This is a genomic window from Rhodococcus sp. DMF-1 (assembly GCF_021441945.1).
Classification (GTDB): Bacteria; Actinomycetota; Actinomycetes; order Mycobacteriales; family Mycobacteriaceae; genus Rhodococcus; species Rhodococcus ruber.
Genome location: NZ_CP090442.1, coordinates 508,124 through 738,809, shown reverse-complemented (window position 1 = coordinate 738,809; position 230,686 = coordinate 508,124). Strand labels below are relative to the sequence as shown.

208 protein-coding genes and 2 pseudogenes (2 of these 210 cut by a window edge) are annotated in these 230,686 nt (G+C 71.3%); 84 read left to right on the top strand and 126 right to left on the bottom strand.

Annotated elements, in window-relative coordinates:
* Positions 1-472 carry the 5' portion of an IclR family transcriptional regulator gene (locus LZP97_RS03540; RefSeq protein WP_048773041.1) on the bottom strand. Its footprint begins 311 nt before the window's first position, so the window shows 472 of its 783 coding nt (coding positions 1-472); the start codon lies at positions 470-472; the stop codon falls past the left edge of the window.
* 170 nt (positions 473-642) lie between these two features.
* Here LZP97_RS03540 and LZP97_RS03535 point away from each other — a divergent pair, with 170 nt between their 5' ends.
* From LZP97_RS03535 to dmpG, 3 genes are read left to right on the top strand one after another with little or no spacing between them, the layout of a single operon-like run.
* Positions 643-1,464 carry a 2-keto-4-pentenoate hydratase gene (locus tag LZP97_RS03535; protein ID WP_040275753.1) on the top strand — a complete coding sequence of 274 codons (822 nt, stop codon included), beginning with the start codon at positions 643-645 and terminating at the stop codon, positions 1,462-1,464.
* Positions 1,461-2,438, top strand: coding sequence for an acetaldehyde dehydrogenase (acetylating) (locus tag LZP97_RS03530; protein ID WP_040275751.1), 978 nt, complete (start codon positions 1,461-1,463; stop codon positions 2,436-2,438). Before LZP97_RS03535 ends, LZP97_RS03530 begins: the two co-directional genes overlap by 4 nt.
* Positions 2,435-3,460, top strand: coding sequence for a 4-hydroxy-2-oxovalerate aldolase (gene dmpG, locus LZP97_RS03525; protein ID WP_010592299.1), 1,026 nt, complete (start codon positions 2,435-2,437; stop codon positions 3,458-3,460). The genes LZP97_RS03530 and dmpG overlap by 4 nt, the downstream gene beginning before the upstream one ends.
* A gap of 76 nt (positions 3,461-3,536) precedes the next feature.
* Here dmpG and hcaB read toward each other — a convergent pair whose 3' ends face one another.
* The 7 genes from hcaB to LZP97_RS03490 all read right to left on the bottom strand — a co-directional run bounded on the left by hcaB (position 3,537) and on the right by LZP97_RS03490 (position 9,742).
* Entirely contained in the window at positions 3,537-4,334 is a 798-nt protein-coding gene (gene hcaB, locus LZP97_RS03520; RefSeq protein WP_234574964.1) for a 3-(cis-5,6-dihydroxycyclohexa-1,3-dien-1-yl)propanoate dehydrogenase, read from the bottom strand.
* Positions 4,321-4,695, bottom strand: coding sequence for a bifunctional 3-phenylpropionate/cinnamic acid dioxygenase ferredoxin subunit (locus LZP97_RS03515; RefSeq protein ID WP_010592301.1), 375 nt, complete (start codon positions 4,693-4,695; stop codon positions 4,321-4,323). The genes hcaB and LZP97_RS03515 overlap by 14 nt, the downstream gene beginning before the upstream one ends.
* A gap of 11 nt (positions 4,696-4,706) precedes the next feature.
* Positions 4,707-5,267, bottom strand: coding sequence for an aromatic-ring-hydroxylating dioxygenase subunit beta (locus LZP97_RS03510; protein ID WP_010592302.1), 561 nt, complete (start codon positions 5,265-5,267; stop codon positions 4,707-4,709).
* A complete protein-coding gene (locus LZP97_RS03505) occupies positions 5,264-6,595 on the bottom strand; it encodes an aromatic ring-hydroxylating oxygenase subunit alpha (RefSeq protein ID WP_010592303.1) in 1,332 nt (443 codons plus the stop codon). Before LZP97_RS03505 ends, LZP97_RS03510 begins: the two co-directional genes overlap by 4 nt.
* Positions 6,588-7,490 carry a VOC family protein gene (locus LZP97_RS03500; RefSeq protein ID WP_234420174.1) on the bottom strand — a complete coding sequence of 301 codons (903 nt, stop codon included), beginning with the start codon at positions 7,488-7,490 and terminating at the stop codon, positions 6,588-6,590. Before LZP97_RS03500 ends, LZP97_RS03505 begins: the two co-directional genes overlap by 8 nt.
* Positions 7,491-7,512: 22 nt before the next feature.
* On the bottom strand, positions 7,513-8,370 hold the full coding sequence (locus LZP97_RS03495) for an alpha/beta fold hydrolase (protein ID WP_040275733.1): 858 nt from the start codon (positions 8,368-8,370) through the stop codon (positions 7,513-7,515).
* A 115-nt stretch (positions 8,371-8,485) separates the two neighbouring features.
* On the bottom strand, positions 8,486-9,742 hold the full coding sequence (locus LZP97_RS03490) for an NAD(P)/FAD-dependent oxidoreductase (RefSeq protein WP_040275731.1): 1,257 nt from the start codon (positions 9,740-9,742) through the stop codon (positions 8,486-8,488).
* Between the two features lie 220 nt (positions 9,743-9,962).
* Between LZP97_RS03490 and LZP97_RS03485 the strand changes: the two genes are divergently transcribed.
* Entirely contained in the window at positions 9,963-11,606 is a 1,644-nt protein-coding gene (locus tag LZP97_RS03485) for a helix-turn-helix domain-containing protein (RefSeq protein ID WP_040275724.1), read from the top strand.
* 29 nt (positions 11,607-11,635) lie between these two features.
* On the opposite strand, the gene LZP97_RS03480 is transcribed toward LZP97_RS03485, so the two are convergent.
* Positions 11,636-12,259 carry a TetR/AcrR family transcriptional regulator gene (locus tag LZP97_RS03480; RefSeq protein ID WP_010592308.1) on the bottom strand — a complete coding sequence of 208 codons (624 nt, stop codon included), beginning with the start codon at positions 12,257-12,259 and terminating at the stop codon, positions 11,636-11,638.
* A 28-nt stretch (positions 12,260-12,287) separates the two neighbouring features.
* A complete protein-coding gene (locus LZP97_RS03475; protein ID WP_225223460.1) occupies positions 12,288-13,085 on the bottom strand; it encodes an IclR family transcriptional regulator in 798 nt (265 codons plus the stop codon).
* 201 nt (positions 13,086-13,286) lie between these two features.
* Here LZP97_RS03475 and LZP97_RS03470 point away from each other — a divergent pair, with 201 nt between their 5' ends.
* The 6 genes from LZP97_RS03470 to LZP97_RS03445 are packed head-to-tail and all read left to right on the top strand — an operon-like array spanning position 13,287 to position 20,498.
* Positions 13,287-14,534 (top strand): FAD-dependent monooxygenase, encoded by a 1,248-nt coding sequence (locus LZP97_RS03470; RefSeq protein WP_230831756.1) that lies wholly within the window; start codon positions 13,287-13,289, stop codon positions 14,532-14,534.
* 25 nt (positions 14,535-14,559) lie between these two features.
* The gene (locus tag LZP97_RS03465) at positions 14,560-16,143 is read left to right on the top strand and encodes a class I adenylate-forming enzyme family protein (protein ID WP_040275718.1); all 1,584 of its coding nucleotides are present in this window, start codon (positions 14,560-14,562) and stop codon (positions 16,141-16,143) included.
* Positions 16,140-16,592: a MaoC family dehydratase gene (locus LZP97_RS03460; RefSeq protein WP_010592312.1), complete on the top strand. Its 453-nt coding sequence runs from the start codon at positions 16,140-16,142 to the stop codon at positions 16,590-16,592. The genes LZP97_RS03465 and LZP97_RS03460 overlap by 4 nt, the downstream gene beginning before the upstream one ends.
* A 34-nt stretch (positions 16,593-16,626) precedes the next feature.
* Entirely contained in the window at positions 16,627-18,426 is a 1,800-nt protein-coding gene (locus LZP97_RS03455) for an FAD-dependent oxidoreductase (RefSeq protein ID WP_040275717.1), read from the top strand.
* 3 nt (positions 18,427-18,429) lie between these two features.
* The gene (locus LZP97_RS03450; RefSeq protein WP_040275714.1) at positions 18,430-19,518 is read left to right on the top strand and encodes a maleylacetate reductase; all 1,089 of its coding nucleotides are present in this window, start codon (positions 18,430-18,432) and stop codon (positions 19,516-19,518) included.
* Positions 19,515-20,498: a dioxygenase family protein gene (locus LZP97_RS03445; protein ID WP_372462628.1), complete on the top strand. Its 984-nt coding sequence runs from the start codon at positions 19,515-19,517 to the stop codon at positions 20,496-20,498. Before LZP97_RS03450 ends, LZP97_RS03445 begins: the two co-directional genes overlap by 4 nt.
* Here LZP97_RS03445 and LZP97_RS03440 read toward each other — a convergent pair.
* Both LZP97_RS03440 and LZP97_RS03435 read right to left on the bottom strand, forming a co-directional pair.
* Entirely contained in the window at positions 20,482-21,402 is a 921-nt protein-coding gene (locus LZP97_RS03440) for a phosphodiesterase (RefSeq protein ID WP_010592316.1), read from the bottom strand. The genes LZP97_RS03445 and LZP97_RS03440 overlap by 17 nt on opposite strands.
* Positions 21,403-21,534: 132 nt before the next feature.
* Positions 21,535-22,326, bottom strand: a complete 792-nt coding sequence (locus LZP97_RS03435) for a hypothetical protein (RefSeq protein WP_010592317.1) — start codon at positions 22,324-22,326, stop codon at positions 21,535-21,537.
* A gap of 201 nt (positions 22,327-22,527) precedes the next feature.
* Here LZP97_RS03435 and LZP97_RS03430 point away from each other — a divergent pair, with 201 nt between their 5' ends.
* Positions 22,528-22,944, top strand: coding sequence for a CoA-binding protein (locus LZP97_RS03430; RefSeq protein ID WP_040275710.1), 417 nt, complete (start codon positions 22,528-22,530; stop codon positions 22,942-22,944).
* A gap of 68 nt (positions 22,945-23,012) precedes the next feature.
* On the opposite strand, the gene LZP97_RS03425 is transcribed toward LZP97_RS03430, so the two are convergent.
* A complete protein-coding gene (locus LZP97_RS03425; protein ID WP_048773049.1) occupies positions 23,013-23,930 on the bottom strand; it encodes a pseudouridine-5'-phosphate glycosidase in 918 nt (305 codons plus the stop codon).
* Between the two features lie 55 nt (positions 23,931-23,985).
* Entirely contained in the window at positions 23,986-24,786 is an 801-nt protein-coding gene (locus LZP97_RS03420) for a DUF429 domain-containing protein (protein WP_082170386.1), read from the bottom strand.
* A 160-nt stretch (positions 24,787-24,946) separates the two neighbouring features.
* Here LZP97_RS03420 and LZP97_RS03415 point away from each other — a divergent pair, with 160 nt between their 5' ends.
* Entirely contained in the window at positions 24,947-25,105 is a 159-nt protein-coding gene (locus tag LZP97_RS03415) for a hypothetical protein (protein ID WP_003936233.1), read from the top strand.
* Between the two features lie 27 nt (positions 25,106-25,132).
* Here LZP97_RS03415 and LZP97_RS03410 read toward each other — a convergent pair whose 3' ends face one another.
* On the bottom strand, positions 25,133-25,393 hold the full coding sequence (locus LZP97_RS03410) for a hypothetical protein (RefSeq protein ID WP_412177615.1): 261 nt from the start codon (positions 25,391-25,393) through the stop codon (positions 25,133-25,135).
* A gap of 81 nt (positions 25,394-25,474) precedes the next feature.
* Between LZP97_RS03410 and LZP97_RS03405 the strand changes: the two genes are divergently transcribed.
* Both LZP97_RS03405 and LZP97_RS03400 read left to right on the top strand, forming a co-directional pair.
* Entirely contained in the window at positions 25,475-27,010 is a 1,536-nt protein-coding gene (locus tag LZP97_RS03405; protein WP_048773052.1) for a hypothetical protein, read from the top strand.
* A gap of 138 nt (positions 27,011-27,148) precedes the next feature.
* A complete protein-coding gene (locus LZP97_RS03400) occupies positions 27,149-28,129 on the top strand; it encodes a hypothetical protein (protein WP_048773054.1) in 981 nt (326 codons plus the stop codon).
* 44 nt (positions 28,130-28,173) lie between these two features.
* Here the strand turns inward: LZP97_RS03400 and LZP97_RS03395 are convergent, their stop codons facing one another.
* On the bottom strand, positions 28,174-28,842 hold the full coding sequence (locus tag LZP97_RS03395) for an HAD family hydrolase (RefSeq protein WP_010592325.1): 669 nt from the start codon (positions 28,840-28,842) through the stop codon (positions 28,174-28,176).
* Between the two features lie 175 nt (positions 28,843-29,017).
* Between LZP97_RS03395 and LZP97_RS03390 the strand changes: the two genes are divergently transcribed.
* Together LZP97_RS03390 and LZP97_RS03385 are read left to right on the top strand one after the other, a co-directional pair.
* Positions 29,018-30,085, top strand: coding sequence for a TIGR03842 family LLM class F420-dependent oxidoreductase (locus LZP97_RS03390; RefSeq protein ID WP_010592326.1), 1,068 nt, complete (start codon positions 29,018-29,020; stop codon positions 30,083-30,085).
* Between the two features lie 86 nt (positions 30,086-30,171).
* Complete coding sequence (locus LZP97_RS03385) at positions 30,172-31,392, top strand: patatin-like phospholipase family protein (protein ID WP_048773057.1); 1,221 nt, start codon at positions 30,172-30,174, stop codon at positions 31,390-31,392.
* Between the two features lie 16 nt (positions 31,393-31,408).
* Here the strand turns inward: LZP97_RS03385 and LZP97_RS03380 are convergent, their stop codons facing one another.
* The 9 genes from LZP97_RS03380 to LZP97_RS03340 all read right to left on the bottom strand — a co-directional run bounded on the left by LZP97_RS03380 (position 31,409) and on the right by LZP97_RS03340 (position 45,925).
* Complete coding sequence (locus LZP97_RS03380; RefSeq protein ID WP_017680482.1) at positions 31,409-34,615, bottom strand: UvrD-helicase domain-containing protein; 3,207 nt, start codon at positions 34,613-34,615, stop codon at positions 31,409-31,411.
* A complete protein-coding gene (locus LZP97_RS03375; RefSeq protein WP_048773060.1) occupies positions 34,612-37,434 on the bottom strand; it encodes a PD-(D/E)XK nuclease family protein in 2,823 nt (940 codons plus the stop codon). The genes LZP97_RS03380 and LZP97_RS03375 overlap by 4 nt, the downstream gene beginning before the upstream one ends.
* 170 nt (positions 37,435-37,604) lie before the next feature.
* Positions 37,605-39,764 carry a hypothetical protein gene (locus LZP97_RS03370; protein ID WP_152693023.1) on the bottom strand — a complete coding sequence of 720 codons (2,160 nt, stop codon included), beginning with the start codon at positions 39,762-39,764 and terminating at the stop codon, positions 37,605-37,607.
* A 160-nt stretch (positions 39,765-39,924) separates the two neighbouring features.
* Positions 39,925-40,557, bottom strand: a complete 633-nt coding sequence (locus LZP97_RS03365; protein WP_048773067.1) for a hypothetical protein — start codon at positions 40,555-40,557, stop codon at positions 39,925-39,927.
* Positions 40,557-41,609, bottom strand: coding sequence for a zinc-dependent alcohol dehydrogenase family protein (locus LZP97_RS03360; protein WP_017680486.1), 1,053 nt, complete (start codon positions 41,607-41,609; stop codon positions 40,557-40,559). Before LZP97_RS03360 ends, LZP97_RS03365 begins: the two co-directional genes overlap by 1 nt.
* 115 nt (positions 41,610-41,724) lie before the next feature.
* Complete coding sequence (locus LZP97_RS03355; RefSeq protein ID WP_040275676.1) at positions 41,725-42,192, bottom strand: hypothetical protein; 468 nt, start codon at positions 42,190-42,192, stop codon at positions 41,725-41,727.
* Between the two features lie 130 nt (positions 42,193-42,322).
* On the bottom strand, positions 42,323-43,501 hold the full coding sequence (locus LZP97_RS03350; RefSeq protein WP_040275671.1) for a hypothetical protein: 1,179 nt from the start codon (positions 43,499-43,501) through the stop codon (positions 42,323-42,325).
* A gap of 70 nt (positions 43,502-43,571) precedes the next feature.
* Positions 43,572-45,419 (bottom strand): acyl-CoA thioester hydrolase/BAAT C-terminal domain-containing protein, encoded by a 1,848-nt coding sequence (locus LZP97_RS03345; protein WP_040275669.1) that lies wholly within the window; start codon positions 45,417-45,419, stop codon positions 43,572-43,574.
* 53 nt (positions 45,420-45,472) lie between these two features.
* Positions 45,473-45,925 (bottom strand): GyrI-like domain-containing protein, encoded by a 453-nt coding sequence (locus LZP97_RS03340; protein WP_010592333.1) that lies wholly within the window; start codon positions 45,923-45,925, stop codon positions 45,473-45,475.
* An 808-nt stretch (positions 45,926-46,733) separates the two neighbouring features.
* Here LZP97_RS03340 and LZP97_RS03335 point away from each other — a divergent pair.
* The 3 genes from LZP97_RS03335 (at position 46,734) to LZP97_RS03325 (ending at position 55,856) form a co-directional block, all read left to right on the top strand.
* The gene (locus LZP97_RS03335) at positions 46,734-52,217 is read left to right on the top strand and encodes an ATP-binding protein (protein WP_040275667.1); all 5,484 of its coding nucleotides are present in this window, start codon (positions 46,734-46,736) and stop codon (positions 52,215-52,217) included.
* Between the two features lie 889 nt (positions 52,218-53,106).
* On the top strand, positions 53,107-53,940 hold the full coding sequence (locus tag LZP97_RS03330; protein WP_010592336.1) for a 3-oxoacyl-ACP reductase family protein: 834 nt from the start codon (positions 53,107-53,109) through the stop codon (positions 53,938-53,940).
* A 50-nt stretch (positions 53,941-53,990) separates the two neighbouring features.
* Positions 53,991-55,856: a 3-oxoacyl-ACP synthase III family protein gene (locus tag LZP97_RS03325; RefSeq protein WP_010592337.1), complete on the top strand. Its 1,866-nt coding sequence runs from the start codon at positions 53,991-53,993 to the stop codon at positions 55,854-55,856.
* Between the two features lie 97 nt (positions 55,857-55,953).
* Here the strand turns inward: LZP97_RS03325 and LZP97_RS03320 are convergent, their stop codons facing one another.
* Positions 55,954-56,730 carry an alpha/beta fold hydrolase gene (locus tag LZP97_RS03320; protein ID WP_010592338.1) on the bottom strand — a complete coding sequence of 259 codons (777 nt, stop codon included), beginning with the start codon at positions 56,728-56,730 and terminating at the stop codon, positions 55,954-55,956.
* Positions 56,731-56,808: 78 nt separating this feature from the next.
* Here LZP97_RS03320 and LZP97_RS03315 point away from each other — a divergent pair, with 78 nt between their 5' ends.
* Genes LZP97_RS03315 through LZP97_RS03305 form a run of 3 tightly spaced genes read left to right on the top strand, consistent with a single transcriptional unit; the run spans position 56,809 to position 59,282 of the window.
* Positions 56,809-57,135 (top strand): hypothetical protein, encoded by a 327-nt coding sequence (locus tag LZP97_RS03315; RefSeq protein ID WP_225223171.1) that lies wholly within the window; start codon positions 56,809-56,811, stop codon positions 57,133-57,135.
* A 9-nt stretch (positions 57,136-57,144) separates the two neighbouring features.
* Complete coding sequence (locus LZP97_RS03310) at positions 57,145-58,620, top strand: sensor histidine kinase (protein WP_010592340.1); 1,476 nt, start codon at positions 57,145-57,147, stop codon at positions 58,618-58,620.
* Positions 58,617-59,282, top strand: coding sequence for a response regulator transcription factor (locus tag LZP97_RS03305; protein WP_017680492.1), 666 nt, complete (start codon positions 58,617-58,619; stop codon positions 59,280-59,282). The genes LZP97_RS03310 and LZP97_RS03305 overlap by 4 nt, the downstream gene beginning before the upstream one ends.
* 57 nt (positions 59,283-59,339) lie before the next feature.
* Here LZP97_RS03305 and LZP97_RS03300 read toward each other — a convergent pair whose 3' ends face one another.
* Positions 59,340-59,702: a hypothetical protein gene (locus tag LZP97_RS03300; RefSeq protein WP_040275664.1), complete on the bottom strand. Its 363-nt coding sequence runs from the start codon at positions 59,700-59,702 to the stop codon at positions 59,340-59,342.
* A gap of 203 nt (positions 59,703-59,905) precedes the next feature.
* Here LZP97_RS03300 and LZP97_RS03295 point away from each other — a divergent pair, with 203 nt between their 5' ends.
* Positions 59,906-60,262, top strand: coding sequence for an excalibur calcium-binding domain-containing protein (locus tag LZP97_RS03295; RefSeq protein ID WP_010592342.1), 357 nt, complete (start codon positions 59,906-59,908; stop codon positions 60,260-60,262).
* Between the two features lie 88 nt (positions 60,263-60,350).
* Here the strand turns inward: LZP97_RS03295 and LZP97_RS03290 are convergent, their stop codons facing one another.
* From LZP97_RS03290 to LZP97_RS03275, 4 genes are all read right to left on the bottom strand, one after another.
* Positions 60,351-61,067 carry a maleylpyruvate isomerase family mycothiol-dependent enzyme gene (locus tag LZP97_RS03290; RefSeq protein WP_010592343.1) on the bottom strand — a complete coding sequence of 239 codons (717 nt, stop codon included), beginning with the start codon at positions 61,065-61,067 and terminating at the stop codon, positions 60,351-60,353.
* 10 nt (positions 61,068-61,077) lie between these two features.
* Positions 61,078-61,899, bottom strand: coding sequence for a fumarylacetoacetate hydrolase family protein (locus LZP97_RS03285; RefSeq protein WP_010592344.1), 822 nt, complete (start codon positions 61,897-61,899; stop codon positions 61,078-61,080).
* Between the two features lie 6 nt (positions 61,900-61,905).
* Positions 61,906-62,976, bottom strand: a complete 1,071-nt coding sequence (locus LZP97_RS03280; RefSeq protein WP_010592345.1) for a cupin domain-containing protein — start codon at positions 62,974-62,976, stop codon at positions 61,906-61,908.
* A gap of 124 nt (positions 62,977-63,100) precedes the next feature.
* Positions 63,101-63,943 (bottom strand): IclR family transcriptional regulator, encoded by an 843-nt coding sequence (locus LZP97_RS03275; protein WP_010592346.1) that lies wholly within the window; start codon positions 63,941-63,943, stop codon positions 63,101-63,103.
* 48 nt (positions 63,944-63,991) lie between these two features.
* On the opposite strand from LZP97_RS03275, the gene LZP97_RS03270 reads away from it, so the two are divergent.
* The 3 genes from LZP97_RS03270 to lhgO all read left to right on the top strand — a co-directional run bounded on the left by LZP97_RS03270 (position 63,992) and on the right by lhgO (position 67,791).
* A complete protein-coding gene (locus LZP97_RS03270; protein WP_010592347.1) occupies positions 63,992-65,242 on the top strand; it encodes an MFS transporter in 1,251 nt (416 codons plus the stop codon).
* Positions 65,243-65,279: 37 nt separating this feature from the next.
* Positions 65,280-66,476, top strand: coding sequence for an FAD-dependent monooxygenase (locus LZP97_RS03265; protein ID WP_010592348.1), 1,197 nt, complete (start codon positions 65,280-65,282; stop codon positions 66,474-66,476).
* A 109-nt stretch (positions 66,477-66,585) separates the two neighbouring features.
* Complete coding sequence (lhgO, locus tag LZP97_RS03260; RefSeq protein ID WP_017681871.1) at positions 66,586-67,791, top strand: L-2-hydroxyglutarate oxidase; 1,206 nt, start codon at positions 66,586-66,588, stop codon at positions 67,789-67,791.
* A gap of 10 nt (positions 67,792-67,801) precedes the next feature.
* Here the strand turns inward: lhgO and LZP97_RS03255 are convergent, their stop codons facing one another.
* Both LZP97_RS03255 and LZP97_RS03250 read right to left on the bottom strand, forming a co-directional pair.
* A complete protein-coding gene (locus LZP97_RS03255) occupies positions 67,802-68,449 on the bottom strand; it encodes a dihydrofolate reductase family protein (RefSeq protein WP_010592350.1) in 648 nt (215 codons plus the stop codon).
* Positions 68,450-68,537: 88 nt separating this feature from the next.
* Entirely contained in the window at positions 68,538-69,245 is a 708-nt protein-coding gene (locus tag LZP97_RS03250) for a type 1 glutamine amidotransferase (protein ID WP_010592351.1), read from the bottom strand.
* Positions 69,246-69,403: 158 nt separating this feature from the next.
* Between LZP97_RS03250 and LZP97_RS03245 the strand changes: the two genes are divergently transcribed.
* From LZP97_RS03245 to LZP97_RS03225, 5 genes are all read left to right on the top strand, one after another.
* A complete protein-coding gene (locus LZP97_RS03245) occupies positions 69,404-70,057 on the top strand; it encodes an SDR family oxidoreductase (RefSeq protein ID WP_017681872.1) in 654 nt (217 codons plus the stop codon).
* Between the two features lie 81 nt (positions 70,058-70,138).
* Positions 70,139-70,660, top strand: a complete 522-nt coding sequence (locus LZP97_RS03240) for a flavodoxin domain-containing protein (protein WP_017681873.1) — start codon at positions 70,139-70,141, stop codon at positions 70,658-70,660.
* Entirely contained in the window at positions 70,657-71,532 is an 876-nt protein-coding gene (locus tag LZP97_RS03235; RefSeq protein ID WP_234574962.1) for an alpha/beta fold hydrolase, read from the top strand. Before LZP97_RS03240 ends, LZP97_RS03235 begins: the two co-directional genes overlap by 4 nt.
* Positions 71,533-71,563: 31 nt before the next feature.
* Entirely contained in the window at positions 71,564-72,094 is a 531-nt protein-coding gene (locus tag LZP97_RS03230) for a flavodoxin domain-containing protein (protein WP_017681874.1), read from the top strand.
* A gap of 421 nt (positions 72,095-72,515) precedes the next feature.
* The gene (locus tag LZP97_RS03225; protein WP_017681875.1) at positions 72,516-73,535 is read left to right on the top strand and encodes an alpha/beta hydrolase; all 1,020 of its coding nucleotides are present in this window, start codon (positions 72,516-72,518) and stop codon (positions 73,533-73,535) included.
* A gap of 59 nt (positions 73,536-73,594) precedes the next feature.
* Here the strand turns inward: LZP97_RS03225 and LZP97_RS03220 are convergent, their stop codons facing one another.
* The 17 genes from LZP97_RS03220 to LZP97_RS03140 form a co-directional block, all read right to left on the bottom strand.
* The gene (locus LZP97_RS03220; RefSeq protein ID WP_048773073.1) at positions 73,595-75,565 is read right to left on the bottom strand and encodes an FAD-dependent monooxygenase; all 1,971 of its coding nucleotides are present in this window, start codon (positions 75,563-75,565) and stop codon (positions 73,595-73,597) included.
* Positions 75,566-75,568: 3 nt separating this feature from the next.
* Positions 75,569-76,909 carry an MFS transporter gene (locus tag LZP97_RS03215; RefSeq protein ID WP_017681877.1) on the bottom strand — a complete coding sequence of 447 codons (1,341 nt, stop codon included), beginning with the start codon at positions 76,907-76,909 and terminating at the stop codon, positions 75,569-75,571.
* A 134-nt stretch (positions 76,910-77,043) separates the two neighbouring features.
* Positions 77,044-77,979 carry a LysR family transcriptional regulator gene (locus tag LZP97_RS03210; RefSeq protein ID WP_040275651.1) on the bottom strand — a complete coding sequence of 312 codons (936 nt, stop codon included), beginning with the start codon at positions 77,977-77,979 and terminating at the stop codon, positions 77,044-77,046.
* Positions 77,980-78,203: 224 nt separating this feature from the next.
* A complete protein-coding gene (locus LZP97_RS03205) occupies positions 78,204-79,529 on the bottom strand; it encodes an MFS transporter (RefSeq protein ID WP_010592360.1) in 1,326 nt (441 codons plus the stop codon).
* A 51-nt stretch (positions 79,530-79,580) separates the two neighbouring features.
* On the bottom strand, positions 79,581-81,041 hold the full coding sequence (locus LZP97_RS03200) for a benzaldehyde dehydrogenase (RefSeq protein WP_048773122.1): 1,461 nt from the start codon (positions 81,039-81,041) through the stop codon (positions 79,581-79,583).
* Between the two features lie 301 nt (positions 81,042-81,342).
* Positions 81,343-82,482: a CaiB/BaiF CoA transferase family protein gene (locus tag LZP97_RS03195; RefSeq protein ID WP_048773078.1), complete on the bottom strand. Its 1,140-nt coding sequence runs from the start codon at positions 82,480-82,482 to the stop codon at positions 81,343-81,345.
* Between the two features lie 74 nt (positions 82,483-82,556).
* Positions 82,557-83,738 carry a mandelate racemase/muconate lactonizing enzyme family protein gene (locus tag LZP97_RS03190; protein ID WP_048773081.1) on the bottom strand — a complete coding sequence of 394 codons (1,182 nt, stop codon included), beginning with the start codon at positions 83,736-83,738 and terminating at the stop codon, positions 82,557-82,559.
* A complete protein-coding gene (locus tag LZP97_RS03185) occupies positions 83,735-84,988 on the bottom strand; it encodes a CaiB/BaiF CoA transferase family protein (RefSeq protein ID WP_010592364.1) in 1,254 nt (417 codons plus the stop codon). Before LZP97_RS03185 ends, LZP97_RS03190 begins: the two co-directional genes overlap by 4 nt.
* The gene (locus LZP97_RS03180) at positions 84,985-86,172 is read right to left on the bottom strand and encodes an acyl-CoA dehydrogenase family protein (RefSeq protein WP_017681883.1); all 1,188 of its coding nucleotides are present in this window, start codon (positions 86,170-86,172) and stop codon (positions 84,985-84,987) included. The genes LZP97_RS03185 and LZP97_RS03180 overlap by 4 nt, the downstream gene beginning before the upstream one ends.
* A 204-nt stretch (positions 86,173-86,376) precedes the next feature.
* A complete protein-coding gene (locus LZP97_RS03175; RefSeq protein WP_010592366.1) occupies positions 86,377-87,300 on the bottom strand; it encodes a LysR substrate-binding domain-containing protein in 924 nt (307 codons plus the stop codon).
* A 34-nt stretch (positions 87,301-87,334) separates the two neighbouring features.
* Positions 87,335-88,309, bottom strand: coding sequence for a hypothetical protein (locus LZP97_RS03170; protein WP_010592367.1), 975 nt, complete (start codon positions 88,307-88,309; stop codon positions 87,335-87,337).
* 12 nt (positions 88,310-88,321) lie between these two features.
* Positions 88,322-88,945, bottom strand: a complete 624-nt coding sequence (locus LZP97_RS03165; RefSeq protein ID WP_010592368.1) for a hypothetical protein — start codon at positions 88,943-88,945, stop codon at positions 88,322-88,324.
* The gene (locus LZP97_RS03160) at positions 88,942-90,597 is read right to left on the bottom strand and encodes an NERD domain-containing protein (protein ID WP_040275642.1); all 1,656 of its coding nucleotides are present in this window, start codon (positions 90,595-90,597) and stop codon (positions 88,942-88,944) included. The genes LZP97_RS03165 and LZP97_RS03160 overlap by 4 nt, the downstream gene beginning before the upstream one ends.
* A 4-nt stretch (positions 90,598-90,601) precedes the next feature.
* Entirely contained in the window at positions 90,602-92,686 is a 2,085-nt protein-coding gene (locus LZP97_RS03155) for a hypothetical protein (RefSeq protein ID WP_017681885.1), read from the bottom strand.
* Between the two features lie 105 nt (positions 92,687-92,791).
* Entirely contained in the window at positions 92,792-94,027 is a 1,236-nt protein-coding gene (locus tag LZP97_RS03150; protein ID WP_048773123.1) for a type II toxin-antitoxin system HipA family toxin, read from the bottom strand.
* Positions 94,028-94,032: 5 nt separating this feature from the next.
* The gene (locus LZP97_RS03145; RefSeq protein ID WP_006941585.1) at positions 94,033-94,275 is read right to left on the bottom strand and encodes a helix-turn-helix transcriptional regulator; all 243 of its coding nucleotides are present in this window, start codon (positions 94,273-94,275) and stop codon (positions 94,033-94,035) included.
* A gap of 169 nt (positions 94,276-94,444) precedes the next feature.
* The gene (locus tag LZP97_RS03140) at positions 94,445-94,636 is read right to left on the bottom strand and encodes a hypothetical protein (protein WP_010592373.1); all 192 of its coding nucleotides are present in this window, start codon (positions 94,634-94,636) and stop codon (positions 94,445-94,447) included.
* 991 nt (positions 94,637-95,627) lie between these two features.
* On the opposite strand from LZP97_RS03140, the gene LZP97_RS03135 reads away from it, so the two are divergent.
* Genes LZP97_RS03135 through LZP97_RS03125 form a run of 3 tightly spaced genes read left to right on the top strand, consistent with a single transcriptional unit; the run spans position 95,628 to position 98,778 of the window.
* On the top strand, positions 95,628-96,854 hold the full coding sequence (locus LZP97_RS03135) for a CaiB/BaiF CoA transferase family protein (protein WP_017682394.1): 1,227 nt from the start codon (positions 95,628-95,630) through the stop codon (positions 96,852-96,854).
* 26 nt (positions 96,855-96,880) lie between these two features.
* Positions 96,881-97,819 carry a hydroxymethylglutaryl-CoA lyase gene (locus tag LZP97_RS03130; RefSeq protein ID WP_048772007.1) on the top strand — a complete coding sequence of 313 codons (939 nt, stop codon included), beginning with the start codon at positions 96,881-96,883 and terminating at the stop codon, positions 97,817-97,819.
* Complete coding sequence (locus LZP97_RS03125; protein WP_048771708.1) at positions 97,801-98,778, top strand: glycerate kinase; 978 nt, start codon at positions 97,801-97,803, stop codon at positions 98,776-98,778. The genes LZP97_RS03130 and LZP97_RS03125 overlap by 19 nt, the downstream gene beginning before the upstream one ends.
* Positions 98,779-98,802: 24 nt before the next feature.
* On the opposite strand, the gene LZP97_RS03120 is transcribed toward LZP97_RS03125, so the two are convergent.
* The 5 genes from LZP97_RS03120 to LZP97_RS03100 all read right to left on the bottom strand — a co-directional run bounded on the left by LZP97_RS03120 (position 98,803) and on the right by LZP97_RS03100 (position 105,443).
* On the bottom strand, positions 98,803-99,777 hold the full coding sequence (locus tag LZP97_RS03120; RefSeq protein WP_048771711.1) for a hypothetical protein: 975 nt from the start codon (positions 99,775-99,777) through the stop codon (positions 98,803-98,805).
* Positions 99,778-99,899: 122 nt separating this feature from the next.
* Positions 99,900-100,385, bottom strand: a complete 486-nt coding sequence (locus LZP97_RS03115; protein ID WP_172603667.1) for a hypothetical protein — start codon at positions 100,383-100,385, stop codon at positions 99,900-99,902.
* The gene (locus LZP97_RS03110; protein ID WP_048771715.1) at positions 100,382-101,965 is read right to left on the bottom strand and encodes an alpha/beta hydrolase; all 1,584 of its coding nucleotides are present in this window, start codon (positions 101,963-101,965) and stop codon (positions 100,382-100,384) included. The genes LZP97_RS03115 and LZP97_RS03110 overlap by 4 nt, the downstream gene beginning before the upstream one ends.
* A 183-nt stretch (positions 101,966-102,148) precedes the next feature.
* Entirely contained in the window at positions 102,149-104,671 is a 2,523-nt protein-coding gene (locus LZP97_RS03105; protein ID WP_017681746.1) for an ABC transporter permease, read from the bottom strand.
* A 13-nt stretch (positions 104,672-104,684) separates the two neighbouring features.
* Positions 104,685-105,443: an ABC transporter ATP-binding protein gene (locus LZP97_RS03100; RefSeq protein ID WP_026138003.1), complete on the bottom strand. Its 759-nt coding sequence runs from the start codon at positions 105,441-105,443 to the stop codon at positions 104,685-104,687.
* 127 nt (positions 105,444-105,570) lie between these two features.
* Between LZP97_RS03100 and LZP97_RS03095 the strand changes: the two genes are divergently transcribed.
* Together LZP97_RS03095 and LZP97_RS03090 are read left to right on the top strand one after the other, a co-directional pair.
* Positions 105,571-106,341 carry a deoxyribonuclease IV gene (locus LZP97_RS03095; protein ID WP_026138002.1) on the top strand — a complete coding sequence of 257 codons (771 nt, stop codon included), beginning with the start codon at positions 105,571-105,573 and terminating at the stop codon, positions 106,339-106,341.
* Between the two features lie 47 nt (positions 106,342-106,388).
* Positions 106,389-106,988: an AMIN-like domain-containing (lipo)protein gene (locus tag LZP97_RS03090; RefSeq protein WP_010592384.1), complete on the top strand. Its 600-nt coding sequence runs from the start codon at positions 106,389-106,391 to the stop codon at positions 106,986-106,988.
* A gap of 9 nt (positions 106,989-106,997) precedes the next feature.
* Here the strand turns inward: LZP97_RS03090 and LZP97_RS03085 are convergent, their stop codons facing one another.
* Positions 106,998-107,459 carry a PPOX class F420-dependent oxidoreductase gene (locus LZP97_RS03085; protein WP_010592385.1) on the bottom strand — a complete coding sequence of 154 codons (462 nt, stop codon included), beginning with the start codon at positions 107,457-107,459 and terminating at the stop codon, positions 106,998-107,000.
* Between the two features lie 201 nt (positions 107,460-107,660).
* Between LZP97_RS03085 and LZP97_RS03080 the strand changes: the two genes are divergently transcribed.
* The 3 genes from LZP97_RS03080 to LZP97_RS03070 all read left to right on the top strand — a co-directional run bounded on the left by LZP97_RS03080 (position 107,661) and on the right by LZP97_RS03070 (position 110,987).
* On the top strand, positions 107,661-109,562 hold the full coding sequence (locus tag LZP97_RS03080) for an ABC transporter ATP-binding protein (RefSeq protein ID WP_017681744.1): 1,902 nt from the start codon (positions 107,661-107,663) through the stop codon (positions 109,560-109,562).
* Positions 109,559-110,074 carry a mycothiol transferase gene (locus LZP97_RS03075; RefSeq protein WP_010592388.1) on the top strand — a complete coding sequence of 172 codons (516 nt, stop codon included), beginning with the start codon at positions 109,559-109,561 and terminating at the stop codon, positions 110,072-110,074. Before LZP97_RS03080 ends, LZP97_RS03075 begins: the two co-directional genes overlap by 4 nt.
* Positions 110,075-110,183: 109 nt before the next feature.
* Complete coding sequence (locus tag LZP97_RS03070) at positions 110,184-110,987, top strand: DUF1206 domain-containing protein (RefSeq protein WP_010592389.1); 804 nt, start codon at positions 110,184-110,186, stop codon at positions 110,985-110,987.
* Between the two features lie 46 nt (positions 110,988-111,033).
* On the opposite strand, the gene LZP97_RS03065 is transcribed toward LZP97_RS03070, so the two are convergent.
* From LZP97_RS03065 to LZP97_RS03055, 3 genes are all read right to left on the bottom strand, one after another.
* Positions 111,034-112,944, bottom strand: a complete 1,911-nt coding sequence (locus LZP97_RS03065; RefSeq protein ID WP_082752451.1) for a DEAD/DEAH box helicase — start codon at positions 112,942-112,944, stop codon at positions 111,034-111,036.
* 70 nt (positions 112,945-113,014) lie between these two features.
* Entirely contained in the window at positions 113,015-114,055 is a 1,041-nt protein-coding gene (locus tag LZP97_RS03060; protein ID WP_040275623.1) for an SDR family oxidoreductase, read from the bottom strand.
* Positions 114,052-114,624: a TetR/AcrR family transcriptional regulator gene (locus LZP97_RS03055; protein WP_029539871.1), complete on the bottom strand. Its 573-nt coding sequence runs from the start codon at positions 114,622-114,624 to the stop codon at positions 114,052-114,054. The genes LZP97_RS03060 and LZP97_RS03055 overlap by 4 nt, the downstream gene beginning before the upstream one ends.
* A gap of 121 nt (positions 114,625-114,745) precedes the next feature.
* Here LZP97_RS03055 and LZP97_RS03050 point away from each other — a divergent pair, with 121 nt between their 5' ends.
* The 4 genes from LZP97_RS03050 to LZP97_RS03035 all read left to right on the top strand — a co-directional run bounded on the left by LZP97_RS03050 (position 114,746) and on the right by LZP97_RS03035 (position 119,253).
* Positions 114,746-116,020 (top strand): TrpB-like pyridoxal phosphate-dependent enzyme, encoded by a 1,275-nt coding sequence (locus tag LZP97_RS03050; protein ID WP_040275616.1) that lies wholly within the window; start codon positions 114,746-114,748, stop codon positions 116,018-116,020.
* Between the two features lie 147 nt (positions 116,021-116,167).
* Complete coding sequence (locus LZP97_RS03045) at positions 116,168-116,599, top strand: hypothetical protein (protein WP_040275613.1); 432 nt, start codon at positions 116,168-116,170, stop codon at positions 116,597-116,599.
* A gap of 63 nt (positions 116,600-116,662) precedes the next feature.
* Positions 116,663-117,292, top strand: coding sequence for a phosphoribosyltransferase (locus LZP97_RS03040; protein ID WP_040275610.1), 630 nt, complete (start codon positions 116,663-116,665; stop codon positions 117,290-117,292).
* A 158-nt stretch (positions 117,293-117,450) separates the two neighbouring features.
* Entirely contained in the window at positions 117,451-119,253 is a 1,803-nt protein-coding gene (locus LZP97_RS03035) for an AMP-dependent synthetase/ligase (RefSeq protein WP_010592396.1), read from the top strand.
* A gap of 90 nt (positions 119,254-119,343) precedes the next feature.
* On the opposite strand, the gene LZP97_RS03030 is transcribed toward LZP97_RS03035, so the two are convergent.
* Complete coding sequence (locus tag LZP97_RS03030; protein ID WP_010592397.1) at positions 119,344-119,988, bottom strand: alpha/beta hydrolase; 645 nt, start codon at positions 119,986-119,988, stop codon at positions 119,344-119,346.
* A gap of 32 nt (positions 119,989-120,020) precedes the next feature.
* Between LZP97_RS03030 and LZP97_RS03025 the strand changes: the two are divergent.
* Positions 120,021-121,370: pseudogene (locus tag LZP97_RS03025) on the top strand (DUF2252 domain-containing protein).
* 1 nt (position 121,371) lies between these two features.
* Here LZP97_RS03025 and LZP97_RS03020 read toward each other — a convergent pair.
* Both LZP97_RS03020 and LZP97_RS03015 read right to left on the bottom strand, forming a co-directional pair.
* Complete coding sequence (locus tag LZP97_RS03020) at positions 121,372-122,547, bottom strand: amino acid deaminase/aldolase (protein ID WP_040275607.1); 1,176 nt, start codon at positions 122,545-122,547, stop codon at positions 121,372-121,374.
* Between the two features lie 70 nt (positions 122,548-122,617).
* Positions 122,618-123,262, bottom strand: coding sequence for a TetR/AcrR family transcriptional regulator (locus tag LZP97_RS03015; protein ID WP_003936137.1), 645 nt, complete (start codon positions 123,260-123,262; stop codon positions 122,618-122,620).
* A 77-nt stretch (positions 123,263-123,339) separates the two neighbouring features.
* Between LZP97_RS03015 and LZP97_RS03010 the strand changes: the two genes are divergently transcribed.
* Positions 123,340-124,665 carry a D-arabinono-1,4-lactone oxidase gene (locus tag LZP97_RS03010; RefSeq protein WP_010592401.1) on the top strand — a complete coding sequence of 442 codons (1,326 nt, stop codon included), beginning with the start codon at positions 123,340-123,342 and terminating at the stop codon, positions 124,663-124,665.
* Positions 124,666-124,686: 21 nt separating this feature from the next.
* Here the strand turns inward: LZP97_RS03010 and LZP97_RS03005 are convergent, their stop codons facing one another.
* From LZP97_RS03005 to LZP97_RS02985, 5 genes are all read right to left on the bottom strand, one after another.
* On the bottom strand, positions 124,687-125,610 hold the full coding sequence (locus LZP97_RS03005) for an adenosine deaminase (RefSeq protein ID WP_010592402.1): 924 nt from the start codon (positions 125,608-125,610) through the stop codon (positions 124,687-124,689).
* A 28-nt stretch (positions 125,611-125,638) separates the two neighbouring features.
* Positions 125,639-126,400: a crotonase/enoyl-CoA hydratase family protein gene (locus LZP97_RS03000; protein ID WP_010592403.1), complete on the bottom strand. Its 762-nt coding sequence runs from the start codon at positions 126,398-126,400 to the stop codon at positions 125,639-125,641.
* A gap of 94 nt (positions 126,401-126,494) precedes the next feature.
* A complete protein-coding gene (locus LZP97_RS02995; RefSeq protein ID WP_029539872.1) occupies positions 126,495-127,550 on the bottom strand; it encodes a class I adenylate-forming enzyme family protein in 1,056 nt (351 codons plus the stop codon).
* A gap of 66 nt (positions 127,551-127,616) precedes the next feature.
* Positions 127,617-128,414, bottom strand: a complete 798-nt coding sequence (locus LZP97_RS02990; protein ID WP_048772009.1) for an enoyl-CoA hydratase/isomerase family protein — start codon at positions 128,412-128,414, stop codon at positions 127,617-127,619.
* 10 nt (positions 128,415-128,424) lie between these two features.
* Positions 128,425-129,903: a DHA2 family efflux MFS transporter permease subunit gene (locus LZP97_RS02985; RefSeq protein ID WP_026138001.1), complete on the bottom strand. Its 1,479-nt coding sequence runs from the start codon at positions 129,901-129,903 to the stop codon at positions 128,425-128,427.
* A gap of 38 nt (positions 129,904-129,941) precedes the next feature.
* Here LZP97_RS02985 and LZP97_RS02980 point away from each other — a divergent pair, with 38 nt between their 5' ends.
* Positions 129,942-130,715: a GNAT family N-acetyltransferase gene (locus tag LZP97_RS02980; RefSeq protein ID WP_048771727.1), complete on the top strand. Its 774-nt coding sequence runs from the start codon at positions 129,942-129,944 to the stop codon at positions 130,713-130,715.
* A gap of 35 nt (positions 130,716-130,750) precedes the next feature.
* The gene (locus LZP97_RS02975; protein ID WP_017681733.1) at positions 130,751-131,767 is read left to right on the top strand and encodes a glutathione S-transferase family protein; all 1,017 of its coding nucleotides are present in this window, start codon (positions 130,751-130,753) and stop codon (positions 131,765-131,767) included.
* Positions 131,768-131,774: 7 nt separating this feature from the next.
* Here the strand turns inward: LZP97_RS02975 and LZP97_RS02970 are convergent, their stop codons facing one another.
* Both LZP97_RS02970 and LZP97_RS02965 read right to left on the bottom strand, forming a co-directional pair.
* A complete protein-coding gene (locus LZP97_RS02970) occupies positions 131,775-132,176 on the bottom strand; it encodes a VOC family protein (RefSeq protein WP_029539873.1) in 402 nt (133 codons plus the stop codon).
* Complete coding sequence (locus tag LZP97_RS02965) at positions 132,173-133,030, bottom strand: AraC family transcriptional regulator (protein ID WP_010592411.1); 858 nt, start codon at positions 133,028-133,030, stop codon at positions 132,173-132,175. The genes LZP97_RS02970 and LZP97_RS02965 overlap by 4 nt, the downstream gene beginning before the upstream one ends.
* Before the next feature lie 117 nt (positions 133,031-133,147).
* Between LZP97_RS02965 and LZP97_RS02960 the strand changes: the two genes are divergently transcribed.
* The 6 genes from LZP97_RS02960 (at position 133,148) to LZP97_RS02935 (ending at position 144,549) form a co-directional block, all read left to right on the top strand.
* Positions 133,148-133,897, top strand: coding sequence for a hypothetical protein (locus LZP97_RS02960; protein WP_026137999.1), 750 nt, complete (start codon positions 133,148-133,150; stop codon positions 133,895-133,897).
* 1 nt (position 133,898) lies between these two features.
* On the top strand, positions 133,899-134,738 hold the full coding sequence (locus tag LZP97_RS02955) for an alpha/beta fold hydrolase (RefSeq protein WP_010592413.1): 840 nt from the start codon (positions 133,899-133,901) through the stop codon (positions 134,736-134,738).
* A 40-nt stretch (positions 134,739-134,778) separates the two neighbouring features.
* Positions 134,779-135,879 (top strand): ABC transporter ATP-binding protein, encoded by a 1,101-nt coding sequence (locus LZP97_RS02950; RefSeq protein ID WP_048771730.1) that lies wholly within the window; start codon positions 134,779-134,781, stop codon positions 135,877-135,879.
* Positions 135,876-136,661, top strand: a complete 786-nt coding sequence (locus tag LZP97_RS02945; protein WP_029539874.1) for an ABC transporter permease — start codon at positions 135,876-135,878, stop codon at positions 136,659-136,661. Before LZP97_RS02950 ends, LZP97_RS02945 begins: the two co-directional genes overlap by 4 nt.
* Before the next feature lie 161 nt (positions 136,662-136,822).
* Entirely contained in the window at positions 136,823-140,623 is a 3,801-nt protein-coding gene (locus tag LZP97_RS02940) for an ABC transporter ATP-binding protein (protein WP_010592416.1), read from the top strand.
* Between the two features lie 107 nt (positions 140,624-140,730).
* On the top strand, positions 140,731-144,549 hold the full coding sequence (locus LZP97_RS02935) for a multifunctional oxoglutarate decarboxylase/oxoglutarate dehydrogenase thiamine pyrophosphate-binding subunit/dihydrolipoyllysine-residue succinyltransferase subunit (protein ID WP_082170353.1): 3,819 nt from the start codon (positions 140,731-140,733) through the stop codon (positions 144,547-144,549).
* A gap of 82 nt (positions 144,550-144,631) precedes the next feature.
* On the opposite strand, the gene LZP97_RS02930 is transcribed toward LZP97_RS02935, so the two are convergent.
* Positions 144,632-145,300, bottom strand: a complete 669-nt coding sequence (locus LZP97_RS02930) for a TetR/AcrR family transcriptional regulator (RefSeq protein ID WP_010592418.1) — start codon at positions 145,298-145,300, stop codon at positions 144,632-144,634.
* A gap of 70 nt (positions 145,301-145,370) precedes the next feature.
* On the opposite strand from LZP97_RS02930, the gene LZP97_RS02925 reads away from it, so the two are divergent.
* Genes LZP97_RS02925 through LZP97_RS02915 form a run of 3 tightly spaced genes read left to right on the top strand, consistent with a single transcriptional unit; the run spans position 145,371 to position 148,706 of the window.
* Positions 145,371-146,954, top strand: a complete 1,584-nt coding sequence (locus tag LZP97_RS02925; protein ID WP_017681985.1) for a flavin-containing monooxygenase — start codon at positions 145,371-145,373, stop codon at positions 146,952-146,954.
* On the top strand, positions 146,951-147,778 hold the full coding sequence (locus LZP97_RS02920) for an SDR family NAD(P)-dependent oxidoreductase (protein ID WP_010592420.1): 828 nt from the start codon (positions 146,951-146,953) through the stop codon (positions 147,776-147,778). The genes LZP97_RS02925 and LZP97_RS02920 overlap by 4 nt, the downstream gene beginning before the upstream one ends.
* A gap of 10 nt (positions 147,779-147,788) precedes the next feature.
* Complete coding sequence (locus LZP97_RS02915; protein WP_048771736.1) at positions 147,789-148,706, top strand: alpha/beta hydrolase; 918 nt, start codon at positions 147,789-147,791, stop codon at positions 148,704-148,706.
* Here LZP97_RS02915 and LZP97_RS02910 read toward each other — a convergent pair.
* The 4 genes from LZP97_RS02910 to LZP97_RS02895 all read right to left on the bottom strand — a co-directional run bounded on the left by LZP97_RS02910 (position 148,665) and on the right by LZP97_RS02895 (position 152,610).
* The gene (locus LZP97_RS02910) at positions 148,665-149,600 is read right to left on the bottom strand and encodes a glycine betaine ABC transporter substrate-binding protein (RefSeq protein WP_234574960.1); all 936 of its coding nucleotides are present in this window, start codon (positions 149,598-149,600) and stop codon (positions 148,665-148,667) included. The two genes, LZP97_RS02915 and LZP97_RS02910, sit on opposite strands and share 42 nt — an antisense overlap.
* 97 nt (positions 149,601-149,697) lie before the next feature.
* Positions 149,698-150,891: an NAD(P)-dependent malic enzyme gene (locus LZP97_RS02905; RefSeq protein ID WP_026138053.1), complete on the bottom strand. Its 1,194-nt coding sequence runs from the start codon at positions 150,889-150,891 to the stop codon at positions 149,698-149,700.
* Positions 150,892-151,336: 445 nt separating this feature from the next.
* Positions 151,337-151,759, bottom strand: coding sequence for a hypothetical protein (locus LZP97_RS02900; protein ID WP_010592424.1), 423 nt, complete (start codon positions 151,757-151,759; stop codon positions 151,337-151,339).
* A complete protein-coding gene (locus LZP97_RS02895) occupies positions 151,756-152,610 on the bottom strand; it encodes a PHP domain-containing protein (RefSeq protein WP_017681983.1) in 855 nt (284 codons plus the stop codon). Before LZP97_RS02895 ends, LZP97_RS02900 begins: the two co-directional genes overlap by 4 nt.
* Positions 152,611-152,722: 112 nt before the next feature.
* Between LZP97_RS02895 and corA the strand changes: the two genes are divergently transcribed.
* Positions 152,723-153,790, top strand: a complete 1,068-nt coding sequence (corA, locus tag LZP97_RS02890) for a magnesium/cobalt transporter CorA (RefSeq protein WP_010592426.1) — start codon at positions 152,723-152,725, stop codon at positions 153,788-153,790.
* A complete protein-coding gene (locus tag LZP97_RS02885) occupies positions 153,781-155,592 on the top strand; it encodes a hypothetical protein (RefSeq protein WP_017681982.1) in 1,812 nt (603 codons plus the stop codon). The genes corA and LZP97_RS02885 overlap by 10 nt, the downstream gene beginning before the upstream one ends.
* A gap of 26 nt (positions 155,593-155,618) precedes the next feature.
* On the opposite strand, the gene LZP97_RS02880 is transcribed toward LZP97_RS02885, so the two are convergent.
* Positions 155,619-156,206 (bottom strand): suppressor of fused domain protein, encoded by a 588-nt coding sequence (locus LZP97_RS02880; protein ID WP_010592428.1) that lies wholly within the window; start codon positions 156,204-156,206, stop codon positions 155,619-155,621.
* Between the two features lie 94 nt (positions 156,207-156,300).
* Here LZP97_RS02880 and LZP97_RS02875 point away from each other — a divergent pair, with 94 nt between their 5' ends.
* On the top strand, positions 156,301-157,146 hold the full coding sequence (locus tag LZP97_RS02875) for a ParB N-terminal domain-containing protein (RefSeq protein ID WP_010592429.1): 846 nt from the start codon (positions 156,301-156,303) through the stop codon (positions 157,144-157,146).
* A 182-nt stretch (positions 157,147-157,328) separates the two neighbouring features.
* Positions 157,329-159,026, top strand: a complete 1,698-nt coding sequence (locus LZP97_RS02870) for a RecQ family ATP-dependent DNA helicase (protein ID WP_048771744.1) — start codon at positions 157,329-157,331, stop codon at positions 159,024-159,026.
* Positions 159,027-159,142: 116 nt separating this feature from the next.
* On the opposite strand, the gene LZP97_RS02865 is transcribed toward LZP97_RS02870, so the two are convergent.
* Together LZP97_RS02865 and LZP97_RS02860 are read right to left on the bottom strand one after the other, a co-directional pair.
* On the bottom strand, positions 159,143-159,679 hold the full coding sequence (locus tag LZP97_RS02865) for a DUF1360 domain-containing protein (protein ID WP_026138052.1): 537 nt from the start codon (positions 159,677-159,679) through the stop codon (positions 159,143-159,145).
* Between the two features lie 116 nt (positions 159,680-159,795).
* Positions 159,796-160,902, bottom strand: coding sequence for a winged helix DNA-binding domain-containing protein (locus LZP97_RS02860; RefSeq protein ID WP_048771746.1), 1,107 nt, complete (start codon positions 160,900-160,902; stop codon positions 159,796-159,798).
* Positions 160,903-161,025: 123 nt separating this feature from the next.
* On the opposite strand from LZP97_RS02860, the gene LZP97_RS02855 reads away from it, so the two are divergent.
* Positions 161,026-162,534 carry an MFS transporter gene (locus tag LZP97_RS02855; protein WP_010592434.1) on the top strand — a complete coding sequence of 503 codons (1,509 nt, stop codon included), beginning with the start codon at positions 161,026-161,028 and terminating at the stop codon, positions 162,532-162,534.
* Positions 162,535-162,595: 61 nt separating this feature from the next.
* Here LZP97_RS02855 and LZP97_RS02850 read toward each other — a convergent pair whose 3' ends face one another.
* From LZP97_RS02850 to LZP97_RS02820, 7 genes are all read right to left on the bottom strand, one after another.
* On the bottom strand, positions 162,596-163,405 hold the full coding sequence (locus tag LZP97_RS02850; RefSeq protein WP_017681977.1) for a hypothetical protein: 810 nt from the start codon (positions 163,403-163,405) through the stop codon (positions 162,596-162,598).
* A 22-nt stretch (positions 163,406-163,427) separates the two neighbouring features.
* The gene (locus LZP97_RS02845; protein WP_010592436.1) at positions 163,428-164,597 is read right to left on the bottom strand and encodes an ABC transporter ATP-binding protein; all 1,170 of its coding nucleotides are present in this window, start codon (positions 164,595-164,597) and stop codon (positions 163,428-163,430) included.
* Between the two features lie 5 nt (positions 164,598-164,602).
* The gene (locus LZP97_RS02840; protein WP_010592437.1) at positions 164,603-165,439 is read right to left on the bottom strand and encodes a carbohydrate ABC transporter permease; all 837 of its coding nucleotides are present in this window, start codon (positions 165,437-165,439) and stop codon (positions 164,603-164,605) included.
* Positions 165,439-166,323, bottom strand: coding sequence for a carbohydrate ABC transporter permease (locus tag LZP97_RS02835; protein WP_174557540.1), 885 nt, complete (start codon positions 166,321-166,323; stop codon positions 165,439-165,441). The genes LZP97_RS02840 and LZP97_RS02835 overlap by 1 nt, the downstream gene beginning before the upstream one ends.
* Positions 166,324-166,400: 77 nt before the next feature.
* On the bottom strand, positions 166,401-167,735 hold the full coding sequence (locus LZP97_RS02830) for an ABC transporter substrate-binding protein (RefSeq protein WP_010592439.1): 1,335 nt from the start codon (positions 167,733-167,735) through the stop codon (positions 166,401-166,403).
* A 136-nt stretch (positions 167,736-167,871) separates the two neighbouring features.
* Positions 167,872-168,360, bottom strand: coding sequence for a general stress protein (locus LZP97_RS02825; RefSeq protein WP_003936099.1), 489 nt, complete (start codon positions 168,358-168,360; stop codon positions 167,872-167,874).
* 132 nt (positions 168,361-168,492) lie between these two features.
* Positions 168,493-169,449, bottom strand: a complete 957-nt coding sequence (locus LZP97_RS02820; protein WP_010592440.1) for an HpcH/HpaI aldolase/citrate lyase family protein — start codon at positions 169,447-169,449, stop codon at positions 168,493-168,495.
* Positions 169,450-169,507: 58 nt separating this feature from the next.
* Here LZP97_RS02820 and LZP97_RS02815 point away from each other — a divergent pair, with 58 nt between their 5' ends.
* The 5 genes from LZP97_RS02815 to LZP97_RS02795 all read left to right on the top strand — a co-directional run bounded on the left by LZP97_RS02815 (position 169,508) and on the right by LZP97_RS02795 (position 174,621).
* Positions 169,508-170,782, top strand: a complete 1,275-nt coding sequence (locus tag LZP97_RS02815) for a magnesium transporter MgtE N-terminal domain-containing protein (RefSeq protein ID WP_026138051.1) — start codon at positions 169,508-169,510, stop codon at positions 170,780-170,782.
* Positions 170,775-171,302, top strand: a complete 528-nt coding sequence (locus LZP97_RS02810; RefSeq protein WP_010592442.1) for a DUF1003 domain-containing protein — start codon at positions 170,775-170,777, stop codon at positions 171,300-171,302. The genes LZP97_RS02815 and LZP97_RS02810 overlap by 8 nt, the downstream gene beginning before the upstream one ends.
* An 88-nt stretch (positions 171,303-171,390) precedes the next feature.
* A complete protein-coding gene (locus tag LZP97_RS02805) occupies positions 171,391-172,425 on the top strand; it encodes a hypothetical protein (RefSeq protein ID WP_040275501.1) in 1,035 nt (344 codons plus the stop codon).
* Positions 172,426-172,583: 158 nt separating this feature from the next.
* Complete coding sequence (locus LZP97_RS02800) at positions 172,584-173,462, top strand: lytic transglycosylase domain-containing protein (protein ID WP_010592444.1); 879 nt, start codon at positions 172,584-172,586, stop codon at positions 173,460-173,462.
* Positions 173,463-173,487: 25 nt separating this feature from the next.
* Entirely contained in the window at positions 173,488-174,621 is a 1,134-nt protein-coding gene (locus tag LZP97_RS02795) for an Mrp/NBP35 family ATP-binding protein (RefSeq protein WP_003936093.1), read from the top strand.
* 76 nt (positions 174,622-174,697) lie between these two features.
* Here the strand turns inward: LZP97_RS02795 and tatB are convergent, their stop codons facing one another.
* The 4 genes from tatB to sigE all read right to left on the bottom strand — a co-directional run bounded on the left by tatB (position 174,698) and on the right by sigE (position 177,878).
* Positions 174,698-175,078, bottom strand: coding sequence for a Sec-independent protein translocase protein TatB (tatB, locus tag LZP97_RS02790; protein ID WP_010592445.1), 381 nt, complete (start codon positions 175,076-175,078; stop codon positions 174,698-174,700).
* Positions 175,079-175,162: 84 nt separating this feature from the next.
* Entirely contained in the window at positions 175,163-176,614 is a 1,452-nt protein-coding gene (locus tag LZP97_RS02785; RefSeq protein ID WP_048771750.1) for a S1C family serine protease, read from the bottom strand.
* A 267-nt stretch (positions 176,615-176,881) separates the two neighbouring features.
* Complete coding sequence (locus LZP97_RS02780; RefSeq protein ID WP_010592447.1) at positions 176,882-177,235, bottom strand: zf-HC2 domain-containing protein; 354 nt, start codon at positions 177,233-177,235, stop codon at positions 176,882-176,884.
* Positions 177,236-177,251: 16 nt separating this feature from the next.
* The gene (sigE, locus tag LZP97_RS02775) at positions 177,252-177,878 is read right to left on the bottom strand and encodes an RNA polymerase sigma factor SigE (RefSeq protein WP_010592448.1); all 627 of its coding nucleotides are present in this window, start codon (positions 177,876-177,878) and stop codon (positions 177,252-177,254) included.
* A gap of 252 nt (positions 177,879-178,130) precedes the next feature.
* Here sigE and LZP97_RS02770 point away from each other — a divergent pair, with 252 nt between their 5' ends.
* On the top strand, positions 178,131-178,760 hold the full coding sequence (locus LZP97_RS02770; protein ID WP_010592449.1) for an O-methyltransferase: 630 nt from the start codon (positions 178,131-178,133) through the stop codon (positions 178,758-178,760).
* A gap of 75 nt (positions 178,761-178,835) precedes the next feature.
* On the opposite strand, the gene glgC is transcribed toward LZP97_RS02770, so the two are convergent.
* Positions 178,836-180,050, bottom strand: a complete 1,215-nt coding sequence (gene glgC / locus LZP97_RS02765) for a glucose-1-phosphate adenylyltransferase (protein WP_003936087.1) — start codon at positions 180,048-180,050, stop codon at positions 178,836-178,838.
* Between the two features lie 86 nt (positions 180,051-180,136).
* Between glgC and glgA the strand changes: the two genes are divergently transcribed.
* Entirely contained in the window at positions 180,137-181,312 is a 1,176-nt protein-coding gene (glgA, locus tag LZP97_RS02760; RefSeq protein ID WP_010592451.1) for a glycogen synthase, read from the top strand.
* 48 nt (positions 181,313-181,360) lie between these two features.
* Here glgA and LZP97_RS02755 read toward each other — a convergent pair whose 3' ends face one another.
* The 10 genes from LZP97_RS02755 to dapE form a co-directional block, all read right to left on the bottom strand.
* Entirely contained in the window at positions 181,361-182,209 is an 849-nt protein-coding gene (locus LZP97_RS02755; protein WP_010592452.1) for a putative RNA methyltransferase, read from the bottom strand.
* Between the two features lie 112 nt (positions 182,210-182,321).
* Entirely contained in the window at positions 182,322-182,489 is a 168-nt protein-coding gene (locus tag LZP97_RS02750) for a DUF3117 domain-containing protein (protein ID WP_003936084.1), read from the bottom strand.
* Between the two features lie 96 nt (positions 182,490-182,585).
* Positions 182,586-183,209, bottom strand: coding sequence for a DNA-3-methyladenine glycosylase I (locus LZP97_RS02745; protein WP_010592453.1), 624 nt, complete (start codon positions 183,207-183,209; stop codon positions 182,586-182,588).
* Complete coding sequence (locus LZP97_RS02740; RefSeq protein WP_010592454.1) at positions 183,202-183,654, bottom strand: DivIVA domain-containing protein; 453 nt, start codon at positions 183,652-183,654, stop codon at positions 183,202-183,204. The genes LZP97_RS02745 and LZP97_RS02740 overlap by 8 nt, the downstream gene beginning before the upstream one ends.
* A gap of 38 nt (positions 183,655-183,692) precedes the next feature.
* The gene (locus LZP97_RS02735; RefSeq protein WP_010592455.1) at positions 183,693-184,634 is read right to left on the bottom strand and encodes a glucosyl-3-phosphoglycerate synthase; all 942 of its coding nucleotides are present in this window, start codon (positions 184,632-184,634) and stop codon (positions 183,693-183,695) included.
* Positions 184,631-185,512 carry a dihydropteroate synthase gene (folP, locus tag LZP97_RS02730; RefSeq protein ID WP_048771757.1) on the bottom strand — a complete coding sequence of 294 codons (882 nt, stop codon included), beginning with the start codon at positions 185,510-185,512 and terminating at the stop codon, positions 184,631-184,633. The genes LZP97_RS02735 and folP overlap by 4 nt, the downstream gene beginning before the upstream one ends.
* Before the next feature lie 119 nt (positions 185,513-185,631).
* Positions 185,632-187,404, bottom strand: a complete 1,773-nt coding sequence (locus LZP97_RS02725) for a long-chain-acyl-CoA synthetase (RefSeq protein WP_048771760.1) — start codon at positions 187,402-187,404, stop codon at positions 185,632-185,634.
* A gap of 69 nt (positions 187,405-187,473) precedes the next feature.
* Positions 187,474-188,061 (bottom strand): TIGR00730 family Rossman fold protein, encoded by a 588-nt coding sequence (locus LZP97_RS02720; RefSeq protein WP_010592458.1) that lies wholly within the window; start codon positions 188,059-188,061, stop codon positions 187,474-187,476.
* A complete protein-coding gene (locus LZP97_RS02715; protein WP_010592459.1) occupies positions 188,055-188,861 on the bottom strand; it encodes a TIGR00730 family Rossman fold protein in 807 nt (268 codons plus the stop codon). The genes LZP97_RS02720 and LZP97_RS02715 overlap by 7 nt, the downstream gene beginning before the upstream one ends.
* Positions 188,862-188,917: 56 nt before the next feature.
* Positions 188,918-189,994 (bottom strand): succinyl-diaminopimelate desuccinylase, encoded by a 1,077-nt coding sequence (gene dapE / locus LZP97_RS02710; protein ID WP_017680204.1) that lies wholly within the window; start codon positions 189,992-189,994, stop codon positions 188,918-188,920.
* Between the two features lie 73 nt (positions 189,995-190,067).
* Between dapE and dapD the strand changes: the two genes are divergently transcribed.
* On the top strand, positions 190,068-191,021 hold the full coding sequence (dapD, locus tag LZP97_RS02705) for a 2,3,4,5-tetrahydropyridine-2,6-dicarboxylate N-succinyltransferase (RefSeq protein WP_010592461.1): 954 nt from the start codon (positions 190,068-190,070) through the stop codon (positions 191,019-191,021).
* 16 nt (positions 191,022-191,037) lie between these two features.
* Positions 191,038-192,420: an amino acid permease gene (locus LZP97_RS02700; RefSeq protein ID WP_010592462.1), complete on the top strand. Its 1,383-nt coding sequence runs from the start codon at positions 191,038-191,040 to the stop codon at positions 192,418-192,420.
* 22 nt (positions 192,421-192,442) lie between these two features.
* Here LZP97_RS02700 and LZP97_RS02695 read toward each other — a convergent pair whose 3' ends face one another.
* From LZP97_RS02695 to LZP97_RS02645, 11 genes are all read right to left on the bottom strand, one after another.
* Positions 192,443-193,996, bottom strand: a complete 1,554-nt coding sequence (locus LZP97_RS02695; protein ID WP_010592463.1) for a substrate-binding domain-containing protein — start codon at positions 193,994-193,996, stop codon at positions 192,443-192,445.
* Positions 193,997-194,146: 150 nt separating this feature from the next.
* Positions 194,147-195,412 (bottom strand): PucR family transcriptional regulator, encoded by a 1,266-nt coding sequence (locus LZP97_RS02690; protein WP_010592464.1) that lies wholly within the window; start codon positions 195,410-195,412, stop codon positions 194,147-194,149.
* A 130-nt stretch (positions 195,413-195,542) separates the two neighbouring features.
* Positions 195,543-196,961: an acyl-CoA synthetase gene (locus tag LZP97_RS02685; RefSeq protein ID WP_048771764.1), complete on the bottom strand. Its 1,419-nt coding sequence runs from the start codon at positions 196,959-196,961 to the stop codon at positions 195,543-195,545.
* 5 nt (positions 196,962-196,966) lie between these two features.
* Positions 196,967-197,638, bottom strand: a complete 672-nt coding sequence (locus tag LZP97_RS02680) for a rhomboid family intramembrane serine protease (protein WP_017680207.1) — start codon at positions 197,636-197,638, stop codon at positions 196,967-196,969.
* A 76-nt stretch (positions 197,639-197,714) separates the two neighbouring features.
* Positions 197,715-198,734: a proline dehydrogenase family protein gene (locus LZP97_RS02675; protein ID WP_048771766.1), complete on the bottom strand. Its 1,020-nt coding sequence runs from the start codon at positions 198,732-198,734 to the stop codon at positions 197,715-197,717.
* Complete coding sequence (gene pruA / locus LZP97_RS02670) at positions 198,731-200,371, bottom strand: L-glutamate gamma-semialdehyde dehydrogenase (protein WP_010592468.1); 1,641 nt, start codon at positions 200,369-200,371, stop codon at positions 198,731-198,733. The genes LZP97_RS02675 and pruA overlap by 4 nt, the downstream gene beginning before the upstream one ends.
* 112 nt (positions 200,372-200,483) lie before the next feature.
* Positions 200,484-201,605, bottom strand: coding sequence for a succinyldiaminopimelate transaminase (gene dapC / locus LZP97_RS02665; RefSeq protein WP_017680209.1), 1,122 nt, complete (start codon positions 201,603-201,605; stop codon positions 200,484-200,486).
* Complete coding sequence (gene fdxA / locus LZP97_RS02660) at positions 201,605-201,928, bottom strand: ferredoxin (protein WP_003936066.1); 324 nt, start codon at positions 201,926-201,928, stop codon at positions 201,605-201,607. The genes dapC and fdxA overlap by 1 nt, the downstream gene beginning before the upstream one ends.
* A 129-nt stretch (positions 201,929-202,057) precedes the next feature.
* Positions 202,058-202,759, bottom strand: coding sequence for a hypothetical protein (locus LZP97_RS02655; protein ID WP_010592470.1), 702 nt, complete (start codon positions 202,757-202,759; stop codon positions 202,058-202,060).
* Positions 202,756-205,383, bottom strand: coding sequence for a bifunctional FO biosynthesis protein CofGH (locus tag LZP97_RS02650; RefSeq protein WP_010592471.1), 2,628 nt, complete (start codon positions 205,381-205,383; stop codon positions 202,756-202,758). The genes LZP97_RS02655 and LZP97_RS02650 overlap by 4 nt, the downstream gene beginning before the upstream one ends.
* A gap of 60 nt (positions 205,384-205,443) precedes the next feature.
* Entirely contained in the window at positions 205,444-205,632 is a 189-nt protein-coding gene (locus LZP97_RS02645; RefSeq protein ID WP_010592472.1) for a hypothetical protein, read from the bottom strand.
* A gap of 110 nt (positions 205,633-205,742) precedes the next feature.
* Between LZP97_RS02645 and LZP97_RS02640 the strand changes: the two genes are divergently transcribed.
* The 3 genes from LZP97_RS02640 to LZP97_RS02630 are packed head-to-tail and all read left to right on the top strand — an operon-like array spanning position 205,743 to position 208,569.
* Positions 205,743-206,285 (top strand): PH domain-containing protein, encoded by a 543-nt coding sequence (locus LZP97_RS02640; RefSeq protein WP_010592473.1) that lies wholly within the window; start codon positions 205,743-205,745, stop codon positions 206,283-206,285.
* Positions 206,282-207,835: a PH domain-containing protein gene (locus tag LZP97_RS02635; RefSeq protein WP_017680212.1), complete on the top strand. Its 1,554-nt coding sequence runs from the start codon at positions 206,282-206,284 to the stop codon at positions 207,833-207,835. The genes LZP97_RS02640 and LZP97_RS02635 overlap by 4 nt, the downstream gene beginning before the upstream one ends.
* Positions 207,832-208,569, top strand: a complete 738-nt coding sequence (locus LZP97_RS02630; protein ID WP_010592476.1) for a uracil-DNA glycosylase — start codon at positions 207,832-207,834, stop codon at positions 208,567-208,569. Before LZP97_RS02635 ends, LZP97_RS02630 begins: the two co-directional genes overlap by 4 nt.
* Here LZP97_RS02630 and LZP97_RS02625 read toward each other — a convergent pair.
* The 5 genes from LZP97_RS02625 to typA form a co-directional block, all read right to left on the bottom strand.
* Entirely contained in the window at positions 208,532-208,969 is a 438-nt protein-coding gene (locus LZP97_RS02625) for a hypothetical protein (RefSeq protein ID WP_048771770.1), read from the bottom strand. The two genes, LZP97_RS02630 and LZP97_RS02625, sit on opposite strands and share 38 nt — an antisense overlap.
* A 52-nt stretch (positions 208,970-209,021) precedes the next feature.
* On the bottom strand, positions 209,022-209,180 hold the full coding sequence (locus LZP97_RS02620) for a hypothetical protein (protein ID WP_006933951.1): 159 nt from the start codon (positions 209,178-209,180) through the stop codon (positions 209,022-209,024).
* A 50-nt stretch (positions 209,181-209,230) separates the two neighbouring features.
* Complete coding sequence (gene mshB, locus LZP97_RS02615; RefSeq protein WP_010592478.1) at positions 209,231-210,118, bottom strand: N-acetyl-1-D-myo-inositol-2-amino-2-deoxy-alpha-D-glucopyranoside deacetylase; 888 nt, start codon at positions 210,116-210,118, stop codon at positions 209,231-209,233.
* Entirely contained in the window at positions 210,115-211,962 is a 1,848-nt protein-coding gene (locus LZP97_RS02610) for an ABC transporter family substrate-binding protein (protein ID WP_048771772.1), read from the bottom strand. Before LZP97_RS02610 ends, mshB begins: the two co-directional genes overlap by 4 nt.
* A gap of 84 nt (positions 211,963-212,046) precedes the next feature.
* A complete protein-coding gene (typA, locus tag LZP97_RS02605; RefSeq protein ID WP_010592480.1) occupies positions 212,047-213,933 on the bottom strand; it encodes a translational GTPase TypA in 1,887 nt (628 codons plus the stop codon).
* 357 nt (positions 213,934-214,290) lie between these two features.
* Here typA and LZP97_RS02600 point away from each other — a divergent pair, with 357 nt between their 5' ends.
* Entirely contained in the window at positions 214,291-214,467 is a 177-nt protein-coding gene (locus tag LZP97_RS02600) for a hypothetical protein (RefSeq protein ID WP_003936054.1), read from the top strand.
* A 15-nt stretch (positions 214,468-214,482) separates the two neighbouring features.
* Here LZP97_RS02600 and LZP97_RS02595 read toward each other — a convergent pair whose 3' ends face one another.
* A complete protein-coding gene (locus tag LZP97_RS02595; RefSeq protein ID WP_048771775.1) occupies positions 214,483-214,887 on the bottom strand; it encodes a (deoxy)nucleoside triphosphate pyrophosphohydrolase in 405 nt (134 codons plus the stop codon).
* A gap of 25 nt (positions 214,888-214,912) precedes the next feature.
* On the opposite strand from LZP97_RS02595, the gene LZP97_RS02590 reads away from it, so the two are divergent.
* Positions 214,913-215,200 carry a 4a-hydroxytetrahydrobiopterin dehydratase gene (locus LZP97_RS02590; RefSeq protein WP_010592482.1) on the top strand — a complete coding sequence of 96 codons (288 nt, stop codon included), beginning with the start codon at positions 214,913-214,915 and terminating at the stop codon, positions 215,198-215,200.
* Here LZP97_RS02590 and LZP97_RS02585 read toward each other — a convergent pair.
* Positions 215,145-216,407, bottom strand: a complete 1,263-nt coding sequence (locus LZP97_RS02585) for a mannosyltransferase (RefSeq protein WP_048771779.1) — start codon at positions 216,405-216,407, stop codon at positions 215,145-215,147. The genes LZP97_RS02590 and LZP97_RS02585 overlap by 56 nt on opposite strands.
* A 330-nt stretch (positions 216,408-216,737) precedes the next feature.
* Here LZP97_RS02585 and LZP97_RS02580 point away from each other — a divergent pair, with 330 nt between their 5' ends.
* The 3 genes from LZP97_RS02580 (at position 216,738) to LZP97_RS02570 (ending at position 219,588) form a co-directional block, all read left to right on the top strand.
* Positions 216,738-217,592, top strand: a complete 855-nt coding sequence (locus LZP97_RS02580; RefSeq protein WP_432793863.1) for an Rv1157c family protein — start codon at positions 216,738-216,740, stop codon at positions 217,590-217,592.
* 113 nt (positions 217,593-217,705) lie between these two features.
* The gene (locus LZP97_RS02575) at positions 217,706-218,053 is read left to right on the top strand and encodes a hypothetical protein (protein WP_010592485.1); all 348 of its coding nucleotides are present in this window, start codon (positions 217,706-217,708) and stop codon (positions 218,051-218,053) included.
* A 107-nt stretch (positions 218,054-218,160) separates the two neighbouring features.
* Positions 218,161-219,588 carry an MFS transporter gene (locus LZP97_RS02570; protein ID WP_017680219.1) on the top strand — a complete coding sequence of 476 codons (1,428 nt, stop codon included), beginning with the start codon at positions 218,161-218,163 and terminating at the stop codon, positions 219,586-219,588.
* On the opposite strand, the gene LZP97_RS02565 is transcribed toward LZP97_RS02570, so the two are convergent.
* Both LZP97_RS02565 and LZP97_RS02560 read right to left on the bottom strand, forming a co-directional pair.
* Positions 219,575-220,297 carry a DUF1906 domain-containing protein gene (locus LZP97_RS02565; protein WP_048771785.1) on the bottom strand — a complete coding sequence of 241 codons (723 nt, stop codon included), beginning with the start codon at positions 220,295-220,297 and terminating at the stop codon, positions 219,575-219,577. The genes LZP97_RS02570 and LZP97_RS02565 overlap by 14 nt on opposite strands.
* 116 nt (positions 220,298-220,413) lie before the next feature.
* Positions 220,414-221,358, bottom strand: coding sequence for a winged helix-turn-helix domain-containing protein (locus tag LZP97_RS02560; protein ID WP_048771788.1), 945 nt, complete (start codon positions 221,356-221,358; stop codon positions 220,414-220,416).
* Positions 221,359-221,515: 157 nt separating this feature from the next.
* On the opposite strand from LZP97_RS02560, the gene LZP97_RS02555 reads away from it, so the two are divergent.
* Positions 221,516-222,082 (top strand): mismatch-specific DNA-glycosylase, encoded by a 567-nt coding sequence (locus tag LZP97_RS02555; RefSeq protein WP_010592491.1) that lies wholly within the window; start codon positions 221,516-221,518, stop codon positions 222,080-222,082.
* 19 nt (positions 222,083-222,101) lie between these two features.
* On the opposite strand, the gene LZP97_RS02550 is transcribed toward LZP97_RS02555, so the two are convergent.
* Positions 222,102-222,437: a DUF1330 domain-containing protein gene (locus LZP97_RS02550; protein WP_026137631.1), complete on the bottom strand. Its 336-nt coding sequence runs from the start codon at positions 222,435-222,437 to the stop codon at positions 222,102-222,104.
* 127 nt (positions 222,438-222,564) lie between these two features.
* Between LZP97_RS02550 and LZP97_RS02545 the strand changes: the two genes are divergently transcribed.
* Both LZP97_RS02545 and LZP97_RS02540 read left to right on the top strand, forming a co-directional pair.
* The gene (locus LZP97_RS02545) at positions 222,565-223,356 is read left to right on the top strand and encodes a helix-turn-helix domain-containing protein (RefSeq protein WP_010592493.1); all 792 of its coding nucleotides are present in this window, start codon (positions 222,565-222,567) and stop codon (positions 223,354-223,356) included.
* An 89-nt stretch (positions 223,357-223,445) separates the two neighbouring features.
* On the top strand, positions 223,446-223,661 hold the full coding sequence (locus LZP97_RS02540; RefSeq protein WP_010592494.1) for a hypothetical protein: 216 nt from the start codon (positions 223,446-223,448) through the stop codon (positions 223,659-223,661).
* 10 nt (positions 223,662-223,671) lie between these two features.
* On the opposite strand, the gene LZP97_RS02535 is transcribed toward LZP97_RS02540, so the two are convergent.
* Positions 223,672-224,196 (bottom strand): 2'-5' RNA ligase family protein, encoded by a 525-nt coding sequence (locus LZP97_RS02535; RefSeq protein WP_010592495.1) that lies wholly within the window; start codon positions 224,194-224,196, stop codon positions 223,672-223,674.
* A gap of 49 nt (positions 224,197-224,245) precedes the next feature.
* On the bottom strand, positions 224,246-225,001 hold the full coding sequence (locus LZP97_RS02530; protein WP_010592496.1) for a CPBP family intramembrane glutamic endopeptidase: 756 nt from the start codon (positions 224,999-225,001) through the stop codon (positions 224,246-224,248).
* A 267-nt stretch (positions 225,002-225,268) separates the two neighbouring features.
* Here LZP97_RS02530 and LZP97_RS02525 point away from each other — a divergent pair, with 267 nt between their 5' ends.
* Entirely contained in the window at positions 225,269-226,966 is a 1,698-nt protein-coding gene (locus LZP97_RS02525; RefSeq protein ID WP_010592497.1) for a fumarate hydratase, read from the top strand.
* 98 nt (positions 226,967-227,064) lie between these two features.
* Entirely contained in the window at positions 227,065-227,517 is a 453-nt protein-coding gene (locus LZP97_RS02520) for a phosphatase domain-containing protein (protein ID WP_010592498.1), read from the top strand.
* A gap of 9 nt (positions 227,518-227,526) precedes the next feature.
* Here LZP97_RS02520 and LZP97_RS02515 read toward each other — a convergent pair whose 3' ends face one another.
* The 3 genes from LZP97_RS02515 to LZP97_RS02505 form a co-directional block, all read right to left on the bottom strand.
* Positions 227,527-227,946 carry a hypothetical protein gene (locus LZP97_RS02515; RefSeq protein ID WP_010592499.1) on the bottom strand — a complete coding sequence of 140 codons (420 nt, stop codon included), beginning with the start codon at positions 227,944-227,946 and terminating at the stop codon, positions 227,527-227,529.
* Between the two features lie 92 nt (positions 227,947-228,038).
* The gene (locus LZP97_RS02510) at positions 228,039-228,428 is read right to left on the bottom strand and encodes a hypothetical protein (protein ID WP_017680226.1); all 390 of its coding nucleotides are present in this window, start codon (positions 228,426-228,428) and stop codon (positions 228,039-228,041) included.
* Positions 228,429-228,524: 96 nt separating this feature from the next.
* Complete coding sequence (locus LZP97_RS02505) at positions 228,525-228,980, bottom strand: carboxymuconolactone decarboxylase family protein (RefSeq protein ID WP_026137632.1); 456 nt, start codon at positions 228,978-228,980, stop codon at positions 228,525-228,527.
* Between the two features lie 75 nt (positions 228,981-229,055).
* Here LZP97_RS02505 and LZP97_RS02500 point away from each other — a divergent pair.
* Positions 229,056-229,983 (top strand): annotated as a pseudogene (locus tag LZP97_RS02500) (sigma-70 family RNA polymerase sigma factor).
* Positions 229,984-230,051: 68 nt separating this feature from the next.
* Here LZP97_RS02500 and LZP97_RS02495 read toward each other — a convergent pair.
* Positions 230,052-230,686: the 3' portion of a VOC family protein gene (locus LZP97_RS02495; protein ID WP_010592503.1), read on the bottom strand. The gene runs 460 nt beyond the window's last position; the window shows 635 of its 1,095 coding nt (coding positions 461-1,095); its start codon lies beyond the right edge, outside the window; it ends in the stop codon at positions 230,052-230,054.

The window sequence follows — 230,686 nt, the reverse complement described above, 5'->3', positions numbered from 1 at the left end:
TGATCTCCGGATCGGAGTGCGCGAGGAGCGCCTTTCCGATGGCCGTGCAGTGCAGCGGCATTCGGCCGCCGAGACGGGACGGGGAGCGGGCCTGCCGGTGTCCGCCGATCTTGGCGATGTAGACGACCTCGGTGCCCTCGAGGATGCCCAGGTGCACCGTCTCGTGCGTCCGCTCGTACAGGTCCTCCAGGAACGGGGTGGCGACCTCGATCAGGCTGCGCTCGGTGGACGCCCGCATGCCGAGTTCGAACAGTTGCCCGCTCAGCCGGTAGCCGGCCCGGGTGCGGTCGAGGAGGCGCACCTTGACGAGGTCCGAGAGCAGCCGGTGCAGGGTGCCCTTGGGGATGCCGGTGCGTCGGCCGAGTTCCGCGAGGCTGAGCCCGTGGTCGTCGACGGTGAACGCATACAGCACGGTGACGACCTTGCCGAGCACGGTGTTCGGGTCGATCTGCGCGTCGCCGGGAGCGCCCACCGCATTCCCCTTTCGTCCGGTGACCTGGCAGTTCGGGTCATCCGCCACTGTACGTTCCACTGAGTCGAACGCCACGCTGGCCGGGCGCCGGGCCGCCCGGTGACAGTGGACAGGTCCATTCCCTTCGACCTTCCGGGACCGCCATGACCCCCTCCCCAGGAACCGACCGCATGCCGGCTCCGCCCTCCGCCGCGACGGACGATCCGGCTGTCGATGCGGCGTTCGTCCGACTCGACCACGCGGTACAGACCCGCACGCCCTGCCCGCCGGTGCGTGACCTCATCGGCAGCACCGACATCGAGCGTGCCTACGCGGTGCAGACGAAGCTGAACGCCGCACGCGCGGATGCCGGGGCTCGGGTGGTCGGTCGCAAGATCGGGCTCACGTCACCGGCGGTCCAGCGGCAACTCGGCGTGGACCGGCCCGACTTCGGCGTCCTGTTCGACGACATGCAGTACACCGAGGACGAACCGGTGCCCTTCCAGCGCCTGCTGCAACCGAAGGTCGAGGCGGAGATCGCCTTCGTGCTCGGGCAGGACCTCACCGACGGCCCACTCGACGACCGGCGTATCCGCGACAGCGTCGACTACGCCGTCGCCGCCCTCGAGATCGTCGACAGCCGGATCGCAGGGTGGGACATCACCTTCGGGGACACGGTCGCCGACAACGCCTCGTCCGGGCTGTTCGTCCTCGGCACCCGGCGCCGCCGGCTCGACGAGTTCGAACCGGTCGACACCGAGATGCAGATGCGTGTCGACGGCGCGGCGGTGTCCACCGGGAACGGCGCGGCCTGCCTGGGCGACCCGCTGCGGGCCCTGGCGTGGCTCGCCGACACCGCCCGCCGGTTCGGCGAACCGCTCCGCGCCGGGCAGATCGTCCTGTCCGGGGCCCTCGGGCCGATGGCGCCCGTCCACCCCGGCTCCACCGTCACCGCGGACATCACCGGACTCGGTTCGGTGACCGCGACCTTCACCCAGGAGGACAACGCATGAGCACCCCTAGAACACAGGTGGCCGTCATCGGCTCCGGCAACATCGGCACCGACCTGATGATCAAGGTGATCCGGAACTCGACCAACCTCGAGATGGGCGCCATGGTCGGCATCGACCCCGACTCGGACGGCCTGGCCCGCGCCCGCCGGCTGGGTGTCCCCACCACCGCCGACGGCGTGGCGGGCCTGATCGGCCTGCCGAACTTCGACGAGATCGGCGTCGTGTTCGACGCGACGTCGGCGCAGGCGCACCGGGCCAACGCCCGGGCGCTCGAACCCTACGGCAAGCGGCTGATCGACCTCACCCCCGCAGCGATCGGCCCCTTCGTCGTTCCGGCCGTCAACCTCGACGCCCACCGGAACGCCCCGAACGTCAACATGGTCACCTGCGGTGGGCAGGCAACCATTCCCGTCGTGGCGGCGGTCTCGCGCGTCACGCCCGTCGCCTACGCCGAGATCGTCGCGTCCATCGCGTCGAAGTCCGCCGGACCCGGCACCCGCGCGAACATCGACGAGTTCACCGAGACGACGGCGCACGCGATCGAGTCGGTCGGCGGGGCGGCCCGGGGCAAGGCGGTGATCGTTCTGAACCCGGCCGAGCCGCCGCTGATCATGCGGGACACCGTGTTCTGCCTGATCTCCGAGCCGAGCGCGGTCGTGCACGACGCCGTCCGGGAGTCGATCGAGCGGATGGTCGCCGACGTCGCCGCCTACGTGCCGGGTTACCGGCTCAAGCAGCAGGTGCAGATCACCCCGGTCCCGCAGGGGCAACCGGTGCATACCCTGCTCGCCGACGGCGCCCCGGCCACCCCCACCCACCAGGTGTCGGTGTTCCTCGAGGTCGAGGGTGCCGCCCATTACCTGCCCGCGTACGCGGGCAATCTCGACATCATGACCTCGGCGGCCCTGCGGTTCGCGGAGGCCGCCGCCGAGACGGACACCGCCCGCGCGGCAGAACTGGAGGCCACCCGATGACGACCGAACTGTTCATCCAGGACGTCACGCTGCGGGACGGGATGCACGCCGTTCGGCACCGCATCACCCCGGAGGACGTGGGCCGTATCGTGGCCGCGCTGGACGCGGCCGGTGTCGACGCCATCGAGGTCGCCCACGGCGACGGCCTGGCCGGCGGCAGCCTCAACTACGGACCGGGCAGCCACACCGACTGGGAGTGGATCGAGGCCGCGGCCGCGAACGTGTCCCGGGCGCGCCTGACCACCCTGCTGCTGCCCGGGATCGGCACGATCCGCGAGCTCGAGCACGCCTACCGGCTCGGGGTCCGCTCGGTGCGCGTGGCCACGCACTGCACCGAGGCGGACGTCTCGGCCCAGCACATCGCCACGGCCCGCGAGCTGGGCATGGACGTCTCCGGGTTCCTCATGATGAGCCACATGGCACCGCCCGCCGAGCTGGCGCGGCAGGCGAAACTGATGGAGTCGTACGGCGCGCACTGCGTCTACGTCACCGACTCCGGCGGTCGGCTGACCATGGACGGGGTACGCGAGCGGGTGCGGGCCTACCGGGACGTGCTCGACCCGGGCACCGAGCTCGGGATCCACGCCCACGAGAATCTGTCGTTGTCGGTGGCGAACTCCGTGGTCGCCGTCGAGGAAGGGGTCACCCGCGTCGACGCCTCCCTGGCCGGGCACGGCGCCGGCGCCGGCAACTGCCCGCTCGAGGCGTTCGTCGCCGTCGCCGACCTGCAGGGCTGGACCCACGGCAGCGACCTGTTCGCGCTGCAGGACGCGGCCGACGACCTGGTCCGGCCGCTTCAGGACCGGCCCGTGCGGGTGGACCGGGAGACCCTCACCCTCGGCTACGCCGGCGTGTACTCCTCGTTCCTCCGGCACGCGGAGGCCGCGTCCGAGCGCTACGGCATCGACGTGCGCACCCTCCTGCTCGAGGTCGGGCGGCGCGCGCTCGTCGGCGGGCAGGAGGACATGATCGTCGACATCGCCCTCGACCTGCTGGGGGAACGTGCCGGCAGCCCGGCGTGACCCGGGGTCCGCACACGCGCCGGGGCGAGTCTGTCGCGAACGACAGACCCGCCCCGGTTCCCTGTGCCGGCGCCCGTCAGACGGCGCCGGTCCGCTTGGGTGTTCCCCAGCTGCTGACATCCACGACCGTTCCCGTCACGGTCGCGGAGTCGTCACGGCACGCGAGGTAGAGGTAGGCGCCGACGTAGTCGTCGGGTTCCACCTCGATCTGCAGCGCGCCGTTGTCGCGCACCACCTGCCGGATCGGAATGGCATCGGCCACGGAGCGGTCGGCGAGCCCCATCGCGCCGGGCCCGCGCAGGTCGGTGGCCATGCCGCCGGGGGCGACCGCGTTGACCCGGACCTCCGGGGCGAGTTCGTACGCGAGCTGTCGCACGAGTCCCACACCGGCGTGCTTGGACGAGACATACAGCGGGCCACCGCCGCCCGGGAAGAACGCCGCGTTGGACAGGGTGAAGATCATGCTGCCGCGGGAGGACTTCAGGTGCGGCGCTGCGGCCTTCGCGCCGAGCAGATAGCCCTTCACGTTGACGGAGAACAGCTCGTCGAACCCGGTCCCGAGTTCGTCCGGCGACGCGTCGAGCAGCGACCGGCCGAAGTCCCAGACCCCGGCGTTGCCGACGAAGGTGTCGAGGGCACCGAACTCGCGCACGGCGAGATCGGCCGCCTCCTGGTTGTCGGCGAACGAGGTGACGTCGCCCGCCAGGGTGCGCACGCCGGTGCCGAACGCCTCGCGCAGTGCGCTGAGCTTCGGCTCCGACCGGTCGAGCACGGTCACGCGAGCGCCGTCCTCGACGAACCGTCTGACCAGGGCGTGGCCGAGCCCGGATCCGCCGCCGGTCACGAGAACCGACCTTCCGTCAAGCCGTCCCACTGCGGGCTCCTTCCTTCAGTTCGTACGCGCCGGGAAGACCGACGTGGATCTCGCCGCCCTCGATCCGGACCGGGTGTGTGCGGACCGCGGTCGTCGCGGGCGGACTCAGGGGCCGGCCGGTTCGGAGACAGAACTTCGCCAGGTGGAGCGGGCACTCCACGACGCAGTCCTCGATCCATCCGTCGGCGAGGGAGTAGGTCTCGTGCGTACAGGTGTCGTCGACGCAGAAGTACTCCCCGTTCGACCTGAACACCGACACCGGCGGACGCGAGTCGAGCCGCACCGCGTCGTCGTCGTCGAGGTCGCCGACCGCGCAGACCCGAACCCACCGCGTGTTCTCACTGGATGTTTCAGCCGTCATCGTCGGATACCTCACAGGAAGATGCTGATGCTGGGGGCGAGGATCGTGGTCTGCTCGAGGACGATCCGGCGCTCGCGGATCTTGAAGGGCAGGGCGCCGCCGTGGTGGCGCAGCACATCGAAGCGCTCGCCGACGAACCAGTCCTCGTGCCGCTCGAGGCGGCTGCGGTAGACGCTGAAGTTGCACACCACGTCGAGATCACCGTCCTCGCGGTGCGCGACGCGGACGTTGGTCAGCAACCGCCGGGTGCGCGAGGGGGGCTCCTCCGACCAGGACAGGCCCGAGGTGAGCCGCCGGACCCGGCCCCGCAGGAAGTGGAAGTCGTCGTCGATGAACGCCCCCTCGTCCGGGCCGGAGATCTCGGCGTCGCGTTCGCGGAACGTGCGGGTCATGCGGGTGGGCGCCCAGTAGTGCACGTCCTCCCCGAAGAAGTCGAGCCAGTCGTGGTAGCGGTGGTTGTCGAGGTGTTCCGCCTCGGCGTACAGGAACTGCTCGACCGCGTGCTGCAGATGCACGTCGGCGCGCCGGACGGACGCGGGCGACCCCTCGGTGCTGCGGGTGTCGGTGGTCATCGGTTCTCTCCTGCGTGTTCGGAGCGCGTCGCCTCGTCGGCCCGGCGGAGGATCTCGTCCCACGGCAGGCCGTCGACGAGATCCAGCCACCGCTGGTAGAACCCCCGGGCGGCGGTTTCGCTGTAGACGTCGTTGGACAGACCCGGAAGGCCGTGACTGTCTCGTTCCTCGAATCCCATCCCCATCTGGACGTTCAACTCCGTGCTGCGCGACTTCCACCCGCGCAGCACCTGCTGAACCTCGGTCCAGTTCTCGCCGTCGTCGGTCTCGAAGACCCCGGCCGGGCTGAAGGAGCGCTGGGTGCCGCGCCGCATGCCCGCCTTCGCCTCCGGCGAGGCGTCCTTCGGCACGAAGGTCCATGCCCACACCTCGATCTGGCCGGGCCCGCGCGGATGCCACACCCGCATCGTGTTCACGGGCCCGAGCCAGGAGAAGTTCGGGAAGATCAGATTGTGTCCCCAGACCTTGACGGCGCGGTCGGCGCCGATCCGGCGGAAGACTTCGTCGCGGTTGGCTGTCTGCCACGCGCTGTACTCGGGACCTGCGTGCAGGTCGGGGCCGAATTCGGGGAGCCAGAAGCTGCCCGATCCGTGGCCGTTGCCGGCGAACTGCCGGCCCGGCGCGTCGGGCGGCGGATTGAGCAGGCCGTGGAAGGCCGGATCCTCGTGCAGGGCCAGCATCGCCGACGAATGCGAGATCGCCGCGTGATACATGTCGCTGGCGAACTGCTCCGCCGGCAGCTTCCAGTTGCAGTCGATGACCCACTTCGCGGCGCCCTTGACGAACTCGACACCGTTGTCCCATCGATCGATGGTCGCGTCGAAGTAGTAGGCCATCTCGCCCAGATACTCGGCGAAGTCGGGCACGTCCTCCGACCAGGTGCCGAAGTGGAAGCCCCGGTAGCTCGCGATGCGGGGGACCTTCGTGGCGCCCCAGGAGGACTTGTCGATCCGGTCACGGTATCCGCGTTGCTGCTGCGGCACGTTGATCAGGTTGCCCTCGAGGTCGTACGACCAGCCGTGGTAGGTGCAGGTGAACGCGCGGCTGGTGCCTTCGTCCGAGCGGCAGATCCGCATTCCTCGATGCCGGCACTGATTGAGGAACGCCTTCACCGAGCCGTCTCGCTGGCGCACGACCAGAACCGGATCCTCCCCCATGTAGGTCTGGACGAACGACCCGGGTTTCGGCAACTGACTGTCGTGCGCGAGGAAGAGCCAGGTGCGGCCGAACACCCGCTCGAGCTCCAGTTCGTAGATGTCCGGGTCGGTGTAGACGGTGGGGTTGAGCCGGCCGCCGGCGGGGTCGACCAGTGCATGGATGTCATTCATCGTCGGCTCCCACCGCGACGGCGCTGGGGACGTCGGCGAGAACCTGGTGGCCCCACGTGCTGGCCGACCGGTAGTGGCCGACGGTCCACGAGTCGTCGTCCACGAGTCTGCCGTTCCACCCGTACTCGATGGCGAATCCGGACGGTGTGGCCAGGTAGAACGAGGTCATCGCGTCGTTGGTGTGTTCCCCCAGGGCACGCACGACCTGTCCGGGCGTCTCCATCGCCAGGTCGAGCGCACGCCCGACGGAGTCGAGGCGGCTGAGCTCGAGCATCAGATGGCCGATCCCCGGCCCGGGGCCCGGAATGGTGGCGAGGGCCACGGTGTGATGACGCGGATTGCAGTGCAGGAAGACCGCGTTCGTGGGTCCGAAGGCGATGGTGTCGCTGGGGCGGAAGCCCAGCATCGACTGGTAGAACTCGGCGGATCCCTGCGCGTCGGACGCGAAGAGGAACACGTGCCCGAGGCCGAGATCGCCGGTCACGAAGTCGATTCCTCGCGGTGAGACGAACGGCGTGTGGTCGTGCGGATGGCCGAACACGACTTCGATCGAGTTGCCGTCGGGATCCGCGAAGGCGATGAGCCGCTGCACGTTCCGCGCGCGTGCCAGATCGGCGTCCTCGGAGACGGGGACCGAGTTCTCGTCCAGTCGGCGCACGAGCGCGTCGAGGTCCGCACTGGTCCGTGTCTCGAACCCGAGGGCGAGCAGGGCGTCCTCGCCGGCGGGACCGTCCTCGACCGTCAGCCGGTACTCGCGCTCGTCGAACCGGAAGCGGGCCTCGGTGGGGTCGTCGGACGGGGCGAGTTGGGCTCCGACGATGCGCGTGCCGAACTCCCTCCACTCGTCGACGGGGCCGCGCACCCGCAGGTATGCAAGAGCATTCACAGTGCTCACGGGACTTCCTTTCCTTGACATCTCAGATTCGGCCGCGCAGGAACAGCGTGCTGAGCTGGACGAATCGGTCGGCCTGTTCGATCTGCGCCCAGTGACCGCAGTGCGGCACAACGTGCAGGCGTGCGTTGGGGATTCGCCGGGCGAGCCATTCGCTGCTCTCGGCGGGAACCACGGAGTCCTCGCGGCCGTGGACGAGCAGGACGTCGTTGTCGATCCGCCGCAGCGACGTCTCCGGGACCCGCAGGCCGGGCAGACCGGGTCCGGGCCCGGGAAGCCCGAAGGTGAGGAGGTGGGATCGGCGCACGTCGGGCCGCAGCGCCGTCTCGAGCCGATCCCGGGCGATCGCGTCGATCTCGGCGCCGAACAGGTCCGGGTCGTAGAGCATGTACGAGATCAGCTGCTTCATGCTCTCGAGCGTGGGGTCGTTGTAGAACTCGATGAGCTTGAGCAGTTCCCCGGTCGGAGCGGTGTTCCCGCCGCCGCCGGCGCCCATGCCGACGACCTTCCCGATCCGCTCCGGCGCGGCGGTCAGCATGTTCAGGGCGACGACCCCGCCCAGGGAGTTCCCCACGAGGTGCACCCGGTCCAGACCGAGGGCGTCGAGCAGTGCCAGGTTGCTCAGCACGAGCTGCCGGACACGTCCGCTCGGGGGGAGCTCGGCGGGGTGGCTCGAGTCGCCCCAGCCCACCTGGTCGATCACGAGGCAGTCGTAGTCGTCCGCGAATGCCGGAACGGTCGCGGCGTAGTTCGACAGGCCGGTCGCGCCGGGTCCCGATCCGTGCAGGAACAGGATCGCCTCCCCGGTGCGCGGGCCTGCCCGGTTGAGGCGGATGCGGAAGCCGCCGGCCTCCACGTCGGAGGTCTCCATCGTCGTCGTCATCGTCGTCCTCTCTGCGTGCGGTGGGGCACAGGCTTCGACGCGGTCCGGGGTGCGCGGCAGCCGCGCCCCGGCCCGGCCGGATGTGGATGGGAAGAATGGTCCGGTCTGTCGCGGATCACCCGGCGACATCGGCGGCGCGCGGGGCGCCCGAACGACCGAGTTGCCGGGCCACCCGGCGCAGGTCGGTACCCGCGGACCGCAGAACCTCGTCCGGGACCGCACTTCTGTTCTCCGCCAGGATTTTTGCCGACCGCACGTCGCGCGGCTCGTCCAGGGCGGCTGCGGCGGCGACACGTCCGTCGCGCACCCAGAAGGCCACGAATCCCGGTTCGGTGGTGGACTCCCGGACGACCACCCGGTCGCCGGGCCGGCCGCGCCCGTACATCTGCAGGGTGTGCGCGTACTGGTGCGACCAGAAGTAGGGGATCTCACGATTGACGGTGGCCGTGCCGGCCATCGAGGCCCCGACGGCCGCACCGTGCCGGCGGGCCACGTCCCAGTGCTCGATGCGCCCCCGGCGGCCCAGGTGGGGATTGACGTGCGCCGCGACGTCTCCGGCCGCCCAGATCCAGTCGCTGCTGCGGCCCAGGTCGTCGACCGTGATGCCGTCGGCGCAGGCTGTGCCCGCCTGCCTCGCCAGCGCGTCGTTGGGGACGACACCGCATCCGACGACGACGGTTGCCGCGTCCAGCCGCTCCCCGGTCGACAGCCGCACCGCCTCCACGGCGGACGAGCCCACGAACGCGTCGACCGTCCGGCGCGTCAGGATGCGCACCCCCCGTTCCGTGTGGAGCCGGCAGATGCGCCGGGCGATGTCCGGGCCGACGGCCGCCAGAAGCGGAAGATCGCCGAGTTCGACGACGGTGACGTCGATTCCGCGGTCCGCCGCGGATGCGGCGACCTCGAGGCCGACGAAGCCGCCGCCCACCACGACGAGCGGTCCCCCCGCGCTCAGCCGGGCGGCCAGGGCCGCGGCGTCGTCCGCATCCCGCAGCGTGAGGATGTTCCCGAGATCGGCCCCGGGGACGTCCAGCCGTCGTGCCGACACACCGGTGGCAAGCAGCACCCGGTCCGCGGCCAGCGCGTCCCCGTCGGCTGTGTCGATCCGCCGGTCCGCCGGTCGCAACCGGCGCACCCCGACACCGAGGCGTAACTCGATGTCCAGACGCCGGTACTCCGTCTCGGCCACGATTTCCCGCAGCCTGCGGTCGGCGAGGTACTCCTTCGACAGCGGCGGGCGTTCGTAGGGGGTGTGGGGGTCGGCGTCGACGACGGTGATTCGGCCGGCGAAGCCGTTGTCTCTCATCGCCGATGCCGCGGCCAGGCCGGCAGCGCCGGCTCCGACGACGACGTGGTGCTCGATACGGGTCAAAGTGCCATCTCCTTCACGGAGCGGTTGGGATGTGCCCCACTCCGCAGGCATGTTGTACGGGTCACAGTAGGTCCGGGCGGACACCGCCGTCCATCGATTGTTCCGTGCGCCGGAACTCCGCCCGCGAGGACGGCGTGAAGCGTTATGTAGCTTCGTTTTTCCAAGCCCTGGACGCACGGATCCGCCGGAGCGCGGCCGTGGCCGGGCGTATGCTCACCGCATGCCTGTCGAACGATCCGGGCGCGCTCAGTACACCGACATCCTGACGGCTCTTCGCGACATCGTCGCGGCCGACAGCGCCGACGCCGTGCTGCGCGCCGCACTCACCTCGGCCCGCGCCACCGCGCGAGCCGACGCGGCGTTCTGGATGGACGCCCACGCGGACGGTCTCCGCATGGTGGCCGGGTCCGGTCTGAGTCAGCCCGAAGCCCATGCGCTGAGCCACATACCGCCCGACCGGGGGCTCGGGGGCCAGGTGCTGCGCAGCGGCGGGCCGGTGTCGACACCCGACTACGGCGCGGATCCCCGGGCGATCCCCCGGATGCGGCAGCTGCTGGAACGGGAGGGACTGGTCTCGGCGGCGGCGGTGCCCGTCAGCGGCGCCGGACACATCGACTCCGTGCTGTATGTGGTCTCGCGCGCACGCCGGCCGTTCGAGTCGGCGGAGCTGCGCGCGCTGGCCGGACTCGCCTCGATGGCCGGGGAACTGCGCGGGCGGGCCGCGGAACGAGCGCGGGTCGCGCAGTCCCTGCGGACGCTCGAGGACGACCGCGAGCGGACCCGCGCCGAGCGCGAGCTGTTCCTGGCCGCGGCCGAATCGATGCTCACCGGCGCCGGCGTCGACCACTGTCTCGAACTCGCCGGCGACACGCTGGGCGGGTCGCTGCACCTCGACGGGCCGAACGCCGGTCCCGCACAGCCGACCGTCGACGGGCGCCGCACGACGGTGTGCGTGCGGCAGTTCCGCGTCCCCGGGACGGGCGACGCGACGCTGACCCTGCGGGGCGCCGCGGCCACCGGGGACGACTCGGTGCGCGTGCTGGCGGCTCTGGTCGGGATGGACCTGGCGCGGCACCGTGCCGCCCTCGAAGCGGAGATCCGCCTGACCGATCACCTGGTGCGCAGTCTGCTGGACGGGTCGAAGGACGAGCTGCGCCGGCTGTGGCATCGGGCGCTGCTGGTCGGGCTCGACCTCGGCGTCCCGCGCGCGGTCGTCGCCGTGGGAGGTGACCGGCCCGTGGATCGGGCACTGCTCGACACGCTGAGCCGACGGGTGCGCTCTCGGGTCCCCGACGCGCAGCTGACCACGTTCGAGGGCGACGCGTTCGTGCTGTGGCCGCTACGCGGCGACGCGGAATCATCTGCCCTCGCAACGCACCTCGCGACGATCATCGAGGAGTGCCGCCCCCACGCGCTCGGCGCCGGCATCGGGCCGGTCTGCCGCCGGGCCGAGGACTATCCGGCGGCCGTGCGGGAGGCGCGTTTCGCGCTGCGCGTGGGCGTCCACGGACTGCGCGAACGCACCGTCGTCACCGTCGAGTCGCTCGGAATGTACCGCCTCTTCGCGCACGTCGGCGGGGTCGACGCCGTGGCGGCCGCGGCGGAGGAAACGTTGGCCCCCGTGCTCCGCGCGGACAGTCGCGACGGCTCCGACCTGCTGCACACACTGCAGACGTATCTGGAGAAGGACCGGCGCGCGGCGGAAACGGCCCGGGCACTGCACGTGCACGTGAACACGTTGCGCTACCGCATCGAACGTGTCGGCAAGTTGCTCCGCGTCGATCTCGACGACCCGGATGCGCGCTTCTTCCTGCTGCTCGCGCTGCGGCTGAGCACCGTCGTGGGACGCCGGGACGGCCACTGACGCGGGCCGCGCGACCGTACCCCCCAACCTTACTGGCGGGCGCCGCGGTCGGCGCCCTGGACGACGATGTCGGCGCGCAGCATCCGGTAGAGGGCGCCGATCTTGCGTTCGAGGTACGCGGCGTCCCCCCCGGATTCGATGACGGCACCGCGCACGAAGGTCACGCTGGTCAGCGCGAGTTCGACCGCGAGCGCGCGCGGGTCTCCCACTCCGCTCTCCCGCGCGAACGGTTCGACGACCGCCACCAGCTGGTCGCGGGCGTAGTCGGTGGCCGTGGCCACCACGGCGGCGAGCTCCGGGTCGGCCGCCCCGTGCCATACGATGTCCGCCTCGAGCTGGAAGTACGAGATGTGCTCGGCGATGGTCGCCGCCGCGGCCGACCAGTACGCGCGCATCGTCTCCTCGGAGGAACCGGAAATATCCACCGCCCTGGGCAGATTGGCGAAGAACCTGCGACTGCCCCGCTCGATCACCGCGGCGAGCAGGCCGGACTTGCTCTTGAAGTGATGGTAGATCGACCCGACGGGCAGCCCCGATGCACGCCGGATGTCCGCGATGGACGTCCGGTGGTAACCCCGAGCGGCCATCAACTGCTCCGCGACGTTCATCAGGTACTCGCGACTGCTCTGCGACGTCGCCTCCGCGCTGGACATGGATGCGGTCCCCCCTCCCTCGACTCGTCTATGCGGATGCGTAGCGCGCCCCGAGCGACCGGCCGATCGCGGCCGACGCCTCCCGCAGCGGCGAGACGAGTTGCTCGCCGCTGCCGTACCCGCTCGGGAACGCCACCGAGATCGCCGCGATCGCCTCGCCGCCCACCAGAACGGGAACCGCTATGCACGCCAAGCCTTTCGCCGCCTCCTCACGGTCGATCGCGTGCCCGCGGAGGCGGACGCCCTCGAGGCAGGCGTGCAGGTCGTCCGGACGCACGATCGTCGCGGGCGTTCGCGGGACGAGGGGGTGCGATCGCGACCCGTCGGGGTCCACCGGGGTGTGAGCGAGCAGCGCCTTGCCGACCGCCGTGGCATGAGCCGGCAACCTGCCGCCCACCGAGGCGGGGGTCGGGGTTGCACCGCCGGTCGTCTTCGCCAGATAGACCACGTCGTGTCCGCGCAGCACGGCAAGATTCACGGTCTGCCTGGTGGCCCGGTGGATTCGTTCGAGGAACGGCAGCGCGGCATCGCGCAGTTCGACCTCGGCGGAGCAGATCCCCACCGAGAACAGCCGCAGCCCCACCTGATAGCGGTCGTCGATGCGCTCGACGGCGCCCACCTCCTGCAGCATGGCCAGGAGGCGGTGCGTCGTGGACTTGGGCAACCCACTTCCGCGCGCAAGTTCGCTCAACGTCATCGACCGCCGGGACTGGGTGAACACGCCCAGGATCTCGAAGGCCCGGCCGAGCAACGATGCGGACGTCGCACGATCGTCCGGCGCCGAGACTGTGCGGCACCTCAGTCCGGGGCGGGGATCTTCTGCCATAGAAACGCCTCCAAGCTGGCTAGAACGATCGTTCCAACGAGGCTAGCGACCGGCCGGCACCCTGTCAACGGAGCACGCCCGCCCGCCTCCTGCGCCGCCTCGCCGGGCCCACCGCCTCGGGTCGATCCGCACAACACCCGGCCCGATCACTGGGCGAATCGTCCATTGAGCACCGACCCGGGTCCGGCAACAGTCGAAGCCATGACCTCCGAATCCCCCGCTCCCCCGGACCCGACCTCGGCGTCACGAAGTCATGTCGTGGTCGTCGGCGCCGGCCCCGTCGGACTCGTCGCCGCCCTCGCCGCGCACTCGCACGGTCTCCGGGCGACCGTCCTCGAGGCCGAGGGCAGCGACCGCCTCCGCGCCGGAAGCCGCGCGACCTACCTCTACCGCGAGACGCTGGACCAGCTCGACACCTTCTCCCCCGGCCTGGGCGCGCGACTCGCCCGCGAGGGCGTGACCTGGCCGCGCATCCGTTCGACGTACCACGGCCGCACCGTGTACGAACGGACCTTCCCGCGCGCACCCCACGGCGCGTTCGGCTCGAGCATCTCGCAGCGACTGCAGGAGCGGGCGATGCTCGAGCACGTCGAGGCGGCCGGGATTCCGATCCGGTGGAACACCCGGGTCGGCAGCGTGTCGTCCACCGCGGACGGGGTCGCGGTCCACCTCGTCGACGGCAGCACAATCGACACGGACTACGTCGTCGCCGCCGACGGTGCGCACTCCGCGGTACGCACGTCACTGGGAATCGAGATGGAAGGCCCCCGTTCCGACGCGTCCTTCGTCATCGTGGACGTCGACGAGGTGGCCGACGGCCCGCTGCCCCTCGTACGGGAGTTCCACTACCGGCACCCGGCCGTCGAGGGACGCAACGTCCTCGTCCTGCCCTTCCGGGGTGGGTGGCGTCTCGACCTGCAGGCGCGCCGAGACGACGACGTCGAGGCCCTCCAGTCGGCCGACGGCACCGCCGCCTGGGTCGCGGCCGTCCTCGGCGAACGCTACCGCGACCGCATCGCGTGGGTCTCGCGCTACCGATTCCATCGGGCGGTCGCCGCGCGATTCACCGACCCGCACAACCGTGTGTTCCTCGCGGGTGAAGCGGCGCACCTGTTCGCACCGTTCGGCGGCGGACGCGGGTTGAACTCCGGAGTGCGCGACGCGCAAGCCGCGATCGAGGCGTTCGCCGCCGCAGCGCGCGACGGCGGGGACGCCGCCGCTCGGGAACAGGTCGGTGCGGCCGGCGAGACACGCCGCCGCGCGGGGCATTTCAACGCCGACGCGGCCGGTGGCGCGCTCGCCCAGATGGAGGCGAACACCGTGCTCGACCGGGCCGCACAATGGGGCGCGGCGTTCGCCGCGCGCTGGTGGAGCCGGCCGGGAATGTGGCTGGACAGCCGGGTGACATCCGGTTCCGCCGAACGCTTCTCACCGTCCACCCGCTTCTGACCACCACCGCACGCCGAGGACCATCATGATCGATCAACCGCACCCCGACCCCGGCACACCGAGCACCAGCCTCTGGGACGTGTTCGCCGGTCGCGCCGCCGCCCACCCCGATCGCGAGGCCGTCGTGCACGGTCCGTTCCGCTGCACCTACGGCGAACTGCGCGAGCAGGCCGAACGCACCGCCGCCGGTCTCGAGGCGCTGGGGGTGCGCGCCGGCGACCGGGTCGGCATGCTCTCGTACCCGCGCCCCGAAGTCGTCGCCGTCTATCTCGCGTGCGCCCGGCTGGGCGCGATCTTCCTCGGGATCGGGACGCGGGTGAACGACAAGGAACTGGACTACATCCTCACGGACGCCACACCCTCCGTCCTCGTCACCGTGGACCGATTCGAAGGCACGCAGTTCGGTGCCCTCGTCGATCGGGCCGCGGAACGCCACGACATTCGTGCCGTCGTCCATCTCGGTGACGAGCCGGGCGGGCCCTTGCCCTTCGAGGTGGCTCCCGCACGATCCGTCGTGCGGCCCGTCGATCCCGACGCCCCGCTGTCGATCGTCTACACGTCCGGGACGACGGGGGACCCGAAGGGCGCTGTCGTGACCCATCGCGGCATCCTCACCTTCTCCGCGCTCCTGCGCCACACCCCCGTCGAGGCGCCACGAATCCTGTCGCTCATGCCGATCGACCACATCGGCGGTCAGGGCAACGAGATCGTGTCCGCGATTCTGTCCGGCGGCACCCTCGTCCAGCTGCCGCGCTTCGACGCCGGCGCCGCGCTCACCGCGATCGAGCAGGAGAAGGTCACCCTCTGGCAGGGAGTCATCCAGACCATGCTCAACAGGCTCATGGCACACGATCGGTTCGAGACCGCGGACCTCGGCTCGCTCGAGCGGTTGTGGTGGGTCGGACCGTTGCCGGTGAGCCTGGCCGAACGCCTCGCCGCCCGCATCCCCGTCGTCGGCGCCTCCTACGGCATGACGGAGGTCGGGTGCATCACCATGACCGATCGGGACATCACTCCTGCGGATGCGACCCGCACCGTCGGCAAGCCGCTCGACGACGTCGACATCCGGATCGAACCGATCCCGGGGCACCACACCGGCGAACCCGGCGAGATCCTCGTACGCCGAAACCCGTTGATGCAAGGGTATTGGCGCAAGCCCGAGAAGACCGCCGAGGCGATCACGCCGACGGGCTGGCTGCGCACCGGCGATCTCGGGTACTTCGACGACTCGGGAAACCTTGTCCTGGCTGGACGTTCGAAACTGCTCATCCGCTCCGGCGGCTACAACATCTCGCCGATGGAGATCGAGCAGATCGTCGAGAATCACCCCGGCATCCAGCTCGCCGCCGTGGCCGCCGTGCCGGATCCCGACCTCGGCGAGGCCGCCCACATGCTTGCGATCCCGGCGCCCGGGCACGCCCCGACCGAGGACGACGTGAAGAAGTTCCTTCGCGAGCGTCTCAGCTCCTACAAGATCCCCAAGAGCGTGCGGTTCTGCGACCGGATCCCGCTGCTCGCCAACTCCAAGCTCGACCGCCGGGGCGTGCAACAGATGCTCGACCCGAGAGCCGATACGCCCGCCCCCGTCCCGTCCCAGGAGGAACGATGATCGTCTTCGACAGCACCGCCGACCTCACCGACCACGTCGGCACGCACCTGGGCTCCAGTCCGTGGGTGACGATGGACCACCAGCACATCCGCGGATTCGGTGAAGCCACCCACGACTTCAACTGGATCCACTTCGACGCCGAGCGCGCCGCGGCCTCCCCGTTCGGCTCGATCATCGCGCACGGGTACCACACGTTGGCGCTGATCGGCGGGCTCATCCAGCAGACCATCGATACCTCCTTCTGCTCCGTCGGACTCAACTACGGCCTCGACCGAGTTCGCTTCCCCGCCGCGGTTCCGGTCGACTCGCGGGTGCGGCTGGACCTGCACCTGACCGACACCGTGCCCTTCGACGGTGGTGTCGATGCCGTCTACCGGTGCGTCATCGAGATCGAGGACGGCGACAAACCCGCCTGCGTCGCCGAGGTGATCTTCCGCTACTACGACTGACACCCACCTTCCGCCCCCTGCCTTCGGAGTACCCATGCCTGTCTTCCACGACGGTCTCGACGAGACCGTTCCTCCCCCCGGCCCGGTCGTCGAAACCGACGTCGTCGTCGTCGGATCCGGCCCCGCCGGGGCGTCGGCCGCGCTGTTCCTGTCCACCCTCGGCATCGACAACATCATGATCACCAAGTACCGGTGGACCGCCAACACGCCGCGCGCCCACATCACCAATCAGCGGACAATGGAGATCTTCCGTGACGTGGGCATCGAACAGCAGGTCCTTGCGGAAGCGTCCCCCCACGACATCATGGGCGACACCGTGTTCTGCACCGCCCTGGCCGGTGAGGAACTCGGGCGGATCCTGTCGTGGGGAACCCACCCCGCCCGCGAGGCCGACTACGTGCTCGCTTCGCCGTCCCTCAACTGCGACATCCCGCAGACGCACCTCGAGCCGATCCTCGTGAAGAACGCCACGGTCCGCGGTACGCAGACGCGGTTCTCGACCGAGTACCTCTCCCATTCCGAGGACGCCGACGGGGTCACCGTCCGGGTTCTCGATCGGCTCGACGGCCGCGAGTTCGACATCCGCGCCAGGTATCTGATCGGGGCGGACGGCGCCCGCTCCACGATCGCAAACGCCCTCCGGCTGCCGTTCGAGGGCCGGATGGACATTGCCGGTTCGATGAACATCACGTTCCGCGCCGACCTCACCGACCTCGTCGCGCACCGCCCCTCGGTGCTGTACTGGGTGGTGCAGCCCGGCTCGGATGTCGGCGGCATCGGCGCCGGACTCGTCCGCATGGTGCGCCCCTGGAACGAGTGGCTCGCCGTGTGGGGTTACGACATCGAACTGCCGGCACCGGAGATGAACGACGATCGCGCCCGGGAGATCGTCCGCACCATGATCGGTCGCGACGACATCGACGTCGAGATCACGGGCTACTCGCTGTGGGGCAACAACGAGATGTACGCCACGCACATGCAGACCCGACGGGTCTTCATCGCCGGCGACGCCGCCCACCGGCACCCGCCGAGCAACGGCCTCGGCTCCAACACCTCCATCCAGGACTCCTACAACCTCGCCTGGAAGATCGCCGCCGTGCTGGAAGGACGCGCCGGTCCGGGACTGCTCGAGACCTACTCGGTCGAACGTGTCCCCGTCGCCGAGCAGATCGTCAAGCGGGCCAACAAGTCCAGTCGCGAGTTCGTGGGAATCTTCGAAGCCCTCGGCACGACCCGGGCGACGACGGTCGAACACATGCAGGCCGAACTCGCCGAACTCCGGGCCGACACACCCGAGGGCGCCGCCAAGAGGCAGGCGCTCGCGGCGGCGATGGAACTGAAGAACTACGAGTTCAACGCCCTCGGCGTGGAACTCGGGCAGAACTACGCCGGCTCCCCCGCGGTGGTCGAGGACGGGAGCGCCCCGCCCGTCCCCACCCGGGATCCGGAACTGCACTACGAGCCGCACACGTATCCCGGCGTGCGCCTGCCGCATTGCTGGGTGGGTGATTCGACGAGCAGGATGTCGACGCACGATCTGGCGCAGTACACGCAGTTCACGCTCTTCACCGGCAAGACCGGCCGGGCGTGGGCCGGCGCGGCGGCGAAGGTCTCGGAGGAGCTCGGCGTGGACGTGGTCCCGATCGTGATCGGAGCCGGCGAGCTGGTGCAGGACCTGTACTTCGACTGGGGCAGGCTGCGGGAGGTGGCGGAGGACGGGGCGGTCCTGGTCCGGCCGGACACCCACATCGGATGGCGCGCACACCGCATGACGGACGACCCGGTGAGCGCACTGCGCGACGCCATGCTCCGCATCCTGCACCGGCAGGCGTGACCGATGGGACTGTCGTTCACCCACGAAACCCGTCCGCAGCGCGTGGTGTTCGAAGCCGGAGGTGCACGCCGTCACCTCGCGGCCGAGATCGACCGGCTCGGCGCCGCGCGGGTCATGCTCGTGGCATCGGCGGCGGAAGGCGCCCTCGCCGACCGCGTCGTCGGGGACCTGCCGGTCGTTCGGCACTGGTCGGAGGTCCACCCGCACGTCCCCGTCGAGGTGGCGCGACGGGCACGGCGGGCCGCACTCGACGCCGAGGCCGACGCCCTCGTCAGTATCGGCGGCGGGTCGGCCGTCGGCCTGGCCAAGGCCGTCGCGATGACCACCGCCCTGCCGATCGTGGCCGTGCCGACGACCTACGCCGGCTCGGAAGCGACCGACGTGTGGGGGCTGACCGACAACGGCGTGAAGACCACCGGCGCCGACGGCGCGGTCCTGCCCACCTCGGTCGTCTACGACTCCGAACTGACCGTCGGCCTGCCGGTCGACCTGAGCGTCGCCAGCGGCCTGAACGCGCTCGCCCACTGCGTCGACTCGCTGTGGGCCCCGCGCGCCGATCCGATCAACGCCGCGCTCTGCCTCGAGGGCGCCCGCGCTCTCGCCACCGGCCTGCCGGAGGTGGTCGCGGACCCGGACGGAATCGACGGCCGCGACCGCTGCCTGTACGGCGCGTACCTCGCCGCCGTGGGGTTCGCGTCGGCCGGCGCGGGCATGCACCACAAGATCTGCCACGTCCTCGGTGGCGCATACGGTCTGCCGCATGCGCAGACCCACGCCGTCGTGCTGCCTCACGTGCTGGCCCTCAACGCCGCGTCGCTCGGCACGCTCGGCCGGCGCCTCGCCGTCGCGCTGGGGTCCCCGACCCCGACGGATCCCGGTGCGGCCCCCGCTGCGCTCGACGAACTACGGCGGCGCCTGGACGCCCCGACGTCCCTCGCCGAGCTGGGGATGCGCGAGGCGGACCTGCCCGACGCGGTGCAGCGCTGCCTTGCCGCCGTTCCCGACACCGATCCCATGCCCGTCACGCCGCAGAACCTGGCCGAGCTGCTCTACGCGGCGTGGTCGGGTCGGCAGACCCGGAGGACTCCGTGACCATCCCATCCGATCACCAACCGCTCCAGCCGCCCGCCCGTTCGGTCGACCCGGCGCCCTCCGTATCGCCCGAACAGGCACGACGCGAGCAGGATCTCGTCGACCGGGTCGTCGCGTCGTTCGACGACACCGAGTCGCCGCGCCTGCGTCAGCTCATGCAGGCACTCGTCCGGCATCTGCACACGTACGTGCGCGAGGTTCGGCTCACCGAACAGGAATGGAGTACCGCGGTCGCCTTCCTCACCGAGTGCGGACACGTCACCGACGACAAGCGCCAGGAGTTCGTCCTCCTGTCGGACGTCCTCGGGGTCTCGATGCAGACCATCGCCGTCGGCAACGAGACCGTCGGCGACGCCACCGCGGCGACCGTGTTCGGGCCGTTCTTCGTCGACGGGTCACCGCGCATCGAATCCGGCGGCGACCTGACGTTCGGCGCGAAGGGCCAACCGTGCCGAGTGCAGGGCACCGTCCGCGACCTCACCGGCCGGCCTGTGCCGGGGGCGCGCATCGAGGTGTGGGAGGCCGATGAGGACGGACTGTACGACGTGCAGTACCGCGACGATCGCGTCGCGGCGCGCGCCCACCTGTTCACCGGCGACGACGGCCGGTACAGCTTCTGGGGGCTGACCCCCACCCCCTACCCGATTCCGCACGACGGACCGGTCGGGCGGCTGCTCGAAGCCGCCGGACGCTCACCGATACGCGCGTCCCACCTGCACTTCATGGTGTCCGCGCCGGGGCTTCGAACGCTCGTCACTCACATCTTCGTCGACGGCTGCGACTACCTCGACCGCGACAGCGTGTTCGGTGTCGAGGACTCGCTCGTCAAGGACTTCGTCCGGCACTCGGCTCAGGAGCCACCGCCGGACGGACGCGATGTCGCGGGGCGCAGCTGGGCGAGCGTCGACTTCGACATCGTGCTCGCGCCCGCCGAGTGGCGGGCCTCCCGGGTGCATCCGTCTGCTAGACGCGGACGGTGACGTCCGGGTTCTCGGGGATACGGATCCCGGCCTCGGCGAGACGCTGCGCGGCGTCCTCCGCGGTGGACGGCCGCCCGGCGGTCGCGTAGCTGCCGGTCGGCACCACCGAGTGCACGATGGTGTCCGGGTAGACGTGCACGAGGTTGAAGCCCTGGGCACCGTCGTGGCCGCGCTGGCACCCGGCCGGAACGTTGAGGTCCTGGGTGTAGCACGTCGAGGAGGCCACGGAAACGGGGATGTCGGCGAACGTCGCGGTCGTGGTGTAGTGCAGGTGCCCGGCGAGGATGGTGCGCACGTCGGTGTCGCGCAGCACCTCGGCGAGGCCGGCCTGGTCGCGCAGTTCGACGAGCACGGCCTGGTCGAACACGCTGGGCACCGGCGGGTGATGCATGGCGAGGATGGTGCCGAAGGGCGCCGACGTCTCGAGTTCCTGCGCCAGCCAGTTCAGCTGTTCCTGCGAGACCTCGCCGTGGTGGAAGCCGGGCACCGAGGTGTCGAGGGTGATGATGCGCAGGCCGTTGACGTGGTAGACGCGGTCGATCGGGCCGGTGGACGGCGCCTGATCGAGCAGCAGTTCCCGGAAGGTGGCGCGGTCGTCGTGGTTGCCCATGGCCCACACGATCTGCGCGCCGAGCGCCTGCGCGACGGGTTCGACGAGACCGCGCAGCTTCGCATAGGCGTCCGGCTGGCCGCGATCGGCGAGGTCGCCGGTGAACACGAGCGCATCGGGCTGCACCCCGGAGGCGCGGATGTCGGCGAGGATCTGCTGCACCCGGGCGTCGGCGTCGACCGTTCCGTAGAGCAACTCGTCGCCGCCGACGAGGTGGGTGTCGGTGATGTGCAGCAGGGTGTGCGACGGCCTCGGGTATTCGGCTATTCGCTCGGCCCCACGAGGGCTGCCCATGATCTCTCGCTTCCGTTCGCCGACGTGCTCAGGGGCACACGTCGAGTATGACGATAGTCGAACGGATTCGGGTTGCCCTCGGACACCCCGGAGTCGACGCGACGGCGAACGGGACGCGAACCTCGGGTGGCGTCACGCCAGGTGCGTCCCCAACGGCGTCGATTCCGGCTGGTCGAGCCGCCAGAACGTGCCACCGTCGCAGGTCTCGGTGTCGCCGCTGAGGTAGCTCGCAACAGCGACGGCGGCGGTGGTCGGGTCGGGGAACCGCCGACCTTCCATGGGGCCGGCCGTGATCTCGAGGGTCCCGGTGGTGGGATCGAACCGTCCCTTGACGCGGTAGCCGTCCCGGTCGGCCACCACCGACAGCCGCGGATCCTCGACGACCTCGGGTTCGGCCGACCCGCGCGCCTCGCCGGCGCTCGCCTTCCGTGCGCGGTTGCGGGCGAGCCGCTCCTGTTCGGCCTCGGCCGCGTCGTCGTCGGTGTAGCGGGTGGTGTCCTTGGCGGGTGTCAGGCCGAGCAGATCCCAGCAGTCCTTGCCGTGGGCGACGCTGCTGAGGGGGATGGCGTGGCTTCCCGTGTGCGTCCGGCCGGGGCCGTCGGACATCCAGATGTCGACCTCGGCGGCGATGCCCGCCGCGACCTCGTCGGACGGCAGGACGAAGTACTCCGCCGGGTCGCTTCCCAGATCGACGAACACCCAGAACTGCGACCCGGTGTCGTCGGTGTCGGGCAGGGCGTCCTGCCGGCGGGCCTGCCAGTCCCCGTCGATCCTGGTGCGGACACGGACGATGCAGCTGCTCCCGTCGACGCCCCACACCTGGACCGGGTTGCGCGGCAGGTGCTCGAGCTTCTCGGCGCGGCCTCCGCGCTGGATGACCTCGGAGATGAAGGCCTGGATCCCTCGACCGGCAGTGTCGTGCACTCGACTGCGTCCATTCCTGTGCTGCGCCCCGTACGCATCGGTGAGCTGTGTTGCGACGGGGTCCCGCGCCACGACTCGAGTTTCTGTACTCCAGAGTACGGGCAGGGGTTCGGCGGTAGCGGGCCGCCTCGGCCTCCGGCGGGTCGGGCCGGGTGCCGAGGCGACCTACAGCCTCCGCCGGCGAGGGGTAATTTCGCTGTCATGAGCACCACGTGGCAGGACCCGAAGGCTGTGAGCCTGATGCTCGACGACTGCGCCACCTGGGCGGTGGTCGGGCTCTCGGGCAACCCGGACCGCACCGCGTACCGGATCGCGCGGCTGCTCCAGGAGCGCGGCAAGCGGATCGTCCCCGTTCATCCGAGTGCGCCGATGGTGCTCGGCGAGCAGGGTTACGCATCCCTCGCGGACGTGCCGTTCCCGGTCGACGTCGTCGACGTGTTCCGCCGCTCGGAGTCGGCGGGCGAGTTCGCCGACCAGGCCGTCGCGATCGGCGCGAAGGGCGTGTGGTTCCAGCTCGGGGTGATCGACGAGGACGCGTTCGCGCGCACCACCGAGGCCGGGGTGGCGATGGTCATGGACACGTGCCCGGCGATCGAGTGGAACAAGCGGCGCGGCTGATGCTTGAAGGTGCGGTGCGTCCTTTGGGCTGCCCTGGCCGCCCAAAGGACGCACCGCTGCGGCGGTCGTCAGGTCGGACCGCCGGCGAGTGCCGTCGCGACGGCGCCGCCGAGCGCGACGTTGCCCCGGTAGACCTCGACGTTGACGTCGAGGCTGCGGCCGCCGGTGGCGCGGTGGAAGTGGTCGAGCAGGAACGGCGTCGTGTCCTTGCCGGCGACCCCGGCGCCCGCGGCCCGCTCCTCCGCCTCGTGCAGCACCCGCGCATGCAGTCCGGGGTCGAGCTGTGCGTCCTCCGGGACCGGATTCGCAAGCAGGACAGCGGTTTTCAGGCCGAGTGCGTCCCGGGCGCGGACCAGCTCGGCGACCTCGGCCGGGGAGTCGACGGAGTATTCGAGCGGGCAACCGCTGTCGCGGATGTAGAAGCCGGGGAAGCTCCGGGTGCGGTAGCCGACGACCGGAATGCTCAGCGTCTCGAGCCGCTCCAGCGTGGCCGGGATGTCGAGGATCGACTTGACGCCGGCGCTGACGACGAGGATCGGCACGGTGGACAGGGCGACCAGGTCGGCGGATTCGTCGAAGGTGCTCTGTGCGCCGCGGTGCACGCCCCCGAGCCCACCCGTCGCGAAGACCCCGACACCGGCGCGGTGCGCGAGCAGGGCCGTCGCCGCGACGGTGGTGCCGCCGGACAGCCGTCGCGCGACGGCGATCGGCAGGTCGCGCACGCTCAGCTTCGTCACGGTCTGCGACGTCGCGAGCTCGGTGATCTCGTCCGCGGACAGCCCGACGGTGGGGACGCCGCGGAGCACGCCGACGGTGGCGGGGACGACGTCCGCCGCCCGCAATCGCGCCTCCGCCTCGAGCGCCACCTCGAGGTTGCGCGGACGCGGCAGGCCGTGGGTGAAGATCGTCGATTCCAGGGCCACCACCGGGCGGCGGGCCGCGACGGCGGCGCGCACCTCGTCGGATATCCGGCTCACCGGGTCCATGCGGCTCCTCTCGTCGCCTGCAGCGTACCGGCGGGGCGCCGAGGGTCCGGTCACCTCAGAGCAGTTCGCCGATTCCGCACACCGGCAAGTGGATCCACCCCTCCCGGACCGCGACGGGGTGCTGCGCCGCATCGGGCCGGGCGGTTCTGCCGAGGGCGGCCGCGCGGGCGACGAGGCCGGCGACGACCGCATCGAACGCGTCGTCGGAGTCGACGCACAGGTCCCGGAAGCCGCCGAGCGTCAGTCCCGGCAGGGCCCCTTCCAGCACAGCCACCGATGCGGCGCGCACCTCGCGGTTCTTCGCGCTCTTGTACCCCTTGAACGGCAGTCCCCAACCCTGCAGCGCGGCAGCGGGATACGCCTCCACCACCGTACCGTCGACGCGGTCGACCTCCACTCCGACGGCATCGAGTTCCGCGAGCAGGCCCGCACACCGGAGCGCCACGTGGGCGATGAGATCCGCGGACACGCTCAGCGGGACGATCCCCGTCCGGGCATGCACCACGCGGTCGGTCGACCGTCGCACCAGCGGGAGGCGTCCGGGCCGGCTGCTCAGGGCGCGTTCGCGCGAGTACTCGAGGCGGTGGTGCGCGCCGAGGAACTCGACGAACGCGTCGGGCCACCCGAAGGGCGCGTCGATCCCGCTCCGGTCCGCCGCGACGATCGCGGCCACGATCTCCGGGTCGGTCGCGCCGAGCCGCAGCGCCTGCACCGTCGCGGTGCCGTGCTCCCACGCGAGGGTGGCGACCGCCGTCTTCGCCGGCTCGGCCGCGAGATCGACACCTACCGTCTTCACGAACGTCACGGTATCCGCTGCCCGTCCCCGGAGCTTGCATCCGTACTGCGCACCGTGCATCCCCTCTGTCCCGCCACAACGGGTGCAAGCACGCCACAGGGAGTGCAAGCCGCCGGCGCGGTAGCCGGCACCCACACGACCGGCGGGCACACAGCCGTGGACTACGTTCCGCATCCGTGCCACGGTGGAGGCGGATATCTCTTCCAGGAGGTGCAACACCATGGAGCACACCCAGCAGAACAGCGCCGCCCAGGAATGCCCGGACTGCCATGCGCTCGCCGCGGACCTCGCGGCGCACAAGCAATGGCACTCCCGGGTCGTTCACGACCTGGCCCTCGCCGTCGAGAAGGAAGTGGATCGACGGACCCGGACACCCTGACCGGGACCGCTCCCCGGTCCTGTTGCGTCAGCGGAAGGCGTCGCCCTTCGTCGTGAGCGTCCTGACCCGTTCGACGATCCTGTCCTGCAGCTTCTTCGGCGTGCGCCAGCGCATGGCGAGGCGGTCGTGGTCCATCGCGTGCTCGGCGACGATGTCCTCGAGCTGCTCGACATCGAGGGGCGCCAGCTTCTCGCGCAGGCCGGCCTCGCCGCCGTCACGGAACGGAACGAAGGGCCCCGGGGCACGTTTGCCGCACCCCAGCGCCCTCGCCACTCGCTCGCTCGGCAAGGCACACCGGGACCCGGACGAATCCGGCGCCGGGCACCCGCGCACCCCCTAGATTCGAGGCAGTCGGCGACGGGAGGCCGCGTGCGCGAGGGACGGTGGTGGCGCTGGTGGCCGCTCGCGGCCGCGGCGGCGCTCGTCGTGCTGCTCGCGGTGACGAACGCGGTTCCGACGTGGCCGGGGCTGATCCACCTGGTGGCGTTGCCCCCGCTGGACCAGTTCGCCGACCTGCGGCTCGTGCTGTCGCGGGCGCCGTCGTGGCCGGTGTTCCTGATGTTGCTCGCCGCCGTGTCCGCGGCGCGGGTCGCGCTCATGGCGTGGCTGCTGGGCGGTCTCGATGCCCGCCGCCTGCGATTCGCGGCCCTGTTCTACGCGGTCGCGTTCGGGCCGGTGCTGCTGGCGGCATTCGCCGACGCCACCGCCTACGCCGTCCTGTACTCCCGGCTGTTCTGGCCGGCCGTCGCCCTGGTCGGGGTGCTGGTGCTGACGCTCGGTCCGGTTCCGTGGCAGGGCACCGTACGGCTGCGGGAGGCGCTCGCACTGACCCGGCGGCGGGGGCTGCGCGTCGAGGTGACGCTGCCGTACTGCGCCGTGGTCCTGGCGCTGGGCGCCCTGGCCGAACGGGTCCCTGTCCTGACCGTGCCGCTCGTCCCGGTCTCGGCCGTCACGACCGGCCTGGCGATCCGGGCGATGCACCGCCCGGCACTGCGCCGGCCGGGGGCGGCCGTGAGCGCGTTCGTCGCGGCGCTGGTCGCCGTATCGATCGCTTTCGTCGCGACCCGCGGGTACGACGAGCCGGAACCCGGCCCGCCGCAACCGGGTTCGCTGCTGATCCTCTCGGGGATCAACTCGGCGTCGGGGCGGGGCGCGATCCACGCGACGGACGTACACCGCCTCGGCTACCGCTGCGAGCAGGTGTACTACTTCTCGTATGCCGGGCCGGGCGACGGGCAGCCGCAGCGGGACGCGACGTGCCCGATCCGCACGGGCGCCCCCTACGGACCGAGCGACACCCAGCGCCCGTTCCAGGAACAGGTCGATCTGTTCGTCGAGCAGGCGTCCGGGCTGCCTCGTCCGCTGGTGGTGGCCGCGCATTCGCACGCGGTGTGGGTGGTGTGGGAGGCCGTCGCCACCGGGCGGGTCGACGTCGACGCCCTGCTGCTCGTCGGCCCGTTCCCGAGCACCCCGACCGGCTACCCTCCGCCCGGCGTGAACGCCCCCGGCCGCGTCTTCGCCGACCTGCTGCGCCTCGCCGCACCGGCCACCGACCTCGTCCGGTTCCACTTCGATCCGGAGACCCCGGCCGCCCGGGACCTGCTCGGCACGGCAGGTGCCGCGGAGTCCGTCCTCGCTCGGCCGCTGCCCGGGGCGGTGCGCGCCTCGAGCCTGCCCTCGGCCACCGATCTGCCGCTGATGCCGGACGGCCGGGAGCTCGACGTGGAGCGCAACGAGTGTCCCGCCCGCGTCGCCCACCCGTACCTGCCCAAGTCGGCGGCCTTCGAGGACGCCGCCATCCGGTTCCTGAACGGCCGGCCTCCCCCACCGTGCCCGCCGTGGCGGGACTGGGGTGCCGTGCTCGTGCGGCCGTTCGGGGTGCCGGCCGGGCAGGCGCTGCGCTGATCCCGAATTCTCCCGCGACGATCGCCGCCGAGGGGGATATTCGGAGGAGGCCACCACCGGTCCCGAACAACGGCATCGCCGGACGCAGCGCGGTGCTCACGACCAACGACCGCCACGACGAACGACTGCGGAGTACCCATGACACTGCTTCCCCGCCCCGGTCTGTCGGCGATCGTGACGGTTGCCGCCGCCGCACTCCTGTCCGTGTCGATGCCACCGAACGCCCCGGCCTTCGCGCCCGACGTTCACGGGACGATTCTGCGGGCAGCGCTGCCGCCGGCCCCCGGCGACGGGGGCGTCGACGACCTGGCACTCGCCGAGATCACCGGAAGCCTCCTCACCGGCACCGGCAACGAAGGCAGCGACCTGTTCCAGGGCGACGCCTTCCGGCACTTCGACAACGCCGCGGGGCCGGCGGACGTCTGCGACCGTGCCCGGGACGCGTGGAACTTCTTCGTGCCCGCCGTGATCGCCGGCGCGCAACCCGCCGGACCACCGGAGTTCCGCACCTCCGTGAACGGCTTCGGAGCCCGCAGCGCCTTCGGCGGCCTGACGCACGCCCTCGCCGACTTCTACTCCCACTCGAACTGGGTCGAGCTGGCCGTCGCCGCGAACCGGGCCCCGGGGCTCGCTCCGCTCTTCCCGACGTGCGATCCCGCCGCTCTTCCGGCCGGCCTGCACACCGGGTTCTTCGAGCTGACCCCGGCCAACGGTCTCGACGGCTGCCCGAGCGGTCCGCCCGCTCCCCCGGCCGGGTCGTCCGTCCCGCCGAGCGAGGGTCCGCCCGCCCCGCCCGCCTCGTTCGAGGAGTGTCACCTGACCCTGAACAAGGACGATCCGGGCACGCTCCGCGGCCGTGAGCCGGTCCCCGGACAGGACGGGACGACGTACCACCAGCTCGCGGTGCAACTCGCCGTCGAACACACCACCGCGCTGTACCGGGAGGTCCGTGGTCTCGTCGCCGGTTCCGTCCCCGGCGGTGTCGACGGAGAGTGCGTCACCGACAATCTGTTCCAGGCCGCGCGATTCGCGCCCTGTGCGGTCCCGGCGCCCACTTCCGTTTTCCCCGAACGTATTTCGGTACAGCCAGTCGGCGTTGCGCCGAGTCCGCCGGCATAGGGGCGAGACCGGCCGCACCGGGGCGGGGCCCCGGCCTCCGCCTTTCACCTCATCGCTGCCACCGCGGCCGGGGTGAGACCGTCCAAGCCGGGCAGCACCAGCCCGGCGAGGGCGAGCGCATCCGGGTCGGGTGGGTACCGGGGATGGGGAATCGCGATCACCCGCATGCCGGCCGCCGCCGCCGACCGCAGCCCATTGCTGGAATCCTCCACCGCCGCACACCGAGCCGGGTTCGTCCCGAGTCGCTCGGCCACCGTCAGGTAGATGTCGGGGGCCGGCTTCCCCCGCGCCACACCCTCGGTGGACAGCGCCACCGCGAACGCATCCCCCAGCGCTGCGGCGTCGAGCACGGCCTCGATCAGCGCCTGCGGGGACGAGCTGGCCAGCCCGAGCGGCCACCGCGCCGCCATCGCGCGCACCGCCTCGACCGCACCGGGAATCAGCGGCAACCGCTCGGCGTAGCGGGCGCCCATGCGCTCGATGACCAGCGCCGCCACGTCGTCGGGTGGCAGGCCGACACCGAGACCCTCACTGAGATACCTCGCCCACTCCGGGGTACTCATGCCCATCAACCGGCTCTGCGCATCGTCGGTCCAGCGGCCCCCGTGCTCGGCCACGACCTGCCGACGCACCTGCTCCCACAGCGGTTCGGAGTCGACCAGCACCCCGTCCAGGTCGAACACCACCGCTTCCACACCACCGTTGTCGGACACAGGACCAGTCTCGGCCACACCGCCCGCCGGCAGGACACCGACACGCAGACGAGCGGCACGACCGGCCCCTCGCCGCAGATGGGCCCGCGATCCCCGAACCCGCCGAGTGCCGGACACCCGAGGTGTTGTGCGCGCAGAATCGGATCCGACATGACGTCGCGGCGGGAGGAGCCCCGTGGACATCGGAGTGGTATTCCAGTGCAACCCGCCGGCGGCGCGGGTCGTGGAGCTGGCCCGGCAGGCGGAGACACACGGCTTCTCCCACGTGTGGACGTTCGACTCGCACCTGCTGTGGCAGGAGCCGTACGTCGTCCACAGCATGATCCTCGCCGCGACGCGCACCGTGACGGTGGGGCCGATGGTGACCAATCCGGCGACCCGCGACTGGACGGTCACGGCCTCGACCTTCGCCACGCTCAACGGCATGTTCGGCAACCGCACCGTCTGTGGGATCGGCCGGGGCGATTCGGCGGTGCGCACCCTCGGCGGCGCGCCGGCGACGCTGGCGACGCTCCGCGACGCGATCGAGGTCATCCGTGAGCTCGGCAACGGCCGTGAGGCCCGGGTGCGGGACGTGACAGTGCGCTTCCCGTGGGCAGAGACGTCGGCGCTCGAGGTGTGGGTGGCCGGGTACGGGCCGAAGGCGCTCGATCTGATCGGCCGGGTGGCCGACGGATTCATCCTGCAACTCGCGGATCCGGAGATCGCGAGGTGGACGATCCTGCGGGTCCGCGCGGCCGCCGAGGCGGCCGGTCGCGACCCGGCGGCGGTGACGATCTGCGCGGCGGCACCCGCCTATGTGACGGACGGATCCGCCGCGGCCCTCACGCATGCCCGCGAGCAGTGCCGCTGGTTCGGTGGGATGGTCGGGAATCACGCCGCGGACCTGGTGGCGCGGTACGGCACCGACAGCGACGTGCCGGAGGCGCTCACCCGCTACGTCGCCGGGCGTTCCGGGTACGACTACAACGAGCACGGCCGCGCCGGGAACCCGCACGCGGAGTTCGTGGCCGACGAGATCGTCGACCGCTTCTGCATCGTCGGCGACGCGGAGGAGCATCTGAACCGGCTGAGGGAACTCGAGGAGATCGGGGTGGACCAGTTCGCCGTGTACCTGCAGCACGACGCGAAGACGTCGACCCTCGAGGCATACGGGGAGACCGTGATCCCGGGGCTCGCGCCGCGGCCGGCCGCGACGACCGCCCAGCCGGCCGGCGAGCGAGTGAACCGTTCGCCCGGATAGCCGGCACGTCCGCTCATTGCGAGCGTCGCTCGGCTTCTGCGGATCACGCGATCGGCGCCGCATCGGCGCGTATCGTTCTCCGATGTATGCACGTCGTGAGGGGGACGACCGTGAGCGAAACCGTAGGGCTGGTGGTGTCCGGCGCGGGCGCCCGGGGGGCGTACGAGGCCGGGGCGATCGCATCGCTGCTGCCCCACCTGCCGCGGTCGGAGCGCCCGCCGATTCTGGTGGGAACCAGCGCCGGCGCGCTGAACGTCGTCGGATTGGCCGCCTTCGCCGGGGACGGGTACAAGTCCGCCACCCACAAGATCGTGAGCCTGTGGTCGACGGTGGGACTGGACGACGTCTTCGGGCCCGTCGGCACGCTGGTCGGCACCGGCCTGCGTTACCTCGGTCAGGCCGCCGGTCTGGACGTCACGCTGCCGAGCCTTCTCGACACCGAGCGCATGCGCGACCTGCTGACATCTCTCATCTGCTGGGAGGACCTGCACGCCAACATCCGCAGCGGGGCCATCGGGGCGGTCGCGGTGACGGCGACCTCCGTCGCCACCCGCGGCACCGTGGTCTTCGTCGAGAAACACCCGTCGGTGCCGCTGCCCGACTACGACGAACAACGCAACATCACCTACGTCGAGACGGAACTGTCCGTCGAGCACGTACTGGCCTCGGCGGCGGTGCCGGTGCTGTTCCGGCCCGTCCGGGTCACCGAACCGGCGGCGTGGGCGGGCTGGTACGTCGACGGTGGTCTGCAGCTCAACACCCCGCTGAAGCCGGCCCTCGCCCTCGGCGCGGACACCCTCGGAGTCGTCGCGACCCAGCCGCGGCACTGGATCGAACAGCCTGCCGCCGATCTCGCGCCCGGCGACGACGAGCCACCCGACGTGTTCGGTGCCGCCGCACTCGTCCTGCGCGCCGTCCTCTCGGACCGCATGATCGAAGACCTGCACCAGCTCGAGGTCCGCAACGACCGGCTGATGCGCATCCGCGCAGCCGGAGTGGACAGCGCGGACGTGACCTCGGATCGGGAGATCGAGGTGCGGTTCGCGGGCCCGTCGCTCGAGCAGGCATACGACCTCGGCCGGCTCGCCTACGACATCTACAGCGAGAAGGGCGCGGGGGTGGGCGGCCTGCGCCACCCCTGGCTGTCGGTGCTGGGCCGCCTCGTGGGAGGGACCCGCGAGGACCACGGCGACCTGCTGAGCTTCCTGCTCTTCGACCCGGACTTCACCTCCGCCGCAGCCGAACTCGGACTCGCGGCGTTGCACCGGTTGGCATCCCGCGAACAAGCACCTCGGACGTCGTCGTAGGTGGGACCCTACGTCTTCAAGCGCCGAATCGGCGGTCGAGCACATACGCCTCTCCCGCCCGCACGAACACCAGTTGCAGTGCGCCCACCCGTTCCCCAGCGGCTCGGGTAAGCAGCTCCGCGTACAGGGTGAGCTGGGTCCAGTACGCTTCGAGCGTCTCATGCGTCACGGCAACGTCGGTCTTGTAGTCGACGATCACCAGAGTTCCGTCGTCCTCGCGATAGACGAGGTCCGCGATGCCTTCGACGACGGTGTCCGAATCGGCTGGCACGCCCGCGAGCGGCAGTTCGCGCCAGTGTTCGCGGGTGGCGGCTCGTCGCACAGGCGCACAGGTCAGGGCCGCCCGAACGAGGGCAACGAACCGGTCCAGGTCCCGCACGCCGGTTGCCACCGCAACCGCGGCGGCACTCGCATCCGATTCGTCCGTCGGGGCACGCAGGTCGACGGATTCGAGCGCGGCATGCAGAGCGATGCCGAGATCCGTGCCGCTCTCGAGCACTCCGGTGGCCGGTGGGACGACCTCCGGGCCGACGGGCGGTGGGACCAGGGCACGACAGGCGGCGGCGAGCGTGGCGACCGGCTCGGGTGGGTCGTGCGCGAGGCGAGTGGCGGAGACGGATGCCGGTAGCCCCGACGTCGCCTCCACCTGGTCGCTCTCGTCCTCCCACTGCTGCCAGCTGACACCGTGGTCGGCTGCGGTGGCGCCGTCGTGCTGTTCGGCGACGGGCTCGATCAGCTCGGGTGTCCGATCGGGGTGTCCCTCGATCCCAGCGGCGAGCAGAGCGCCCCAGCCGTCCCGGGCAGACCGGTATCCGGAGACGGCGAGCAGGCTCTCGGCGCGAGTGCATGCGACGTACAGCAACCGGATGCGCTCGGCGCGGATGTGCCGGCGTTCGACGTCGGCCAGCTCCTGGTAGCCGGGCGCGCAAACTGCCTTGGAAAGCCGCAGGCGCACACGACCGTGCTCGTCCCACAGGGCGGCCTCGTCGACCGCGCGGAATCCGCTGCTCATCCCTGCCACGACGACCATCGGGAACTGCAGCCCCTTGGCGGCGTGCATGGTCATGATGCGTACGGCGTTGACCCCGACCTCCGGCAGGACCGCTTCGGTGACGCGAGCGTCCTCCTCCTGTTGCGTTGCAGCCCACGCCAAGTAGCCGCGCAGGTCACCGCGCTCGGCGTCGTACCAGGCGTAGGCCTGGTCGATGACGAAGCGCAGCCGCCGCCACACATCCCGGTGCCGCGGCGAACCCATGGAGACCTCGAACACACGCCGCTCGTCGGCGAGGCGGGCGAGCAGGCTTCCCGGATCGGTGTGGGACAGATCCCGGCGCACCGTCCGCAGATACCTCAGCGCCTCGGCGACCGGCGAGTCCTCCTGCCCCAGCGGTGGTTCCGCGCCGAGGTACCACTGACCGCCGGCCTTCTTCCAGCGCAACAGGTCGTCGTCGCCGCAACCGAACAGCGGAGTACGCAGTGTGGCCACGAGTACGGCCTCGTCCGCGGTATGGGTAAGCGCGCGGGCGGTGAGCAGCAGGTCGTGGACATCCTGGGTCGAGTACACCAGTGAGGACGCCTCGGCGCGGAACTCGATCCCTGCGCGGTCGAGCGCGTCTTCCAGGAACGGCAGACAGGTTCGGGCCGGGATGAGGACGCAGATGTCGCTCTCCCGGACCGGCTCGTGACAATAGTCGCCGTCGCGGCCGGTCTCCTTGCACCAGCCGCGCCTGAGAGCGGTGGCGACGACGCGGGCGACATCGCGGGCCTCGGCCCCGCGTACTGTATCGGCGGTCGGTTTCTCGTCGAGGTCTTCGGTCGCAAACACGAACGGCAAGGGGCCCTGTGAGGTGTCCCACTCCGCTCGACCCGGCGCCGGGTCGAGCGGGGTGTACCCGGGCTGGAGGTGTCCGTCCGACACGATCAGGCGTCCGAAGACGTCGTTGACCCAGTCGAGGACCGGGCGGGTGGAGCGGAAGTTGGTGGTCAGTGACACCACCTGGTCGGCCTCGTCGCGGGCGGCCATATAGGTGGCGATATCGGCGCGCCGGAAGCGATAGATGGACTGCTTGGGATCCCCGACGGTGAACAGCCGGCCCGTTCGGTCGGGGCCGGCGACGATGCGCCGGGCGATGTCGAGTTGCAGTGGATCGGTGTCCTGGAACTCGTCGAGCAGGATCCGCTGGTAGTTCTCGTGCAGCGCCGCCTGCACGCCTGGATCCTCGAGAATGTCCCGCGCATGGATCAGCAGATCGTGGAACTCGAGCTCACCGCTGCGGCGACGAGCACGGGCCTCGTCGAGGACGATGCGGATGATCTCGCCGCCGACGATCTCGAGGGCGGCCGCGTGGAAGCGCTCGCACTCCTCACGTGCGACCGTACCCAGCTGCTTCAGTTCCTCCCTGAGTTCCCGGACCCGGTTCGTGCCCCCCAGCCAGTTCTTTCCCGCCCCGCCGGTCCCGACCCCGGGGCATCCGGCCGCTACGGCCGCCCACTCGTCGTCGCGAGCCGCGGCGAGACACGACCGCCACTCGCGGACCTTGTCGAGTTGTGCGGCGAACCTGTCGGTGCGGTCGGTGCAGTCGGCGAGGGCGTCGAGGAGCACGTCGGCGCGTCGCAGGATCAAGTCGATATCGGGGACCGGCAACGCGACGGGCGGGTCGACGGGCGTGAGCCGGTCCCAGTGCCGGTCGAGGCGGTCTGCGAGGTCGCGGAACCGGTCGAACGTGACGTCGGCGGCGACGAGGACTCGGGTGGCCTGCCCCACCTGATTCTCCTGTACCGGGAACAGCGCGGCGCGGATGCGTTGCCACCGTCGCTCGAACGCCAGGTGGGAGCCCATCGCGTCGACGACCCGGACGCGCAGGGGCACGCCCGCGTCGAGCGGATGCTCCGCGACGAGGCGTGCCGCGAACGAATGCAGGGTGCCGATCGCAGCGGTGTCGACCTGAGCGAGCGCCGCCTTCTGCCGCTCCGATTCGGGACTCTCCGCCAGGCGCGCCCGCACGCGCTCCCGCAGCTCGGCAGCGGCCTTTTCCGTGAAAGTGATCGCGGCGATGCGGTCGAGTTCGGCCCCGTCGTGCAGGACGAGGTGACAGATGCGTCCGACGAGGGCGTACGTCTTGCCGCTCCCGGCACCCGCCTCGACAAAGAGATTCGCTTCGGTGTCGTTCTCGATGCGTTCGCGCTCGCATCGGTCACGAAGGTCCTCGCCTACTGCCGTCACATTGCCTCGCTCTCGTCGGCGTGGACGGCGGCGAACTCCGCGAGCTGCGGGTCGTCACGCAGAACTTGCCACCAACGCTGCATACCGAGCCGTCCGATCACATTCGTTGTGTAGCAGTACCGCTTGCCGGGACGGGGTGGGAACTGACCGGCCGAAATCGCACGGTGCACGAATGCGAGGTCGTCTCGCACCGTAGCGAACACGTCGCCGGTCATCGTGTAGCCGATAGCCGCGAAACGGTAGCGCTCGGTGATGAACCAGTAGCGGACCTCGACCGGGTCGTCGACGTCGGCCGTCGCCCGCGCAAACACGCCGTAGACCGGAAGCTGGTAGCGGGTGCGCCCGGCGGTGGGGGCGTCAGCCGTCAGGGACTCGTAGTCGCCCGTGCCGCCGGTCTTGTAGTCGGTGACCCGAAGGCGCCCCTGCCGGTGCCGGTCGATGCGGTCCACCGTCCCTCTGAACATCAGCGTTGCGGCACCGATGTCGAACTCGACAGGTCGGTCCGCTCCGCCGAACTCGATCTCCGTGCCGATGGGCGCCCAACCGTCGGCTCGGTCCTCGGCGTCGTGGTCGTGCCACGATTCCAAATCGTGCCGGATGGCCGCGCTGTCGCGTTCCCACAACTGCGGCAGCCAGCCGGGTGCGGCGGCACGGGCCTTGCACAGCTCATGCTCCGCGATCTCGCGCAACCGCGTGCGTCCGCCGTCGGATCCCGAGATACGCTCGGCCACATATCTGTTCAGGATCTCGTGGATGAGGCTGCCGCGGGTGAGCGGGTCGATTCCGATCACCTCGTCCGGATCTTCGAGATGTTCGGCGTGCAGGATCTTCCGGATGAAGAACACGTACGGGCTCGTCACCCACGCCTCCAGGCTGGTCGGCGCGATCGGCTCGTCGAACACGCCGAGAAGGTCGGCAGCGGACGCCAGGTTGCCGTTGAACCGAGTGAACCTGCCCCACAGCCGGTCGCTGCGCATCTGCATTCCACGCTCGACGACGGCGTCGTCGAGCAGACCGGAGCGACGGGATGCCGGGACCGCGGCGAGGGCGCGCAGCCGCCATTCGGTTGCCGACGCTGCGCCGGTGCCGATCCGGGGGTCGGAGTTCTGTGTCGCGGCGTCGAACGACGGCACGATCACGACGTGGTCACACCTGTCCGTGTCCTTCGCCCAGCTCGTGGTGCCGACCCGGATACCCGTGAGGGCGTCCAGGGTAGGCAGCACCCAGCGCGAGGGCACCCGCTCTCCCCCGCCGCGCAGGCTGCCGCGAGGAAAGGTGAGCACGCGGTGGTGGCGTCCCGCTGCGACGGTCCGGAGGAACTGTCGATACTGCACCTCGAGCCGGTCGGACTGCCCGAACCCGGTGACCGCATCGGGCAACAGCGGGTCGTCGCGGCGGACGAACGGCAGTAGTCCTTCGGCTCCGCCGACGACGATGCTCACATCGAGGCTGCGTCCGCTGCCGATGGGAATCGGACCCACCGTGACTCCCGCCCCGCCCGTGCCCACAGTTCGGCGGTGTGCCTGCACCCGCACGGCGACCGCGCCGACGATGCGTTCCGGGGAGGGCGGCGGGGCGATGCTGTCGAGATCGCCCAGGCCGGTTGCGATGTGGTGGAGGACTGCCAGGTCGTCAGGGTCTCCGGCGGTCGGTCGGAAGTAGCGTCCGAGCAGGCCGGTGAGCCCCGTCGCCACATCTGACCACGTGTCCGCGCCAACTACGGCAGCGAGGTCTCCGCGCAACGCATCGATCAGCCCCCGCAACTGCTCCGCGGTCCGAAACAGGGGGCTCGCCGATTCGACGGTGGTCAGCTTGTGCCAGTCGTCGCCGGCGACGATCGGCATCTCATGGCACGTGAGCAGTTCGGCGAGACGGACGCCGAGGACGCCACCCCTGTCGTCGCGCCAGTACACGGCCTGCTCGGCGAGGATGGCGAGCAGTGCTCGACGCGGCATGGCGTCGAGGTCGAGTTGCAGCAACCGCAGCAGACTGCGCGCGGCCGCCCGATCACCGACGGACCGGTGCTCGGGGCCGTGGAACCCGATGCCGGCCCGTCCGAAATGCTCGTGCAGTAGGACCAGGTACGGATCCTCGGCCGCATAGAACACGCCGATGCGGTGCCCCGGAACACCGTTCGAAAGATGCCGCCGGACGAGCCGGGTGACTGCTCGGATTTCGTCGTCGGAGTCGGACGCATGAACGACCAGGGTGCCGGGCGGGGCAGCTTCATCCTCGACGTCGACGGTGACGGTGCGGTCCCGCAGGTGTTCGAGGAACAGCCGCGCCGCCGGGTCCTCCTCACACGGCAGGAAGACAACGATCGCGCCGGCCTCGCCGAGACGCTCGCGCGCAGCCGTGTATGCCTCGTGCTGCACGTGGAACCGGTGAGCGTGGGCGGCGATGCAGCGCCGGTGGATGCGGAACACCCCGTCTACCAGCGGGTTCGCGTCCTCCGGGCACGGAACGTCGAGGGCGCACAACTGCCACGACGCGTGCGCGAGCGATTCCGCGGTCGCGGACTGGTCGGCGACATCGGCGAACACTCCGGGATCGTCCAGAAGCGCTTTCTGCACGGCGGCCTCGAGCAGCGGATAGCGCAACGGCGCGCGTGGGGCGAGTGCCGGCCGGGCCAGGTGCTCGACGAACTGCTCCAGCGTGCGCACGTGGGTGTTGGCGAGCCCGCCGGTGCGCGCGAGATGGGCGGTGACGTCGCGGCCGACGCCGTGCCCGGGGACGACAACCGTCACCGGCGCGAGTGGCCGCCCCGCCTTGGCGTCGGCGACGGCGGCCGAGAGCCGGTCGTACGCGTCGATGATCACGATCCCATCATGACCGCCCCGTGGGACACGGGGCGTCCGAATCGGTCGACGCACTCTGGGGAAGATGGAACCCGGCAGGATATCCACTACCCCTCGGCTGTCCCGTCGGGGAAACCGCCCCATGCCGAGAGGGCGGTATCTCCCTCCTTCCGGCGGACGGCCGTCGGTTTTCAGACGTTCGACCCATCGACCGGGATGCGACCGTTGCTCGGTCGAGACGAGTACGGATCCGGTTGCTGGACGGCCATTTCGATGTCGCATGCACCGAGACCGACGTCGTATGTCGTCGCCGTGCCGTCCACCGGTCCGGGTTGCCACGGCCACCATGCGCGCAGGCGGCCGTTGGACCCGGCGAGTGGCACACGTAGTCGGGTGCTTCCGTCCTCCCACTCGGACAGAGTCTCCACGTCGCCGCGCGCCAGAGCCTCGAAATCCGGCACGATCTCGATATCGTCGACGACGATCAAAGCGGTGGAAGGTGTTCGGTCGGAGATCCGCAGTTCGACCGTAGCCGGCTCCGCGTCGCCCGTGCCGACGACATGGACGGCCCACCGTTCACTCCCTTTGACCGCCTCGAGTTGGTGCCCCGCGAACCCGCTGACATCTGTGACCCGGTATCCATCAGCCTCGAGGAATCGGCTCGCGGCTTCGAGTGCATGACCCTGTATCGCGGCGCGATACTGCGGGATCAAGTCCCGGACGACGGAGCGCTTCCGGAGTACCTTCGATGCACCCGAAGTCAGAGTCGCGAGCTCAGGCAACCGGGGAAGAACTCCCAGCAGTGGAGTCGGGAACCACGCTATCGCATAAGGACGTGGCTTCCTGATCTCGCGTTTCTTGTTCTTCATGAATGGGACAGCGAGCGGGCCTTGTGAATCGTCCGAGCTCTCCGACTCTTGGACGGCGAGGACGGTCTTGCTCGCGCGGCGTACGTCGGCAAGGGTCACCGGCTCGGGAAGTTCCCTTTGCCAGGACAACGGAACGAACAATCGGCTGCGACTGATGTCGAGTGATTCGGCCTCGGAGTCACCGGGCTCCGACCTCGGGGTGATGGACTCGGCGTCATCATTCGTCGCGGTGTAATACAGGGCAGGGTGGTCGACCACCACAGACCACCCCCAGATGCCGGACGGGGCGTCGTCGCCGCACCACCAGTGCAACACCACGTCGCCGGGCAGCATGCGCTGGGCAAGCGCTGCGGAGGCGCACACCTTCCCCTCCTCCTCGAAGTAGGGAACGTCGATGGTCTCACCGAGGGTGTCCCATTCGTGGTCGGTTGTCTCCATCCACACCACCGGACCCGAGGACAGCGGAGTAGAGGGCCGACCGGGTTCCAGCGGTCCAGGTGTCTGGGGTTCTCGTCGCACGGTATGGCCCTGCACGTCGGACCGCGCTCCGTCTGCAGTAATGACCGAGTGCCGGACGTACGGACCCCACGCGGAGTCGACGAGTTCGGCGCGGTACTCGCCGATCACGAGTTCGTCGTCCCCCGCCGGCTCTCGTGGAAGGGTGCGGGCGCGGACCCGCTCCCGGGGACGGGGTCGGCGACGGGCCGAGAGCAGACCACCGTCCCCGGCAACTGGGCCGCCGTCCTCGGACCAGAGGAACCCGCACTGGGCGCACGAGTATTCGGGCATCCCGGTGCCCACAGGGATCACGCAGCCCATGGCCGCCACACCGGGAGGCGGCGGTCCCGGTGGCATTCCCCAAAGACACAGATCTGTGCGCCGGGCTCGACAAGCCGGGCAGCGCGGGCGGCGGGAGTACATCAGATCCTCGACGGACGGACCGAACGGCTGATGCAAAGTACTGTGGCAGCTTTCGCACACCCATGCTGCCTGCGCAGCTCGACCGAGTGGCTCGGCTCTTGTAGAAGTCCAGGCATCGACGCCATCCCGACCGGGGTCGTACCAGTGGAGTTCGAAACCATCGGGTCCGCTCCCGCCACTGGTGTCGCCAGCCATTTCACCGCAGCACAGGCATTCGCCGGGGTGGCCGTAGGCGCTGTCGGATTGCTGTGGCGCCTGCGCGCAGCCGGTCGTGTCGGTGACCTGCCAGGGTGTCGGCTCGTGCCGCTCTCGATCGATAGCTTCGAGCAGGCGCTGGGCATATCCGTCGCCCAGGGTCACCGGAGGCGCGGGGAACGGTTCCCGCATCCGGAGTTCGAGGGCCCGGACCGAGATCCCATCTGTAAAGGGAAAGTCGTAGGTCTCCGTGCCGATGAAGTCGTCCTCCGATCCGGTCGTGAGGACCTCGACGTTGAGTATTGCGAGTTCCCGCGCGGATACCACGACCACGAGTGTGTCGTCAGCGGAATACTTGTCAGGCATGCCCCAGTGCAGATCCCTGATGTCCGCGTCGTCGTCGGGCCCATAGCAAGCCAGAGCCTGCCTCCATGGGGTCAACAGACACAGGTGCGTTCTGGGTCCTGGTTCGCTGTGCGGCATGCAGCACAGAGTTCCCGAAGTGCGTGAACCGAAACCTGCGTCCTCACTCCACGTGGGATGCGATCGTATGCAGCATCTTCCGCCCCATGACGAACGTGATCGGTTCCATCAGCGTCGGGCCGAACGCGAGCCGGCTCCCGAGCGACGGACCGTAGCGTCCCCGGCCGTGTTCGAGGAGGCGGGTGCCCCCGCCCGGGGCCGGACGCAGGTGGAACGACCACAGGAATGCGTCGCCGGTCTGCTCCGTCGCGCCGTGCAGGACGAGATCGCGGTTCGGCTCGAGCACCGCGACGGTGAGCGGTGGGGCCTTGGGGTGCTGGCGGATCGGGTCGCCGACGGCGAGGTGCTGCAGGTCGGGGCGGATCGCGGTGGCATTGGTGATGCGGCAGCCGATGAGGTTCTCGAGGCCCTCGTAGCTGTAGAAGCCGCCGCGGCCCTGACCGATCTGCACGATCCACGGCCACACCCGCTCCGGCGGCGCGTCGACCGTGACAGCGCGGGTGAAGCCCCAGTCCGGGGCGGGGACCAGGTCGTCGCCCGGATACTGCGCGGCCAGTTCCCCGGCGGTGGCGCCCCAGGTGGTGCGCCACCGCCGCAGGATCCGGGTGGTGAGCAGGTGGAACGCGATGAGCAGGGCACCGCCCACCGACTCGGACAGCGAGCGCAGCCGCCCCATCAGTCTCCCGGCTTCGCCGTCAGCAGCACCTTGAGCGCACCGGTCTCGGCGGCCCGGCCGAACACGTCGTAGGCCTCCTCGAACTCGTCGAGGGAGAACCGGTGGGTGATCATCGGCGAGGTGTCGAGCTTGCCGCTGCGGACCAGGCCGATCAGCGTCGGGGTCGAGTGCGTGTCGACGAGCCCGGTGGTGATGGTGAGGTCCTTGATCCAGATGCTCTCGAGGTGCAGCGTGGCCGGCGCACCGTGGACGCCGATGTTGGCGACGTGGCCGCCCGGTCGCACCAGCTCGACGGCCTGTTCGAACGTCGCGGGCACGCCGACGGCCTCCATGGTGACGTCCGCGCCGAGACCGTCGGTCAGGTCGCGGACGACGGCGGCGACGTCGTCGCGGCCGGGGTTGAGTACCAGGTCCGCGCCGAGTTCCCGGGCCGCCTCGAGCCGACTGTCGGCGAGGTCGACCGCGACGACGTGGCTCGGGCTCAGCAGCCGGGTGGCGAGAATCGCGGCGAGACCGATGGGGCCGGCACCGACGATCACGACGACGTCGGCGGGGCGCACGCATCCGTTGAGCACGCCGACCTCGTAGGAGGTGGGCAGGATGTCCGCGAGCATGAGCATCTGCTCGTCACTCACCCCCTCGGGCACGCGGTGGGTGGAGTTGTCCGCGAACGGAACTCGCACGAGTTCGGCCTGGGTGCCGTCGATGAGGTGGCCGAGGATCCAGCCACCGCCGCCGAGGCACTGGCCGTAGCGACCCTCGCGGCAGAAGCGGCAGCGGCCGCACGAGGTGATGCACGAGACGAGGACTCGGTCGCCGGGTGCGAGGTTCTGCACGCTCGGCCCGACCTCGACGACGGTGCCGACGGCCTCGTGCCCGAGGATGCGCCCGTCGGTGACCTCGGGGACGTCGCCGCCGAGGATGTGCAGGTCGGTGCCGCAGATGGTGACCGCGTCGACGCGGACGATCGCGTCGGTGGGGTCCGTGATTCGGGGGTCGGGGACGTCCTCCCAGGAGCGTTTGCCCGGACCGTGGAACACCAGTGCCTTCATTGGTTCGGCCCTTTCGCCGATCGGTGGGTGCCGGGTCCAGCGTCTCACCCGCAGCGCCGTCGGAAAATGGCCATTGGGCCTCGAATCGGGCGGGTGGAGGTCCCACCGGGGCGGATCAGTGGCCGGCGACGATCGCGAGCCGGTCGGTGCCCGGGTTCGCCTCGACCAGGGCCTCGGGGGTGCCGTACCCGTCGACCTCGACGACGGGCGCGCGGTCGACGGTGGCGCGCACGACGGCACCGTCGGACATGAAGACGATCAGACCCTGACCCGTGGTCTGCGGGAGGTTTTCCCACACGGTGCCGGTCAGGCCGAGGTCCCGGTTGATCGAGCTCATCAGCAGGGGCATCGAGAAGCGGTACATGCGGTCCCACGACCCCGGCGGCAGCCCGGCCCCCTCGGCGACGGAGGACAGGGAGCGGGGCTCACCGCTGAGCAACACCGTGTCGAACCCCGCTTCGAGGATCGGGTCGTCCTGCACCCGGACCGTCTCACCCGATCCGCCGCATCCGGCGAGCACGAGCACGGCAGCCGGCAGCACCGCCGTCACCAGGCCCTTCGCCATCGGCATCGTGTGCAGCACCCGGTCACCCCCAGTCGCTTCGGTCGAGAACGCGTGAAAGCTACAGCACCGGGCGCTCGCGGAGCAGGGGCGTCGGGCCACGTCGGAACCGTCGACGAGAAGGTCTGTGACCGCTGACAATCCGGCGGTTCTACTCCCGCGCGGTGAGCTCCGCGATGTCGCCGTGCAGCTCCGACCGGAGCGAGCCCATCAGCTCCGCGGTGATCCCGAACTGATCGCCGACGAAGTGGGTGTTGTCGGCCGAGAGCTCCCGCGCTCCCGAGCGGCCGATGAGGGAGTCGATCCGCTCGTCGAGGCTGGCGGTGCGGGCCTCGACCTCGGCGGTGCGCAACTGCATCTCGGCGACGGTGAGCAGCTCGCCGATGCGTGCCAGGGCCGCCACCCGGTCCAGGAGCTGATCCCACACCGGTTCGAGTGCGGCGATGCGCGCGTCGACGGCCGCACGAGCGGACGGGGCCGCGCGGCGGGCGTCGGTGAGTTCGGCGAGCAGGCCGCGCAGCGTGACGGTGTCGACGGCGATCTGGGTCAGCTCGTCGGCGAGATCGAGCTGGGACCGCTGCACCGCGAGGTGCTCGGACCGCCACGCGGTGGAGCCTTCGATGCGGTCGTAGAGGGTGCCGGCGAGGAACAGCAGGGTGTCGTACCGGTCGACGAAGTGGTCGTCGTCGTCGGGCACCTGCCGGCCGAGGGCGTCGGCGGCGCGACGTCCCGCGGCGGCCGCCGCGGTGCCGTCCGACCAGCGCGTCACGCGGTCGACGGCCACGCCGAGCACCGCACCGCGCACCTGATCGGCCATCTTCTCGGGGACGGGCGCGGGCGTGTGCTGCAGCGCCGCGAACAGGGCGTCGCGCTGGTGCGGGTCGAGGTGCACGCCGTCGCGTCGTTCCCGCCGCACGGCCCGCACGCCCTGCGCGTAGTGCCGGCCGGAGACGGTGAGCGTGTAGTGGGCGTTGCGCAGCCGCTTGGCCAGTTCCCCCGCCCGGTACTCGAACACCAGCCGGGCGGCGCCGGGGCGCAGGTCGGCGGCCCGCACCGTGAGACGGGCGTGCTCGTCCGTGAGGTGCCGCAACGCACCGAAACCGCCGAGGGTCGGCAGCCCGCGCCCGATCCGGCGGCGCCGGGCCAGGATGTCGCGGGTCTCGTCGTCGAGACGGCCGGCGGCCAGGCACAGGGCGGCGGCGTCCGACAGCGGGGCGTGCCGGCCGTCGAGCCGGTGCTGCTCGCACCAGCGGCGCACCTGCGCGGCCATCCGCTCGCGGCGCTGCTCGGCCGGTTCGAACCCGACCGGGAACTGTGGGGCGTCGGACATCGGGACCTCCTCGTGGCGTCCGGACCTCTCCACTGTTCCAGAAATCCCGGTGCCGCGGCGGGGGCGCCGGTCAGGCGAGGAATTCGGCGACGGCGTCGACGGCGGCGCGCTGGGCCCGGCCCTGCCCGGCCGGGGTGCCGCCGAAGGCGATGCCGCCGGTCCACTGGGCGTCGCCGGGGAACATGCCGAGACGGATGAGGTGGCCGGCGTTGTCGACGGACAGGTGCCGGTCGCGGCCGTCGCCGCGGCGGGCGAGCAGTGCGCCCGCCATGTCGGTGGACGGCCACAGCTGGTCGTCGGTGCCGGTGATGCACAGGATCGGGGCGTCGACCTTCTCGGCCCGCAGGTGGGCGGGGCCGGGTGCGTCGCGCAGTCCCGCGCGGTAGGCGTCGGCCAGGCGCAGCAGCGACGGCCGGTGCCGGGCGACGTCGCGGCCGGCCCGCCAGGCGTTGCGGATCATCTGCGGCATCAGCGCGGAGCTCGGCAGCGGCGCCCAGGGCTGGGCCTCGCCACCGAGGGTCCACGAGGGGGTGTCCGGGATCTCGCCGTCCGGGCCGAGCCCCTGCCACGCGACGGAGCTGGGACTGATCAGCACCAGTGCCCGCAGTGGCGTGCCGTCGGCGGCGGCGGCGGCGAGGAGCCCCTCGGCTCCCCGGGAGCTGCCCATGGCGGCGATGCTGCCGATCTCGGGGCGGCCGGCGAGGTGGCGCAGCGCGCCGGTGAAACGCTCGAGCGGCACGTCGGCGACCTCGGAGTTCTCGTCGAGCCACGAGTAGGCGAGGGCGACGTGGCCGTGCGAGGCGAGGACGGCGATGGTGGCGCGCTGGGAGTCGACGCCGCCCTCGGAGCCGCCGACGCACAGCACCGCCGGCCACCCGCGGGGCGGCGTCGGGCCGTCCGGGCGGGCGAGCAGCCCGGGGCGGCCGGCGATGTCGAGGTCCTCGACGGTCACCCCCGGTGCGGCGTCGGCGCGGATCACCGTGCGTCGCGCGGTGTGGGGGCCGTCGGTGACGGTGAGCGTGACCGGCCACCGGCCGGGCGGGGGGACGAACAGGTCGGGCACGCGGTCGGGTTCGTCGAACCGCATGTCCCACAACGGTTCGTCGACGACGTCGACACTGCCGTCGTAGGTGCGGCAGGACCGCCAGCGGGCGCCGAACATGTCGGTGCCCTCCGCGGTGACGGTGATCGTCGCGTCGGGCCGCGATCCGGCGACGGTGAGCCGGAACGGTTCGTCGTGCCGGGACTGCCGCGGTGCGACGAGGTGGACGCGGGCGGAGTCGAGGTCCGGCGGTGGTGCGGCCGGGGATTCGGGTTCGGGGTGCGGGTTCGCGGTGGCGGCGAGCGTGGAGTTCGTGTCGAACCATTTGGGGAACAGGGCCGAGGCCAGCCCGGCCGCGCCCAGGACGACGAACGGGACGACCCAGTAGCCGACGACGGACAGCGCGTCGGTCTCGTCGCGGACGGTGGCGTCTCCGTCGACGATCGGTGGGATCAGCGAGGACACGGTCATCACGGCGAAGGCGGCGGCCCACATCCACGTCATCGCGGTGGTGACGTACCGGAATCCGCCGGCGGCCGCGGTCGCGGGATCGACTGTCTCGACGGCGTATTCGCGTACGAAGGGCCGTCCGGCGAGGATGCCGCCGAGGACGACGAGCAGCAGTCCGAGGTTGCCGATCGGTTGCAGCCAGCGTTCGAGGACGGCGTCGTCGAGGGTGAGTGCGGCGACGAGCAGCAGCGCGAAGACCACGACGGTGCCGACGTCGAGGGAGCGCCACGGCTTTCCGCGCATGCGCTGCACGAGCGGGCCGGCGGCGGCGAGGACGAGGGCTGCAGCCACGGCGGTGACGAACCCGGTGTTGCCGACGAGGATCCAGTACAGGATCCACGGCGCGAATCCGACGACGAGGGACATTCGCGGATTGTCTCCCGCCGCCGGGACGCGTGGGAGCTCTTCCGCGATACGCCTCAGGTCTTCACGGGTACGTAGATCACCGTGCGGATCTCCTCCGCGGGAGTGCCCGGCGGGCTCCAGTACTCCTCCCACGCGGTGCTCAGGTCGAGATCGTGGCCCTCCCGGGCGGCCCAGGCGGCGAGGGCCTCGTAGGTGTGCTCGAGCGTGTCGTAGGGACCGAGGTGGGTCTCGGTCGCGACGTCACCGGCGGGCAGGTCGACCGGGACCACGTGGCCGTCGCCGTCGACGGGGTCGGCGACCTCGAAGCCGGCGGCGCCGTCGAAGCCGTCCTCGGTGAAGTTGCGGTAGTAGGCGAAGGCCGGGCCGGACGGCGGCGTGCCCGCGCCCGCCAGGTACCGCTCGACGGCGCCGTACGCCTCGCCGATGTGTTCACCGATGTGGGCCAAGTCGGTGTGGAATTCCACGGCGGCCAGGTGCCTGGCCGGGGCGTGCACGATCTCGGGCATTCATCCTCCCCTGTCGAAGCCTGGAGTCACGATAGGCGATGCGCCGGTGGGCCCGATGTGACATCGCGTCGATGTGATCGAACCGGTGTGACATTCGGCCGCACCCGCGGGCACCCCGGGCACCCGCGAGCACCCCGGGCGGCCGTGACAATCGTCACAGCGGTTTTCCGCCCGCTCGCGCCGCCGGAGCGCGGAGGCGAGAGACCCGGCATCCGCCGGCGCGTGTCCGTTTCGACCTTTTCGAGGGGTGGATGCCGGTCCGATACTGGACAATTGGCGTAGGCGGGGGTGTTCGCGGGCCCGGCGGCACCGTGCCCGAAAAATCAACGGGCCGAATGTTACTGCCCGGTGTTACCCGACGGTATTCGTGAGCGCGGCCGAATCGAACCGAGTCCGCGCCACATTCCGGGATCGGAAAACAGCTTCCGCCAACATCTTTCACCGGTATATCCGACGAGAGCCACCGAACCCGGACCCCGAGGCCCTAAAACGTGACAAACCCTCATGTTTCCTTCATGCTGTTAGCGGAAGGATCGTCCCCACCGGGGGGCACTCGGCCGTCGACGACGACGGTCCGCGGGACGAGGCCGACCGCCTGTCCGCCGACTCCCAGGCACCCGCCGGGACAGTCGGCGCACACGTCCGCACGCATACGCCGACACGAGGAGCCGACCGATACATGTTCTTGCTCGCGTTATCAACCCGTGACGTGGGCCTCGGCATCGGTTAACTTTCTTCACTCACTGGCGAGAAGCTTCGACGAGCGTCGCACGAGCGCGCACAAACCTGGAGAACGGTGGCAACGAGTATGTTCAAACGGATCGCGGTGGTCAACCGAGGTGAGGCGGCAGTACGTCTCATCAGAGCAGTCCGGGAGCTCAACTCCGAGCACGACTACGACATCAAGACGATCGCCCTGCACACCGAGGCCGAGCGGCGGGCGATGTTCGTCCGCCAGGCCGACGAGGACGTCACCCTGCGGCCGTCCACCACGGCCGCCACCCCCTACCTCGACCATGCCGAACTCGAGCGCGCCCTCCTCGAGGCCGAGGCCGACGCCGTGTGGGTCGGCTGGGGCTTCGTCGCCGAAGATCCCGCCTTCGCCGAGGTCTGCGCCCGCCTGAACATCACCTTCATCGGCCCGTCGGCCGAGGCCATGCGCCTGCTCGGCGACAAGGTCGAGGCCAAGCTGCTCGCCGAGAAGGTCGGCGTGCCGGTCGCCCCGTGGTCGGGTGGACCGGTCGAGACCCGCGCCGACGCCCGCCGGCACGCGCAGGCCATCGGCTACCCGCTGATCATCAAGGCCCGCTCCGGCGGCGGCGGCCGCGGCATCCGCAAGGTGTACTCCGAGGACGAGCTCGAGCTCGCCCTCGAGCGCACCCAGGGCGAGGCCGAGCGCTCGTTCGGCGACCCCGTGGTGTTCATCGAGCGTCTCGTCACCGACGCCCGCCACGTCGAGGTCCAGGTCATCGCCGACGCCCACGGCAACGTCTGGGCGCCGGGCGTGCGCGACTGCTCCATCCAGCGCAAGAACCAGAAGGTCATCGAGGAGTCGGCGTCGCCGCTGCTGACCAAGGAGCAGGCCGACCACCTGCGCTCGGTCTCCGCCGACCTCGTGCGCGCCGCCGGCTACTGCGGCGCCGGCACCGTCGAGTACCTCTACCAGCCCGACCTGAAGATCTTCACCTTCCTCGAGGTCAACACCCGCCTGCAGGTCGAACACCCCATCACCGAGGCCACCACCGGCATCGACCTGGTCAAGCTGCAGATCCTCGTGGCCTCCGGGGAGACGCTGCCCGGCGACTGCCCGCCCGAGTTCGGCCACGCCGTCGAGGCCCGGCTCAACGCCGAGGACGCCGACAACGGCTTCGCCCCCGCCCCCGGCTCCGTGCAGCTGCTCAAGTTCCCGCTCGGGTCCGGCCTGCGCGTCGACACCGGCATCGCCCAGGGCGACGTCATCCCGCCGGACTACGACTCGATGGTCGCCAAGATCATCGCGTGGGGCCGCGACCGCGACGAGGCCCTGGCCCGCCTGCGCACCGCGCTGCGCGAGACCACCGTCGTCCTCGAGGGCGGCACCACCACCAAGTCGTTCCTGCTCGACCTGCTCGACCGCGACGAGGTGATCTCCGCCTCGGCCGACACCGGCTGGCTCGACCGCACCGGCGCCGGCACCGCCACCGGGCCGTCCCGGGTGGCCGACATCGCGCTGATCGCCACCGCCGTCGACGTCTACGACGCCGAGGAGACCCACGAGCGCGCCGCGTTCCTCACCTCCGCCCGCGGTGGCCGCCCCCGCGCCCGGCACTCCGTCGGCCGCAAGGTCGAGCTGAGCTACCAGGGCCAGGCGTACGAGCTGCTCGTCGGACAGGTCGGCCCGCACCGCTACCGCGTCGACGCCGGCAATGGCGAACTCGAGGTGGACGTCGACCGGCTCGGACAGTTCGAGTCCCGGCTCGTCCTGGCCGGCCGCCGCCACCACGTCGTCTCGATCGCCGGCGCCACCGGCTACCTCGTCGAGGTCGACGGCATCAGCCACCAGATCAGCCAGGACGAGGCCGGCGTCGTGCGCACCCCCGCCCCCGCCGTCGTCGTCGCCGTGCCGGTCGCGCCCGGCGACGAGGTCGAGGCAGGCCAGACCCTGGTGGTGCTCGAGTCCATGAAGATGGAGACCGCGGTGCGCGCGCCGTTCGCCGGCCGCGTCCGCGAGGTCCTCGCCGTGGTCAACTCGCAGGTCGACGCGGGCACGCCGCTCCTGCGGGTGGACCAGATCGCCGAGGAGGCCGTCACCGAGACCGTCGAGCGCGTGCAGTTCCCCGCGCCCGCCGCTGTCGTCACCGGCGACGCCGCGGCCGACGCGCTGGCCCGGCTCGACGCCCTCGAAGCGCTCGTCACCGGCTACGACGTCTCCGGCAAGCGCACCGCGACGCTGCTCGCCGAGTACGACCGGCTGCGCGGCGAGACCACCGAGAACTGCGACCTGGTGCGCGCCGAGCTGGCCCTGCTCACCACGTTCGCCGACGTGTGCGAGCTCTCGCGCAACCGCCCGACGCAGGACGAGGAGACCGGCGACGAGCGGGTGCACAGCCCCCGCGAGCACTTCCACGGCTACCTGCAGTCCCTCGACGTCGAGGTCGGCGGCCTGCCCGAGAGCTTCCGGGCCCGGCTGGCGCAGGCGCTGCGGCACTACGACGTCACCGAGCTGGACCGCACCCCCGAGCTCGAGGAGGCCGTCTACCGGCTGTTCCTCGCGCAGCAGCGCATCGAGACGCAGGTGCCGGTGGTCTCGGCGCTGCTCGAGCGCTGGCTCGCGGAGACCGAGGGACCGGCCGGCATCTCGCAGGAACTCAACGAGGTCCTCGACCGGCTCATCGTCGCCACCCAGGTGCGGTTCCCGGTGATCGGCGACGCCGCCCGCAACCTGCGTTACCGCCTGTTCGAGGAGCCGGTGATCCGCAAGGTCCGCGAGCAGGTGTACGACGGGGTCCGCGGCAGCCTCGCCCACCTCGCCGACAACCCCGGCGCCGCCGACCACGCGCAGCGGGTCGAGTCCCTCGTGGCCACGCCCGAGCCGCTGATCGACCTGCTCGCGCAGCAGATCGCCCGGCCGGAGACCGTTCCGGGGCCGCTGCTCGAGGTCATCACCCGTCGCGCCTACAAGATCCGCACGCTCGAGCAGGTGCAGTCCGACGTGCGCGGCGGCCGGCAGTTCGTCACCGGCAACTTCGATCTGCGCGGCACCCGGCTGTACCTGATCTCCACCGAGGCCCGGCACGCCGAGCTCGGGGCGGCACTGGACATCGTCGACGAGTCGGCGGGCACCCTGCCCGGCACCGAGAACCTGGTGATCGACCTGTACCTCGCCTGGGACGACGCGCCCGCCGACGCCGACGCGCAGGCCGAGTCGCTCCGCGCGGTGCTGTCCGAGCGCGCGGTGACCGCCTCCGCCCGCCGCGTCACGGTGACGGTGTGCCACACCGACCGGGCCGAGGAGCACGTCTTCACGTTCCGGCCGTTCGAGACCGGGTACGCGGAGGAAGCCAACATCCGCGACATGCACCCGCTCACCGGTCAGCGTCTGGACCTGTGGCGGCTGAAGAACTTCGTCGGTACCCGCCTGCCGGCGAACCCGGACTCGTACCTGTATCACATTGCGGCGAACGAGAATCCGTCCGACGAGCGGCTCATCGCCCTCGCCGAGGTGCGGGACCTGACCCCGCAGCGCGACGAGACCGGCACGATCGTGGGGCTGCCCGCGTTCGAGCGGGCCCTGTCGAGCTGCCTCGACGCCATCCGCCGGTCGCAGGCCGGCCGCGGCAAGCGCCGCCTCGACGCGAACCGCGTGGTGCTGTTCGTGTGGCCCGAGGTGGACCTGAGCATCGACGACCTCAAGCGCGTCAGCCGTGGGGCGGCCCCGCTCACGGTCGGCGCCGGGCTCGAGGAGATCACCGTCATCGGCTGGTGGCGGGAGACCGCCGACGCCGAGGCCCGTGAGGTGGCCCTGCGGTTCTCGTACCGCTCCGGCGCCGGCGTGGTGGTGCGCGTGACCGATCCGCCGAAGGAGCCGCTGCAGCCGCTCGACGAGTACACCCAGAAGGTGCAGCGTTCGCGTGCCCGCGGCACCGTGTACCCGTACGAGCTGGTCCCGCTGCTCACCGGCAGGAGCGGCAGCTTCGTCGAGTACGACCTCGACGAGTCCGGTGCCGTGGTGCCGGTGCAGCGCCCGTACGGCCGGAACACGGCCGGGCTCGTCGTCGGGCTGGTCACCACCCCGACGTCGCGGTACCCGGAGGGCATGACCCGCGTGGCGCTGTTCGGTGATCCGACGAAGGCGCTCGGCACCGTCGCGGAGGCCGAGTGCGCGCGGGTCGTCGCCGCGATCGACCTGGCCGAGCAGCTCGGCGTCCCCGTCGAGTGGTTCGCGCTGTCCTCCGGCGCCACGATCTCCATGGAGTCCGGCACCGAGAACATGGACTGGGTCTCGCGGGCCCTGCGCCGCATCATCACCTTCACCCAGGGCGGCGGCGAGATCAACGTCGTGGTCACCGGCATCAACGTCGGCGCCCAGCCGTACTGGAACGCCGAGGCGACGATGCTCATGCACACCAAGGGCATCCTGGTGATGACCCCGGACAGCGCGATGGTGCTGACCGGCAAGCAGTCCCTCGACTACTCCGGTGGCGTCTCGGCCGAGGACAACTTCGGCATCGGCGGCTACGACCGCGTCATGGGCCCCAACGGTCAGGCGCAGTACTGGGCGCCGAACCTGTCGGCGGCGGTGGAGGTGCTCTTCGGGCACTACGAGCACGCCTACCTCGCCCCGGGCGAGCGGTTCCCCCGCAAGGCCGAGACCGTCGACCCGGTCGACCGCGACGTGCGGGTGTACCCGCACGTGCATCCGTCGAGCGACTTCACGACGGTGGGCGACATCTTCTCCGCGGAGACCAACCCGGACCGCAAGAAGCCCTTCGACATCCGCACGGTGATGCGCGCGGTGGTCGACCAGGACCATCCGGTGCTCGAGCGGTGGGCGGACATGGCCGACGCCGACACGTCGGTGGTGTTCGACGCGCACCTCGGTGGCAACGCGGTGACCGTGATCGGCATCGAGTCCCGCGCGATCTCCCGCAAGGGCTGGTTCCCCACCGACGGGCCGGACCAGTGGACGTCGGGCACGCTGTTCCCGAAGTCGTCGAAGAAGACCGCGCGGGCGATCAACGCGGCGAGCGGCAACCGGCCGGTGGTGGTGCTCGCGAACCTGTCCGGGTTCGACGGCTCCCCCGAGTCGCTGCGCAACCTGCAGCTCGAGAACGGCGCCGAGATCGGCCGGGCGATCGTCAATTTCGACGGCCCGATCGTCTTCGTCGTGGTCTCCCGCTACCACGGCGGTGCCTTCGTGGTGTTCTCCGGCGCGTTGAACGAGAACATGGAGGTGCTCGCGGTGGAGGGCTCGTTCGCCTCCGTGCTCGGCGGTGCCCCCGCCGCGGCGGTGGTGTTCACCCGCGACGTCAATGCGCGCACCGCGGCCGATCCGCGGATCACCGAGCTCGAGGCGCAGCTCGCTGCGGCCGAGGACGGCGAGAAGGCCCGCCTGCGGGTCGAGCTGGCGACGCAGCGCACCGCGGTGCGGTCGGAGAAGCTCGGTGAGGTGGCTGCGGAGTTCGAGGCCATCCACAACATCCAGCGCGCCCAGCAGGTCGGCTCCGTGCATTCGATCATCCCCGCGGCGGGCCTGCGGCCGGAGATCGTCGCCGCCGTCGAGCGGGGCATGGCGAAGGTGCTCGCGCAGTAAGCAGCACGACCCCCGAAAGGGCCTCGCACAGATTGCCGGTGCGGGGCCCTTTCTCGTGCCCCGAGGAGCCCGTCACGGCCTCTGCCGGCCGTCCCCGGTACCTCCCCCGCCCGGGGCGGCTGTCCGACGCCCTGGGGACATCCGGTCGAGTCGGTCCGCTCGTGCCCACCACCCCCGGATCGGGGGGGCCCAGGCCCGAAAATCGTTGGATGGTGAGCAAGCTCACAGGTTTGAGGAAGTGGGGGTATGGGTACCGGATTTCACCGCGCACGACCCCGGTCGATGCCGCTACATGCACCCTGTTGGCACTCGGTGCTACCGAGCGAGCACGGTCGCTGCCGGACCGCTCCGTGGGCGCTCCCTATCGAATGCTGTTGTCATACAGTCGATTCGAACTCGATCACATCGAGTCTCCGACAAACCGGCTGCATGTACGACGTAGTCCTGACCGCCGGGTAGCATCGCGCGCCATTTCGAACCACCCTCCGGCCGTTGCGTTTTGTGGCAAAGGTCCCGGAACGGACATGCAGTCGGCCGGTAGGTGAACAACGGCCGAGATTCGACCGTAACTCCTTGCCGAACAACAGTATTCAATGTCGTTAGCGTAAGTCATGGCCCTGCACAAGATATTTGCCGTCGGACATGACACACCGGGCGCAATGCTGCATCATTGGTGTCGACAGGGGAGAACGAGCGGAGCATCTACGTGAATTCGGTTGGCAGGGGCGAATATCGCGGAGCGTGCAGGGGCGCTCACATCAGCATCTCGCGGTAGCAGCCACGCCGGCCGGATTCCGGGCACCGACGCTCGGGACACCGGTATCACCGGTCCGACACATCTGTACTCGACGGCATCCGTCGAGCTCGCCGCATTCGAGGGAGAACCGACATGACCAGCACCATCGAACCGTCGTCCCGCACCACCGCCGCCGGCACCAAGCTGCGGGGCCGGGTCGCATTCGTGACCGGTGGAACGCGCGGCATCGGCGCGGCCATCAGCCGCAGCCTCGCCGCCCAGGGCGCCACGGTGGCTGCCGGGTACGGCCGCAACACCGCCCAGGCCGACCAGTTCCTCGCGGGCATCCAGGCTCACGGCCAGGACGGCGTCGAGTACAGCGTGCACAAGGGCGACGTCGCGAACGCCGACGACTGCCGTCGCACCATCGACGAGGTCATCCAGCGGCACGGCCGTCTGGACATCCTGATCAACAACGCCGGCATCACCATCGACCGCACGGTGCTGAAGATGGAGGACGACGACTGGAACAACGTCATCGCCACCAACCTCTCCGGCACGTTCTTCCTGGCCCAGGCGGCGCTGCGGCACATGCTCGAGCGCGGCACGGGACGCATCGTCAACATCTCCTCGGTCATCGGCGAGACCGGCAACATCGGCCAGGCCAACTACGCGGCGTCCAAGGCCGGCATGTTCGGCCTGACCAAGACCCTCGCCAAGGAGGCGGCGTTCGCGCTGGCCCGCTCCGGCAAGCTCACCCCGGACAGCATCGGCGTCACCGTCAACGCCGTCACCCCGGGCTTCGTCGCGACCGAGATGGTCGAGTCCATCCCGGAGAAGGTCCTCGACCGCATCAAGAGCACCATTCCGGTCAACCGCCTCGCCGATCCCGAGGAGATCGCCCGCGTCGTGCACTTCCTCGCCGCCGACGCCTCGTCCTACATCACCGGTCAGGTGTGGGGCGTCAACGGCGGACTGGACATGTGACCCGGCCGTCCCGGCTCCACGAACTCACCCACGACTGAACGGCCCGGCACATGCAGCCCTTCGAAACGAACCGCCACGGGCGAATCGTCTTCCCGTCCAATTTCTTTCCCGACATCGACTTCTCGACCGTCACCGACGTCGAGCAGCTCGACTCCGTGATCCGCCGCGACTTCGACACCAAGGCGCCGACGGCCTCGGAGATCCTCGCCCGCCACACGCGGGGCGACTACCGCAACAAGGTCGAACTCCTGCGTGATGTCGCACTGAATGCGTACTGGGCCAACCGTTTCGCGCTCACCATGTTCGACAAGCGGCCGACCCGATGGGCCGACGTGCCGCGCACCCGCGACGACCTGTACATGCCGGTCCTCACGCCCTGGCCCGATCAGGAGAGCAAGGTCGCCGAGGTCGAAGCCGCCTTCCGGCAGCTGCCCGCCGGCTGGGACGACGCCGCCGAGGACTGCATCTTCGAGACCGTCTTCGACGTCTTCGCCGCCCGCAAGCACGTCGCGGGCGCCCTGCCGACGGTCAAGCCGACCGTCGCGCAGCTCACCGCCGACCCGAAGAACATGACGCTGCGCCTCGGCAGCTACGACCCGAACTTCCGGGTCTACAGCTACGACGAGATCCTCGACTGCCACGAGGACGTCCCCGCGCTCGAGGCGCTGCGGCGCTGGTCGATGGTGCTGCACAACCAGCAGCCCTGGGACCGCAAGCAGGTCGAACTCGTCGAGGTGGGGCAGCTCCGCGACGACGACTACGTCGTGGTGTTCCACCCCCGCGACCGGCACGTGCAGCGGTTCATCTCGCGGGTCACCTCGGGCCGGACTGCGCCGGCGCCCCAGCGCGCCGCCGTCGAGCCCGTCCCGCCGGCCACGCCGTACCCGACGATCGACGTGCGCCGCGACTTCGCGGTGCAGCCGCGCATCGAGGCGCTCGCCGTCGCGCACGGTGACGTGGTGTGCACCAACGAGGACCTGATCCGCAACTCGGCGTACAACTGGTCGGCCATGACCGCCGACGAGGTGACCGCCAAGACCGGGATCGAGCAGCGCCGCTACACGTCGGGCTCGTTCTCCGAGCTCGCCCTGCAGGCGGCCCGCGCGGCCGTCGAGAAGGCACAGGTCGGCCCGGCCGACATCGGGGCGGTGCTGGTGTGCACCTGCACCAGCGACCGGCTCATCCCCTCGCTCGCGACGTACCTGTCCGGCGAACTGGGTATCGCCCAGACGCACGCGTCGTTCGACCTGGTCGCGGCGTGCGCGGGACTGCCGTACGGGCTGGCCGAGGCGACCCGGATCCTGCAGCATATCCGTCGTCCCGTCCTCGTGGTCTGCGTGGAGAAGTTCTCCGACAAGATCGGCAGTGTCCGTCCGTCCCGGATGATCTTCGGTGACGGTGCGGCCGCGCTCGTCGTCGGCGTCGCCCCCGAGGGTGCCGAACCCGACATCGAGTACCTGCAGACCTACGCGAGTGGACCCACCAGCGAGGTCAACTCGATCATCTGGCCCAACCCGGACTTCGACAACGCGATCACGGTGTACGGGCCGGAGGTCAAGAGCCTCGCGGGCCGCTACCTCACGCAGATGCTCGACGAGGTCCGCGCTCTGCCCGGCCTCGACGAGAGCGAGTCGCTGCTCGACGACATCGATCTGGTCGTCCCGCACCAGGCGAACAAGACGATGATCATCGACCTGGCGGCGAAGGCCGGACTCGCGGCGGACCGGCTGTACTTCAACATCGAGCAGGTCGGCAACGCGTCGTCGGCGAGCATCCCGCTCGCAATCCACGACGCGGTCCGCGACGGCGTCATCACCGAGCCCGTCCGGATCTTCGCACCCGGCTTCGGTGCCGGTGCCGTCGCCGGCTACTCGGTGATGCGGATCGACCCGGCGGTCGTGGCGATCGCACAGTAGCCGGCCCGGCTACCCGCGCGGGCCCCCAGTCGTCCGCTGCTGCAATCGCAGTGGCGGACGACTGGGGGCCGAGCGGCTGTGTTCTGCCGGCGCTCTGCTACGGCAACGTGCGGACCCAGTCGACGATCGCCCTCGCGACCTCGTGCGGAACCTCCGGGATCAGGGCATGTCCCGCACCGGGAACCAGCACGACGGTGACCCGGTCGGCGCCGAACTCGTCCGTGAGCTCCGCCCGCGTCGACGCCGGACGGAACACGTCGTCGCCGGCCTGCACGTCCAGCAGCGGCGACGGCGCGACCGGCCACCAGGATTCCTTGTCGGTGGCGGCCATCGCGCGGCGCTGCGCGACGATCGCCTCCGGCCACCAGCCGTCGAGCCAGACCGACGGGTCGTGCCCGTCCGCGAAGAACACCGCCCGCAGGTGCTCGAGCCGTTCGGAATCCGGCAGCGACAGGTCGGAGCACTTGGCGACGCGCTCGGTGAGCGAATCCGGAAATCGACGGGCACCCGCGGCGAGAATCGCGACCCCACGCACCAAATCGGGTCGATCCGCCGCGAGGACCCGCGCGACGTAGTGGCCGAAGGCGTGCCCGGCGAGGACGGCCGGGCCCGCACCCAGCCGCTCGATCACCTCGGCGACGTCGCGGGCGAGGTCGTGCAGGTCGAGGTCGTCGAGCGGACCGCGACTCGTGCCCACGCCGCGCGGCTGGGGCCGGATCGCACGGAACCCGGCCTCGGCAAGGTCCCGGGCGATCGGTGCGAACTCGTACGTGTCACGGCCGAGCGACGGCAGCAACACCACGGCCGGTCCGGTTCCGTCGACGAGCACTTCGAGGTCGACGTCGTCGAACGCGACCCTGCACACCTCGGTCATGGGATCCACCCCTTCCGGATGAGAATCTTCTCATCCCTCTCTCATTCGCGCGTCACGCCGCGGCCGCACCGTGGAGTCATGCGAACAGTGTGGACCGCCGCGATCGCCGTCGCCGCCGCCGTGGGCGTCGGTCTGCTCGCCTGGCTGACGTTGCGGCCGTCCCCGCCGTCGGAGCCGATGCCCCGCTCCCCCATCGTCGCGCCCGCCGTCGTCGCGCCGGCCCCCAGCCCCTCCGCGCCGGCCGAGCAGTCCCGCGGTTCTGCCCCCACCGTGCCCGGTGGGCTGGTCCCGCCCCCGCCCGCCGACGACCGGGACGACGACCATCGGGACGACGACCATCGGGACGACGATCAGGACGACCTCGACGACGACTGGGACGACGACCTCGACGATCGGGACGGGTAGGATCGCCACGTGAGTCCGGGCCGGTCGCTGCCGAGCATCCGGCGACCTCGATTCCGCAGCGCACGTACCCGCATCACCGGATGGGTCCTGCTGCTGGTGCTGTGCGCACTGGCCGTCGTCAGCGGCCTGACGTGGCTACTGATGATCCGCTCCATCGACCAGCGCATGCTCGACTCGCTGCGCACCGAGATCGCCGAGTTCACCGCGCTGACCGAATCGGGCGTGGACCCCGCCACCGGTGCGCCCTTCGCGAACGTCGCCGACGTACTCCGGGTGGTCATCACCTACAACCTCGCGCGCCCCAACGAGAAGTTCCTCGGCTACGTCGACGGGCAGTTCCGGTTCCAGAGCCGGGAGCAGGCACCGATCCGGCTCGCCGAGGACGCCGGATTCACCGCGGTCGCCGGATCGGTCACCGCGCCCCAGGAGGGCTCCTACGAGAGCGGTGCGGGCGAGGTCCTGTACCTCGCCGTGCCGGTCGGGCTCGACGGCGACCCCGCCCGCGGAGTCGTCGTCGCCGCGTACTTCGCCGACCAGGAACGCGAGAGCGCAGCGGACACCGCCCGGCTCATGGTGCTCGGCGGTGCCCTGACCGCCCTGGCCGCGGCCGGCGCCGCCTGGCTGCTCGCCGGGCGGATCCTCGCCCCGGTCCGCAACATCACGGCCACCGCCCAATCCATCACCGACACCGACCTGTCCGGCCGCATTCCGGAACCACCGGGTCCAGGGGACGAGATTTCCGCTCTGACAACGACTCTCAATGCGATGCTCGACCGGGTCGAAACCGGAGTCGCGGCACAGCGTCGCTTCCTCGACGACGCGGGTCACGAACTGCGCACGCCCATCACGATCGTGCGCGGACACCTCGAGGTCATGGATGCCCAGGACGCCGAGGACGTGCGCCAGACCGTCGCGCTGGTGGACGACGAGCTCGAACGCATGAACCGGATCGTGTCGGACCTGTTGCTGCTCGCGCGGGCGGAACAGCCGGCATTCGTCCGGCCGCACCGGGTCGACGTCGCGGAGTTGACGGCGGAGATCTTCGACAAGGCACGTCGTCTCGCCGACCGGGACTGGCGGCTCGAGACGTCGTCGCCGGTGTCCGTCGAACTGGACGCGCAACGCATCACGCAGGCCGTGCTCGCATTGGCGGACAACGCAAGTCATCACACCGAGCCGGGCGACCGCATCGGCCTCGGAACACAGTTCTCCGACCGCGAGCTCCGCTTCTGGGTGTCCGACACCGGCTCCGGAATCGACCCGGCAGATCAGGCCGTGATCTTCGATCGGTTCGCGCGGGGCGACTCGGGCAGCGTCCGCTCCGAGGGCGCCGGACTCGGCCTGTCCATCGTGCGTGCCATCGCCGTCGCGCACGGCGGCCGGGTCACCGTCGGCAGCGTGCCCGGCCAGGGCTCCACGTTCACCGTCACCGTTCCCGTCGAGCCCGTCGCCACCGGGCCGGACGCCGCAGGAGAGTACCCATGAGCAGGATCCTGATCGCCGAGGACGAGCAGCGCATCGCGTCCTTCATCGAGAAGGGCCTGCGCGCCAACGGATTCAGCACCGAGGTCGTCGCCGACGGGGTCACGGCGTACGGGCGGGCACGCAGCGGCGACCACGACCTGATGGTGCTCGACATCGGGCTGCCGCAGATGGACGGCTTCGCGGTGCTGGCCCTGCTGCGACGCGACGGCTCGACCCTCCCCGTGATCGTGCTGACCGCCCGCGACAGCGTGCAGGACGTGGTGGCGGGCCTCGAGGGCGGCGCCGACGACTACATGCCGAAGCCGTTCAAGTTCGAGGAACTCGTGGCCCGGATCCGATTGCGGCTCAACCCCGATCGCGGCGCAGAAACGACGGTGCTGCGCAACGGGGACCTGAGCCTGGACCTGCGGACCCGCCAGGTCGGGGTCGACGGGCGCACGGTCGACCTCTCGGCCCGCGAGTTCGCTCTCGCGGAGGCGTTCCTGCGGCACCCGGGACAGGTGCTGAGCCGGGAACAGCTGCTCTCGCAGGTGTGGGGGTACGACTTCGACCCCGGCTCCAACGTGGTCGACGTCTACGTGCGGTACCTGCGGGCCAAGATCGGCGCCGGACGTATCGAGACGGTGCGCGGGATGGGCTATCGACTGCTCGCGCACCCCTGACCTGCCGGCGGCGCGGGAGGCGTCGGCACGCGGCCGCGCCCCCGCGCCGTCGATGACTCAGTCGTCGTCCCGGTCGTCGTCCCAATCGTCGTTGCCGTCGTCGTCTCGGTCGTCGTCCCGGTCGTTGCCGTCGTCGTCGAGGTCGTCACAGCGGTCGTCCCACGCCTCGAAGTGCTCCTCGACGTAGTCGGGGTACGCGTCGTCCCAGTCGTCGAACCACCCCTCGCAGGTGGTCACGTCGATCGCGGGCCACCCGTCCCCCGGCGGGACGACGACCGCGGCGGCACCGGGCTGGGGCGCCGACGTCGCCGGGACGCGAGGGGTGTCGTCGGAATCGTCTGCCGTCGCGACCCCCGCGGCACCGAGGGTCGCCGCCGCGGCGAGAGCGCCTACCGCGATCCACTTCCTGCCGAACTCCATGACCAACCTCCTGTCGGTGGTGCGCCCTGTTGCGCAACACCCACTCTCGATCCCGCGCGTGAAACCTCGGGGAGACCGGCATGAGGGAGTTCTCATGATCGAAAACCGGGGGGTGGGTGCTGTGCTGCGAGGCGCCGCACGGACAATCGATCGACCGCACGGATCCCCCGGTCCGTGCGTCGTCCCGAGAGAAAGAGACACGCATGAAGATTCGTCGACTCGTCGCCACCGCGGCCGGGTGCGCTGCCCTCGTCGTCGCCGCGCCGGCCACCGCGAACGCCTTCTCGCTCGCAGACCTGCTGCCCACCGGCTCCGCGGACTTCCTGTTTCCGCAGCCCGCGCCGCCGGCACCCGCCCCGGCACCCCAGGCCGCGCCGCCGGCTCCCGCCCCCGCCCCGGCGCCCCAGGCGGCCCCGGCCCCTGCGCCGAGCGCCGGCTACAAGAACTGCACGGAGGCGTGGAACGCGGGCGTGGCACCGCTGTACCGGGACGAGCCCGGCTATGCGCCGAAGCTGGACCGCGACGACGACGGCGTCGCGTGCGAGGTCGATCCCCGCTAGGACCGCCCTCCACGACAACGGGGGCCTGCGACCGTCGCCGGTCGCAGGCCCCCGTTGCAATATGCGGTGGTCGGAGCCGGCGCGGTGGTCAGAGCCAGCGCGGCGGTTGTTCGTCGGCGCCGGCGGTGAGTCCGACGGCGCCGCGCCCGGCGGCCCAGCGCACGACGGCGGCGAGCGGGCCGCTCACCTTCGCGGTCGTGGCGGCATCGTCGCGGACCGCGATCGGGGCGCGCCCCTCCACCTCGAGCACGAGACCGGCCCCGAGGTCCTTCCTGCGCCACATGCCCACGACGTCGTCGAGCAGCGAGTCGAGGACGACGGGCGGGAAGTCGCCGAAGCGCGCGCCGTTGCCCAGGTCCACCGCGTGGATCCACACCTCGCGGGTGCGCATCCACGCGGTCTCCTCGGCCGGCACCATCCGGCCCTGTGCGGTGCGGACCTGTGCCTGCCACGCCGATTCCGGCAGGTGCCGCCACTTCTCGTCGAGCCGGGCCACGGTGTGGGCGAACAGGTTCCGCAGCGCCGCGGCGTTCAGGGTGGCGCCTTCGGCGATCTCCTGGGCGCGCTGCTCGGTGGAGGCGTACATGGGTGTCTCGACGCCCGTGGCCGCCCAGTCCATGAGCCGGCACAACGCCGCGGCGTTGTAGCCGACGTGCGCGACGAGGTGCTTGCGGGTCCATCCCTCGAGCGCGGTCGGGGTGTCCAGCTCGTCGTCGGTGAGTTCGGCGAGCCGCTGGGAGAAGTACGCGGTGCCGCGCCGGGCGATCAGCAGCCGCTCGGACAGGTCGAGATCGTTGAACCCCACAGGCATGCTCCTACTTGACGACGGTCTTGTTGCGCACCGTACCGAGGCCCTCGATGCTGACCTCGACCGTCTCCCCGTCGCCGATGTAGCGGGCGGGCTTGCGGGCGTGCCCCACCCCGCCGGTGGTGCCGGTGATGATGACGTCGCCGGGCTGCAGGGTGACGATGTGGGAGATGTAGTCCACCAGCTTGGCCGGGGTGAACACCAGGTCGTCGGTGGTGGCCGACTGCATGACCTCACCCTCGAGCCGGGTCTCGATGCGGCTGCCGAGGGTGTAGTCGGTGCTCAGGAACGGACCGAAGCCGCTGGTCTTCTCGAAGGTCTTGCCCTGGTCCCACTGCAGCGTGCGGTACTGGTAGTCGCGCATCGTGTAGTCGTTGATCACCGAGTAGCCGGCGATGTACTGCTCGGCGTCGGCCTCGGACACCTGGTACGCCTGCTTGCCGATCACGACGGCCAGCTCGGCCTCCCAGTCGAGCTGACCGGCGGCGTACTCGGGGACGATCACGTCGTCGTAGGGGCCGGTGAGGGCCTCCTTGAACTTCGAGAACAGCGTCGGATACTCGGGCAGGTCGCGGCCCATCTCCTTGATGTGGGTGGCGTAGTTCAGGCCGACGCAGACGATCTTGCCGGGGTTGGGCACGACCGGCGCGTAGTCGGCGTCCGTCAGGTCGACGGTGCGGCCGGCGGCCTGCTCGGCGACGGTCTTCCAGGTCGGGTCGGCCAGCAGTGCGGACAGGTCGGCGTAGCCGTCGACGACGGTGGCGGTGGTGTCGGAATCGACGCGCACGGCGGCGGTGGTGCCGTCGAGGCGGAGGGTGGCGAGTCGCATGTCGGGTCAGGCTCCTTCGGAGATGTAGGTGCGGTTGAAGTGCAGGCGTTCGACGATGGGGGCGTCGGAGAAGGCGAACAGGTCGACGCCGCCGTCGGTCTCGAGCGACCATTCCACCCAGGACGGCACGACGATCATGTCGCCCTTGGTGACGTCGTGGTCGGTGCCGCCGAGGTGGAACCGGCCTTCGCCCTCGAAGACCTGGAACACGGTCGAGCCGACGTCGCGCCGGGTGCGGGTGTGGGCGCCGGCCCGCAGCCGGTGGAACTCGGCGCGGATGGTGGGCATGACGTCGCCGCCGGTGGTCGGGTTGGTGTACCGGATCGCGGCATGGCCCGGTTCGGGGGTGGCGGCGTAGCCCTCGTCCTCGAGGGCGAGCTGCTCGTTCAGCGCGGCGTCGGTGTACTTCCAGCGGTAGCACGCGATCGGCGAGCTGGCCTTGGCGTCGAGACCGACCAGCGGGCGCAGGCCCGGGTGCACCCACAGCCGCTCGGACCGGGAGACGTCGGGGGTGGACTCGTCGGTCACGCCGTCGGATCCGAACTCGAAGAACCCGGTGTCGGTGTAGTTGACGAACGGGATGTCGAGGCCGTCGATCCACGCCATCGGGTGGTCGGTCTCGTTGTGGTGCCCGTGGAAGTTCCAGCCGGGGGTGAGCAGGAAGTCGCCGCGGCACATGGCCACCGGATCGCCGTTGACCACGGTCCACACGCCTTCACCCTCGACGACGAACCGGAAGGCGTTCTGCGAGTGCCGGTGCTCGGGCGCGGTCTCCTTGGGTCCGAGGTACTGGATCGCCGCCCACAGCGTGGGGGTGACGTAGGGGACGCCGCCGAGTCCGGGGTTGGCCAGGGCGATGGCACGCCGCTCACCGCCGCGGCCCACAGGGACGAGGTCACCGGCCCGCTGAGCGAGCGGGTACAGGGTCGACCACTTCCACACGAACGGCACGGCCTTCGACGTCGGCACCATCGGCATCAGGTCGCCGAGCTGGGTCCACAGCGGGTTGAGGTGCTCGGCCTCGAAGTCCGTGTAGAGCTGCTGCAGCTCGGGATCGGTGTTCTCGGTTGCGGTCATGACCTCTCCTCGTGAAGCGGGACACCTGCGGCGTTGCTCTCAACGTAGGTCGCCCGGTCCCGCGCCGCCCATGCAATTCTGCTATACGGAATCCGAGGCCCGATCCGTGCCGCATCGCCCCGCGTCACTCGATGTGCGCTACCTCGACCTCGATCCCCCGGATCGCGGTCCGCATCCGGGAGACGAGAGAGCCGTCGAGGTGCTGGCGGTAGCGCGTGATCGGCACCGCCGCCGTGAGCGCCGCGATCGCCCGCCCGTGCCCGTTGCGGACGGCGACGCCGAACGCGGCGACCCCCTCCTCCGTCTGCTCGACGTTGACGGCGAACCCCACCTTGCGGGCCGCCTCGAGCTCGGTGAGGAACACCTCGAACTCGCCGGGGGCGAGCCGGCGGTCCACCCCGTAGCCCACCGTCGGGCGCGGATCGACGTGCGGCTCCTCGGGCGGTCGCAGGTAGAGCTGCTCCAGCGTCTGTCTCGGCAACTCCGCCAACAGGATTCGACCACCGGCGGTGAGCTCCGCGGGAAGCACCTGGCCCTGCCGGTCGCCGACCCGCAGCATCGACTCGGATTCCGCGGAGTAGAGGAACCGGGCCTGCGACCCCACCCGGACGACGAGGTTGATCGTCTCGCCGGTCAGGATCGCCAGCGCCTCCATGTGCGGCCTGCTGAGGTCGGCGAGCTCGCGCGTCCAGCCCTGCTGTGCGGGCCCCACCCCCATCGCCGGCCCGGGATGGTAGCGGCGCTTCTCGTCCTGCACGGCGAACCCGCGGTAGACCAGCATCGAGAGCAGACGGTGGGCCGTCGACGGCGCCGTCCCGAGTTCCTCCGCGGCGTCCTTGAGCCGCAGCGCGCCGACGTCGCGGAGCATCTGCAGCAGCCGCAGCGCGTTGTCTACCGACTCGAGCGCGTACGACGGCCGGGTGATGGTCTTGGACGCCCTCTTCGGCGCCGACGGTTTTTTCTGCACAACAGAACTTTATTGCAGCGGCGGAGTGGGGCGCATCACGGTAGAAGCATGCACAGTTCCCCCGACGCCGTCGCCACCGGCGACCGCACGATCGTCCTGCATCGCGGGACAGCGCTCGCCGTGATCGTCTGCTGGCTGTTCGTCGTCTTCGACGGCTACGACCTCATCGTCTACGGCAACGTCATCTCGAGCCTCCAGGACGAGTGGGGCATCAGCGCCGCGACCGCCGGCACCCTCGGCAGCCTCGCCTTCCTCGGCATGATGATCGGCGCGGTGCTCGCCGGGCGCCTGTCCGACGCGATCGGCCGCAAGCAGGCCGTCATCGGCTGCGTCGTGGTGCTGTCGGTGTTCACCACGCTCTGCGCCGTCGCCACCGGCCCCATCATGTTCGGGGCGATGCGGCTGATCGCCGGCCTGGGCCTCGGCGGCCTGGTCCCCACGTCGAACGCGCTGGCCGCCGAACTGGTCCCGCCGCGATGGCGTGCGGCCGTCGCGACGATGATGATGTCGGGCGTGCCGATCGGCGGGTCCGTCGCGGCCCTGCTCGGCATCCCCGTCATTCCCCACTGGGGCTGGCGCCCGATGTTCCTGTTCGCCCTCGTGCCCCTGTTCGTCCTGGTGCCGTTGGCGCTGAAGTACCTGCCCGACACGCATTCCAAGACGGACGCCCCCACCGGCGGCGGCTTCCGCGAGCTGCTCGGGTCGCGGTTCCGGACCATCAGCGTCATGTTCGCTCTCGTCACCGTGGTGACGCTGCTCGCCTGGTACGGCCTGGGCACCTGGCTGCCGAAGCTCATGCAGAACACCGGCACCGACCTCGGCAGCGCCCTGACCTTCGCGCTCGCGCTGAACCTCGGCGCGGTGGCCGGCTCGTTCATCACCGCGTGGGGCGGCGTGCGGTTCGGCACCGTGCCCACGAGCATCGTCGCCGCGTTCGTCGCCGGTGTCGCGCTGCTCGCCCTGCTGCTCTCCCCGCCCACCGCGATCGTGTACGCGATCTTCGTGCTCGCCGGCGTCGGCACCCACGGAACGCAGTGCCTGATCATCGCGGCGGTGGCCTCCTACTACCCCGACCACCTGCGCGGCACCGCGCTCGGCTGGGCTCTGGGTGTCGGCCGGATCGGCGCCGTCGCGGCCCCGCAGATCGGCGGCTGGCTGCTCGCCGCCGGGCTGGGCGCGAACTCCAACTTCATCCTCTTCGCCGTGAGCGCACTGATCGCCTCGCTGCTGCTGACCGTCGTGTGGAAGCGATTCCCCGTCAGCGACGACGCGCCGCGCGGCCCGATCCTCGCCCACTGATCCACCCCTCATCCCGATACCGATCACAAGGAGTGTCATGTCCGATCTGAAGGACGCCCGGGTTCTCGTCGCCGGCGGCGGCATCGGCGGCGTCGCCAACGCCCTCGCCCTCGCCCTCCGGGGTGCCGAGGTCACGCTGTTCGAGCGCGCGTCGGAATTCGGCGAGGTGGGCGCCGGACTGCAGATCGGCCCGCACGGCTCCCGCATCCTCCAGGCGCTCGGCGTCTACGACGAGGTCATCTCCAAGGGGGTCCTGCCGAAGAACCTCGTCTTCCGCGACGCCGTCACCGCCGAGATCCTCACCAAGGTCGACCTCGGCCACGACTACCAGCAGCACTACGGCGGGGTGTACTTCGTCGTGCACCGTTCCGATCTGCACTCGGTGCTCGTCGAGGCCGCCCGCCGGGCCGGCGCCGACCTGCGCACCGACGCCGCCGTGCACGACGTCGTCACCGAGGGCGACAAGGTCCGCGTCATCCTCGAGAGCGGCGAGGAGCACGTCGGCGACATCGCCCTCGGCATGGACGGCCTGCACTCGCGGCTGCGCCCGAAGCTGTCCGACGACAAGCCGGTCGGCTCCGGGTACGTCGCCTTCCGCGGCACGTTCCCGATGGACGAGGTCCCCCTCGAGGAGGAGATCGAGGACGTCGTCGGCTACATCGGCCCGCGCTGCCACTTCATCCAGTACCCGCTGCGCCAGGGCGAGATGCTCAACCAGGTGGCCGTCTTCCAGTCGCCCGCCTTCCTGCGCGGCGAGGAGAAGTGGGGCAGCCCCGAGGAACTCGCGCACGCCTACGACCACTGCCACGAGAGCGTGCAGACCGCGCTGAAGTACCTGTGGACCGACCGGTGGTGGCCGATGTTCGACCGCGACCCGATCGACAACTGGGTCGACGGCCGCATGATCCTGCTCGGCGATGCCGCCCATCCCCCGCTGCAGTACCTCGCCTCCGGCGCCGTGATGGCCCTCGAGGACGCCAAGTGCCTGGCCGACTACGCCGCCGAGGACTACCGGGGCGACAACGCCAACTGGCCGCAGATCCTGCGTGACGTCAACGCCGAACGCGCCCCGCGCTGCAACCGCATCCTCACCACCGGCCGCATGTGGGGCGACCTGTGGCACCTCGACGGCGCCGGCCGCGAGGCCCGCAACGAACTGTTCCGCACCCGCGACACGTCGAGCTACAAGTACACCGACTGGCTCTGGGGCTACAGCTCCAACCGCCACCGCTGACTCCCACCGTCGCCGGTCCGATCGCCCGAATGCGCGGGCCGAATGTCACACCGGTTCGATTGAATCGAACCGGTGTGACATTCGGCCACGGGCTCGTAGGCTGGCGCGCATGGGGTCACTGCGGGCTGCCGTCGTGGGTGGGGGGATCATCGGGGCCGCCACCGCGCGCGAGCTGGCGACGCACGGCGCCGACGTCACGCTGTTCGAGAAGGAGCCCCGGCTCGCCGCGCACCAGACCGGTCACAACAGCGGCGTCGTGCACGCCGGGCTGTACTACCCGCCCGGCAGCCTCAAGGCACGCCTGTGCCGGCGCGGGGTGCACCTGCTCGCCGAGTTCACCGCCGCCCGCGCCCTGCCGTACGACGAGTGCGGCAAGATCGTCGTCGCACTCGACGCGAGCGAGCTCGACCGGCTCGACGCCATCCACGAACGCGCCGTCGCCAACGGCGTGCCCGGGATCCGCCGCATCGGGCCGGAGGAGATCACCGACATCGAGCCACACGCGCGCGGCATCTCCGCGCTGCACTCCCCGCACACCGCGATCGTCGACTACGTCGCGGTGACCACCGCCCTCGCCGACGACGTCACGGCGTCGGGCGGCACCGTCCGCCTGGCCACACCCGTCACGGCGATCCGCCCCCGCGGCGACGAGGTGCTCGTCGGCACCGGCACCGGCACGGACGGCTTCGACCTGGTGATCACGTGCGCGGGCCTGCAGTCGGACCGGCTCGCCCACGACGCCGGGGACCCCGCGACGCCCGCGATCGTGCCGTTCCTCGGCGACTACCACCTGCTGCGGCCCGACGTGGCCGGGCGGGTGCGCGGACTGATCTATCCGGTGCCCGATCCGCGGTACCCGTTCCTCGGGGTCCACCTGACCAAACGGATCGACGGGGCGATCATGCTGGGGCCCAACGCATTCCTGGCGCCGGGACGCGAAGCGTACGACGGCCGGTCGAGGTCGCTGCGGGACCTGCGCGACGCCGTGCTCTTCCCCGGCTTCCGCAGGTTCGCCGCACGCAACGTCCCGGCCGCGATGCGCGAGCTGCGCACGGCGGTCAGCATCCGGCGGTTCGTCGCCGAGGCCGCGAAGTACGTGCCCGGACTGACCGTCGCCGACGTGCTGCCGGGCCCGCGGGGGATCCGCGCGCAGGCAATGGACGCCGACGGCTCGCTCGTCGACGACTTCGTCATCACCGGGCACGGGCGGGTGGTGCACCTGCGCAATGCGCCCTCCCCCGGCGCGACGTCGTCGATGGCGATCGCCGAGTACCTCGTGGACGCGGCCCTCGAACGGGCGGGCCTGCGGACCTGACGCCCCGGTGTCACCGTCGCCAGAACAGGTGGTGGATCACGCCGCTCGGGCTGGGCACGACCTCGAGGTGGAACCGATCGAGCAGCTCGTCGGGCGACTCCCACAGGCGCACCCCGGCTCCGAGCTGCACCGCCGGTACGACCGCCACGTGCATGGTGTCGACGAGGTCCGCGTCGAGGAATTCCCGGATGGTGGTGGCCCCGCCCCCGAGCCGGACGTCCTTGCCCTGCGCCGCCTCCCGCGCCTGCGTGAGGACCGTGGCCGGGTCGCCGTCGACGAAGTGGAACGTCGTGTCGGACAGCGTGAACGACGGTCGCGGATGGTGGGTCAGCACGAACACCGGGGTGTGGAAGGGCGGTTCGCCGCCCCACCAGCCGCGCCAGTCGTGGTCCTGCCACGGCCCCCGTTGCGGACCGAACTTGTTCCGGCCCATGATCTCGGCACCGATGTTGCGGGCGAAGTCCCGCGTGAAGTAGTCGTCGAGGCCCCGGCTCCCGCCCGGATCGGTACGGTTGGGCCAGCTCGCGGTCGCGCCGGCCCACGCGAACATCGAACCGGGGTCCGCGTGCCCGAACGGCCGCTCGAGGCTCTGGCCTTCCCCGGCTCCGAAACCGTCCCCCGAGACGGCGAAGTTCTGAACCCTCACCAGCTGATCCACCGGGCACCTCCTGCACTGTCGACAGCATTGCACAGGTTCGGACTCCGCGAGGCGGGCAAACTCATCGGCGCACGAGGGATCCGTCCGTTCACACGACGTACGTCTCGAGCCACCGCTTCATCACGGCGGTGGCGTGCGCGAGCGTCTCGGGCTGCACCGACCGCAGGTCGGCGGCGACGGCGTCGGCCGCCCCGGCCCCGAGGGTCGCCTCCAGCGACGCCCGGTACTCGTCGATCGCGAGCCAGTCGGCCAGCTGGTCGGCATCGGCCTCGAGATGGAACTGCACCCCGTAGCTGCTCCCGTGCCGGAACACCTGGTTCGGGTAGGCCCGCGACGAGGCGAGCAGGGTGGCGCCCGGCGGCAGGTCGAAGGTGTCGGCGTGCCACTGCAGCACCGGGAAGGTGGACGGCAGCTCGCCCCACACCGGGTCGGCGGCCGAGGCGTGCGCGAGTTCCACCTCGCCCACGCCGACCTCCGGGACGGGGCCGGTGTGGACGTCGGCGCCGAGGGCCGCGGCGAGCAGCTGGGCGCCGAGGCACACCCCCCACACCGGAATGCCGGCGGCCACGGCCGCCCGCAGGTAGGCGATCTCCTCGCCGAGCCACGGCACCGTCGCGGCGTCGGCGACGCCCATCGGGCCACCCATGACCACGACGGCGGCGTAGTCGAGCGCGGCGGGCACCGGGTCGCGCCAGAGCCGCACGGTGTGGACCTGCACGTACTGCTCGAGCACCGGCAGATACGCGGCCGGGCCCTCGCAGTCGAGGTGGCGGAGTTCCAGGACGACAGGGTTCATCGCCTCAGCATGCCCGCTGCACGTTGCCCCGCGGGTGCCCGGAGCGTGAACGTTCGGTGAGCGAACGTCGCCGTCGGTGCTCCCCCACCGACGACCGTCGCCGTGGTGCGATGGGGGAAGGCGGCCCGACGGGCGGGCCCGCGACGGAAGGATTCGACATGGCACGGATCGTGATCATCGGCGGCCACGGGAAGGTGGCCCTGCACCTCGAGCGGCTGCTCGCCGACGCCGGCGACGAGGTGACCGCGGTGATCCGCAACCCCGACCACGCCGACGACGTGCGCGCCGCAGGTGCGACGCCGGTCGTGGCCGACGTCGAGCACTTCGGCGTCGACGACCTCGTGCCGCTGCTCGAGGGGCACGACGCGGTGGTGTGGTCGGCGGGCGCGGGCGGCGGCAACCCGCAGCGCACGTACGCCGTGGACCGCGACGCGGCGATCGGGTCCATGACCGCGGCCGAGCGTGCGGGGGTCCGCCGCTACGTGATGGTGTCGTACTTCGGGGCCGGCCCGGACCACGGCGTTCCCGAGGACAACGGCTTCTACGCGTATGCCGAGGCGAAGGCGGCCGCGGACGCGCACCTGCGCGGCACGGACCTGGACTGGACGATTCTGGGCCCGAGCGCGCTGACCCTCGATCCGCCGACCGGCCGGATCGAGACCGGCCCGGACGCCGGCAAGGGACAGGTCTCGCGGGCGGATGTGGCGGCGGTCGCGGCCGCGGTACTGCACCGGCCCGCGACGGTGCGACGCACGATCGAGTTCAACAACGGGGACACCCCGATCGGGGACGTCCTCGACGCGCTCGGCTGAGCCGCCCTTGACGGACGCCGCGGGCGAGGCCGATCGTGGACACCGTCGGCAGTATCGCGGCTCGACGACAGGGGCACCACCATGAAGGTTCTCGTTGCGTACGCCAGCCGGCACGGCGCCACCGCCGGGATCGCGGAGCGGATCGCCGAGGTGATCCGGGCGGAGGGGCACACGGCGGACACGGTGCAGCTCCCGGCTGCGACCTCGGTGGACGACTACGACGCGTGCGTCGTCGGCAGTTCCGCGTACCTGGGGCACTGGGAGAAAGCGGCGAGCGCGTTCGTCCGCGAGCACCGCGACGGGCTCGTCGCCCGCCCGGTCTGGCTGTTCACCAGCGGACCGCTCGGCACCGAGGAGGTCGACGAGCAGGGACAGGACGTGCGGGAGAGCGCGGCCCCGCGGGAACTGCCGGAGCTGACCGATGCGATCGCACCCCGGGAGCATCACGTCTTCTTCGGCGCGCTGGACCCGAAGACGCTCGGGGTCGGCGCGCGGGTGATGCGCAAGCTTCCGGCCGGCCGGAAGCTGCTGCCCGAAGGAGATTTCCGGGACTGGCAGGAGATCGAGGACTGGGCGCGGAGCATCGTCCGGGCGCTGGCGTGATCGCAGCACAGGAGGGCACCTGGGACCCGGGCATGCCCTACCTGTGCGCCGGGACGGGACCGCCCCTGCTGTTCATGCCCGGATTGTCGACTCACCACCGGCTGCCCCGCGGCTTCGACCGGCGCACCCAGCTCGCGCAGATCGCGCCCTGGACGACGATGCGGCGGGTGTGGTGGGTGAACCGCCGGCCGGGCCTGCCGCCGGGGACCACCATGGCCGATCTCGCCCGCGACTACGCGGTGGCGATGCCCGGCCGCTTCCCCGGTCCGGTCGATGTGCTCGGCGTCTCGACCGGCGGCAGCGTCGCGCTCCAGTTGGCTCTCGACCATCCGGAGCTGGTGCGCCGGCTGGTGCTCGTGGCCTCGGCGGCCCACCTCGGCCCGGGCCGCGACGTGCAGCGCCGGGCCGCGGCGGCCGTGCGGGCGGGGCACCCGCGGCGGGCGATGGCGGAACTCGCGGCGACGACAGGGGCGCGGCGATGGTCGCGCGCGCTGCTGTGGGTGCTGGGATGGCTGCTCGAGCCGTCGGGGGCCCGGCACGGGTACGACGATTTCCTCGTCGTGGTCGACGCCGAGGACCGGTTCGACGTGACCGCCCGGCTCGCTGAGGTGACGTGTCCGGTGCTGGTGCTCGGCGGTGACCGGGACGGGTTCTACGGCGCCGACCTGTTCCGGGAGCTGGCGGCCGCCGTGCCGCGGGGACGAGCCGTCGTCCGGCCCGGGGTGGGCCATCTGGGCGTGATGACCGGCGACCGGTGGGTGCGGGACGCGTCGAGCTTCCTCGACACGCCCGGCACGCCGGGCTTCCCCGAGACGTGGCAGCCCCCCCTCCGTCGCGGCCGGATAATCGGCACGTCCGGCGTGGCCGGATGATCATCGGGACAGGCCGGCGGAGGGAGCGCACGTGAAGGTACTGGTCGCGTACACGACGGCGTACGGGGCGACGCGCGGCGTGGCGGAACGGATCGCGCAGCGGCTCACCGAGGCCGGGCACGAGGCGGACCTGCACGATCTCGCCGAGCCGGTCGATCCGTCGGCCCATGCCGCCGTCGTGCTCGGCAGCTCGGTGCACAACGGGCAGTGGCTCGCTCCCGCCGCCCGATTCGCGGATCTGCATCGCGCGCACCTCGCGGGCAAGCCCGCGTGGTTGTTCTCGGTGCAGACCATCGGTGCGACGAGCGCGATGATCTCCGGGCGGCTCGCCGGCTGGGTGCGGCCGAAGATGAAGGAACCGAAGGTGGCGGCGACGCTGCGGGCGACGGCGACGGTGCGCGAGTACCGGGCCTTCGCGGGCGCGATCGAGCCGGAGCAGTGGCCGGGGATCGTGGGCCGGGTGGTGTTCCGCCTCGCCGGCGGCCGATACGGCGATCACCGGGACTGGGCCGACATCGATGCCTTCGCCGCCCGGATCATCCGGAATATCGACCGGCCGTAGCCGAAAATCACGTTTCCGATCGACCTCGTATTTCACGCGAAAGGCACATTTCGGCTATTTTCCGGCGCATCTTCGCGCGGGTCCGGCAGAAATTCTATTTCACCGGCGGAACGCCCTGAACAGCGGCGATACACGACGATCGCCAAAACAGGTTGATCGGTATCTTCGTACGCCTGCGACACGCCCACGCCCCGTGTTACACAGGGAACGAACACCCGCACATCGAACGGAAGGACTCGCATGTCAGCGCAAATTCTGGAATTGCTCGGCTCCCTCGACCTCGGAGAAATCCTGAAGCGACTGCTGGACAGTCTCGGTAGTTGATCATCGGAGAAGCGAGGGTCCGCACACGCCCCGTGCGGACCCTCTCCCGTCGCAGCATCGAAGATCCGGGACCCGCCGACCCTCGAAGGTGACTCATATGCGCCGTGCGCGATCGTCCCGCTCGCGAACGACCGCGGCGCTGGCGGCCGTCCTGGCCGGGGCCGCCCTCGTCGTCGGTGCACCCGCGGCCGCCCAACCCGATCCCGGCGGCTCGTACATCCAGCGGGTCGAGGAGCACGGCGCCCGGCAGCGCACCCTGTTCGTGTATTCGGCGTCGATGCAGCGCGTGATCCCGGTGGCCGTGCTGACGCCGCGGAACACCGGCGCCCCACGCCCGGTGCTCTACCTGCTCGCCGGCGCGGGCGGCGGCGACGGCGGCACCCTCACCTGGCTCGACCGCACCGACGTGGCCGACTTCTTCGCCGACAAGGACGTCAACGTCGTGCTGCCGCTCGACGGCGCGTTCAGCTACTACACCGACTGGAAGCAGGACGACCTCGTCCTCGGCCGGAACAAGTGGACGACCTTCCTGACCCGCGAACTGCCGCCGATCGTCGACGCGGCTCTCGGCACCACGGGAGCCAATGCCATTGCGGGACTGTCGATGTCGGGAACGTCGGTCCTGAGCCTCGTGCAGTCCGCACCGGGGCTGTACCGCGGGGTCGGCGCGTTCAGCGGCTGCGCCCAGACCAGCACCCGTCCCGGCCGGACCTACGTCGAGCTCGTCGTCGAGGTGCGCGGCGGAGGCGACACCGACAACATGTGGGGACCCGAGGGCGATCCCGCATGGGTGGCGAACGACCCGTACGTCAACGCCGAGAAGCTACGCGGAACACAGATCTACCTGTCCAACGGCACCGGGCTGCCCGGTCCGTACGACCGGCTCGATCATCCGAACGTCGGCGGCGACCCGGCGAACCTCGCCGAACAGGTCGTCGTGGGAGGCATCATCGAGGCCGCCACCAACGAGTGCACACACCAGCTGGCCCGCCGCCTCGCCGAGCTCGGCATCCCGGCCACCGTCGACTTCCGGCCCGTGGGTACCCATTCGTGGGGCTACTGGCAGGAGGACCTGCACCGCGCGTGGCCCATGCTCGGTGCCTCGGTGGGTGCCTGAGAGACACGACGGCGCCGACGCCCGGGATCGCCGGGCGCCGGCGCCGCCGCCGGACGGAATCAGGCCTGTGGCGCCAGTTCCCGGGCGGACACCGGCGACGTGTCGGTCGCCGCTGCGATGGCTTCTTCGAACTCGCGGTGACCGGCCTGCGACCCGAGCTGCAGCGCGAGCCGCACCAAGAACCCTTCCCGGTCGGACGGATCGACCTGGTCGAGCGCGTCGGACAGGCCGAGCCAGACGTTCTCACGACGCTGCTCGCCCTCTGTGAGGATCTGCGCCGGGCGCGCGGGAACCGCCGGTCCCTCGGGGGCCGTGCCGGCGCGGAGCGCGGCGGCGACGCCGGACAGGTCGCCGACCGGCACCCGGCACAGCAGCAGCCCGTCGGGCCGGATCACGAAGGCCTCGCCCGGGGTCGCGCCCAGCGCCTCGGCCAGGTCGGGCGCGTCGAGCACCGTGACATCATCGGAACCGTCGGCACCGGAACCGTCGGCACCGGAACCGTCGGCACCGGAACCGTCGGCACCGGAACCGTCGGCACCGACGACGACGGCACGCACGCTCTCCGGCGCCAGCGCGGCGGCGAGGTCGGCCGTGGCCGCCGCGAGCGCGGCGCTGCCGGCGGCGTCGAGCCCGAAGCCCACGACGGCGAACCCGGTGCCGCGCACCGCGTTGAGCGACGACTCGGTGCCGCCGCCGGCGGTGGCGACCCGCACGCGGCGGTCCTCGACGGGGTCGCCGGGCAGGACCCCGGTCAGGCCTTCCGCGACCGGCCAGGTCAGCGGCGACAGGCGGGCGTGGGTGGCGCTGGACTGGCGCGGGTTGATCAGTTCCCCGAATTCGGGGCGGTTCACGGCGAGCGCGAGCACGGCATCGCGGGTGGTGCGGTAGCCGTGGGTGCCCGGGGACATGATGAGCGTGGACTTACCGGCGTTGGCGACGTTCTGCTCCCACGCGTCGTGTCGTTCGATCGAGTACGCCTGCAGCAGCGCGCGGTCGGCGTTGCCGTGGACGACGGCGGCGAGCTGCCAGGCCAGGGTCTCGGCGTCCTCCATGCCGGAGTTCAGGCCGCGCACGCCGAAGATCGGCACGAGGTGCGCGGCGTCGCCGGCGAAGAGGAGGCGGTCGTGGGTGAACTCGCGCAGCGCGAGGGCGCGGGCGCTGTAGAACCCGTGCCACTCGAGCGTCCAGGGCAGGTCGTTCTGCAGCCAGTCCAGGTGCTTGGTGATGCGGGCCCGGATGGCGTCCTCGCGGGTCTCGATCTCCGCGTCCTCGGACGGATCGAGCTGGTAGTCGATGCGCCAGATGTTCTTCGGCTGCTTGTGCATGATGATCGTCGAGCCGGGGTTGCTGGGCGGATCGAACCAGACCATCCGCTCGGCGGGCAGCTCCGACTCCCAGTGGATGTCGGCGATGACGTAGCGGCCCTCGTAGTTGGTGCCCTCGAGTCGCAGACCGGCGAGCTCACGCATGCGGCTGCGGCCGCCGTCGGCGGCGACGACCCATGCGGCCCGCAGGTGGCGCTTGCCGAAGGCGGTGTCGACCTCCAGGGTCACCTGGTCGTCGTCGCGCAGGATGCCGGCGATGCTCGCCTGCCAGTGCAGGGTGATCAGCGGGTTCTGCTCGATGGTGTCGACGACGATCTGCTCGTACTCGGACTGCGAGACATTGATCATCGGCGGTCGCACGTCGAACTCGCGCTGCGGCATCCGGAAGTGCAGCACCTGCTGGTCACGGTAGAAGCTGCGGCCGCCGACCCAGGGCAGGACGATCTTCTCCAGCTCGGCGCCGAAGCCGAGACGTGCGGCGGCCTCGAGGCTGTGCCGGGAGATGCAGATGGCACGGCTGCCGAAGGAGACCTGGTCTGCCGCCTCGAGGATCGTCACGGGGATGCCGCGCTGGGCGAGGCCGAGGGCGACGGCCATGCCGACGGGTCCGGCTCCGACGACGACCACGGGCAGCGCCTCGGCGTCGGGTTGCATCGACGCGAAGTCGGAGGCGGGGTACTTGCGGGGCTGGTAGTAGGTCGACATGTCTCAGGCCACTTCCTGCTCGGACCGACGGGACTGCGCCACCGCGACCGCCGGGTCGTGCGGGTGACGGAGAAGGAGGATGCTGACCAGGCTGACGAGCGCGATCAGCACGAAGTACGCGGTGACGGCGAGCGAGGTGCCGAAGGCCGCGAAGAGGGAGGTCGCCACGATGGGGGCGAGGCCGCCGCCGAGGATCGCCCCGATCTGGTAGCCGAGCGACGCGCCGCTGTACCGGATGTGGGCGGGGAACAACTCGGCGAACAGGGCGGACTGGGGTCCGGCGCAGGCACCGAGGACGAAGCCGAGGGCGACCATCGCGACGAGCATCACGGGCAGCATCGCGGTGTCCATCAGCGGGAAGAACAGGGCCGCGACGATCACGAGGGCGCTCGAGCTGATGATGTAGACCCGGCGCCGACCGATGATGTCGGACTTGTAGGCGCTGATCGCCATGCCGGCCATCCAGAACGGGCACGAGGCGATGAGCAGGAACAGCATCGTCGACTTGCCGAAGCCCAGCTCCGCTTCGCCGTACTTGAGGACGTAGACCATGTAGGCGTAGGCGATGCCGTTGGTGGCGACGAAGGTGCCGCCGGCGAGCAGCACGGTCTTCCAGTGCTTGACGAGGACCTCGGCGAGCGGGAGCTTGACCTCACCGGCCGCGTCGCGGCTGGCCTCGAAGTCGGCGCTCTCCTCGAGCCCGAGCCGGATCCACAGGGCGACGACGACGAGGACGGCGCTGAGCAGGAACGGCACGCGCCAGCCCCAGGCCGCGAAGGCGGCGTCGTCGAGGACGGCCGTCAGCGGCAGGAAGACGAGATTGGCGAGGAGGACGCCCGCGGGGACGCCGATCTGGGGGGCGGCGCCGTAGAGGCCGCGCTTGCCGCGCGGGGCGTTCTCGGTGGCGACGAGGACCGCGCCGCCCCATTCGCCGCCGACGCCGAGGCCCTGGACGAAGCGCAAGGCCACCAGCAGGATCGGGGCGGCGACGCCGATGGCGGCGTAGTTGGGCAGCAGGCCGATCGCGACGGTCGCGAAGCCCATCAGCAGCAGCGAGGTGACGAGCATCGACTTGCGGCCGACGCGATCGCCGAAGTGACCCATGACGATGCCGCCGATGGGCCGGGCCACGAAGCCGACGGCGAGGGTCGCGAAGGCGGCGAGGGTGCCGGCCAGTTCGGAGGTTCCGGGGAAGAACTGCGGCCCGAGCACGAGGGCCGCGGCGGTGCCGTAGATGAAGAAGTCGTACCACTCGATCGCGGTGCCGACGAAGCTGCCGAGCGCGGCCTTGCGGGCCTTGCGCTGCAGTACCTCCGGCGAGGGTGCCGGTGCGGTGATCGTCATGGATGCTTGCCTTTCACGATGCGGCCCGCGTCACGGCGGACCCGGCAAGCATGACCCCCATCACAAGCCGTTGAAAAGCTCAACTATTCGCGCTGGTTCCCCGGAAAATCCGTGGTACTCCGGGTCGGCGCAGGTCAGGACCTCGCGGACGGTGCCCCGCCGGTGGACGCGAAGTGAATGAAGGCTCGTGTCACCCGGCTGAGCATCGAGTCCTGATGCCACGCGACGACCACGTCGACCGAATCCGGAACCGGGTCGACGAGCGGCCGGACGACGAGCGGAAGATTCTCGTACGTCACGTCGAGCGGGGGCCGCTGCAGCAGCAGGGTCCACCCGAGTCCACGGCCGACGAAGGCTCGCGCCGTCTCGTAGTTGGAGGTGCGGTAGGCGACGCGCGGCGCGAACCCCGCGCCCCGGCACACCTCCATCGCGTGGTTGCTGCTGGGCGGCGCGTCGAGCAGCACCATCGGGTCGTCGCGCAGATCGGCCAGCCGCACCGGACCGTCCCCGCCGGCGAGACGGTGGTCGGAGCCGAGCAGCACCGTCGGCTCGCGCGTCATCAGGGTCGCCTTGCGCCATTCCGCGGACAGTTCGAGGTCGTAGACGATCGCGAGGTCGAGTTCGCCGTTGTCGAGCTGGGTGCGCAACCGGTTCTGGGTGTCCTCCCGGAACTCGACCCGCGCCCGCGGGAAGCGCTGGGTGAATCCGGCGAGCAGCGCGGGCAGCACCGTCGGTCCGAGGGCGGGATAACACCCGATGGCGACGGGTCCGGCCACACCGCCGCCCGCGCCCACCGCGTCCGCCTGCAGTTCGCCCGCCTGGTGCAGCAGCACGCGGGCGCGGGCGAGCACCGCCTCCCCCATCGCCGTCAGCTGCACGCCCCGCGCCCGCCGTCGCACGGCCAGCTGCGTCTGGAGCGACTTCTCGAGGTCGGTGAGCGCCGCGGACAGCGCGGACTGCGACAGGTGCAGCCGCTCGGCGGCGCCGCTGATCGTTCCCGTCTCGGCGACGGCGACGAACGCCGCCAGCTGACGCATGGTGAAGGTGGGAACCGCGTCGGGCCGGGTCATGCAGGCAACGGTATCGAGCGGGAGCCTTCCGTCCCCAGCGGGAGGTTGTCGCCGGTGCCACTCGACGGATGGCGCAGCGACCGCCCGGTGGTCGCGGCAACCTCCCGCTCCCCGGGTCCGCGCCGGTCCGGCGGGCGCGCAGCAGCAGCAGCGCGACATCCCGACCTCGACTACGCGCGGCGGGGCCGGGCACCGGTGCGGTGCCCGGCCCCGGGTGACGCGGATCAGGCGCTCAGGTCGACGTCCTTGCTCTCCTTGACGAACAGGGCCAGGACCACGGCGCTGAGGGCGCACCCGGCGACCAGATAGACGATCACGCTGCCGATGGAGCCGGAACCGGCGTACAGCGCGGCGACGATGACCGGGGTGAAGCCGGCGCCGAGCAGGCTGCCGATCTGGTAGCCGAGCGACGCGCCGGTGTAGCGGGCGCGGGTGCCGAACTGCTCGGCGAGGAACGCCGGCATGGGACCGAACGTCAGCGACTGCAGGACCGAGCAGGCGATCACGAAGGCCAGCACGACCAGCAGGAAGTTGCCGGACGAGGCGAGCTGGAACAGCGGCCACGCCAGGACGACCATGCCGACGAAGCCGGTCATCATGACGGGCTTGCGCCCGTAGGTGTCCGACAGCCGGGCGGCGCCGAGGATGCCGAAGATCGCGACGAACTGGCAGATCGCGAAGGCGTTGAGGCCGGCCGAGCGCGACACGCCGTTCTCGGCGGCGTAGCTGATCACGAACGTCGAGAACAGTGCCTGGATCACGAACGGCGCGGTGCACACCAGTCCCGCGAGGATCAGGGTGCGGGGGGCCCGCACGATCGTCAGCAGCGGGATGGGTTCCTTGGTGTGGGACTTCTTCTCCTCGGCGGCGCGCAGGGCCTCCTCGAAGACCGGGCTTTCGGCGATCCGGGCCCGGACGAACAAGCCGACAGCGAGCAGGACCGCGGAGAACAGGAACGGGATGCGCCAGCCCCACGAGAGGAAGTCGTCCTCCGGCAGCTGGGCGGCGAGCGAGAGGGCGACCGTGCCGAGCACGGCGCCGGTGGGTCCGCCGGCGTTGGTGAACGCCGCCGCGAAACCGCGGTTGCGGCCCTTGACGTGTTCGAGCGACATCAGCGCCGCCCCGCCCCACTCGCCGCCGATCGCGATGCCCTGCACGGCGCGCAGCAGGATCAGCATCACCGCGCCCCAGGTGGGGATCGCCGGGACGAGGCCGATGAGGAACGAGGCGACGCCCATGATCGTCATCGACAGCATGAGCATCTTCTTGCGGCCGACGCGGTCGCCGAAGTGGCCGAAGACGATGCCGCCGAGCGGACGGGACAGGTAGCCGATGGCGAACGTCGCATACGAGGCGATCAGCGCGAGGCCGGGGCTCAGGTTCGCGAAGAACACCGGACCGAACACCAGCGCGGAGGCGGTCGCGTAGAGGATGAAGTCGTAGAACTCGACGGTGCTCCCGAGGTAGCTCGAGAAGACGACGCGACGGATGTCCTTGTTCCGCTCCGCCGGTGCGGCGACGGCCGTGCGTTCTGGGTCAGCGAGGGTCATGGTGGGTCCTTACTTTGCGAGGACGATGCTAGATCCGGTCGGCGGGGCCGCTCAGAAGGGGTAAGCGGGCACGTCGCGGCTGACGGTGATCCAGCGCGACTCGGTGAACGCTTCGATGCTGTTGGCGGCACCGCCGAAGCGGGCACCGTTGCCGGAGGCGCCGAGACCGCCGAACGGGATGTTGGCCTCGTCGCCGACGGTCTGGTCGTTGATGTGGGCGATGCCGGTGGGGATCCGGTCCGCGAGCGCGAGACCCTTGCCGACGTCGCGGGTGAAGATGCCGAGCGAGAGCCCGTAGTCGGTGTCGGTGGCCAGCGCCACCGCCTCGTCGAGGGACGAGAACTTCACGACCGGAGCGACGGGCCCGAACACCTCCTGGGCGTAGGCGGGCGCACCGGCCGGGACGTCGGCGAGGACGGTGGGCCGGTAGAACAGGCCCTCGTAGGTGCCGCCGGCGACGAGCCGGGCGCCGGCATCGACCGACGCGGTGACCAGGGCATGAATCTTCTCGAGCTGACCCTGGTCGATGATCGGCCCGAGCGCGACCTGCTCGGTGACGGGGTCGCCGACGGGCAGTGCCTCGGCCTTGGCGGCGAGCTGGGCGACGTACTCGTCGTAGACGGACTCGTGCACGATGTGCCGACCGGTGGTCATGCACACCTGGCCCTGGTGCAGGAAGGATCCGGCGGCACCGGCCGAGACGGTGGCGGCGAGGTCGGCGTCGTCGAGCACGACGATCGCGGAGTTGCCGCCGAGTTCGAGGTGGACCTTCTTGAGGTTGCGGGAGGCGGCGGCACCGACGGCCCGGCCGGCCGGGGTGGAACCGGTGAAGGAGATCACCGGCACCCGCGGGTCGTCGACGAGCGCGGCGCCGACGTCGGCGCCGGCGGGCAGCACGGACAGCACCCCGGCCGGCAGGCCCGCCTGCTCGAAGATGCGGGCGAGCGCCACGCCGCCGCAGACCGCGGTACGCGGGTCGGGCTTGAGGATCACGGCGTTGCCGAGGGCCAGCGCCGGCGCGACGGAACGGATCGCGAGGATCAACGGGAAGTTGAACGGCGCGATGACACCGACGACCCCGACGGGGACCCGCTTCGACATGCTCAGACGCGGTGCCTCGCTGGGCAGGATCTCGCCGAGCGCATGGGAGGGCAGGGCCGCACCCTCGTAGCACTCCTGCGCCGCGACGTGCGTCTCGAGCTGCGCCTTGGGACGCAGGGAGCCGGACTCGCGCATGATCCAGCGCTCGATCTCGTCGGCGTGCTGCTGCCACAGGTCGCCGGCCCGGCGCATGACCGCGGCACGCTCGGTGTGCGGGCGGGCCGCCCAGTCGCGCTGGGCCGCGACGGCACGGTCGACCGCGCGCTCGAGGTCCCCCTCGTCGGCGAGGCCGGCGCTGCCGAGCGTCGCGCCGGTCGCCGGTTCGACGACCTTGATCTCACCGCCCCCGCCGGGGGTCCAGTCCCCGGTGAAGATTTTTCCCTGCCAGATGGATTCGTCGAGAAGGGCCATCACGAACTCCTTGTGTACGGGTGCCGGACCGGCCGGCGGGCGACGCGGGACGCGGCGGGCGCGATTGCGGGTGAAGGGACGGCCGAGACGGCCGGACAGTGCGGGCCGCACGGTGCGGGCTGGGCGCTCGCTCGGTGGAGCGAGCTCTCCGTTCGGCCCCTGAAGTATGGGTCACGTCACATTGACGTGAAAAGTAGAATTAGCCGGTGATATTCCCCAGGTCTGCTCAACAACGGCGACATGCGGGACCGCGGGCGGCACCGGAGCCGGTCGCCGCCCGCGGATCGGCCGAGTAGGCAGGTCAGGAACTCGGCACGGCCGGGCCGAGAACGCCCCAGGTGCGCAGGATCTCATCCGGATCGTCCTGCCCGGGTACGGGCGGGGCCGTGGGCCGCCCCGCCGGTGTACGCGAGAAGCGGGGCGCGGGCGCGGGTTCGGGGTGACCGTCCCGGTACAGGAAGGTGCCCCGGGCGGTGAGGTGTGCGTCCGCGGGCGCCTCGGTCATCGAGAGGATCGGCGCGACACACGCATCGGTGTCCCGGAAGATCGCCGCCCACTCGTCGCGGGGGCGGGTGGCGAACACGCCGGCGATCCGCGCGCGCAGCTCCGGCCAGCGCCGACGGTCCCACTGCCCCGGCAGCGCACCGTCCGCGTCGAGGCCGAGGCCCGCGAGAAGCCGCGCGTAGAACGGTGGTTCGAGGGCCGCGACCGCGACGTGCCGCCCGTCGGAGGCCTCGTACACGTCGACGAACGGTGCCCCGGAGTCGATGAGGTTGGTGCCGCGCTCGTCGTTCCATGCGCCGCCGGCGAGCATCGAGTACGGGTTGGCCATCAGGTGTGCGACGCCGTCGACGATCGCGGCATCGACGACCTGACCGCGCCCGGAGCGCTGCACCTCCCACAGGGCGGCGAGAATGCCGGACACGAGATACATTGCACCGCCGCCGAAATCGCCGACCAGACTGAGGGGCAGCTGCGGCGGTCCCCCGGCCCGACCGATCGCGTGCAGCGATCCGACCAGGGCCTGATAGGTGGGGTCGTGCCCGGCACGCTGCGCGAGCGGCCCGTCCTGCCCCCAGCCGGTCATCCGGCCGTAGACCAGTTTCGGGTTGCGCGCCCAGCAGTCCTCGGGGCCCAGACCCAGGCGCTCGGTGACGCCGGGCCGGTAGCCCTCGATCAGCACATCGGCCTTCTCGGCCAGCGCGAGCACGGTGGCGAGCCCGTCGGGGTCCTTCAGGTCGGCGGCGATCATCCGTTTGCCGCGCTGGAGGGTGTCCAGCCGCGGGTCGATGGGCATGGTGAACCCGGCGCCGGTGCGTTCGACGCGCACGACGTCGGCGCCCTGGTCGGCGAGGAACATCGCGGCGAACGGCGCGGGACCGAGTCCCGCCAGTTCCACGACCTTCAGTCCGGCCAGCGGGCCCTGCCGAGATTCGGTCATCGTGATCTACTCCTGCAGGTGAGGGTGCGGCCGGCGGCACACGACACGGCCGCCGGCCAGGGGTTCGTTACCGTCTAGACTCCGACGAGTTCGCCGACGGTGACGGTCTGCTTGCCCTCGGTGATGTGGGTGGCGATGAACTCCTCGTTGAGTTCGATCCCGAAGCCCGGCCCCTCGTTCGGGTAGAGCTTGCCGTCGGAGAAGACCGGGACGTTCAGGGCGATGTCCTGCGTGATCGTCTGCTCGGCGTTCTCCCACTGGTTGTTGATGATCAGCGGACCGAGGTTCTCGTGGGTGAACTGCGACGCCCAGTTGTTGGCGATCATCAGGTGCGCCGAGGGGCTGGCCTCGAGACCGGAGCCGATCATGCACCCGCTCATGACGGCCATGTCGGCGAGGCGGGCCATCGTCAGCCAGCGCTGCGCCTTGAGCAGGCCGCCGGCCTTCTGCATCTTGATGAACAACCCGTCGGCCGCGCGACGTTCGATGATCTCCCGGATGTTGTGCAGCTCCTGCGCGGACTCGTCGGCGAAGATCGGCGTGTCGATGCGGGTGCGCAGGCGCGCCATGCCCTCGATGTCCCAGTGCGGGACGGGCTGCTCGATGCACTCCATGCCGTACCGGTCGAGCCGGCGCATCGTCTTCAGGGCCTGGTCGTAGTTCCAGAAGCCGTTGGCGTCGACCACGATCCGCGCCGAGTCACCGAGTGCGGCCCGGACCTCGCGGACGTTGTCCACGTCGTGGTCGGAGTTGCCGTCGGACTTGAGCTTGATCAGGCAGAAGCCGTTCTCGTGAGCCTGGACGGCCTCGGCGACCACCTGGTCGACCGGTCCGGCGGACGCGACCCAGCCCTGCACGGAAGCCTCGGCGTTCTTGCCGCCGAGCAGCTGGTACACCGGTACGCCCAGCGCCTTGCCCTTGAGGTCGTGCAGCGCGAAGTCGACGAGCGCCTTGGCCTGGTTGTTGTCGCGGACGAACGTGTCCATCTGCCCGACGATCTTCTCGATGTTGAGCGGATCCTGGCCGATCAGGAATGCCGGGGCGATGTGGTTCGCGATCATCGCCGTCATCGACTCCTGGGTCTCCCCCCGGTACCAGGTGGAGGTGTCGCCGCTGTCGCCGTAGCCGACGATTCCCTCGTCGGTGTGCAGCTTCAGCACGACGGAATGGATGTGGGTGATCCGGGTTCCCGGCATGATGAACGGCTTGACGAGCGGGGTGGAGACCGGGATCAGTTCGACCTTGGTGATGATCATGCGACGTGCTCCTGAGCAGACGAAGGAATGACGGTGGCGCCGGCGTCGGCCAGAGCCGTGAGTTCTGCGGTGTCGAGGCCGGCCTCGCGGAGGATCTCGACGGTGTGCTCGCCGACGAGCGGAGCGCGGCGCTCGATCGTGCCCGGGGTGTGGGAGAGCTTGGCAGGGATGCCGGGGACGGTGACCGCGCGGCCGTCGTGCGGGTGCGTGACGGTCGGCAGCATGTCGCGGGCCCGGAAGTGGGGGTCCGCGAAGATGTCCGCGGCGTCGAGGATCGGGCCGAGCGGCACCTTGCCGCCGAGCAACTCGACGAGTTCGGCGACGGTGTGGGTGCGGGTCCAGGCGTTGACCACCTCGTAGACGGCGTCGCGGTTGAGCCACCGGTCGTGGTCCGTGGCGAACCGGGGGTCGTCGACGAGTTCCGGCTGACCCATGACGGCGGCGAGCTTGGCCCACTGCGGATTGTGCGGGGCGCCGAGCGCGACGACGCCGTCCTTCGCCTGCACCGTGTCGAACGGCGCGAATCCCTGCAGCTGGTTGCCGAGCGGCCCGGGGACCTGACCGGTGTGGCCGTAGGTGTTGACCACGACCTCGGAGATCGCGAGCACGGCGTCGGCCATGGCGACGTCGACGTACTGGCCCTGCCCGGTGCGCTCGGCGTCCCGCAGCGCGGCGAGGATGCCGAACGCGGCGAACAATCCCGGAACGGTATCTCCCACACCGGATCCCACCCGGACGGGGTGCGCGGCGTCGGTCCCGGTGATGGACATCAGACCGCCCATGGCCTGCGCGACGATGTCGAAGGCCGGCCAGTCCCGGTAGGGGCTGTGCCCGCCCGTCTTGTCGCCGAAGCCGCGGATCGAGGCGTAGACCAGGCGGGGATTGCGTGCCGCGAGGGTGTCGTAGTCGAGACCGAAGCGGTCCATGACGCCGGCGGTGAAGTTCTCGACGACGATGTCGGCGTCGTCGATCAGGCGCAGCAGTACGTCGCGGGCCTCGGGCTTCTTCAGGTCCAGCACGAGCGACCGCTTGTTGCGATTGGCCGACTGGAACACCCCGCCGTAGTCGCGGGGTTCGTCGTCGGAGGCGAACGGGCCGGCGTAGCGGAGGAAGTCGCCGCGCGGCGGTTCCACCTTGATCACGTCGGCGCCCTGGTCGGCGAGCAGCGACGTGCAGAACGGCCCGGCGAGGGCCTGGGTGAGGTCGACGACCCGCACCCCGTCGAGGGCGCGGCGGGCAGTGGTGTTCATGCGGTGGCCTCCCGCCCGAGCAGCGCGCGGCCGATGACGACCTTCTGGATCTGCGGGGTGCCCTCGCCGATCTCGAGGCCGGAGACGTCGCGCAGCATGGCCTGCAGCGGCAGTTCCTCGGCGAAGCCGCTGTGGCCGTGGGCGACGATGCAGTCCCGGATGGTCTGCAGCGAGACCTCGGTGGCGTAGAGCTTGGTCATCGCGGCCTCCTTGGTGAAGGGCTTGCCGGCGTCGGCGAGGGAGAGGGCGCGGTAGGTGAGCCAGCGGGCCGCCTCGAGCTTGGTGGCGTTCTCGGCGATCGGGAAGGACACCCCCTGGAACGAGGAGACCGGCCTACCGAATGCCTTGCGGGACTTGACGTAGTCGATGGTGATGTCGAGGGCCTTGCGGGCGACGCCGGTCGACATCAGGCCGATGACCGAGCGGGTGTAGTCGAATTCGCTCATGACGAGCCGGAATCCGTTGCCGACACCACCGATGACGTACTCGTCCGGGACGAACACGTCGTCGAGGAACACCCCGGCCCGGCCGAGCGGCTTCCAGCCGGCGTCCGGGAACTTCTGCATGCTCACACCCTCGGCGTCGAGGGGCACGAGGAAGGCGGTGACGCCGGATTCCTCCGGGGTGGCGCCGCGGGCCTTGACGAACGTGATCATCGCCTTGGCGTGCGGAGCGAAGGTGATGGACGTCTTCTCGCCGTTGAGCTTCCAGCCGCCGTCGACCTTCTCTGCCTTGGCGCGCATGGCCATCGCGTCCGAGCCGCTGCCCGGCTCGGTCAGGCCGAGGGCGACGACGTGGCGGCCCTCGACGATGCCGCGCACCCAGTCCTTCGCGACCTCGGGGGCGAGGAAGCGCTCGAGCAGCGGGCCGGTGAGGTTGTTCGTGTAGGCGAGCTGGGTGAGATAGAAGTTCGAGTAGGCCAGTTCCTCGTGGGCGATGCCGAGGTGGGTCTTGGTGAGCACCTCGCCGATGCGGCCCTGGCCGCCGTTCTCCTCGGAGACGCCGAGCCCGAGAAGGCCCTGCGCGGCCATCTTCTCGGCGAGATCCCACGGGAACTCCTCGCGGTGGGCGCGTTCGAGGTAGCTCTCGGCGTGCGGTGCCGCGAACTCTCGGACCCACTGGGCGAACTCCTCGTATTCCGGCGCGAAGAGAACCGGCGGGTGCAGGGCGTCCGTGGCAGACATGATCGATCTCCTCGAAGTGGTTGTGAATCAGCGCTTGTCGTCGGCGCCGGGAAGAACACCCGGGCCGCGCGCTGCCGATCAGCGCGTCGGAACCCAGTATGTCCGCAGTCACAACCCCAGAAAAGAACAAGAATGTGTTGATGGTTATGAGTAAATGTGTGGTGTGTCTTTCGGGCGGCCCTGGCAGCCCAAAGGAGACACCGCCTACAACTGTGGCACCCGGACCGTGGCGAAGGAGATGAACTCGCGCACCACACGGCTCAGGATCACGTCCGGGCGCCACGCGATGACCAGCCGCACCGGATCGAGCGCCGGCACGTCGATCGGCAGCAACACGATCTTCAGGCCCCCGTAGGTGCGGTTGACCTGCGGCTGGTGCAGCATGATCGTCCAGCCCAGGCCCCGGCCGACGTACGCCCGCACGGTCTCGTAGTTCGCCGACCGGTACTCGATCCGGGGCGTGAACCCGGCCCGTGCGCACACCTGCAGCGCGTGGGTCGATGCCGGGGCCGCGTCGAGCAGCACCATCGGTTCGTCCCGCACCGCCGCCAGCTCCACCGGGCCGGGCGTCGCCGCCAGCCGATGGCCCGCCGCGACGACCAGGGCCGGGCGTCTCGTCATCAGCGTGGCGGTACGCCAGGTCGGCGGCAGCTCGAGGTCGTAGGTGATCACCGCGTCCAGCGCCCCGCCTTCGAGGCGCTCGGCCAGCTCGTCGGCCATCGCCTCCCGGAACTCGAGTGACACCCGCGGATGCAGGTCGGTGAACTCGGACAGCATCGGCGGCAGGATCGTCGGCCCGACCGTCGTGTAGCACCCGATGGCGAGACGGCCGGCGAGCTCGCCGCCCGAACCGAGCATCTCGTCCTCGATCTCGCTCGCCTGCTGCAGGAGCGTCCGCGCCCGGGCCAGGAGCGACTCCCCGGCCGGCGTGAGCTGCACGCCGTGGGCGCGGCGGCGCACGCACAGCTGCGTCGAGAGGGCCTTCTCGAGTTCGGTGACCGCCAGCGACACGGCCGACTGCGAGACCAGCAACCGTTCGGCCGCCGCGCTGATCGTGCCGGTCTCGGCGACGGCGACGAAGGCGACCAGTTGCCGCATCGTGAAGGCCGGCGCCCGATCGCTGCTCATGAATCGATCATATGGGCGGTCCGCCCCGGGGCCGTCAGGCGTCGGGAGCGGTCGTCAGCGGCACGTCGCCGTCCGGCCGCCGGCGGGGCTCGGCGACCCGGTGCAGCCCCCGGCCCAGCTTGCCGACCCCGGTGGTGCCCGCCCCGACCGCCCGGCCGCCCAGGGTGCGGGCGCTGTCGCCCAGCGTGCGGGCACTGTCGCCCAGCGTGCGGGCACTCTCGCCGAGGGCACCGCCCGCGGCCCGGACCGGCTTGCCCAGCTCCACCAGGTTCTCGGCCACCGCCGGGTCCTCGGCCTCGAGAGCACGCTGCGCGGCGCTGCCGAACGCCGCGGCGACGTCGTCCAGGTCCGTGCGGAACCGGGCGATGTCCCGCTTCACCCGGGCGGACGACAGCCACCGCACCAGTTCGAACGGCGTGAGGCCCGCGTAGCTCGCGAGCCGCGCGCGGGCGCGCAGCAGCAGCGCGACGTCCCGCTCGACGCGCCCGGCCAGCGACGTGCCGATCGTCGCGCGTTCGTGCTCGAGCCGGTCCGGTTCGGTGGTACGCACCTGCTCGAGCCGCAGCCGCTGCCACAGGTTCAGCGAGTCCTCGACGAGCACGAGCAGCTGCAGCGTCTCCCCGAGCCGGTCGGTCGCCACGGCCTGCTGCAGGCAGGCCACCCGGTCCTGCGCGGGTGCGTCGACGGCGAGCCCGTCGAGCAGCCGTCCGGCGTGGGCGTGGAGCCGCTCGGCTCGATCGGCGAGGACGTCGCCGAGCCCGCGCACCGATTCCCAGTCTGCAGCGCGCAGCCGGCCGGTGCCGTCCAGGATCCCCGCCACCCGGGTCAGCGCGTTGTGATGGTCGACGGCGTCCCCACCGTCGGGGGCACCGACCAGCTCGAGGATCTCCGCGGAGAGCTCGTGCACCCGCGCGACGGCGGCCTCCACCGAGACGATCGCGGCCCGCAGGGCGCGGGCGACGGCGTCGTCGGCGGGACCCGGTTCCTCGAGGTGCACGTCGTCGGTCATGGCTCCATGGTGCTACGTGCGCGCGACGGACGCAGCAGGATCCTTCGCGGCGAGCAGGTGGCGGATGCCGTAGCCGGTGACGAGGGCGGTCACGAACGCCATCAGCAGGCCGCCGAGCACCCCGATCGCCGCGACGAGCCACCACGGCTGACCGGGTTGCCACAGCGGGGTGCACACCAGGAGGAACACGGTGAGGCCGGCCAGCCACGCGGCTGCGGTCCACACGATCCAGCGCCCGGCACGGGCGACGTGCCGGCGCAGCTCGAGCCACTGCGCGAATCCGATGGACGCCAGCAACGCCACGCCGAAGACGACTCCGAGCGCGATCGGGAGCGCCATCGGCCATGCGGACCACGTCTCGTGGAACGTCGAGGGCGACATCCCGAGCAGGTAGGCGCACGCCGCGGCGACGCCCGTGCCCAGCACCCAGCGCCGCACCGACATCGCCGGCAGCCGGCGTCGCAGCACCCGCGCCTGCGACCAGCCCAGCACCGACCCCTCGACGACACCGGCGGCCATCAGCGCCGGTAATGCCGCGGCACTGTCGAACAGCACGGCCCCGACGACGGCGGGAACGAGGAATCCGGCGAACTCCCCCGCCGTCGCCGACACGGTCCAGTCCCGCAGCAGGCTCATCGGCCGAGCCCCAGCCGGGCCGCCAGTTCCGGCCCGCCGACCTGCCGGACGAAGTCCGGGTCCCCGCACACCATCAGCTGGTCGCGGGCCCGGGACAGCCCGACGTACAGCCGCTCGCGGGAACGCTCCTGCGGCTGTGTCTCGTTCACCGCGAGCACCACCGCCCGGCGCTCGAGTCCCTTGAAGCCGAGGACATGCCCGTAGAAGACCTGTTCGGTGTCCCAGAAGCTGTCCCAGTACGCCGCGTTGCCCTCGGCCTGCCGCGCCACCTGCTCCGGGTGCCGGCTGCCCGTCGCGAGCAGCGCGACGTCGCCGGGCCGCCAGCCCTCGTCGAGCAGGGCGTCGATCCGGTCGTCGGCCACGGCGAGCGCCTCGTCGCCGCGGCACGTGACGAACTGCACGTCGGGGCCGTCGCCGCCGAGCAGCCGCATGCGCTGCCCGACGAGCGGACCGAAGGTCCCGGCGATCTGCCGGGTGTTGCGCAGGTTGTGGTCGAGCACCAGCGGAACCAGGGGCACCGGGGGCCGGCCCTCCCGGTCGAACACCCGCTGCGCCTCGTCGGTGAACACGTGGATGCCGCTGGTCTCCTCGTCGCGCAGGGCGGCCATGATCGGATCCCACCAGGCGTCGGCGAAGTCCTGCGCCTCGTCGACGACGACCGCGTCGAAGCGCTGTCCCTCCGGCAGGGACCGGGCCAGTTCCGTCATCTGGGCGGGCAGGTCGTGTTCCCAGAAGCGCACGGTGTCGGCGGTCCGCAGCGCCTCGTCGGGGCCTTCGGCCGCACCCCACAGCCGGCCGAGGGCGTGGAACTCGCCGACGTAGGCGGGCCGCTTCTTCCGGTTCCACGTCGCGGTGATCCGCTGCAGGTAGGACGCGAGACCGTGCGAATAGCAGATCAACGCGACGCGCTGGTGCTGCTCGGCGAGGCGCCGGGCCTGCTCGAGCGCGAGGAACGTCTTCCCCGTGCCGGCGCCGCCGCGCACCTCGACACGGGTCAGCAGGCGGGTCGCGTCGAGGATGACGGCCTGCTGCTCGGTGAGCCGGTCCGCGGCGTCCTCGTTGGCGACGGCGCGCGAGACCACGTCGCGCTGCGGCAGGCCCCGGCCCGCGAGGACCTCGGCGAACCGGTCGACGCCGTCGGCGGTGAGGGCCGGCCGGTCGAGCTCCTGCTTGTCGAGCACCGCCCGCAGTCGTTCGGCGATGCTGCCGAGGTCGTTGCGATCGATCACCTTCCACCGCGGACACTCGGGCAGGGCGAAGTCGGCGCGGATCTCGGTGTGGGGCAGGACGACGAAGTGGTCCCAGCGCAGCCGGCCCTGCGTCCAGCGAGGATCGGCCTCGACGTAGCGCCGCAACGCGTAGCAGGACTGGAGCACCTGCCGGACCGGATCGATCGACCGGTCCTTGCCCTGCCGGGCCTGCACCCACTGGAAGCCGTCGTGCCACACCTGACCACCCTTGACCTCGAGGCACACGATGCCGTGGCCCTCGAGCGCGACGACGAAGTCGATCTCGTGGTCCTTGAGGTGGTCGGTGACCCGCAGGCCCGCCGCGACGAGATCCCCGTCGCCGAGCTGCCGGACGAGTGCCTCCCAGACGAGGCGTTCGGCGTCGTTCGCCAGCAGTGGGCGCTCGGGTCTGCGGATCGGCATGCGCTCAGCTTGGCACGCGCACCCACGCCTGCTCGAGCAATGCGGTCACTTCGGCCTCGTGCCGGGCCCGGTAGGCACTGAGCACCCGGCGCGGGCGGGTCTCGTCGCCCAGACCGACGGCGGCCGCGAAGGCCGGCGCGACGCCCTCCTCCGGCACGATCTCCGGGGCCGAGTGGCCGATGAGGGCGAGTGCCTTGCGCAGCGGTTCGGCGTTGTCGGCGACGGTGCGCAGCGGGAGCACGTCGAACCGTCCGCCGGGGTGGAACTCGAGGAACATCTCGTTGCCCTCGTCCACTCCGAGATCCTCGAGGAACCGTCGCACGCTGCCGAGATGCGGGGACGCACCCGTCCAGCGCACGACCTGGGTGCCCAGCCGGGACGACAGGGCGACCTCGCGTCCCGGGGCGCAGCCGATGACGCCCGCGACCGCGGACGGCACCGGGAAATCGGCGCCGCGCAGGTGGTCCCGCGTGGCGGTGACCCGCAGCCGCCACACGTCGCCGAGGCGGTAGAGCCGGCGGGTGCGGTGCGGGGGCTTGACGCTCACGTGGGTGCGACGGCGCCGGCGCACCCGGCCGTCGACGATCTCGAAGTCGCCGCTGCCGGCGAAGATCCGGGCGCTGGTCGGCGACACCCCGAAGCGTTCGACCAGACGGTCGACGACACGGTCGAGGTCGGCGGAGCCGCCGTCGGCGTCGACGATCCGGGCGATGCGGCCGCGCACCGCGCCCGCCTCGTCGGTCTCCCATTCGGTGAGCGACCACCGGCCGTTCTCGGCGAGCGAGAACCGCTCGTCGGCGCCCATCGCGTCGATCACGGCGGCGGGACCGGCGGGGGTGCCCATGCGGTCGACGAGCTCCGCGGCCGTGAGCGGATCCCCGATCACCTCGAGCACCGCGGCGGCGTGATCGGCGAACGCGGACTGCCGGGTCAGAGCACGGCCCTCGAACATCGGGACGCCGCACCGGTGCAGCCACGCGGCGAATTCCGCGGCGGGCAGGTTCCACACGACGGCGACGGCTGCGGGTTCGACGACCCCGTTCGGGGATTCGAACTCGGCGAGCAGCGCGTGGGTGTGGCGCTCGGCTTCGGGGAGGCCCGGGACCGCGACCCACCCGTCGGCCACCTCGAAGCGATCGTCGAGGCGCGCGAGCGCCCGCCACAGCGGCACGTCGAGTCCCGGGACGGGCTGGGCCAGCTCCGGTCGCAACCCCAGGATCCGCTCGAGGGCGGCGACGGGGCGGACATCGACGCGCAGCGCCGCGAGCAGATCGCCGACGGCGGTGCCGAACGCGAAGGTCGACGGAGCGTCCGGGTCCGGTGGCTCGTCGCCGAGCACCCGGCGGCGGATCGCGTCACGCTCGGGTGCGGACAGCCCGGCGACGTACGCGGCGAGCTCGTCGAGGGCCCGCTGCGGCGCGGGCACCGGCAGGTCGCGGGCGGTCAGGGCGGCGATGCGCGCGGCGACCTGCTGGATCTCCTCGGGGGTGCCGTCCTCGAGTTCGACCCGCACCAGCGGCCGGTCCGGGTCGGCGCGCAGCGCGCGCCACCGTGCGAGCGCGACGAGGTCGTCGAGCAGCAGCGACAACGCGGGCGGGAGCGTGGGGGCGTCGGTCGCCACTCGCAGCGACGCCGGATCCCGCAGGATGGCGAGGACGAGGACGGCCTGCACGATCTGGTGCACGGTCTCCGGGCCCGCGCCGCGCACGGAGAACAACGCGGCGGGCGTGTAGCCGAGCAGACCGGCGGTGGTCGCGGCGCGGGGCAGCCGCGCGACGGTGGCGGCGGCCCGGGTGCCGAGACCGAGCGCGGCGACGGGGACGTCGACGGTGTCGGCGATGCCCGCGGAGAACACCAGATCGGGATGCTCGGTGACGTAGATGCGGGCCAGTTCCCCACAGATCGCCACGACGTCGGCGGAGGCGGCGGTCTCCGCCGGGGACCGGCGTTCCCACCAGCGCTCGTCGGGTGCGAGGGCGGCCAGTTGCGCGTTGCGGGCCGAGCCGTACCGGTCGAGCCACGGCATCAGGTCGATCCAGACGTACTCGCTGAGCATCCCGGGGGACAGTGCAGTCGACCACAGCGACACGACCCGGTGCTCCTCTTCGATGCGCGACTGGCGACCGCGGTCTCGTGCGGGACGCCCGCCGGGGACTCTACCGGCCGGCGGTCCGGCCGATGCACGACGACCGGATCAGCCGAGTTGGTCGGCGCGCCGGACCAGCATGTCCCGCAGCCGGGCCGTGTCCCGCTCACCGAACCCGATCTCGGGGAGACGGTCGAGGCCCCCGGCGATCCCGCGCCGGATCCCGTCGAGCATCCGGGTGACGGCGCGTTCGGGCACCCCGAGCCGGCCGCCGGACTCGACGAAGTGGCGGCGGGTGAGCTTGTTGCCCTTGCCGTACAGGTCGAGGGCCATCGGGTCGCGCCAACCGAGGTAGGGCTGGGTGCACAGGAGGTCGTAGGCCGGGGTGACGGCCCACAGCCCGGCCTCGGTGAGGCGGATCGAGAAGTTCTTCCCGTGCAGGTCGCCGTTGCCGACGGCGTACGAGTACGCCACCAGCCGCAGCAGTTCGAGGGTCGCGACGCGGGCCGATCCGCCGCCGCGCTCGCACGCGGCGGCCAGCGCCTCGACGACGCGTTCGGTCTTCAGCCGGTACTTGGCCGCCGGGTAGACACCGAGGACCTGGCAGGCGTCCTCCTGCGCGGTGCGGTGGACGGTGTGGCCGGGACCGATCCATCGGTCGAAGCGGGCGACGAGCAGTCCCGCGTTGCCCCTGCGGTCGTAGACCAGCTGGTGTCCGGCGACGGCGAGGCCGCAGGCGGTCGCGAGACCCATGAAGAAGTGCTCGTTCTCGACCAGGCGGGGGTAGCCGCGGGGCGGTGCGAGTTTGAGGATGGCGGGGCCCTGCACCGTCGCGACGGGGGCGGAGTACATCTGGGCCGACACCTTCGCCTGCACTCCCGGCAGGGAGGTCGGGTCGAGGACGACGGACTCGTGGCCGGAGATCCGGTCGAACAGCTCGTGCAGGTCCTCACGCCGGACGGCCTCCGGGTCCAGCAGGAGCGTCGACGTCGGGGGCCGGGCGCCGGCGGGGAGCACCCGCACATCACCGATGGTGTCCGCGCCGACCGCCATGAGAATGGTGAGGTGGTCGTCTTCGGAGGTCTTGGTGGCGGCGACGGCGCCGCGGAGCCGGATGCCTTCGGGCAGCAGGCCGGCGAAGAACGGGGGCACGCTGCCGCCGCCGGCGCGGACCTCCTCCGCGGTCTTCGGCACCGTCCACGCGAGGGCGGGGGCGGCCGGATCGTCGAGGTAGTCCTGCGCGTACCGGAACACGACATCGTGGCCGTCCCGGGCGAGGTGCCCGGCCAGCCGGTCGCCCTTGTACACGTCGGCGCTGTCGACGGCGACGAGGCGTTCGACCACCCGGCTCACCCGGCCCGGTCGCCGCGCGTGGTGAGGGTCAGGTCGCAGCCCAGCGCGTCGGCGATGGCCACGACGAGATCGAGTTGCACGGTGGCGCGGCCGGACTCGAGCGACTGCACGCTCGAACGCGACACACCGGCGAGGTCGGCCAGTTCGGACTGGGTGAGGCCGAGCCGGTGCCGACGGTCGACGAAGTGGTCACCGAGACCGCCGCGTCCCGTGCGGGCGCGACGACGGGGCGTGGCCACGGCCTCTCCTCTCTGTGCTTGCGACGGCAGGCATTGATGCGAGTGTGCCCCCACTGCGCGCGATTGTCCAGGGTTGTGCCTGCCATGACAGGCTCAAGGAGGAGAGGGTGCGTCTGCCGACGCGCGTCCGCTGCTTCGGCCTGCCCTCGCAAGCCCAGCGTGCGGGCGGTCAGGGTGTGACGCGCTCCGGTTCGACCTCGAGCTGGGCCGCGGGCCGGAGCCGCAGCAGCACCAGACCCGCGACGGACGCCACGATCAGTGACCCGACGGCGCCGTGCACATGCAGCGCGTTGACGGCGACCCCGGCGCCGACCAGCCCCACCAGCAGCGCACACCACAGAACGACTTTCGCGACCACCATGACCCAAGCACCTTCCCGAGGCCCCCTGCCCGAGAGGAAGAATAGTGCGCCAGGTCACACGAGCGCGGGAGGGTCGCGGCGTGTCCACCACGGGGAACGCATCGCACCCGCTGCGGCGCAGCACAGGGCACACCGCTGCGGCGCAGCACAGGGCACACCGCTGCGGCGCAGCACAGGGCACACCGCTGCGGCGCAGCACAGGGCACACCGCTGCGGCGCAGCACAGGGCACACCGCTGCGGCGCAGCACAGGGCACACCGCTGCGGCGCAGCACAGGGCACACCGCTGCGGCGCAGCACAGGGCACACCGCTGCGGCGCAGCACAGGGCACACCGCTGCGGCGCAGCACAGGGCACACCGCTGCGGCGCAGCACAGGGCACACCGCTGCGGCGCAGCACAGGGCACACCGCTGCGGCGCAGCACAGGGCACACCGCTGCGGCGCAGCACAGGGCACACCGCTGCGGCGCAGCACAGGGCACACCGCTGCGGCGCAGCACAGGGCACACCGCTGCGGCGCAGCACAGGGCACACCGCTGCGGCGCAGCACAGGGCACACCGCTGCGGCGCAGCACAGGGCACACCGCTGCGGCGCAGCACAGGGCACACCGCTGCGGCGCAGCACAGGGCACACCGCTGCGGCGCAGCACAGGGCACACCGCTGCGGCGCAGCACAGGGCACACCGCTGCGGCGCAGCACAGGGCACACCGCTGCGGCGCAGCACAGGGCACACCGCTGCGGCGCAGCACAGGGCACACCGCTGCGGCGCAGCACAGGGCACACCGCTGCGGCGCAGCACAGGGCACACCGCTGCGGCGCAGCACAGGGCACACCGCTGCGGCGCAGCACAGGGCACACCGCTGCGGCGCAGCACAGGGCACACCGCTGCGGCGCAGCACAGGGCACACCGCTGCGGCGCAGCACAGGGCACACCGCTGCGGCGCAGCACAGGGCACACCGCTGCGGCGCAGCACAGGGCACACTGTTGCCCATGAACTCGGAGGAGATCCTGCGCCCTCTCGAAGGCATCCGCGTCCTCGAACTCGGCAACTACATCGCCGCGCCCACCGCGGGCCGGCTGCTCGCCGACTTCGGCGCGGAGGTCATCAAGGTCGAACGGCCCCGCACCGGCGACGAACTGCGCAACTGGCGCCTGTACGCCGGGGACACGTCGATGCTGTACCGCACGGTGAACCGCAACAAGAAGTCCATCGTGGTGGACCTGCGCACCGAGGCGGGCCGGGCCGTGATCCTCGATCTGGTGCGTCACTGCGACGTGCTGCTCGAGAACTTCCGGCCCGGCACCCTGGAGAGGTGGGGAATGGGCCCCGAGGTGCTCGCGCAGATCAAACCGGACCTGGTGATCACCCGGATCTCCGCGTTCGGCCAGACCGGCCCGCTCGCGGAGCGTCCCGGATTCGCGGCCGTGGCCGAGGCCGTGGGCGGGTTCCGGGAACTCGTCGGGGACCCGGACCGGCCGCCGGTGCGGGTGGGGGTGTCGATCGGCGACTCCATCGCCGGGCTGTACGCGGCCTTCGGCTCGGTCACGGCGCTGCTGCAGCGGCAGCTGATCGGGTCGCTGCCGCCGGCGAACCGGGTCGTCGACGTCGCCCTGAACGAGTCGATGCTGTCGATGATGGAGTCGCTGATTCCCGACTACCTCGCCTACGGGGTCCGGCGGGAACGGGTGGGCGGCCGCATGGAGGGCATCGCCCCCTCCAACGCCTATCCCTGCTCGGACGGCACCTCCGTGATCATCGCCGGGAACGCGGACGCCATCTTCCAGCGCTACATGCGCACCATCGAGCGACCCGACCTCGCCGACGATCCCGACCTCGCCACCAACGCCGGTCGCTGGGCCCGCCGGGAGGAACTCGACGCCGCGATCGCCGACTGGACGCGGCGTCGGCCGCGCGACGAGGTGCTCGGGATCCTCGACGCCGCGGGGGTGCCGAGCGGGCCGATCTACACGGCGGCCGACATCGTCGACGACGAGCAGTACCGGGCGCGGAACATGATCCAGCACTTCGCCGTCGACGTCGGCGAGGACGAGCCGAAGCAGGTCGGGTTCCCGGGCATCGTCCCCGTGCTCGGCGGCCGGTCGCTGCCCATCCGCCACGTCGGACCGGATCTGGGCGAACACACCCGCGAGGTGCTCGGGGGTCTGCTCGGCCGGACCGAGGCCGAGATCGACGAGCTCCTGGAGGTGGTGTCGTGAGTGGCGGTGTGGTGCGCGGTGGTGTGATGAGCGGTGGTGTCGTGAGTGCCGGGGCACCGCAGCTGCGCGACGTGACCCTGCGCGACGGGCTGCAACTGACCGGCAAGGTGCTGCCCACCGAGCGGAAGGCGCAGATCGTCCGCGCCCTGCTGGCCGCCGGCGTGCCGCAGCTAGAGATCGGCTCGATGGCCCGGCCCGACCTGGTCCCGCCGATGGCCGGCACGGTCGAGCTGATCGGGATGCTCACCCCCGAGGAACTCGACCGCTGCTACATCTGGGTGGCCACGCCGCGGCACGTGGAGAAGGCGGCCGCCGCCGGCGCCCGGCACTTCCAGTACTGCCTGTCGGTGTCGGACGCCCACAACCGCGCCAACATCGGACGGGACACCGACGCGAGCCTCGCCGCGATGCCCGCCGCGGTGGAACACACCCGCGCCGCCGGCGGCACCATCCAGCTCTGCCTCGCCACTGCATTCACGTGCCCGTTCGACGGGCCCGTCGACCCCGACCGGGTGCTCGAGATCGCGTGCGACCCGCGCGCCGACGGCGCCGCCGACATCGTCCTCGCCGATACCCTCGGTCAGGCCGTGCCCGCGCAGGTCACGGCGCTGGTGTCCCGGGTACGTGCGGACTCTCCCGCCCGCCGCATCGTCTTCCACGGCCACGACACCTGGGGCCTGGGCGTCGCCAACAGCCTCGCCGCGATCGAGGCGGGCGCCGCGGTGGTGGACGGCTCGCTCGGCGGACTCGGTGGTTGCCCCTTCGCACCCGGCGCGAGCGGCAACACCGCGAGCGAGGACCTGCTGTTCGCCACCCGGCCCGCGTGGCTGACCCCGCCGGTGTTCGCCGACCTGGTCCGGCTGGGCGAGTCCGTCGTCACCGAGCTGGGCGAGCCGAACCGCTCGCGCGCCGCGCAGGGTGCCCGATCCGAGGCCGCGGCGTTCGAATGGGTGGTGCGGCGGTGAAGGTGCTGATCGCCCCGGACAGTTTCAAGGGCACGTACCGCGCCGCCGAGGTGGCCGCCGCCGTGGCGGCGGGCGCGGAATCGGCCGGGCTCGAGACGATCCGGATGCCGGTCGCCGACGGCGGTGACGGCACCCTCGAGGTGCTCACCGGCCCGCTCGGTCTCGAGCTGATCGAGATCGACTCCGTCAATCCGTGGCGCGCCCCGTGTTCGGGTTCGTTCGGGCTCGGCGAGGACGGCACCGCGGTCGTCGAGCTCGCCACCTTCAGCGGAATCACCACACCGCACAAGGGCTTCCGCGATCCGATGACGGCGGACACCTACGGCACCGGGCTGGCGATGGCCGAGGCCGTGCGGCGCGGCGCCACGCACGTCGTCGTCGCGGCGGGAGGATCGGCCACGACCGACGGTGGGCTCGGTGCGATCGCCGCCGTCATGGACGCCGGCGGCCTGGGTACCGCCACCGTCACGGTGCTGACGGACGTGACGACCCGCTACGCCGATGCCGCCCGGGTGTTCGGCCCGCAGAAGGGCGCGGACGCGACGACCGTGGAGCGGCTCACCCGCCGCCTCGAGGACGCAGCCGTGACGTTGCCGCGTGATCCGCGGGAGGTCGACGGCACCGGCGCGGCCGGGGGTTTCGCCGGCGGCATGTGGGCGCAGTTCGGCGCGGATCTGCGCTCGGGAGCCGACTTCGTGCTCGACGCTGTCGGTTTCGACACCGCACTCGCCGGCGCCGACCTCGTTGTCGTCGGCGAAGGACGCCTCGACGGGCAGTCCCGCTCGGGAAAGATCGTCTCGGCGATCCTCGCCCGGGTGCACGCGGCGCCGGTTGTGGCGGTGGTGGGATCCGTGGGCGACGATCTCGGCGACTACCGGGACCGGTTCGCGGAGATCATGGTCGCCACCGATCTCGACGCCCTGCGCGCGGCCGGTGCCCGGCTCGCATCCCGCGCCTGAATCGAACGGCATTCCGGGGGAACGTCATTCGCACGGCGGGGCGGCGACGGTCGACGGCGGCGCGGGGGCGGGACGGGGGCCGAGATCGGGGTCGGACGCCCGCACCGACCAGCCCGCGGGACGGACCTGCGGAGTGTCGTCCCCTTGACACGGGACCGCGGTCGGCACCCCGGTGTCCGGGCCAGGACCGGCCGAGGGGGCGGGCACGGACCGGGCGGCGTCGGCCGGGCGCGGCGGCTCGGACGGTCCGGTCCCACCGATGGCGACGGCCAGCCCGCCGCCGAGCAGGACGGCCAGCGCGACGACGACCGCCACCAGCAGCGCGACTCGCCGTGACGACGGCGACGAGGGCGCCGGTAGCGGTTCGGTGCGTGCGGCCACGAGTGCGGCGCCGGTGGCCCGGTGCCACGGCCCGCCGTGCGGGGTCACGAACGGCACACCGACCGCCGCCGCCAGTGCACGGGCGGCGGCGACGTCGCCGGGGCGCAGGTCCGGGAACACCAGCGCCTCCGGTGCGACACCGGCGAGCGCCACAGCCTCGTCGGCGGCCTCCGGTAGTGCGGGCACGATCCGGCCGAAGTCGTCCTCCGCCGCGGCAACCGACGCGAGCACCGCTCCCGAGCGGAGGTCGGCGACCGACACGCGCACGGTGGCATCGTCGCGGCCGATCAGCACCACCGTCCGCACCCCGTCGAGTTCCGGGACCGCGGCGAGGAAGGCCAGCCGGGCCTCGTCGATCCCCACGGTCCGCACCTCGGTCGTCCCGGAGTCCGGGACGACCGTCGCGGGTGCCACCAGTCCGGCCCGGGTGAAGTGCACCTCCGCCCGCGCGGCACGCTCGGTCATCGCCGTGAACGCCCGGCTCACCGCCTCAGCCTCGGCACGGTCCCCCACGGGCCAGCGTTGCGTGTCGAACGGGCCGAGGGCCGGAACGTCGGCGTCCACGAGCACCGCACAGACCTCACCGGCATCGATCGCGACGCCGAGCACCGCACGCATCACTGCCCTTTCGCCGACGGGACGAGGCTCGAGCCTAACGCACGGCGAGGTGGGGACACGGCGAGCGGGAAGGGACACGCCGCGGTCGAGCAACCGCGCGGTCGGTGCCGGACGAGCCCGGACTACGGCGGCTCGGGGTAACACCCCACCGTCAGCCCCACCGTCGCGGCGAGATAGCTGCCGAACGCGATGACGGAACCATCCGCGGCGAACATCCGGATCTCGAGCCCCGTCCCGACCGGTATGGACCGGGAGCCGTGGAATCCGCTGCCCACCAACGATTCCTCGAACACCCGCGCCGCCCGCTCCAGCTGCCCGGCCGGCACGGGCCGATCGGAGAGCAGCGCGGGGAGGAACACCGTGGTGCCCGCCGAGCCGTCGGGCAGTTCGCAGTAACCCGTCGTCCCCCGGGTCGACTGCCGGAACTGCATCTCCGGGAATGCGCGTGACAGGGCGGCGGTCGCGTCGTGCCGGACCCGGGTGTAGTACTCGACGGCACCGGCGCGGTCCGCGGCCACCGGCTCGGGCACGGCGACGGGGAACGGTCCACCCGCGCACCCGGCGACCACCAGCGCCAGCATCGGCACACCGAGCCGCACCCCCCTCATCGCACCACTCGATCCGTGAGCCCGCCGGCGACCGCGGCGACGTTGTACAGGCTCATCGTGCCGTCGTTCAGGTACTCGCTGTGCCCGGTCGAGCCGAGACGCGGCCGGCCGGACGCGTCCGGCCCGGCGTCGCTCGACAGCTGGGTCACCCCGTCGAGGAAACTCGGATCGCCGTCGAACGTGCCGAGGTCCCCGACCGGGTCGCGGTCGGCCTCGACGAGGTACGCCGCGCCCGGTGGCACCCCCAGTTCGGCGACGTCGTCGGTGCCGATGCCCGGGGCGCCGAGGAACACGGCGGCATCCACACCGACGCCCTGCTGCAGCGCCAGCCCGGTGGCGAGAGCGCCGTAGGAGTGACCGACTGCGGTCACGTGCGGATCCCGCTCGGCGCGCAGGCCGTCGAGGAATCCGGCGAGCCGCGGGGCGGCGCGGACCGCGGCGAGGTCGGAGACCGGGCTCGACTCGGTGCGGGCGAGGCCCCAGCCCCATTGCGGCACCTGATAGTTCAGCCAGGTCACGGCGGCGACCGACTCGGCGCCGCGGCCCGCCGCCTGCAGTTGGCGCTCGGTCTCGTCCTTCAGCGCCGCCATCCGGCTGTCGTATCCGGCGAGATGGCCCTGCACGGTGGACCCGGCGCCCGGGGTGAAGACGGTGACGTGGTCGGCGGTGTCGACATCTCCGACCGCCACGGCGGCCATCGCTTCGCGGCCCGAGAGGTCGAGAGTCAGCAACTGCCGTGCCGGCCGGGACAGCGCCACCTCGACGGCGTCGAGCGCGGCGATCTTGTTGCGGGTCTGGGCGAGCCCGGCGTCGGCGTTGCTCGTCAGTCCGCCGAACGGAGCGGCGTCGAGCTGGGCCTGCAAGCGGGCGGCGACCGCCTCGAGCCGGTGCCGTTCGGCCGCCAGCTGCGCGCGGTTGGCCGGGTCCCGCACCGCGGCGGGCACCCCGTCGAGGTTGCCGATCCGCTCGGGCGCCGAGGCGGCGAGCCACGTGCGCTCGCCGTCGTCGAGTCCGGCCCACCATGCCGCCACCTCGGCCGCGGCCGTCCCGGCTGGCGGCACCACGGCGGTGGGTGCGGGTGCAGCGCGCACGGCACCGAAACCGAGCGGACGGGACGCCGGTTCGTGCACCGTCCCGGCGAGATCGGCCGCGGCCCACCGATCGAGCGCCTCGGCCCGGTCGAGGACCGCCCGGATGCGGGCCTCGGCCTCGTGCCGGTGCGAGTCCGCGTCCGGTCCCGGGCCGGCCGTGACGGTTCCGTCGTCCCGCACCGTCAAGGCCCGGTCCCGGGCCCAGCGGGTGGCGTCGTCGAGTTCCGCGCGCAGCGCCCGCAGCCGCGGTGCGCACGATGTCGCGCAGCGGCTCACCTCGCGATACGCGTCGGACCGCCGCGCGATCTGCTCGGCGACGTCACCGATCCGCCGCTCGGCGGCGGCGTGGGCGATGCCCGACCACTGTCCGCCGAACCGTCCGGTGATCTGTGTCCCGATCCGCTCGAGTTCCCCCGCGTGCCGGTCCAGCACCGTGCCGAGACCGTCCAGTGCATCCGGGTCCCACTGCTGCAACTGCCGAAGATCCATCGATCCACCCCCCTGGCGCGGCAGCCTAACCGGCCGCGCGCCCGCCGCGGCGCGATGCGACCCTGCGGCGGGCGAACTGTGGAGAAACGGTCCGGGTGTGGACAACTCGCGACCGGCACGGGCGGCCGGACGCCGTCCGCCCCCGGTGCGTGGCACCGGGGGCGGACGACGAGGACTGCGGCGTCAGATGTCGGAGATCGCCTCGAGCGGCGGGGTGCGCGCGGCGCGCACACCCGGCCACAGGGCGGCGAGCACCCCGACGACGGCCGAGCCGACGAGCATGCCGAGCACCTGTCCCCACGGGACGGCGATTTGGTCGAGGCCCTGATCGGCCAGGGTCCGGACGAAGCCCCAGCCGAACGCCAGACCCAGCACCAGACCGACGACCGCCCCGAACACCGCGATGAGCATCGACTCGAGGTAGATGGTGCGGCGGACCTGGACCCGCTGCATGCCTACCGCGCGGAGCATGCCGATCTCCCGGCGGCGTTCCACGACGGACAGCGCGAGGGTGTTGACGATGCCCAGGATCGCGATGACCACCGCCAGCGCGAGAAGCCCGTAGAGCACGGCGAGCAGGGTGTCGATCTGGGCGGCCTGCTGGCCCTTGAACTGCTCCCGGTCGAGCACCTGCACCACGACGAACTGTTTGGTGGCGTCCTCGAGGGCCGCGCGGATCGCATCCGGGTCGCTGCCGGCCGCGGTGTCGACGAACACCACGAAGTCCGCGCGGGAGGCGGGGGCGGTGAACTCCTGGTAGACCTCCTCGGAGACGACCCACGAGCCGAGCAGCTGGTTGTCGGCGAAGATGCCGCTCACCGTCGTGGCGACGTCCTCGCCGTCGCGGCTGGTGAGGGTGACCACATCGCCGACCCGCCAGCCCTTCTCCGCGGCCGTGGTCTGCGACACCAGCAGGTCGGTGCCGGCGACGTCCTCCCGTCCCTCGACGACGTCGACCTCGAGCACGTCGCCGAGCGGCCCGGACAGCGCGACGCCGAACGTGTCCTCGTCGCCGATGCGCGCCGGGACGCCGTGCATCGCGACGGTCTCCTCCACGCCGTCGGCGCGGGCGGCCGCCGCGGCCGCCCCCACGGGCACCCCGATCATCTGCGGTCCGGTGAGCATGAAGTCGGACTTGACGCCGGTGTCGACGAGCGAGTTGACGCTCGCCTTGGCGGACGCGCCGAACACCCCGATCACGGACACCAGCATCAGGCCCAGGGTCAGGGCGAACGCGGTGGCGGCGGTGCGGCGGGGATTGCGCACCGCGTTGGTGCGCGCGAGCCGGCCCACCGCTCCGAACGGGCGGGCGACGACCGCGCCGAGCCCCGCCACGAACGGCCGCGACAGCGCAGGCGCCGCGAGCAGGACCGCGATGATCAGGGCGAACGCCCCGATGCCGACGGTGGAGGCCGCGCCCCCGCCGGTGCCCTGGGCGCCGACGACGACGACGGCGGCACCGACCACGGCGGCGACGGCCCCGACGACGGTGCGCATCCGCAGCGACTCGACGGTCGCGGTGGACTCCTCCCGCATGGCCGCGACCGGCGCAACCTTGCTCGCGCGACGGGCCGGGGCGTAGGCGCTGACGACGGTGACGACGATGCCGATGAGCAGGGCCACGAGCACGGTCCGCGGTGCGAGCTGCAGGGGACCCGAGGGCAGGCCGACGTCGAACGCGTTGAGCGCGGCGCGCAGCCCGTAGGCCAGGGCCACGCCGCCGACGATGCCGAGGGCGCTGCCCACGACCCCGACGACCAGCGCCTCGAGGGTCACCGACCGGCCCACCTGGCTGCGGCTCGCCCCGATCGCCCGGAGCAGGGCGAGCTCCCGCAGGCGTTGCGCGACGATCATCGAGAAGGTGTTGTAGATGATGAAGGTGCCCACCAGCAGCGCGATCGCGCCGAACGCGAGCAGGAAGTAGTTCAGGAAGCTCAGGGCCTCCTCGATCTCGGTCTTGATCTCCTCGCTCACCTCGGCGCCGGTCTGGACCTTCTGGTCGGGCACGGCGGCGGCGATCCGGTCCCGCAGCTCGTCGGCGGGCACTCCGTCCCCGGCGACGTCGATGTACTGCACGTGGGTGCCGTCGGTGAACAGGGCACGGGCCTGGTTCTCGGTGAACATCGCCCCGACGTAACCGCCGGTGTCGGTCTCGACGTCGTAGATGCCGCTGACCGTGACCGGAACGATCCCGGCCGACGCGGCGAGGATCTTTGTCGGGTCACCGACGGACAGACCGGCGCGTTCGGCGGCGCTCGAGTTGAGCGCGATCTGGCCGTCCGCGGCGGGCGGCCGGCCGGCGACGAACTCGGTGGGATCACCGAGCTGCTGGTCGGGCGGCAGATAGGCGGTCCCCTCGCTGGGGGCACCGCCGGTCTGGATGGCCGCCCCCTCGGAGTCGAGGACGATGACCGGCCCCTCGAACGCCGGCACCACGGTTCGCACACCGGGGACCGCGGAGACGACCGCGACGTCGGAGTCGGGGACGCCGCTCGAGCCCTGCTGTTCGCTGCTGACGCGGACGTCGACGCCCTTGGCGGCGTCGGCGAAGAGGTCGTCGAACGTGCGCTGCAGCGTGTCGGTGAAGACGAAGGAGCCGGTGACGAACGCCGTGCCGAGCACCACGGACAGAACGGTCAGCAGCAGCCGCACCTTGTGGGCGGCGAGGTTGCGCAGGGCAACCCTGCGGATGGGATTCGCGCTCATGGTCGGCTCGCCCCTACTTCGCCGTGGGCACGACGACGGCGTCGAACTGCTTCATCCGGTCGAGGACCGACTCGGCGGTCGGGTCGCGCATCTCGTCGACGATGCGCCCGTCCGCGAGGAACACCACGCGGTCCGCGTAGCTGGCCGCCCGGGGGTCGTGCGTGACGATCACGACGGTCTGCCCGAACTCGTCGACCGCGGCCCGCAGGATCGACATCACCTCACCCGAGGAGCGGGAGTCGAGGTTACCGGTGGGCTCGTCACCGAAGATGATGTCGGGCCGGCCGGCGAGCGCGCGAGCGCACGCCACCCGCTGCTGCTGACCGCCGGACAGCTCCCCCGGCCGGTGATCGAGCCGGTCGCCGAGCCCGAGACGGGTCACGACGGTGTCCAGCCATTCCCGGTCGACCTTGCGACCGGCGATGTCGACGGGCAGCGTGATGTTCTCGAGGGCAGTGAGCGTGGGCACCAGGTTGAACGCCTGGAAGACGAAGCCGATGCGGTCGCGGCGCAACTGGGTCATCTGCTTGTCGGACAGGTCGGTCAGATCGGTGTCCCCGAGGACCACCGCACCGGACGTGGCGGTGTCGAGGCCGGCGAGGCAGTGCATCAGCGTCGACTTCCCCGAACCCGAGGGGCCCATGATGGCGGTGAACTCCCCCGCCGCGAACTCCGCGTTCACCCCGTCGAGGGCGTGGACAGCGGTCTCACCGGTTCCGTAGATCTTGATCAGGTCGATAGCGCGCGCGGCGGTGGCGGTGTGGGCTGGCATGTCCACCATCTTCCTGACTTTTCCGACGAGGCACCATCGGGGACGTCCCGGATTCCTCGGGGCCGGATCTCGGGGTGACGCGCGGCGGGGTGCTGTGGCGGCGCCGCCGGGCGCTACCGTCGAGATCATGCGGATAGGAGCACACGTCCGGCAGGACGACGATCCGATCGGCCGCGGCGAACGATACGGCGCAGACCTGGTGCAACTGTTCCTCGGCGAGCCCCAGGGGTGGACGAAGCCGGGCACGCATCCCCGGCAGGAGCAGATCCGTGCGTCGGATGTCGCGGTGGTGGTGCACGCCCCCTACGTGATCAACGTCGCCAGCACGAACAACCGGTTGCGGATGCCGTCGCGCAAGGCCGTGGCCGAGCACGCGGAGGCGGCCGCCCGGATCGGCGCCTTCGGCCTGGTGGTGCACGGCGGCCACGTCCGGTCCGGGGAGGAGATCGCGGCGGGGGTGGAGAACTGGCGCAAGTTGTTCGAGCGGCAGGAGGACAAGGGCGGGTTCGCGGTACCCGTCCTGATCGAGAACACCGCGGGCGGCGACTTCGCGATGGCGCGGCACGTGGATGCCATCGCCCGGTTGTGGGACGCCGTCGGCGACTACGACGTCGGCTTCTGCCTCGACACCTGCCACGCCTGGGCGGGCGGCGAGGACCTCGTCGACGTCGTGGAACGGGTCCGGGCCGCGACCGGCCGGATCGACCTGGTCCACCTGAACAATTCCCGCGACGGCTTCGGCTCCGGCCGGGACCGCCACGCCGGCATCACCTCCGGCACGATCGATCCCGACCTGTTGGTGGCCGTGTGCCGGGCGGCGGACGCCCCGGTCGTCCTCGAAACCCCGGCGGAGGGAATTGCCGAGGACATCGCCTACCTGCGCGAACTCCTGGAGTGAGGCCCGCTTCCCGGAAACCGCTCCGTCACAGCCGTAACATCTTCCCCATGAAGCACGCCCGGATCGCCGTCGTCGCCCTCGCCCTGGTCCTCGCGGGCTGCTCGGACGCCGACAGCCCTGCGCCGTCCGCGTCGGCGAGCACCGCCACCTCGTCCGTCCCGTCCGGGTCCTCGTCGGGGTCGACGGACTCGTCGCGTGAGGAGCCCGCCCCCACCGACGCGGCGGACAAGACGTCACCCGCCTCGGCGGACGCGAAGCTGACCGTCACCGAGATCCGCACCGGCCGGCACGAGAACTTCGACCGGGTCGTGTACGAGATGGGCGGGACCGGCACCCCGGGATGGCGCGTCGGCTACGTCGACCGGGCGGTGCAGGACGGCAGCGGCAACGACGTGACCGTCGCGGGCGGCGCGATCCTGCAGGTGCTCATCGACGGGTCCGCGTACCCGTTCGACAGCGGTGTCGAGCCCTACTCCGGCCCGAACCCGGTGCTCGCGCAGCCGGGCGGCTCGGTCGTCGAGGTCAACGGCTCCGGGGTGTTCGAGGGCGTGACCCAGTCGTTCATCGGCGTCGCCGAGCCGAACACCCCGTTCGACGTGTACACGCTGACGAACCCGACCCGGCTGGTCGTAGACGTCGCGCGCTGATCCCGCGGTTCAGACCCGGCCGGGCGGGAAGCCGCCCGTCGCCACGGGACCCCAGTCGTCGACGGTGATGCGGATCAGGGACTTGCCCTGCGTGCGCATGGCCTCCCGGTACTCGTCCCAGTCGGGGTGCTCCCCGGCGACGGCGCGGAAGTACTCGACCAGCGGCTCGACCGAATCCGGCAGGTGGATCACCTCGGCGGTGCCGTCGATCTGGACGTACGGGCCGTTCCAGTCGTCGGAGTGGATCATGATCGACACGGCCGGGCGGCGGCGGATGTTCACGACCTTGGCGCGTTCCGGGTAGGTCGCGATCACGATGCGGCCGGCGTCGTCGAGCCCGCACGTGACCGGGGACATCTGCAGCCGGCCGTCGGACCGGGTGGTGACCAGCGTGCCGCGGTGACGCGGGCGGACGAACTCGAGCAACCGGTCACGGTCCACGCGGTCTGCGGTTGCGATCTTCGGTGCCATGCTCCCGACCCTACGTCCGCGGCCGCGACGACGACGAGCCTTCCTGTCGGAGTGGCCGGGCAGAATTCCCCCGGCGGGACGCGACCGCGCCGACGGATCCGGTGGTGACGACACGGTCGCGTGGCCCCGCGCGACCTACCCTTGACCTCGAGTCCACTCGAGGTTCTACGGTCGGGCGACCGACTTCAGGAGGCTCCCCACATGAGCATGGAAGTGACCGCGTGGAACGCGATGTACAACGCGATGCACGCGCAGAGCGACCGGCGCCCGTTCTCGCGCGCCAGCCTGCGCCGGATCGCCGAGTTCGCCCGCCCCCACCGCCGCAACATCGGCATGTACCTGCTGCTGAGCGTCGTGATCGCCGCGCTCGGAGTGGCCACCCCCGTGTTGGCCGGCCGAGTGATCGATGCGATCGTCGACCGCGCCGACCTCTCGGTGATCACGTGGCTGGCGGTGCTGATCGCCGCGATCGCGCTCGTCGAGGCCGGCCTGGGGATCCTGAACCGCTGGCTGTCCGCGAGTATCGGCGAGGACCTGATCCTCGACCTGCGCACCACCGTGTTCGACCATGTGCAGCGCATGCCCGTCGCGTTCTTCACCCGCACCCGCACCGGCGCCCTCGTCAGCCGGCTCAACAGCGACGTGATCGGTGCCCAGCGGGCCTTCAGCGACACCCTCTCCGGGGTGGTCGGCAACCTCGTCACCCTCGCGATCACGCTGGTGGTGATGATCGGCATCTCGTGGCAGATCACGCTGCTCGCGCTGCTGCTGCTGCCGATCTTCGTGGTGCCCGCCCGGCACATGGGCGTACGACTCGCCCGACTGAATCGTGAAGCAGCCAACCACAATTCGATGATGAGCACCCAGATGACGGAGCGGTTCTCCGCGCCCGGGGCGACGCTGGTGAAGCTGTTCGGACGCCCGTCGCAGGAATCGTCGGAGTTCGCCGTCCGGGCCCGCCGGGTGCGCGACATCGGGGTGAAGACGGCGATGCTGCAGTCGGTGTTCGTCACCGCTCTGACGCTCGTGTCCGCCCTCGCGCTGGCCCTGGTCTACGGCCTCGGCGGCTTCTACGCGCTGCGCGGACAACTCGAGCCGGGCGCCGTCGTGGCGATGGCGATGCTGCTCACGCGGCTGTACTCGCCGCTGACCGCGCTCGCGAGCGCCCGCGTCGACGTGATGAGCGCGATGGTGAGCTTCGAGCGGGTCTTCGAGGTGCTCGACCTGCGGCCGCTGATCCAGGAGGCGCCCGACGCCCGCCCCGTCCCCGACGGTCCGGTCGCCGTCGAGTTCCGGCACGTGGACTTCGCGTACCCCTCCGCCGACAAGGTCTCGCTGGCCTCGCTGGAGGAGGTGGCCACCCTCGACACCCGCGGCGGCGCACCGGTCCTGCACGACGTGAGCTTCCGGGCCGCGCCCGGGCAGATGGTGGCCCTGGTGGGTTCCTCCGGCGCCGGCAAGTCCACCATCGCGCAGCTGGTGCCGCGGCTCTACGACACCGACGCCGGATCCGTGCTGCTCGGCGACGTCGACGTGCGCCGGCTGACGACCGCCTCGATCCGCGGCGCCGTCGGCATGGTGACCCAGGACGGGCACCTGTTCCACGACACCGTGCGGGCGAACCTGCTCCTGGCTCGCCCGGAGGCGACCGAGGACGAGTTGTGGGACGTACTGCACCGGGCCCGGCTCACCGAGCTGATCCGCTCCCTTCCCGACGGCCTGGACACCGTCGTCGGCGAACGCGGGTACCGGCTCTCCGGGGGTGAACGCCAGCGGCTGACCATCGCGCGCCTGCTGCTCGCCCATCCGCGGGTGGTGATCCTCGACGAGGCCACCGCGCACCTGGACTCGACCTCGGAGGCCGCCGTGCAGGAGGCGCTCACGGAGGCGCTGGCCGGCCGGACGGCGGTGGTGATCGCGCACCGGTTGTCGACGGTCCGCGCGGCGGACCTCATCCTCGTGGTCGAGGACGGCCGCATCGTCGAGCGCGGCACCCACGCCGAACTGCTTGCCGCCGACGGCCGCTACGGCGAGCTGTACCGCACCCAGTTCGCCGATTCAGGACCGAAGATGTCCGCAATGGCCCCGACACTGGGCACATGACGACGAACGAGACCGACCTGCTGCTCCTCCTGCTCGACACTCAGCGCACCGCGTTCCGCAATGCGCTGTCCGGCATGACCGAGGACCAGGCCCGCAGTGCACCCAGCGCCTCGACGATGAGCCTGGCCTCACTGCTGAACCATGTGATCGACGGCGAGGTCGCGGCCGCCGACCGCATCTCCGGAACCGAGTCCCGCGACCCCGACCCCGTCGCGGCCTGGACGGCCGGGTGGGAGGTGCGCGACGACGAGACCGTCGCGGGTCAGCTCGCCCGGCTCGACACCGTCGCAGCTCGCTTCGCCGACGTGCTGCGGGCGGAGCCGGACCTCGGCCGGGTGGTGGACCTGCCGGAGAGCATCGCCCGCTGGCTGGACCAGGGCGTGCCGCTGAGTGTCCGCTTCCTGGTCCTGCACCAGATCGAGGAATGGGCCCGGCACGCCGGCCACGCCGACATCATCCGCGAATCCGTCGACGGGGCCACCGCCGACGTCCTGGCGGGCCGGGTCCGGTAGCCGGCACCGGCGAACCCGGACGGCGCCCCGCAGCCGCGATAGGCTGCCCGTAGGCACCACTGCCCGGGCGCCCCGGCGCCGTCGCCGCGAGATCCTGGAGGCCTGTCGCGTGACCGGACAACAGACCAGCACGGGCGCTGCGGGCGCCGCTCAGCACCCGATGTTCGAGAAGGTGGCGCGGGCCGGACAGGCCGCGAGCGGGGTGGTGCACCTGCTGATCGCGTACGTCGTGATCCAGGTTGCATTCGGCGATCCGGCCAGCGCCGATCAGTCCGGCGCGCTCCGCCAGCTCGCCGCCCAGCCCGGCGGCAGGATCGTCCTGTGGGTCCTGGCCGTGACGCTCACCGCCCTGGCGGTGTGGCGCCTGGTCGAAGCCGCGGTGGGCAAACGCTCGGACCTCGAGAAGCCCTCGGCCCTGGACCGGGTCAAGACCCTCGGGGTCGCTGTGGCCTACCTGGCGCTGGCGCTGACCGCGTTCCAGTTCGCGCGGGGCAGCGGCAAGTCGAGCAGTGAGCAGAACGCCGGATTGAGCGCCCGGTTGATGCAGTCCGGCGGCGGCAAGGTCCTGCTCGTCGCGGCCGGTCTGGTGATCATCGGCATCGGCGCCTACCACGTCTACAAGGGCGCGGCGAAGAAGTTCCTCGACGACCTGCACCGCGGGCGGCTGCCCCGGTACGCCGAGCCGCTCGGTGTCGTCGGGTACGTCGCGAAGGGCCTGGCGATCGCCGGTGCCGGCGTCCTGGTCCTCGTCGCGACGTTCACCGCCGACCCGTCCAAGGCGACGGGACTGGACGGTGCCCTCAAGACGCTGGGCACCGCCCCGTTCGGTCAGATCCTGCTCGTCGCGGCCGGTCTCGGCATCGCCGCGTACGGCGTGTACTGCTTCGTCCTGGCGCGGTACGGGAAGATGTGAGTCTCGCGGGCGCGCTCAGGCGCGCCCGCGATCACCACCGGTGCCCTCAGTCGCGCCCGCGATAGCCGCCGGTGCCGTGTCCACCGGACTGCCCGCGCTCGCCCGAGCGTTCCCGGAAGCCACGGTGCGGCTTGTCGCCGCGCCCGCCGAAGTCCTTGCCGCGGCCGCCGCGATCGCCCCAGTCCTTCTTGCCGCCGTACTCCCTGCGCTCACCCTGGCGGCGCTCCCCGCGGTCGTCGCGCGGACGGTAGGACGACGGGCGGCCCGACGGGGCCCCGCTGTCGGGCTGCAGCTGGATCAGCACACCCGAGATGCGGGTGCCCCGCAACGCCTCGAGCGTCTCCGGCGACAGGTCCTTCGGCAGCTCGACGAGGCTGTGATCCGGGCGGATGCTGATGTGCCCGAAGTCGCTGCGGCGCAGGCCGCCCTCGTTGGCGATGGCGCCGACGATCGCGCCGGGCACCACGCGGTGGCGCTTGCCCACGGCGATGCGGTAGGTGACCAGTTCCTGCCCGTCCCGCCCGACACGGGACGCACCGTCGTCGTCGAACCGGCGCGGCGGCCGCTCCCGCGGCTCGCGTTCGCGCCGCGGCGGTGCCACGGGCTCGGGTTCGGCCTCCATGAGGAACGACTCCCCGTCGCGGGAGAGCACCGCGAGCGCCGCCGCGATGTCGGCGAGAGGCACGTCGTGCTCGCGCTCGTAGTCCTCGACGAATCGCCGGAACAACGCCAGATGGTCGGAGGTGAGCGCCTCGGTGATGGAGTCGTTGAACTTCTCGACGCGCTGGGCGTTGACATCCTCCACCGACGGCAGCTGGATCTCGGTGAGCGGCTGCCGGGTGGCCCGCTCGATCGCCTTGAGCAGGTGCCGCTCGCGGGGGGCGACGAACAGGAGCGCGTCACCGCTGCGGCCGGCCCGGCCGGTGCGGCCGATGCGGTGCACGTAGGACTCGGTGTCGTGCGGGATGTCGTAGTTCACGACGTGGCTGATGCGGTCGACGTCCAGGCCGCGGGCCGCGACGTCCGTCGCGACGAGGATGTCCAGCGCGCCGCTCTTGAGCTGCCCGATGGTGCGTTCGCGCTGGGCCTGGACGATGTCGCCGTTGATCGCGGCGGCCGAGAAGCCCCGGGCCCGCAGCCGCTCCGCGAGGTCCTCGGTGGCCTGCTTCGTCCGGACGAAGATGATCATCGCCTCGAACTGCTCGACCTCGAGAATCCGGGTCAGGGCGTCGAGCTTGCGCTGGTGCGACACGAGCACCCAGCGCTGGGAGATGTTCGCCGACGTCGTCGTCTTCGACTTGACCGTGATCTCGACCGGGTCGTGCAGATACTGCTTGGACAACCGGCGGATGGCGCCCGGCATGGTCGCCGAGAACAGCGCGACCTGCTTGCTCTCGGGGGTGTCGGCGAGGATCCGCTCGACGTCCTCCTGGAAGCCCATGGTGAGCATCTCGTCGGCCTCGTCGAGCACGAGGAACTCGAGCTCGGAGATGTCGAGGGTGCCCTTGGCGAGGTGATCGATCACACGTCCGGGCGTGCCCACGATGACCTGCGCGCCCCGGCGCAGCCCGGACAGCTGCACGCCGTAGCTCTGGCCGCCGTAGATGGGCAGCACGTGCAGACCCGGGATGTGCGCCGAATACTTGCCGAAAGCCTCGGCGACCTGCAGGGCGAGCTCGCGGGTGGGCGCCAGGATCAGCGCCTGGGGCCGCTTCACCGCGGTGTCGATCCGCGACAGGATCGGCACCGCGAACGCGGCGGTCTTGCCGGTACCGGTCTGCGCGAGACCGACGACGTCGCGCCCCTCCAGCAGCGGCGGGATGGTGGCCGCCTGGATCGGCGACGGGTTCTCGTAGCCCACATCCGAAAGCGCCTGCAGCACACGGGCGTCGATGTCGAGATCGGCGAACGTGGGGGTGGCGGTGTCGGCTTCGGGGTCTTGCACAGTATCACTCATTTGACCTGCAGTTTATCGGATGGACGGCCATGACCCCTCCACAGCGCCCGGACGGGGGTCCCCGACCACCCTATCCGCCCGCCGAACCCGGCGCCGTCGCCGCCAGATGGCGGGCCCACAGCCGCAGCGCCGGCCGCACCGGCGGGTACTCGAGTCCGTGCCGGCGGGCGAGGGCGGCGGTGGACGCCGTCGGGTAGGTGTCGGCGCTGAGAAAGCTCAGGGTCTCCTTCTCCGCACCGGTCACGCGGGACGGCAGCGCCCGCAGCACCGCCACGGGTATCCGCCGGCGTGGTGCGGGGACGCCGAGTTCGTCGGCGAGCAGGGCGACGAGTTCGGGCAGCGGAGGGGTGGCCTCGTCGAGGACCCAGTAGGCCTGCCCCACCGTCTCCGGATCGCGCGGCACCAGCGCCAGGAACCGGGCCAGATGGTCGACGGTGACGACGGGCAGCACGGTGCGCCGGGAGCCGGGCACGGCGCGCAGCTGCCCGCGGGCGAGTTGCACGACCAGCTCCGCGAGACCGAGGTACTGATCGGCCGCCCCGGTGCGGGAGTCGCCGATCACCGTCCCGGGATTGACGACCGTGAGGGGCACCCCGAGTTCGGCGGCGAGTGCACGCACCACCGCGTCGGCTTCGATCTTCGACGCCTCGTACGCGCCGAACCTGCGGTAGGTGCGCCGCCGGTGCCGTCGGGGCCACGGCGCCGGCACGGCCGGGTACGCCGCGACCCGGTAGCCGCTGACGTGCACGAGCCGGCGCGCGCCCGCCACCGCCGCGAATCGGGTGATCTTCGCCGCCAGAACGACGTTCACCTCCCGCGCCGCGTGCGCGGTCATCCCGAAGGCGAACGCGGCGGCCAGGTTGTAGACGTCACGCACGTCCGCCGGCGCGGGATCGAGGGCGAGCTCGGCGGCGTCCGGGTCGAACACGTGGACCGAGAGCCGGTCGAGCGGCACCCCGTCGGCGGCGAGCCGGTCGCGCAGGCGTGCCCCGGACTCCGCCGAACGCACCGCGGCGACGACGAGGACGTCCCCGTCGGGGCCGGTGAGCAGGTCCCGCAGCAGTCCGCGGCCGAGGAACCCCGTCGCCCCGAAGACCACCGCGGCGCTCATCGTCCGGCTCCGACGAGGTCGAGTGCGACCGCGCGGGCGTCCGCGAGGGGGGCCACGTCGTGCCGGGCACGGGCGACGGTGGTGGCGCCCTCGACGAGGCTGACGATCACCCCGGCGAGCCGGGCGGCATCGGGTACCCCGTCGCGGGCGAGCACGCGCTCGAGGATCACGCGCCACGATTCGTAGACGCGGGCGCAGCTCTGCTGCAGCACAGGGTTGTCGGCGGCGGCGTCGACGGCGACGGCGACCACGGCGCAGCCGGCCGCGAACCCGGACCCCTCGAGCCGGGCCGCGAGGTCGTCGAACACCGCGGCGACGATCTCGGCGGCGGTCCGCCCCTCGGCCAGCAGCTCCTCGAGCAGGCCGGTGAACTCCGCGCCCACCCGGTCCAGGGCCGCCACGACGAGTTCGTCCTTGCCGCCGGGGAAGTGGAAGTACACCGAGCCGCGCGGCGCCCCGGAGGCGTCGGTGATGCGGCCCAGCCCGGTGCCGTGGTAGCCGCGGGACTGGATCAGATCCAGCGTGGTGTCGATCATGCGCGCCTTCGTGCGCGCTCCCTTGGTGGTCACCCCTAAATAATAGACCGGTCTACATATTTCTGTCGATGCCGACGGACCTGGCGCGACAGCCCGCATGCGACGGAAGGCACACTGAACCCGTTCCACTCTCGTAAGACGAAAGGACCGTCCGGTGTCGGAGCCCGTCAGCATTCCCACCCACTGGTACAACATCGCGGGAGATCTGCCCGACGCTCCGCCGCCGCACCTGCATCCCGGCACGAGGGAGCCGGTCACGGCCGCCGATCTCGAACCGCTGTTCGCCGCGGGGCTGATCGAACAGGAGCTCTCCACCGAGACCGACATCGCGATCCCCGAGCCCGTCCGGGAGGCGTACGCGACCTACCGCACCACGCCGCTGCTGCGGGCCCGGTCCTTCGAGCGGGCGCTCGGCACCGCCGCCCGCATCTACGTCAAGTACGAGGGCGTGAGCCCGGTGGGCAGCCACAAGACGAATTCGGCTCTCGCGCAGGCGTACTACAACTCCGTCGACGGCGTGAAGAAGCTCACCACCGAGACCGGCGCCGGCCAGTGGGGCAGCGCCCTGTCGTTCGCATGCGCCAAGTTCGGCATCGACCTCGAGGTGTGGCAGGTGCGCGCCTCGTACGAGTCCAAGCCGTACCGCAGGCACCTCATCGAGGTGTACGGCGGCACCGTGCACTCGAGCCCGTCGGACCTCACCGCGTCCGGCCGCAAGGTCCTCGACGAGCAGCCGGACACCCCCGGCTCGCTGGGCATCGCCGTGTCCGAGGCTGTCGAGGTCGCCGCCGGCGATCCCGCCGCCCGGTATGCGCTCGGCAGCGTGCTCAACCACGTCGTGCTGCACCAGACCGTGATCGGCCTCGAGGCCGTCGAGCAACTGCGTGCCGCCGGCGAGGAGCAGGCCGACGTCGTGTTCGGGTGCGCCGGCGGCGGCTCCAACCTCGCGGGTCTGTCGTTCCCGTTCCTGCGCGAGGTGCTGCACGGCCGTGCCACCACCCGGGTGGTGGCGGCCGAGCCCGCCGCGTGCCCGTCCATCACGCGCGGCGAGTACCGCTACGACCACGGCGACATCGTGGGCCTGACCCCGCTGCTCAAGATGCACACCCTCGGTCAGGATTTCATTCCCGATCCCATCCACGCCGGTGGGCTGCGCTATCACGGCATGGCGCCACTGCTGAGTCACACCGTCGAACTGGGATACGTGCAGGGCACAGCCGTGGCGCAGACCGACGCCTTCGGTGCGGCGGTCGAGTTCGCCCGCACCGAGGGCATCGTGCCGGCCCCCGAGTCGGCCCACGCGATCGCGGCGGCCGCCGAGTACGCGCGGACCGTGACCGAACCCGAGGTGATCGTGATCGGGCTGTCGGGGCACGGGCAGCTCGACCTGCCGGCCTACGCCGCCTACCTGCACGGCGAGCTCGGATAGCAGCTCGGATAGCGCTGCCGGCGTGTCTTCCCCCTGTGATCGGGGGGAAGACACGCCGAAGAACGCTGTGATGCAACACACTGCCGGTCATCGGCGATACACCTGTGGAACCGCTTCATCGCGCGATGTCACCACCGGGAGGCCCTGATGCCCGACGCAGCCGACAACCTGGCCCTGCGCCTGCTCGACGCAGTGCACCGCACCCGAGGGATAGACCCTGGGATCGTCACCGATCGCTACCGGGCCTACCGGGCGGCGCAGGGCGCGGACGCCGGCCACGACGGGATCCGCGCGCTTCTGCGTACCTTCGAGGAGACCGGCGGCAGCGCCCAGTGGGCCGGCAAGGTCGGGCACTACCGTCGTCGCTACAGCCCCGAGGACGCGCCCATCGCCGCCGACACCGTCGAACTGGCCGCCGATGTCCTGCACCGGCACGGCGTCGACTCGGTGGACGACCTCGCCGGCACGGACGACACGACCCTCGCCGACGAGTGGCAGCGGGCCGGGGGCGACCCCGCCGTCTGGCAGCCGCTCCTCGACGCCCTGCGCCCGGCCCGGGCCCTGTCCGGCGTCGCCTGACCGACCCCCGCGGGCCGCGGCAAACCCGCCCGGCCACCCGTCGGCCGGGCGCATACTCGACGCATGCGTTACTCCGGCCGTCCGGAGGCCGGGCGGCGGCTGGCCCGCTCGGTTGCCCACCTGCGCGACGCGAACCCTGTGATCCTGGCGCTCCCCCGCGGCGGGATCCCCGTCGCACGGGAGGTGGCACACGCGCTCGACGCCCCGCTCGACGTACTCGTCGTCCGCAAACTGGGGGTGCCGTGGCAACCGGAACTGGCGATGGGCGCCATCGCCGAGGGCGGCTTCCGCGTGCTCAACGAGGACGTCATCCGTATCGGCCGGGTGGCCGAGGACTCGATCGAACGGATCGAGGCCCGCGAACGCACCGAACTCGACCGTCGCGCCCGGCTGCTGCGCGGCGGCAAGGAGCGCACGTCGCTGTCGGGACGCACGGTCGTCCTCGTCGACGACGGCATGGCCACCGGCGCGACCGCCGCCGTCGCCTGCCTGGCCGCGCGGGAGTCCGGGGCCGAGCGGGTGGTGCTGGCGGTTCCCGTGGCCTCCCCGGAGGCGGCGCGACGCGTCCGAGCGGTGGCCGACGAGGTGGTGTGCCCGTTCACGCCTGCCGACCTGGGCAGCGTCGGGGCCGCGTACGACGACTTCCATCAGCTCTCCGACGACGAGGCCGCCCGCCTGCTCGAATCCGCCTGAGCACCTGCCGCGCCGACCGGTATCCGTGTCCAGAATTCACAGGTATATCTACAGGTCAGCGCGAAAAGGCTACAAATCGGGCACCCCCGCTGCTGCATTTTCCAGCCTCGTGTGATGCAATGCACATCCACAAGTGGAAAATTGATGGAGGGGTCACCGTGAAAGAGTTTGCCGTGCCACAGTCGTTCTCGATCCCCGAGGACGCATCGATGGCGGAGGCCGTCTTCCGGCACGAAAAGGAGTCGCCGACCTGGGTGCCGTTCGAGCGCCGGATCGACGGCCGGTGGGTCAGCGTCACCGCCGCCGAGTTCGCCGCCCAGGTCCGCGGGGTGGCCAAGGGCCTGATGGCGTCCGGGATCGAGCTCGGTGACCGGGTCGCGATCCTGTCGAGCACGCGCTACGAGTGGGTCCTGATCGACTACGCGATCTGGGCTGCCGGTGGCTGCACCGTCGCCATCTACGAGACCTCCTCGGCCGACCAGGCCCAGTGGATCCTCGAGGATTCGGGGACCTCGCTGCTCGTCGTCGAGAACGACGGCCACGCCCGAACGGTTGCGACGGTGGCCGAGGCCGCGCCGGCCCTGCGCGAGGTCCTGCAGATCGAGGGCGCACCGGGCGCCAAGAGCGCCGTCGACGAGCTGATCGCCCGGGGTGCGGCGATCACCGACGCACAGCTCGAGGAGCGGCGCCACCAGGTGCGGGCCGAGTCCCCCGCCACACTGATCTACACCTCGGGCACCACCGGCCGCCCCAAGGGCGTGCAGCTGACCCACAGCAACCTGTGGGCCGAGGCCGCCGCCGTCAAGCTCGCCCTCCCGAACTCCATGGTGAGCGGCAAGCGGACCCTGCTGTTCCTGCCCCTCGCCCACGTGTTCGCCCGCGAGATCTCGTTCGGCGCCTTCGAGCACGGCGTGACCGTCGCGCACACCTCCGACCTGACCACGCTGCTCGACCAGCTCGGCGAGTTCAAGCCGAACTTCATCCTGTCGGTCCCGCGCGTGTTCGAGAAGGTCTACAACTCGGCCAAGCAGAAGGCGTACGACGGCGGCAAGGGCAAGATCTTCGAGAAGGCCTCCGACACCGCCATCGCGTACAGCGAGGCGCTGGACAAGGGCGGGGCCGGCCTCGGCCTGAAGATCAAGCACTTCGTCTTCGACAAGCTGGTGTACAGCAAGCTGCGCGCGGCCCTCGGCGGCGAGTGCGAGCAGGCGGTCTCCGGCGGCGCCGCCCTCGGCGCGCGCCTGGGCCACTTCTTCCGCGGCGTCGGCATTCCCATCTACGAGGGCTACGGCCTGACCGAGACCACGGGTGGCGTCACCCTCAACACCCCCGAGCACCAGCGGGTGGGCAGCGTCGGCCGGCCGGTCAACGGGCACGCCGCACGCATCGCCGAGGACGGCGAGCTGCTGCTCAAGGGCCCCGCGGTGTTCGGCGGCTACTGGAAGAACGAGAAGGCCACCGCCGAAGCGATCGTCGACGGCTGGTTCCACACCGGTGACATCGGCAGGATCGACGAGGACGGGTTCGTCCACATCACCGGCCGCAAGAAGGAGCTCATCGTCACCGCCGGCGGCAAGAACGTCGCCCCGGCCGTGCTCGAGGACGCGCTCCGGGCACACCCGCTGATCAGCCAGGTCATCGTCGTCGGCGACGCGAAGCCGTTCATCGGCGCGCTGATCACCCTCGATCCCGAGGCCCTGCCCGGCTGGAAGGAACGCCACGGCATCGCCGCCGACGCTCCGGTCTCCGAGCTGCTCGGGCATCCCGACCTGATCGCGGAGATCGACGCCGCGGTCGCCGAGGGCAACAAGAAGGTCTCCAACCCCGAGCAGATCAAGAAGTACCGGATCCTCGAGGTGGACTTCACCATCGAGACCGGCGAGCTGACCCCGACGCTCAAGCTCAAGCGCAACGTCATCCACGAGGCGCACGGCACGGCGATCGAGGCCATCTACTCGTAGGGCCATCTACTCGTAGGGCCATCTACTCGTAGGGCCATGCCCCGGCTGAGCGAATGCATCCTCCACCTCCGCGGCGAGGGATGCATTCGCTCACTCGCGTCGGTGGGCCGGCACGTCGGTCACGGCCAGGACGAACTCGGCGACGTCGCGGGTCACCGTGCGGTGCACCGGCTCGTGCAGCAGGTCGTGGCCTGCGTCCGGGTACTCGCGCAGCTCCAACGCCGGGATCGTCCGGGACCAGGCCCGGACGGGCTCGATCGGGGCCAGCCGGTCGTCGACGCCGTGCACCGCGAGCAGCGGTATGCGCGCCTGCGCGAGGATCTCGGCCGTCGCGGGCACGGCCGCCGATCGAGGCGTCCCGCACAGCACGGCGCCGCGGAATCGGCCGGCGTCGGTGCGCAGCACCGTGAGGGCGGTTCCCGCGCCGAGCGAGTGCCCCATCACCACCAACGGCATCCCCGGCTCCGCGCGCTCGGCCAGCTCGGCGACGCACAGCAGGTCGGCCGCCAGGTCGTCGACGGCGCCCGGTTCACCGGGGTTGCCCTCGGACAGGCCGTGCCCGGCGAGATCGAGGCCCCACACCGCGATGCCGTGCGGCGCCAGACCCGCGGCGAAGCGATGGTAGTGACCGGTGTGCTGACGCATCCCGTGGGCGAAGACGACGGCGGCCGTCGCGCCGTCGACGGACCAGTGCCGGTAGTGGACGCGGCCGGTGCTGCCGTCGAAAAAGGGCATGCGGCCATTGTGCGCCGGTGCACAATCGCGGGATGACACCGACCACCGCCGTCGAGCGCAGCCGAGCCGAGGGGCGCGCCGCCCGCACCCGCATGCCCCGCAGTGCGCACGGCGAAATTCGTTGTCCCGAAAGGGATCCGGTCGCGATCTTCGAACAGCAGAACCGCACCCGACTGCCGGAACTGGTGCCGATCCGGTACGAACGGATGACGGAGTCGCCGTTCGCCTACTACCGCGGCAGCGCCGCCGCGATGGCGGGGGACCTGTCCACCGAGCCGGTGACGGGGCCCCACGTGGTGGCGTCGGGCGATGCACATCTGGCGAATTTCGGCCTGTACGCCTCGCCGGAGCGCCGAGTCCTGTTCGACCTCAACGACTTCGACGAAGCGTATCCGGCGCCGTGGGAATGGGACGTCAAACGGCTGGCCGCGTCGGTGTGGTTGGCCGGCCGTCAGACCGGGCGCACCGAGCAGCAGTGCCGGGACGCGACCCTCACGACGGTGCGCTCGTACCGCGAGACGATCCGCTTCCTGTCCGACCTGACGGCCACCGAGCGGTTCTACTTCCAGGTCGACGCGGACGAGATCGAGCAGGCGTCGCGGAATCCGGAGGCGATACGCGCCGTCGTGCAGAAGGCACGGGGCCGCACCTCCGAACAGGTCCTGAGGAAGCTGACGGTTACCACGGCCGACGGCGCACCGCGCATCGTCGACCAACCCCCGATCGTCCGGCACCTCGACATCGGGTCGCTCGAAGCCATCGACGGGATCGTCGCGTCCTACCGGGCGACGGTGCGGGCGGACGTCCTGCTGCTGCTCTCCCAGTACCGCGTCGTGGATTTCGCGATGCGGATCGTGGGAGTGGGCAGTGTGGGCACCCGGTGCTTCGTCGTCCTGCTGCTCGGGCCGGCCGACGAGCCGCTGTTCCTCCAGGTCAAGGAGGCCGGACAGTCGGTGCTGGAGACGCACGGCGGGATCCGCGAGACTCCCCACCGCGTCGCGTCCGAACTCATCACGCACGGCCAGGGCGCCCGGGTCGTGGGTGCGCAGCGAATCCTGCAGGCCCACTCGGATCCGCTCCTCGGCTGGATCACCGGCGTGCCCGGTCCGGACGGCGTGCGACGGGACTTCTAGGTCCGGCAGTTCCGTGACATGAAGGGATCGGTGCAGTGGGATCGGTTGAGTGCCGCACAGTCGGAGCGGTACGGCCGGTTGTGCGGGGCGCTGCTCGCCCGTGCCCACAGCCAGAGCCCGGTCGGCGCGTTCGTCGCCGGGTACCTCGGCCGCGGGACGGTCTTCGACGAGGCGGTCGCGCGGTGGTCGGCCGCCTACGCCGATCGCACGGAGCAGGACTGGCGGGCGCTGTGCGACAAGGGGCCGTAGGTCACCAGCAGCGCCCCTCGCCGCGGTAGGTGGGGACGGTGGTGCGGGTGCCGTCGGCGTCGACGAGGTGCAGTTCCGCGAACCGCTCGCACAGCTCCCCCGCCTTGGCGTGCCGCAACCATACGCGCCCGCCGACGGGCAGATCCGCCGCGGCACGGCCGGTGACGGGGGTCTGCACCTCACCGGCTCCCTCGGCGCGCAGCAGCCGCAGGCCGGCGGGACGGACCGGACGCGGCACCCGCGAGGGACCCGCCGGGCCGGAGGCGATGTAGCCGCCCCCGAAGAGGGTGGCGACGGTGGGGCCGGGCCTGCGCACCGTGGGCAGTGCGAAATACAGCGCAGGGCGCGGGGTGAAGGCCCGGTAGCGATCGAACAGCGTGGGCACGTACAGACCGGAGCCGGCGGTGACCTCGGTGACGACCGGGTCGGCGGAGCTGACCTCGAGCGAGCCGGTGCCGCCGCTGTTGACGATCTCGAGGTCGCCGACGACAGCACGGACGGCCCCGGCGACGGCGCCGCGCCGGGTGGACAGCTCGGCGGCCGAGCGGCGTTTGACCCACCGGACCGCCGGCGAGGTGTCGGGCAGACCGGCGATCTGCGCCTCGTAGAACATCACGCCGACGACGGCGAAACCGGCGGTCGTCGCGCAGCGCGCAAGCTGCGCCACCTCGTCGGGGGTGCGCAGCGGCGAGCGCCGCACACCGAGATGCACCGGCCCGAGCCGCAGTGACGCGTCCACGTCGAGGCACACGCGGGGACGCACGCGGGCGGTGCCGAGGGCGTCGCGGACGATGCCGAGCTGGGCGGCGGAGTCGACCATGAGGGTGACGGCGTCGAGCGCCTGCGGCCGGCCGGCCAGTTCGGCGAGCGCGGCTCGGTCGACGGTCGGATAGCCGAGAAGCACGTCGCGGGCGCCGCGCTCGACCAGCCAGAGCGCTTCGCGCAGCGAGTACGCCATGATCCCACGGAATCCGGCCCTGGCGGTGAGGCCGGTGCCGAGCACCTCCTCGAGGACGGCGCGGCACCGGACGGACTTGCTCGCCACTCGCACGGGGGTACCCCCGGCCCGACGGACGAGGTCGGCGGCGTTGCTCCGGAGCGTGGGGAGATCGGCGGCCGCGAGCGGAGGGTCCAGGTCGGCCGTCGCGTCGTGGAGCCGGTCGAGGGGGTGGGTCACGGCGGGGTCCAATCCACGGCAGGTCGAGGGTCGCGGCCAGTCAAGCACCGAGTTGGACCTGTGTCCAGGTTCAGGTCGTTTCCACGGCCCGCCCAGCGACGATCGCGGCGATGTCGTCGAGCTCGGTGACGATGGAGTCGCTGTCCCGATCGACCAGCCAGCGCAGGACCAGGCCGTCGAGCATGGCCAGCGCGAGCCGGGTGACGGTCGAGACGGGCTCGATCCACTCGGTGCCGGTGCGGGCGGCGCACTCCTCGAGGAACGTGCGCGCCTCGACATCCATGATGCGGTACTGATCGGTGGCGATGTTGCCGCCGAGGGGTTCGCCGGCGGCGCGGTGACGCAGCGAATACGCCGTGATCTCGTAGGTGAGCAGCTGCCGGTCGGGCGTCTTCTCGATCGTCGGCCACATCGCGTTGATCCCCACGTAGAGCAGCTGCCGCAAACCGCGCAGGCCCTGCGGGTCGGGTCCGTCCTGCGGAAGGGTGAAGGCGGTGCGCAGCGCCTGGCTGAGCTGGAGCACCAGCGTCTCCCCCATCGCAGCGACGAGGGCCTCCTTGCTCTCGAAGCAGTAGTGCACGACCCCGAGCGAGACGCCGGCGTGCTCGGCGACGGCCCGCACGGTGACGGCCCCGAGACCCCCGCCCTCTGCCAGCGCGAGAGCGGATTCGACGAGTTGGGCTCGACGTTGGTCCGCCGGCAACCGGTTCAGCATGCCTCCGATCGTAGAACCCGGTCCGGATCCGTCGGCGCCTATTGACCTGGACGGTCGTCCAAGTCGATGATTGGCGCATGGCCACCGACCGCCCCGTCGCCACCTGGCACAACTGGGCCCACACCGAATCCGCGACGCCGCACGCGTACGAGACCCCGGAAACCCTGGAGGAGATCGTCGCCGTCGTCGCACACGCATCCGGACGCGGGCTGCGCGTCAAGGCGGTCGGGGCCGGCCACTCCTTCACCGGCGTCGCCGTCACCGACGGCGTGCTCGTCTCCCTCGACCGGTTCACCGGCATCGAGGAGGTCCGTCCCACCCCTGCGGGTGCGTTCGTCACGGTGCGGGCCGGCACCCGGCTGCGGGATCTCAACCGGCTCCTGTGGGAGCACGGTCTGGCGGTGCCGAACCTCGGGGACATCGACGTGCAGTCGCTCGCCGGCGCGATGTCCACCGGCACCCACGGCACCGGCGCCCGGTTCGGGGGCCTGGCCACCGTCGCGCGCGCGGCCACCCTCGTCCTTGCGGACGGCTCGGTCGTGCGCTGCTCCCCCGAGGCCGAGCCGGAACTCTTCGAGGCCGCCCGGCTCGGCCTCGGCGCCGTCGGCATCCTCGCCACGATCACCCTGGAGTGTGTGCCCGCGTTCGCACTGCATGCGGCGGAAGCACCCGGGACGCTCGACGACACCCTGGCCGTGCTCGAGCGCGACCGGCTCGGCGTCGACCACTTCGAGTTCTACTGGTTTCCGCACACCGACCGGGTACTCACCAAGCGCAACACCCGGCTGCCCGACGACGCACCGGGCGCCCCGGTGGGACGGCTGCGCGGCTTCCTCGACGACGAGGTGCTCGCCAACGGCATGTTCGAGGTCGTCCAGCGCCTCGCAACCCGCGCGCCGGCCCTCGTCCCCAAGCTCAACGGGTTCGCCGCGCGGACCCTGTCCCCCCGGGAGTTCGTCGATCGCAGCTACCGCGTCTTCGCCTCCCCGCGCCGGGTCCGGTTCCGGGAGATGGAGTACGCCGTCCCCGTCGAATCCGCGACCGAGGTGCTCACCGAGATCGATACGTGGCTCTCCCGCAGCGACTTCCACGTCGCATTTCCGGTGGAGGTACGCTTCGCCGCCGCCGACGACGTGTGGCTGTCGACGGCCCACGGCCGCGACAGTGCCTATCTCGCGGTGCACCAGTACCACCGTCGCGAACACCGGCCGTACTTCGATGCGGTCGAGGCGATCGCCCGCGCCGTGGACGGCCGGCCGCACTGGGGCAAGATGCACGGCCGCACCGCGGCCGACCTGCGCGCGACGTATCCGCGATTCGACGACTTCCTCGCCGTCCGCGACCGCGTCGACCCGCAGCGCACGTTCGCCAACCCGTACCTGGACCGCGTGCTCGGCCCGTAGCTCGCGCCCGGACCGCACGTCCTATCCGAACGATGCCGTGATCGAATTGCGCGCCAACGTCTCCCGCTGCTCGTCGGTGAGCCCGAGCCGGTCGCGCAGCGCCGCGAACGTGTCGTCGACGTACCCGCCGAAGTACGCCGGATCGTCGGAGTTCACGGTCACCAGCAAACCCGCCTCGAGCATGCGCGGCAGCGGATGCTGCTCGATCGAATCCACCACGCGCAGGCGGACATTCGACAAAGGACAGACGGTGAGCGGAATCTGCTCGTCGACGAGGCGCGCGACGAGAAGCGGGTCCTCGAGGGAGCGGATTCCGTGGTCGATGCGTTCGGCCCCGAGCAGATCCAGTGCCTGCCAGACGTATTCGGGCGGCCCCTCCTCCCCCGCATGGGCGACCGCGTGCAGGCCCTCGGCGCGGGCGCGGGCGAAGACGTCCTCGAACAGCGACGGCGGATAACCCACCTCCGCGGAGTCCAGGCCCAGCCCGCTGATCGGAGCCGACAGGCGCAGCAGTTCCCCGAACACCTCCTCGGCCTCGTGCACGGGCCGGTCCCGCACGACGGACGCGATCATCGCCGCGTCGACGCCGAACTCCCGCCGGCCCGCCGCGACGGCGGCGGCGAGGCCCTCGACCACCTCGGCCAGCGGCACGCCGCGGCTCGTGTGCGCCTGCGGGTCGAAGAAGAACTCGGCCCGCGTCACCCCGGCCTGCGCCGCCCGGCGCAGGTACGCCGTCGCGAGATCGGTGAAGTCCTCGGCGGTCCTCAGCACCTGCATGTTCGCGTAGTACAGGTCGAGGAACGACTGCAGGTCGGTGAACTCGTACCGGCCGCGCAGCTCGTCGAGGTCGGCATACGGGAGCGAGACGCGGTTGCGCTCGGCGAGAGCGAAGATCAGCTCCGGTTCGAGGGTGCCCTCGATGTGGACGTGCAGTTCGGCGAGCACGATCGATCTCCTTCGTCGGCGCGGGTCGTCAGCGGCCCTTCCAGACCGGCGGACGCTTCTGCGCGAACGCCGTCGCACCCTCGCGGGCGTCCTCGGACACGAACACCGGGCCGACGATCTCGCGCTGGCGGTCGAAGGCCTCGTCCGCCGGCCAGTCGGCGGCCTTGGCGATGACCTCCTTGGTGGCCGCCACGGCGAGCGGGCCGTTGGCCGTGATCCGTTCGGCGAGAGCCAGGGCGCCCGCCAGCGCACCGCCCGGCTCGGTGAGAACGTTGACGAAACCGTAGCCGTGGGCCTCCTCGGCGGTGAACGCGTCGCCGGTGAGCGCCAGTTCCATCGCCTTCTGATACGGAATCCGGGTGGGCAGGCGCAGCAGGCCACCACCCGCGGCGACGAGTCCGCGCTTGACCTCCGGGATGCCGAACTTCGCGTCCGTGGCGGCGACCACGAGGTCGGTGGCGAGGACGAGTTCGGTGCCGCCGGCGAGCGCGAAGCCCTCGACGGCGGCGATGATCGGCTTGCGCGGCGGCGCCTCGGTGAAGCCGAGACCCTTGCCCGGCACCGCGATGTTCTCCCCGGCGACGAACGCCTTGAGATCCATACCGGCGCAGAAGGTGCCGCCGGCACCGGTGAGCACGCCCACGGACAGGTCGGGGTCGGCGTCGAGTTCGTCGACGGCGGCCGCGAGGCCGTGGCTGACGGCCGCGTCGACGGCGTTGCGGGCCTCGGGACGGTTGATGGTGATCACCAGAATTCGACCGCGACGCTCGAGCAGGACCTCGTCGGACATGCGCACACCTTTCACGGGGTTCGGTTGCCGATCGCGCGTGCCGCGGTCCGTTCGCTTGTACCGCACTCGAACCCGACGGCAGCGGACCGCCGTGTCACGACACGCGGACGGCGACGGGCGTGACGAAACCGTCCGCGTCGATGTGCACCTGGTCGCCGGTGCGGAACCAGCCGTCGTCGAAGGTCTCGGCGGTCGCCTCCGGGTCGTTCCAATAGCGGCGAGCGACACTGGGGCCGCGGCACAGCAGTTCGCCTTCACCTCGATCGGCCGCCGGACCGAGGAGGGCGACCTCCATCCCGCCGAACGGAACCCCCACGCTGCGCGGGTGTGCGGCCCGCTGATCGGTGGGCAGCAGCAACCCGATGCCGCCGGTCTCGGCCACCCCCCAACCGCGCACGCATCTCGCCGCGGGGAACGACGCACGCAGGTGCCGCCACGGCACGCGCACCCCCCGCGCCCCGGCGGCGACGACGGTGCCGCCGGCCGCCAGGGTCGGCAGCAGTTGAACGGCGCTGCCCGCCGCCGTGGACAGCGGTGCGGTGAGCACCGTGCGCGCGCCCTCCGCGGTCAGGTCCATGGCGTGCACCACGGCCTCGATCGTGGAGAGGATGTTCTCGTTGGTGAGCTCGACCCCGTGCAGTCCCCCGCCGCGTTTGCGCACGTAGTACAACACCGCGAGCTCGTCCGGCGCGGCGCCCTCGTCCAGGAACGCCACCCCGTCGGGCAGCTCTCCGTCGAGGGTCAGGACGGCGCCGCTGTCCTCGGCGATCCACTCGAGTTCCGGTTCGCTGCACGTCGGATCCGGCAGCACCGGCACGCCACCGGCGAGGACCACCCCGAGGAACGCGTACAGCCAGCGGAATCCGTTCGGGCAGTGGACGACGACGCGGTCGGCCGGGCCCACGCCCTGATCGAGCAGGCCGCCGGCCACCCGGGCCGCCGACGACCACATCTGCCCGTAGGTGAGGGCGTTGCCGGCCCGGTCCACGGCGGCGACGCGGGCGGAATGCCGCAGCGCGCTGCGGTCGAGCAGCTCGGCCAGGCACGGCTCGAGGTCCTCGTACCGCAGGACACCGTCCAAGCGGCGACTGACGCGTTCGTCACGGAACCACCCGGCTGCACACGAAACCCGGACCAGCGCCACCGACATCGTCACCTCCGCCTCGTCGTGTGCCTGCACTATATGGCGCGGGTCACAGCTGGGGGCTGGATCGGCTCACCTTCCCGTGTACGACGCCTTCCCCGGCCCGACGGAGAGGAAGCTCCGCACCGCACCTTTCAGGTCGTCGGTGCCGAACAGCGCACCGGAGACCTCCGGGGTCTCCGAGTCGGCGTGGGCGACGCCACCGGACCGCCACGCGCCGATGATGCGCTTGGTGGCGTCGTGGGCGCGGGTGGGACCGTCGGCGAGCCGGTCCGTGAGGGCGCGCGCCGCGGCGTCGACGTCGCCGTGCACCGCGTTGACCACTCCCCACGACCGCAGCGTCTCGGCGTCGTAGAGGTCGCCGGTCATCACCAGCTCGCGCGCCCGGCCGGAGCCGGCGCGCTCCGCCAGCCGCTGCGGCCCGCCCATCGACGGAGTCAGACCGACGACGGTCTCCACCAGCCCGAACTTCGCGCCCGGCGCCGCGAGGACGATGTCGCAGGCGAGCGAGATCTCGAATGCCGCGGTGAGGGTGAGCCCGTGCGCGGCGAACACGACGGGGCACGGCAGGGCCTCGAGCGGATGGATGATCCGAGCGAACAGGTCCTGCCACAGCTGGGCGCCCTGGCCGGCGTCGAGGCCCTCGAACAGGTGGACGTCCACACCGCCGGAGACGACCTTGCCCTCCGCGCGGATCAGGACCGCGCGCGGCGGTGCCGCCCCGAGCGCGGCGACGTCGGCGATCACGGCGTCGAACAGGGCTCGGTCGAACAGGTTCAGCGTGCCGTGCGCGACGGTCAGCACGGCGACCTCGGCACCGGCCGCGGTGGTGTGGCGCTCGAGGCGGGTGGGGTGGGTGGTCTGCGTCATGCGCGCCACACTAGGCGAGTGTGCTGCGCTCCTCGAGGGACAGGCTCGGCACCGGCTCGGCCCGGCCGGGCCGACCGAAGAACAGCGCCGCGGCGAAGCCGACGAGCAGGACCGCGGCGGGCAGCAGCGTCGACTCGGCCATGGCGGCGGCGAAGGGCGCGCGCACCGGCTCCGGCAGGGCCGTCGTCCCGCCCTCGGCCGCCTCGGCCGTCCCGCCGCCGGTGAGCCCGTGCACGGCGAGGCGCGAGGTGATGAGCGCCCCCACGGCGGCGCTGCCCAGGACGGCACCGACCTGACGGGTGGTGTTGTAGACACCCGACCCGGCCCCCGCCTGATGGGGCGGCAGGCCGTGCGTCGCGGTGGCGGCGAGCGGCGACCAGATGCCGGCCATCGCGGCACCCATGAGGGCGATCGGCAGCAGCAGCTGCCACACCGGCGAGTCGGGTGTCATCAGTGCCGCCAGCCACGCCAGCGCCACCGCGAGCAGCGCGAAGCCGGTGCCGGCGATGTAGCGCGGATGGGTCCGGTCCACGAGCCGGCCGACCATCGGGGCGAGCACGCCGGTCAGGACCGCCATCGGGGCCATCAGCAGCGCCGACTCCGTGGGTGTCCAGCCGCGCACGCCCTGGGCGTAGAACATCAACGGCAGGACCATCGCGGTGACCGAGAAGCCCATCGCGGCGATGCCGATGTTGGCCAGCGAGAAGTTGCGGTCGCGGAACAAGCCGAGCGGGACGAGCGGCTCTCCGCGCCCGCGGGACTGGTACCACACGAACACCGCCAGCAGCGCCACTCCGGCGGCGATCAGCACCCACACGGGCGTGGACCAGTCGTAGGAGTTGCCCTCCTGGATTCCGAACACGAGGCAGAACATGCCCGCGCCGCTGAGCAGCACGCCGAGGAGGTCGAACCGGTGCGGATGGGTGGGCAGCGCCGGGACCAGGCGCGCCGCCAGGACGAACCCGACGATCCCGACCGGCACGTTGACGAAGAAGATCCACTCCCAGCCGAGGTGGTCGACGAGGACACCGCCGGCCAGCGGACCCACGAGGGTGGCCACACCGGCCACCGCGCCCCACAGTCCCATGGCGGTGCCCCGCCGGTCCGGCGGGAAGGTGCGGGTGATGATCGCCATGGTCTGGGGGGTCATCAGCGCCGCGCCGAGGCCCTGGAAGACCCGGGCGACGACGAGGGCGGCGACGGTGCCGGACAACCCGCACCACAGCGACGCCGCGGTGAACACCACCAGCCCCGCCAGGTAGACCCGCTTCGGGCCGAACCGGTCCCCGAGGCGGCCGGTGACCAACAGCGGCACCGCGTACGCCAGCAGGTAGGCGCTGGTGACCCACACGACGTTGTTGATGTCGGTGTCGAGCGCCCGCATGATCGCCGGGTTGGCGACCGCCACGATGGTGCTGTCCACCAGGATCATGAAGAACCCGAGGCACAGCGCCCACAGCGCCGGCCACGGACTTGTCTCGGTCTCCACCCGCACGCCCTCCGCTCGTAGGCGTCTACGGTAGCGCCGTGGACGGACATCTCCTGGACATCGTGCGGCTGGCCTGGTGCCGCGAACTCGGGCTCGACGACGCAGCGCTCGCCACCCCGGGCCGGGTAACGCGGGTGGACGACGCATCCGCCCTGGTCCGGGTGCTACGACTCGGCGACGTCAGCGCGGTGGTGGGCCCGGGCTGGGTGGTCGACGCCGTCGCGGCGGTGCCCGACGCGGAGCTGGACGCGTCGGCGCTGCTCGACCTGACGCGCGGGCACGCGGTGCGCAGCCACGCGCTGAGCTACTGCGCCGACTGGGTCGACGCGACACGGGTCCGCGATCCGCTGATCTCCCACGAGGTCGACGACCTGGCGGAGCTGTTGCGGCGCTGCCCACCCGACGACGCGACCGAGGCGGGCCTCGAGAACGTGACCGAGGCGGGCCTCGAGAACGTGACCGAGGCGGGCCTCGAGAACGTGACCGAGGCGGGGCTTGAGAACGTGACCGGGGAGGCGTCGTCGTTCGTGCTGCTCGACGACGACCACCGGCCGCTGTCGGGTGCGGTGTACACCGAAGTGCAGTCGATCCTGGCGGACGTGACGGCGCTGACCGTGCCGGAGCACCGGCGGATCGGCCTGGCGGCGACCGTCGCGACCCTGGCGACGCACGATGCGCTCGACGCCGGACTCGTCCCCCAGTGGCGGGCCCGGCGCGACAACACCGCGGGCCGTGGCCTGGCCGCAGTGTTGGGGTACACCGAACTGGGAACCCACATCTCGGTGGCAGTACCGGCCGCCGCAGGAACGTAACGAGCCGCAGGAACGTAACGAGTGAGGGGAGCCCAGTGAACGAGCACTCGGGAGGCGACGGGGACGGGTACGTCACGCCCGGCGCCGAGTACAGCCGCGACACGCACTACATCACCACGCGCATCACAGCCGACGGGCGCGACGGGTACCCGGTGGAGGCCGGCCGGTACCGGCTGATCGCGGCCCGCGCCTGCCCGTGGGCGAACCGCGCGCTCATCGTGCGGCGGCTGCTGGGGCTCGAGGACGCGCTGTCGCTGGGGTTGTGCGGCCCCACGCACGACGAGCGCAGCTGGACGTTCGATCTGGACCCGGGCGGGGTGGATCCGGTGCTGCAGATCCCGCGGTTGCAGGACGCGTACTTCGCGCGGGACCCCGAGTACTCCCGGGGGATCACGGTGCCCGCCGTCGTCGACGTGCCCACCGGCCGCGTGGTCACCAACGACTACCCGCAGATCACCCTGGACTTCGCCACGGAGTGGACGGCACTGCACCGCGACGGCGCCCCCGACCTCTACCCGGAACCGCTGCGCGACGAGATCGACGAGGTCGCCGAGCTCGTCTACCAGGACGTCAACAACGGCGTGTACCGGTGCGGGTTCGCCGGGTCCCAGCGCGCGTACGACCGTGCCTTCGACCGGCTGTTCGCGCGGCTGGACTGGCTCGAGGAACGGCTCGGCTCCCGTCGGTACCTGGTGGGCGAGACGATCACCGAGGCGGACGTGCGGCTGTTCACCACGCTGGCCCGCTTCGACGCCGTCTACCACGGGCATTTCAAGTGCAACCGGAATCTGCTGGCGTCCATGCCGGCGTTGTGGGGGTACGCCCGGGACCTGTTCCAGACGCCCGGTTTCGGCGACACCATCGACTTCGGGCAGATCAAGCAGCACTACTACATCGTGCACACCGACATCAATCCGACGCAGATCGTGCCGAAGGGCCCCGACCCGAGCGGATGGCTGACCCCGCACGGCCGGGAAGAGCTGGGCGGCACGCCGTTCGGGGACGGCACGCCGCCGCCCCCGCCGCGGGCGCAGGAGGCGGTGCCGGCCTGAGTCCGACTCACGCGCCCGCGTACGTTCCGAAACTCCAGTACACCCCCTGCGGGTCCCGGCACGTGAAGTCGTGCGATCCGTAGTCGGTGTCGTGCAGGCCGAGGACGACCGTGGCACCGGCGGCCACAGCGCGGGCGTGCAGCGCGTCGACCGCGGGGGCGTCGGGGAGGACGAGGTAGATGCAGCCGGTGCCGGCGGGTATCTCGATCGGGCCGCCCCGGCCGGCCGAGCCGAGCATGACGCCGCCGCCGTGCGGCCAGCGCAGCTCGGCGTGGTCGACGCGCCCGCCGTCGCCGTAGACGGCGTTCTCGGTGAAACCGAACGCGTCGACGAGGAAGCGGATCGCCGCCCGGGCATCGGTGTAGGAGAGGCAGGGCCACACGGGTGTGGTGAGTGCTGTCGTAGTCATGGTTGCCAGTGTTCGTCGGCAGCCGGGTCGCCGTCTTGGACGATTGGGAACTGCTCGTCGCGCAGCCAGTGCGACGGCGGAACCCCGGCGATCGCGCGCCATTCCCGTGCGAGGTGGGCCTGATCGTAGAACCCGGACCGGGCGGCCACGTCGGCGAGCACGTGCGGTCCGGGCCGGCGCAGCAGCCGACGGGACCGGTCGAACCGGACCACCCGCGCCGCCTCCTTGGGCCCCACCCCGAACTCGGCGGTGAATCGTGCGTTCAGATACCTTCGACTCCAACCGATCTCGTCGGCCAGGTCGGCGATCCGCACACCGGGGGTGCGGGGATCCTGCAGCCTGCGCCACACGTGACGCAGGTGTGGATCGATCTCGCCGTGCTCGGCGGCGAGCCGCCGGGCGAGCACCTCGTCGAGGACCCGGAATCGGCTTTCCCACCCCGCAGCGGCGGCGATCCGCTCGCCGAGTTCCCGGGCGGCGGCGCCGAGCACGTCCTCGAGATCGACGACCCACGCGCCGAGTGCACCGGCGGGCACCCCCAGCAACACCCGGGCTCCCGCCGGGGTGAGCGCGAGCTGGATTCCGTGCTGGTTGCCGTCGTGGGCGATGGTGACGGCGGTGGTGGCCAGGCCGCTCGCGAGCGCACCGAACCGGCCGGGGCCCTGACCCGGTGCCGCGGCCCGCGCGAGTTCGACAGGGGCACCGATCGTGAGCACGACGGTCAGGTCCGGGGACGGCAGACCGAGGTGGGTACCGGGGGCGAATCCCGTCAGCCGGTACCCGTCGTAACTGCGCACGTAGGGGCACAGCGGCGGGGCGGGCCGCCGCCGGGCACCGTCCGAGATGCCGGTCACGGTCCCAGGGTAAACACGGATAGACGCCACGCCCACGGGGTACACAGGGTGAGCAGCCGTGGAACTCACGGCGGTGTATGCAGGCCCGGGAGGGCCGGGAGGATCGAGGACGGAACGATGAGCGACAGGGTAGGACGCGTGGAGAAGTATCTCGTCACGCTCCTGGACAACGGCAGCAGGCTGCAAGCGCCCGCGGTGGCACGCTACGTCGACCTGACGCGGCGTGCCCATCCCGACGAGACTCCCGAGCAGATCATCAGGCGGTTGGAGAAGACCTTCCTCAACGGAGTCACCGGGAGCGGCACGGCGGCCGGCGCCGCGGCGACCGTGCCCGGGATCGGCACACTCGCGTCGATCGCCGCGGTCGGCGCCGAGACCGCGTTCTTCCTCGAGGCCGCCGCGTTGCTGACCCTGGCGGTGGCATCGGTGCACGGGATCGAACCGCACCAGCACGAGCAGCGCCGCGCCCTCGTGCTCGCCGTGGCACTGGGCGAAGCCGGCATGGAGATCGTCGAGCGCGCCACCGGCACGACCGCGAAGACGTGGACGTCGGCGCTCACCGGCAAGATCCCCGGTGCCCAGCTGAAGTCCGTGAACAAATCGCTCGTGCGGACCTTCGTCCGCAAGTACCTCGCCAAGCGCAGCGCCCTGGTGTTCGGCAAGCTCGTGCCCGCCGGCATCGGTGCCGCGATCGGTGGCGCGGGCAACCGCGCGCTGGGCAAGCGGGTCATCGCGAACGCCCGGGACGCGTTCGGGCCGCCGCCGGCGCAGTGGCCGTCGCAGCGTCCACCGCTCACCGGCGCAGCGTCCGGACCGGACGGGGATCCGAACTGGCAGGCGCTGTCCTCCCCCCTGACCGGCTGGTGACATGTCCGCGGGCAAGGTGTTCGTGCGCGAGAGCGGATCCGGCACCCGCACCGTGGTTCTCCTGCACGGATACTCCGATCACGGGGGCACCTGGTGCAAGGTGGTCCCGGCGCTGGCCGAGCGCCACCGGGTCCTGACCGTCGACCTGCCCGGATTCGGCCGCAGCGCCGGACACTGGCGGGCGCCGGTGCTGGATCACTATGTCGACACCGTCGCCGAGGTGATCGCCGACTGCGCGGATCCGGTGGCGCTGATCGGCAATTCGCTGGGAGCGGTGACCTCGCTGGCGTTCGCATCGACGTATCCGGGCCGGGTGGACGGCGTCGTGCTCGCCGACATGCCGGGGATGGCCGGGATCCCGCGCAGCTGGTCGAGCGGCGCGCGGTTGCCGCTGGACATGGTGTCGCGCGCGCTGTCCCGGCCCGTGCCGCCCGCCCTGGTGCAGTTCGCCGTCGCCACTCTCTACGCCCGTGCGGCGCTGCACCGTCCGGACCGGCTGGGCGTCGACACCCGCACCGCGTTCGCGGCGAACTACGCGAGCCGGCGCAGCATCGAGACCCTGCTGGCCGTCGGCCGGGCCGTGATCCCCGAACTGGCCCGGCTGCCCATCCCCGAAATGGTGAACTCCCTGTCCGTGCCGGCACTGCTGGTGTGGGGTGAGCGGGATCTGATCACCCCGGCGCGCGCCGCGGGCCGGGTGCATACTGGCGCCCGACGGCGGGTCGCGATCATTCCGGACGCCGGGCATTGCCCGCAGCTCGACTCCCCCAGCGAATTCCTCGAACTGGTGCTGCCGTTCCTCGAGCGGTCCTTCTCCCGGCCTGCCGCGCCGGGCACGTAGGCTCTCGGGGTCCGAGCAGGACCCACCAGAGAGGGAGTCGATGACAGCGCCGTTCCCGACGGAGCCGGCCGCCGGCGCCGGGTACGCGCCCGCGGCGGGTATCGCCGTGCAGGGCCTGTGGAAGAACTTCCGCGACGTACCCGCGGTGTCGGACCTGTCGTTCTCCGTGCCGCCAGGTTCGATCACGGGATTTCTCGGGCCGAACGGTTCCGGGAAGACGACGACCCTGCGGATGCTGCTCGGCCTGGTGCGCCCGACGGCCGGTGTCGCGCTCGTCGACGGGGTGCCCTTCACCTCGCTGCCGCACCCGGCACGGGTGGTCGGTGCGGTGCTGGACGCGCAGAGCTTCCATCCCAAGCACACCGCCGGCACCCATCTCGAGGTGTACGCCGCGGCGATCGGCGTGCCGTCGGCACAGGTGCGGCGCGTCCTCGACCTGACCGGGCTCGCCGCGGCGACCCGCCGGCGGATCGGCGAGTTCTCCCTCGGCATGCGGCAGCGGCTGGCGCTGGCCACCGCGCTGCTCGGCGAACCGCGCTACCTCGTGCTCGACGAACCGGCGAACGGCCTCGACCCCGAAGGCATGGCCTGGTTGCGCGACTTCCTGCTCGGCTACGCCCGCTCCGGGGGCACCGTGCTGATCTCGAGTCACATCCTGCGGGAGGTCGAGCAGACGGCCGACCGTCTGGTGATCATCAGCCGCGGCAGGCTCGTGCACCAGGGCACGACGGCGGATCTGCGGCATGCGCATCGAGCCCGGGTCCTCGTCGCCGTCTCCGATCCCGCCCGCCTGGCGACGGCTCTCGCCGCATCGGGCCACACCGACGCGCAGGTCCAGTCCGACGGGCGGCTCGCGATCGTCGGGGTGGAACCCGAGCGTGTCGCCGAGCTCGCCACCGCGTACGGCGTGACCGTCTTCGGAACGAGCGTCGAGCACATCGACCTCGAGCAGGTGTTCCTGGCGATGACGGCGGGGCAGTACGTGGGTGCCGCGCCCGGGTGGGGGATGCAGGGACCGCCGGCTCCACAGCCCCCGTACCCGGGGCAGTTCCCACAGCCCCCGCAACAGCCGCCGTACCCGGGGCAGTTCCCGCACTCCCCACAGCCTCATCCGCCGACCGGTTGGGAAGGACCCCGTTGACTGCGTTGCTGACGGCCGAGTTCCGTAAGGTCCTGGGCCTGCGTTACTGGTGGATCCTCGGGATCGCCCCGGCGGTGGTGGGCCTGTTCTCGGGGGCTCTGACCCTGCCGATCCTCACCACCCTCGAGGGACTCGTCGGCGAGAACTTCGCCGAAGCCGCCGCCGCCGCGATCGGTGTCGCGGTCGCACTGGCGCTGGTGTTCCTGTTCGCGGCCCTGTTCGGGGTGGTCAACACGGGCAGCGAGTTCCAGCACCGCACCATCGTCACCAGTTTCCTGACCGCCCGCGGCCGCGACGGGGTCGTCGCCGCCAAGCTGACGACGGCGGTCGCGTTCGGCCTGTTGTACTGCGTGGTGGTGGAAACCGTGTCGGTGCTGACCGTCCTGATGTTCGGCGGCGGACCGTCCGGCGACGGCTCGGGGGCGGGCAATGTCGCCGCGGTCCTCGGCGCCGGCCTGTTCGCCGCGATGCTGTGGGCCCTCATGGGCGCGGGGCTCGGCCTGCTCACCGGTTCGACGGCCGGCAGCGTCCTGGCGATCACCGCCTGGGTTCCGTTCGGGGAGCTGATCGTCTCGCTGATCCTCGACGGTCTCGGGGCGGGTGCGCTCGCCCGGCTGCTGCCCGGACAGCTCACCTGGTACACGGTGTTCACGGCCATCGACCTGCCCGAGGAGGTCGACCCGGCTGTGACGTGGCCGGCGGCGCCGCTGGGGTTGCTCGGCTGGACGGTACTGCTGTGCGGCCTCGGCTGGTGGCGTACCCGTACCCGCGACATCGTCTGATTCCCTCTGCGCGGATTCGTCCGCTCGTTGCGAATTCGCGCCGGTCGCGCACGGAGCGGATTCCGAAGGGCCGAGTGGATCCGCTTCGACGGAAGCGGATCGTGGAGAGCCGTGACCGTGGCCCGCGTCCTGTCGGCCGCCGGGGCTAATGTCGAAAAGCGATGGCACACGACGCGCGTTCCCCCGGTTGGATCCGTCGGCTGGGCGCGGAGGCCTGGCAGCACCGCCGCGTCGCGCTCGGCGCACTGACCGTCACCGTCGTCGCCGCACTGATCGACATCACCTTCCCGCTGCTGACCAAGCTGGCACTCGACAGCGCCACCCACCCGGAGGGGCACGACCTGCAGCTGATCGGTCTGGCGGCGGCGGCGATCGCGGGGGGCGCGGTGGTGCGGTTCGGGTGCCAGTACGGCCGGCGGATGCTCGCCGGCCGGCTCTCCCTCGACGTGCAGCACGACCTGCGGCTCGGTCTGCTCGCCTCCTTGCAGCGGCTCGACGGACGCGGCCAGGACCAGATCCGCACCGGGCAGGTGGTGTCGCGCTCCATCACCGACCTGCAACTCGTCCAGGGTCTGCTCGCGATGGTCCCCATGTCGGCGGGGGCGCTGCTGCAGTTCGTCCTGGCACTCGTGATCATGGCGGTGCTCTCCCCGCTGCTGACCCTGGTCGCCCTCGTCACCGTGCCGGTGATCGCCGGGGTGGTGGCCCTCGTCCGGCCCAAGCTGTTCGCGGCGACGTGGTCGGCGCAGCAACGCGCCGCCGACCTGGCCCAGCACGTGGAGGAGACCGTCACCGGGGTGCGGGTGGTCAAGGGGTTCGGGCAGGAGGGCCGCGCCGTCGACCAGCTCGAACAGCACGGTCGCGCCCTCTACGCCGAGCGCATGCGCGCCGCCCGGATCAACGCCGCGTTCGCCGCCCCGATGGGGGCCATCCCGCAGCTCGGGCTCGTCGCCGTGATCGCGCTCGGCGGCTGGCTGGCCCTGCAGGGCACCGTCACCGTCGGCACGTTCCTCGCGTTCGCCGCCTACCTGGCGACGATGACGGCGACCACCCGCACGCTGTCGTCGGTGGTGATCATGGCGCAGCTCTCCCGGGCGGCGGTCGAGCGGGTGTACGAGGTGATCGACACCGAACCCGACGTCGCCGACCCGCCGCACCCGGTGCCGTTGCCGGAGGGACCGCTCGGGCTGGTCCTCGATTCGGTGACCTTCGGCTTCGAGCCCGGCCGGCCCGTCCTCGACGGTCTCGATCTCGAACTGGCGCCGGGCGAGACCGTCGCCGTGGTCGGCGCCGCCGGCTCCGGCAAGACCGCGCTGTCGCTGCTGCTACCCCGGTTCTATGCCCCCGAGTCCGGGACGGTGTACGTCACCGCCGCCGACGGCGAACGAATCGACGTCGGGGCCCTGCGTGCCGAGCAGTTGCGCGAGGCGGTGAGCCTGGTGTTCGACGAGCCGTTCCTGTTCTCGGACACGATCGCCGCGAACATCGCGCTCGGCCGGCCCGAGGCGAGCGCCGAGGAGATCCGCGCCGCCGCGCGGGCGGCGTGCGCGGACGAGTTCGTCGAGGCGCTCCCCGAGGGGTACGACACCGTGGTCGGCGAGCGGGGGCTGACGCTCTCCGGTGGGCAGCGGCAGCGGGTCGCGCTGGCCCGTGCGTTGCTGCTCGATCCTCGGGTGCTGATTCTCGACGACGCGACCTCGGCCGTGGACGCGGAGACGGAGGCCGCGATCTTCGCGGCGCTGCGGGCACGCCCGAAGCGCACCACGCTGATCCTCGCGCACCGGCGGTCCACGCTCTCCCTCGCCGACCGGGTCGCGGTGCTCGACGGCGGCCGCGTGGCCGACTCCGGAACGGTCCACGAACTCGAGACGCGCAATGCCCTGTTCCGGGCCCTGCTCACTGGCGACGAGGACGAGGCGCCCGAGCCGGAGCGCACCGACGGGCACGCCCTCGGCGCATTGTGGCCGGAGGCGGCGCCCGGCTCCGATCCGGTCGTGGTGCGGGCGGCCGCACCGCAGGGGGGCCCGGGCGGTGGCGGCCGCGGCGGCGGTCCGATGAGCGGCGCCCTCGGGTCGGTCGCCCCGACGCCGGCGCTGCGCCGGGCGGTCGAGGCGTTGCCCCCGGCCACCGAGCGACCGGGGCTGGACACGGCACAGCTGCGGCGCCCCGACCCCGAGTTCCGCCTCTCCCGGACGCTGCGGCCGGTGCGGTGGCTGCTGGCGGCGGTGGTGCTGTGCCTGGCGGTCGAGTCGCTGACGTCGATCGCGTTCCCGTCGATCGTGCGCTACGCCGTCGACCGGGGCGTCACGCCGGGCGAACCCGGCCCGTTGTGGGCGGCCACCGCCGTGGGTGCCGCGCTGGCGCTGCTGGCGTGGCTGGTAGTGGCGCTGCTCACCGTGCTCACCGCGCGTGCCGGTGAGCGGGTGCTGTTCGGGTTGCGGGTGCGCAGCTATGCGCACCTGCAGCGGCTGGGGCTGGACTACTACGAGCGGGAACTGTCCGGCCGCATCATGACCCGGATGACCACCGACGTCGACGCACTCTCGTCGTTCATCCAGACCGGGTTGTCCACGGCGGTCGTGAGCGTGCTGACGCTGGCCGGGATCTCCGTCGCCCTGCTGGCCACCGACCTCACCCTGGGGCTGGTGGCGCTGGCGGTGGTGCCGCCGCTGCTCGCGGCGACACTGTGGTTCCGGCGGGTCTCGTCCACGGCCTACTCGGTCTCCCGTGAACGCATCTCGCTGGTCAATGCGGACTTCCAGGAGAACATCACCGGGTTGCGGGCAGCCCAGGCATACCGCCGCGAGGAATTCGCGGCCCGCCGGTTCGCCGAACGCGCCGATGCGTACCGGCGCAGCCGGATGCGCTCCCAGCGGGCCATCTCGCTGTACTTCCCGTTCATCGCGCTGCTGTCCGACCTCGCGCTGGCCGCGGTGGTGTTCGTCGGGGCCCGGGAGGTGGCGTCGGGCGCGACGACCGCGGGCGTGCTCGTCGCATTCGTGCTCTACCTCGGTCTGTTGTTCGGTCCCATCCAGCAGTTGTCGCAGGTGTTCGACAGCTATCAGCAGGCCCGGGTGGGACTGCGCCGGATCGGTGACCTGCTGCGGACCGAGAGTTCCCTCGAGACGGGCGGCACCGGCACGGTGCCGATCCCGGGACATCTGCGCGGCGACGTACGGCTCGAGCAGGTCGGGTTCCGCTACGCGGGTGCCGACGCGGACGCGCTCACCGGCGTGGACCTGCACTTACCGGCCGGTTCGACGGTGGCACTGGTCGGACGCACGGGGGCCGGCAAGTCCACGATCGTCAAACTGCTGGCCCGGTTCTACGATCCGACGTCCGGTTCGGTGCGCGTGGACGACGTCGACCTGCGCGGCTACCGACTGCCCGAGTACCGGGCCCGGCTCGGCGTCGTCCCGCAGGAAGCGCATCTGTTCACCGGCACCGTCGCGAGCAACATCGCCTACGGGCGGCCCGACGCGGAGCGCACGGCGATCGAGGCGGCGGCCCGCGCAGTGGGGGCGCTCGACATGATCGCCGGTCTGCCGGGCGGCATGCTGCACCCCGTCGGCGAGCGGGGGCAAGGCCTGTCCGCCGGGCAACGTCAGCTCGTCGCGCTGGCCCGGGCCGAACTCGTCGATCCGGACCTGCTGCTGCTCGACGAGGCCACCGCGACTCTCGACCCGGGCACCGAACGCGCGGTGCTCGCGGCGGGCGAGTCGGTGACCCGCAGCCGCACCGCCGTGGTGGTGGCCCACCGATTGGCGACCGCGGCCCGCTCCGACCTGATCGTGGTGGTCGACGGCGGGCGCATCGTGGAGACCGGATCGCACGACGCGCTGCGTCACGCCGGAGGCGTGTACACGACCCTCTGTGATGCGGCCCAAATGCGGGCAGGGAATAATCGGCTGTCGAGAACCGTCGTCGATGGGGACCCCGTCGACTCAGAGATTGTGAGGTAGGTCTCGACCGTGGCAGAGCTTTTTTGTTCGTCACAGTCGCGGGCTAGCCTCATATACATAGGCACTCCGATCGGGTACCGAAGAAAGAAACGAGGCGAACAACTGCCGTGAGCAGCAGCTCTACTTCCCAGTTCGGACAGAACCAGTGGTTGGTTGACGAGATGTACCAGCGGTTCCAGGACGATCCGTCGTCCGTGGACGCCAGCTGGCACGAATTCTTGACGGACTACTCCCCGGAGGCGGCGGTCGCAGGTGGCGCGAACGGTGCCACGCAGACCCAGCGTCCGGCGCAGAGTTCCGCTCCGACCTCCACCGAATCCACTCCCGCCTCGAAGGCCGCCCCGGCCGAGACTCCGCCGAAGGCCACCCCCGCCCCGGCGAAGTCCGACACCGCCCCGGCGAAGTCCGGCACCGCCCCGGCGAAGGCCGGCACCGCCCCGGCGAAGGCCGCTCCGAAGCCGGCCGAGCCCGCCGCCAAGCCGGCGGCCGCGAAGCCGGCCCCCGCGAAGCCCGCCGCCAAGCCGGCCCCCGCGAAGCCCGCCGCTTCGGCTACCCAGGAAGAGTCCAAGGTTCTCCGTGGCGCTGCTGCTGCCGTCGCGAAGAACATGAACGCCTCGCTTTCGATCCCGACCGCCACCAGTGTGCGCGCCATCCCTGCGAAGCTGATGGTCGACAACCGGATCGTCATCAACAACCACCTCGCCCGTACCCGCGGCGGCAAGGTGTCGTTCACCCACCTGCTCGGCTACGCCATCGTGCAGGCGGTGAAGGCGTTCCCGAACATGAACCGCCACTTCGCCGAGATCGACGGCAAGCCGAACGCGGTCACCCCCGCGCACACCAACCTCGGGCTGGCCATCGACCTGGCCGGCAAGGACGGCAACCGTTCGCTCGTCGTCGCCGCGATCAAGAACTGCGAGTCGATGAACTTCGCGCAGTTCTATTCCGCGTACGAGGACATCGTCCGTCGTGCGCGCGACGGCAAGCTCACCGCCGAGGACTTCTCCGGGGTCACCATCTCGCTGACCAACCCGGGCGGCATCGGCACCGTGCACTCGGTGCCCCGCCTGATGCCGGGCCAGGGCGCCATCATCGGCGCCGGCGCGATGGAGTACCCGGCCGAGTTCCAGGGTGCCTCCGACGAGCGCATCGCCGAGCTCGGCGTCGGCAAGCTCATGACGTTGACCTCCACGTACGATCACCGCATCATCCAGGGCGCGGAGTCCGGCGACTTCCTGCGGACCGTCCACAACCTGCTCATCAGCGACGATTTCTACGACGAGATCTTCCACACGCTGCACATCCCCTACGAGCCGGTCCGCTGGCGCAAGGACGTGCCGGAAGGCGCCGTCGACAAGAGCACCCGCGTCCTCGAGCTGATCGCCGCCTACCGCAGCCGCGGCCACCTGATGGCCGACACGGATCCGCTGCAGTTCGTCAAGGACAAGTTCCGGTCGCACCCGGACCTCGACGTCACCACCCACGACCTGACCCTCTGGGACCTCGACCGGGAGTTCAACGTCGGCGGCTTCCACGGGCAGCAGCGCATGAAGCTGCGCGACGTGCTGTCGGTGCTGCGGGACGCCTACTGCCGCCACGTCGGCGTGGAGTACACCCACATCCTCGACCCCGAGCAGCAGCAGTGGCTGCAGGAGCGCGTCGAGGCGCACCACGTCAAGCCGACCGTGGCACAGCAGAAGTACATCCTCAGCCGCCTCAACGCCGCCGAGGCGTTCGAGACGTTCCTGCAGACCAAGTACGTCGGCCAGAAGCGGTTCTCGCTCGAGGGCGCCGAGTCGGTCATCCCGATGATGGACGCGATCATCGACCAGGCCGCCGAGCACGAGCTCGACGAGGTCGCCATCGCGATGCCGCACCGCGGCCGCCTGAACGTGCTGGCCAACATCGTCGGCAAGCCGTACTCGAAGATCTTCACCGAGTTCGAGGGCAACCTGAACCCGGCCGCTGCCCACGGATCCGGCGACGTGAAGTACCACCTCGGCGCCGAGGGCAACTACATCCAGATGTTCGGCGACAACGACATCAACGTCTCGCTCACGGCGAACCCGTCGCATCTCGAGGCCGTCAACCCGGTCCTCGAGGGCCTCGTGCGCGCCAAGCAGGACATCCTGGACAAGGGCGAGGGTGGCTTCACCGTCATGCCGCTGCTGCTGCACGGTGACGCGGCGTTCGCCGGCCAGGGTGTCGTGGCCGAGACCCTCAACCTCGCGCTGCTACGGGGCTACCGCACCGGCGGCACCGTGCACATCGTCGTCAACAACCAGGTCGGCTTCACCACGGCCCCCGAGCACTCGCGGTCGTCGGAGTACTGCACCGACGTCGCGAAGATGATCGGCGCGCCGATCTTCCACGTCAACGGCGACGACCCGGAGGCGTGCGTGTGGGTGGCCCGCCTCGCCGTGGACTTCCGCGAGAAGTTCAACAAGGACGTCGTCATCGACATGATCTGCTACCGCCGTCGCGGCCACAACGAGGGCGACGACCCGTCGATGACGCAGCCGGCGATGTACGACGTGATCGACACCAAGCGCAGCGTCCGCAAGAGCTACACCGAGTCCCTCATCGGTCGTGGCGACATCTCGCTCAAAGAGGCCGAGGACGCGCTGCGCGACTACCAGGGCCAGCTCGAACGGGTCTTCAACGAGGTCCGCGAGCTCGAAAAGTTCAAGCCGGAGCCGTCCGAGTCGGTCGAGCTCGACCAGACGCCGCCGGCGAAGCTGACCACCGCGGTCGACAAGTCGGTGCTCGAGCGGATCGGCGACGCGTTCGTCAACGTCCCCGAGGGCTTCTCCGTGCATCCGCGCGTCAAGCCAGTCATCGAGAAGCGTCGCGAGATGTCCCGTGAGGGCCACATCGACTGGGCGTACGCCGAGCTGCTCGCGTTCGGTTCGCTGGTCGAGCAGGGCGCGCTGGTGCGTCTGGCCGGCCAGGACTCGCGCCGCGGCACGTTCACCCAGCGTCACGCGGTGCTCATCGACCGCAAGACCGGCGCCGAGTACACCCCCCTGCAGCAGGTCGCGGCCGAGGGCGGCAAGGGCGGCAAGTTCATGGTGTACGACTCGGCGCTCACCGAGTTCGCGGGCCTGGGCTTCGAGTACGGCTACTCCGTGGGCAACCCCGAGGCGCTGGTGCTGTGGGAGGCGCAGTTCGGCGACTTCGTCAACGGCGCGCAGTCCATCATCGACGAGTTCATCTCCTCCGGCGAAGCCAAGTGGGGCCAGCTCTCCGACGTGGTGCTGCTGCTGCCGCACGGCCACGAGGGCCAGGGCCCGGACCACACCTCGGGCCGCATCGAGCGGTTCCTGCAGCTGTGTGCGGAGGGTTCGATGACGGTGGCCATGCCGTCCACCCCGGCAAGCTACTTCCACCTGCTGCGCCGGCATCACCTCGACGGGATCCGCCGTCCGCTGGTGGTGTTCACGCCGAAGTCGATGCTGCGCAACAAGGCCGCGGTCAGCAACCTCGAGGACTTCACCAACGGTAAGTTCCGCTCGGTGTTCGAGGAGCCGATGTACGAGAGCGACGGCGGCGACCGCGAGAAGGTCACCCGCGTTCTGCTGACCTCCGGCAAGCTCTACTGGGAGCTGAAGGCCAAGAAGGACAAGGAGAAGCGGGACGACGTCGCGATCCTGCGGATCGAGCAGCTGTACCCGGTGCCGCGCCGCCGTATCGCCGAGGCACTCGACCGGTACCCGAACGCGCACGAGTTCTTCTGGGTGCAGGAGGAGCCGGCCAACCAGGGCGCGTGGCCGTTCCTGGGCCTGGCGCTGCCGGAGATGCTGCCCGAGAAGCTGTCGGGCATCAAGCGGGCGTCGCGCCGCGCGATGTCGGCGCCGTCGTCGGGGTCGAGCAAGGTGCACGCTGTCGAGCAGCAGGAGATCCTGGAGAAGGCGTTCGGTCAGTAGGTCACCGGCGGTACCCCGCGGTTCTCACACGAGCCGGGTCGCGCCTGCCCTTCGGGGCAGCCGGCCCGGCTCGCGCCGTTTCCTACGATCCAGCGACGTGACCGAATGTCACATCCGGTCGATCGAATCGACTGGATGTCACATTCGGCCCGCCGGCAGCCAGGGCGAGCGCCGGCAGAGCCGCGACGGCGAGGTCCACGAACTCCTCGCGGGTGAGCTGCGGGTCCCGCAGCCAGGCGATCGTGGTGTCCTCGACGAACGCGATCCAGCCGCGCACCGCCAGGGTTACGGCGGGGCCGGCGTCGATGCCGATGCGGTGCAGGTGCGCGACGGTACGTTCGACCATCGCGGTGCGGGTGTCCTCGAAGACCTGTCGCATGTCCGGATCCCCGCTCGCGGTGCCGCGCAGCATCGACAGGTAGGTGTCGCGGTGGTCGGTGACGTAGTCGACGTACGCGACGATCGTGCCGCGCAGCATGTCCATCGGTTCGAGGCTGTCGTCGGGTGCGGTGCGCTCGAGCATGTCGCGGCTGGTGTGCCGGACGAGTTCGACGTGGAAGTCGTGCTTGGACGCGAAGTAGTGGAACAGCAGCCCGCGCGACACCCCGGCCTGATCGGCGATCTCCTCCACGGAGATCTGCTCGAGCGGCCGTTCGGCGAGCAGCTGGACGCCGAGGTCGACGAGCTGGGCCCGGCGCTCGGCAGGACTGAGCCTGGTGCGCTTGACGATGTTGCCCTTCACAGGTGCCATGCAAACATTCTTGTTGAATCGTAGTCAACAGCTATTGACCCCCACTCAGTATGGCCCTACGCTCATTTACATGAGTCTTCCGGTAACAGACACCATCGCCACCGATGCGCACCCGCGTCAGGTCGACACGCTGATCATCGGCAGCGGGTTCGCCGGACTCGGCGCCGCCGTCCGACTGACGCAGGCCGGCAAGGACTTCGTGGTCCTCGAACGCGGCTCGGAGGTTGGCGGCACCTGGCGCGACAACACGTACCCGGGCGCCGCGTGCGACGTTCCCTCCAATCTGTACTCCTACTCGTTCGCCCTGAACCCGGGCTGGACGCGGTCCTTCTCGCCTCAGCCCGAGATCCAGGCCTACATCGCCTCGATCGCCGACAAGTACGACGTGCGCCGCCGCACCGTCTTCGGCTGCGACGTGCAGACCGTCCGCTGGAACGACGCCACCCACCGGTGGGACGTGCAGACCACCAAGGGCGCGTTCGAGGCCCGGATCGTCGTCTCCGCCGTCGGCGCGCTGTGCGAACCGGCGCTGCCCGACATCGAGGGCATCGACCGGTTCCGGGGCGAGATCTTCCACTCCGCCCGGTGGAACCACGACGCGGACCTCACCGGCAAGCGCGTCGCCGTGATCGGCACCGGCGCCTCCTCGATCCAGATCGTGCCCGCCATCGCCGGCAAGGTCGCCCACCTCGACGTCTACCAGCGCACCGCGCCATGGGTGCTGCCGCGCGCCGACCGCGAGTACACCCCCGTCGAGCGGCTCGCGTTCCGCCACCTGCCCGGATTCCAGCGCCTGTCCCGCGCCCTGCAGTACCTCACCCGCGAGACACAGGTCGTCGGCCTCGCCAAGGCACCGGCGTTCATGAAGCCGCTCGAGCTCGCCGCCCGCACGCACATCCGCCGCCAGATCGCCGACCCCGAGCTGCGCCGCAAGGTCACCCCGGACTTCCAGATCGGCTGCAAGCGGATGCTCATCTCCAACAACTACTACCCCGCGCTGGCCCGCCCGAACGTCGACCTGGTCACCGACGGCATCGCGGAGGTCACCGCGGACGGCATCGTCACCCGCGACGGCACCACCCGGCAGGTCGACGCCATCGTCGTCGCGACCGGTTTCCACGTCACCGACTCGCCCACCTTCGCCGGCATCTTCGGCAAGGACGGCCGCAGTCTCGCCGACGTCTTCGACGCCACCGGCATGCAGGGCTACAAGGGTGCCGCGGTCGCCGGGTTCCCCAACATGTTCTTCCTCGTGGGACCGAACACCGGCCTGGGCCACACTTCGATGGTGTACATGATCGAATCCCAGCTGAACTACGTCGTGGACGCGATCGAGACCATCGACCGCCATCGGATCGGCACCGTCGAGGTGCGCGCCGAGGTGCAGGACGACTACAACCGCAACCTGCAGGACGCCCTGAAGCGCAGCGTGTGGAACAACGGCGGCTGCGCGAGCTGGTACCTCGACAAGCACGGCAACAACACCACCCTGTGGCCGAGCTTTACGTTCGAGTTCCGCCGTATCACCCGGCATTTCGATCTGGATGCCTACCGCAGCGTCGCTGCGGCAGATCTCCCCCCGGTCCCGGCGCAGACGCCGGCGGCCGTTCGTGACACCGATGAGACCGACGCCCGGAAGGTGGCAGCACAGTGAGCGAGTTCGCAGGAAAGGTAGCTGTCATCACCGGCGCCGGATCGGGCATCGGCCGCGCTCTGGCGCTCGAGCTCGCCCGGCGCGGCGCCCGGCTGGCCCTGTCCGACGTCGACACCGTCGGGCTGGAGGAAACCGCGCGCCGGGCCCGCGATCTCGGCGCCGAGGTCAAGGCCGACCACCTCGACGTCACGCAGCGCGAGGCGGTGCTCGACTACGCCGACGCCGTCGCCGCCCACTTCGGCCAGGTCAACCAGATCTACAACAACGCCGGCATCGCCTACCACGGAGAGTTCGAGCGCTCGGAGTTCAAGGACATCGAGCGGATCATGGACGTCGACTTCTGGGGCGTGGTCAACGGCACCAAGGCGTTCCTGCCCCACGTCGTCGCGTCCGGCGACGGACACATCGTCAACGTCTCGAGCCTGTTCGGGCTGCTGTCCATCCCCGGTCAGAGCGCCTACAACTCCGCGAAGTTCGCCGTCCGCGGCTTCACCGAGTCCCTGCGCCAGGAAATGCTGATCGCCGGGCACCCCGTCAAGGTCAGCTGTGTCCATCCCGGCGGCATCAAGACCGCGATCGCCCGCAATGCGGCCGTCCCGGCGGGCGACGACCAGGAGTCCTTCGCCCAGTTCTTCGACCGCAAGCTGGCGCGCACCAGCCCGGAGGACGCGGCCCGCACCATCGTCGAGGGGGTGCGCAAGGGCCGGCCCCGGATACTCGTGGGCGCCGACGCGAAGGTCCTCGACGCCTGGGTACGCGCGGTGGGCCCGTCCTACCAGCGTGTCGTCGCATTCGTCAGTGGCCGCTTCGTGCCCAGGGGCTAGGGTCGCGGTCATGCCACAGCTCCCCCTGCCCGTCGTGCGGGCCGCGTTGCGTCCGGCGTACCGGCTGGCCCTCAACGCCCGGTTGCCGTACTCCGCCCAGCGACGGCTGCTCGAGCCGGTCGCCCCGATCCAGACCCTGCCCGAGGGCACGGTGGTCCGGCAGGTCACGCTCGCGGGCCGGCCGGCCGAACGCGTCACCGTCGGCGCCACCGAACGTCCCACCGCGGTGCTGTACCTGCACGGCGGCGCGTACACGGTGGGCTCCCCCGCCACGCACCGGTCCCTGGCCGCGCACCTGGCCGCGGCCTCGGGTTCGGCGGTCTACGTGCTCGACTACCGGCTGGCTCCCGAGCACCCCTACCCCGCCGCCCTGGACGACGCGGTCGGTGCGTACCTCGAGCTGGTGACCGAGCACGGCGTGACCCCGGGGACCGCCCCGATCGCCGGGGATTCGGCCGGGGGCGGGCTGGCGGTCGCGACGGCGCGACGGCTGATCGACCGGCACGGGGTCCGTCCCGCCGCCCTGGGTCTGATCGCACCGTTGGCCGACCCCGGCTCGCGCGACTTCCCGTTCGACCGGGACACGGTCCTCAACGCCGCCTGGATCTCGGCCTCGGCCCGCGCGTATCTCGGCGGGCACGACGCCGCCGACCCCGGCTACGCGCCCCTGCGGGGAGACCTGAACGGGCTGCCGCCGACGCTGATCCATGTCGGCACCGGCGAGATGCTGTACCCGCAGGTCACCGAGTTCGCCCGCAAGCTCCGCGACGCGGGTGTGGAGGTGACGGTCACCGAGCAGCGCGATCTGTGGCACGTGGCCCATCTGCAGGCCGCGCTGGTGGGTCAGGCCGCCGACGCGGTGGCACAGCTGGGCGGGTTCCTGCGTTCACACGTGCTCGGTGAGCCAGGCCTGCGCGACGACCGCTGAGTCCTCGCCGCCGTCGATCCGGCCGAGCATCTCGGCCAGGTCGGCGGTGGTGAGCTCGCCCGCGACGAGGCTCAGAGCCTCGAGCTGACGTTCCCCCAGGACGTGTTCGCGGAACACGGGGACGACGTTCTGGGCAGCGAACACCGGTGGCTCCGTGGCAGTTGCGTCCTCCGGATCCGTCCCGGGCGCGCGGTCCGGTGCGTCCTCGAGCGCGACCCCCGAGGTGTCGCGCGCGACGACCGAGGTGGTGGTCAGCGCGGCCGCGCTCGCACCCTGCGTGGCCGCGCGCAGCGCCACGTCGTCGTCGCCGGATTCGACACGGCCCGGGACGCAACCTCTTTCGGCCAGGTCCCGCAGGCCGTCGTTCGCCTCGAACCCGCCGGACACCGTCACGGTCAGTTCGCCGCACCGGCCGAGAATTCCGGCCACTTCGGTGGTGCCGAGCCGCTCCGCGGTGGCATCGGACACGAGGAGCATCGAACGATCCTGGGCGGCAGCATAATCCGTGATCGCCAGGTCGTCGGGCAGGGAACGGGCGAGGGCCTCGAACACGTCCTCGGCGTCCGTGTCCGGGGCAGCCGGAGCGAAGTACCGCAGCAACCGGCCGGTGTAGTCCGGCACGAGGGTCACCTCGGCCGCGTCCAGCGCCGCCAGGTATCCGGCCCGGTCACCGAGCCCGGTTCGCAGTTCGGTACGGGTTCCGCTTCCGGCCAGGGCGCCGGCGTAGATGCGGGCCAGCAGTTCGCTCGCGACGTCGTCCCCGGATCCGACGACCACCGTGGCGGCATCCGCCGACTCGTCGAGAACCGACGGGCCGCACCCGGTCAGCACCGCGACGGCGACCGTCAGCCCGGCCGCCGTCCGTACGAATCCCCCGCCGCGCCGTCTCCTCACGTTCCACACGTTGCCCATCCTCGCGCATCCCCGGAAAGCCGAACGCCCCGGCCGGAACCTGGGTGCGGGCTCCGGCCGGGGCGTGCGGTCGATCGCGTCAGTCGGTGACGCCCTCGGCCCGTGCCGCGGCCGCGACGGCCTCGGCGACGGCGGGCGCCACCCGCGGATCGAGAGGGCTCGGGACGATCTTGTCCACGGCCAACTCGTCACCGACGACCGAGAGGATGGCCTCGGCGGCGGCGAGCTTCATGCCTTCGGTGATGCGCCGGGCACCGGCGTCGAGCGCGCCCTTGAACACACCGGGGAAGGCCAGCACGTTGTTGATCTGGTTCGGGAAGTCGCTGCGCCCGGTCGCCACGATCGCGGCGTGCTTGGCGGCGATCGTCGGGTGGATCTCCGGGTCCGGGTTCGACAGCGCGAACACGATCGCACCGTCGGCCATCTCGGCGACGATCTCCTCGGGCACCGTGCCGGCCGAGACGCCGATGAACACGTCCGCACCGCTCAGGGCCTCGATCAGGCCGCCGTGCCGGCCGGCCGGGTTGGTCCGCGCGGCCAGGTCGACCTTGACCTCGTTCAGGTCGGTGCGCTCGCGCGAGACGATGCCCTTCGAGTCCAGCACGGTCACATCCGCGGCGCCGGCGGCGAGCAGGATGTTGGCCACCGCCACGCCGGCCGCGCCGGCACCGGAGATGACGATGCGCAGGCCGGACAGCTCCCGGTTCTGCACCTTGGCCGCACCCTTGAGCGCGGCGAGCGCGACGATCGCGGTGCCGTGCTGGTCGTCGTGCATGACCGGGCAGTCCAGCGCCTCGATCACGCGCTTCTCGATCTCGAAGCAACGCGGGGCCGAGATGTCCTCGAGATTGACCGCGCCGAAGCTCGGGCGCAGCCGGATCAGGGTCTCGACGATCGCGTCGGGGTCCTTGGTGTCGAGGACCAGCGGGATCGAGTTCAGGCCGGCGAACTTCTTGAACAGGGCGGACTTGCCCTCCATCACCGGCAGCGACGCGCGCGGGCCGATGTCACCGAGGCCGAGGACGGCCGAGCCGTCGGAGACGACCACCACCAGGCGGTTGGTCCAGGTGTAGCGGTCGGCGAGGGTCTCGTCGGCCGCGATCGCGCGGGAGACCTGCGCGACGCCGGGCGTGTAGGCGATCGACAGGTCCCGCTGCGTCTCCAGCGGTGCGGTGAGCTCGACGGACAGCTTGCCGTCGACGTGGCTGCCGAAGATTTCCTCGTCGGTCAACTCGACCTTCTGGGGGGTAGGTGCATCAGACACGATTGACACGATGACACTCCTGCTCGAGCCGGAACCACTCGGGTTCCGGTTACTGCGAAGTAGCTGCGCGACGGACATCGGGTGCAGCGCTTCGCCAAGGACATTTCGGTGAAGCTTCCGGGCGCGATCACGGTTACCGCTGTACAACGCTGTACGACTTCCGGAGCGTGATGGCGCCGAGGCGGGTGAGCCCTGGCGACGAGCCCTCTACAGGGTCTGCCATCTTCGTCCGGCTTCGAGGCGGTGGCACCGAGGCCGGATTGAGGAAAAGTTTGCCACCTTCACAAGCCAACAATCAAATCGGTATTTCTTGCGAATGTCTCACGATTTTCGGCGCTCACCTGTGAGTTTGGACAGCCGAGCCGCAATGTCGACCCCACGATCGGGGTCGTTCCGAGGCAAAAGCCCGAGATGCCGACCGGTTACCTGCCGGTAACGCACGGGGGTCCGAACGTCAGCCCCACCACTGGGTGAACATCAGAACCGCGCCCGTGAGATAGACCACAGCCACGCCCGCGACCGCGGCGAGACCACGCCGGCGGTCCGCGAACAGCTGCGCGGCCGTGGCGACGAGCGCCGCGACGACGTGCGCGGACAGCGACGCCGAACCCGGCCCCGGGAAATCCCGCTTGTCCCCCAGGTACTGCGCCACCCAGACCACCGCTGTCAGGACGATCACCGCGCCGCACACCACACCCGACAGGGCTCGCAGTCCCCGCACGACGAACCCGTCCCGACTCGGCGTCCCACCGCGGGGCGATGCCGCCGCGGGCGCCTCGTAGGCGTCGCGCCCGGAGCGGTGAGCGGAGTCGTCGTAGAAGTCGTCGTGCCCGACGGCGCGGTCGTCGCGGCGCGCCGGGCGGCCCCAGGTGCTCATCCCTCGAGCACCTCGACCCCGGTGGCCCGTGCCGTCAGCGCCTCGAACGCCTCGGGGTCCGTCGTGTACCGGCCGAGCGGGACGGCCTTGTTGCCGCCGTGGTAGTCGGACGACCCCGTGACGAACAGATCGAGCTTCGCCGCCATGTCCCGCATGAGCTGCGCGTCGGCCGGAGCGTGGTCCGGATGGTCCGCCTCGAGGCCGCCGAGGCCCAGTTCCGCGAGTTCCTCGATGTGGTCGAGTGCGAGCAGCCGGCCCCGGGACCGGGCACGGGCATGCGCCACGACGGTGACACCGCCGGCGTCGGCGACCATGCGCACGGCCTCCGACAGCGGAGTGTCCGCCTTGGTGACGTAGTAGCGACCCCGCGACGACAGCAGGTCCGCGAACGCGGCCTCGATGCTCGGAACGACCCCCGCCTCCACCAGCGCGCGCGCCAGGTGCGGCCGCCCGGCCACCGGACCGGCGGCGGTGACGATCCGTTCGGGATCGACGGGCAGCCCGTCGGCGGCCATCCGCTCGGCCATCGTCCGGATACGGCCCACCCGCTCCCCGCGCAGGCGCTCCCGCTCGACCGCGAACGCCTCGTTCCGCGGGTCGAACAGGTAGGCGAGCAGATGCACCGCCACGGGCCGGCCGTCCTCACCGCGTCCGGTGCACGACATCTCCATGCCGCGGATCAGCCGCAGTCCCGCAGGCAGGGCGTCGGCCGCCGCGTCCCAGCCGGCGGTGGTGTCGTGGTCGGTCAGGGCGACCACGTCGAGCCCGGCCTCGACCGCGGCACGGACGAGTCCCGCCGGGGTGTCGGTCCCGTCGGAGGCCAGCGAGTGGGTATGCAGATCGATACGCACCCCACCAGTGTGTCAGGTGCCGTCGTGCGGCCCCGGCGGGCGGTCCGGGGCGGGTTAGCATGACGCTGCGACCGCCCGGACGGGCCGGAGCGTGCTGCGCGGAAGGGAACCGATGCCGAACCTGCCCTCGCACCCGTCGCGCCGGACCGGCGCCCCGGCGTCCACCCTGCGCGTCCCCGCCGAGCGGGCGGTGGTGGACTGCGCCGTCTACGTCGACGGCGTGCGGCTGCCGGGCCGTTACGCCCACGGCGCGGCGCTCGAGGAGGTGCGCCGGCGCGGCGCCGGATTCGTGTGGCTCGGCCTGCACGAGCCCGACGAACAGCAGATGACGAGCGTGGGCCGCACGTTCGGGCTGCACGAACTGACGGTCGAGGACGCCGTGCACGCGCATCAGCGGCCCAAGCTCGAACGCTACGACGACGTGACGTTCCTCGTGCTGCGGACCGTGAACTACGTCGAACACGAGTCGGTGACCACGACCAAGGAGATCGTCGAGACCGGCGAGATCATGCTCTTCTGCGGCCGGGACTTCGTCGTCAGCGTCCGCCACGGCGACCACTCCGCGCTGGCGGACGTGCGGCATCGGCTCGAGGCCGCCCCGGAGCGGCTGGCGCTGGGTCCGTCGTCGGTGCTGCACGCCGTCGCCGACCACGTCGTGGACACGTACCTCGCCGTGGTCGACGCCGTGCAGCCGGACATCGACGACCTCGAGGAACTGGTGTTCACGCCCGACACCCGCATCGCGGTGGAGCAGATCTATCTGCTCAAGCGGGAGATCGTGGAACTGCGACGGGCGGTGCTCCCCCTCGCGACGCCGCTGCGCCAGCTGACCCGCGGCGCGGGCAATCCGGTGCCCAAGGAGGTGCGGCGCTACTTCCGGGACGTCGCCGATCATCACACCAAGGTGGCCGAGCGCATCGCGGACTACGACGAGACGCTGAGCACCCTCGTCGATGCCGCGATCGCGAAGGTGACGGTGCAGCAGAACACCGACATGCGCCGGATCTCGGCGTGGGTGGCGATCGCGGCCGTGCCCACGATGATCGCCGGGATCTACGGGATGAACTTCGACAACATGCCCGAACTGCACTGGGAGCACGGGTACTTCGTGGTCATCGGGGCGATCGTCGCGATCACCGTCGGCCTGTTCGTCACCTTCCGCCGCAACAAATGGCTCTGATCACCGCGGCGCGGGACCGCCTGACGCCGGTCGCTTCCGCAGGGCACACCCGTGGGACGTGGGTGCTCGCGGCGGCCCTCGTCCTGATCGTCCTGCAGCTGGCGGTGCGCTCCCTGCTCGCGTTCGGCGGGCAGTTCTACTGGGACGACCTGATTCTGGTCGGACGGGCGGGCCTGCACCCGCTGCTGTCGTTCGAGTTGCTCGGCTACGACCACGACGGCCATCTCATGCCGGGTGCGTTCGTGGTGGCCGACGTGATCACGAGCCTCGCACCGCTGCAGTGGTGGCCGGCGGCTGCGACGCTCGTGGCCGGCCAGGCGTTGGCGTCGCTGGCCGTGCTGCGCGTGCTGTGGTTGCTGCTCGGACCGCGGCCGGCGCTGCTCGGCCCGCTGCTGTTCTACCTGTTCACGCCCCTGACGCTGCCGGCGTTCGCGTGGTGGGCGGCGGGCCTGAATTCGCTGCCGCTGCAGGCGGGCCTGGCGTGGGTGGCCGGCGACGCGATCCGTGCGGCGCGCACGGGCCGACTCCGCTACGCGCTGAGCGGGACGGCGGTCACCGGCGTCGCACTGCTGTTCTTCGAGAAGTCGGTGCTGGTACCGGCGGTGGCCTTCGCGACCGTCGCGCTGATGTACGGGTTGGACGGCCACCCCCGGCCGGTGCGCACCGCGGCGCGACGCGCGGCGCCGCTGTGGCTCGGCTCGGCGCTGGTCCTCGCGGCCTGGGCGGCGGCGTACCTGTCCCTCGTCGAGTCCCGGTTCGGGGCGCCGACGGGCGACATGGTCCGGGGGCTGACGCACCACGGTGTCTCGTTCGGGGTGCTGCCGGCGCTGCTGGGCGGGCCGTGGCGATGGGACCGCTGGAATCCGGGACCGCCGTGGGCGGATCCGCCGACCGGGCTCGTCGTGGCGGCCTGGGCCGCGGTGCTCGCCGTCCTGGTGTGGTCGCTGCGGCGCAGCCGGCGCACGGGCTGGGTGTGGGCCGCGACGGCCGCCTACGTGGCGGCCTCGACGGCCGCGATGATCACCACCCGCTTCGGCCCGGACACGACGTACGAACTGGCCCAGACCCTGCGCTACCACACCGACACGGCCGTGGTCGTCGCGATCGGAACGGCCCTGATCCTGCGCGCCGGCCCACGCGACGACCCGCGGCGCGCACCCGCGCGGCGGATCGTCGCCGCCGGGTGCGCGGTGGTCTTCACGGCGAGCTGTCTGTGGTCCACGACGACCTTCGCGCGCACCTGGGCCGACAACCCCACCGGCGCCTACCTGGCCGCCGCGAGGTCCGCGCTCACCGCACGCCCCGACGTGCCGATCCTCGACCATCCCGTGTCGGTGTGGGTGCTCCTGCCGGTCACCCACCCCCACAACCTCCTGAGCCGGGTGTTCTCGCCGTTGCCGGGACGCGCCGAGATCGGCGCCGTCACCACCGAACTGCAGGTGCTCGACGACCGGGGACGACTCGTGCCGGCGGAACTCGTTCCGGTGCGGCACGTGCTGCCCGGTCCGGTGCCCGACTGCGGGCATCTGCTCACCGAGTCGAGGACGACCGTGCTGCCCGCCGACACGGCGCTCGTGGGCGGGGAGTGGACGGTGCAGCTGAACTACCGCGCCTCCGCGGACGGCGAGATCGAGGTGGGGTTTCCCGCCGCCCCGCGGGTGCGGGTACCGGTCACCGAGGGACTGGGCACGGCCTACGCACGGGTCCCGGGCGCAGGCACCGGGCTGCAGGCCCGCTCGGCATCGGCGGGACTCGACGTGTGCCTGGCGGGGGGCCCGATCGGCGTCGTCGTCCCGCGCTGACCGCGCCCGTCACATTCGGGCTCCCGTCACATTCGGGCCGGGGCGCGGTTCGGGTCCCGCACGTCGATGCCGGCCTCCGACCACGCCTCGCGCAGCGCGTCGCCGCCGCGCAACCGCTTCCACGCGGCCTCGGTGCCCGTCAGCGGGATCACCTCGAAGAACCGCACCGGGTCGGCGGGCTCGGGCAGTACCAGTTCGGGGACGTCGCTCGGCTCGAGCATCACCGCGGTGAAGGGTGCCCCCTGCCACAACGGCTCCCCCAGGTCGAGCAGGGCGTCGTCGGTGAGGACGACGCCCTCCACCGCGGGCAGTGCCGCGAGCGTCGCGAGCGTGCGGACCAGCCCCGGCAGAGTGCCGGTGAGGCCGCGCATGCTCAGAATCAGTTCGGCGCGCGGCCCCCGCGTCGGGTCGGCGACCGTCGCGGTGGGGTCGCCCATCGGATGCCGCGAACACCCCAGAGTCGCGAACCGCACGAGGTCCGGCTGTTCCACGCGGAACCGCAGCACCTCGACGGGTTCGAGTCCGAGGAACGTCACGGACGCCGTCTCCGGCTCGGCGCCCCCGAAGCGGGCGCTGAGATGGGCACGGACGGCGGGCAGCACGGCGTCGATCACCCCTGCAATGTAGACCCGGCGCGGGGCTCGTGCCGCCGGTGCGTCCCGCACCGATCCGGGTCACCGGGAGCCCGTCCGCCGGTACCGTCGTGTCATGGTGCGAGACACCGGCTTCCCCGGCGCCGATGCCGGCGACGACTTCTCCCGGCAGCGCCGGCGCGCCGAGTACGCGCGACTGATCGCCTGGCTTCGCCGCGAACCCGGGGACGTCAACGCCGTGCTGCCGTTCGACGCCGTCGTGCGGGCGCTGGGCCGGGTCGGGGAACGGCGTCTGGGGCTGCAGAGCATCGACGTGGCCTCGATCGTCGGCAGCGTGGACCGGACCGAGGATTTCGACCGGCGGTTCCGGCCCACGTCGGCCCGGCTGCGCCAGCGATGGGAGAAGCTGGCCACGGCCCGCCGCCGGGGCGAGGCCGTGCCGCCGATCACGGTGTACCGGGTCGGGTCGATGCACTTCGTGGTGGACGGGCACCATCGCGTCTCCATCGCCTACGCCCGCGGGGACGCGACCATCGACGCCTACGTGACCGAGATCGTCACCCGGATCTCGCCCGAGGGGGTGAGCCAGCACTCGGACCTGATGCGGAAGGACCACTACCGGATGTTCCTGAGCCGGGTGCCACTCACCGGCGAGCGGCGCGACGCGGTGACCGTCCGGGACCCGTGGGACTACGCCGAGCTGGCCGAGTGCATCGAGGCGTGGGGTTTCCGGCTCATGCAGGAGCGCGGCGAGTTCCTCACCCGCGACGTGGTGGCGCAGCGCTGGTTCGACGAGGAGTTCGTGCCCGTGGTCGACATGGTGCGGGCGGCGGGGATGCTGCGCACCCGAACCGACGCCGAGGCGTACCTGTGGCTGGCCGGCGAACGGTACCGGCTCGTGCGGCGGCACGTGTGGAACGAGGAGATCATCGAGCGGCTGAAGCGGCGGGCCCCCCGGTGAGCGCACGCCGGCCGGTTTGATCCCGCGGCGCCGGAGGTATGCCCCCGGCAGCCACCGAGGACGTCCGCCGGGCGCGCGGACGCCCGGGCCGGTCGAGCAACGTGCCGGCGCCGGTCCGCGCGGGGGGACCCCGCGCTCCGTACCCTGGTCGGCAGGACCGGGCCCACGACAGGAGAACGCGCTTGACGGCGACCGTGCAGGACGCAGCGGACACCACCCGGGACGTCCGGACCGAGCTGAGCGCGGCCGCGCGCCGCGTGTTCGGCTGGGAGGAGCTGCGTCCCGGCCAGCTCGACGCGATGGAACCACTGGTGCAGGGCCGGGACGTGCTCGCGGTGATGGCCACCGGATCGGGCAAGTCGGCGATCTACCAGGTGCCGGCGCTGCTGATCGAGGGCACCACCCTGGTGATCTCCCCGCTCATCGCGCTGCAGAACGATCAGATCGCGGGGCTCGACGCCACCTCGGCGCCGGACGCGGTCGCGATCAACTCCCGGCAGCGGGCTTCGGAGACCGCAGCCGCGTGGGAGACGATCCGTGAGCGCACCGTGGAGTACGTCTTCCTGGCGCCGGAACAGCTCGCCAACGACGAGGTGGTGGCCCGACTCGCCGCCGCCCGCGTCTCCCTCGTGGTAGTCGACGAGGCGCACTGCGTGTCCGCGTGGGGTCACGACTTCCGGCCCGACTACCTGCGTCTGGCCGATGCGCTCGACCGCCTCGGCCGGCCCCCGGTGGTGGCGCTCACGGCCACCGCGTCGCCGCCGGTGCGGCAGGAGATCGTCGAGGAGCTGCGCCTGCGCGACCCGGTGGTCATCGCCAGCGGGTTCGACCGGCCCAACATCGACCTGGCCGTCGAGCGGTACACCGCCGACGCCGACAAGCGCCGGGCGGTGGTCGAGACCGTCGCCGGACTCGAGACCCCCGGGTTGGTGTACACCGCGACCCGCAAGGACGCCGAATTCTACGCGGCCGAGCTGACCGAACGGGGACTGCGGGCGGCTGCGTACCACGCCGGTCTGCCGGCGGCCACGCGCGAGCGGGTGCACCACGGATTCCTCGACGACGAACTCGAGGTGGTGGTGGCGACCTCCGCGTTCGGCATGGGCATCGACAAGCCCGACGTGCGGTTCGTCGCACACGCCTCCGCGCCGGATTCCGTGGACAGCTACTACCAGCAGATCGGCCGCGCCGGCCGCGACGGGCTCGAGGCGAAGGCGCTGCTGTTCTACCGGCCCGAGGACCTGTCGCTCGCGAAGTTCTTCACCACCCACCGTCCGGACGAGGACCTGCTCGGCCGGGCCTTCACCGCGCTGGCGCGCGCGAAGTCACCGAAGCGACTGAAAGACCTTCGCGCCGAACTGGATATCCGGGGACGAACCCTCACCAACGCGGTCAACCTGCTCGAACGCGCGGGTGTGGTCTCCTCGGGACGCAAGGGGCTCACCGCACGCACCGTCGAGGTGGAGATCGCCGTCCGCCGCGCGGCCGAGGTGGCCGCGGTCGGTGAACGGATGGACCGCTCGCGCGTGGAGATGATGCGGGGCTACGCCGAAACCCGTGGCTGCCGCAGGCAGTTCCTGCTCGGGTATTTCGGCGAGTCGCTGCCCGATCCGTGCGGGCACTGTGACTGCTGCCGCGAGGGAATCCACGAGCACCGACCGGAATCGCCGAAACACGGTCCTTACGAGCCGATTCCGCTGCACACCCGAGTGGTGCACGCGCAGTGGGGTCCCGGCGAGGTGATGAGCGCGGAGCCGGACCGGATCACCGTGCTGTTCGACGAGTACGGCTACCGCACGCTGTCGCTCGAGGCGGTGGAGGAGCACGATCTGCTGCGCCCCGAGAACTCGGAGCCCGAACCGGAGCCGGACATCGCCTGACGGATCCCAGGGGGCGCCCCGTAAATCCGCCCGCGACTTCGGAATCCGCCCCCGCCGTGGCGTGGGCGGATTCCGAACCGGCGCGGTAATCCTGCCCCACCCTCGAACGGCGGCCCTCACTCGACGCTCTGCTGCGCCTTCGCGTAGGCGAACTGGAGGAAGTCTGCCCCGGCGAGGGCGGCGAACAGCCCGGCGACGAGCCGGGTCGGACGCGGTGCGAAGACCATTCCGATGGTGAAGAACGTCGCGACCCACATGTCGAAGCAGAAGGGGCAGCTCAGCAACTCGCCCAGGCTGTGCCGGAGACTGTTGCTCGGTCCGCGGACCTCCTCCATCACCTCGGCCGGGCCGCCCTGCTCCTTGTAGCGCGTGAAGGGCGCGCGAATGGGGCTGGTCACCGCGTCCTTCGTCACCGTGCGCGACAGCTTGTGCGTGCCGAGGGCGAGCACGACGAGGTCCTGCCCGCTCAGACGCTCCGGCAGTCGACGCCCGGTGACCACCGCGGCGATCACCGCGACGGTGACCAGCGTGCTGTACCCGGCGAGGACCTTCGTGTAGCCCCGGAGGGGTATGTCCTCCCCGCCGGTGTACTCGCGGGTCTGTTCGCGGACGGCGTCGACGAGGTCGACGGACGTCTCGGTCTGATTGCTCATCTGCTTCTCCTGCACGTAGCTCGGTCCGCGCAGTAGTACCCACGCACGGCTGTACCCACGCACGGCTGTACCCACGCACGGCTGTACCCACGCACGGCTGCCGCCACGCCTCTCCGCTACCCCGCGGGGAATCGCACCTCGTGCGTGGGGGCGGTCGCCCCGCCGAACCGCGCCAGCCGCAGCCCCTCCGCCTCGACCGCCGAGCGTTGCCGGGCCGTCAGGCGCCGCCACGGGGTCACCTCGAGTACGGCCGAGTCCTTCGCGACGGCCAGTTTCGCGGTTCCGGCGACCGTCCCGTCGACGAGGACGGCGGAGCGCACGATGCCGTTCTGCGTCACGATCCGGCGACGGTGCTCGTCGGAGACGATCCGGGTCCGGTCGGCGTGCGAGAGCAGGACGTTGTCGTACGGCGCGAGGATCCGCACCGGCGCCGGTGCCGCCGGATCCGGGCGCGGGGCGTCGGGCAGGTCGAACAGCTCGACGCCGTTCTCGTCCCGGAACACCTCGAGCGACGGGCGCAGCCGTTCGAACACCTCCCCGAGCCGCGTCAGCCCCGACCAGGCCTGGGCGTCGCGCACGCTCGCGGGCCCGAACGCGGCGAGGTATCGCCGGAGGACGACGGCCGGGTCCGGCCGTGCCGGTCCGCGACCGGTCCACTCGTCGAGCGGGGTGAGTCGCGGCTGCCCGGAGCGCCCCCACAGCCCCCGCGGCGGCACCTGCACCAGCGGGAGCAGGTTCCGCAGCCCGTAGGCGAGCGCGGCCGGATCGCGGCCGGGGAATCGCTCCGCGAGCAACGGGCGCAGCTCCTGCAGGCTGCGGGGGGCGTCGCCGAGCAGGTCGCGGCCTGCCGCGGCGAGCTCACGCAGGTCCACCCCGGCCAGACCGGCCGCGTACTGGGTGTTGGTGGCCAGGTCCCGGTCCAGCAGTGGCTGGACCCAGTCCCGCAGCGCCGCAGCGTCGGCGGCCGAGACTGCGAAGACCGTGCCGCGCATGAGTACGGTGCGCACCACGTGCCGTCCCTCGATGAGGTCGGCGAGGGCCGCGGGCCGGAACCGCCGCAACCGCGCCCACAGCGCGAAGTAGGGCGGTGTCGGGGCCTGCGCCTGCAGGCCCAGCAGGTGCTCGACCGCGTCGAGCACCGGGAGGTCGGCACGATGCAACAGATGCTGACGGGCGAGGGTGGCGCGGCCGAGAGCACGGACGGTGAGGGTGCGCGGCGTCACGGGAACACCCTGCCACGGCGGACCGACACGGCCTCGTCGGCGCCTGCACCTGGACGGGGCAACCGAGCGTCCGGTAGATGTTTAGTTGAGTTTAGTTTCATGTTGCAGCGTCGAGGAGAGCCGATGTCCGATCCGAGAGGTGCGCGGCTGCTGGTTCCGGTGCTGTGCTTCATCGTCACCACCATCGCCGTGATGCAGACGTCCGTCGTACCGATCGTCGGCACCATTCAGGAACAGCTGGGGGTGAGCACGACCGCCGCGGGCTGGGTCCTGACCGCGAACCTGCTCGCGGCCGCCGTCACCACTCCCCTGCTGGGCCGGCTGGCCGATCTGCGCGGCAAACGCCCGGTCCTGCTCACCGTCCTCGTCGTGGTGTTCGTCGGTTCGCTGCTGTGCGCCGCCGCGGACTCGTTCGCGCTCCTGCTGATCGGCCGGGTCCTGCAGGGCGTGTCGTTCGCGCTGTTCCCCGTCGGCATCGCCGTGCTGCGGGCCGAACTGCCGCCGCAGCGGTTGATCGGGGCGATGGGCCTGTTCTCCGGAACGCTCGGCGTCGGTGGCGCGATCGGCATGGTGCTCACCGGCCTGATGGTCTCGGGCGGCGACTACCGTCGCGTGTTCTGGCTGGTGGCGGCGTTCAACGCCGTCGCGTTGCTGAGCGCGTTCCTCGTCGTGCCGCGACGACCGCGGTCCGCGGACGGACGGATCGACTGGCTCGGCGCGATCCTGCTGGCCGTCGGGCTGGCGCTGGTGCTGCTGGCCCTGTCCGAGGGCGGAACGTGGGGTTGGGCGTCGGCGCTCACCCTCGGGAGCGCCGCACTCGGGCTGGCCGTGCTCGCGGCGTGGCTGCTCTTCGAACGGCACGTCGACGAGCCGCTCGTGCCGCCGCGGATGCTCACCGATCGGCCGGTGTTCGTGGTGCACGGCGCCGCGTTCCTCGTCGGCATGGCCATGTTCGTCAGCTTCCTCGCGACGGCGTACTTCGTGCAGACGCCGCCCGCCGTCGCCGGATACGGATTCGGCGCCACCGTGCTCGAGGCGACCGCGGTGTACATGCTGCCCGGCGCGCTCGTCGGGGTGGTCGCCGCGGCACTCGCGGGCCGGCTCATCCACCGGTTCGACGCCCGATGGGTGCTGATCGGAGCGTGCATTCTCGGGATCGCCGGCTTCGCCCTGGTGGCGGTCGTGCACGACCGGAGCTGGCAGCTGATCGTCTCCGGCATCCTCGTGACCACCTTCGTCAGCCTCGCCTATGCCGCACTGCCCGCCCTGCTCGTCGCCGAGATCCGTCCCGATCAGACCGGGGTTGCGAACAGCATCAACTCCATCGCCCGCACGGTGGGCAGTTCGCTCAGCAGTGCGGTGGTCACGACCCTGCTGGCCACGCTGACCGTTCGCGGCACGGGCGTCGTCCGCGAGAGCGCATTCGTCGCGGCATTCGGGTTGGGTGTCGCGGCCGCGGCCGTGGCCGCACTGCTCGTTCTCATCGGCGGGCGACCGGCCACGCGCGCACTGAGCGACCGCGAGGAGGACGAGGTCGAGGCGACGGCCCTGGCCGCCGAATGGAGCACGGTGTCCGGTCTCGCGGCGGAGCACACCGCGACCGGGCAGACCGACGCGGTCCGCCGGGGCTGACCTCGCGGTCGGGAACGGGACGGAACCGGGCGTCCTCAGCCCTTTCCCGTTCTGCGTCCGCTCAACCCTGCAGTGCGCGCACCGCCTCCTCCGCCTGCTGCGCCGCCTCCTCGGCCTTCGCGGCGTCCTCGTCGGCCGTCCGGGCGGTGCGTCGCGCGAACTCGCGCTGGTGTTCCACCCGGCCCAGCTCCTCGCGCAGCCGCGCGACGTGCTCGTCGAGTTGTTCGACCGCGGCACGTGCGCGCTCCGCCACCGACCGGGCCTCGTCGGCGGTGTTCCGCGCCGTTTCCGCCTCGGCGACGGCGGCCTCCAGCGCTCGCCGCGTGCGCTCGGCCTCCTCGATGTCGTCCGCCCCGGTGCCCTTCCGTTCCGGCGCGGGCGGAACGACCGACAGTCCGACCGGTCCGAACCCGCTGTAGTCCAGCGGCGTCTCGAGTCGGCCACCGCGCACCTGCTCGGCCAGCTCGGCCTCGGCGAGTGCGGCGTGCAGGGTCTGGCCCACCTCGCGCAGCGCGGCTTCGGATGCCCGCCGACCGTGCTCGGCGGCGAGCCGGGAGGCCGTCTTCTCGAGCGCACCGATCACCCGCCGTCGCTGGGTGGACAGCCGCCGCAGCTCGGCTCCGGAGAGCTGACGCTGCGCGGTACGCAGGGCCTCGCCGAGTCCGAGCAGGGCCGTGATCTCCTCGGGTCTCTCGCGGACGAGGAGGTTCACCAGCCACGCCGACACGGTCGGCTTGCGCAGCCGGCCGACCGCCGCCGCGAGTTCCCGGTCGCCGGCGTCGCGGGCACGGGCGACGTACTCCTTACGGGCCGCGGTGAACTCACCCGGATCGAGCCCGTACAGCTCGTCGGCGATGTCGTCGAGGTCCACCGGCCTACTATGCACTCCTCGGTCAGAGGGTGACGTTCTCCCCCGTCGCCTGGTCGAACAGGGCAACCTTCGCCGGATCGAACCACAGCTGCACCGGCCGGCCCTTCGCGACGTCGGACTCGGCGGGCAGCCGCGCGACCATCGAGCCGCCGGCGAGATCGGCGACGCCCACATCGGCTGCCAGATCGTCGAGGTCGCTCGAATGCAGCTCCGGGGACTCGACGGTGAAGTACGCGTACTTGTCCGACCCCATGGATTCGAGCACGTCGATGTCGACCGTGAAGATGGTGCCCTGCTCGCGCTGCGCCGGGTCCAGGAGCGCGGCGTCCTCGAAGTGCTCGGGCCGGATGCCGACGACGACGTCACGTCCCGGATCGTGCTTCTGCACGGCCGCCCACCGCTCGGCCGGCAGCGTGAAGTCCCCGATCGCGGTGCGCACTCTGTCACCGTCGAGCCGGCCGGCGAAGAAGTTCATCGACGGCGAGCCGATGAACCCCGCCACGAACAGGTTCTTCGGCCGGTCGTAGAGCTCCTGCGGGGCACCGATCTGCTGCACCAGCCCGCCGCGGAGGACGACCACGCGGTCCCCGAGCGTCATGGCCTCGGTCTGATCGTGGGTGACGTACACCGTGGTGGTGCCCAGGCGCTTCTGCAGCCGGGCGATCTCGGTGCGCATCTGCACCCGCAGCTTGGCGTCGAGGTTGGACAGCGGCTCGTCCATGAGGAACGCCTTGGGATTGCGCACGATCGCCCGTCCCATCGCCACCCGCTGTCGCTGCCCGCCCGACAGGTTCGACGGCTTGCGGTCGAGGTGGCCGGTCAGGTCGAGGATCTTCGCCGCCTCCTCCACCTTTCGCGCGACCTCGTCCTTGGGGACCTTGGCCAGGGTGAGCGGGAAGGCGATGTTCTCCCGGACGGTCATGTGCGGGTACAGCGCATACGACTGGAACACCATCGCGATGTCGCGGTCCTTCGGCGCCTTCTCGTTGACCCGCTCGCCCCCGATCCGCAACTCGCCGGAGGAGATGTCCTCGAGGCCGGCGATCATGTTCAGCGTCGTCGACTTTCCGCAGCCCGAGGGGCCGACCAGGATGATGAACTCGCCGTCGGCGATCGTCATGTCCACGTCGCTGACCGCTCGCGCCCCGTCGGGGTAGAGCTTGGTCACCTTGTCCAGCACGATTTCAGCCATGTGGGTCATCCCTTCACTGCGCCGGACGTCAGGCCGGCCACGATGCGACGTTGGAAGATCAGCACGAACACGATGATCGGAATGGTGATGACCACCGCGGCCGCCGCGATCGAGCCGGTGGGCTCCTCGAACTGGGAGGCTCCGGTGAAGTTCGCGATTGCCGCGGGCGCGGTGATGGACCGCTCGGTGGACGTCAGCGAGATCGCGAACAACAGGTCGTTCCAGCAGAAGATGAACACCAGGATCGCGGCGGTGACGATGCCCGGCGCCGCCAGCGGCGCCACCACCTTCCGGAAGGCCTGCCCGGGTGTGGCGCCGTCCATCTTGGCGGCCTTCTCGAGTTCCCACGGGATCTCCTTGAAGAACGCCGAGAGCGTGTAGATCGCCAGGGGCAGGGAGAAGGTGATGTACGGGATGATCAGGCCCGCCCAGGTGTCGAACAGCCCGAGTCTGCGGATGATGTCGAACAGCGGGCTGACGAGCGAGATCTGCGGGAACATCGCGATCAGCAGCGCGACACCGACGAGGATCTTCTTGCCCGGGAAGTCGAGCCGGGCGATCGCGTACGCCGCCATGGTGCCGATGACCACCGCGATCACCGTGGCGATCAGTCCGATGCCGATCGAGTTGATCAGTGCGCTGGTGAATGCGTCGGTGCGGAAGATGCCGCGGTAGTTGTCCAGGGTCCATTCCTGGGGGATGAAGCGCCCGTCCTTGATCGTGCCGGCCGGCTTGAACGACAGGCTGGCGATCCACAGCACCGGCACGAGTGCGTACAGCAGTACGAGCAGGTTCACCGCCGACCAGCTCAGTTTGCGCCGCGGGGTTTCGGTCGTCGTCATCACCGCTTCCCTTCCGCATCGGAGCCGGGCGCCGAGGCCCCGAACAGTTTGATGAACATGAACGCGATGATCGCCACGCACAGGAAGATCAGGACGCTGATCGCCGAGCCGATGCCCAGGTTGAATGCTTTGAACAGGTTGTCGTATCCGAGGATCGACACCGAGCCCGTGCCGTTCGACCCGCGCGTGAGGACGTAGATGTTGTCGAAGATGCGGAACGCGTCGAGCGTGCGGAACAGCAGCGCCACCAGGATCGCCGGCTTCATCAGCGGGACGATGATCTTGGTCAGCCGGGTCCACGCACCCGCGCCGTCGACCTGGGACGCGCGCAGCAGGTCGTCCGGGACGAGCGCCAGCCCGGCGAGGAGCAGCAGCGCCATGAACGGGGTGGTCTTCCACACCTCGGCGAGCACGATGATCGCCAGTGACGGAAGTTGTTCGGTCAGTGGGGCGCTGCCCTCGGGGAGCAGATTCGCCAGGTAGCCGGTGCCCGGCGTCCAGGCGTAGTACCAGCTGTAGGCGGCGGCGACGGTGACGATCCCGTACGGGATCAGCACCACGGTGCGGACGGTGCCCTTGCCGACGATGGTGCGGTGCATGATCAGCGCCAGCGCCAGCCCCAGGACGAATTCGATCGCCACCGACACGACGGTGATGCCGGCGGTGACGAAGAAGGCCTGCCACCAGAACGCATCGGTGAGGACCGAGACGTAGTTGGCGAATCCGACGAATTCACGCTCGTCGGGGAAGCGCAGGTCGTACCGCTGCAGGCTCAGCCACACCGCGTACCCCACGGGGTAGGCGGTGACGGCGAGCATCATCAGCGCCGCGGGCGCGACCAGCCACAGCCCGAGTCGGCGTTCGGCCTTCTTCCCTTCGGACAGAACAACTTTCCCGCGCTCGGACGATACGGGCCGGTCGCCCTCGGCCGGTGGGACGGGTCGGGTTGCGGGCGTGGTGGTCACGGGATCAGCCCTTCCGAATTGACCGCCTTGCGGACCTGCTCGGCGAGTTCGTCGACCGTGCGCGGCGGGTCGATCTGGTCGACCGGATTGAGAGTCGCGGTGATGAGCGTCGAAATGCTCTGATACGCAGGCGAAACCGGGCGCACCGCCGCGTTCTCGAGACTCTCGCGCACCTCCCGCCACATCGGGTATGCCTGCTGGAACTCCGGATCGTCGTACAGCGATGCCAGCGTGGGCGGGACACCGCCGTCGACGGCGTTGTTGCGCTGGTTCTCCTCGTTGCGCAGGCACTGCACGGCTTCGAACGCGAGGTCGGGATACCTGGTGGTGCGGGCGACCCCGATATTGAACCCGCCGATCGTGACCTCGGCCGGCTTGCCGGGGACCACCGACGGGTACGGGGCGGGGAGGAAGTTCTGCTCGCCGTTCACCGTCAGGACCGTGTTGCCGGTGTTCTCGGCGGTCACGTTGCCGTTCTCGTCGACGAAGGGCAGAAAGCCCTTCTCGGAGTTCTCGACGATGCCGGGGTAGACGAACGGCCAGTTCACCTGGAACGCGGCCTTGCCGCTCTCCATACCGAGACGCGCAGCGGCCTCGTCGGACTGGTTCAGCGACGGGTCCGCACCGGGCGCGGTCGCCACCCGCTTCATGATGTCCAGAGCCGTCACCGCGGCGTCACCGTCGGCCACGGTGACGGTGGTGCCGTCCTCTGCCACGACCGATCCGCCGGCGCTGGCGAGCAGGGTGTTGAACCACACCATCAGGCCCTCGTACTGGCGGGCCTGCACCCCGATCCAGCTGGGGCGGCCCTCGGCCGCGAGCCCGCTCGCGATGTCGATCATCTCGTCCCACGTCTGCGGTGGCCGCCCGTCGGGCATCAGGTCCTTGCGATACCAGAGCAACTGGGTGTTGGTGTTCAGCGGTGCCGCATAGAGGGTGCCCTGCCACGTGGCGGACTCCAGCGGTCCGGCGAGGGTGCCTTCGGACACCGCGGCCGCGACGTCCGGCGGCAGCGGCAGCGCCCAGCCCGCCTCGGCGAACTCGGCCGTCCACACGACGTCGAGTGTCATCAGGTCGAGGGTCTCGTCCCCGCCGGTGAGCCGCCGCGCGAGCTGCAGCCGCTGGTCGTCGGCGCCCTTGGGCAGGGTGCGCTGCTCGATGGTGTACCGGCCACCGGCGGCGGCGGTGCAGTTCGCCGCCGCGGCCGCGTACTGCTCCGCGCCGTCGGCGGCGGTGTAGAAGCTCAGTACCGTCCCGTCGGACTCGCTGCCGCACGCCGCGACCGACGACAGGGCGAACACCGCCGCGGCGCCCACCAGTACGACCCGCACCGCCCGTCTCCGCACCACAGCCTCCAGCCGTCGTCCTGCGCGACGGTGACTTCCGTCACACTTGGTGCGAACGTAACGCACCGGACGCCGCCGCGCGACTCAACTGCCGCCCGGAACGGAACTGTGATCGAACGGTCTACAACGCGAGCTTGGCGAGCAGGTCCCGTGCCCGTTCCGCGTTGCGCGGCGCGCACAGCACGTCGTAGCGGCCGGCCACCAGCTGCATCGTCGACGAGAAGTCGCGCTGGCCGCGCGTCGCGGCGTACGGGATGGTCGTGGAGATCAGGCCGAAGACGATGCCGCCGACCATGCCGACGAGCAGGGGGCCGAGGAAATCGGTCGAGAAGATCCCGAGCAGCAGCCCGAAGAACAGACCGAGCCAGGCGCCGGAGGCGATGCCGCCGCCGATCACCTTCGCCCACGTCAACCGGCCGGTGACCCGCTCGACCTGCATGAGATCGACACCCACGATGGTGACGTCCTCGACCGGGAAGGACTGGTCCGAGAGATGGTCGACAGCGCGCTGCGCCTCGGCGTAGGTCGTGTACGAACCGACCGGCCAGCCGCTCGGCGGAGTCGGCAGGCCCGGCGTGGCGCGTCCCGGCTGTCCGAGGGGGTTGGTCATCTTCGGCTCCTTCTCGTGACTGCGCGCCCCGATCCGGCGCACCCTGTCCATTCTGCCCGTCTGCGCCTTCGGCGCCGGTGCGTCCTTTGGGCTGCTCCCACCGCCCAAAGGACACACCGGCGGCGCAGCCGCCTACTGCGGCGGCTCGAACGTCGTGGTGCGGGCCATTCCGGCTGCCCGGCCCTTCGCCGAGATCACCAGCGCCATCTTGCGGCTGGCCTCGTCGATCATCTCGTCCCCGAGCATCGCGGCGCCGCGCGCGCCGCCAGCCGCGGAGGTGTGCCACTCGTAGGCGTCGAGGATCATCTCGGCCTTGTCGTAGTCCTCCTGCCGCGGACTGAAGACCTCGTTCGCGGCGTCGATCTGGCTGGGGTGCAGCACCCACTTGCCGTCGAAGCCGAGGGCCGCGGTCCGCTGCGCGGAGCGCCGGAACGCCTCGACGTCGCGGATCTGGAGATACGGCCCGTCGATCGCCTGCAGCCCGTGGGCCCGGGCCGCCATGAGGATGGTCATGAGGATGTGGTGGTAGGCGTCGCCGCGGTCGTAGCCGTCGGGCTGCTCCCCGACGACGAGGGTGCGCATGTTGATGCTCGCCATGAAGTCGGCCGGGCCGAACACCAGCGTCTGCACGCGCGGGCTGGCGGTGGCGATCGCGTTGATGTTGGTCAGCCCGAGAGCGTCCTCGATCTGCGGCTCGATACCGATGCGCCCGACCTCGAGCCCGTGGGCCTTCTCCACCTGAGTCAGCAGGAGATCGAGCGCCTGCACATGGCTCGCGTCGGGAACCTTCGGCAGCAGGATCGCATCGAGGTGCGCGCCGGCGCCCCCCACCACGGTGGCGACGTCGAGATAGGTGGCATCGGTGGTCCAGTCGTTGACCCGCACCACCTTCAGTTGCTCGCCCCACCCGCCCTCGTTCAGCGCCTCGACGATCGTCGTGCGGGCCTGCTCCTTCGCCAGCGGGGAGACGGCGTCCTCGAGATCGAGGAACACCTCGTCGGCAGGCAGGCCCTTGGCCTTGTCGATCATCTTGCGGCTGCTGCCGGGAACGGCGAGCACGGACCTGCGGGGCCTGAAGTCGAACGACATGGGCTGGGCAGACCTCCGTGTTCCGAAATCGACGACCGCACGTTCTAGCCTGACCATCATGGCAGCAGTGAGCAAGGTATTCGCGGCGAGGCTCGCAGGTCTGGTGGTCCTGGGACCCGACGGCGAGTCGATCGGCCGGGTGCGCGACGTCGTGCTCACCATCCGGATCGGGCGGCAGCAGCCCCGGGTGCTCGGTCTGGTCGTCGAACTGCCGACGCGCAAGCGAATATTCGTGCCGATGCTGCGGGTGACGGCGATCGAGCCGGGGGCCGTCACCCTGAACACCGGCAACGTCAGCCTGCGCCGGTTCACGCAGCGACCGACCGAGGTGCTGGCGCTCGCGCAGGTGCTCGATTCGAAGGTCCGGGTCGACGACCCCGAGCTGGGTGAGCTCGCGGGCGTGGACGTGGTCGTCGTCGATCTCGGCATCGAACTGACCCGCACCCGGGACTGGGTGGTCTCGCGCGTGGCCGTGCGGGCCCAGCGCGGCCGGTTGGGCCGGCGGTCCGCGATCCATGTCGTGGACTGGCAGCACGTGCACGGGCTGACCTACAGCAACCTCGGAATGCCCGGCCAGGGTGTCTCGCAGCTGCTGCTGCAGTTCGAGGACATGCGCGCCGCCGACGTCGCGAACGCGCTGCGCGAGCTGCCGGAGAAGCGCCGGCACGAGGTGGCGGTCGCCCTGGACGACGAGCGGCTCGCCGACGTCGTGCAGGAGCTGCCGACCGACGACCAGACCGATCTGCTGATGCACCTCGAGGTGGAACGCGCCGCGGACCTGCTCGAGGCGATGGACCCCGACGACGCCGCCGATCTGCTCGGCGAGCTGCCCGACTCGGACGCCGAGTCGCTGCTGCGCCTGATGGATCCGGAGGATTCCGAGCCGGTGCGGCGGTTGCTCGAGCACTCCCCCGACACCGCCGGCGGCCTCATGACCCCCGAGCCGGTGGTGCTCACCCCGGCGACGACGGTGGCCGAGGCACTGGCCCGGGTGCGCAACCCGGACCTCACCCCGGCGCTGGCGTCCATGGTGTTCGTCGTCCGGCCGCCCACCGCGACCCCGACGGGCAAGTATCTCGGCTGCGTGCACCTGCAGCAGCTGCTCCGGGAGCCGCCGGCCGGCCTGGTGGGCGGGATCGTGGACAACGACCTGCCACGACTGGACCCCGACGATTCGCTCACCGCGGTCACCCGGTACTTCGCGACGTACAACCTGGTGTGCGGGCCCGTGCTGGACGACGAGGGGCACCTGCTCGGTGCCGTGACGGTGGACGACGTGCTCGATCACCTGCTGCCCGAGGACTGGCGCGAAGAGGAGGCCGACGATGAGTGACCGTTCCGCCGTGGCCCGGCAGCGCCTCGACACTCCCCGAACCGGCCGGTTCCGGGTCAACTTCGACGTCGAGGCGGTCGGCCGCGTCAGCGAATCGATCGCCCGGTTCCTCGGCACCGGGCGCTACCTGGCCATCCAGACGGTCGTGGTGATCGTGTGGATCCTGCTCAACGTCTTCGCCGTGACGTTGCAGTGGGATCCGTACCCCTTCATCCTGCTGAACCTCGCGTTCTCCACGCAGGCCGCCTACGCCGCGCCGCTGATCCTGCTCGCCCAGAACCGGCAGGAGAACCGGGACCGGGTGTCACTCGAGGTGGACCGGGCACGCGCCGCCCAGACCAAGGCCGACACCGAGTTCCTCGCGCGGGAGCTGGCGGCGCTGCGGCTGGCGGTCGGCGAGGTGGCCACCCGCGACTACCTCCGGCGCGAGCTCGACGATCTGCGCGCGCTGCTGATCGAACCGGAGGAGGAGGACACGACGTCGACGGCATCCGGCAAAACGCGCCCGGCCCGCCGCTGAGACGTGACGCGCTGTAACGTCCATCACAGCCCGTCGATGGTGTCGGTGGGGTGACTGTCCGCGACGAGTAGGTCTGTGGGGTGATGGCGTGCGCTGGCAGGGTCTGATCGCGGTGCCGGTGGTGCTCGGTGCCGGGTTCGCGGCGGTCGCGTCGTCCCCGGCACCGGTGGCTGCGACGGAGCACAGGGAGCCGGTCGCCGTGACGGCGGCGGACGGCAGCACCGGGGTCGGGGTCCTGCCGGCGGACCCGGCGGCGCCGCGACCCGTACGCGGGGCCGAGGCTCCGGCCGGCGCTCCCGCGGCGGATCTTCCGCCCGAGGTCACGGTCGCACCCGGACAGCCGTCGCCCGTGCTGGCCGGTGAGGGCCCCCTGGCGATCCCGGAGCTGGTGCTCTACGCGTATCGGGCGGCCGAGATGCAGCTTGCGATCGATGAGCCCGAGTGCGCACTGCCGTGGCATCTGCTCGCCGCGATCGGACGGATCACGTCGCAGCACGCGGACTCGGGACGCACCGACGTGCTGGGCACGCTCACGACCGCGCGCGTGGCTCCCGGCACGGGCAGACTCGGGCCGATGCAGCTGCCCCCGGCGGTCTGGTCGCAGTTCTCCGCCGACGGCAACGCGGACGGCACCGCGGATCCCCAGAACGTCTTCGACGCCGGTCTGGCGGCCGGCGCCTGGCTGTGCTCGGACGACGCGCGCCTGGCCGAGGCCGACGCCCGCGCCCGCGCGGCTGCCCGGTTCGATCCGTCGCCGGAGTTCGTCGCCAACGTGCAGGCCTGGTCGGCCGCGTACGAGAAGGGCGCCGCGGTCTCGCCGGGGATCGTCGTCCCGCCCTTGGCGCCGCCGGCCGTTCCGGCCCGGCCGAACACCGTCGACGTCGCGGAGACCGTTCCCGCACCCGTGTCCGGGACCACGACGGCACCCACGCCGGCGCCGGTCCCGGCTCCCGCGGTCGAGCCGGTCCCCGTCCCCGCGCCGGCAGTCGAGGCACCGCCGGCCGCGCCGGCTGTCGAGGCACCGCCGGCTGCGCCGGCTGTCGAGGCACCGCCGGCTGCGCCGGTGCTGCCGCCGCTGCCGTGTCTCGTCCCGGCGCTGTGCCCGGCGCCGCCCGCACCCTGATCGGTCACGCCTCGATCTCGTCGTAACCCCCAGCTCCAGCCGTTTGCCCAGCTCAGCGCGTTACATCACGGTAGGGTAACGGAAACGCATCGCTTCCTGTATGGTCGGTACCGCCATGTAACGAAAGCGTCTCGGGGAAGGCGCCCAGGAGGTATCGAGTGGGTCGGCACAGGAAGCCTTCGGAGTCCAAGCTCCGCCGCAATTCGGTCATCGCCCTCACCGGACTGGTTCCGGTCGGCGTGGTCGCCGCGGCCACCAGCGCCGGGGCGAGCCCCAAGACCCTGTTCGGCGTGCAGGACACCGAAGCGGTGGCCGAGCCCGTGACTGCGGCGACCGAGACCACCTACATCGCCGACGGGATCTCCCGCGACGTCGCCGCCGCGGCCGCCCTCATGACCGCACCGGAGCCTACCGCGGAGCCCGCGGCGGCCCCCGCGCCCGCCCCGGAGCCTGCCCCCGCCGCCCCGGCACCGCTCCAGCCCGGCCCCCTCGGGATTCCCGGCATCAACTTCGCCGCCTACCAGAACGCCGAGCGGATCCTCGCCGCCGAGACCCCCGGCTGCAACATGTACTGGACACTGCTCGCCGGCATCGGCCAGGTCGAGTCCGGCCATGCCAAGGGCGGTAAGGCCGACGACAAGGGCAACCTCCTCGAACCCGTGATCGGTCTGCCCCTCGACGGCAGCCTGCGCGGCCAGGCCGTCATCCGGGACACCGACGGCGGCACCCTGGACGGCGACACCGTCTACGACCGAGCGGTCGGCCCCATGCAGTTCATCCCCTCCACGTGGAAGCTCTACGCCGGCGACGGCAACGGCGACGGCGTCGCCGACCCGCAGAACCTGTACGACTCCACCCTCACCACCGCCAAGTACCTGTGCGACGGCGGCAACAACATGCACGACCTCGCGCAGGCCACCAAGGCCATCCATCGCTACAACAACTCCATGGCGTACGTCGCGAACGTGCTCGCCTGGTCGGCCGCCTATTCGACCGGCGTCACCCCCAGCGCGGCGGACCTGCCGCGCATCCACTGAGCGGGTGCCACCTACGATTGATGCCATGGCAGTCAGCGAGTCCGACGTCCGCAGCGCCCTGGCGCGGGTTCAGGATCCCGAGATCCGTAAGCCGATCACCGAACTCGGCATGGTCAAGAGCATCGAGATCGGCGGCGACGGCAGCGTCGACGTCGGCATCTACCTGACCACCGCCGGCTGTCCGCTGCGCACCGAGATCACCGACCGGGTCACCAAGGCTGTGGCCGACGTCGCCGGTGTCTCCGCGGTCCGCGTCGAACTCGACGTCATGAACGACGAGCAGCGCACCGAGCTGCGCAAGTCGTTGCGCGGCGACTCCACCGAGCCGGTCATCCCGTTCGCCCAGCCCGGCTCGCTCACCCGCGTCTACGCGGTGGCCTCCGGCAAGGGCGGGGTCGGCAAGTCCTCCGTCACGGTCAACCTCGCCGCCGCCATGGCCGCACGGGGCCTGTCCGTGGGTGTGCTGGACGCCGACATCTACGGCCACTCCATTCCGCGCATGCTCGGCACCGACGCCAAGCCCACCCAGGTGGAGCGGATGATCATGCCGCCGATCGCGCACGACGTGAAGATGATCTCCATCGCCCAGTTCACCCAGGGCAACACGCCCGTGGTCTGGCGGGGACCGATGCTGCACCGCGCGCTGCAGCAGTTCCTCGCCGACGTGTTCTGGGGCGATCTGGACGTGCTGCTGCTCGACCTGCCGCCCGGCACGGGCGACGTCGCGATTTCCGTCGCGCAGTTGATCCCCGGCGCCGAGATCCTCGTGGTCACCACTCCGCAGCAGGCGGCCGCCGAAGTCGCCGAGCGGGCCGGCTCCATCGCCCTGCAGACCCGCCAGCGCATCGTCGGCGTCGTGGAGAACATGTCGTGGCTCGAGCTGCCCGACGGCACCCGGATGGACGTGTTCGGCACGGGTGGCGGTCAGGCCGTCTCCGAGCGGCTCACCCGCGCCGTCGGCGCGACCGTCCCGCTGCTGGGTCAGATCCCGCTCGATCCGGCGATCCGCGAGGCCGGCGACGCCGGAACCCCGATCGTTCTCAGTGCCCCCGACTCGCCCGCAGGCACGGCGCTGCGCGAGATCGCCGAGAAGCTCGCCGTGCGTCGCCGCGGCCTGGCCGGCATGTCGCTGGGGATCGACACCACCCGTCACCTCTAGGCGCCTGCGGCGCCGGTGTGTCCTTTGGGCTGTCCTGACCGCCCAAAGGACACACCGGCCGCGCAGCGGCCTAGGTCTAGGTCGCGTCGGAGTCGATGGGGGGCTTTTCTCCCGCTGTCAACGGCGGCGGGACGGGCTTGCTCACCGGCTTGGTGCCGGGCTTGTCGAAGTCGCCGGTGAGTAGGGAGTCGTCGCCGTCCAGCAAGTGCTTGGTGATGACCGCCTTCGGCGTCATGCCACGGAGCTGGTTCAGTTCGGACAGGGGTTGCCGCAGGTCGTCGAACTCGGGGCCGAGCTCCTCCTTCAGCTGCTCCTTCGCGCCGGATGCGTAGTCGCGGACCTGCCGCAGCGACCTGGTCACCCAGGACACCGCACCGGGCAGCCGCTCGGGGCCGAGGACCACGAGCGCCGCGACGAGCAGGACCATGAATTCGCCCCAACCGATATTGCCGAACACCGTTCCAGGGTACGTGGTGACGCGGGGTTCGCAGCCCGGAGGACCCAGGTCACAGCGGATTCCCAGCGAAGCGGCAGCGGACGGTCAGTCGGACATCGGGGTCACCTGCACGTCGACCAGGCGTCCCGCACGTACCAGCTGCACCGTGACCGGCTTGCCGATCTCCTGAGCATGCACGGCGACGACCAATTCGTCCGCGCTGGTCACCTCGCGGTCCCCGACCTTGACGATGACGTCGCCCTCGACGATGCCCGCCTGCTGCGCCGGGCTGCCCTGCTGCACGTTGGCGACCTCGGCGCCGCTGGCGACGTCGTTGGCCACGCTACGGGTGTTGACGCCGATCTCCGGGTGGCGCATCTCGCCGGTGCGGATCAGTTCCTGGGCGACGGCGGTGACGTCGTCGATCGGGATGGCGAACCCGAGACCGACGGAACCACCCGTCTCGGTCTTGATGGCCGAGTTGATGCCGATGACGCGGCCCTCGGCATCGACGAGCGGGCCGCCGGAGTTGCCGGGGTTGATGGAGGCGTCCGTCTGCACGGCGTCGATCACGGCATCGGTGTCGGTGCCCTGCCCGCCCAAGCGCATCGGGCGGTTGAGTGCGCTGACGATGCCGCGGGTGACGGTCTTGCTCAGTCCGAGCGGGGAACCGACGGCGATCACGTCCTCCCCCACCTGCACGTCCTCCGAACGGCCGAGTTCGGCGACCGTGAGGTTGTCCGCGTCGACCGAGAGCACCGCCAGATCGGTCTTGATGTCCCGGCCGACGATCTCGGCAGGCACCTTCGTGCCGTCGTTGAACGTGACCTGGATCTTGGCGTCCGGTGCCGTGGCGGCCATCGAGACGACGTGGTTGTTGGTGACGATGTATCCGGCGCCGTCGATGACGACACCGGACCCGGTACCGGCCTCCTCGCCGAGGGTCACCTGGATCGAGACCACCGCGGGCAGCACCGCATCGGCGACGCGGGCCACCTGCCCGGACGGCAGGTCGCCGTCCTGATCCACCTGGGCCAGCGTCACGCTACGGCTGGTGAGGGATCCGGTGTCGGACGTGACGAGCGCGACGACGAGGCCGCCGACCATGCCGATGGTCAGCGCGACCGCGGCGAGCGTGGCGAGGGCGCGGGTCTCGATCCGGCCGCCGAAGAGGACCTCCCGCAGCGTGAGCTTCGGGGCGGGCGGCAGCGGCTGCTCGTCGTGGGACTGTGCGGGCGCGCCCAGGCGCACGTTCGTGGCGGGGTCTCGCCACGGGTCCGGCTCGGGACCGTCCGCATCGGCCTCGGCGTCCGGGTCGACGGGGGGCCGTTGCAGGATCTCGGAGGTGTCCGCGGGTCGGCGGAACGCCTCGGCCAGCACCGGATCGGTGGGCGCACCGTGACGGACCGGCGGCTCGGCGGCGCGTTCCTCGGCGGACCGCCCGAACGGGCCGGTCGTGCCGGCCGGACGGCCGAAGACGCGGTTGGCGGCATCGTCGACGGCCGGGCGGTAGACCGGGCGGGGCTGCAGACGGGGCGCATCGGCACGGCAGGACACCTCAGGCGCGGCGGCACCGTCCGTCTCCGGAGAGCCGGCCCGACGCTCGGACTCCCCGGCCCGACGCTCGGACTCTACTGATTCCGCTGTCACGCGTGCCCGTCTCCCCCGTGTCCGTCAGTCACGGTGCCCAGTATCACCGATGGACCCAGTATCACCGATGGGCCCGCCGTCACCGAAGCCACCCGTATCACCAGCGACTCGTATCACCGACGGCACTGCCACCGGACGTCCCGGACTGATCACCGCACACGGGTTCGGGCACCGTCAACGGCGCCAGCGGATCGGCCAGCGTCGCGCGGCCGACCCGAACCGGTCGGTCGCCGGCATGCCCTGGAAACCGGACGCGGGCAGGTTCCGATGATGCTGCGGGATGTCGGCGAGAGCGCCCAGGAGAGTACTCGACATCGGGGGCGGAGCCATCCGGGCGGCGTCGCGCAACGCGCGACGGGCCTGCTGCTGTGCCTCGACCTCCGCGGCGCACTCCGGGCACACGGCCAGATGCTCGGCCGCGCGGAGATACGCATTCATCCGCAGTTCGCCGTCCACGTACGCTGCCACAGCCTCACTCGCCAGGTGCTCCGTGGAACCGAACCGGCGGGTCGGGTGTGCCCTCGTCATGAAACCCTCCTGGCGGCTACCCCGCATCGACTCGACCGACTTCGACCTTCCCATGCTCGCGCAGGTGCTCACGCAGCGCCTGCCGTCCGCGATGGATGCGGCTGCGCACCGTGCCGAGCTTGACTCCCAGTGTGGCACCGATTTCCTCGTAGGACAGACCTTCGATGTCACACAGGACCACAGCAGCACGATAGTCCGGCGCCAGCGAGTCCAGCGCGGACTGCAGGTCGGCGCCGAGCCGGGCGTCGTGGTAGATCTGCTCGGGATCGGGGCCCGCGGAGGGCACGCGGTCGTAGTCCTCGGGCAGCGCCTCCATGCGGATGCGGTTGCGGCGCCGGACCATGTCGAGGAAAAGGTTCGTGGTGATGCGGTGCAGCCAGCCCTCGAAGGTGCCCGGCTGGTAGTTCTGCAACGAGCGGAAGACCCGGATGAAGGTGTCCTGGGTGAGATCCTCGGCGTCCTGCGCGTTCCCGGACAAGCGGTAGGCGAGCCGGTACACCCGGTCGCCGTGCTCGCGCACCAGCTCGTCCCACGACGGCATCACCGCACGGTCACCGGTGGCGTCGAACACTGCCGTGCCGGTGAGCTCGACGTCGGCCGTGGGCTCGACGTCGGGGCTGGGGAGCTGGGGGGAATCGGCCATGTGGATCGCTGGATCCTCCTCTTCGGGACCGCGTGATCGCGAGTGTCGGATGTCGGGTGTCGTGGTCCAACACCGTGTACGCCGGGTTTGTTCCCGGGCCCGCGAGCGCCTGTCGGTGCGGTCTGTTGTGGTACCTACACCTTCACGCACGGTGATGTGGTGCCGATATGAGCAACCTGAGCATCGCCTGAGAATCCTGTCGCCGTGCGCGCCTGCCTGCGACCGGACCCCGGCGACGATAACCTCACTGGGGTGCACACGAATGCCGAACGGATACTGGCTCACGTCGAGAACGTCACAGAGGACGACAACCTCGCCACGGCGCGCGAGCGTGCCCTCGATCTCGGGGCCGAGCCGATCCCGGCAGCGGTGGGTGCGGCTCTCGCGATGTTCACTCGCATGCTCGACGCCCGGACGGTCGTCGAGGTGGGCACCGGTGCCGGCGTCAGCGGGCTGTGGTTGCTGCGGGGCCTGCGCGAAGACGGTGTCCTGACCACCATCGACAGCGAGCCCGAACATCAGCGCGCCGCCAAGACCGCGTTCCGGGAGGCCGGGGTCACGGCCTCGCGCACCCGCCTGATCAACGGGCGCGCGCTGGACGTGCTGCCCCGGCTGGCCGACTCCGCGTACGACCTGGTGTTCGTCGACGCCACCCCCGCCGATCACCCGCACTACGTCCGGGAAGGGGTCCGGCTGCTGCGTCCGGGCGGGGCCATCGTGCTGCACCATGCGCTGCTCTGCGGCCGGGTGGCCGATCCGGCCGAACGCGACTCCGTCGTCCTGGCCGTCCGGGAGGCCACCCGGGCGGTGGTGACCGACGAGCGTCTTGCCCCGGTACTGCTGCCGGTGGGCGACGGACTGCTCTGCGCCGCCAAACTCTGAGCCCCGGCGCGGACCCCGGTCGGATTCACACGGTCGGATTCGCACGGTCGGATTCACACGGTCGGATTCACACGGTCAGATCCACACGCCCTTACCGATGGCGACGACGCCGCCGCTGCTGACGGCGAAGCGCTGCCGGTCGCGTTCGAGGTCGACGCCGATGATCTCGCCGTCGCCGACGACGACGTTCTTGTCGAGGATCGCACGCCGCACGACCGCGCCCTTGCCGATGCGCACCCCCGGCATCAGGACACTGCCCTCCACGGTGGCGCCGTCCTCGATCATGACATTGGAACTGAGCACCGAGTTGCGGACGGTGGCGGCGGACAGGATGCTGCCCGATCCGACGATCGACTCCTGCGCGAGACCACCCTGGACGAACTTCGCCGGCGGCCACATCTCGGAGGCGCCGCGGATGGGCCAGCGCCGGTTGTAGAGGTTGAAGATCGGATGCACCGACACCAGGTCCATGTGCGCGTCGTAGAACGCGTCGAGGGTACCCACGTCGCGCCAGTATCCACGGTCGCGTTCGGTGGCGCCGGGCACGACGTTGTCGTTGAAGTCGTAGACGTGGGCGGCGCCCTGGGCGACGAGGGCGGGGATGATGTCGCCGCCCATGTCGTGGTCGGAGTCCGGGTTCTCCGAGTCCGCCCGCAACGCCTCGACCAGCACCTTGGTGGTGAAGACGTAGTTGCCCATCGAGGCGAAGGTGACGTTGGGATCGTCCGGGGTGCCGGGCGGGTGGGCGGGCTTCTCCAGGAACTGGGTGATGCGCCCCTGCTCGTCGCTGTCGATGCAGCCGAACGCGAACGCCTCGCTGCGCGGCACCCGGATACCGGCGACGGTCACCCCTGCGCCGGACTCGATGTGCTGGCGCACCATCTGCTCCGGGTCCATCCGGTAGACGTGGTCGGCGCCGAACACCACGATGTACTCCGGATCCTCGTCGTAGACGAGGTTGAGCGACTGGAGGATGGCGTCGGCGCTGCCGGTGTACCAGCGCGGGCCGAGCCGCTGCTGCGCCGGTACCGGGGTGATGTACTCGCCGGTGAAACCCGACAGCCGCCAGGTCTGGGAGATGTGCCGGTCCAGCGAGTGCGACTTGTACTGCGTCAGCACGCAGATCCGCAGGAACCCGGCGTTGACCAGGTTGCTGAGCACGAAGTCGATCAGTCGATAGGCACCGCCGAACGGTACCGCCGGTTTCGCGCGGTCCGCCGTCAGCGGATACAGGCGTTTGCCCTCGCCGCCGGCGAGCACGATTCCAAGCACATGGGGCTGGCTCCTCACACAGTCAACCTATCCGCCACCCCCCGCCACCGCCAGCGAAGAGCCCATCGGTGGCCGGAACGTCACGCGCCGGATAGTTTGATCCGGTGCGGGTGGCAATGATGACGCGGGAGTACCCGCCGGAGGTCTACGGTGGTGCCGGCGTGCACGTCACCGAACTGGTTGCGCAGTTGCGCCGGCTGTGCGAAGTCGACGTGCACTGCATGGGAGCACCCCGGGAGGGCGTCTTCGTCCACGGCCCCGATCCCGCCCTGGCAGGCGCCAACCCGGCTCTGACGACGCTGTCGGCCGAGCTGCGGATGGCGCACGCCGCCGACAGCGCCGACGTCGTCCACTCGCACACCTGGTACACCGGCCTGGCGGGGCACCTCGCCGCCGAGCTGTACGACGTGCCGCACGTCCTGACGGCCCATTCGCTCGAACCGCGCAGACCGTGGAAGGCCGAGCAGCTGGGCGGGGGCTACCGCATCTCGTCGTGGTCCGAACGCAACGCGGTCGAGCACGCGGACGCGGTCGTCGCGGTCAGTGCCGGGATGCGACTCGACGTGCTGGACGCGTATCCGTTCGTCGACCCGGCGCGCGTGCATGTCGTGCGCAACGGCATCGACACCGGCGTGTGGCATCCGGGCCCGGCCGAACCGGGAGAGCCGTCCGCGCTGGAGAAGATCGGAGTCGACCCCGATCGGCCGATCGTCGCGTTCGTCGGGCGCATCACGCGCCAGAAGGGTGTCGGGCACCTGATCGCCGCCGCCCACGACGTCGATCCCGGGATCCAGCTGGTGCTGTGCGCCGGGGCCCCGGACACCCCGGAGATCGCCGCCGAAACCGAGCAGGCCGTGGCCGAACTCGAACGCCGGCGCGGCAACGTCTTCTGGGTCCGGGAAATGCTGCCCACCGAGTCCGTCCGCGAAATCCTCTCGGCAGCAAGAGTTTTCGTATGCCCTTCGGTGTACGAACCGCTGGGAATCGTCAATCTCGAGGCGATGGCCTGCGAGACCGCGGTCGTCGCATCGGACGTCGGGGGCATCCCCGAGGTCGTCGAGGACGGGGTCACCGGCCGGCTGGTGCACTACAACTCCTACGAGCCGCGAGCGTACGAGCAGGCGCTGGCGGCGGCGATCGACGAGGTTGCCGGGGACGCAGTGCTCGCTGCCGAGATGGGCCGGGCCGGGCGGGCGCGGGCCATCGCGGAGTTCTCCTGGGCACAGATTGCGCGGCAGACACTCGCGGTCTACCAGGAGGTCGCCGCCACGCGGCACTGAGCAGGAGGTCGCCGCCACGCGGCAATGAGCGCGGGACGGAGGGCCGGATCAGTCCGAGCGCCGTGCCCACACGGTGACGGTCACCGAGGCCGTCACCGGGAACGGCTCCGGCAGTCCCCCGACCAGTTCGGCCAGCCGTTCGCCGGTCAGGTGGTGCCCCGACGGTCCCATCCCGGCCAGCCGGCCCAGTGCCGGACGGTCGAGTTCCAGGGTGAACTGCACGTCGGCGCGGTCGACCCGCTCGAACCCGCCGGACAACGCCGCCCCGAGCCGCTCGGTCTTGCGTTCGTCCACCTGGACCATCCCCGGCAGCGTCACCAGCTCGCGCAGGTGCGCCGGGGTGGGAGCCGCGACGACGAGCACACCGCCGGGGGCGAGAACGCGATGCGTCTCGGCGGCGTTGCGGGGCGCGAAGACGGACAGCACGTGGGTGAGGACGCCGCTGCGGATCGGTAGTTGCCGCCACACGTCGGCGAGCACGGCCCCGACGCGGGGGTGGCTGCGGGCGATGCGCCGGACCGCGGGTTTGGACACGTCGAGCCCGACGCCGCGGCTGTCCGGCAGCGCGTCGAGCACCGCTGCAAGGTACCTTCCGGTGCCCGCACCCACTTCGAGAACGCGGGCACCGTCGTCGCCGGCGGGGTGCTCGGCACAGGCCCGGGCGACGGCGCCGAGCAGCGGATCGAAGTGTCCGGCGTCGAGGAAGTCCGCGCGCGCGGCGATCATCTCGGCGGTGTCGCCGGTGAATCGCGTCGCGGCCCCGGTCAGGAGGCTGACATAGCCCTGTCGCGCGACGTCGAAGCTGTGCCCGGCCTCGCACAGCAGGACGCCCTCGTCGAGGTCGAGCCCACGCTCGCACTGGGGGCAGGCGAGCAGGTCGGTCACCGCATCGAGCACGGGCAGTCCTTCCGAGAAACACAGAGCACCGGAGTACGAACAGCAACGGGCCCCGCGCACCGTGGCGCGCGGGGCCCCGGGGAACCGGCGAATCGTCGCCGGCTGCCGACACCTAGCTGGTGACGCCCTTGAGCTCTTCGCCGAGCGCTGCAGCTTCCTCCGGCGTGAGTTCGACGACCAGACGTCCGCCACCCTCGAGTGGAACCCTCATGACGATTCCTCGTCCCTCTTTGGTTGCTTCGAGGGGACCGTCCCCGGTCCGGGGCTTCATGGCCGCCATCCTCTGCTCCCTCCAAATCTGCGCTCGACTCTTGCGCGCGTGGGTTACCGTGGGGGCCTCGCCGGAAATCGACGAGGCTCGCGACATCATTCTTCCCTATCCGGCCGACCGCCGGGTAGCTGACTCCGCCCTAATGTCGCCGGAACCTGATCGAACGTCCGTATCGACCCAGCACTCGGCGAGATGGTCGTCGACCATCCCGGTGGCCTGCATGAGCGCATACGCCGTGGTAGGACCGACGAACGCGAAGCCGCGCCGCTTCAGTTCCCGGGCCATCGCCGTGGACTCCGGGGTCACCGCCGGTACCTCCGCCACCGAGCGGAGACGCCGGGCGCGCCGCGCCGGCGCGAACGACCACAGCAACGTGTCGAGGTCCGTCTCCCGCAGGTCGAGCACCGCCCGGGCGTTGCCGATCACCGCCTCGATCTTGCGCCGGTTCCGGACGATGCCGGCGTCGCCGAGCAGGCGGTCGACGTCCGCGGCGGTGTAGCCGGCGACCACGTCGACGTCGAAACCCGCGAACGCCGATCGGAATGCCTCCCGCTTCCGCAGGATCGTCAGCCACGACAACCCCGACTGGAACGCCTCGAGGGCCAGGCGCTCGAACAACTCGTCGCGCCCGTGCAACTCGCGGCCCCACTCCTCGTCGTGGTAGTCCCGGTACAGCGTGGACCCCGGCGGATCCACCGCCCACGGGCACCGCACCCGATCCTCACCCATCGTCACTCCCCCCTGTCCGACGGTCCGGCGCGGCCTCCGCCGCGACGGATGCCCCGGTCCGGCCGCTGTCCGCCTCGTCGCCGCCCGGAGTGACCCCACCGGTGTTGTCGTATTCGGTGTTCTCGTACTCGGTGTTCTCGAACTCGGTGTTGTCGTATCCGGTGTTCTCGTACTCGGCGAGCCGGGCCCGCAGATCGTCGATCTCGTGCGCGAGCCGGTCGAGCGCCCAGTCCACCTCGGCGGTCTTGTAGCCCCGCAGCACCTGCTGGAAACGCAGCTCGCGGACGTCCGCGCCGGTCACGTCGGTGACCGGAAGCGCCGTCGCCGTGGCGCCCGGCGGGATCGGCGCCAGGGTCTCCCCCCGACCGAACACCGCGCTCGCCACGAGGAACAGCACCGCGCCGACGACCACCACGACGAGCAGGTAGAGCAGAACCGTCAGCATGTACCGATCTTGGCACGACCCCCCGACACGACGGGGTGTCAGGTGACGGTGACGACCGGGGGCCGGTCCACCAGGCTGACCTCCGTGGTGACGGGGACGAACCCGTCGCCGTCCACCAGGAACTGGGTCAGGCCCGCTCCCGAGTCGGGGATCCCGCAACGGGCCAGCATGGTGCCGACGATCTGCCGGCTCATCACCCCCAGCTCCCCCAGCGGCCGGTTCCGATGCTTGCGCACACCGAGGTTGACCTGGGCGATCGCGTCGATGCCGAGCCGGTCGTAGGTGTCGAGCAGCAGCCCGATCTCGACGCCGTACCCGGGCGCGAACGGCACCGCCGACAGCAGTTCCCGGGTCCCGGCGTACTCACCGCCCAGGGGCTGCAGCACGCATGTCAGCTCCGGTCGCAGCGCCGCGAGCAGGGGCCGCGCCACCAGTTCGGTGACCCGTCCGCCGCCGTTGGCCTCCTCGGCGCCGCTGACCCGCAGCGGGCGACGGTAATAGCCCTTGACCAGGTGGATGCCGTCGCCGGTGAGCAGTGGCCCGAGCAGCTTCGGGACGAACGCCGGGTCGGGCTCGAGCAGATCCGAATCGACGAACGCGATGAGGTCACCGGTGGTGGCCGCGACGGACCGCCACAGCACCTCGCCCTTGCCGGGCACCGGGGCGAGGCCCGGGACCGCCTCCTCCCGCGAGAGCACCCGCGCACCGGCGCTGCGGGCTCGCTCCGCCGTGCGGTCGGTGGACCCCGAGTCCAGAACGATCAGCTCGTCCACCAACCCGCCGAGGAGCGGATGGATGGTGTCCACCACCCCCGCGACGGTCGCCTCCTCGTCGAGCGCCGGCAGCACCACCGATACGGTCCGGCCGCGTTTGGCGCGTTCCAGTTCGGAAATGCTCCAGCCGGGCTCGTCCCAGCTGTTCGCCTCGGCCCAGGGCCGGGTGAACGCCCCGGCCGACGGCCCTGTCACTGCCGTGCTCATGCCAGCCCCCTGACGGTGCGCGCCGGGGGCCGGGTTCCGGCGACGGCCGCCACCATGTCCACCACACGCCGGGTCGCCGCCACCTGGTGCACCCGGAACATCCGCGCGCCTGCCGCGGCCGCAAGTGCTGTCGCTGCCAATGTGCCCTCCAACCGGTCGGCGAGTTCCACCCCCAGAGTCTCCCCGATGAAGTCCTTGTTGCTCAGCGCCATGAGCACCGGCCACCCGGTATTTACGAGAACGTCCACGTGCCGCAACAACTCGAGCCCGTGGAAGGTGTTCTTGCCGAAATCGTGCGTCGGATCGATGAGGATGGAGTCGCCGGGCACTCCGGCCTTCGCGGCCCGCTCGGCCGCGGCGACGATCTCCCGGGTCACCTCGGCGACGACGTCGGTGTAGCGCACGCGGTGCGGCCGGGTGCGCGGGACCGCACCCCCGGTGTGCGAGCAGACGATGCCCGCGCCGAGTTCGGCGGCGACGGACACCAGTTCCGGGTCGGCACCCGCCCACGTGTCGTTGATCAGATCCGCGCCCTCGGCGAGCGCGCGTCGCGCGACGTCGCTGCGCCAGGTGTCGACGCTGACGAGCAGCCGGGGGTGCCGGGCCCGGATCGCCGCGACGAACGGCACCACCCGTCGCGTCTCCTCTGCTGCGTCGACCACCTCACCGGGGCCGGCCTTCACGCCGCCGATGTCGACGAGGTCCGCACCCTCGGCCACGGCCCGGTCCACGGCGGCCATCGCGGCCTCGTCGGTGAAGGTCGCACCCCGGTCGTAGAAGGAGTCCGGGGTGCGGTTGACGATTGCCATCACCAGGGCCCGGTCGGTGGCGACCGGGCGGCCGCAGAGGGTCGGCGAGACGGTGACGGAAGCGGTCATGGATCCATCCTGGCATGCACGCCGGGCGGCCGAATCCGAGCGGTGAACCGGAATCCGCCCTCCGCACGGCGTGGGCGGATTCCGGACGCCCGCGCGAATCGCAGGTGCGGCGACGGAACTCAGCCCGCCGGCAGCTCGCCACCGGCGACGGACTCGACGTAGCCGTCGTATGCGGGCCGGTAGCCCTCGTCCGGTCCGGTGAGCACGTACACCGGATCCTCACCGGTGTCGGTGTAGCCCTGCGTGCGCAGGTCCACCTTGCGGCTCTTGAACGTCGAGGTGTGCTCGAGTTCGTCGACGATCCGGACGAACAGCGGCACCGCGTACGACGGCAGCGCCCGGTACAGCTGCGCCGCGACCGCGGCCCCGTCGAACTCGGCGCCCTCGTGGAGCGTGACCGCGGCCATCCCGGCCCGGCCGTCGGTGCCGGGGATCTCGACCCCGTAGACCACCGCCTGCGAGATCGACTCGCTCGCCGACACGGCCGCCTCGACCTCCGTGGTGGCGACGTTCTCGCCCTTCCACCGGAAGGTGTCGCCGAGACGGTCGACGAACGCGACGTGCATGAAGCCCTGACTGCGGACGAGATCGCCGGTGTCGAACCAGGTGTCGCCGTCCTCGAAGCCGTCGCGGACCAGCTTGGACTCGCTCGCGTCCGGATCGGTGTAACCGTCGAACGGGGCGCGGTCGGTGACCTTCGCCAGCAGCAGGCCCACCTCGCCGCGCCCGACCCGGCGCAGCCGGCCGTCCGGTCCCCGCAGCGCCTTGCCGGTCTCGTGGTCGTAGTCGACCACGGCATACGGCAGTGGGCAGATTCCCGCGGTGCGCGGCTGGTTCAGGGCGTTGACGAACGCGATGTTGCACTCGCTCGCACCGTAGAACTCGGCGACGCGGGCGATGCCGAACCGCTCGGTGAACTCGGTCCAGATCTCGGCGCGCAGTCCGTTGCCGACCATCAACCGGATGCCGTGATCGCGGTCGTCGGGCGACGGCGGCTGGTTCAGCAGGTAGCGACAGATCTCGCCGATGTAGACGAACGCCGTCGCGTCGTTGCGTTTCGCGTCGGCCCAGAAGCCGGTGGCGGAGAACTTGCGGCCGAGCGCGAACGTGGCCCCGGCTGCGAGCACCGACGACAGCGACACGGTGAGCGCGTTGTTGTGGTACAGCGGCAGGCAGCAGTACAGGGTGTCGTCGCGGCGCAGCCGGACACCGAGGCTGCCCAGGCCGGACATGGACTTCAGCCAGCGGTAGTGGGTCATCCGGCTGGCCTTGGGCATGCCCGTGGTGCCCGAGGTGAAGATGAAGAAGGCGGTCTCCTTCGCCTGCAGGCGCTCGGTGACGGCGGGGTTCGCGGAGTCGGCGGCGACGGCGAGGTCGTCGAGTTCGCCGACGCGCAGCACCTTTCCGGCCGGTGGCGGCCCGTCGAGGGATTCCAGGGCCTCCTCGCACTCCTCGCCGACCACGAGGACCCGGCTGTCGAGCAGGTCGAGGCTGTGCGCGAGGACCTCCCCGCGCTGATGGTGATTGAGCATGCCGGCCGCGGCACCGAGCTTGACCGTGGCGAGCGCGACGAGCAACGCCTCCGGGCGGTTCTTCATCAACACGGCGACGACGTCGCCAGTGCGCACACCCTGCGCGGTGAGGACGGCCGCGTAGCGGTTGACCTGCGCATTGGCGTCGCCGTAGCTGAGGGCGTCGCCCTCGAAGCGCAGGAACGGCCGGTCCGGGTTCCGCTCGGCCAGGCGTTGGAACACCGACCCGATCGACTCGCGCGCCTCCGGACGCCGGGTCAGGCCCGCCGCGCCGCGCAGCAGGCTCGGTACGTCGGGCAGCATTCGCGGAAGCTGGGTGGCGAGACCCACCAGGGAGATGGTCGAACCGGACTCGGGCATGGCATCCTTCGTGGCGGTGGACAACAACTTACTGCAGAGTAAGCAACCGCGGCGCGTTGCGGAAGCCCCTCACCCGGCGCACCGGTCGAGCGCGTCCTCGACGTCCTCGGTGAGCTGCAGGTCGTCGAGGGCGCGACGATTGACGAAGCCGGTCGGCACCATCGACTCGAGCCAGTCCAGCAGTCCCCGGTAGTGCCCCACCGGATCGAGCAGCACCACCGGCTTGGTGTGCATGCCCAGGTAGCCGGCCGTCCACGTCTCGAACAGTTCCTCGAGGGTGCCGATCCCGCCGGGCAGCGCGACGAACGCGTCGGCCCGCTCCTCCATCACCTGCTTCCGCTGGCGCATCGTGTCGGTGACGATCAGCTCGTCGGCGTCGACGTCGGCGACCTCACGGTGCACCAGCGCCTTGGGGATCACGCCGACGGTGTGCCCGCCCGCGGCCCGGGTGGCCTCCGCCAGCGCGCCCATCATCGACACGTTGCCGCCGCCGGAGACCAGCTGCCAGCCGCGTCGTCCGATGGCGGTCCCCACCGCCGCCGCCAGCTCGAGGTAGGAGTCCCCGACGGGACCGGAGGCACAATAGACGCACACCGCCCGCGCCTCGACCGCGCGCTCGCCGCCGACGCCCTCGACCGGATCGAACCCGCTCACCACGACCCGCCCTCCCCGTACAGCGCCGACTCGTCCTGACCGCGATGGGCATCGACCACGATCTGCACCGCCTCCTCGACACTGTCGGTCAGATACAGCAGGTCGAGGTCGCCCGGCGAGATCCGCCCCTCGCCGATCATCGACTGCCGGATCCACTCGACCAGCCCCGCCCAGTAGTGGGTGCCGAGCAGCACGATGGGAAACCTGGTGATCTTGCGGGTCTGGACCAGCGTGAGCGCCTCGAACAGCTCGTCGAGGGTTCCGAATCCGCCGGGCAGACAGACGAATGCCTGGGAGTACTTCACGAACATCGTCTTGCGGGCGAAGAAGTAGCGGAAGTTCAGTCCGAGGTCGACCCACTCGTTGAGGGCCTGCTCGAACGGCAGTTCGATGCCGAGGCCGATCGAGAATCCCCCCGACTCGCTCGCACCGCGGTTGGCGGCCTCCATCGCCCCCGGCCCCCCACCGGTGACCACCGCATAGCCGGCCGCCGCCAAGGCGGCCCCGAGGGCGCGTCCGGTGACGTACTCGGGGTGGTCGACGGGGGTGCGGGCCGACCCGAACACCGCCACCGCGCGCGGCACCTCGGCCAGCGCCCCGAAGCCCTCGACGAACTCGCTCTGGATGCGCAGCACCCGCCACGGATCGGTGTGCACCCAGTCCGACGGACCCCGGCGATCGAGGAGCCGCTGGTCCATCGTCGTGGTCTCGGCCGCCCGGTCACGGCGCAGCTGGACGGGACCGCGGTGCACCACGTCGGCACTCGCACGGTCGCGGGATCCGGGGTCGGTGTCGCGCGCCATGCGCTCAGATTAGGGGATGCGGCACACCGCGCCTGCCGCATCCGACGCTGTGCGCGTCAGCCGGCGAGGTACCTGCGCAGCGTGTCGGCGACCTCGGTGATCTGTCCCACGGGCACGTGCTCGTCCCGGGTGTGCGCGAGGTTCGGATCGCCGGGACCGTAGTTGACCGCCGGGATCCCCAGCGCGGCGAACCGCGCGACGTCCGTCCACCCGTACTTGGCCCGGAACCGGCCGCCGGCCGCGGCGACGAGGTCCGCCGCGGTGGGGTGGGCCAGGCCGGGCAGCGCGCCGGGCGAACTGTCGGTGAGCTCGAGGGTGACGTCGAGACCGTCGAACACCTCTCGCACGTGCGCGAGCGCCTGCTCGACCGTGCGGTCGGGCGCGAACCGGAAGTTGACGTCGAGGTCCGCGGCGTCGGGCACCACGTTGCCGGCGACACCGCCGGCGATCCGCACCGCGGACAGACCCTCGCGGTAGACGCAGCCGTCGATGTCCACCGAGCGCGGTTCGTAGGCCGCGAGCCGCCCGAGCACCGGGGCCAGCCGGTGGATCGCGTTGTCTCCCAGCCAGGACCGCGCCGAATGCGCCCGCACCCCGCTCGCCGCGATCCGCACCCGCAGGGTGCCCTGGCAGCCCGCCTCGATCTGGCCGGCCGTCGGTTCGCCGAGGATCGCCACGTCCGCGTCCAGCCAGTCGCGCAGGTCCCGTTCGATGCGGCCGAGACCGTTGTGCACCGCGGCGATCTCCTCGCAGTCGTAGAACACCAGGGTCAGATCGTGCGCCGGCTCGGCGATCGTGGCGGCCAGGTGCAGGAACACCGCGTCGCCCGACTTCATGTCGGCCGTGCCGCACCCGTACAGCAACTCCCCCGCGCGCCGCGACGGCACGTTGTCCGCGATGGGCACGGTGTCGAGGTGACCGGCCAGCAACACCCGGCTCGGCCGCCCGAGGCGGGTGCGGGCGAGAACCGCGTTACCACTGCGGACGATCTCGAAACCGGTGGTCTGGGTGCGCAGCGCCTGTTCGACGGACTCGGCGATCACCGCCTCGTCCCGGGAGACACTGGGGATGTCCACCAGGGCAGCGGTCAGCTCGATCGGATCGGCATGCAGGTCCAGGTGCGGTGCAGACATGCAAGAACAATACGTGGGGCGATTTACCAGGCCGTCCGCGAGAACGACGACGCCTCGCGTACGCTTCTCGACCGTGAGTGCACAGGGAGCATCAGCAGTAGGCATCGCCAACATCGCGGCGGACGGCACCGTTCTCGACACCTGGTACCCGGCCCCCGAGCTCGGCGAATTCACCGAAACGGGCACGTCCCGGCTCGAGGGCACGGACATTCCCTCCGACTTCGCGCTGCTCGTCGGCCCCGACGAGGCGCGGGAGGTCGAGCAGGTCGCGGTCCGCACCACGATCGCCGACCTGTCCCGGCCGCCGGCCGACACCCACGATGCCTACCTGCGGCTGCACCTGCTGTCGCACCGCCTCGTCCGGCCGCACGGCACCAACCTCGACGGTGTGTTCGGCCTGCTCGCCAATGTCGTGTGGACCAACTACGGCCCGTGCGCCGTGGACAACTTCGAACTGGTGCGTTCGCGCCTGCGTATCCGGGGGCCCGTGGCCGTGTACGGCGTCGACAAGTTCCCCCGCATGGTCGACTACGTCGTGCCGTCCGGGGTGCGCATCGCCGACGCCGACCGTGTCCGTCTCGGCGCGCACCTCGCTTCCGGCACCACCGTCATGCACGAGGGCTTCGTCAACTTCAACGCGGGCACCCTCGGCAACTCGATGGTCGAGGGCCGCATCTCCGCCGGGGTCGTCGTCGACGACGGCTCCGACATCGGTGGGGGTGCGTCGATCATGGGCACCCTGTCCGGCGGCGGCAAGGAGGTCATCTCCATCGGCAAGCGATGCCTGCTCGGCGCCAATGCCGGTGTGGGCATCTCCCTCGGCGACGACTGCATCGTCGAGGCCGGCCTGTACGTCACCGCCGGCACCAAGGTCACCGGTCCCGACGGCACCGTCGTCAAGGCCAAGGACCTCAACGGCCGTTCCAACCTGATGCTGCGCCGCAACTCGGTCAGCGGCGCCGTCGAGGTGGTCCCCACCAAGGGCACCGGCGTCGAACTGAATGCGGCGCTGCACGCCAACGACTGAGTCAGAGAAACCGATCGTGTCGAAAACCGAGCACACCCTCACCGAAGCCGACCACCTCGAGCACGGACTCAAGGTCCGGCACCTGACGATGATGGGACTCGGTTCCGCGATCGGCGCAGGCCTGTTCCTCGGGTCCGGCGTCGGCATCGCCGCCGCCGGGCCCGCGGTGATCGTCTCCTACGTCCTCGCCGGCATCATGATCGTCTTCGTGATGCGCATGCTCGGCGAGATGGGGGCGGCTCTTCCGGCCAGCGGATCCTTCTCCCACTACGCCCGCATCGGCATCGGCGAATGGGCCGGGTTCACGATGGGCTGGCTCTACTGGTTCATGCTGATCATGGTCCTGGGCGTGGAGATCACCGGCGCCTCGGCGATCGTGAGCAGCTGGCTGCCGGGTGTGCCGCAATGGGTCGTGGCCCTGGTGTTCGTCACGTTCTTCGCGGTGGTGAACCTCGCGAAGGTTGCCAACTTCGGCGAGTTCGAGTTCTGGTTCGCGGCGCTGAAGGTCGCGGTCATCATCGCCTTCCTCGTCATCGGAGTGCTGCTGGTGTTCGGCCTGCTGCCGGACACCGAGCCGGTGGGGCTGACCCACCTGCTCGGCGACGGCGACGGATTCGCACCCAACGGCCTCGCCGGCATCGCCGCCGGCCTGCTGGCCGTCGCCTTCGCCTTCGGCGGCATCGAGATCGTCACCATCGCCGCGGCCGAGTCGCGCGACCCCGAGCGGTCCATCGCGACCGCGGTGCGCACCGTCGTATGGCGTATCAGCCTGTTCTACCTCGGCTCGATCTCGATCATGGTGCTGGTGCTGCCGTGGACGTCCGCGAGCGGTGAGACCTCGCCGTTCGTCAGTGTCCTCGACATCGCCGGCCTCCCCTACGTGTCGGGTTTCATGGAGCTCGTCGTGGTGATCGCCCTGCTGTCGGCCTTCAACGCCAACGTCTACGGCACCTCACGCATGGCCTACTCCCTCGCCCGGGGCGGCGACGGTCCGACCGTGCTCGCGAAGCTCTCCCGCACGGGCGTCCCCCGCAACGCCGTGCTGCTGTCCGTGTTCTTCGGATTCGTCTCGGTCCTGCTGAACTGGTGGCTGCCCGAGGACATCCTCGGCATCCTGCTCAACGCGGTCGGCTCCGCCCTGCTGGCGATCTGGATCTTCGTCGTCGTCTCCCACCTGCGGCTGCGGCCGACCCTGGAACAGGAGGGCCGCCTCACCGTCCGGATGTGGGCGTTCCCCTACCTGAGCTGGCTCACCCTCGGCATGCTCGGCGCGTTCATCGTGCTCATGTTGTTCGATCCCGCCGCCCGGATCCAGCTCGCCTCGACGGCTGTGCTGTTCCTGTTCATCGCCGCGGTGTCGCAACTGTGGCAGCGCCGCGCCCGCGCGAGAGTGCAGTAGTCCGGGTTCCCGCCGGCGACCTTCAGCGCTCGCCCCGGTCGGCGAGCGCGTTGACGAAGACGTTCGCGATGTCCGCGGGGTCGCGCGCGACGTAGCTCGAGCCGCTGGTCACCCGGGAGATCTCGGCGAGGGTCCGCGCGTCCGCGTCCTCCGTGATGCCGATCGTCACGACGATCACCGGCCGCGCCGGATCCTGCTCACGCGCGAGGATGTCGAGGAGCTGCGCCTCGGTGATGCTGTCGGGGTCCTCGTTCGCGCCGTCGGTGAGGACGATGACGCTGTTGACCGCGCGCGGGTCGTAGCTCCGCTGGACGGCACGGAACGCCGCGAGGGTCGTGTCGTACAGGCCGGTGCCGCCGCCGACCAGACCGGGCACCTTCTCCGCCTGGGCCGCCATCACCTCCCGCTGGGTGCGCCCGTCGACATCGGTGTCGTACCGCCGGATCGGCACCAGCTCGACGTAGTCCTGGCCCTCGCCGCCGAGGTTCTGCGAGAAGGCCCACAGTCCCGCCGAGACGCTGTCGGGGAACATCGCATTGCCCGCGAGGGCGGCCCGCACCGTCAGGTCCATGCGGGTGCCGTCACCGGCCGGGAACTGCATCGAACCGGACACGTCGATCGCGACGAGCGTGCGGATCGGCAGTGCCATCAACGACCAGGCGCCGAGCGCCTCCTCCGCCATCGCCTCGTCCCGCAGCGACAGCAGCGGCACACCCCCGATGCCGCGCCCTTCGGGCAGCGGCTCGCCGTCGGGTCCGCGGAATCCCTCGTCGTGCAGCACCTCGAGGGCGTCCTCCGTGCCCAGCACGTCGACCAGCACCCGCGCGGCGTCCGTCGCGCGATGGTGCCGGTCGGGGACGGGCGACGTCACCACCACCGGGTATTCCAGCAGGATGCTGCCGTTCGCCGGTACCCGGCTCTCGAGAGCGGACTCGTTCGCCTCCGAGAACGCCAGCACCTGCTGCTCGGTGGAGATTCCGACAGCGTCGTCGGCACCGGCCGCGGCCAGTAGGTCCGCACCGCTGGGTGCCTCCTCGGTGCGAATGCTCTCCTGCTGAGCCAGCGGCACCATCGCGGTCCGCACCGTGCCGACCGCGACGGGGTCGTCCTGGGTCTCCGCCAGGGCCGCCCGGATCGGGGCGGCGGCCACCCCGGTGCGGAGCGGATTGCCCAGCACCAGATCGGGAATCGCCAGGGCGGCCCGCCAGGTGGGCACCTCCGGAACCTGCCCGGGCGGTCCCACCAGGACCGCGGGGGTGCTCGCGACCGCGCCCGCGATCATCTGTACCGGCCCGGCGGCAGTCGGTGCCGCACGGCTCGCCCACCAGCGGGCGTCCGGAATCCACAGGTCGGGCGCGTCGATTCCCTTGCCGAGCAACCCGGCGACGTCACCCGGTTCGGCGGCGTCGACCGTGAACTCGTAGCACCGCGTGTCCGCGCCCCCCGACAGAACGGAACTCACAGCCGGTTCGATGCTCGGGGCGACGGCGAGGCTGTACTGCTCGACGGTGTCGCATCCGCCGGCCAGGGCACGGACCACGCCGACACCGGCCGCCGCGAACGCCACGACCGCCACCCCGACGAGTACGACTACCCGGGTCGATCGGCCGTCACGTGTCGTCCGCGCACTGTGGCGGCCTCCTGCCATCTGGTCCTCCCCTGCCGGTGCCGGGCCGCGCGGCACACACCGTCGTCATGATCTGCGCCACATCGTAACGGTCCGGTCTCACGTGCCGTCCCGAGGTGGGCCGCCGGTTTCCGCGCCGGCCTGGAGCCGTCGCGCGACCAGGGCGGCGTGCAGATGCCGCAGCCCGGAGGGGACGGTCGGGTCGAAGCCGGTGAGCTGCGCGACGCGCTTGAGCCGGTAGTCCACGGTGTTGGCGTGCACGTGCAGGCTCCGGGCGGTGCGCTGGCGGCTCAGTTCGTGGGCGATGTGGGTTTCGAGGGTCTCCACCAGCTCGGGCGCGTGGGTCAGCGGATCGAGCACCCGCACGAGATGCTCGCGGGCCGGCCCGGGGCGGGTCAGCTGGTATTCGAATGCCAGGTCCTGCATCCGGTACACGCCTGCGGGCCGGCGCAGGTGACCGACCAGTTCGAGCAGTTCGTGTGCCTGGTGGGCCGCGGCGGGAATACCCGGGACGTCCGACTCGACGAGCGACATCGTCACCGGCACCCCGGCGGCACGGGCGACCCGCTCGTAGAGCACGGTGCGGATGTGCTCGTCCGGGGTGTCGCCGAGCAGCACGGTGCCGCCCTCGGGTCCGAGCATGGTCAGCTGCCGGCCGTCGCACACCCGGTCCAGTTCGGTCTCGAGCCGCCGCAGGGTGCGCCGGGCGACGACCTCCGGCCGCACGTGCGGGTTGCGCTCGTCCGGATGCCGGTCGAGCCGCACCCCGAGCACCGTGTACCGCTCGGCCAGCTCGAGCCCGCACCGGCGCGCGACGGCGGCGGCGTCCTGCCCGCCGAGCAGGGCGGTCACGAGTTCCTGGGCCGCGACGTCGCGGTTGCGGCGCATCGCCTCGAGCTCGGCGACGAACCCGGTCGTCGCGGCGACGGTGACGTGTTCGAGCAGCGCCATCCACAGCCGCGACGCGGTCGCGACCGATTCGACGTCGCCCTCCCGGGCCCGGGCGGTGACGAGTTCCCAGCCGAGCCGGATGCCCTCGTGGTAGATCCGCAGCATGTATTCCAGCCGGAATCCCGCGCGCGCCCACTGGGCGGCGCTGCTGCGCAGCTCCGACAGATCGGAGTCGGTCGGCAGCTCGCCCGTGTCGAGCACCTGGATCGCCAGGCGCAGGCACCGGACGGTGATCTCCGTGACGTCGCCGCGCAGGGTGTCGCCCGGCTCCAGGGAACACGGCGCGACGTTGTCCGCGAAGTGCGCGACCAGTTTGCGGGCGACCGCGCGCAGGTCGCGCAGCGGGACCGAGGCGGGCCTTCCGTCGACGACGAACGCCACCCCGGGCCTGGAACCGAATTCGGACACCGACATTCCGCGGAACCCCCCATGACTCCGGAAAGAGAACGATCTTACTCTGCCGTAGGAAGGTACGTGCCCTGCGCGAATCGGACAAGGCCCGCGGCGACGTGGCTCACACTCGGAGCCGTCGCCGGGGGTGCGGTCAGGTCAGCAGCTGCTTCTTCTGGACCTTGCCCATCGCGTTGCGCGGGAGGGTGTCCACCACGCGCACCTCGCGCGGGCGCTTGTGCACGGAGAGCTGACGGGCCACGAGCTCGATCAGCGCGGCCGGGTCGACGGCCGGGCCGCCCGGTGCGGGCACCACGAACGCGACGATGCGCTGGCCCAGATCGTCGTCGGGGACTCCCACCACCGCGACCTCCCGCACGGACGGATCGCCGAGCAGCACGGTTTCGATCTCGCCGGCCCCGACCCGGAACCCGCCGGTCTTGATCAGGTCCGTCGACTCGCGGCCGACGATGCGGTGGAACCCACCTGCGTCGATCGCCGCGACATCACCGGTGACGAACCACCCGTCCGGGGTCCAGGCCGCGGCTGTGGCGTCGGGACGGTTCAGATAGCCGTCGAACAACATCGGTCCGCGCACCTGCAGTCCGCCGATGCTCTCCCCGTCGTGGGGGACGTCGTGGCCGTGCTCGTCGCGCAGCCGGGTCTCGACACCGCGCACCGGGGTACCCACCCATCCGGGACGGCGCTCCCCGTCGGTCCGGGTGCTCAGCGTCAGCATCGTCTCGCTCATCCCGTACCGCTCGATCGGGGTGAGTCCCGTCAGCTCGCGCAGGCGCTCGAACACGGGGACGGGCAGCGGCGCACTGCCGGACACGAGCAGCCGCGCGCCGCTCAGGGCCTTCGCGGACTCCTCGTCCTCGACCACGCGCGACCACACCGTCGGCACCCCGAAGTACAGGGTGCCGTGGGCCTGGGCGTACGCCTCCGGGGTGGGCCTGCCGGTGTGGACGAGCCGGCTGCCGACGCGCAGCGGACCGAGCACTCCGAGGATCAGGCCGTGCACGTGGAACAGGGGCAGCCCGTGCACCAGGGTGTCGCGTTCGGTCCAGTCCCATGCCTCGGCCAGGGCGTCGATTCCGGCCGCGATCGCACGGCGGCTCAGCAGCACGCCCTTCGGTGCCCCGGTGGTGCCGGAGGTGTACAGCACGAACGCCGTGCGGGACGGATCGGGTTCCGGGTGGCTGTGCCAGTCGCGGGCGTGCAGCCGCACCGGCACCACGGGCAGGCCGGGCTCGTCCGGCGCGTCCCCGAGCCACGCCTGCGCGCCCGAGTCGCGCAGGATGTGCTCGCGTTCTGCGGGACCGGAGTCCGGTGGCACCGGGACGACGGTGACCCCGGCCAGCAGGCAGCCCACGACCGCGACCACCGTGGTCGCCGTCGGCGCGGCGAGCACCGCGAGACGTTCGGCTCCGCCGATGCGGCGGGCGAGGGCGCCGGCCGCGCCGAGGATGTCGCTGCGCGAGAGCGTGTGGCCGTCGATGCGGACGGCGTCGGGCAGGTCGTCGCCGCGCGCGACGGCCAGAGGGTTGAGGGAACGAAGCAGCGAAGACACGTCGGTCAGGATCGCACAGCCGCCGAGAGGACGGCGCGGCGCGGCGGCGCCACCGTCCCGAGCACCGCACCGAGCAGCGCACCGACGAGGACGGCCACGCCGTGCCCGTCCCCGGCCGCCACCAGCACCGCGCCGGCGAGGCAGCTGCCGACGGCGGCCGCGAGCACGGCGCCGCGGGCACCGACCGCCAGCCACAGACCCGCGATCGACCCGGCGACCGCGAACGACACACCGGAGCTGCCCGCCCCGGTCGACGGGGAGACGAACGCGGTGAACAGTCCGAACAGCAGCTGGCTCACCGCGAACAACCCGATCGCCCGGCCCGGCCCCCACACCCGCACCGCGACGGTCGCGACGACGGCGAGGAGGACCAGGTTGACGAGGGTGAGGAGCACGCCGCCGTCCTGCACGAGCACCGAGGTCAGGACCCGCCACCATTCCTCCTCGGCACGGATCCGCAGCGGGTCGCGGCCGAACGTTCCGAGCAGTGACGGCACGGCCAGGCGCAGCAGCGACGGGACCGCGACGACGAGCCACAGCACCAGCGCCGTCACCGGCGGTGGCCACAGCAGCCGCCCCGGCGGCACCGCGAGTCGACGCTGGGCGAGCAGCACCGCGAGCGCCGCGACGAGGGCGAGCAGGAGCACCGAACCGGGGGCGGCGTCGGAGGTGCTCACGGGCGTCAATGTACCTGCGGACGTACCCGGCGTCCGGTTCCGGCGACGGCGGGTCCGCTCTCCCGGCGCCGGGTCGTCAACCCCGTGACACCACCGAGCGCAGGAAGAACTTCAGGTTCGAGGGCCGCTCCGCGAGCCGCCGCATCAGGTAGCCGTACCACTGCGCCCCGTAGGGGACGTACACCCGCATGCGGTGCCCGGCATCGGCGAGCCGACGCTGTTCGAGGTCGCGGATCCCGTACAGCATCTGATGCTCGAATCCGTCCGGGCCGCGGGCGTACTCGGCGGCGAGCGGTCCCGCGGCCGCCACGATCGCCGGGTCGTGCGAGGCCACCATCGGATAACCCTGCCCGGCCATGAGTACCCGCAGGCAGCGCAGGTACGAGGCGTCCACCTCGGCGGCGTCCTGGTACGCCACCGACGCCGGTTCGCGGTAGGCGCCCTTGCACAGCCGCACCCGCGAGCCCGGGCCGGACAGCTCCCGGCAGTCCGACTCGGTGCGGTGCAGGTAGGCCTGCAGCACGGCACCCACCCACGGGTAGTCCGCACGCAGCCGCCGCACGATCGACAGGGTGGCGTCGGTGGTGGTGTGGTCCTCGGCGTCGACGGTGACCCACACCCCCGCCTCGGCGGCGGCCGCACAGATCTGCCGGGCGTGCCCGAGCGCGACGGCGGGACCTTCGGCGCCGAGCGCCAGACCCAACGCGGTGAGCTTGACCGACACCTCCACCGCCGGCACCGGGCCGCCGGCCCCGGACGACGAAGCCAGGTCGGCGATCAGCGCCTCGTACTCCGCGACGATCGCCCGGGCCTGCGCACGGTCGGTGGTGTCCTCGCCGAGATGGTCGATGCTCACCGAACGCCCCGTGTCGAGCAGGGCCTTCGTCGCTGCCAAGGCGTCGGCGCGGGTGTCGCCGGCGACGAACCGGTCCACGAGCCGCCGGGTGGGCGGCGCCGCGGTGACCAGCGCCCGGACGCGCGACGACTTGGCTGCCGCGAGGATCACCGGTCGCAGCGGGTTCGACGCCAGCCGCGGCAACGCCCGCGACGGCGCGGGCGGCGCCGGCACCGGTTTCGCCGAGACCACGGACCTCACCCGCCCTTCATGTGCGGATACCGGTAGTCGGTGGGCGGCACGAACGTCTCCTTGATCGTCCGCGCCGACACCCAGCGCAGCAGGTTCAGCGGCGAGCCCGCCTTGTCGTCCGTGCCGGACGCCCGTCCCCCGCCGAAGGGCTGCTGCCCCACCACCGCGCCGGTGGGCTTGTCGTTGACGTAGAAGTTGCCGGCCGCGAACCGCAGCGCGGCGGTGGCCTCCTCGACCGCCGCACGGTCCTCGGCGATCACCGAACCGGTGAGCGCGTAGGGGGCGCCCCGGTCGACGAGGTCGAGCACGCGTCCCCATGCGTCCGGCTCCGCGTCGTCGTAGACGTACACGCTCAGCACCGGGCCGAAGTACTCCGTGCACATCGCCTCGTCACCCGGATCGTCGGTGAGCAGGACGGTGGGCCGCACGAACCAGCCGACCCACTGGTCGTACCCACCGCCCACGGCGATCTCGATCGACTCGCGGTCGCGGGCCCGCTCGAGCGCGCCGACGACCTTCTCGTAGGCGGTCCGGTCGATCAGGGCGCCCCCGAAGTTCGACAGATCGGTCACGTCGCCGTAGGTCAGGCTCTCGACCTCGTCGAGGAACTCGGTGCGCATGCGCCGCCACAGGGAGCGGGGCACGAACGCCCGCGAGGCCGCCGAGCACTTCTGACCCTGGTATTCGAAGGCTCCCCGGATCAGGGCCGTGGACAGCACGCCCGGATCGGCCGACGGATGCGCGAGGACGAAGTCCTTGCCGCCGGTCTCCCCCACCAGCCGCGGATACGTGCGGTAGCCGTCGATGTGGGCCCCGACCTCCCGCCACAGGTGCTGGAACGTCCGGGTCGAGCCGGTGAAGTGGATACCGGCCAGCCGCGGGTCGCGCAGGAGCACCTCCGACGCGACCCGGCCGTCCCCGGTGATCAGGTTGATCACGCCGGGCGGCATCCCCGCCGCCTCGAGCAGGCGCATCGTCCAGTACGCCGCCAGGGACTGCGTCGGTGCGGGCTTCCACACCACGGTGTTGCCCAGCAGCGCCGGAGCGGTGGGCAGGTTCCCGGCGATCGCGGTGAAGTTGAACGGGGTGATCGCGTACACGAATCCCTCGAGCGGCCGGTAGTCCATCCGGTTCCACACGCCGGGCGACGAGTACGGCTGGTCGGCGAGCAGGGCGCGGGCGAAGTGCACGTTGAACCGCCAGAAGTCGACGAGTTCGCACGGCGCGTCGATCTCCGCCTGCTGCACCGACTTGGACTGCCCGAGCATGGTCGCGGCCGCGACGGTCTCCCGCCACGGCCCGGCGAGCAGGTCGGCGGCCCGCAGCAGCACGGCCGCGCGGGCGTCGAACGACATCTCCCGCCACGCGGGAGCCGCGGCCGTCGCCGCCTCGACGGCCGCCGTCGCGTCCGCGGGGGTGGCGTTGCGCAGCGTGCCGAGCACCGCACGATGGTTGTGGGGCTGCACGATGTCGAAGCGATCGCCCTCACCGTGCACGTGCTCGCCGCCGAGGACGTGCGAGACGTCCACCGGTTCGGCCGCGAGCTCCTTCAGCTTGGCGGTGAGACGCTCCCGCTCCGGGCTGCCGGGAGCGTAGGTGTGGACCGGCTCGTTGGCCGGCGCAGGAACTGCAGTGACGGCGTCCATGGGGCCTCCCTGGGCCCAGGGTAGCGCCGAACACCGCCCTGCATACGGCAATCCTGCTCGGGCAACGGCGCTTCCGCTGCTCGGCGGTGGTGGGTCCACCGCCGAGCACGGCTCACGCCAGTCGTTGCGCGGCGGCGGCGATCCGCTCGTCCGAGGCGGTCAGCGCGATCCGCACGTGCTGGACGCCCCCGGGACCGTAGAACTCACCGGGTGCCACGAGGATCCCGCGTTCGGCGAACCAGTCGACCGTCGCGCGGCACTCCTCGCCCCGGCCGGCCCACAGGTACAGGCCGGCCTCGGAATGGTCGACGGTGAACCCGGCGCCCCGGACGGCCGCGAGCAGGATCTCGCGGCGCGCGCGGTACAGCTCGCGTTGCGCGTTCTCGTGTCCGTCGTCGTTCAGGGCGGCGGTCATCGCCGACTGGATCGGCAGCGGCACCATCATCCCGGCGTGCTTGCGCACCTCGAGCAGGTCGGCGACGAGTCCGGCGTCGCCGGTGACGAAGCCGGCCCGGTAGCTGGCCAGGTTGGACGTCTTCGACAGCGAGTGCACGGCGAGCAGGTTGGTGTGGTCGCCGTCGCACACGCTCGGGTGCAGGACGGACAGCGCCTCACCCTCCCAGGTCAGGCCCAGGTAGCACTCGTCGGAGACGACGATCGCGTCGCGGCTGCGGGCCCAGTCCACCACCTTGCGCAGGTGTTCGAGGCCGAGCACCTTGCCCGTGGGGTTCGACGGCGAGTTCACGAACACCAGCGCCGCGCCCTCGGGTCCCAGCCGGTTGAGCCCGTCGGCACGGATGATCCGGGTGCCCGCGAGCAGGGCGCCCACCTCGTACGTCGGGTACGCCAGTTCGGGGATCACCACGAGGTCACCGCCGCCGAGGCCGAGGAGGCTCGGCAGCCAGGCGATCATCTCCTTGGTGCCGACGGCGGGCAGGATCGCGGACTCGTCGATGCCGGTGACGCCGTAGCGGCGGGCCAGCGCCCCGACGGCGGCGGCCCGCAGCTCGTCGGTGCCGTGCGTGGTCGGGTAGCCGGGCACGTCGGCGACGGCGAGCAGCGCGTCACGGATGATCGGTGCGACCGGATCGACGGGCGTGCCCACCGAGAGGTTGACGATGCCGTCCGGGTGCGCGGCCGCCTTCTCCTTCGCGGCGGTCAGCGAGTCCCACGGAAAGTCCGGCAGGCTCGCGGCCACCGAACGACGAGTGCGCGTCACGGTACCGCCGATCACTATTCCTCGCCCATGGGGGGCAGCGCCTTGACGAACGGCGGGTCGTAGTCGACCTTGCCGAGCTTGGCGGCGCCGCCCGGGGACCCGAGGTCGTCGAAGAAGTCGACGTTGGCCTTGACGTACGCGTTCCACTCGTCCGGCACGTCGTCCTCGTAGAAGATCGCCTCGACGGGGCACACCGGCTCGCAGGCACCGCAGTCCACGCACTCGTCCGGATGGATGTACAGCATGCGACCGCCCTCGTAGATGCAGTCCACCGGGCATTCTTCGATGCACGCCTTGTCCAACACGTCCACGCACGGTTCCGCAATCGTGTACGTCACTGGTGTTCTCCCTGCCTCTCTGGTAGCCCGCCGACCTGCACGGTCACGCCGAATCGGGGCGCGCTCCGCGTCCGTCGCCGTCCAGTATCCCCCGCCGCGGGCACCGCCCTCGGAGTTAGGGTGCCCTGACTAGCCCGGTTCCGGGTGGGCGGCCAGCCACTGCTGCCCGTCCGCCGCGGCCCGGGACAGGGCCGCCCGTTCACCGACGTATCCGGCCAGCGCCCCGACCAGCGGCAGCACCCCGAGCGCGCGCCACGCACCGGCCGGCTGCGGACGCCGTGCGAGTTCCGCGTTCACCGCCCGGACCAGGTCGATCGTCGACCGCACCGGACGCCGCACCCACGACAGCGCCGTCCCGGCGTCGCCGCCCCCGGGGAGGTCGCGGCGGCACAGCACGGCCGCGAGCATCCGCACCTGCCGGTCGCGGTCGTCGATTCCCCGTTCCCGGGCGACGGCGAGCAGCACGACCGCCTGGTTGAGAAAGCCGAGGGCGTCCTGCAACGGCAGCATCCGGCCCAGCACGCCCAGCATCCCCGGGAACGCGACGGGCAGCGTCGAGACCGACCCGAGCCCGCCGATCCACCAGTTCACGCGCTCCCGTTCCGAGGCGTCCGCCCACGCCGCCGTGCCCGGCACGCGACCCGCGTCGAGCAGGGCCGCGGCCGCATCGAGCACCTGCCCGATCGCCGTCCGCTCCCGCACCGTGGGAACGAAGGTGCGGGCCTTGAGCCCGAACGGGTCGAGGTACGCCAGGCCGAACAGCGGCCCGACACCGGCTGCGGTCGCGTCCAGAGCCGCCGCGACGACCCCGTCGCCCAGCCTGGGGGTCACGGGCGCGCCCCGCTCAGGGCGCCCCCGTCGACCGGCGCGTAGGCGGTGGTCCGTCGGCGGGCCGGCCGACCGATCCCCTCGGCGATCGCCACGAGTTCGGCCACGGTCTTCTCCGAACCGTGCTGGGAACCGGCCATCCGGGAGATGGTCTCCTCCATCAGGGTGCCGCCGAGGTCGTTGGCTCCACCCTGCAGCATCGCCTGGGTACCGGCGACACCGAGCTTGACCCAGCTGGTCTGGATGTTGTCGATCCGGCCGTGCAGCATGATCCGGGCCAGCGCGTGCGCGGCGCGGTTGTCGCGCATCGTCGGTCCCGGCCGCGACGCGCCCGCCAGGTACAGCGGCGACGACTGGTGCACGAACGGCAGCAGCACGAACTCCGTGAACCCGCCGGTGCGGTCCTGGATCCCGCGCAGCACGTTCAGGTGCCCCACCCAGTGGTGCGGCTGGTCGACGTGGCCGTACATCATCGTCGAGCTGGACCGCAGCCCCACCTCGTGCGCGGTGGTGACCACCTCGACCCACTCCGCCGTCGGCAGCTTGCCCTTGGTCAGTACCCAGCGGACCTCGTCGTCGAGGATCTCCGCGGCGGTGCCGGGGATCGTGTCGAGGCCGGCCTCGCGCAACTCGGTCAGCCAGTCGCGCACCGACATGCCGCTGCGGGCGACGCCGTTGGCGATCTCCATCGGGGAGAACGCGTGCACGTGCATCGACGGCACCCGTTCCTTGACCGCGCGGACCAGGTCGGCGTAGCCGGTGACGGGCAGTTCCGGGTCGATCCCGCCCTGCATGCACACCTCGGTGGCGCCGGCGACGTGCGCCTCCCACGCGCGGTCCGCGACCTCGGACGTGGACAGGGTGAAGGCGTCGGCGTCACCCTTGCGCTGCGCGAACGCGCAGAACCGGCAGCCGGTGTAGCAGATGTTGGTGAAGTTGATGTTCCGGTTCACCACGTAGGTGACGTCGTCGCCGACCGTGTCGCGGCGCAGCTGATCGGCCAGCGCGACGACCGCCTCGAGACCCGGCCCGTCCGCGTGTGCGAGGGCGACGTACTGGGCGTCGGTGCATCCGGCCGGGTCCTTCTCGGCGGCGCGCAGCGCGGAGAGCACGTCCCCGTCCAACCGCACCGGGGCGTGCGCGCCGAGCGCAAGGACCTGCTCGCGCACGGTGTCCCAGTCGCCGAAGGCGCTGCCGAGGTCGGAGCGGTACTCGGTGTTGCGACCGGTGACGTCGATCCCGGAGTTCAGATCCACGCGGCCGCTGGACTCCCAGTCGAGGTCGGGCTCCTGCCACGGGTGTCCCTGCGGGGTCACGTCCCGGGCCAGACCGGTCTCCGGGTCCGCCAGCGCTCGGACGTGAGCACCGATCCGCGGGTCGATCCACGGCTGCCCCGCCAGGACGTACTGCGGCTGGGCCGCGATCCGCTCGGTGAGGGTGAACCCGGCGTCGGCACTGAGCTGCGCGAGCAGATCCAGGTTCGGCCACGGCCGTTCCGGGTTGACGTGGTCCGGGGTCAGGGGTGAGACCCCGCCCCAGTCGTCGACGCCCGCGGCGAGCAGCGCACGGCACTCGTCGGCGGCGACGAGGTTCGGCGGCGCCTGGATGCGCACGGACGGTCCGAGCACGAGCCGGGCCACGGCGATCGCGGCCCGGAACTCGTCGAGCCCGGCGTCGTCGTGCTCGCGCATCGCGGTGTCGTCCTTGGCCCGGAAGTTCTGCACGATCACTTCCTGGATGTGCCCGAACGCCTTGTGGGACTTACGAATCGCCGCGATCGACTCGGCGCGCTCGGTGAGCGTCTCGCCGATACCGACGAGGATGCCGGTGGTGAACGGCACCGACAGCCGGCCCGCATCGGTGAGCACCTGCAGGCGCACCGCCGGATCCTTGTCGGGGCTGCCGTAGTGGCACTCGCCCTGCTCGGTGAACAACCGGGCCGACGTGGTCTCGAGCATCATGCCCATCGACGGGGCCACCGGCTTGAGCCGGGACATCTCGGCCCAGCTCATCACGCCGGGGTTCAGATGCGGCAGCAGCCCGGTCTCCTCGAGCACCCGGATCGCCATCGCGCGCACATAGTCGAGGGTCGAGTCGTAGCCCCGCTCGTCGAGCCACTGCCGCGCCTCGGGCCAGCGGTCCTCCGGCCGGTCACCGAGCGTGAAAAGTGCTTCCTTGCAACCCAATTCGGATCCACGCCGGGCGATGTCGAGGATCTCGTCGGGTTCGAGGTACATCCCGTGCCCGGCGGCGCGCAGCTTGCCCGGCACGGTCACGAACGTGCAGTAGTGGCAGCGGTCCCGGCACAGCCGGGTGATCGGCACGAACACCTTCCGGGAATACGTGACCGTGCCCGGCCGGCCCGCCGCGAGCAGACCGGCGTCGCGCACCCGGGCGGCCGAAGCGCACAGGTCCTCGAGGTCCGAACCACGCGCCGAGAGCAGGATCGCGGACTCGTCGACGTTGAGCGTCGCCCCGTCCCGCGCCCGGCGCAACGCCCGTCGCATGCCCGACGGCGACACTCGCGCCGGATCCGTCGCGGACGAGGCGGGCTCGCCCGCGCCGGCGCGGACCGTGGGCAGGGGCAACGTCGCGGGGGTGGCACCGTCGTGGGTCGAATCGGTCATTGGCCGATCATGCGCCACCCGCCGGACCCATGCCACCTCGGGGCCACGTCCCCGGCGCGCTCACTCGCGCGGATAGTCCTCGTCGCCCGGGACGACCCGGCTCTGTTCCAGAGCATCCGCAGGCTCCACCTCGAGCGGGACCGAGGTCACCTCGTCGTCGGCCGGTTCGTCCTCCGCCGGCATCTCCTGCTCGATCCGATCCGCCTCGGGCAGTTCCGTGAATTCGGTGGTCTCCGATGATTCGGTCACGGCGGTCCTCCTCCTCGTGTCGACTCCGAACCCGGGCGCAGCGTTGCCGGGTCTGCTCGCCGATCAGCTTAGCCTGGAACCGACAGGACACCACCGACGAGGAGAACCACGTGACCCGGGACGCTCCCCCGCCCACCGCCGTCGGCGATGCCGCCCCGCCGGCACCGGTGACCATGGCCGACCCGGCGTGGCGTCCCAGCCCGAAAGCGCGGCTGCTGTGGGCGGTGGGCGCGGCACTGCTGTGGGTACCGGTCGTCGCCGCCCAGGTGGTGTGGGCGATCGTCGACTCCGGCCGGTATCCGGGCTGGCACGTCGCCGCCGCCGTGGTCACCGCGGTTCTCGCCGTCGCGCACGTCGGCGTGATGCCGCTGTGGCGGTACCGGGTGCACCGCTGGGAGATCACCGACACCGCGGTGTACACGCGCTCGGGGTGGTTCACCCAGGAGCGCCGGATCGCGCCGATCTCCCGGATCCAGACCGTCGACACGGAGCGTGGGCCGCTCGACCGGTGGCTCGGTCTCGCCACCGTGACCGTCACCACCGCCTCGTCCGCCGGGGCCGTGGCGATCACCGCCCTCGACGTCGGGGTCGCCGACGCCACCGCCGCGCGGCTCACCGCGATCGCCGGCAGCAACCAGGCGGACGCCACGTGAGCGACGTCCCCGTCCCGCCGGCGCGGTCCGACGCCGCCGCCCTCGCCGCCGAGGCCGAGCAGCCGTGGTTGCGGCTCGATCCGCGGATGCTGCTGATCCATCCCGTCGAGGAGGTGCTGCGGTTGCTGCCCGTGCTCGTGGCGTCCGTGGTGCTCGGCAGCAGCAGCGGCAATCACGGCTGGGGCCTGGCGGTGGCGGTGCTGCTGGTGGGGATCGGCGTGCTGCGCTGGTTCACCACGACCTACCGGATCGGGCCGGTGCACGTGGAACTGCGCCGCGGCCTGCTGCAGCGCCAGCTGTTGTCGGTGCCGCGCAGCCGCATCCGGTCGGTGGACGTCGAGCAGCGTCTGCTGCACCGGCTGCTCGGGCTGGCGGTGGTCCGGCTCGGGACCGGGCAGCGCACCGGCGCCGGCCGGGACCGCAACCGGTTCGAGCTGAACGGCCTGGCGATCGGCGCCGTGCCGGCGCTGCGCGACGCCCTGCTCGGCACGCACCCGGGGACGCCGGCCGAGGAGCCCGGGGTGGTCGCACCCGCCGAGACCGAGGTCGCCCGGTTCCGGCCGGGCTGGGTGCGCTACGCCCCGTTCTCGACCACGGGGCTGGTCACCGTCGCGGCGGTGGTGGGACTGGCCTTCCAGTACGGACTCGCCGAGCGGCTCGGCGAGTCGGCCGCCGTCGAGCGTGGGCTGTCGTCGGTCGAGGCCACCGGGCCGTTCGTCGCCGCCGGGTTCGGCCTGCTCGTCCTTGTCGTTGTGGCGAGCCTGGTGGCGTGCGTGCGCTACGTGCTGCTCTATGCGGACCTGTCGGTCACCGACGACGGACGGATGCTGCGCGTGGGGCACGGCCTGCTGCGGCACCGGCACACCACCCTGGATCGGCGCCGTCTGCGCGGGGTGAGCCTGCGCGAGCCGCTGGCGCTGCGCCTGGTCGGCGGGGCCCGGCTCGATGCGGTGATGACCGGTGTCGCCGCCGAGCACGGCGAGTCGTCGTTGCTGCTGCCGCCCGCGCCGTCCGCCGAGGCGCGACGGGTCGCGGCGGCGGTGCTGCGCGACACCCGTCAGCTCGACGCACCGCTGCGTGCGCACGGGCCGGCGGCCCGGCGACGACGGTTCACCCGGGCGCTGCTGCCCGTGGCACTGGCCGTCGCGGCCGCCGCGGCGACGGTCGCGGTCACCGGCCGCACGGTGCCGGTGGCGGCGTGGATACCGGTGGTCGCGGTCGTCGCGACGGGGGCGGTGGGGCTGGCGTGGGATCGCTACCGCAGCCTGGGTCATGCCGTGCTCGGCGCCGGAACGGCGGACGCGCCGGCGTGGTTGATCACCCGCGGGGGCTCACTGGATCGGCGCCGCGTCTCGCTCGAGGCGGACGGCATCATCGGCTGGACGGTGCGGCAGTCGTTCTTCCAGCGCCGCGCGGGAGTGGCGACCGTCGTCGCCGCGACGCCGGCCGGCACGGGCCGCTACGAGGTCGTGGACCTTCCCGCGGAGCAGGCGTGGGCGCTGGTCGAGGCGGTCACACCCGGCGCCGGCGACGCCTGGGTGCGACGATGAACCCGGATATCGGGCGGCCACGCGACCTGGCCACGCTCGACGCCTGCCTGATCGAGTGCCGGGCCTGCCCCCGCCTGGTCGCGTGGCGCGAGCAGGTGGGCCGGGAGAAGCGTGCCGCATTCCGCGACGAGGAGTACTGGGCGCGTCCCGTGCCCGGGTTCGGTCCGGCGGACGCGTCTCTGCTGATCGTCGGCCTCGCGCCGGCCGCGCACGGCGGCAACCGGACCGGGCGGATGTTCACCGGCGACCGCTCGGGCGACTTCCTCTACGCCGCGCTGCACGCGGCGGGCCTGGCGTCGCAGCCCACCGCGACGCACCGCGGCGACGGCCTCGAGCTGTTCGGCACCCGCGTCACGTCGCCGGTGCACTGCGCGCCCCCGGCCAACCGGCCGACGCCGCAGGAACGGGACACGTGCCGTACCTGGCTCGACGCGGAGCTGCAGCTGCTGACGCCGACGCTGCGCTCGATCGTGGTGCTCGGCGGCTTCGGATGGCAGGCGCTGTTCCCGGTGCTCGACGACGCCGGCTGGGTCGTGCCGCGTCCGCGCCCCCGATTCGGGCACGGGGCGGGGGTGGAACTGCTGCCGCGCGGCGACGCCGCGGACCGCGGGCCGTTACACGTGTTCGGGTGCTATCACGTGAGCCAGCAGAACACGTTCACCGGCCGGCTCACCCCGGCCATGCTCACCGCCGTGCTCACGGACGCGGCGCGGGCTGCCGGACTGCACTCGTGAGGGCGGCCATGCGCGCGACGAACAGGTACAACCCGGCGGGGGCCAGGGCACCGACCGGCAGCAGCAGGGTCCGCCAGTCGGCGACGAGGAGCTGATCGCCGCCGGGACCGCCGGCCAGGCACAGGACGAATCCGACGATCCACGCCAGCAGCGGCCACGCCGCGCGCGAGGTGGATCCGGTTTCGGCGCGCATCGCCATCACCAGCAGCACGTTCGCCGCGCCGGCCAGCACGATCGTGATCGGGAACGGCACCGTGCCGATGTACAGGCCGAGGAAGAACACGGACAGCAGCGCGCAGAGGAAGCCGTCGAAGGTCAGCAGGGCGACGATGCCCGTACGCGGCGTCGCCGCCGGGGGCGCGGAGGCCTGCGTGGCGGTGGTGGCGGGATCGACCGTCATGGTTCGATAGTGCGCCACGGGCGCGGGTCCGTGGGCACCGGGTCCCGGCCGATCACGGCACGGGCGGGTAGCCCATGAGCGTGAGCACGTGGCTGGCCTGGTCCGCGAAGCCGTAGAGCGCCTGGTAGTAGGCGGCATTGATCTGGTCCGCGTAGGGACGCAACGAATCGACGAATGCGACGATCTGGTTCTGGACGGACCAGTTGTACATCGAAACCCTCTCGTGTGATCGCGATCACCTTTCCGGTGCTCGTGGTCACACTAACCCAGCCCGGCGAAGAGGTCACGCTCCCGTCCGGGGCCGTCGCCGCGGTCGCCGCGGACCAGTACGTAGTGCTCCTGGTCCAGCACGGGCTGCGCGACGAGGTTGGACAGGGTGAACTGTGCCCCGCCGGGTGCCACGACCACCTGGGTCGCGTGCGCCGCGAGCGCCGCCCGCTTGGCGTCGAGCACGTCGGCGACGTCGACCACGGTGGTGACCTGGTCGTCGGGCACGCTCGGCAGCTCGTCGGGGCCGGGTCGCCGCCACCCGTCGGGCAGGGCGGTCATGTCCTCGATGCCGCGGCGCAGGGCGCTCGCCTCGGTGACGGTCCAGTAGAGCTTCGCCGGGTCCCACGGCGGGCCGGCGTGCGGGTAGGCGTCGGTCCCCGCGGCCTCGACGGCCGCGGTCACGACGTGATGCACCCGGATGTGGTCGGGGTGGCCGTAGCCGCCCACCGGGTCGTAGGTGACCACCACGTGCGGGCGCAGTTCGCGGATCACCGCGACCAGGGCGGCCACCGCCTCGTCCCGGTCGGCGTTCACCCAGGCCCGGGGGTTCGCAGCCGACGGGGTCCCGGCCATCCCGGAATCGCGCCAGTGCCCGGCACCGCCGAGGAAGCGCGGCGCGGGCACGCCGAGGGCGGCCAGCGCCCGGCCGAGCTCGTGGATGCGGTAACCCCCGAGCTGGTCGGCGCGGTCGGCGGTGAGCTGCGCCCATTCGTCCCCGATGACCTCGCCCTCCTCCCCGAGGGTGCACGTCACGACGGTGACCTCGGCGGCCCGAGCGGCGTAGTGCGCGATGGTCCCGCCCGTGGTGATCGATTCGTCGTCAGGGTGGGCGTGCACCAGCAGCAGGCGCCGCGACGCGGGGTCGGTTCGGTCGGTCACGGGGTGGTCCTCCACCAGTTCTGCGCATCGGACAGGGGCCCGGCGGGGATCGCGCCGGTCAGGGTCACGCCCTCGACGCCGGGTCCCGCGGCGATCACGGTGCGGTCCTGCAGGATCGGCAGGGTGACCGCGAGGTCCCACAGCTTCGGCTGCGCGCCGGCCAGGACGGCGGGCACGTCGCCGGCGCCGCGCAGGGCGCCGGCGAGTTCCGGTTCGAGGGCGGGGTCGCACACCCCGGACACGTTGCTCGGTGCGGCGAGCTGCGCCTCGGCGGCTTCGATCTCGTCGTCGGGAACGGTGTCACCCCCGGGAGCGGTGTCGGCGCCGGGCACGGTGCCGCTGTCCGGGGCGGGCGCAGGATCCGGCTCGACCGGGGGGCTCCCCTGCCCGGGAATCGCCGGTGGACAACCGAATCGGGACATCGCGGCCGTGGCGGGGTCGCCGCCGGCGCGGGTCCAGCCGACCACGGCGTGCACGGTTCCCCGGACGAGTGCCTCGCCGTAGAGCTCGTCGGGCGGCAGCGTGGTCACGGTGGCCGCGACGCCGGCTCCGCGCAGCTGGTCCGCCGCGGTGTGGGCGACGGCGTCGGCCACCGGGGAGTTCTCCGGCACGCCCAGCACGAGCGCCAGGGGCGCGTCTCCGTGGGCGAGCAGCCCGGTCGTCGCCGCTTCCGGTACCGGCGTGCGGGTCGCTTCGACCGTCGCCGGGTCGGCCGGTACGTAACCGGCCGCGGCGAGGAGCGCGAGGGACTCCTCGCGGCCCGGCCGCGGCGGCATGCTCGGCGCATATCCGGGGTCGGACGGGGCGAGCACCTGTGCACGGGCCGCGACCACGGCCGATTCCGTGCCGGCCGCGACCGTGGCCAGCAGGTCCGGGTCGAGAAGTCCGAGGACGGCGCGGCGCACGCGCGGATCCGCGAACTCGGTCGTGCGGCCGTTGAGGGTCAGTTCCAGGACGCGGGGCTGGAGTTGAGTGCCGGTGCGCACGTGCGGGATCGCGCCGAGCTGGGCGAGCAGCGCGGAGCCGCCGCCGTGCATCTGCGCGACCTGGGCGTCGCCGGTGCGCATCGACTCGGCGAGCTGTGCGTCGGTTCCGCCGCGCCGCAACAGGATCCGGTCGGGCCGGGCCGGGGTCCCCCAGAACCGGTCGTTGCGTTCGAGCAGGATCTCGCCCCGCCCGCGGTCGACGGACCTGACATGGAACTGCCCACCGGACACCGGGATCGATTCGGCGAGGCTCGTGGCGAATCCACCCGGCGTGTCCTTGACCAGGTGGGCCGGCAGGAGGTGGGTGAACAGTTCCCGCCACGCCGGGTAGGGCTCGCGCAGGGTGACGGTGACGGTCTTGCCGCCGCCGGAGGATCCGACGTCCTCGATGAGGCGGTAGCCCGCGGGATCGACCACGCCGGGCTCGGTGATCATCTGCTGCCACAGGTACCGGAAGTCCTCGGCGGCGATGGGTGCGCTGTCGGACCACTGCGCTTCGTCGCGGACCTGATAGGTGATGGTGAACGGCGCCTGCGAGGTGACGTCGGCCGAGACGAGGACGGACTCGTCGAGCATCCACACGGTGGCACCGGGCCGCGCGGGATCGGGCACGGGCCGGAACGCGCTCGGCAGCACCATCCCGGCAACCGTGTTGCCGACGGGCGACTGGTCGGCGAGCAGGTGCGGATTGAACCCGGCGCCCACGTCGTCGACCGCCACCACGACGGTGTTCAGCTGGGGAACCGGGGCGGGGGTCCGGGTGGGTTCGGTCTGCTCGATCGGCGGCGGCGGATCGGCGGTGCACGCCGACAACCCCAGCACCGCGGCGACGGCGGTGATCCCGGCGAACCTGCGCATCCGGCCTCCCTTCCCTCCGGGATGCGGCGGTGGTCCCGGCCGCACCGGGACCACCCCTGCCGCACTACTCGTCCAGTGCCGCGACTACTTGTTGCGAGCCTTCTCCCGCGAGCGGGCGCGGGCCCGGTCGGTGGCCGAGAGGTGCACCTTGCGGACCCGGAGGATCTCCGGGGTGACCTCGACGCACTCGTCGGAGGCGCAGAACTCCATGGCCTCCTCGAGGCTCAGGGTGATCGGCTTGGCGAGGGTTTCCATCACGTCGGCCGTGGAGGAGCGCATGTTGGTGAGCTTCTTCTCGCGGGTGACGTTGATGTCGAGGTCTTCGGCGCGCGGGTTGATGCCCACGACGTGGCCCTCGTAGGTGTCGCTGCCCGGCTCCACGAAGAAGGTGCCGCGGTCGCCGAGCTGGATCATCGCGAACGGCGTGACCGAGCCCGAGCGGTCGGAGACCAGCGAGCCGGTATGCCGTGCGCGGATCTCGCCGGCCCACGGGGCGTAGCCGTGGAAGACGGCGTTGGCGATGCCCGTGCCGCGGGTCTCGGTGAGGAAGTCGGTGCGGAACCCGATGAGGCCGCGCGACGGGACGATGAACTCCATGCGCACCCACCCGGCGGCGTGGTTGGACATCTGCACCATCTTGCCCTTGCGGGCCGCGAGCAGCTGGGTGATCGCGCCGAGGTGTTCCTCGGGGCTGTCGATGGTGAGCTCCTCGTACGGCTCGTGCACCTTGCCGTCGACCTGCCGGGTGACCACCTGCGGCTTGCCGACGGTGAGCTCGAAGCCCTCGCGGCGCATCTGCTCGACGAGGATGGCCAGCGCCAGCTCGCCGCGGCCCTGCACCTCCCACGCGTCGGGGCGGCCGATGTCGAGCACGCGCAACGACACGTTGCCGACCAGCTCCGAGTCCAGCCGGGACTTGACCATGCGCGCGGTCAGCTTGTGACCCTGCACGCGGCCGACGAGCGGCGACGTGTTGGTGCCGATGACCACCGAGATGGCCGGCTCGTCGACCGTGATGCGCGGCAGCGCGACCGGGTTGTCCACATCGGCGAGGGTGTCGCCGATCATGATGTCCGGGATGCCGGCGACGGCGACGATGTCGCCGGCGACGGCGACGTCACCGGGCCGGCGCTCGACACCGATGGTCTGGAGCAGCTCGGTGATCTTCACGTTCTTCACGCCGTCGGCGTGCATCCACGCGACGGTCTGGCCCTTGCGCAGTTCGCCGTTGTGGATGCGCAGCAGCGCCAGGCGGCCGAGGAACTCGGAGGCGTCGAGGTTGGTGACGTGCGCCTGCAAGGATGCGGCCGGATCGCCCTTGGGGGCGGGGATGTATTTCATGAGCACGTCGAACAGCGCGTCGAGATTCTCGGCGGACGGCGCCTGTCCGTTCTCGGGCTGTTCGGTCGACGCCTTGCCCTCGCGGCCGGAGGCGTACAGGACCGGCAGGTCGAGCAGCTGCTCGGCGGCCTCGGAAGCCTCGTCGTCGAGGTCGGAGGCGAGGTCGAGCAGCAGGTCGTGGGTCTCCTCGACGACCTCGGCGATGCGGGCGTCGGGACGGTCGGTCTTGTTGACCACGAGCAGCACCGGCAACGACGCGGAGAGCGCCTTGCGCAGCACGAAACGGGTCTGGGGCAGCGGGCCCTCGGACGCATCGACGAGCAGGACCACGCCGTCGACCATGGACAGCCCGCGCTCGACCTCGCCACCGAAGTCGGCGTGACCGGGGGTGTCGATCACGTTGATGACGGTGACGGTGCCGTCGGGGTTGTGCCGGTGCACAGCGGTGTTCTTCGCGAGAATCGTGATGCCCTTCTCGCGCTCGAGGTCACCGGAGTCCATGACCCGGTCGACGAGTTCCGCGCGCTCGGCGAAGGCGCCCGATTGGCGCAGCATGGCGTCGACGAGGGTGGTCTTTCCGTGGTCGACGTGCGCGACGATGGCGACGTTGCGGAAACTGGCGGTGCTCACGCGATGGCTCTCCTGGCTGTTGTCCGGCCACACGGCACTGGACCCAGACGGCACCTCGCCCGTACGGCGTTCTTGCGGTGGCCGCGTCGCGAATGCGAGTCACCTGTTCGCGGCCGTGAACGGCCCGCACAGGCACTGCGGCCTCCAATACAGTACAGGCCGGTCCCGGTGCTCCGCGCGCGCCGACGCCGGATTCACCAGCTCGCGACGCAGAGCGTGACGTTCGCCACGTCGCCCCGCGCCGGCCGGCGCACCCTGCATTCGTCGGCGCACCCTGTATTCGGCGGCCCGGCCATCCAGGTAAGGGCATGCTAACCTTTGGTCCGGAACCCCACCGACGAAAGGCCGGCGACCCGGATGGGCAAGGTGAAGGCGAGCAAGGTCGCGCAGCTCGAGCCCAAGAAGAAGTGCTGCCGCAAGAAGACCCGCTGTGTGCGCTGCCCGGTGGTGGTCATGCGGATGAAGAGACTCGAGCACGAGGGACTGGGCAAGAAGGAGCTCGCGAAGCGCCTGAAGAAGGCCCGCGCCGCCTGACCGGCCGCACCACCGTCAGCCCCGGAGTCGGGCGCGCAGCTCCGGTAGCCACACCCGGTCGTTGGGCACCAGGTCGATCCGTTCCAGCTCGTCGGCGTCCACCCAGCGCAGGGCCGCGTGCTCGAGCGGCCGCGGCTCCCCCGAGACCAGCTCCACGCGGTAGGCGCGCAGCACCCGGCCCCCGCCCAGCGGCACTCCGGCCCCGACGCGCTGCGCCCCGGCGACCTCCACGCCCAGCTCCTCCCGCAGCTCCCGGCGCAGTGCCGCCTCGGCGGACTCCCCCGGCTCCGCCTTGCCGCCGGGCAGCTCCCACAACCCCGCCAGCTCCGGGGGGCCGACCCGCTGCGCCAGCAACAGCCGGCCGTCGCGGAAGATCGCCCCGGCCACCACCTCGTCCGCCCGGCCCGTCGTTGCACTCATGTGCGGCATCGTCCCAGAATGAGACATGGCCGAGTTGCTCTCCGACGCCGACATCGAGGCCGCCCTCGTCGACCTCCCCGCGTGGCAGCGGGACGGGAACGCGATCGTGCGCACCGTCGAGTCCCCCTCGTTCCCCGAGGCCGTCGCGCTGGTGGACCGGGTGGCCGAGGCCGCCGAGGCGGCGAACCACCATCCCGACATCGACATCCGCTGGCGGAAGGTGACGTACTCGCTGTCCACCCATTCCGCCGGCGGGATCACCGCGTCGGACGTGGAACTGGCCCGGACGATCGACGCGCTGGTCCACGGCTGACGGATACGGCCGGAGCGGGGTGCCGCGCCGGGATGCGCCGGGCGAGGATCGTCCACACGTACACCGCGAGCACCCCGAGCACGTTGCACGCACCGGCCCAGGCGAGCACCGCGGGCCGCGAGATGTCCCACATCGAGTCCTGCGCCAGTCCCAGCAGCCACGGCACCCCGACGACGGTGAGCACCGCCCAGACTCCGGCCAGGACGCGCGCCCCCCGCCGGTCCGCGAGCGGGCCGTAGACCAGCCACACCAGCATCGGCAGTACCCATACCCAGTGGTGCATCCAGGAGATCGGCGACACCAGCAGCCCGAAGAGTTCGACGACGACGACGGTGCCGAGGCGATCGTCCGGGCCGAGGGCACGCCAGGCCGTGAAGGCCAGCGCCGCCGAGACCGCGACGGCCGCCAGCCACAGCGGCCCGGTGCCGACGTCGTGCCCCACGATGCGGCTCAGCGCGCCGCGCAGCGACTGGTTCCAGACCGACCCCACCGGTCCGATCCGCTCGGCGTCGCCGAACAACGTCGTGAAGTAGGTCCGTGCCTGCTCGCCGAGCGCCAGCCAGCTGACGGCGACGGTGACGACGAAGACCGCCGCGGAGAAGAACGCCGCCGACCACCGCCGTCGCGCCACGAGGTACAGACCGGCGACCGCCGGGGTCAGCTTGATGCCGGCGAGCACCCCGACCAGTCCGCCCGAGAGCCACCAGCGGTTGCTGCGGACCGCGACCATCACCCCGAAGGCCAGGAACACGTTGACCTGCCCGTAGTCGAGGGTCGTGCGGATGGGCTCGGTCCAGATACCGACCGCCGTCCATCCGAGCGCGACCGCCGTCCAGTGGGCGCTGTGGGCCGCGGGACCGAACAGCAGCTCGAGGCAGATGCGCAGGATGCCGAACAGGGCGGCGACGGTCAGCAGCTGCCACAGCACTCCGACCACGGGGAAGGGCAGGTAGTGCAGGGGGAAGAAGACCAGGGCCGCGAACGGCGGGTAGGTGAAGGGCAGGGAGAACTCGGGCGTGTCCCGGGTGTAGGTGAAGTCGTACAGCTCCCCGCGCAACAGCGCCGCGGACCCGTCGACGTACACGTGCAGATCCACGAGATTCATGCCGTTGGGGGTGAGGAAGTTCCACGCCAGGCGCACCCCGACGGACACGGCCAGCAGGGCCGCGCACCACCACAGTCGATGCGGGCGAACCGGATCGGACACTGCGGCGCGGCCTCCCGTCGTCACGTCGCCCCGGGGAAGGACCGGGGACTGATGCAGACTATCCGGTCCACGACGGCGGGCCGAACACGATACTCACATCAGTAACAGTTTCATCTACTCTCACAAAAACCACATGCGTCACACGTAGTCTCGAGCGGACACCACTGATCGGAACACGTTATGGCTAGACTCCCGCGAATACAGGCGGCGGCTGTGAGACCGGCCACGGCTTGTACTGATCGGGGGGCCTACATAAAGTGTCTCCCCGAGCCGTCAGCGGCATCGGAGCCCCTCGCTCCGGCGCCGCTTCAACGACAAGGATGGGGAAAAGTGCTTCGAACCCGAGCAACGCGCAGGATGATCACCGCCTGCGCTCTCGCCGCCGCCGCGGCGCTCACCGTGCCCTCGCAGGCGGTCGCGCAACCCGTCGTTCCGGGCCTCCCCGACACGCTTCAGCTGCCGGTCGAGCTCGCGGGCTACCCGCTGCCGGCGGACCTGACGATCGAGTCCCTCATGGGGATGCTGAGCACCCAGGCCGCCGCACCCGAAGAGGTCGAGGCCCTCGCTTCCCTCGCCCCCGCCATCGTCGGCGCGGCAGCCGGGCCGACGGACGTCGCCGACGGCCGGAACCAGCTGCTCGACCAGGCGAAGGAGCTGCTCGCGAACTCGCAGCTGCCCGACTCCGTCAAGGCCCTGCTCCAGCGCGTGATCACCTTCCTCGACGGCAGCGGCGGTGGCGGTCCCGACCTCCCCGACCCGAACGCCGTGCCGATCTCGCAGTTCCTGTACCCGAGCATCGGCAAGGACTGCATCCGCGACGGCGGCGACTCCATCGGCACCGCACTCGCCGTCGCCGGTCCCGCACCGCTCCCGCCGCCGGGCCCGAAGGCCGGCCAGGCCGGGTTCGTGTTCACCGCGCTGGGAACCGCCAAGTTCGCCGCGCAGCAGGCCCAGCCGCTGACGGTGAGCTGGATCAACGTCTCCAACGGCCGCAGCGGCACCGCGACGCTCACCGACGAGGCCCGGATCAACCCCGACGGCCCGACGACGCTCAGCGCGATCGCGGACACCGGCTCCGGCAACGTGGCCGCGGTGATCTCCGGTGGCATCACCACGCAGGCCGAGGGCGCGGCCCCGCGCTCGTGCACCTTCCTGCCGACGATCGGGCTCGTCACGGTCGCCTGATCGATCGTCCGCACCTTGGCCGAGGCCGCCGGGATCGTCCCGGCGGCCTCGGTCGTCCGCACGCTCGTCGTCCGCACGCTTCCCGCGCCGCCCGCTGCGTGGTAGACCGGGACATGGCCGAAACACCCCTCGGGCACACCGTTTCCCGATCGCTGCGCTCCCGCCGCTCCCACCGGTCGATCCTCTCCCTCCGTTCCGAGGGCTCGATCCTGTCCATCGGCTCGGCGTACTCGATCCTGTCCGTCGGCAGCGTCGGGTCGGTGCTGTCGGTCGGTTCGGTGGGGTCGTTCGGTTCGGCCCTGTCGTCGCTGTCGTTCGCCAGCCTCGGCTCGGCGCTGTCGGGACTGTCCCGCTGGTCGCTGCTGTCGTGGCGCGGCGTCCACGACGCCCCCGAGGACCCGCACCCCACGCTCGTCGTCACCGCCGCCGAACCCGACCCCGCCGCGCACTGCCAGAGTTGACCGGGCAGGCGCTGTCCCGTTGAACGGGCCCGTTCTCCCGCGCCGCCGCCACACCTGGTAGATGTCGTACGTCCGGTCGTCGTCGCGGCCCGGCTTCGAGGAGGCGCATGGCGGTCGAGACCCGGATCCCGTCGGTCGGCGAACGTCCGGCACCCCGTGGCCTCGTCGCTGTGCTCTCCCTCTGCGGCATCGTCGTCGCCCTGATGCACACCCTCGTCGTCCCGCTGCTGCCCCAACTGCCGCATCTGCTGGGAACCTCGGTGGAGAGCGCCTCGTGGGCCGTCACCGCCACCCTGCTCGCCTCCGCCGTGATCACCCCGGTCAGCGGCCGGCTCGGCGACATGTTCGGCAAACGCCGGATGCTGCTCGTGTGCCTCGGCACGCTCGTCGTCGGCTCCGCGGTCTGCGCGCTGTCCACCACGCTGTGGCCGATGATCACCGGCCGCGCCCTGCAGGGCGCCGCGAGCGGAGCGATCCCGCTCGGCATCGCGATCCTGCGCGACGAACTGCGCCCGCGCAGACTGCCGGGAGCGATGGCGACCATCAGCGCGACGATGGGAGTCGGCGGAGCCGTCGGCTTCCCCGTCGCCGCGGCCGTCGCGCAGATCGCCCACTGGCACACCCTGTTCTGGTTCTGCGGACTGGTCGGAGTGCTCGCCGCCGCCCTCGTGCTGTGGGTGGTTCCCGAATCCCCCCGGGCGGATCCCGGACGTTTCGACCTGCTCGGTGCGATCGGGCTCGCGGTGGCACTGACGCTGTTCCTCCTCCCCGTGACCAAGGGCAGCACCTGGGGCTGGACGGCGCCCGCGACGCTCGCGATGTTCGCCGGCGCCGCCGCCACCGCCGTCGCCTGGGGCCGGTACGAACTCCGACGGCCGCGACCGCTGGTCGATCTGCGCGTGTCGGGGCGACGTCCGGTGTTGTTCACCAATCTGGCGTCGGTCGCGGTCGGTTTCGCGCTCTACAGCAACAGCCTCGCCTTCCCGCAGTTGTTGATGGCACCGGTCGTCACGGGCTACGGGTTCGGGTTGTCCATGGTCGCGACGGGCCTGGTGCTCGCGCCGAGCGGTCTGGTCATGATGGCGCTGTCGCCGGTGTCGGCGCGGATCACGACGCGGTACGGACCCCGGACGACCCTCGCCGCGGGCGCGGTCGTCGTCTGCCTCGGTTACCTCCTGGCCTACGTCGCCTGCTCGGAGATCTGGCACATCGTGGTCGCCGCCATGATCATCGGTGCCGGTATCGGCCTGGCCTACGCCGCGATGCCGGCGCTGATCATGACCGCGGTGCCGCTGTCGGAGACCGCGGCCGCCAACAGTCTCAACGCGCTCATGCGCTCGGTGGGGACCTCCTCGTCCGCGGCGGTCGTGAGCGTCCTGCTCGCAGCGGACACCCTGAACGTCGGCACCGCCACCGTCCCCGCCCTGGACGCCTTCCGCGCCACGTTCCTGGTGGCGGCCCTGGCCGCCGTCGTGGGCCTGGCCCTGACGGTGGCCGTGCCGCGGTCACGACCCGGCGGCCTCACCCGGCGGTGAGGGACCACTGCCCGTAGTCGGTGCTGAACACGTTGTTGACGTCGATGCCGATACCGTCGATCGTGCCGCCGCCCACCTGGTGCAGGTCGGCCGCGGGATGCACGTAGCCCTCGGCCGTGCCCCAGTCGTGCTGCCAGTAGAACGATCCCAGCCCGGCGTCGCGCGCCCAGGAGATGGTCGGCGCGTTGGCGTACACGCCGGTGTTCCCGGCGCCGAGCACGTCGTGCCAGCCCTGCAGGTACGGCGCGATGAGGTCGGCGAACTGCTGCTCGGACGGGTTGTCGTCGATCGAGGCGTAGATCGGCCGGTCCGCCGGGCCCCCGGCCGCCCGGTGCAGCTCGAGGCCGCGCGTCGCGTGCCGGACCCCGGCGTCGTATCCACCGAGCCAGTCCGCCGTGTCGGCCTTGCCGAACTGGTAGCACGAGACGACCTCGAGATCGCCGGCGACGAGCGCGGCGGCCTCCGACTCGGTCAGCGGCTTGGCCAGCATCCATTCGGCGCCCGGCCGCCGGTCCGAGACGTACCGGATGGCCCCGATGTGCCCGGCGGCACGGATCGACGACGGCGACGGCACCGCCGCCGAGTAGTCGACGATCGTGCCGAGCACCTCCCGGCCGCGCGCCACCCCGGGGGCGGCGACGGCCGAGATCCAGGCCGCGCACGAGCCGACGGCCGCATATCGCAACAGTTCCCGACGTGAAACGGCCATCGAACCTCGCTTGGACGAGCGTGCACGGAGGACAGGGTGTCGAGCCTCCGGTATTGCATCACACTCCCGGGTCCCGCGGGGGCACATCGGGATTCGCGGCCCGACGACGGGCGGGGCTAGCGGCCGCCGAGCTCGGCGAAGAAGGCCGGAACCAGAGCCACGTCCTCGACGGTGCGCACCGTGGTGTGGACCCCGAGACCGTGCTCCTTGAGCAGATCGCACAGCCCGTCGCCGTCGACGAGTTCGATGGGGGGCGCGCCGAGCCGGTGCGCCTCGGAGCGGGCGTCGTCGCCGAACGTGCCGGTGGTGACGAGCAGGCCCTTCTCACCGCGACCGGCCATCGCGGCGCGGAACTCGCGCACCACGTCCGCGCCCGCCCGCTCGGGGCCGCGCAGGAACCGGAAGAACACCGAGAAGCCGAGCAGCGACACCCGCAGCACGCCGGTGCCCTCCACGTCCACGTCGTTGTCGGAGCCGGTGTCGAGATGGCCGCCGTGCGGCGGGACGGAGACGGTGGTGAATCCGGCGGCGCGGAGCACCGCGACGGCGAGCCGCTCGAACCCCTCGTCGGGGAGCTCGGCGACGGCGGCGAGCACGGGTTCGCGCCACAGCTCGGGATCCTCGGGGGCCGCCGTGAGAGGCACCACCTGCGCCCGCGACGACGCGTTGCGCACGAGTCGTTTGCGTCGCTTCTCCGCGGTGTAGGCCACCTGGAGCGGCTTGATCTCCGATTCCTGCACCGCGCGACCGCGGTCCGTGACGCTCCACACCCCGCGCCGGGTGTTGGCCAGCAGACCCATGCCCTTGAGATAGGTACGCGCCCAGCCGATCCGGTACTCGATCTCGGTGACCGGGCCGTCACCGTGCAGTACGGACCGCGCGGCCTCGGACAGACGCTCGCGCGCGACGACGGCCTTCTCGAGTTCCTCGATCGAAGCCGAGCCGCCGAGCCCGATCAGCGCCTGCAGGGTGGGCCACAGCAGATCCGTGTACGGCGGTAGCGCCACCTCGCGGCCGGACGGGTCTTCGACGGGGTTACCGATCACGTTCCGGCGCTGCACACCTTCCCCTATCGTTTCGGCCCTGCTCGCCGCGGCTGTCCGGTCCCGCCACGACGCGCATTTCACCCTAGCCGATGACCGCGGAAGCGAGGGCGGCCGCACTCCTCGTGTCCGGCGAGGCCGGACCGGGACGGCGCCGCTCGCTACCGTGGGACGGATGGGATTCACGCGCGCCGAACTCGAACGCTGCCGTGACGCGGTGGTGCCCGACCTGATCGGGCCGGGCTGCCGGCTGCTGTTCGTGGGCATCAATCCGGGACTGTGGACGGCCGCGACGGGTGCGCACTTCGCCCGGCCCGGGAACCGCTTCTACCCGGCCCTGCTGCGGGCCGGCATCCTGCTCCGGCCCGTCGACCCCACCTCCGGGATGAGCGAGGACGACAAGGCGCACCTGCTCGAGCGCGGCGTCGGGATCACCAATCTCGCCCCCCGCGCCACCGCCCGCGCGGACGAACTCACGGCAGACGAGCTGCGGACCGGGGCCGCGCGACTGGCCGGGGTGGTGGCGCAGCACCGGCCGCGGGTGGTGGCCGTCGCCGGCATCACGGCGTACCGGTCGGCGTTCGGGCAGCGCAAGGCGGCCGCGGGGTTGCAGGAGGCGACGATCGGCGGGGTGCCGATATGGGTGGTGCCGAATCCGAGTGGCCTCAACGCCCACGAGACGGTCGACACCCTCGCCGAGGCGTATGCGGCGCCGGCCCGCGCGGCCGGGATCCTGCCCTGAGCCGGTAGGTCCGGGCCGCTCAGCGGTGCCCCACCTTGGTGAGATAGTCGCGCGCCCGGTAGCCCGGCGGGACACCCTCGACGAGGATGGCCGAACTGTCGGAGTGCTCGGTGCGCAGCGGCAGGATCTCCTGGTAGGCCGGCGACCGGTACCAGGCGCGGGCCTGCTCGATGTCGGGGAACTCGACGATCACGACGTGGCCGGGCCAGGGTCCCTCGTGGACCTCGGGTTCGACGCCGTGGACGAGGAACCTGCCCCCGTACGGCGTGAAGGTGTCGTCGATCTCCTCGATGTAGCGGACGATCTCGGGGCCGAAGTCGACGGAGCGCAGATGGGCGATCGCGTAGGCAGTCATGGGGTCCTCCGGGTCGGTCGGGTGCGACGGTGTGCCGCACACCGACGAGAGTGCCGGGCCGCGGTGCCCGAATCGATTACCCGGCAGGTAATGGCCGTCGTTCCCTTCCGCGCCTACCGTGACTTCCATGACCACCGTGCACGAGGAACCCGTCGGAGCACTGCTGCGGCACTGGCGTGAGCGTCGCGGCCTGAGCCAGCTCGCCCTCGCCAACCGGGCGCAGGTCTCGGCGCGGCACGTGAGTTTCCTCGAGACGGGCCGGTCCCGGCCGACGCGCGTCATGCTGCTGCGCCTGGCCGATCAGCTCGACATCCCGCTTCGGGAGCGCAACTCGCTGCTGCTCGCGGCGGGTCTGGCGCCCGCGTACCCGGAGCACCGTCTCGGGGACGTGCCGATGGCCGCGGTGGCCGATGCGATCGAGCGGATCCTGCGGTCGCACCGCCCGTATCCCGCGCTGGTGGTGGACCGGCACTGGACGATGGTCGACGCCAACGACGCCGTCATGGGCTTGCTGGGCGGATGCGACCCGCGGCTGCTCGAGCCCCCGGTGAACGTGCTGCGGGTGACGCTGCACCCGGACGGGATGGCGCCGCGCATCGTCAATCACGGCCAGTGGCGGGCGCACCTGCTGACCCGACTGCGACATCAGCTCGCCGCGACGGGCGACCCGGTGCTGCGCCGGCTGCACGCCGAACTGGCCGACTACCCCTGCGACGACGGGCACGACGCCGAGCTCGATCCGACCGGCGCCCACGCCCTGGTGGTGCCGCTGCGGCTGCGCACCGACGACGGCGAGCTGTCCCTGCTGAGCACGACGACGCTGTTCGGCACGCCGTTGGATGTCACCGTCGCGGAACTGGCGATCGAGGCGTTCTACCCGGCCGACGAGGCCACCCGACGGGTGCTGGGAGGCCGATGATCCGGATCGGCGAACCGGTGCCGCACGGGCACTGTCGGGAGTAACGTCCGCCCCGAGACCTGTCCCGTCCCACACCGGAGGCATCGATCATGAGCAGGACGAAGTGGTGGGTACTCGAGGGCCCGGACAGCGGGTTCTCCCTCGAGGAGCGAGCGACGGGAGACCTCGTCCTCGTCAATACGCAGACCTCGGAGGAACACACCCTGCACGGCTACGTGTGGAAGCACGCCCCGCACTTCGGGGTGCAGATCATGGGCGAGGGCCCGCCGCCGTACGGCAAGTGGGTGGAGAACCCCGAGGAGTGAGCACCGCCGGTCACGGGACGCGGCGCAGCGGCCGCCGCTCCCCCGTCGTGGTGTCGATCAGCGCCGCGCCGGACACGACCGTCTCGAGGGGCAGCACGTCGTAGACGACCGCGGCCACCCGCGGCAGGTCCTCCAGCCGGGCTCGGGGGCTGAGGGTCAGATGCGGGGTCCATACGCCCGGCCGGTAGTGCTTGTGCAGGTCCGCGCCGACGGCGGTGACGGTGTCCACCACGCGCTGCTGACGGCGCAGGAGGTCGGCGGTGGGTGCCGGCGAGAGCCAGACCCGTCCGCGTCGGAAGGCCCCCAGCGCGTCGGAGTAGAGGGTCAGCGGTCCACCGTCGGGGAGCGTCGCGAGCGCGGCCGTCACGTCCTCGACGTCGTAGCTGCGCAACACCGCGTACGACAGGTGCGGCACGTGCCGGCCGTGGGTATGGGTGAGCAGCGTCGGCACCCCGAGGTCTTCGAGCCGGGCCCACAGTTGCTGCAGGGCGCGCCGGGCGGCGGCGTCGAAGACCAGGCAGACTGCGAGTGCCATCAGCGCACGGTACCGCGGGCGCCGGCGGGCCGGCGGCCGGTTCGGGCGGTCAGTTCAGGGTGGCGTGCCAGACCAGCGCCGCGGCCAGCGCCCCGGCACCGTTGAGGGACCAGTGCAGGGCGATCGGGGCGATCAGGCTTCCGCTGCGGCGGCGCAGCCAGGTGAAGACGAACCCGGCAGCGGCGGTGGCCAGGACCGCTCCGGCGATGCCCAGCACCTGCCCCCACAGGCCGCCGCCGAGGATGCCGCTCAGGCCGCGATTGCCGTTCGTGAGCCCGAGGGACGAGGCGATGTGCCACAGGCCGAACAGCAGCGACCCGGCGGCGAACACTCCGCGCGCACCGGAGACGCGTTCGAGCGTGCCGTGCAGCACGCCGCGGAACGCGAGTTCCTCGGGGATGACCGTCTGCAGTGGAATCACGATCATCGAGGCGAGGAGCGCGCCGGAGATCGTGGCGTAGCGGTCGGACAGGAAGAACTGCCGCGTGAGCGGCAACGCCACCCCCACGGCGATCACGGCCAGCACGACCCCGACGGCGGCCAGGGCGTAGAGGGAACCCGAGCGCCAATGGCGCGGCGAGAGCCCGAGTTCGGACCAGCGCATGCCACGACGGCGCATCAGCGCGACGAGCACCAGCGCCGCAGCGGGCACCGTCGCGATGCTGGCCCACACGGTGGTGAAGTGCGCGATCAGGTTGGTGGCGACGAGGACGATCACCACGACGGCGACGTCGAACCAGGCATGGAAGCCGCGGAGCGATCCGCGGTGGGCAGGTGCCGTCGTCGGCAGGGTCTCCGCAGTCATGTGTTCTCGAACCCCCGCTGTCGGGTCTGTCGGAACCGATCGAGTACCCGTTCCTGCACTGTACGAACCATCCGTACCAGTGTACGGATTCCGTGCCGGAGCGACCGTGACCGGCGGCACACCGGCGACCGATTTTGGCAGTGATGCAGGTCACGATGGGTGCGGAGGCGGTCTGCGTCACACGCCCCGGCGTCGGAGCGTCCCGTTGCCGGGACTAACCTTGTCCCGAACATCAGCCCCGCTGTCCAGGACAGTTCAGGAGAAGAAATGGCCGACTTCCTCTACGAGGACCTGCTGCCGATCGGGGAAGACCCCACCGAGTACCGGCTGCTGACCACCGAGGGGGTGTCGACCGTCGAAGGCCCGGGCGGCCGCACCTTCCTGCAGGTCGAGCCCGAGGCGCTGCGCCTGCTCACCGAGACCGCGCTGCACGACATCCAGCACTATCTGCGGGCGGATCACCTGAAGCAGCTCGCGAGCATCCTCGACGACCCGGAGGCGTCGGACAACGACAAGTTCGTCGCCCTGGACCTCCTGAAGAACGCCCACATCGCCGCCGCCGGAGTGCTGCCGATGTGCCAGGACACCGGAACCGCGATCGTCATGGGCAAGCGCGGCCAGCACGTCCTCACCCCCGGCGACGACGAGGAAGCGATCGCCCGCGGCGTGTACGACGCCTACACCCGGCTCAACCTGCGGTACTCGCAGAACGCTCCCCTCACCATGTGGGAGGAGAAGAACACCGGCTCGAACCTGCCGGCGCAGATCGAGCTCTATGCCGACACCGCGGCCGGCCACGAGAACGCCTACAAGTTCCTGTTCATGGCCAAGGGTGGTGGTTCGGCCAACAAGTCGTACCTGTACCAGGAGACGAAGGCGATCCTGAACCCGGACTCGATGATGCAGTTCCTCGAGGCCAAGATCCGCTCGCTCGGCACGGCCGCGTGCCCCCCGTACCACCTCGCCATCGTGGTGGGCGGGACCTCCGCCGAGTTCGCCCTCAAGACCGCGAAGTACGCCTCGGCCCACTACCTCGACGAGCTGCCCACCGAGGGTGCGATCACCGGCCGCGGCTTCCGCGACCTCGAACTCGAGAAGAAGGTCTTCGAGCTGACGCAGAAGATCGGCATCGGTGCGCAGTTCGGCGGCAAGTACTTCTGCCACGACGTGCGCGTGATCCGGCTGCCGCGGCACGGCGCGTCGCTGCCGGTGGCGCTGGCGGTGTCCTGCTCGGCCGACCGGCAGGCGAAGGCCAAGATCACCCCGGAGGGGGTGTTCCTCGAGCAGCTCGAGTTCGATCCGGGCCGCTTCCTGCCCGAGATCACCGACGCGCAGCTCGACGCCGAGACCGAGGGCGTGTCGGGCACCGGCAAGGGCGCCGCGGTGAAGATCGACCTGACGCGGCCGATGCCGGAGATCCTCGCCGAACTGTCCAAGCATCCCGTCAAGACCCGGCTGTCCCTCACGGGCCCGCTCGTCGTCGCCCGCGACATCGCGCACGCGAAGATCAAGGAACGTCTGGACGCGGGCGAGGGCATGCCGCAGTACCTGAAGGACCACCCCGTGTACTACGCCGGCCCGGCCAAGACGCCGGACGGCATGGCCTCCGGTTCGTTCGGTCCCACCACCGCGGGCCGGATGGACTCCTATGTCGAGCAGTTCCAGGCCGCGGGCGGTTCGATGGTCATGCTCGCCAAGGGCAACCGCTCGCAGCAGGTCACCGACGCCTGCAAGAACCACGGCGGTTTCTATCTCGGCTCCATCGGGGGACCCGCCGCGCGCCTCGCCCTGGACTGCATCAAGAAGGTCGAGGTTCTCGAGTACCCGGAACTGGGTATGGAAGCAGTGTGGAAGATCGAGGTCGAGGACTTCCCGGCGTTCATCGTCGTCGACGACAAGGGCAACGACTTCTTCGCCGGCACCGGCGAGGTCACCCTGACGATCGGCAAGCGCCCCGGGCTGTAGGCGGCTGCGCCGCCGGTGCGTCCTTTGGGCGGTCCCAGCAGCCCAAAGGACGCACCGGGGCGCGGCGACAGGGGCGGCACCGACCAGGGGCCGAGCCGGTGCCCTACCCGGCGCCGTACGTGCCGGATCCGACGCTGCCCCCGGCGTGGATCGTCGACATCGACGGCACGCTCGCCCACATGAGCGACCGCAGCCCCTACCACTGGCACCGCGTGGGCGAGGATTCGCTCTCCCCCGCCGTGATGGCCGCGGTGACGGCGTTCGCCGCCTCGCCGGAGAAGCCGGCGATCGTGCTCGTCTCCGGGCGCGACGGGGTGTGCCGGCCCGAGACCGAGCAGTGGCTGGCCGAGCATCGGGTGCCCTACACCGAACTGCACATGCGCACGCCCGGCGACAGTCGCAAGGACTCCATCGTCAAGGCCGAGCTGTTCGACCGGTTCGTCCGGCACCGGTACCGGGTCGTCGCCGTCCTCGACGATCGTGACCAGGTGGTGCGGATGTGGCGGCGAATGGGACTGGTGTGTTTCCAGGTGGCCGAGGGTGACTTCTGACCCGGTCCGTCAGGACTTCGGCGGGCCGGTTTCCGGTTCGTCGGTGGGGGGATACCGAAGCAGCGTCTGCTGCAACCGCGCCCACTGGTGGGCCAGCCCCTGCAGGGGCGCCAACGACTTCTCGACCACCTCCAACTGACGGTCGAACGCCGACAGTTGCGCCTGCAGCGCCTGCACCGACTTCCGCTGCGCGTGCAGCTGCTCGACGAGCGCGTCGAACTCGGTGAAGACGGGCGGGGCCAGCTCCATCACCTCCCGGAGCGACGCGAGCATCCGGTCGGCAGGTCTGGACAGGGGGTCGGGAATCGACCCGAGGGCGTCGCTCCCGATCGATGCGACCTCGTCGGCCACCGCGCGGGTTCTCTCGAGCAACTCCTCCATCGCGGACCCGAGCAGTCCGAATCGACGCGTCTCGCCGTCCTCCGCCATCGTTACCCCTCTCCGCCATCACTACGGTTCGGTCCCGAACCGATCATGCACCCCGGGACGCGACCCGGCAGCCGAACATCGTAGGGGCGCCCTCAGGCAGCGCGGGCGTCGGTGCGCGAGAGGACGGCGGGCGCCTGAGCGACGAGACCCTGCAGGAACCGGACGATGGTGTCGGGCGAGGGATCGGCGGCCGGGGTCAGCATCGCGCACAGCCGCCGGTAGCTGTCGGTGTCGAGTTCGGGCTGCGCCCGGAACTGGGCCGTGAGCGGGACAGTGAACACGACTGTCCTTTCCTGCGAGCGGATTTCGAGCGTCGGCCCACCCACGGACGCGATCAGCCGGACCTCGAACCGGTTCGCGCCCGTGGTGTGCACGAAGCCCACGGCGCGCACGTTGGCGCGGGCCATCTGCCGGTACAGCGGCCGCAACCCGCCGAGGACCATCGACGGCAGCGCGACGGCACGGGAATCGACGGCATACATGAGCGCACTTCCTTTCGTTCCGGGCGCCGCAGCACGACACTCCGGGATGTTATCTGGAATCATTCCAGAATATCTGCCGGAGGGCAACGCCGGTCGTCACCACTGCGCGCCGGCCACCTGCTCGACCGTCGCGTCGAGCCGGTTCCACACGTTGATCAGCGAGATCTGCAGGATCAGCGCCGCCAGTTGCGGCTCGTCGTAGTGGCGGGCGGCCTCGTCCCAGACGTCGTCGGGCACCGGGTCGGGCCGGTCCGCGAGCCGGGTCACCGCCTCCGTCAGCGCCAGGGCCGCCCGCTCGCCATCGGTGAAGTACGGCGCCTCGCGCCACGCCGCCACCGCGAACAGCCGTTTGTCGGTCTCCCCGTCCTTCTTGGCCAGCCGCGGGTGCATGTCCACACAGACGCTGCATCCGTTGATCTGGCTTGCCCGCAGATGCACGAGGTGGGTGGTGCGCGCCGGCAGTCCGCCACCGTCGGCGGCGTTCCCCAGTGCCTGCAACGCCGTCACCGCGTCGGGCAGAACAAGCGCGGGATTCGTCATTCGAGCCTTCATGATCGTCTCCTTGTCACATCCGGGGTCGTGCGTTCGTCACAGCCATGACGGATCCCGACGACAGAATGTGACGACATGAGCGACGGAAACTTCTCGGCCCACCCCGGCGGCGCCTTCCCCGCCGAACAGTTCGAGGCACATCGGGACCGTCTGCGGGCAGTGGCCTTCCGCATGCTCGGCTCGGCGAGCGAGGCCGACGACGCCGTGCAGGAGGCCTGGCTGCGTCTGCACCGCTCCGGCACCGACGAGGTCGCCAACCTGGGAGGCTGGCTGACGACGGTGGTGAGCCGGGTGTGCCTGGACATGCTGCGCTCGCGGGGCTCGCGCCGGGAGGTCCCCCTCGATGCCCGATCGTCCCGAACCTCGGTCGACGGACCCGCGCGACGTTCCGGAAAGCGCTGCACTGCTGGCCGATTCGGTCGGGGTGGCATTGCTCGTCGTGCTCGACACCCTCGCCCCGGCCGAACGCCTTGCGTTCGTGCTGCACGACCTGTTCGCCGTCCCCTTCGACGAGATCGCCCCGATCGTGGAACGCTCCCCCGCCGCCACCCGCCAGCTCGCGAGCCGAGCGCGGCGGCGCATCCAGGGCGCGACCGCTCCACGGGCCGACCTGATGCGCCGCCGTCGCCTCGTCGATGCGTTCCTCGCCGCGTCGCGGGAGGGGCGGTTCGACGACCTGCTGGCCCTGCTCGATCCGGGTGTGATCCTCCGCGCGGACGACATCGCCGTGGCGACGGCCCGTGCCGGCGCGGCTCACGGCGCACCGGCGCTCGCGCGCGAGCTTCACGGCCCCCACAGCGTCGCAGAGGTTTTCGACGGCCGCGCCCAGGCCGCCCGGGCAGTGCTCGTCGACGGAATGCCCGGCGCCGCATGGGCGCCGGGCGGCCGTCCGCGCACGGTGTTCGCCTTCACGATCGAGGACGACGCGATCGTCGAGATCGAGGTGGTGTCGGATCCCGAGCAGCTCGCGGCGCTCGAGGTGACGTTCCCGGACGCCGGCTGACACGCGGGTGCGCACCTCTCGTCGTGGCACGCCGGAAGACGGTGCAGGAGGTGCGCACCCGCCAGGACTCAGACCGGGGAGCCGGACACCGCGCGGGAGTGATCGATGTCGTCCGGGATCGTCTGCTCCGCGGCGAGCACCTCGGGGTCCTCGACAGGAGCGCCCGGGCCGAAGTGCGAGAACTTCTCGATGTGCTGATCGAGTGCGAGCGGGTTCGGGGTGCCGTAGGTGAAGTAGGTTTCCCACGGCAGCTTGGCCCCACCGACCGCGAGGCCGGTGTCGATGTCGGCCATCTGCCACGTCTTCGTCTCGGCGTCCGGATCGAGATGCAGGTAACCGGCCTCGCCGAACAGCTCGACGCGGTTGCCGCCGGGCTCGAACACGTAGAGGAACTGCCCCTGCGTGATGCCGTGCTTGTCGGGACCTGCCTCGATCTGAATGTCGTAGTCCCGGAACATCTCGACCGCGTCTGCGAGGTGCTGGCCGGTGCCGTAGTAGAACGCGAGGTGGTGGAGCTTGCCGTGTCCGCCGGTCATGTCACGCATGCAGGCGACCTCGTGACCGAGCAGGTTCGAACTCATCCAGGCGCCGATCTCCACGCCGCCGTCCACCACGCGTTCGGTCGTGCGGAATCCGAGGTGCCGCTCGAACGAGTCCTTCACCGCGGTCACGTCGGAGGACATGAGGTTCAGGTGATCGATCC

Bases quoted from the DNA above. Each gene is read 5' to 3' on its own strand.
- LZP97_RS03535 (WP_040275753.1), top strand. From the start codon at position 643: ATGCCGGCTCCGCCCTCCGCCGCGACGGACGATCCGGCTGTCGATGCG.
- LZP97_RS03530 (WP_040275751.1), top strand. From the start codon at position 1,461: ATGAGCACCCCTAGAACACAGGTGGCCGTCATCGGCTCCGGCAACATC.
- dmpG (WP_010592299.1), top strand. From the start codon at position 2,435: ATGACGACCGAACTGTTCATCCAGGACGTCACGCTGCGGGACGGGATG.
- LZP97_RS03515 (WP_010592301.1), bottom strand. From the start codon at position 4,695: ATGACGGCTGAAACATCCAGTGAGAACACGCGGTGGGTTCGGGTCTGC.
- LZP97_RS03510 (WP_010592302.1), bottom strand. From the start codon at position 5,267: ATGACCACCGACACCCGCAGCACCGAGGGGTCGCCCGCGTCCGTCCGG.
- LZP97_RS03505 (WP_010592303.1), bottom strand. From the start codon at position 6,595: ATGAATGACATCCATGCACTGGTCGACCCCGCCGGCGGCCGGCTCAAC.
- LZP97_RS03495 (WP_040275733.1), bottom strand. From the start codon at position 8,370: ATGACGACGACGATGGAGACCTCCGACGTGGAGGCCGGCGGCTTCCGC.
- LZP97_RS03485 (WP_040275724.1), top strand. From the start codon at position 9,963: ATGCCTGTCGAACGATCCGGGCGCGCTCAGTACACCGACATCCTGACG.
- LZP97_RS03480 (WP_010592308.1), bottom strand. From the start codon at position 12,259: ATGTCCAGCGCGGAGGCGACGTCGCAGAGCAGTCGCGAGTACCTGATG.
- LZP97_RS03475 (WP_225223460.1), bottom strand. From the start codon at position 13,085: ATGGCAGAAGATCCCCGCCCCGGACTGAGGTGCCGCACAGTCTCGGCG.
- LZP97_RS03470 (WP_230831756.1), top strand. From the start codon at position 13,287: ATGACCTCCGAATCCCCCGCTCCCCCGGACCCGACCTCGGCGTCACGA.
- LZP97_RS03465 (WP_040275718.1), top strand. From the start codon at position 14,560: ATGATCGATCAACCGCACCCCGACCCCGGCACACCGAGCACCAGCCTC.
- LZP97_RS03460 (WP_010592312.1), top strand. From the start codon at position 16,140: ATGATCGTCTTCGACAGCACCGCCGACCTCACCGACCACGTCGGCACG.
- LZP97_RS03455 (WP_040275717.1), top strand. From the start codon at position 16,627: ATGCCTGTCTTCCACGACGGTCTCGACGAGACCGTTCCTCCCCCCGGC.
- LZP97_RS03450 (WP_040275714.1), top strand. From the start codon at position 18,430: ATGGGACTGTCGTTCACCCACGAAACCCGTCCGCAGCGCGTGGTGTTC.
- LZP97_RS03440 (WP_010592316.1), bottom strand. From the start codon at position 21,402: ATGGGCAGCCCTCGTGGGGCCGAGCGAATAGCCGAATACCCGAGGCCG.
- LZP97_RS03430 (WP_040275710.1), top strand. From the start codon at position 22,528: ATGAGCACCACGTGGCAGGACCCGAAGGCTGTGAGCCTGATGCTCGAC.
- LZP97_RS03425 (WP_048773049.1), bottom strand. From the start codon at position 23,930: ATGGACCCGGTGAGCCGGATATCCGACGAGGTGCGCGCCGCCGTCGCG.
- LZP97_RS03420 (WP_082170386.1), bottom strand. From the start codon at position 24,786: ATGCACGGTGCGCAGTACGGATGCAAGCTCCGGGGACGGGCAGCGGAT.
- LZP97_RS03415 (WP_003936233.1), top strand. From the start codon at position 24,947: ATGGAGCACACCCAGCAGAACAGCGCCGCCCAGGAATGCCCGGACTGC.
- LZP97_RS03400 (WP_048773054.1), top strand. From the start codon at position 27,149: ATGACACTGCTTCCCCGCCCCGGTCTGTCGGCGATCGTGACGGTTGCC.
- LZP97_RS03385 (WP_048773057.1), top strand. From the start codon at position 30,172: ATGCACGTCGTGAGGGGGACGACCGTGAGCGAAACCGTAGGGCTGGTG.
- LZP97_RS03370 (WP_152693023.1), bottom strand. From the start codon at position 39,764: ATGCCTGACAAGTATTCCGCTGACGACACACTCGTGGTCGTGGTATCC.
- LZP97_RS03365 (WP_048773067.1), bottom strand. From the start codon at position 40,557: ATGGGGCGGCTGCGCTCGCTGTCCGAGTCGGTGGGCGGTGCCCTGCTC.
- LZP97_RS03360 (WP_017680486.1), bottom strand. From the start codon at position 41,609: ATGAAGGCACTGGTGTTCCACGGTCCGGGCAAACGCTCCTGGGAGGAC.
- LZP97_RS03350 (WP_040275671.1), bottom strand. From the start codon at position 43,501: ATGTCCGACGCCCCACAGTTCCCGGTCGGGTTCGAACCGGCCGAGCAG.
- LZP97_RS03345 (WP_040275669.1), bottom strand. From the start codon at position 45,419: ATGTCCCTCGTCGTCGGATTCGCGCCGTGGATCCTGTACTGGATCCTC.
- LZP97_RS03340 (WP_010592333.1), bottom strand. From the start codon at position 45,925: ATGCCCGAGATCGTGCACGCCCCGGCCAGGCACCTGGCCGCCGTGGAA.
- LZP97_RS03335 (WP_040275667.1), top strand. From the start codon at position 46,734: ATGTTCAAACGGATCGCGGTGGTCAACCGAGGTGAGGCGGCAGTACGT.
- LZP97_RS03330 (WP_010592336.1), top strand. From the start codon at position 53,107: ATGACCAGCACCATCGAACCGTCGTCCCGCACCACCGCCGCCGGCACC.
- LZP97_RS03325 (WP_010592337.1), top strand. From the start codon at position 53,991: ATGCAGCCCTTCGAAACGAACCGCCACGGGCGAATCGTCTTCCCGTCC.
- LZP97_RS03320 (WP_010592338.1), bottom strand. From the start codon at position 56,730: ATGACCGAGGTGTGCAGGGTCGCGTTCGACGACGTCGACCTCGAAGTG.
- LZP97_RS03315 (WP_225223171.1), top strand. From the start codon at position 56,809: ATGCGAACAGTGTGGACCGCCGCGATCGCCGTCGCCGCCGCCGTGGGC.
- LZP97_RS03305 (WP_017680492.1), top strand. From the start codon at position 58,617: ATGAGCAGGATCCTGATCGCCGAGGACGAGCAGCGCATCGCGTCCTTC.
- LZP97_RS03300 (WP_040275664.1), bottom strand. From the start codon at position 59,702: ATGGAGTTCGGCAGGAAGTGGATCGCGGTAGGCGCTCTCGCCGCGGCG.
- LZP97_RS03295 (WP_010592342.1), top strand. From the start codon at position 59,906: ATGAAGATTCGTCGACTCGTCGCCACCGCGGCCGGGTGCGCTGCCCTC.
- LZP97_RS03285 (WP_010592344.1), bottom strand. From the start codon at position 61,899: ATGCGACTCGCCACCCTCCGCCTCGACGGCACCACCGCCGCCGTGCGC.
- LZP97_RS03280 (WP_010592345.1), bottom strand. From the start codon at position 62,976: ATGACCGCAACCGAGAACACCGATCCCGAGCTGCAGCAGCTCTACACG.
- LZP97_RS03270 (WP_010592347.1), top strand. From the start codon at position 63,992: ATGCACAGTTCCCCCGACGCCGTCGCCACCGGCGACCGCACGATCGTC.
- LZP97_RS03265 (WP_010592348.1), top strand. From the start codon at position 65,280: ATGTCCGATCTGAAGGACGCCCGGGTTCTCGTCGCCGGCGGCGGCATC.
- lhgO (WP_017681871.1), top strand. From the start codon at position 66,586: ATGGGGTCACTGCGGGCTGCCGTCGTGGGTGGGGGGATCATCGGGGCC.
- LZP97_RS03250 (WP_010592351.1), bottom strand. From the start codon at position 69,245: ATGAACCCTGTCGTCCTGGAACTCCGCCACCTCGACTGCGAGGGCCCG.
- LZP97_RS03245 (WP_017681872.1), top strand. From the start codon at position 69,404: ATGGCACGGATCGTGATCATCGGCGGCCACGGGAAGGTGGCCCTGCAC.
- LZP97_RS03240 (WP_017681873.1), top strand. From the start codon at position 70,139: ATGAAGGTTCTCGTTGCGTACGCCAGCCGGCACGGCGCCACCGCCGGG.
- LZP97_RS03225 (WP_017681875.1), top strand. From the start codon at position 72,516: ATGCGCCGTGCGCGATCGTCCCGCTCGCGAACGACCGCGGCGCTGGCG.
- LZP97_RS03220 (WP_048773073.1), bottom strand. From the start codon at position 75,565: ATGTCGACCTACTACCAGCCCCGCAAGTACCCCGCCTCCGACTTCGCG.
- LZP97_RS03215 (WP_017681877.1), bottom strand. From the start codon at position 76,909: ATGACGATCACCGCACCGGCACCCTCGCCGGAGGTACTGCAGCGCAAG.
- LZP97_RS03210 (WP_040275651.1), bottom strand. From the start codon at position 77,979: ATGACCCGGCCCGACGCGGTTCCCACCTTCACCATGCGTCAGCTGGCG.
- LZP97_RS03205 (WP_010592360.1), bottom strand. From the start codon at position 79,529: ATGACCCTCGCTGACCCAGAACGCACGGCCGTCGCCGCACCGGCGGAG.
- LZP97_RS03200 (WP_048773122.1), bottom strand. From the start codon at position 81,041: ATGGCCCTTCTCGACGAATCCATCTGGCAGGGAAAAATCTTCACCGGG.
- LZP97_RS03195 (WP_048773078.1), bottom strand. From the start codon at position 82,482: ATGACCGAATCTCGGCAGGGCCCGCTGGCCGGACTGAAGGTCGTGGAA.
- LZP97_RS03190 (WP_048773081.1), bottom strand. From the start codon at position 83,738: ATGATCATCACCAAGGTCGAACTGATCCCGGTCTCCACCCCGCTCGTC.
- LZP97_RS03185 (WP_010592364.1), bottom strand. From the start codon at position 84,988: ATGAACACCACTGCCCGCCGCGCCCTCGACGGGGTGCGGGTCGTCGAC.
- LZP97_RS03180 (WP_017681883.1), bottom strand. From the start codon at position 86,172: ATGTCTGCCACGGACGCCCTGCACCCGCCGGTTCTCTTCGCGCCGGAA.
- LZP97_RS03175 (WP_010592366.1), bottom strand. From the start codon at position 87,300: ATGAGCAGCGATCGGGCGCCGGCCTTCACGATGCGGCAACTGGTCGCC.
- LZP97_RS03170 (WP_010592367.1), bottom strand. From the start codon at position 88,309: ATGACCGACGACGTGCACCTCGAGGAACCGGGTCCCGCCGACGACGCC.
- LZP97_RS03165 (WP_010592368.1), bottom strand. From the start codon at position 88,945: ATGAGCCTGCTGCGGGACTGGACCGTGTCGGCGACGGCGGGGGAGTTC.
- LZP97_RS03160 (WP_040275642.1), bottom strand. From the start codon at position 90,597: ATGCCGATCCGCAGACCCGAGCGCCCACTGCTGGCGAACGACGCCGAA.
- LZP97_RS03140 (WP_010592373.1), bottom strand. From the start codon at position 94,636: ATGGTGGTCGCGAAAGTCGTTCTGTGGTGTGCGCTGCTGGTGGGGCTG.
- LZP97_RS03135 (WP_017682394.1), top strand. From the start codon at position 95,628: ATGAACTCGGAGGAGATCCTGCGCCCTCTCGAAGGCATCCGCGTCCTC.
- LZP97_RS03130 (WP_048772007.1), top strand. From the start codon at position 96,881: ATGAGCGGTGGTGTCGTGAGTGCCGGGGCACCGCAGCTGCGCGACGTG.
- LZP97_RS03125 (WP_048771708.1), top strand. From the start codon at position 97,801: ATGGGTGGTGCGGCGGTGAAGGTGCTGATCGCCCCGGACAGTTTCAAG.
- LZP97_RS03120 (WP_048771711.1), bottom strand. From the start codon at position 99,777: ATGCGTGCGGTGCTCGGCGTCGCGATCGATGCCGGTGAGGTCTGTGCG.
- LZP97_RS03115 (WP_172603667.1), bottom strand. From the start codon at position 100,385: ATGAGGGGGGTGCGGCTCGGTGTGCCGATGCTGGCGCTGGTGGTCGCC.
- LZP97_RS03110 (WP_048771715.1), bottom strand. From the start codon at position 101,965: ATGGATCTTCGGCAGTTGCAGCAGTGGGACCCGGATGCACTGGACGGT.
- LZP97_RS03105 (WP_017681746.1), bottom strand. From the start codon at position 104,671: ATGAGCGCGAATCCCATCCGCAGGGTTGCCCTGCGCAACCTCGCCGCC.
- LZP97_RS03100 (WP_026138003.1), bottom strand. From the start codon at position 105,443: ATGCCAGCCCACACCGCCACCGCCGCGCGCGCTATCGACCTGATCAAG.
- LZP97_RS03095 (WP_026138002.1), top strand. From the start codon at position 105,571: ATGCGGATAGGAGCACACGTCCGGCAGGACGACGATCCGATCGGCCGC.
- LZP97_RS03090 (WP_010592384.1), top strand. From the start codon at position 106,389: ATGAAGCACGCCCGGATCGCCGTCGTCGCCCTCGCCCTGGTCCTCGCG.
- LZP97_RS03085 (WP_010592385.1), bottom strand. From the start codon at position 107,459: ATGGCACCGAAGATCGCAACCGCAGACCGCGTGGACCGTGACCGGTTG.
- LZP97_RS03080 (WP_017681744.1), top strand. From the start codon at position 107,661: ATGAGCATGGAAGTGACCGCGTGGAACGCGATGTACAACGCGATGCAC.
- LZP97_RS03075 (WP_010592388.1), top strand. From the start codon at position 109,559: ATGACGACGAACGAGACCGACCTGCTGCTCCTCCTGCTCGACACTCAG.
- LZP97_RS03065 (WP_082752451.1), bottom strand. From the start codon at position 112,944: ATGAGTGATACTGTGCAAGACCCCGAAGCCGACACCGCCACCCCCACG.
- LZP97_RS03060 (WP_040275623.1), bottom strand. From the start codon at position 114,055: ATGAGCGCCGCGGTGGTCTTCGGGGCGACGGGGTTCCTCGGCCGCGGA.
- LZP97_RS03045 (WP_040275613.1), top strand. From the start codon at position 116,168: ATGCCCGACGCAGCCGACAACCTGGCCCTGCGCCTGCTCGACGCAGTG.
- LZP97_RS03040 (WP_040275610.1), top strand. From the start codon at position 116,663: ATGCGTTACTCCGGCCGTCCGGAGGCCGGGCGGCGGCTGGCCCGCTCG.
- LZP97_RS03030 (WP_010592397.1), bottom strand. From the start codon at position 119,988: ATGCCCTTTTTCGACGGCAGCACCGGCCGCGTCCACTACCGGCACTGG.
- LZP97_RS03015 (WP_003936137.1), bottom strand. From the start codon at position 123,262: ATGCTGAACCGGTTGCCGGCGGACCAACGTCGAGCCCAACTCGTCGAA.
- LZP97_RS03010 (WP_010592401.1), top strand. From the start codon at position 123,340: ATGGCCACCGACCGCCCCGTCGCCACCTGGCACAACTGGGCCCACACC.
- LZP97_RS03000 (WP_010592403.1), bottom strand. From the start codon at position 126,400: ATGTCCGACGAGGTCCTGCTCGAGCGTCGCGGTCGAATTCTGGTGATC.
- LZP97_RS02995 (WP_029539872.1), bottom strand. From the start codon at position 127,550: ATGTCGGTGGCGCTGGTCCGGGTTTCGTGTGCAGCCGGGTGGTTCCGT.
- LZP97_RS02990 (WP_048772009.1), bottom strand. From the start codon at position 128,414: ATGACGCAGACCACCCACCCCACCCGCCTCGAGCGCCACACCACCGCG.
- LZP97_RS02970 (WP_029539873.1), bottom strand. From the start codon at position 132,176: ATGACTACGACAGCACTCACCACACCCGTGTGGCCCTGCCTCTCCTAC.
- LZP97_RS02960 (WP_026137999.1), top strand. From the start codon at position 133,148: ATGAGCGACAGGGTAGGACGCGTGGAGAAGTATCTCGTCACGCTCCTG.
- LZP97_RS02955 (WP_010592413.1), top strand. From the start codon at position 133,899: ATGTCCGCGGGCAAGGTGTTCGTGCGCGAGAGCGGATCCGGCACCCGC.
- LZP97_RS02950 (WP_048771730.1), top strand. From the start codon at position 134,779: ATGACAGCGCCGTTCCCGACGGAGCCGGCCGCCGGCGCCGGGTACGCG.
- LZP97_RS02940 (WP_010592416.1), top strand. From the start codon at position 136,823: ATGGCACACGACGCGCGTTCCCCCGGTTGGATCCGTCGGCTGGGCGCG.
- LZP97_RS02930 (WP_010592418.1), bottom strand. From the start codon at position 145,300: ATGGCACCTGTGAAGGGCAACATCGTCAAGCGCACCAGGCTCAGTCCT.
- LZP97_RS02925 (WP_017681985.1), top strand. From the start codon at position 145,371: ATGAGTCTTCCGGTAACAGACACCATCGCCACCGATGCGCACCCGCGT.
- LZP97_RS02915 (WP_048771736.1), top strand. From the start codon at position 147,789: ATGCCACAGCTCCCCCTGCCCGTCGTGCGGGCCGCGTTGCGTCCGGCG.
- LZP97_RS02900 (WP_010592424.1), bottom strand. From the start codon at position 151,759: ATGAGCACCTGGGGCCGCCCGGCGCGCCGCGACGACCGCGCCGTCGGG.
- corA (WP_010592426.1), top strand. From the start codon at position 152,723: ATGCCGAACCTGCCCTCGCACCCGTCGCGCCGGACCGGCGCCCCGGCG.
- LZP97_RS02885 (WP_017681982.1), top strand. From the start codon at position 153,781: ATGGCTCTGATCACCGCGGCGCGGGACCGCCTGACGCCGGTCGCTTCC.
- LZP97_RS02875 (WP_010592429.1), top strand. From the start codon at position 156,301: ATGGTGCGAGACACCGGCTTCCCCGGCGCCGATGCCGGCGACGACTTC.
- LZP97_RS02865 (WP_026138052.1), bottom strand. From the start codon at position 159,679: ATGAGCAATCAGACCGAGACGTCCGTCGACCTCGTCGACGCCGTCCGC.
- LZP97_RS02855 (WP_010592434.1), top strand. From the start codon at position 161,026: ATGTCCGATCCGAGAGGTGCGCGGCTGCTGGTTCCGGTGCTGTGCTTC.
- LZP97_RS02845 (WP_010592436.1), bottom strand. From the start codon at position 164,597: ATGGCTGAAATCGTGCTGGACAAGGTGACCAAGCTCTACCCCGACGGG.
- LZP97_RS02840 (WP_010592437.1), bottom strand. From the start codon at position 165,439: ATGACGACGACCGAAACCCCGCGGCGCAAACTGAGCTGGTCGGCGGTG.
- LZP97_RS02825 (WP_003936099.1), bottom strand. From the start codon at position 168,360: ATGACCAACCCCCTCGGACAGCCGGGACGCGCCACGCCGGGCCTGCCG.
- LZP97_RS02820 (WP_010592440.1), bottom strand. From the start codon at position 169,449: ATGTCGTTCGACTTCAGGCCCCGCAGGTCCGTGCTCGCCGTTCCCGGC.
- LZP97_RS02815 (WP_026138051.1), top strand. From the start codon at position 169,508: ATGGCAGCAGTGAGCAAGGTATTCGCGGCGAGGCTCGCAGGTCTGGTG.
- LZP97_RS02810 (WP_010592442.1), top strand. From the start codon at position 170,775: ATGAGTGACCGTTCCGCCGTGGCCCGGCAGCGCCTCGACACTCCCCGA.
- LZP97_RS02795 (WP_003936093.1), top strand. From the start codon at position 173,488: ATGGCAGTCAGCGAGTCCGACGTCCGCAGCGCCCTGGCGCGGGTTCAG.
- LZP97_RS02780 (WP_010592447.1), bottom strand. From the start codon at position 177,235: ATGACGAGGGCACACCCGACCCGCCGGTTCGGTTCCACGGAGCACCTG.
- sigE (WP_010592448.1), bottom strand. From the start codon at position 177,878: ATGGCCGATTCCCCCCAGCTCCCCAGCCCCGACGTCGAGCCCACGGCC.
- LZP97_RS02750 (WP_003936084.1), bottom strand. From the start codon at position 182,489: ATGGCGGCCATGAAGCCCCGGACCGGGGACGGTCCCCTCGAAGCAACC.
- LZP97_RS02745 (WP_010592453.1), bottom strand. From the start codon at position 183,209: ATGGGTGAGGATCGGGTGCGGTGCCCGTGGGCGGTGGATCCGCCGGGG.
- LZP97_RS02740 (WP_010592454.1), bottom strand. From the start codon at position 183,654: ATGCTGACGGTTCTGCTCTACCTGCTCGTCGTGGTGGTCGTCGGCGCG.
- LZP97_RS02735 (WP_010592455.1), bottom strand. From the start codon at position 184,634: ATGAGCACGGCAGTGACAGGGCCGTCGGCCGGGGCGTTCACCCGGCCC.
- folP (WP_048771757.1), bottom strand. From the start codon at position 185,512: ATGACCGCTTCCGTCACCGTCTCGCCGACCCTCTGCGGCCGCCCGGTC.
- LZP97_RS02725 (WP_048771760.1), bottom strand. From the start codon at position 187,404: ATGCCCGAGTCCGGTTCGACCATCTCCCTGGTGGGTCTCGCCACCCAG.
- LZP97_RS02715 (WP_010592459.1), bottom strand. From the start codon at position 188,861: ATGGCGCGCGACACCGACCCCGGATCCCGCGACCGTGCGAGTGCCGAC.
- dapE (WP_017680204.1), bottom strand. From the start codon at position 189,994: ATGTCTGCACCGCACCTGGACCTGCATGCCGATCCGATCGAGCTGACC.
- LZP97_RS02690 (WP_010592464.1), bottom strand. From the start codon at position 195,412: ATGTCGGTGTCCGAATTCGGTTCCAGGCCCGGGGTGGCGTTCGTCGTC.
- pruA (WP_010592468.1), bottom strand. From the start codon at position 200,371: ATGGACGCCGTCACTGCAGTTCCTGCGCCGGCCAACGAGCCGGTCCAC.
- LZP97_RS02650 (WP_010592471.1), bottom strand. From the start codon at position 205,383: ATGACCGATTCGACCCACGACGGTGCCACCCCCGCGACGTTGCCCCTG.
- LZP97_RS02630 (WP_010592476.1), top strand. From the start codon at position 207,832: ATGAACCCGGATATCGGGCGGCCACGCGACCTGGCCACGCTCGACGCC.
- LZP97_RS02625 (WP_048771770.1), bottom strand. From the start codon at position 208,969: ATGACGGTCGATCCCGCCACCACCGCCACGCAGGCCTCCGCGCCCCCG.
- LZP97_RS02620 (WP_006933951.1), bottom strand. From the start codon at position 209,180: ATGTACAACTGGTCCGTCCAGAACCAGATCGTCGCATTCGTCGATTCG.
- LZP97_RS02610 (WP_048771772.1), bottom strand. From the start codon at position 211,962: ATGCGCAGGTTCGCCGGGATCACCGCCGTCGCCGCGGTGCTGGGGTTG.
- LZP97_RS02600 (WP_003936054.1), top strand. From the start codon at position 214,291: ATGGGCAAGGTGAAGGCGAGCAAGGTCGCGCAGCTCGAGCCCAAGAAG.
- LZP97_RS02595 (WP_048771775.1), bottom strand. From the start codon at position 214,887: ATGAGTGCAACGACGGGCCGGGCGGACGAGGTGGTGGCCGGGGCGATC.
- LZP97_RS02590 (WP_010592482.1), top strand. From the start codon at position 214,913: ATGGCCGAGTTGCTCTCCGACGCCGACATCGAGGCCGCCCTCGTCGAC.
- LZP97_RS02575 (WP_010592485.1), top strand. From the start codon at position 217,706: ATGGCCGAAACACCCCTCGGGCACACCGTTTCCCGATCGCTGCGCTCC.
- LZP97_RS02570 (WP_017680219.1), top strand. From the start codon at position 218,161: ATGGCGGTCGAGACCCGGATCCCGTCGGTCGGCGAACGTCCGGCACCC.
- LZP97_RS02565 (WP_048771785.1), bottom strand. From the start codon at position 220,297: ATGGCCGTTTCACGTCGGGAACTGTTGCGATATGCGGCCGTCGGCTCG.
- LZP97_RS02555 (WP_010592491.1), top strand. From the start codon at position 221,516: ATGGGATTCACGCGCGCCGAACTCGAACGCTGCCGTGACGCGGTGGTG.
- LZP97_RS02550 (WP_026137631.1), bottom strand. From the start codon at position 222,437: ATGACTGCCTACGCGATCGCCCATCTGCGCTCCGTCGACTTCGGCCCC.
- LZP97_RS02545 (WP_010592493.1), top strand. From the start codon at position 222,565: ATGACCACCGTGCACGAGGAACCCGTCGGAGCACTGCTGCGGCACTGG.
- LZP97_RS02540 (WP_010592494.1), top strand. From the start codon at position 223,446: ATGAGCAGGACGAAGTGGTGGGTACTCGAGGGCCCGGACAGCGGGTTC.
- LZP97_RS02535 (WP_010592495.1), bottom strand. From the start codon at position 224,196: ATGGCACTCGCAGTCTGCCTGGTCTTCGACGCCGCCGCCCGGCGCGCC.
- LZP97_RS02530 (WP_010592496.1), bottom strand. From the start codon at position 225,001: ATGACTGCGGAGACCCTGCCGACGACGGCACCTGCCCACCGCGGATCG.
- LZP97_RS02525 (WP_010592497.1), top strand. From the start codon at position 225,269: ATGGCCGACTTCCTCTACGAGGACCTGCTGCCGATCGGGGAAGACCCC.
- LZP97_RS02515 (WP_010592499.1), bottom strand. From the start codon at position 227,946: ATGGCGGAGGACGGCGAGACGCGTCGATTCGGACTGCTCGGGTCCGCG.
- LZP97_RS02510 (WP_017680226.1), bottom strand. From the start codon at position 228,428: ATGTATGCCGTCGATTCCCGTGCCGTCGCGCTGCCGTCGATGGTCCTC.
- LZP97_RS02505 (WP_026137632.1), bottom strand. From the start codon at position 228,980: ATGAAGGCTCGAATGACGAATCCCGCGCTTGTTCTGCCCGACGCGGTG.